General features: G+C 71.8%; 203 protein-coding genes, 1 other RNA gene, 2 pseudogenes and 1 riboswitch (2 of these 207 running past the window's edge). Of the genes and pseudogenes, 103 read left to right on the forward strand and 103 right to left on the reverse strand.

Translation table 11 applies throughout. The features are described from left to right. Nucleotides 1–290, forward strand: partial view of a bifunctional glycosyltransferase 87/phosphatase PAP2 family protein gene (locus ABZY45_RS03250; RefSeq protein WP_356735547.1) — the 3' portion only. It extends 1789 nt beyond the left edge of the window; 290 of the gene's 2079 nt are visible here — the last part of the coding sequence; its start codon lies beyond the left edge, outside the window; its stop codon occupies nt 288–290. A gap of 158 nt (nt 291–448) precedes the next feature. On the opposite strand, the gene ABZY45_RS03255 is transcribed toward ABZY45_RS03250, so the two are convergent. Continuing rightward, entirely contained in the window at nt 449–1810 is a 1362-nt protein-coding gene (locus tag ABZY45_RS03255; protein ID WP_356735549.1) for an MFS transporter, read from the reverse strand. 260 nt (nt 1811–2070) lie between these two features. Beyond that, complete coding sequence (locus tag ABZY45_RS03260; RefSeq protein ID WP_356735551.1) at nt 2071–2730, reverse strand: TetR family transcriptional regulator; 660 nt, start codon at nt 2728–2730, stop codon at nt 2071–2073. Nucleotides 2731–2906: 176 nt separating this feature from the next. Here ABZY45_RS03260 and aroQ point away from each other — a divergent pair, with 176 nt between their 5' ends. The 3 genes from aroQ to ABZY45_RS03275 are packed head-to-tail and all read left to right on the forward strand — an operon-like array spanning nt 2907 to nt 6056. Continuing rightward, entirely contained in the window at nt 2907–3377 is a 471-nt protein-coding gene (aroQ, locus tag ABZY45_RS03265) for a type II 3-dehydroquinate dehydratase (RefSeq protein WP_356735553.1), read from the forward strand. Continuing rightward, on the forward strand, nt 3374–4237 hold the full coding sequence (locus tag ABZY45_RS03270) for a shikimate dehydrogenase (RefSeq protein ID WP_356735555.1): 864 nt from the start codon (nt 3374–3376) through the stop codon (nt 4235–4237). The genes aroQ and ABZY45_RS03270 overlap by 4 nt, the downstream gene beginning before the upstream one ends. 25 nt (nt 4238–4262) lie before the next feature. Then, nucleotides 4263–6056, forward strand: coding sequence for a TIM barrel protein (locus ABZY45_RS03275; RefSeq protein WP_356735557.1), 1794 nt, complete (start codon nt 4263–4265; stop codon nt 6054–6056). Nucleotides 6057–6161: 105 nt separating this feature from the next. Here the strand turns inward: ABZY45_RS03275 and ABZY45_RS03280 are convergent, their stop codons facing one another. Genes ABZY45_RS03280 through ABZY45_RS03300 form a run of 5 tightly spaced genes read right to left on the reverse strand, consistent with a single transcriptional unit; the run spans nt 6162 to nt 11803 of the window. Next, nucleotides 6162–6977: an ECF transporter S component gene (locus ABZY45_RS03280; protein WP_356735559.1), complete on the reverse strand. Its 816-nt coding sequence runs from the start codon at nt 6975–6977 to the stop codon at nt 6162–6164. Next, nucleotides 6974–8722: an ATP-binding cassette domain-containing protein gene (locus tag ABZY45_RS03285; protein ID WP_356735561.1), complete on the reverse strand. Its 1749-nt coding sequence runs from the start codon at nt 8720–8722 to the stop codon at nt 6974–6976. The genes ABZY45_RS03280 and ABZY45_RS03285 overlap by 4 nt, the downstream gene beginning before the upstream one ends. Next, on the reverse strand, nt 8719–9864 hold the full coding sequence (locus tag ABZY45_RS03290) for an energy-coupling factor transporter transmembrane protein EcfT (RefSeq protein ID WP_356735563.1): 1146 nt from the start codon (nt 9862–9864) through the stop codon (nt 8719–8721). Before ABZY45_RS03290 ends, ABZY45_RS03285 begins: the two co-directional genes overlap by 4 nt. Next, nucleotides 9861–10544, reverse strand: a complete 684-nt coding sequence (locus ABZY45_RS03295) for an SCO2322 family protein (protein ID WP_356735565.1) — start codon at nt 10542–10544, stop codon at nt 9861–9863. The genes ABZY45_RS03290 and ABZY45_RS03295 overlap by 4 nt, the downstream gene beginning before the upstream one ends. Next, complete coding sequence (locus ABZY45_RS03300) at nt 10541–11803, reverse strand: prenyltransferase/squalene oxidase repeat-containing protein (RefSeq protein WP_356735567.1); 1263 nt, start codon at nt 11801–11803, stop codon at nt 10541–10543. The genes ABZY45_RS03295 and ABZY45_RS03300 overlap by 4 nt, the downstream gene beginning before the upstream one ends. A 273-nt stretch (nt 11804–12076) precedes the next feature. On the opposite strand from ABZY45_RS03300, the gene ABZY45_RS03305 reads away from it, so the two are divergent. Then, on the forward strand, nt 12077–12595 hold the full coding sequence (locus ABZY45_RS03305) for a hypothetical protein (RefSeq protein WP_356735569.1): 519 nt from the start codon (nt 12077–12079) through the stop codon (nt 12593–12595). 93 nt (nt 12596–12688) lie between these two features. Here ABZY45_RS03305 and ABZY45_RS03310 read toward each other — a convergent pair whose 3' ends face one another. Further along, on the reverse strand, nt 12689–14158 hold the full coding sequence (locus tag ABZY45_RS03310; RefSeq protein WP_356735571.1) for a PHB depolymerase family esterase: 1470 nt from the start codon (nt 14156–14158) through the stop codon (nt 12689–12691). A 252-nt stretch (nt 14159–14410) separates the two neighbouring features. On the opposite strand from ABZY45_RS03310, the gene ABZY45_RS03315 reads away from it, so the two are divergent. Together ABZY45_RS03315 and ABZY45_RS03320 are read left to right on the forward strand one after the other, a co-directional pair. Then, complete coding sequence (locus ABZY45_RS03315; protein ID WP_356735573.1) at nt 14411–15196, forward strand: 3-hydroxybutyrate dehydrogenase; 786 nt, start codon at nt 14411–14413, stop codon at nt 15194–15196. Nucleotides 15197–15238: 42 nt separating this feature from the next. Further along, complete coding sequence (locus tag ABZY45_RS03320) at nt 15239–17215, forward strand: GAF domain-containing protein (RefSeq protein ID WP_356735575.1); 1977 nt, start codon at nt 15239–15241, stop codon at nt 17213–17215. A gap of 17 nt (nt 17216–17232) precedes the next feature. On the opposite strand, the gene ABZY45_RS03325 is transcribed toward ABZY45_RS03320, so the two are convergent. From ABZY45_RS03325 to ABZY45_RS03355, 7 genes are all read right to left on the reverse strand, one after another. Next, the gene (locus ABZY45_RS03325; protein ID WP_356735577.1) at nt 17233–18120 is read right to left on the reverse strand and encodes an alpha/beta hydrolase; all 888 of its coding nucleotides are present in this window, start codon (nt 18118–18120) and stop codon (nt 17233–17235) included. Further along, nucleotides 18117–19205: a branched-chain amino acid ABC transporter permease gene (locus tag ABZY45_RS03330; protein WP_356735579.1), complete on the reverse strand. Its 1089-nt coding sequence runs from the start codon at nt 19203–19205 to the stop codon at nt 18117–18119. The genes ABZY45_RS03325 and ABZY45_RS03330 overlap by 4 nt, the downstream gene beginning before the upstream one ends. After that, nucleotides 19202–20089 (reverse strand): branched-chain amino acid ABC transporter permease, encoded by an 888-nt coding sequence (locus ABZY45_RS03335; protein ID WP_356735581.1) that lies wholly within the window; start codon nt 20087–20089, stop codon nt 19202–19204. Before ABZY45_RS03335 ends, ABZY45_RS03330 begins: the two co-directional genes overlap by 4 nt. Continuing rightward, nucleotides 20089–20832, reverse strand: a complete 744-nt coding sequence (locus tag ABZY45_RS03340; RefSeq protein ID WP_356735583.1) for an ABC transporter ATP-binding protein — start codon at nt 20830–20832, stop codon at nt 20089–20091. The genes ABZY45_RS03335 and ABZY45_RS03340 overlap by 1 nt, the downstream gene beginning before the upstream one ends. Then, nucleotides 20829–21620 carry an ABC transporter ATP-binding protein gene (locus ABZY45_RS03345; protein ID WP_356735585.1) on the reverse strand — a complete coding sequence of 264 codons (792 nt, stop codon included), beginning with the start codon at nt 21618–21620 and terminating at the stop codon, nt 20829–20831. The genes ABZY45_RS03340 and ABZY45_RS03345 overlap by 4 nt, the downstream gene beginning before the upstream one ends. A 3-nt stretch (nt 21621–21623) precedes the next feature. Beyond that, nucleotides 21624–22886, reverse strand: a complete 1263-nt coding sequence (locus tag ABZY45_RS03350) for a substrate-binding domain-containing protein (RefSeq protein ID WP_356735587.1) — start codon at nt 22884–22886, stop codon at nt 21624–21626. 128 nt (nt 22887–23014) lie between these two features. Next, on the reverse strand, nt 23015–23620 hold the full coding sequence (locus tag ABZY45_RS03355; RefSeq protein ID WP_356735589.1) for a TetR family transcriptional regulator: 606 nt from the start codon (nt 23618–23620) through the stop codon (nt 23015–23017). A 232-nt stretch (nt 23621–23852) separates the two neighbouring features. On the opposite strand from ABZY45_RS03355, the gene ABZY45_RS03360 reads away from it, so the two are divergent. The 3 genes from ABZY45_RS03360 to ABZY45_RS03370 are packed head-to-tail and all read left to right on the forward strand — an operon-like array spanning nt 23853 to nt 27020. Continuing rightward, complete coding sequence (locus ABZY45_RS03360) at nt 23853–25166, forward strand: glycosyltransferase family 4 protein (protein WP_356735591.1); 1314 nt, start codon at nt 23853–23855, stop codon at nt 25164–25166. Between the two features lie 52 nt (nt 25167–25218). Continuing rightward, the gene (locus ABZY45_RS03365; protein ID WP_356735593.1) at nt 25219–25950 is read left to right on the forward strand and encodes a class I SAM-dependent methyltransferase; all 732 of its coding nucleotides are present in this window, start codon (nt 25219–25221) and stop codon (nt 25948–25950) included. Then, nucleotides 25947–27020 carry a prenyltransferase gene (locus ABZY45_RS03370; RefSeq protein ID WP_356735595.1) on the forward strand — a complete coding sequence of 358 codons (1074 nt, stop codon included), beginning with the start codon at nt 25947–25949 and terminating at the stop codon, nt 27018–27020. The genes ABZY45_RS03365 and ABZY45_RS03370 overlap by 4 nt, the downstream gene beginning before the upstream one ends. A gap of 63 nt (nt 27021–27083) precedes the next feature. Here ABZY45_RS03370 and ABZY45_RS03375 read toward each other — a convergent pair whose 3' ends face one another. Next, complete coding sequence (locus tag ABZY45_RS03375) at nt 27084–27377, reverse strand: hypothetical protein (RefSeq protein ID WP_099172340.1); 294 nt, start codon at nt 27375–27377, stop codon at nt 27084–27086. Nucleotides 27378–27517: 140 nt separating this feature from the next. On the opposite strand from ABZY45_RS03375, the gene ABZY45_RS03380 reads away from it, so the two are divergent. Both ABZY45_RS03380 and ABZY45_RS03385 read left to right on the forward strand, forming a co-directional pair. Next, nucleotides 27518–28072, forward strand: coding sequence for a hypothetical protein (locus tag ABZY45_RS03380; RefSeq protein WP_356735598.1), 555 nt, complete (start codon nt 27518–27520; stop codon nt 28070–28072). Nucleotides 28073–28113: 41 nt separating this feature from the next. Then, a complete protein-coding gene (locus ABZY45_RS03385) occupies nt 28114–28893 on the forward strand; it encodes a maleylpyruvate isomerase family mycothiol-dependent enzyme (RefSeq protein WP_356735600.1) in 780 nt (259 codons plus the stop codon). Nucleotides 28894–28986: 93 nt separating this feature from the next. Here ABZY45_RS03385 and ABZY45_RS03390 read toward each other — a convergent pair whose 3' ends face one another. The 6 genes from ABZY45_RS03390 to ABZY45_RS03415 all read right to left on the reverse strand — a co-directional run bounded on the left by ABZY45_RS03390 (nt 28987) and on the right by ABZY45_RS03415 (nt 35399). Further along, nucleotides 28987–29799: a hypothetical protein gene (locus ABZY45_RS03390; RefSeq protein WP_356735602.1), complete on the reverse strand. Its 813-nt coding sequence runs from the start codon at nt 29797–29799 to the stop codon at nt 28987–28989. Between the two features lie 185 nt (nt 29800–29984). Further along, nucleotides 29985–30935: an N-acetylmuramoyl-L-alanine amidase gene (locus tag ABZY45_RS03395; protein ID WP_356735604.1), complete on the reverse strand. Its 951-nt coding sequence runs from the start codon at nt 30933–30935 to the stop codon at nt 29985–29987. A 22-nt stretch (nt 30936–30957) separates the two neighbouring features. Continuing rightward, nucleotides 30958–31614, reverse strand: a complete 657-nt coding sequence (locus ABZY45_RS03400) for a class I SAM-dependent methyltransferase (protein WP_356735606.1) — start codon at nt 31612–31614, stop codon at nt 30958–30960. 136 nt (nt 31615–31750) lie between these two features. Further along, complete coding sequence (locus tag ABZY45_RS03405) at nt 31751–33058, reverse strand: M20/M25/M40 family metallo-hydrolase (RefSeq protein ID WP_356735608.1); 1308 nt, start codon at nt 33056–33058, stop codon at nt 31751–31753. Beyond that, nucleotides 33055–34446 (reverse strand): cytosine permease, encoded by a 1392-nt coding sequence (locus ABZY45_RS03410; protein WP_356735610.1) that lies wholly within the window; start codon nt 34444–34446, stop codon nt 33055–33057. Before ABZY45_RS03410 ends, ABZY45_RS03405 begins: the two co-directional genes overlap by 4 nt. Next, nucleotides 34446–35399 (reverse strand): DUF1177 domain-containing protein, encoded by a 954-nt coding sequence (locus tag ABZY45_RS03415; protein ID WP_356735612.1) that lies wholly within the window; start codon nt 35397–35399, stop codon nt 34446–34448. Before ABZY45_RS03415 ends, ABZY45_RS03410 begins: the two co-directional genes overlap by 1 nt. Before the next feature lie 148 nt (nt 35400–35547). Here ABZY45_RS03415 and ABZY45_RS03420 point away from each other — a divergent pair, with 148 nt between their 5' ends. Continuing rightward, nucleotides 35548–36375 (forward strand): IclR family transcriptional regulator, encoded by an 828-nt coding sequence (locus tag ABZY45_RS03420; protein ID WP_356735614.1) that lies wholly within the window; start codon nt 35548–35550, stop codon nt 36373–36375. 65 nt (nt 36376–36440) lie between these two features. Further along, the gene (gene pepE, locus ABZY45_RS03425; RefSeq protein WP_356735616.1) at nt 36441–37169 is read left to right on the forward strand and encodes a dipeptidase PepE; all 729 of its coding nucleotides are present in this window, start codon (nt 36441–36443) and stop codon (nt 37167–37169) included. Here pepE and ABZY45_RS03430 read toward each other — a convergent pair. After that, nucleotides 37135–38670: an MFS transporter gene (locus tag ABZY45_RS03430; RefSeq protein ID WP_356735618.1), complete on the reverse strand. Its 1536-nt coding sequence runs from the start codon at nt 38668–38670 to the stop codon at nt 37135–37137. The genes pepE and ABZY45_RS03430 overlap by 35 nt on opposite strands. Before the next feature lie 233 nt (nt 38671–38903). Between ABZY45_RS03430 and ABZY45_RS03435 the strand changes: the two genes are divergently transcribed. Next, nucleotides 38904–40346: an MFS transporter gene (locus ABZY45_RS03435; RefSeq protein ID WP_356735620.1), complete on the forward strand. Its 1443-nt coding sequence runs from the start codon at nt 38904–38906 to the stop codon at nt 40344–40346. A gap of 37 nt (nt 40347–40383) precedes the next feature. On the opposite strand, the pseudogene ABZY45_RS03440 reads toward ABZY45_RS03435, so the two are convergent. Then, a pseudogene (locus ABZY45_RS03440) lies at nt 40384–40803 on the reverse strand (response regulator); the annotation flags it as partial. A gap of 471 nt (nt 40804–41274) precedes the next feature. Further along, nucleotides 41275–42447: a hypothetical protein gene (locus ABZY45_RS03445; protein ID WP_356736568.1), complete on the reverse strand. Its 1173-nt coding sequence runs from the start codon at nt 42445–42447 to the stop codon at nt 41275–41277. A gap of 1081 nt (nt 42448–43528) precedes the next feature. On the opposite strand from ABZY45_RS03445, the gene ABZY45_RS03450 reads away from it, so the two are divergent. From ABZY45_RS03450 to ABZY45_RS03465, 4 genes are read left to right on the forward strand one after another with little or no spacing between them, the layout of a single operon-like run. Next, a complete protein-coding gene (locus ABZY45_RS03450) occupies nt 43529–44365 on the forward strand; it encodes a Nif3-like dinuclear metal center hexameric protein (RefSeq protein WP_356735622.1) in 837 nt (278 codons plus the stop codon). Beyond that, nucleotides 44362–45105, forward strand: a complete 744-nt coding sequence (locus tag ABZY45_RS03455; RefSeq protein WP_356736570.1) for a C4-type zinc ribbon domain-containing protein — start codon at nt 44362–44364, stop codon at nt 45103–45105. The genes ABZY45_RS03450 and ABZY45_RS03455 overlap by 4 nt, the downstream gene beginning before the upstream one ends. Continuing rightward, the gene (locus ABZY45_RS03460) at nt 45105–46424 is read left to right on the forward strand and encodes a bifunctional RNase H/acid phosphatase (RefSeq protein ID WP_356735624.1); all 1320 of its coding nucleotides are present in this window, start codon (nt 45105–45107) and stop codon (nt 46422–46424) included. Before ABZY45_RS03455 ends, ABZY45_RS03460 begins: the two co-directional genes overlap by 1 nt. Nucleotides 46425–46434: 10 nt before the next feature. Beyond that, on the forward strand, nt 46435–47220 hold the full coding sequence (locus tag ABZY45_RS03465) for a sulfite exporter TauE/SafE family protein (RefSeq protein WP_356735626.1): 786 nt from the start codon (nt 46435–46437) through the stop codon (nt 47218–47220). Between the two features lie 172 nt (nt 47221–47392). Here the strand turns inward: ABZY45_RS03465 and eda are convergent, their stop codons facing one another. Both eda and yaaA read right to left on the reverse strand, forming a co-directional pair. Then, nucleotides 47393–48043 carry a bifunctional 4-hydroxy-2-oxoglutarate aldolase/2-dehydro-3-deoxy-phosphogluconate aldolase gene (gene eda / locus ABZY45_RS03470; protein ID WP_356735628.1) on the reverse strand — a complete coding sequence of 217 codons (651 nt, stop codon included), beginning with the start codon at nt 48041–48043 and terminating at the stop codon, nt 47393–47395. A 72-nt stretch (nt 48044–48115) separates the two neighbouring features. After that, on the reverse strand, nt 48116–48916 hold the full coding sequence (gene yaaA, locus ABZY45_RS03475) for a peroxide stress protein YaaA (protein ID WP_356735630.1): 801 nt from the start codon (nt 48914–48916) through the stop codon (nt 48116–48118). A 198-nt stretch (nt 48917–49114) separates the two neighbouring features. Here yaaA and ABZY45_RS03480 point away from each other — a divergent pair, with 198 nt between their 5' ends. From ABZY45_RS03480 to rnpB, 3 genes are all read left to right on the forward strand, one after another. Next, nucleotides 49115–50554: an RNB domain-containing ribonuclease gene (locus ABZY45_RS03480; protein WP_356735632.1), complete on the forward strand. Its 1440-nt coding sequence runs from the start codon at nt 49115–49117 to the stop codon at nt 50552–50554. A 117-nt stretch (nt 50555–50671) separates the two neighbouring features. Beyond that, nucleotides 50672–51205 (forward strand): TetR/AcrR family transcriptional regulator, encoded by a 534-nt coding sequence (locus ABZY45_RS03485; RefSeq protein WP_356735634.1) that lies wholly within the window; start codon nt 50672–50674, stop codon nt 51203–51205. Between the two features lie 18 nt (nt 51206–51223). After that, nucleotides 51224–51623: RNase P RNA component class A (gene rnpB, locus ABZY45_RS03490), an RNA gene on the forward strand. Nucleotides 51624–51721: 98 nt separating this feature from the next. Here the strand turns inward: rnpB and ABZY45_RS03495 are convergent. The 3 genes from ABZY45_RS03495 to ABZY45_RS03505 all read right to left on the reverse strand — a co-directional run bounded on the left by ABZY45_RS03495 (nt 51722) and on the right by ABZY45_RS03505 (nt 54365). Next, a complete protein-coding gene (locus ABZY45_RS03495) occupies nt 51722–52150 on the reverse strand; it encodes a pyridoxamine 5'-phosphate oxidase family protein (protein ID WP_356735636.1) in 429 nt (142 codons plus the stop codon). 140 nt (nt 52151–52290) lie between these two features. Next, nucleotides 52291–52863, reverse strand: a complete 573-nt coding sequence (locus ABZY45_RS03500; protein ID WP_356735638.1) for a GNAT family protein — start codon at nt 52861–52863, stop codon at nt 52291–52293. A 56-nt stretch (nt 52864–52919) separates the two neighbouring features. Beyond that, nucleotides 52920–54365, reverse strand: a complete 1446-nt coding sequence (locus ABZY45_RS03505; RefSeq protein WP_356735640.1) for an MFS transporter — start codon at nt 54363–54365, stop codon at nt 52920–52922. Nucleotides 54366–54471: 106 nt separating this feature from the next. On the opposite strand from ABZY45_RS03505, the gene ABZY45_RS03510 reads away from it, so the two are divergent. Both ABZY45_RS03510 and ABZY45_RS03515 read left to right on the forward strand, forming a co-directional pair. After that, on the forward strand, nt 54472–55083 hold the full coding sequence (locus tag ABZY45_RS03510) for a TetR/AcrR family transcriptional regulator (protein ID WP_356735642.1): 612 nt from the start codon (nt 54472–54474) through the stop codon (nt 55081–55083). A 63-nt stretch (nt 55084–55146) separates the two neighbouring features. Continuing rightward, the gene (locus tag ABZY45_RS03515) at nt 55147–56145 is read left to right on the forward strand and encodes an aldo/keto reductase (protein ID WP_356735644.1); all 999 of its coding nucleotides are present in this window, start codon (nt 55147–55149) and stop codon (nt 56143–56145) included. Between the two features lie 38 nt (nt 56146–56183). Here ABZY45_RS03515 and ABZY45_RS03520 read toward each other — a convergent pair whose 3' ends face one another. Both ABZY45_RS03520 and ABZY45_RS03525 read right to left on the reverse strand, forming a co-directional pair. After that, nucleotides 56184–57038, reverse strand: a complete 855-nt coding sequence (locus ABZY45_RS03520; RefSeq protein ID WP_356735646.1) for a PhzF family phenazine biosynthesis isomerase — start codon at nt 57036–57038, stop codon at nt 56184–56186. A gap of 333 nt (nt 57039–57371) precedes the next feature. Beyond that, nucleotides 57372–58127, reverse strand: a complete 756-nt coding sequence (locus tag ABZY45_RS03525; RefSeq protein WP_356735648.1) for an SDR family oxidoreductase — start codon at nt 58125–58127, stop codon at nt 57372–57374. A 142-nt stretch (nt 58128–58269) separates the two neighbouring features. Here ABZY45_RS03525 and ABZY45_RS03530 point away from each other — a divergent pair, with 142 nt between their 5' ends. Further along, entirely contained in the window at nt 58270–59937 is a 1668-nt protein-coding gene (locus ABZY45_RS03530) for an alkaline phosphatase D family protein (RefSeq protein WP_356735650.1), read from the forward strand. Between the two features lie 67 nt (nt 59938–60004). Here the strand turns inward: ABZY45_RS03530 and ABZY45_RS03535 are convergent, their stop codons facing one another. Next, complete coding sequence (locus tag ABZY45_RS03535) at nt 60005–61012, reverse strand: Gfo/Idh/MocA family oxidoreductase (protein ID WP_356735652.1); 1008 nt, start codon at nt 61010–61012, stop codon at nt 60005–60007. A gap of 85 nt (nt 61013–61097) precedes the next feature. Here ABZY45_RS03535 and ABZY45_RS03540 point away from each other — a divergent pair, with 85 nt between their 5' ends. Both ABZY45_RS03540 and ABZY45_RS03545 read left to right on the forward strand, forming a co-directional pair. Next, nucleotides 61098–62492 (forward strand): Bcr/CflA family multidrug efflux MFS transporter, encoded by a 1395-nt coding sequence (locus ABZY45_RS03540; RefSeq protein ID WP_356735654.1) that lies wholly within the window; start codon nt 61098–61100, stop codon nt 62490–62492. A 91-nt stretch (nt 62493–62583) separates the two neighbouring features. Beyond that, nucleotides 62584–63366, forward strand: coding sequence for a phosphotransferase (locus ABZY45_RS03545; RefSeq protein WP_356735656.1), 783 nt, complete (start codon nt 62584–62586; stop codon nt 63364–63366). A 65-nt stretch (nt 63367–63431) separates the two neighbouring features. Here the strand turns inward: ABZY45_RS03545 and ABZY45_RS03550 are convergent, their stop codons facing one another. Next, nucleotides 63432–64742: a hypothetical protein gene (locus ABZY45_RS03550; RefSeq protein WP_356735658.1), complete on the reverse strand. Its 1311-nt coding sequence runs from the start codon at nt 64740–64742 to the stop codon at nt 63432–63434. 163 nt (nt 64743–64905) lie between these two features. On the opposite strand from ABZY45_RS03550, the gene ABZY45_RS03555 reads away from it, so the two are divergent. After that, complete coding sequence (locus ABZY45_RS03555) at nt 64906–65913, forward strand: small ribosomal subunit Rsm22 family protein (RefSeq protein ID WP_356735660.1); 1008 nt, start codon at nt 64906–64908, stop codon at nt 65911–65913. Nucleotides 65914–65938: 25 nt separating this feature from the next. Here the strand turns inward: ABZY45_RS03555 and ddaH are convergent. After that, a pseudogene (gene ddaH / locus ABZY45_RS03560) lies at nt 65939–66805 on the reverse strand (dimethylargininase); the annotation flags it as partial. A 159-nt stretch (nt 66806–66964) separates the two neighbouring features. Here ddaH and ABZY45_RS03565 point away from each other — a divergent pair. Together ABZY45_RS03565 and ABZY45_RS03570 are read left to right on the forward strand one after the other, a co-directional pair. Then, nucleotides 66965–67600 carry a TetR/AcrR family transcriptional regulator gene (locus tag ABZY45_RS03565; RefSeq protein WP_356735662.1) on the forward strand — a complete coding sequence of 212 codons (636 nt, stop codon included), beginning with the start codon at nt 66965–66967 and terminating at the stop codon, nt 67598–67600. A 136-nt stretch (nt 67601–67736) separates the two neighbouring features. Beyond that, a complete protein-coding gene (locus ABZY45_RS03570; RefSeq protein ID WP_356735664.1) occupies nt 67737–68480 on the forward strand; it encodes a bifunctional DNA primase/polymerase in 744 nt (247 codons plus the stop codon). A gap of 15 nt (nt 68481–68495) precedes the next feature. Here the strand turns inward: ABZY45_RS03570 and ABZY45_RS03575 are convergent, their stop codons facing one another. The 4 genes from ABZY45_RS03575 to efeO are packed head-to-tail and all read right to left on the reverse strand — an operon-like array spanning nt 68496 to nt 72790. Continuing rightward, nucleotides 68496–69494: a hypothetical protein gene (locus tag ABZY45_RS03575; RefSeq protein ID WP_356735666.1), complete on the reverse strand. Its 999-nt coding sequence runs from the start codon at nt 69492–69494 to the stop codon at nt 68496–68498. Then, nucleotides 69406–70341 (reverse strand): iron uptake transporter permease EfeU, encoded by a 936-nt coding sequence (gene efeU, locus ABZY45_RS03580; protein WP_356735668.1) that lies wholly within the window; start codon nt 70339–70341, stop codon nt 69406–69408. Before efeU ends, ABZY45_RS03575 begins: the two co-directional genes overlap by 89 nt. A 36-nt stretch (nt 70342–70377) precedes the next feature. Then, complete coding sequence (gene efeB / locus ABZY45_RS03585; protein WP_356735670.1) at nt 70378–71640, reverse strand: iron uptake transporter deferrochelatase/peroxidase subunit; 1263 nt, start codon at nt 71638–71640, stop codon at nt 70378–70380. 13 nt (nt 71641–71653) lie between these two features. After that, the gene (gene efeO / locus ABZY45_RS03590; RefSeq protein WP_356735672.1) at nt 71654–72790 is read right to left on the reverse strand and encodes an iron uptake system protein EfeO; all 1137 of its coding nucleotides are present in this window, start codon (nt 72788–72790) and stop codon (nt 71654–71656) included. Between the two features lie 359 nt (nt 72791–73149). Between efeO and ABZY45_RS03595 the strand changes: the two genes are divergently transcribed. Then, nucleotides 73150–73821 (forward strand): PhzF family phenazine biosynthesis protein, encoded by a 672-nt coding sequence (locus tag ABZY45_RS03595; RefSeq protein WP_356735674.1) that lies wholly within the window; start codon nt 73150–73152, stop codon nt 73819–73821. A 36-nt stretch (nt 73822–73857) separates the two neighbouring features. Here ABZY45_RS03595 and ABZY45_RS03600 read toward each other — a convergent pair whose 3' ends face one another. Together ABZY45_RS03600 and map are read right to left on the reverse strand one after the other, a co-directional pair. Beyond that, nucleotides 73858–74520, reverse strand: coding sequence for a biliverdin-producing heme oxygenase (locus tag ABZY45_RS03600; protein ID WP_356735676.1), 663 nt, complete (start codon nt 74518–74520; stop codon nt 73858–73860). A gap of 225 nt (nt 74521–74745) precedes the next feature. Further along, nucleotides 74746–75603 carry a type I methionyl aminopeptidase gene (map, locus tag ABZY45_RS03605; protein WP_356735678.1) on the reverse strand — a complete coding sequence of 286 codons (858 nt, stop codon included), beginning with the start codon at nt 75601–75603 and terminating at the stop codon, nt 74746–74748. A 58-nt stretch (nt 75604–75661) separates the two neighbouring features. On the opposite strand from map, the gene ABZY45_RS03610 reads away from it, so the two are divergent. Continuing rightward, nucleotides 75662–75898, forward strand: coding sequence for a hypothetical protein (locus ABZY45_RS03610; protein WP_356735680.1), 237 nt, complete (start codon nt 75662–75664; stop codon nt 75896–75898). 103 nt (nt 75899–76001) lie between these two features. Here the strand turns inward: ABZY45_RS03610 and ABZY45_RS03615 are convergent, their stop codons facing one another. Beyond that, complete coding sequence (locus ABZY45_RS03615) at nt 76002–76604, reverse strand: hypothetical protein (RefSeq protein ID WP_356735682.1); 603 nt, start codon at nt 76602–76604, stop codon at nt 76002–76004. Nucleotides 76605–76777: 173 nt separating this feature from the next. Between ABZY45_RS03615 and npdG the strand changes: the two genes are divergently transcribed. Both npdG and ABZY45_RS03625 read left to right on the forward strand, forming a co-directional pair. Continuing rightward, the gene (gene npdG, locus ABZY45_RS03620) at nt 76778–77488 is read left to right on the forward strand and encodes an NADPH-dependent F420 reductase (protein WP_356735684.1); all 711 of its coding nucleotides are present in this window, start codon (nt 76778–76780) and stop codon (nt 77486–77488) included. An 84-nt stretch (nt 77489–77572) separates the two neighbouring features. Next, nucleotides 77573–77761, forward strand: coding sequence for a hypothetical protein (locus ABZY45_RS03625; protein WP_356735686.1), 189 nt, complete (start codon nt 77573–77575; stop codon nt 77759–77761). On the opposite strand, the gene ABZY45_RS03630 is transcribed toward ABZY45_RS03625, so the two are convergent. Continuing rightward, nucleotides 77758–78570, reverse strand: a complete 813-nt coding sequence (locus tag ABZY45_RS03630; RefSeq protein ID WP_356735688.1) for a site-2 protease family protein — start codon at nt 78568–78570, stop codon at nt 77758–77760. The two genes, ABZY45_RS03625 and ABZY45_RS03630, sit on opposite strands and share 4 nt — an antisense overlap. 136 nt (nt 78571–78706) lie before the next feature. Here ABZY45_RS03630 and ABZY45_RS03635 point away from each other — a divergent pair, with 136 nt between their 5' ends. Continuing rightward, complete coding sequence (locus ABZY45_RS03635) at nt 78707–82024, forward strand: BTAD domain-containing putative transcriptional regulator (RefSeq protein WP_356735690.1); 3318 nt, start codon at nt 78707–78709, stop codon at nt 82022–82024. Nucleotides 82025–82028: 4 nt separating this feature from the next. Here the strand turns inward: ABZY45_RS03635 and ABZY45_RS03640 are convergent, their stop codons facing one another. The 3 genes from ABZY45_RS03640 to panB all read right to left on the reverse strand — a co-directional run bounded on the left by ABZY45_RS03640 (nt 82029) and on the right by panB (nt 84903). Further along, nucleotides 82029–82886, reverse strand: coding sequence for an ABC transporter permease (locus tag ABZY45_RS03640; RefSeq protein ID WP_356735692.1), 858 nt, complete (start codon nt 82884–82886; stop codon nt 82029–82031). Continuing rightward, a complete protein-coding gene (locus ABZY45_RS03645; RefSeq protein ID WP_356735694.1) occupies nt 82883–83896 on the reverse strand; it encodes an ATP-binding cassette domain-containing protein in 1014 nt (337 codons plus the stop codon). The genes ABZY45_RS03640 and ABZY45_RS03645 overlap by 4 nt, the downstream gene beginning before the upstream one ends. A gap of 119 nt (nt 83897–84015) precedes the next feature. Further along, nucleotides 84016–84903: a 3-methyl-2-oxobutanoate hydroxymethyltransferase gene (gene panB / locus ABZY45_RS03650; protein WP_356735696.1), complete on the reverse strand. Its 888-nt coding sequence runs from the start codon at nt 84901–84903 to the stop codon at nt 84016–84018. A 201-nt stretch (nt 84904–85104) separates the two neighbouring features. Here panB and ABZY45_RS03655 point away from each other — a divergent pair, with 201 nt between their 5' ends. The 5 genes from ABZY45_RS03655 (at nt 85105) to ABZY45_RS03675 (ending at nt 91682) form a co-directional block, all read left to right on the forward strand. Next, entirely contained in the window at nt 85105–86715 is a 1611-nt protein-coding gene (locus ABZY45_RS03655; RefSeq protein WP_356735698.1) for an MFS transporter, read from the forward strand. A 98-nt stretch (nt 86716–86813) separates the two neighbouring features. Continuing rightward, entirely contained in the window at nt 86814–87548 is a 735-nt protein-coding gene (locus ABZY45_RS03660) for a TetR/AcrR family transcriptional regulator (protein ID WP_356735700.1), read from the forward strand. Between the two features lie 168 nt (nt 87549–87716). Next, nucleotides 87717–88748, forward strand: a complete 1032-nt coding sequence (locus tag ABZY45_RS03665; protein ID WP_356735702.1) for an endonuclease/exonuclease/phosphatase family protein — start codon at nt 87717–87719, stop codon at nt 88746–88748. 347 nt (nt 88749–89095) lie between these two features. After that, nucleotides 89096–90283, forward strand: a complete 1188-nt coding sequence (locus ABZY45_RS03670; protein WP_356735704.1) for a Cmx/CmrA family chloramphenicol efflux MFS transporter — start codon at nt 89096–89098, stop codon at nt 90281–90283. A gap of 178 nt (nt 90284–90461) precedes the next feature. After that, on the forward strand, nt 90462–91682 hold the full coding sequence (locus ABZY45_RS03675; RefSeq protein WP_356735706.1) for an MFS transporter: 1221 nt from the start codon (nt 90462–90464) through the stop codon (nt 91680–91682). Nucleotides 91683–91841: 159 nt separating this feature from the next. Here the strand turns inward: ABZY45_RS03675 and ABZY45_RS03680 are convergent, their stop codons facing one another. From ABZY45_RS03680 to ABZY45_RS03705, 6 genes are all read right to left on the reverse strand, one after another. After that, nucleotides 91842–93059: an MFS transporter gene (locus tag ABZY45_RS03680; RefSeq protein ID WP_356735708.1), complete on the reverse strand. Its 1218-nt coding sequence runs from the start codon at nt 93057–93059 to the stop codon at nt 91842–91844. A 172-nt stretch (nt 93060–93231) separates the two neighbouring features. Further along, on the reverse strand, nt 93232–94986 hold the full coding sequence (locus ABZY45_RS03685; protein WP_356735710.1) for an NAD+ synthase: 1755 nt from the start codon (nt 94984–94986) through the stop codon (nt 93232–93234). Between the two features lie 124 nt (nt 94987–95110). Beyond that, nucleotides 95111–96685 carry a multicopper oxidase family protein gene (locus tag ABZY45_RS03690; RefSeq protein WP_356735712.1) on the reverse strand — a complete coding sequence of 525 codons (1575 nt, stop codon included), beginning with the start codon at nt 96683–96685 and terminating at the stop codon, nt 95111–95113. Between the two features lie 292 nt (nt 96686–96977). Beyond that, nucleotides 96978–97403 (reverse strand): CBS domain-containing protein, encoded by a 426-nt coding sequence (locus ABZY45_RS03695; RefSeq protein WP_356735714.1) that lies wholly within the window; start codon nt 97401–97403, stop codon nt 96978–96980. A gap of 125 nt (nt 97404–97528) precedes the next feature. Continuing rightward, nucleotides 97529–98215 carry a DUF305 domain-containing protein gene (locus ABZY45_RS03700; protein ID WP_356735716.1) on the reverse strand — a complete coding sequence of 229 codons (687 nt, stop codon included), beginning with the start codon at nt 98213–98215 and terminating at the stop codon, nt 97529–97531. Further along, nucleotides 98212–98886 carry a DUF3105 domain-containing protein gene (locus tag ABZY45_RS03705; RefSeq protein WP_356735718.1) on the reverse strand — a complete coding sequence of 225 codons (675 nt, stop codon included), beginning with the start codon at nt 98884–98886 and terminating at the stop codon, nt 98212–98214. The genes ABZY45_RS03700 and ABZY45_RS03705 overlap by 4 nt, the downstream gene beginning before the upstream one ends. A gap of 245 nt (nt 98887–99131) precedes the next feature. Between ABZY45_RS03705 and glnA (ABZY45_RS03710) the strand changes: the two genes are divergently transcribed. After that, complete coding sequence (glnA, locus tag ABZY45_RS03710; protein ID WP_014156604.1) at nt 99132–100493, forward strand: type I glutamate--ammonia ligase; 1362 nt, start codon at nt 99132–99134, stop codon at nt 100491–100493. Nucleotides 100494–100596: 103 nt separating this feature from the next. Here the strand turns inward: glnA (ABZY45_RS03710) and ABZY45_RS03715 are convergent, their stop codons facing one another. Next, entirely contained in the window at nt 100597–101061 is a 465-nt protein-coding gene (locus ABZY45_RS03715; RefSeq protein ID WP_356735720.1) for a hypothetical protein, read from the reverse strand. 84 nt (nt 101062–101145) lie between these two features. After that, nucleotides 101146–102387 carry an MFS transporter gene (locus tag ABZY45_RS03720; protein ID WP_356736572.1) on the reverse strand — a complete coding sequence of 414 codons (1242 nt, stop codon included), beginning with the start codon at nt 102385–102387 and terminating at the stop codon, nt 101146–101148. 229 nt (nt 102388–102616) lie between these two features. Between ABZY45_RS03720 and ABZY45_RS03725 the strand changes: the two genes are divergently transcribed. Then, nucleotides 102617–103102, forward strand: a complete 486-nt coding sequence (locus ABZY45_RS03725; RefSeq protein ID WP_356735722.1) for a hypothetical protein — start codon at nt 102617–102619, stop codon at nt 103100–103102. Between the two features lie 122 nt (nt 103103–103224). On the opposite strand, the gene ABZY45_RS03730 is transcribed toward ABZY45_RS03725, so the two are convergent. Further along, entirely contained in the window at nt 103225–103815 is a 591-nt protein-coding gene (locus tag ABZY45_RS03730; protein WP_356735724.1) for a TetR family transcriptional regulator, read from the reverse strand. A 197-nt stretch (nt 103816–104012) separates the two neighbouring features. On the opposite strand from ABZY45_RS03730, the gene ABZY45_RS03735 reads away from it, so the two are divergent. Continuing rightward, nucleotides 104013–105512, forward strand: coding sequence for an MDR family MFS transporter (locus ABZY45_RS03735; RefSeq protein WP_356736574.1), 1500 nt, complete (start codon nt 104013–104015; stop codon nt 105510–105512). A 230-nt stretch (nt 105513–105742) separates the two neighbouring features. Then, nucleotides 105743–106531 carry a putative protein N(5)-glutamine methyltransferase gene (locus ABZY45_RS03740; RefSeq protein ID WP_356735726.1) on the forward strand — a complete coding sequence of 263 codons (789 nt, stop codon included), beginning with the start codon at nt 105743–105745 and terminating at the stop codon, nt 106529–106531. Nucleotides 106532–106553: 22 nt separating this feature from the next. Here ABZY45_RS03740 and ABZY45_RS03745 read toward each other — a convergent pair whose 3' ends face one another. Further along, nucleotides 106554–107081, reverse strand: a complete 528-nt coding sequence (locus ABZY45_RS03745) for a pyridoxamine 5'-phosphate oxidase family protein (protein ID WP_356735728.1) — start codon at nt 107079–107081, stop codon at nt 106554–106556. A gap of 195 nt (nt 107082–107276) precedes the next feature. Between ABZY45_RS03745 and ABZY45_RS03750 the strand changes: the two genes are divergently transcribed. Further along, the gene (locus ABZY45_RS03750) at nt 107277–110273 is read left to right on the forward strand and encodes a bifunctional [glutamine synthetase] adenylyltransferase/[glutamine synthetase]-adenylyl-L-tyrosine phosphorylase (protein ID WP_356735730.1); all 2997 of its coding nucleotides are present in this window, start codon (nt 107277–107279) and stop codon (nt 110271–110273) included. A gap of 51 nt (nt 110274–110324) precedes the next feature. On the opposite strand, the gene ABZY45_RS03755 is transcribed toward ABZY45_RS03750, so the two are convergent. Together ABZY45_RS03755 and ABZY45_RS03760 are read right to left on the reverse strand one after the other, a co-directional pair. Beyond that, nucleotides 110325–111302, reverse strand: a complete 978-nt coding sequence (locus ABZY45_RS03755; RefSeq protein ID WP_356735732.1) for a phosphatase PAP2 family protein — start codon at nt 111300–111302, stop codon at nt 110325–110327. Between the two features lie 76 nt (nt 111303–111378). Continuing rightward, nucleotides 111379–112422 (reverse strand): LacI family DNA-binding transcriptional regulator, encoded by a 1044-nt coding sequence (locus ABZY45_RS03760; protein WP_356735734.1) that lies wholly within the window; start codon nt 112420–112422, stop codon nt 111379–111381. 360 nt (nt 112423–112782) lie between these two features. Between ABZY45_RS03760 and ABZY45_RS03765 the strand changes: the two genes are divergently transcribed. From ABZY45_RS03765 to ABZY45_RS03785, 5 genes are all read left to right on the forward strand, one after another. Next, complete coding sequence (locus ABZY45_RS03765; protein ID WP_356735736.1) at nt 112783–114054, forward strand: extracellular solute-binding protein; 1272 nt, start codon at nt 112783–112785, stop codon at nt 114052–114054. Nucleotides 114055–114075: 21 nt separating this feature from the next. Further along, complete coding sequence (locus ABZY45_RS03770; protein ID WP_356735738.1) at nt 114076–115092, forward strand: sugar ABC transporter permease; 1017 nt, start codon at nt 114076–114078, stop codon at nt 115090–115092. Beyond that, the gene (locus ABZY45_RS03775) at nt 115089–115967 is read left to right on the forward strand and encodes a carbohydrate ABC transporter permease (protein ID WP_356735740.1); all 879 of its coding nucleotides are present in this window, start codon (nt 115089–115091) and stop codon (nt 115965–115967) included. The genes ABZY45_RS03770 and ABZY45_RS03775 overlap by 4 nt, the downstream gene beginning before the upstream one ends. A gap of 98 nt (nt 115968–116065) precedes the next feature. Next, on the forward strand, nt 116066–117742 hold the full coding sequence (locus ABZY45_RS03780; protein WP_356735742.1) for a glycoside hydrolase family 13 protein: 1677 nt from the start codon (nt 116066–116068) through the stop codon (nt 117740–117742). Continuing rightward, on the forward strand, nt 117727–118785 hold the full coding sequence (locus ABZY45_RS03785) for a LacI family DNA-binding transcriptional regulator (protein ID WP_356735744.1): 1059 nt from the start codon (nt 117727–117729) through the stop codon (nt 118783–118785). Before ABZY45_RS03780 ends, ABZY45_RS03785 begins: the two co-directional genes overlap by 16 nt. 159 nt (nt 118786–118944) lie before the next feature. Here the strand turns inward: ABZY45_RS03785 and ABZY45_RS03790 are convergent, their stop codons facing one another. Both ABZY45_RS03790 and ABZY45_RS03795 read right to left on the reverse strand, forming a co-directional pair. Continuing rightward, nucleotides 118945–119157 (reverse strand): DUF397 domain-containing protein, encoded by a 213-nt coding sequence (locus ABZY45_RS03790; RefSeq protein WP_356735746.1) that lies wholly within the window; start codon nt 119155–119157, stop codon nt 118945–118947. Further along, nucleotides 119154–120032: a helix-turn-helix transcriptional regulator gene (locus tag ABZY45_RS03795; protein ID WP_356735748.1), complete on the reverse strand. Its 879-nt coding sequence runs from the start codon at nt 120030–120032 to the stop codon at nt 119154–119156. Before ABZY45_RS03795 ends, ABZY45_RS03790 begins: the two co-directional genes overlap by 4 nt. Before the next feature lie 164 nt (nt 120033–120196). Here ABZY45_RS03795 and ABZY45_RS03800 point away from each other — a divergent pair, with 164 nt between their 5' ends. Both ABZY45_RS03800 and ABZY45_RS03805 read left to right on the forward strand, forming a co-directional pair. Then, complete coding sequence (locus ABZY45_RS03800) at nt 120197–120634, forward strand: ATP-binding protein (RefSeq protein ID WP_356735750.1); 438 nt, start codon at nt 120197–120199, stop codon at nt 120632–120634. 132 nt (nt 120635–120766) lie between these two features. Next, nucleotides 120767–121528, forward strand: coding sequence for a hypothetical protein (locus ABZY45_RS03805; RefSeq protein ID WP_356735752.1), 762 nt, complete (start codon nt 120767–120769; stop codon nt 121526–121528). Between the two features lie 33 nt (nt 121529–121561). Here the strand turns inward: ABZY45_RS03805 and ABZY45_RS03810 are convergent, their stop codons facing one another. After that, nucleotides 121562–122152: a cysteine hydrolase family protein gene (locus ABZY45_RS03810; protein ID WP_356735754.1), complete on the reverse strand. Its 591-nt coding sequence runs from the start codon at nt 122150–122152 to the stop codon at nt 121562–121564. A 144-nt stretch (nt 122153–122296) separates the two neighbouring features. Between ABZY45_RS03810 and ABZY45_RS03815 the strand changes: the two genes are divergently transcribed. The 4 genes from ABZY45_RS03815 to ABZY45_RS03830 all read left to right on the forward strand — a co-directional run bounded on the left by ABZY45_RS03815 (nt 122297) and on the right by ABZY45_RS03830 (nt 131485). Next, complete coding sequence (locus ABZY45_RS03815) at nt 122297–123289, forward strand: DJ-1/PfpI family protein (protein WP_356735756.1); 993 nt, start codon at nt 122297–122299, stop codon at nt 123287–123289. A 507-nt stretch (nt 123290–123796) separates the two neighbouring features. Next, on the forward strand, nt 123797–125521 hold the full coding sequence (locus tag ABZY45_RS03820; RefSeq protein ID WP_356735758.1) for a carbohydrate-binding module family 20 domain-containing protein: 1725 nt from the start codon (nt 123797–123799) through the stop codon (nt 125519–125521). Between the two features lie 92 nt (nt 125522–125613). Then, the gene (pulA, locus tag ABZY45_RS03825) at nt 125614–130920 is read left to right on the forward strand and encodes a pullulanase-type alpha-1,6-glucosidase (RefSeq protein ID WP_356735760.1); all 5307 of its coding nucleotides are present in this window, start codon (nt 125614–125616) and stop codon (nt 130918–130920) included. A 214-nt stretch (nt 130921–131134) separates the two neighbouring features. Then, nucleotides 131135–131485, forward strand: coding sequence for a 5-carboxymethyl-2-hydroxymuconate Delta-isomerase (locus tag ABZY45_RS03830; RefSeq protein WP_356735762.1), 351 nt, complete (start codon nt 131135–131137; stop codon nt 131483–131485). On the opposite strand, the gene ABZY45_RS03835 is transcribed toward ABZY45_RS03830, so the two are convergent. Both ABZY45_RS03835 and ABZY45_RS03840 read right to left on the reverse strand, forming a co-directional pair. Beyond that, a complete protein-coding gene (locus ABZY45_RS03835; RefSeq protein ID WP_356735764.1) occupies nt 131470–132204 on the reverse strand; it encodes a TetR/AcrR family transcriptional regulator in 735 nt (244 codons plus the stop codon). The genes ABZY45_RS03830 and ABZY45_RS03835 overlap by 16 nt on opposite strands. Before the next feature lie 78 nt (nt 132205–132282). Then, nucleotides 132283–134208, reverse strand: coding sequence for a hypothetical protein (locus tag ABZY45_RS03840; RefSeq protein WP_356735766.1), 1926 nt, complete (start codon nt 134206–134208; stop codon nt 132283–132285). Nucleotides 134209–134324: 116 nt separating this feature from the next. Between ABZY45_RS03840 and ABZY45_RS03845 the strand changes: the two genes are divergently transcribed. Further along, entirely contained in the window at nt 134325–134801 is a 477-nt protein-coding gene (locus ABZY45_RS03845) for a hypothetical protein (RefSeq protein ID WP_356735768.1), read from the forward strand. A gap of 42 nt (nt 134802–134843) precedes the next feature. Here the strand turns inward: ABZY45_RS03845 and ABZY45_RS03850 are convergent, their stop codons facing one another. The 5 genes from ABZY45_RS03850 to glnII form a co-directional block, all read right to left on the reverse strand. Then, on the reverse strand, nt 134844–136367 hold the full coding sequence (locus ABZY45_RS03850; protein ID WP_356735770.1) for a DUF1996 domain-containing protein: 1524 nt from the start codon (nt 136365–136367) through the stop codon (nt 134844–134846). A gap of 160 nt (nt 136368–136527) precedes the next feature. Next, the gene (locus tag ABZY45_RS03855) at nt 136528–137175 is read right to left on the reverse strand and encodes a response regulator transcription factor (RefSeq protein ID WP_356735772.1); all 648 of its coding nucleotides are present in this window, start codon (nt 137173–137175) and stop codon (nt 136528–136530) included. Then, nucleotides 137160–138425: a histidine kinase gene (locus ABZY45_RS03860; RefSeq protein WP_356736576.1), complete on the reverse strand. Its 1266-nt coding sequence runs from the start codon at nt 138423–138425 to the stop codon at nt 137160–137162. Before ABZY45_RS03860 ends, ABZY45_RS03855 begins: the two co-directional genes overlap by 16 nt. A 186-nt stretch (nt 138426–138611) precedes the next feature. Beyond that, nucleotides 138612–139241, reverse strand: coding sequence for a winged helix-turn-helix domain-containing protein (locus ABZY45_RS03865; protein WP_356735774.1), 630 nt, complete (start codon nt 139239–139241; stop codon nt 138612–138614). 390 nt (nt 139242–139631) lie between these two features. Next, on the reverse strand, nt 139632–140666 hold the full coding sequence (glnII, locus tag ABZY45_RS03870; protein WP_356735776.1) for a glutamine synthetase: 1035 nt from the start codon (nt 140664–140666) through the stop codon (nt 139632–139634). A gap of 196 nt (nt 140667–140862) precedes the next feature. Here glnII and ABZY45_RS03875 point away from each other — a divergent pair, with 196 nt between their 5' ends. Then, nucleotides 140863–141777, forward strand: coding sequence for a Gfo/Idh/MocA family oxidoreductase (locus ABZY45_RS03875; protein WP_356735778.1), 915 nt, complete (start codon nt 140863–140865; stop codon nt 141775–141777). A gap of 225 nt (nt 141778–142002) precedes the next feature. On the opposite strand, the gene ABZY45_RS03880 is transcribed toward ABZY45_RS03875, so the two are convergent. Continuing rightward, nucleotides 142003–142362, reverse strand: coding sequence for an arsenate reductase family protein (locus tag ABZY45_RS03880; protein WP_356735780.1), 360 nt, complete (start codon nt 142360–142362; stop codon nt 142003–142005). 119 nt (nt 142363–142481) lie between these two features. On the opposite strand from ABZY45_RS03880, the gene ABZY45_RS03885 reads away from it, so the two are divergent. From ABZY45_RS03885 to ABZY45_RS03905, 5 genes are all read left to right on the forward strand, one after another. Next, nucleotides 142482–142751: a hypothetical protein gene (locus tag ABZY45_RS03885; protein ID WP_356735782.1), complete on the forward strand. Its 270-nt coding sequence runs from the start codon at nt 142482–142484 to the stop codon at nt 142749–142751. A 78-nt stretch (nt 142752–142829) separates the two neighbouring features. After that, nucleotides 142830–143636: a hypothetical protein gene (locus tag ABZY45_RS03890; RefSeq protein WP_356735784.1), complete on the forward strand. Its 807-nt coding sequence runs from the start codon at nt 142830–142832 to the stop codon at nt 143634–143636. 149 nt (nt 143637–143785) lie between these two features. Further along, complete coding sequence (locus ABZY45_RS03895; RefSeq protein WP_356735786.1) at nt 143786–144655, forward strand: arpA protein; 870 nt, start codon at nt 143786–143788, stop codon at nt 144653–144655. A gap of 52 nt (nt 144656–144707) precedes the next feature. Beyond that, nucleotides 144708–145514 (forward strand): class I SAM-dependent methyltransferase, encoded by an 807-nt coding sequence (locus ABZY45_RS03900; protein ID WP_356735788.1) that lies wholly within the window; start codon nt 144708–144710, stop codon nt 145512–145514. A gap of 104 nt (nt 145515–145618) precedes the next feature. Continuing rightward, the gene (locus ABZY45_RS03905; protein ID WP_356735790.1) at nt 145619–147367 is read left to right on the forward strand and encodes a choline/carnitine O-acyltransferase; all 1749 of its coding nucleotides are present in this window, start codon (nt 145619–145621) and stop codon (nt 147365–147367) included. A gap of 83 nt (nt 147368–147450) precedes the next feature. On the opposite strand, the gene glnA (ABZY45_RS03910) is transcribed toward ABZY45_RS03905, so the two are convergent. Further along, nucleotides 147451–148860: a type I glutamate--ammonia ligase gene (gene glnA / locus ABZY45_RS03910; RefSeq protein WP_356735792.1), complete on the reverse strand. Its 1410-nt coding sequence runs from the start codon at nt 148858–148860 to the stop codon at nt 147451–147453. Between the two features lie 221 nt (nt 148861–149081). Between glnA (ABZY45_RS03910) and ABZY45_RS03915 the strand changes: the two genes are divergently transcribed. After that, nucleotides 149082–149549: an RDD family protein gene (locus ABZY45_RS03915; protein ID WP_356735794.1), complete on the forward strand. Its 468-nt coding sequence runs from the start codon at nt 149082–149084 to the stop codon at nt 149547–149549. A 111-nt stretch (nt 149550–149660) separates the two neighbouring features. Here ABZY45_RS03915 and ABZY45_RS03920 read toward each other — a convergent pair whose 3' ends face one another. The 4 genes from ABZY45_RS03920 to lipB form a co-directional block, all read right to left on the reverse strand. Beyond that, nucleotides 149661–150368 (reverse strand): DUF4191 domain-containing protein, encoded by a 708-nt coding sequence (locus ABZY45_RS03920; protein ID WP_356735796.1) that lies wholly within the window; start codon nt 150366–150368, stop codon nt 149661–149663. A gap of 30 nt (nt 150369–150398) precedes the next feature. After that, a complete protein-coding gene (locus ABZY45_RS03925) occupies nt 150399–150599 on the reverse strand; it encodes a hypothetical protein (protein ID WP_356735798.1) in 201 nt (66 codons plus the stop codon). Nucleotides 150600–150869: 270 nt separating this feature from the next. Continuing rightward, the gene (gene lipA / locus ABZY45_RS03930) at nt 150870–151838 is read right to left on the reverse strand and encodes a lipoyl synthase (RefSeq protein ID WP_356735800.1); all 969 of its coding nucleotides are present in this window, start codon (nt 151836–151838) and stop codon (nt 150870–150872) included. A gap of 132 nt (nt 151839–151970) precedes the next feature. Beyond that, complete coding sequence (gene lipB, locus ABZY45_RS03935; RefSeq protein ID WP_356735802.1) at nt 151971–152783, reverse strand: lipoyl(octanoyl) transferase LipB; 813 nt, start codon at nt 152781–152783, stop codon at nt 151971–151973. 347 nt (nt 152784–153130) lie between these two features. Between lipB and ABZY45_RS03940 the strand changes: the two genes are divergently transcribed. Then, nucleotides 153131–154837: a regulator gene (locus ABZY45_RS03940; RefSeq protein ID WP_356735804.1), complete on the forward strand. Its 1707-nt coding sequence runs from the start codon at nt 153131–153133 to the stop codon at nt 154835–154837. Nucleotides 154838–154840: 3 nt separating this feature from the next. Here ABZY45_RS03940 and ABZY45_RS03945 read toward each other — a convergent pair whose 3' ends face one another. Further along, nucleotides 154841–156154 (reverse strand): NAD(P)/FAD-dependent oxidoreductase, encoded by a 1314-nt coding sequence (locus tag ABZY45_RS03945; RefSeq protein ID WP_356735806.1) that lies wholly within the window; start codon nt 156152–156154, stop codon nt 154841–154843. A gap of 177 nt (nt 156155–156331) precedes the next feature. Beyond that, on the reverse strand, nt 156332–157231 hold the full coding sequence (locus ABZY45_RS03950; protein ID WP_356735808.1) for a TIGR01777 family oxidoreductase: 900 nt from the start codon (nt 157229–157231) through the stop codon (nt 156332–156334). Nucleotides 157232–157293: 62 nt separating this feature from the next. Between ABZY45_RS03950 and ABZY45_RS03955 the strand changes: the two genes are divergently transcribed. Continuing rightward, the gene (locus tag ABZY45_RS03955) at nt 157294–157821 is read left to right on the forward strand and encodes a GNAT family N-acetyltransferase (RefSeq protein ID WP_356735810.1); all 528 of its coding nucleotides are present in this window, start codon (nt 157294–157296) and stop codon (nt 157819–157821) included. Nucleotides 157822–157824: 3 nt separating this feature from the next. On the opposite strand, the gene ABZY45_RS03960 is transcribed toward ABZY45_RS03955, so the two are convergent. The 8 genes from ABZY45_RS03960 to ABZY45_RS03995 all read right to left on the reverse strand — a co-directional run bounded on the left by ABZY45_RS03960 (nt 157825) and on the right by ABZY45_RS03995 (nt 169288). Beyond that, nucleotides 157825–158346: a DUF4240 domain-containing protein gene (locus tag ABZY45_RS03960; protein WP_356736578.1), complete on the reverse strand. Its 522-nt coding sequence runs from the start codon at nt 158344–158346 to the stop codon at nt 157825–157827. An 83-nt stretch (nt 158347–158429) separates the two neighbouring features. Further along, entirely contained in the window at nt 158430–159395 is a 966-nt protein-coding gene (locus ABZY45_RS03965; protein ID WP_356735812.1) for a YafY family protein, read from the reverse strand. A 76-nt stretch (nt 159396–159471) separates the two neighbouring features. Then, complete coding sequence (gene aceE, locus ABZY45_RS03970; protein ID WP_356735814.1) at nt 159472–162141, reverse strand: pyruvate dehydrogenase (acetyl-transferring), homodimeric type; 2670 nt, start codon at nt 162139–162141, stop codon at nt 159472–159474. Between the two features lie 267 nt (nt 162142–162408). After that, on the reverse strand, nt 162409–163032 hold the full coding sequence (locus ABZY45_RS03975; protein WP_356735816.1) for a GntR family transcriptional regulator: 624 nt from the start codon (nt 163030–163032) through the stop codon (nt 162409–162411). A gap of 149 nt (nt 163033–163181) precedes the next feature. After that, nucleotides 163182–164984 carry a 2-oxoglutarate dehydrogenase, E2 component, dihydrolipoamide succinyltransferase gene (gene sucB, locus ABZY45_RS03980; protein ID WP_356735818.1) on the reverse strand — a complete coding sequence of 601 codons (1803 nt, stop codon included), beginning with the start codon at nt 164982–164984 and terminating at the stop codon, nt 163182–163184. Between the two features lie 56 nt (nt 164985–165040). Continuing rightward, nucleotides 165041–166429 carry a dihydrolipoyl dehydrogenase gene (gene lpdA / locus ABZY45_RS03985; protein WP_356735820.1) on the reverse strand — a complete coding sequence of 463 codons (1389 nt, stop codon included), beginning with the start codon at nt 166427–166429 and terminating at the stop codon, nt 165041–165043. A gap of 339 nt (nt 166430–166768) precedes the next feature. Continuing rightward, nucleotides 166769–168322: a leucyl aminopeptidase gene (locus tag ABZY45_RS03990; RefSeq protein ID WP_356735822.1), complete on the reverse strand. Its 1554-nt coding sequence runs from the start codon at nt 168320–168322 to the stop codon at nt 166769–166771. 183 nt (nt 168323–168505) lie between these two features. Beyond that, nucleotides 168506–169288 carry an adenosylcobinamide-GDP ribazoletransferase gene (locus tag ABZY45_RS03995; RefSeq protein ID WP_356735824.1) on the reverse strand — a complete coding sequence of 261 codons (783 nt, stop codon included), beginning with the start codon at nt 169286–169288 and terminating at the stop codon, nt 168506–168508. An 87-nt stretch (nt 169289–169375) separates the two neighbouring features. Here ABZY45_RS03995 and ABZY45_RS04000 point away from each other — a divergent pair, with 87 nt between their 5' ends. After that, nucleotides 169376–170149: a hypothetical protein gene (locus ABZY45_RS04000; RefSeq protein ID WP_356735826.1), complete on the forward strand. Its 774-nt coding sequence runs from the start codon at nt 169376–169378 to the stop codon at nt 170147–170149. A gap of 3 nt (nt 170150–170152) precedes the next feature. On the opposite strand, the gene cobT is transcribed toward ABZY45_RS04000, so the two are convergent. Next, nucleotides 170153–171286 carry a nicotinate-nucleotide--dimethylbenzimidazole phosphoribosyltransferase gene (gene cobT / locus ABZY45_RS04005; RefSeq protein ID WP_356735828.1) on the reverse strand — a complete coding sequence of 378 codons (1134 nt, stop codon included), beginning with the start codon at nt 171284–171286 and terminating at the stop codon, nt 170153–170155. Nucleotides 171287–171433: 147 nt separating this feature from the next. Then, nucleotides 171434–172636 carry a bifunctional adenosylcobinamide kinase/adenosylcobinamide-phosphate guanylyltransferase gene (locus ABZY45_RS04010; RefSeq protein ID WP_356735830.1) on the reverse strand — a complete coding sequence of 401 codons (1203 nt, stop codon included), beginning with the start codon at nt 172634–172636 and terminating at the stop codon, nt 171434–171436. Nucleotides 172637–172722: 86 nt separating this feature from the next. On the opposite strand from ABZY45_RS04010, the gene ABZY45_RS04015 reads away from it, so the two are divergent. Further along, entirely contained in the window at nt 172723–172926 is a 204-nt protein-coding gene (locus tag ABZY45_RS04015) for a hypothetical protein (protein WP_033300039.1), read from the forward strand. A 68-nt stretch (nt 172927–172994) separates the two neighbouring features. On the opposite strand, the gene ABZY45_RS04020 is transcribed toward ABZY45_RS04015, so the two are convergent. The 3 genes from ABZY45_RS04020 to ABZY45_RS04030 all read right to left on the reverse strand — a co-directional run bounded on the left by ABZY45_RS04020 (nt 172995) and on the right by ABZY45_RS04030 (nt 175537). Further along, a complete protein-coding gene (locus ABZY45_RS04020; protein WP_356735832.1) occupies nt 172995–174071 on the reverse strand; it encodes a trypsin-like peptidase domain-containing protein in 1077 nt (358 codons plus the stop codon). A 72-nt stretch (nt 174072–174143) separates the two neighbouring features. Continuing rightward, nucleotides 174144–174878 carry a methyltransferase domain-containing protein gene (locus ABZY45_RS04025; RefSeq protein WP_356736581.1) on the reverse strand — a complete coding sequence of 245 codons (735 nt, stop codon included), beginning with the start codon at nt 174876–174878 and terminating at the stop codon, nt 174144–174146. A gap of 59 nt (nt 174879–174937) precedes the next feature. Then, nucleotides 174938–175537: a DUF3043 domain-containing protein gene (locus ABZY45_RS04030; protein WP_356735834.1), complete on the reverse strand. Its 600-nt coding sequence runs from the start codon at nt 175535–175537 to the stop codon at nt 174938–174940. A gap of 296 nt (nt 175538–175833) precedes the next feature. Between ABZY45_RS04030 and ABZY45_RS04035 the strand changes: the two genes are divergently transcribed. The 5 genes from ABZY45_RS04035 to ABZY45_RS04055 all read left to right on the forward strand — a co-directional run bounded on the left by ABZY45_RS04035 (nt 175834) and on the right by ABZY45_RS04055 (nt 182339). Further along, the gene (locus ABZY45_RS04035) at nt 175834–176616 is read left to right on the forward strand and encodes a PspA/IM30 family protein (RefSeq protein ID WP_356735836.1); all 783 of its coding nucleotides are present in this window, start codon (nt 175834–175836) and stop codon (nt 176614–176616) included. Nucleotides 176617–176626: 10 nt separating this feature from the next. Continuing rightward, nucleotides 176627–176905: a hypothetical protein gene (locus ABZY45_RS04040; protein WP_356735838.1), complete on the forward strand. Its 279-nt coding sequence runs from the start codon at nt 176627–176629 to the stop codon at nt 176903–176905. A gap of 123 nt (nt 176906–177028) precedes the next feature. Further along, the gene (locus tag ABZY45_RS04045; protein ID WP_356735840.1) at nt 177029–178294 is read left to right on the forward strand and encodes a histidine kinase; all 1266 of its coding nucleotides are present in this window, start codon (nt 177029–177031) and stop codon (nt 178292–178294) included. After that, nucleotides 178291–178980: a response regulator transcription factor gene (locus ABZY45_RS04050; RefSeq protein WP_356736583.1), complete on the forward strand. Its 690-nt coding sequence runs from the start codon at nt 178291–178293 to the stop codon at nt 178978–178980. Before ABZY45_RS04045 ends, ABZY45_RS04050 begins: the two co-directional genes overlap by 4 nt. A gap of 203 nt (nt 178981–179183) precedes the next feature. Then, the gene (locus ABZY45_RS04055; protein ID WP_356735842.1) at nt 179184–182339 is read left to right on the forward strand and encodes an efflux RND transporter permease subunit; all 3156 of its coding nucleotides are present in this window, start codon (nt 179184–179186) and stop codon (nt 182337–182339) included. Between the two features lie 100 nt (nt 182340–182439). Here ABZY45_RS04055 and nadA read toward each other — a convergent pair whose 3' ends face one another. Continuing rightward, a complete protein-coding gene (gene nadA, locus ABZY45_RS04060; RefSeq protein WP_356735844.1) occupies nt 182440–183627 on the reverse strand; it encodes a quinolinate synthase NadA in 1188 nt (395 codons plus the stop codon). 222 nt (nt 183628–183849) lie between these two features. Between nadA and ABZY45_RS04065 the strand changes: the two genes are divergently transcribed. Then, a complete protein-coding gene (locus tag ABZY45_RS04065) occupies nt 183850–184206 on the forward strand; it encodes an iron-sulfur cluster assembly accessory protein (RefSeq protein WP_014045490.1) in 357 nt (118 codons plus the stop codon). A 104-nt stretch (nt 184207–184310) separates the two neighbouring features. Here the strand turns inward: ABZY45_RS04065 and ABZY45_RS04070 are convergent, their stop codons facing one another. Both ABZY45_RS04070 and ABZY45_RS04075 read right to left on the reverse strand, forming a co-directional pair. Continuing rightward, nucleotides 184311–185765: a hypothetical protein gene (locus tag ABZY45_RS04070; protein WP_356735847.1), complete on the reverse strand. Its 1455-nt coding sequence runs from the start codon at nt 185763–185765 to the stop codon at nt 184311–184313. A 123-nt stretch (nt 185766–185888) separates the two neighbouring features. Further along, entirely contained in the window at nt 185889–186086 is a 198-nt protein-coding gene (locus tag ABZY45_RS04075) for a hypothetical protein (RefSeq protein WP_356735849.1), read from the reverse strand. A 162-nt stretch (nt 186087–186248) separates the two neighbouring features. Between ABZY45_RS04075 and ABZY45_RS04080 the strand changes: the two genes are divergently transcribed. Beyond that, nucleotides 186249–187223, forward strand: a complete 975-nt coding sequence (locus ABZY45_RS04080) for a carbohydrate kinase family protein (RefSeq protein ID WP_356735851.1) — start codon at nt 186249–186251, stop codon at nt 187221–187223. A gap of 13 nt (nt 187224–187236) precedes the next feature. Here ABZY45_RS04080 and ABZY45_RS04085 read toward each other — a convergent pair whose 3' ends face one another. Beyond that, complete coding sequence (locus ABZY45_RS04085; protein ID WP_356735853.1) at nt 187237–188619, reverse strand: aminotransferase class V-fold PLP-dependent enzyme; 1383 nt, start codon at nt 188617–188619, stop codon at nt 187237–187239. Between the two features lie 272 nt (nt 188620–188891). Between ABZY45_RS04085 and coxB the strand changes: the two genes are divergently transcribed. From coxB to ABZY45_RS04105, 4 genes are all read left to right on the forward strand, one after another. Beyond that, the gene (coxB, locus tag ABZY45_RS04090) at nt 188892–189860 is read left to right on the forward strand and encodes a cytochrome c oxidase subunit II (protein ID WP_356735855.1); all 969 of its coding nucleotides are present in this window, start codon (nt 188892–188894) and stop codon (nt 189858–189860) included. Then, the gene (gene ctaD, locus ABZY45_RS04095) at nt 189857–191593 is read left to right on the forward strand and encodes a cytochrome c oxidase subunit I (protein ID WP_356735857.1); all 1737 of its coding nucleotides are present in this window, start codon (nt 189857–189859) and stop codon (nt 191591–191593) included. The genes coxB and ctaD overlap by 4 nt, the downstream gene beginning before the upstream one ends. Further along, entirely contained in the window at nt 191590–191988 is a 399-nt protein-coding gene (locus ABZY45_RS04100) for a cytochrome c oxidase subunit 4 (protein ID WP_145802041.1), read from the forward strand. Before ctaD ends, ABZY45_RS04100 begins: the two co-directional genes overlap by 4 nt. Nucleotides 191989–192113: 125 nt before the next feature. After that, nucleotides 192114–193385 carry an Ig-like domain-containing protein gene (locus tag ABZY45_RS04105; RefSeq protein ID WP_356735859.1) on the forward strand — a complete coding sequence of 424 codons (1272 nt, stop codon included), beginning with the start codon at nt 192114–192116 and terminating at the stop codon, nt 193383–193385. 62 nt (nt 193386–193447) lie between these two features. Here the strand turns inward: ABZY45_RS04105 and ABZY45_RS04110 are convergent, their stop codons facing one another. Further along, nucleotides 193448–193849 carry a hypothetical protein gene (locus ABZY45_RS04110; protein WP_356735861.1) on the reverse strand — a complete coding sequence of 134 codons (402 nt, stop codon included), beginning with the start codon at nt 193847–193849 and terminating at the stop codon, nt 193448–193450. 187 nt (nt 193850–194036) lie between these two features. On the opposite strand from ABZY45_RS04110, the gene ABZY45_RS04115 reads away from it, so the two are divergent. The 6 genes from ABZY45_RS04115 (at nt 194037) to ABZY45_RS04140 (ending at nt 201142) form a co-directional block, all read left to right on the forward strand. Then, a complete protein-coding gene (locus ABZY45_RS04115; protein ID WP_014045480.1) occupies nt 194037–194657 on the forward strand; it encodes a heme-copper oxidase subunit III in 621 nt (206 codons plus the stop codon). A gap of 55 nt (nt 194658–194712) precedes the next feature. Beyond that, entirely contained in the window at nt 194713–195522 is an 810-nt protein-coding gene (locus ABZY45_RS04120; RefSeq protein ID WP_145802047.1) for a c-type cytochrome, read from the forward strand. Next, nucleotides 195519–196571, forward strand: a complete 1053-nt coding sequence (locus ABZY45_RS04125; RefSeq protein ID WP_356735864.1) for a Rieske 2Fe-2S domain-containing protein — start codon at nt 195519–195521, stop codon at nt 196569–196571. The genes ABZY45_RS04120 and ABZY45_RS04125 overlap by 4 nt, the downstream gene beginning before the upstream one ends. Next, a complete protein-coding gene (locus tag ABZY45_RS04130) occupies nt 196568–198193 on the forward strand; it encodes a cytochrome bc complex cytochrome b subunit (protein WP_356735866.1) in 1626 nt (541 codons plus the stop codon). Before ABZY45_RS04125 ends, ABZY45_RS04130 begins: the two co-directional genes overlap by 4 nt. Before the next feature lie 123 nt (nt 198194–198316). Then, a complete protein-coding gene (trpD, locus tag ABZY45_RS04135; protein WP_356735868.1) occupies nt 198317–199381 on the forward strand; it encodes an anthranilate phosphoribosyltransferase in 1065 nt (354 codons plus the stop codon). 86 nt (nt 199382–199467) lie between these two features. After that, nucleotides 199468–199585, forward strand: a riboswitch (SAM riboswitch). Nucleotides 199586–199765: 180 nt separating this feature from the next. Continuing rightward, nucleotides 199766–201142, forward strand: a complete 1377-nt coding sequence (locus ABZY45_RS04140) for an aminotransferase class V-fold PLP-dependent enzyme (protein WP_356735870.1) — start codon at nt 199766–199768, stop codon at nt 201140–201142. A gap of 80 nt (nt 201143–201222) precedes the next feature. On the opposite strand, the gene ABZY45_RS04145 is transcribed toward ABZY45_RS04140, so the two are convergent. After that, nucleotides 201223–201504 (reverse strand): Lrp/AsnC ligand binding domain-containing protein, encoded by a 282-nt coding sequence (locus ABZY45_RS04145; RefSeq protein WP_326765141.1) that lies wholly within the window; start codon nt 201502–201504, stop codon nt 201223–201225. After that, nucleotides 201501–202253, reverse strand: a complete 753-nt coding sequence (locus ABZY45_RS04150; RefSeq protein WP_356735872.1) for a rhomboid family intramembrane serine protease — start codon at nt 202251–202253, stop codon at nt 201501–201503. The genes ABZY45_RS04145 and ABZY45_RS04150 overlap by 4 nt, the downstream gene beginning before the upstream one ends. A gap of 170 nt (nt 202254–202423) precedes the next feature. Between ABZY45_RS04150 and ABZY45_RS04155 the strand changes: the two genes are divergently transcribed. From ABZY45_RS04155 to ABZY45_RS04175, 5 genes are all read left to right on the forward strand, one after another. Further along, nucleotides 202424–202666, forward strand: coding sequence for a hypothetical protein (locus tag ABZY45_RS04155; protein ID WP_145802061.1), 243 nt, complete (start codon nt 202424–202426; stop codon nt 202664–202666). Between the two features lie 37 nt (nt 202667–202703). Continuing rightward, nucleotides 202704–204065, forward strand: coding sequence for an NYN domain-containing protein (locus ABZY45_RS04160; protein ID WP_356735875.1), 1362 nt, complete (start codon nt 202704–202706; stop codon nt 204063–204065). 297 nt (nt 204066–204362) lie between these two features. Next, on the forward strand, nt 204363–205388 hold the full coding sequence (locus tag ABZY45_RS04165) for an NlpC/P60 family protein (protein WP_356735877.1): 1026 nt from the start codon (nt 204363–204365) through the stop codon (nt 205386–205388). A 236-nt stretch (nt 205389–205624) separates the two neighbouring features. After that, nucleotides 205625–206647 carry a C40 family peptidase gene (locus tag ABZY45_RS04170; RefSeq protein WP_356735878.1) on the forward strand — a complete coding sequence of 341 codons (1023 nt, stop codon included), beginning with the start codon at nt 205625–205627 and terminating at the stop codon, nt 206645–206647. Nucleotides 206648–206663: 16 nt separating this feature from the next. Beyond that, on the forward strand, nt 206664–207917 hold the full coding sequence (locus tag ABZY45_RS04175; protein WP_356735880.1) for a hypothetical protein: 1254 nt from the start codon (nt 206664–206666) through the stop codon (nt 207915–207917). Here the strand turns inward: ABZY45_RS04175 and ABZY45_RS04180 are convergent. After that, nucleotides 207874–209142: a glycosyltransferase family 87 protein gene (locus ABZY45_RS04180; protein ID WP_356735882.1), complete on the reverse strand. Its 1269-nt coding sequence runs from the start codon at nt 209140–209142 to the stop codon at nt 207874–207876. The two genes, ABZY45_RS04175 and ABZY45_RS04180, sit on opposite strands and share 44 nt — an antisense overlap. Before the next feature lie 77 nt (nt 209143–209219). Here ABZY45_RS04180 and ABZY45_RS04185 point away from each other — a divergent pair, with 77 nt between their 5' ends. Next, entirely contained in the window at nt 209220–210362 is a 1143-nt protein-coding gene (locus tag ABZY45_RS04185) for a glycosyltransferase family 4 protein (protein WP_356735884.1), read from the forward strand. Between the two features lie 100 nt (nt 210363–210462). On the opposite strand, the gene ABZY45_RS04190 is transcribed toward ABZY45_RS04185, so the two are convergent. Next, the gene (locus ABZY45_RS04190; RefSeq protein WP_356735886.1) at nt 210463–212259 is read right to left on the reverse strand and encodes an AMP-dependent synthetase/ligase; all 1797 of its coding nucleotides are present in this window, start codon (nt 212257–212259) and stop codon (nt 210463–210465) included. Between the two features lie 280 nt (nt 212260–212539). On the opposite strand from ABZY45_RS04190, the gene ABZY45_RS04195 reads away from it, so the two are divergent. From ABZY45_RS04195 to ABZY45_RS04220, 6 genes are all read left to right on the forward strand, one after another. After that, on the forward strand, nt 212540–213349 hold the full coding sequence (locus ABZY45_RS04195) for a metallophosphoesterase (protein WP_356735888.1): 810 nt from the start codon (nt 212540–212542) through the stop codon (nt 213347–213349). Nucleotides 213350–213467: 118 nt separating this feature from the next. Further along, nucleotides 213468–213917, forward strand: coding sequence for an SRPBCC family protein (locus ABZY45_RS04200; RefSeq protein ID WP_356735890.1), 450 nt, complete (start codon nt 213468–213470; stop codon nt 213915–213917). Nucleotides 213918–213921: 4 nt separating this feature from the next. Beyond that, complete coding sequence (locus tag ABZY45_RS04205; RefSeq protein WP_356735892.1) at nt 213922–215103, forward strand: ArsA-related P-loop ATPase; 1182 nt, start codon at nt 213922–213924, stop codon at nt 215101–215103. 80 nt (nt 215104–215183) lie between these two features. Beyond that, complete coding sequence (locus tag ABZY45_RS04210) at nt 215184–215663, forward strand: DUF5304 domain-containing protein (protein WP_356735894.1); 480 nt, start codon at nt 215184–215186, stop codon at nt 215661–215663. Nucleotides 215664–215739: 76 nt separating this feature from the next. Further along, a complete protein-coding gene (locus ABZY45_RS04215) occupies nt 215740–216681 on the forward strand; it encodes an ROK family glucokinase (RefSeq protein ID WP_145802082.1) in 942 nt (313 codons plus the stop codon). A 73-nt stretch (nt 216682–216754) separates the two neighbouring features. Then, the gene (locus ABZY45_RS04220) at nt 216755–217516 is read left to right on the forward strand and encodes an endonuclease/exonuclease/phosphatase family protein (protein WP_356735897.1); all 762 of its coding nucleotides are present in this window, start codon (nt 216755–216757) and stop codon (nt 217514–217516) included. Between the two features lie 108 nt (nt 217517–217624). Here ABZY45_RS04220 and ABZY45_RS04225 read toward each other — a convergent pair whose 3' ends face one another. After that, on the reverse strand, nt 217625–218296 hold the full coding sequence (locus ABZY45_RS04225; RefSeq protein ID WP_356735899.1) for a hypothetical protein: 672 nt from the start codon (nt 218294–218296) through the stop codon (nt 217625–217627). Next, entirely contained in the window at nt 218289–219068 is a 780-nt protein-coding gene (locus tag ABZY45_RS04230) for an alpha/beta fold hydrolase (RefSeq protein ID WP_356735901.1), read from the reverse strand. Before ABZY45_RS04230 ends, ABZY45_RS04225 begins: the two co-directional genes overlap by 8 nt. Before the next feature lie 236 nt (nt 219069–219304). On the opposite strand from ABZY45_RS04230, the gene ABZY45_RS04235 reads away from it, so the two are divergent. From ABZY45_RS04235 to ABZY45_RS04255, 5 genes are all read left to right on the forward strand, one after another. Continuing rightward, nucleotides 219305–220024, forward strand: coding sequence for a lysophospholipid acyltransferase family protein (locus ABZY45_RS04235; protein ID WP_356735903.1), 720 nt, complete (start codon nt 219305–219307; stop codon nt 220022–220024). Nucleotides 220025–220084: 60 nt separating this feature from the next. Then, the gene (locus ABZY45_RS04240) at nt 220085–221320 is read left to right on the forward strand and encodes a DUF5931 domain-containing protein (protein WP_356735905.1); all 1236 of its coding nucleotides are present in this window, start codon (nt 220085–220087) and stop codon (nt 221318–221320) included. Beyond that, complete coding sequence (locus ABZY45_RS04245) at nt 221317–222009, forward strand: response regulator transcription factor (RefSeq protein WP_356735907.1); 693 nt, start codon at nt 221317–221319, stop codon at nt 222007–222009. Before ABZY45_RS04240 ends, ABZY45_RS04245 begins: the two co-directional genes overlap by 4 nt. Before the next feature lie 168 nt (nt 222010–222177). Next, nucleotides 222178–223215 (forward strand): 6-phosphofructokinase, encoded by a 1038-nt coding sequence (locus tag ABZY45_RS04250; protein ID WP_356735909.1) that lies wholly within the window; start codon nt 222178–222180, stop codon nt 223213–223215. Between the two features lie 113 nt (nt 223216–223328). Next, nucleotides 223329–224333: a 2-hydroxyacid dehydrogenase gene (locus tag ABZY45_RS04255; protein WP_356735911.1), complete on the forward strand. Its 1005-nt coding sequence runs from the start codon at nt 223329–223331 to the stop codon at nt 224331–224333. Here the strand turns inward: ABZY45_RS04255 and ABZY45_RS04260 are convergent. From ABZY45_RS04260 to ABZY45_RS04270, 3 genes are all read right to left on the reverse strand, one after another. After that, nucleotides 224330–224863, reverse strand: coding sequence for a hypothetical protein (locus ABZY45_RS04260; RefSeq protein WP_356735913.1), 534 nt, complete (start codon nt 224861–224863; stop codon nt 224330–224332). The genes ABZY45_RS04255 and ABZY45_RS04260 overlap by 4 nt on opposite strands. Nucleotides 224864–224988: 125 nt before the next feature. Then, nucleotides 224989–226917: an anthranilate synthase family protein gene (locus ABZY45_RS04265; RefSeq protein ID WP_356735915.1), complete on the reverse strand. Its 1929-nt coding sequence runs from the start codon at nt 226915–226917 to the stop codon at nt 224989–224991. A gap of 96 nt (nt 226918–227013) precedes the next feature. Beyond that, entirely contained in the window at nt 227014–227070 is a 57-nt protein-coding gene (locus ABZY45_RS04270) for a trp operon leader peptide (RefSeq protein WP_124277238.1), read from the reverse strand. A 103-nt stretch (nt 227071–227173) separates the two neighbouring features. Between ABZY45_RS04270 and ABZY45_RS04275 the strand changes: the two genes are divergently transcribed. After that, nucleotides 227174–227839, forward strand: partial view of a class II 3-deoxy-7-phosphoheptulonate synthase gene (locus ABZY45_RS04275; protein ID WP_356735917.1) — the beginning only. The gene runs 681 nt beyond the window's last position; 666 of the gene's 1347 nt are visible here — the first part of the coding sequence; the start codon lies at nt 227174–227176; its stop codon lies off the right edge, out of view.

The following is a 227839-nucleotide window of genomic DNA, read 5'->3' on the forward strand; positions in this document are numbered from 1 at the left end:
CGAAGGTCTGGATGAAGGCACTCGGCCTGCTGCACCCGGTCTTCACGGTCTCCGCCATCGTCGCCACCGGCAACCACTGGGTGCTGGACGCGGTCGGCGGTGCGGCCGTGGTGGCTGCGGGCTTCGGGCTGACGTACGTCCTCGCCGGGCCTCGGCGGCTCGAGGCCGGCACAGGGGCGGGGTCCCGCACGGCTGCGGGGACCGGAACGGCCGAAGAGGCGGACGCCGACGCCGGGGGCGCCGCCGGGCCGCCCGTCGTGGCCGCGGAACCGGCGGGCAGCAAGGCGTAGGGCCTGGCGGCACGTACGGACCGAAGGGGTGCGGGGCGGCTCTCCCGAGCCGCCCCGCACCCCTTCGGCATGGATCGCCGCGTCCTCCGGCATCCGCCGGTGGCGGTTGTTACGCCACTCGAACGGCTCAGTGCCGAGCGCGGCGGCGTACCGCGCGATCAGGCGCTGACCGACACTCCGGCCTGCTTGGCCGTGCCCGGCTGCTCCCCGAGCAGCTCCGTGTCCACGTGCGCCGTCTCGCGGGCGGTGAGGGCGGCGACGACGGGCGGCACACAGAGCGCGGCGGCGAAGAGCGCGACACCGGCCCAGTTCTCCCCGTCGGGACCGGCGATCTGTGAGGCGAAGGCCACCGCGAAGCCGGCGATGGCGAAACCGGTCTGCGTGCCGATCGCCATGCCCGAGAGCCTGACGCGGGTGGGGAACATCTCGGCGTAGAAGGCGGGCCAGATGCCGTTCGCCGCGCTGTAGACGACGCCGAAGACCAGCACACCGAGGATCAGCACCAGCGGGAAGCTGCCGGTGGAGATCGCCCACAGGTACAGCGGCATCACCACGGCGCTGCCGACGGCACCCACCAGGAAGACCGGACGGCGCCCGATGCGGTCGGAGAGCCGGGCCCACAGCGGGATGGTGAACAGGGCGACGAGATTCGCCAGCGCGCCGACCCACAGCATGCCGGTGCGGCTCAGGCCCACCGCGTCGCTCGTCGCGTACGACAGCGCCCAGACGGTGAAGATCGTGCTGACCGTGGCGATCACGGCCGCGGCCACGACCCGCAGTACATCGGCCCAGTGGTCGCGCAGCAGCACGGCCAGCGGCAACTTCGCCACACCCTCGGTCTCCGCCTGCCTGGTGAAGACCGGCGTCTCCTCCAGCGTGCGCCGGATGACCCAGCCGGTGACCGCGACGGCGACGCTCAGCCAGAACGGGATGCGCCAGCCCCAGGACAGGAGCTGCTCCTCGGGGAGAGCGGCGACGGGGATGAAGGCGAGGGTCGCGATCAGCTGGCCTGCCTGTGTGCCGTTGATGGTGAAGCTGGTGAAGTAGCCGCGCCGGTGCTGCGGCGAGTGCTCCAGGCTCATGGAGTTGGCGCTGGCCTGTTCACCGGCCGCGGATATGCCCTGAAGGATGCGCAGGACGACGAGCAGGACGGGTGCGGCCCCGCCGATCTGGTCCCGGGTGGGCAGACAGCCGATGAGGAACGTCGACAGGCCCATCAGCATCAGCGTGAAGACCATGATCTTCTTGCGGCCGAGCCGGTCCCCGACGTGACCGAGGAAGAGCGCGCCGACCGGGCGGGCGGCGTACGCGACGCCGAAGGTGGCCAGCGACAGCAGGGTCGCGTTCGCCGGGTCGGACTCGTCGAAGAAGACCTTCGGGAAGATCAGCGCCGCCGCGCTGCCGTAGATGAAGAAGTCGTAGTACTCCAGCGCGCTGCCGATCCATGCGGCGAGCGCGGCCTTGCGGGGCTGGGCCTGGGGTGGGGACGGGGGGCCGGCGGCGGGGTCGTGAGCGGTCACGTCGGGCTCCTTCGGGGGACGTCCGTGCGGGGGAGGGGCGAGCGGACCCGCTAATTAACGCACCAGTTAGTTAGTTGCGGATGGCTACGGATGTTGCGAGCAGTTGTCGTCCCTGTCAAGGGTCCGCACGGAAACCGGTCCGCGGGCCCGTGCGGAATACGGGCCTTTCTCCCCGAAAGGCCCGAAGCCTCTGGTTCGGCTCGTGCCGGGCCGCGTGCCTGGTCCCGCCCCCTGGTCCGGCCCGGTCCGAACGAAGACCCCTAGTGCCGCTCGGCCGTGAGGTACGCGATGATCATGTCGCCCAGCATGGTCCGGTAGTGCTCGCGCCGGCCGGTCTCCACCAGATCGCGGCCGAAGAGGGCGCCGAAGGTGTGTCTGTTGGCGATGCGGAAGAAGCAGAACGAGCTGATCATCGCGTGCAGGTCCACGGCGTCGACGTCCGCCGTGAACAGCCCCGACGCGCGCCCGGTGTCGAGGATGCGCCGCAGCACGTCGATCGCCGGTGAGCCGATCCGGCTCAACTCGGCCGAGGCGGCGATGTGTTCCGCCTCGTGTATGTTCTCGATGCCCACCAGGCGGATGAAGTCCGGGTGCTCCTCGTGGTGGTCGAAGGTCAGCTCGGCCAGCCGGCGGACCGCGGCCACGGGGTCCAGGTGCTCGACGTCCAGGAGCTGTTCGGCCTCCCTGATCCGGGTGTACGCCCGCTCCAGCACCGCCGTGAACAGCTGTTCCTTGCCGCCGAAGTAGTAATAGATCATCCGCTTCGTGGTGGCGGTGCTGGCGGCGATCTCGTCGACCCGCGCGCCCGCGTAACCGAGGCGGGCGAACTCCCGTGTCGCGACGGTCAGGATCTCGGCCTTGGTGCGCGCCGCGTCGCGGGTGCGCACAGCGGGCTGTGCGGGTCCTTCGGTGCTGGTCATCCGGATCCTTCGCGGGAGTCGGTGCGTGCACGCGATTGTAGAGCGGCGCCGTCGGCGGCCGATTCCGTCCAGGGTCTTCCCAGCGCGCCCGTCTTTCGGTATGACTAACTAACCAGTCCGTACATTAGAGGTGTCCCGGCCGGACCCTCGGCCCGCGCATCCATGGGAAGTGACCGATGCCGAACCCTCCAGCCCCGCTCCCGGGCGTCCCCGTCCTCGTGCTGAACGGACCCAATCTCGATCTGCTCGGCCTGCGCGAGCCCGCGGTCTACGGCAAGGACACCCTCGCCGACCTCGACGAGCTCTGCCGGTCCACCGCGCAGGCCCACGGACTGCGCGCCGACTGCCGGCAGAGCAACCACGAGGGGGTGCTCATCGACGCCGTCCACGAGGCCCGCACCGCGCACCGGGGCATCGTGATCAACCCCGCCGGGTACAGCCACACCTCGGTCGCCCTGCGGGACGCGCTCGCCGCCGTGGAGCTGCCCGTCGTGGAGGTGCACCTGTCGAACATCCACCGGCGCGAGGCATTCCGCCACCACAGCTATGTCTCGTCCGTCGCCGAGACCGTCATCTGTGGTGCGGGCGCCCACGGTTACGCCCTGGCGCTCACCCATCTCGCCCGTCTGCTGGAGGGAAACCGTTGAGCCCGCACTCGTATCTCGTCGGCCTCATCGGCACAGGCATCGGCCCCTCGCTCACCCCCGCGCTCCACGAACGCGAGGCGGACCGGCAGGGGCTGCGCTACCTCTACCGTCTCCTCGACATCGGCGCGCTCGGCATCGCGCCCGAGCGCACCGGCGAACTCGTGCGCTCCGCGCGGGACATGGGCTACGACGGGCTCAACGTCACCCACCCCTGCAAGCAGCAGGTCCTCGCCCACCTCGACGCACTCTCGCCGCAGGCCGAAGCCCTCGGCGCGGTCAACACCGTCGTCTTCGACGGGGACCGGGCGATCGGTCACAACACCGACACCACCGGCTTCGCCGCGTCCTTCGCCCGGGGGCTGCCCGACGCACCACTGGACCGGGTCGTGCAACTCGGCGCGGGCGGGGCCGGGGCCGCCGTGGCCCACGCCCTCCTCGCGCTGGGCGCCGGCCGGCTCACCGTGCTCGACGCCCGGCCCGAGCGGGCGGCGGCGCTCGTGGCCTCCCTCGACCACCACTTCGGCCCGGGCCGTGCCGCCGCCGCCGACCTCCTGGACATCGCGGACCGGCTCGCCGACGCCGACGGTCTGGTCAACGCCACGCCCATCGGTATGGCCGCCCACCCGGGACTGCCGCTACCCGCCGACCTGCTGCACCCCGCGCTGTGGGTCGCCGAGATCGTCTACCGGCCGCTGGAGACCGCGCTCGTGCGTACCGCCCGAGCCCTCGGCTGCCCCACCCTCGACGGCGCGGGCATGGCCGCCTACCAGGCCGCCGACGCCTTCCGGCTCTTCACCGGCCGCGAACCCGACACCGCGCGCATGCTCGCGGACATCGCCGATCTCACGTCCGCGCGCTGAAGCCCAGCCCCGCAGGAGGACCGACTTGCGTACGTCCATCGCCACCGTCTCGCTCAGCGGAACGCTCACCGAGAAGCTCACCGCGGCAGCGCGCGCGGGCTTCGACGGCGTCGAGATCTTCGAGAACGACCTGATCGGGAGCCCGCTCACCCCGGAGGAGATCAGGGACCAGGCGGCCGACCTCGGCCTGACGATCGATCTGTACCAGCCTATGCGCGACATCGAGGCGGTCCCCGCGGACGAGTTCGCCCGCAATCTGCGGCGCGCCGCACACAAGTTCCGTCTCATGCGACGGCTCGGCGCCGACACCGTCCTGGTCTGCTCCAGCGTGTCGCCGTACGCGGCCGACGACGACGACCTCGCCGCAGGGCAGTTGCGGCAGCTCGCCGACCTCGCCGAGGAGTACGGGATCCGGGTCGCCTACGAGGCGCTCGCGTGGGGCCGCCACGTCAGCACGTACGAACACGCCTGGCGCATCGTCGAGGCCGCGGACCATCCCGCTCTCGGGGTCTGCCTGGACAGCTTCCACATCCTGGCCCGGGGGTCCGACGTGACGGGGATCGAGGCCATCCCCGGCGAGAAGATCTTCTTCCTTCAGCTCGCCGACGCCCCGCAGATGGCCCTGGACGTCCTCCAGTGGAGCCGCCACCACCGCTGTTTCCCCGGCCAGGGCGACCTCGACGTCGCCGGGCTGGTCCGGGCCGCCGTCCGCGCCGGATACGAAGGGCCCCTCTCCCTGGAGGTGTTCAACGACGTCTTCCGCCAGGCGGACGCCGCCCGGACCGCCGTGGACGCCCGCCGGTCGCTTACGCTGCTCCAGGAGTCGGCCGGGCTGGCCGCGCCCCCGGAGCCGGTCGTGCCCACGGGCTTCGCCTTCGTCGAGATCGCCACGGCCGACACGGCCAGGATCACCCCCCTGCTGACCGCGCTCGGCTTCTCGCGTACGGCCAGGCACGCCGGGAAGCCGGTGGACCTCTGGGAGCAGGGTGAGGCCCGCATCCTGGTCAACACCGACACCGGCAGCCACCGGCCGGAGCCCTCGCTGACGGCGGTGGGCCTGGAGAGCCCGGACCCGGCCAGGGCCTCCGCGCGCGCGGAGACGCTGCTCGCCCCGGTCCTGCCCAGGCGCCGGGCGCCCCAGGACGCCCCGCTGGACGCGGTGGCCGCGCCCGACGGAACGGAGTTCTTCTTCTGCGCCACCGACCGCTCCGGGCGGACCGGCTGGACCGGCGACTTCGCACCCGCGCCGCACACCCCGGACGGTGTCGGGATCACTCGCGTCGACCATGTCGCGCTGACCCAGCCCTGGCACCACTTCGACGAGGCGACCCTCTTCCACCGCGGCGTGCTCGGTCTGCGTCCGCACGCGAGCGTCGACCTGGCCGACCCGTACGGTCTGCTGCGCAGCCGGGCCGCCAGCAACGAGGAGGGCACCGTGCGCATCGCGCTCGGCGTGGGGGCGTCCCCCACGGACGACCCCGCCCGCGGGGGGCGGCCCCAGCACGTGGCGCTCCTCACCGAGGACCTCGTGGCCACCGTCCGCCGGGCCCGCGCGGCGGGAGCCCGGCTGCTGCCCGTACCCGCCAACTACTACGACGACCTCGCCGCGCACCACACGTTCGCCCCCGGAGAGCTGGAGACCTACCGGGAACTCGGCATCCTCTACGACCGGGACGAGAAGGGGGAGTTCAGGCACTGCTACACCGTGACGACCGGCCGGCTCTTCTTCGAACTCGTCGAGCGCGTCGGCGGGTACGACGGATACGGGGCCCGGAACGCCGCCGTCAGGCTCGCCGCCCAGCACGCGCTGGCCGAATGACCGGTCGGCATCGTCCGCCGGGCCGCCGGTAGCCCCGGGCGGCCCGGCGGACGATCCGCACCGGCCGGATCCGCGAGAGCCCCGGGCGGCCCGGCGGTCAGGCCCTCACACCTTCGGGGCCTCGAAGGCCGCCCTGGCGTCGAAGGCCGCGCGGCGTGTGGCGCGGCGCAGCGCCCGCAGCAGGGTGGGACCGACGGAGAGGGTCAGGGCCACGGTCAGGGCGGCCCGGCCCAGATCCCAGCCGAGCGAGGTGGCGGCGCAGTAGGCGAGGAAGCGGACCAGGTTCTCGTGCAGCGCGTCGCCCGCCACGAAGGAGATGCCGGGAGCGAGATCCCGCAGGATCGTCCAGCCGTACAGATTCATCACCGTGCCGTAGGCGAACGCCGCCACGAAGCCGTACACCGCCAGCATCAGCAGCTCACCCCTGCCGCGCAGGCGGTCCGGTCCGGGCAGCAGGCCCGCGCCCATGGTGAACCAGCCCATCGACAGCATCTGGAACGGCATCCACGGCCCGACCCCGCCCGTCAGCAGCGCCGAGGCGAACATCGTGACCGAGCCGAGCACGAATCCGAAGCCGGGTCCCAGCACCCGGCCGCTCAGCACCATCAGGAAGAACATGGGCTCCAGGCCCGCGGTCCCCGCGCCCAGCGGGCGCAACGCCGCGCCGACCGCCGCGAGGACCCCCAGCATCGCCACGGCCTTGGCGTCCAGGCCGGAGTCCGCGATCGTCGCGAGGACGACGCCGACGAGCAGCACGAGCAGGACGGCGAACAGCCACGGTGCGTCCTCGGCGTGGGCGAGGCCGGAGTCCGGCCCCGCCAGCAGCGGCCAGCCGAAGCCGACCAGCCCGACCACGCTGATCAGGACGAGCGCGGCCACGGCACGGGGGCCGAGCCGGACCGGACGGGCGGCACTCGTCATGCGGGGGTCTCCAGAGCGGTGCGTACCTGCGCCACGGTCAGCCACTGCCCCGGCGCCAGGATCTTCGCGGTCTGCGGGGCGAAGGCGGGGGAGGAGACCACGACCTGCCGGGTCGGGCCGTCGGCGACGACCTCCCCGTCCGCGAGGATCACCACCCGGTGCGCCAGTTCCGCCGCCAGCTCGACGTCGTGCGTGGCCAGGACGATGGCACGCCCCTCACCGGCCAGCCGCCGCAGGACGCCGACGAGCCGGGCCTTCGCCGCGTAGTCCAGGCCACGCGTCGGCTCGTCCAGCAGCAGGAGCGGCGGCCGGGCGGTGAGCACCAGGGCCAGCGCCAGCGCGAGCCGCTGCCCCTCGGACAGGTCACGCGGGTGGGCGTCGTCCGGCACCCCGGGCAGCAGCTCCGACACCAGCGCCCGGCACGAGCCCCCGGGCGCGCCCGCGTCGGAGTCCGCCGCCGCGCACTCGGCGGCGACCGAGTCCGCGTACAGCAGATCGCGCGGCTCCTGGGGTACGAGTCCGACGCGGCGCACCATGTCGCGGGGAGGCGTACGGGAGGGGCGCAGTCCGCCGACGAGGACGGAGCCCGTGGACGGCTCGGTCATCCCGACGAGGGTGGTCAGCAGGGTCGACTTGCCCGCGCCGTTGCGGCCCATCAGGGCCACGGTCTCGCCCGGCGCGACGGACAGAGTCACCCCGCGCAGCGCCTCGATGCGTCCGTGCCGCACCCCCAGCCCCTGGACACAGGCGACCGGGGCGCCCGGGTCGAGGGGCGCGGACGGCCCGGCCGGGGCCGTGCGCTCCGGACGGCCCCTGCCGAGCAGGCGGTCCAGGAAGCCGGGCCGGGCGGCGGGCGGCGCGGGCAGCGGGGCTTCCGGGCCGCCCGCCGGGGTTCCGTGCGGCGGCTGCCCGGGCGCCGGCGGCTCCACATCCGCCAGCTGTTCCCGCAGGCCCGCCGCCCTGCGGCGGGCATCGCGCACCGAGAGCGGCAGCGGGTCCCAGCCCACCAGCCGGCCCAGGGCCACCACGGGCGGCCGGACCGGCGAGAGGGCCATGACGTCGGCGGGCGCGCCCAGCACCGGCGGGGCTCCGGGCGCGGGCAGCAGGAGGACCTGGTCCGCGTACTGCACCACGCGTTCCAGCCGGTGTTCGGCCATCAGGACCGTCGTCCCCAGGTCGTGCACCAGCCGCTGGAGCACAGCGAGGACGTCCTCGGCCGCCGCGGGATCGAGCGCGGAGGTCGGCTCGTCGAGGACCAGGACCCTCGGGTGCGGGGTGAGGACCGAGCCGATCGCGACGCGCTGCCGCTGGCCACCGGAGAGCGTGGCGATCGGACGGTCGCGCAGCTCCGCGAGCCCCAGCAGGTCGAGGGTCTCCTCCACCCGGCGCCGCATGACGTCGGGCGCGAGGCCGAGCGACTCCATGCCGTAGGCGAGCTCGTCCTCGACGGTGTCCGTCACGAAGTGGGCCAGCGGGTCCTGTCCCACCGTGCCGACCAGATCGGCGAGTTCACGGGGCTTGTGGGTGCGGGTGTCCCGGCCGCCGACCGTGACCCGGCCGGTGAGGACCCCGCCGGTGAAGTGCGGTACGAGACCGGACACGGCACCCAGCAGGGTCGACTTCCCGACGCCGGACGGGCCCACGACGAGGACCAACTCGCCCTCGGGCACCGTGATATCGACCCCGGACAGCGTGGGGCGCGCGAGGCCCTCGTAGCGCACCGAGACCTGTTCGAACCGGATCATGCGCGCTCCTTGGATTGCGAGGGGGACGGGGACAGCGGTGCCACGGCGGCGGGCAGCAGCCCGATCAGCACGGCCACCGCCGGCCACAGCGGCAGTACGGGAGCCGTGAGCGGTACGACACCGGGGCTCAGGGCCTCCGGATCGGCGGCCCCCGCCCAGATCATCGCCGCCGCGACGGCCACACCCGATGCCGCGACGAGCCAGGCCCGCACCCCCCAGCGGTCCGGCCGGTAGCGGGTACGGACCGAGCGGCGCCCGCCGAGCCTGAGCCCCGCCACCGCCGCGAGCAGCCCGGCCAGCAGCAGCGGCAGCCCGAACACGGCGCCCTGCGCGGCCAGCAGCCCGTAGGTCCCCGCGCACACGCCCAGCAGCCCGCCGAGGGTGAGGAGATGGGTGGTGCGGCGTACAGCCGGCGGAACCTGCGCCGTACGCCCGTACCCGCGTGCGTCCATGGACGCCGCCACCGCCACCGAACGCTCGAGAGCGCCTTCGAGCACCGGCAGCCCGATCTGGAGCACCGCGCCGATCCCGCCGGTGGGACGGCCGCGCAGCCGGCGGGCCGTCCTCAGCCGTGCCACGTCGGCGACCATGTTCGGTGCGAACGTCATCGCCACGACCACGGCCACCCCCACCTCGTACAGGGCGCCGGGCAGCGACTTCAGCAGCCGGGCCGGGTTGGCCAGCGAGTTCGCCGCGCCGATACAGATCAGCAGGGCGGCCAGCTTCGCCCCCTGGTACAGCGCGAACACCAGCTGCTCGGCGGTGACCCGGCCGCCGAGCCGGATCCCCTGCGCCCAGTCGGGCAACGGCAGTTCGGGCAGCGCGAACAGGGTGTGCGTGCCGGGGACGGACGAGCCGAGGAGTATGGAGAACACCAGCCGCACCGCCACGACGAACAGCCCCAGCCGGACGAACGCCCCGTACGAACGGGCCCACGGCGCGTCCGTGCGGCGTGCCGCGACCACATAGCCCGCCACTCCCACCAGCAGCCCGAGCAGCAGGGGGTTGGACGTACGGGAGGCCGCGGTGGCCAGGCCCAGCGCCCATACCCACCAGGCCCCGGCCGGCAGCGCGTTGGCGCGGGTGGCCGCCGGGGCGCTCAGGGCATGGCGGAGCAGGGACGGGCCGGCGGAGCGGGTCATCGGCGGCGGCGGGCCCTCAGCACCGCGGCGACACCCAGGACGAGCACCGCGCCGACGCCGGTCAGCACACCGGCCGAGGGGCCACCGCCCTGTCCGTCGTGGGCGCCCCTGTCCTGGTCCTCGCTCCCGGCATCGTCCTGCGACTGCTCCGGGGCGGCGGCGGACGAGCCGTCCGTCTGCTCGCCGCATCCCGCACGCGGATAGCCCGAGATCGCGCAGAGCATCGCGGAGTCGTCGTAGCGCAGCGGCTTCGCCACCGAGGCGAGCGCCTCGGCCGTGCTCGCGTCCGGAGCCACCTGGGCACAGGCCGTGCGCAGCGCCGGAGGCTTCTCGCCCTCCGGAGCGTCCGCGGCCGTGCCCGGGTCGACGACCAGCGCGATCCTCTTACGGCCGTCCCTCGCCGGGGTGTCCGCGCAGACGGCCCCGAAGTCCGGTGCGCGGCGCGGCTGGGCGGAGTCCTGCGAGTCCTCGCTCACCGAGAACCGGAAACCCTGCACGGCGCCGTCGTCCGGCCTGACCACGGAGGGCCCTTGGGTGGCGTACGTCCAGCTCTTCCCGCCGTCGCCCTCCCAGAACGACCAGTAGCGGTAACCGGCCGCCTGCGCGCTCCCCGCGCCGAGCACGGCCAGGACGGCGCCGGCGAGGAGCAGCAGCGCCGCCGTGCCCGACGCGCGCCTCACAGCTGCTGGTTCTTCCGGCGTCCGCTCAGCAGGAAACCGATGCCCGCTCCGAAGGCGAGGCCGATGCCGATGATCCACCAGAGGCCGAGCCCGCCGTCGTCGCTGCTCGTGTCCGCCGGCTTCCCCGGCACGGAGGAGGTCGGCGAGGGCACGGCGGTGGCGGCGGGCGCGGGACCCGTCGCGTTCAGCTGCCTGACCAGGTCGGTGCCGCCGAAGTCACGGGCGTCGGCGCCGGTCGCGTGGGCGGCGAGGACCAGCTGCGCGGTCGCGGCGGGGCCACCCTTCTTCGCCCAGCCCTGCGCGTGCTTCTCCAGGTAGGCGACCGCACCGGCCGCCTTGTCCTTGTGTCCGGACGCCGCCAGGGCCACGACCGCGTCCGCGGTGTTGCCGAAGTCCGGCTGCGGGTCGGACTCCTCGGCGCCCGGCATCGGCGGCAGGTCCAGGTGCCCCGAGCCGGCCAGGGTCTTCGCCAGGTAGTAGGCGCCGTTCTGCGCGGACTGCTCGGCGGTGAGATCGTCGCCCGTGTGGCAGACCGGGGCCTTCACCGCGTTGGAGTTCCCCGCGGCCATGCCCTTGCCCATCGCACCGATCACAGCGGCAGCGGTGGCGTCCGCGTTGGCGGTGAGCTTGCCGTCCTTGTCCGGCTGGTAGGCGAACGCCCCGGCGCCCGCACCGTCCCCGCAGGGGAGCGCGAAGCTCCGCAGCGCGGTGTACGGGGTCTTGCCGCCCTCGGTGGTGACATCGGCCACGGGCACCCCGGCGCGGCCCAGCGCGCCGGCCACGACGGCGGTGGAGTTGGCGTCGCTCGGGCTGCCGGGGTTGTAGCCCCATCCGCCGTCCGCGTTCTGCACCGACTTCAGCCAGCTGACCCCGTTGTCCACGACCTCGCGGTGCACGGCCAGCTCGACCATGGCCTGGACCGCCGCCGCCGTGGCGTTGGTGTCGGCCACCGTCTTCGCGTCACAGGGCCGGGAAGCGTCCCGGTAGGAGGCGAAGGCCCCGCTCGCGCACTGCTGGCCCACGAGCCAGTCCACCGCCTTCGTGGCGGGGGTGACCAGCTCGATCTTCTGCGCGAGGAAGGCCAGCGACTGCCGCCACACCCCGTCGTACGTCGGGTCCCCGGTGCCGTACAGCCCGGCCGGCAGAGCCTTCGCCGAGGGGGACGGGGTCGGACTCGGCGCGGCGAACGCCGCCGGGGCGGCCGTTCCACAGAGCACGGCGGTGATCGCGAGCGCTGCCGCGCGGCGGCGTACGGACATGACGGGCTGGGCCTCTCGAATGGGGTTTCCCCGGCTCGAGCGGAGCCGAGCGCGCGGGGAAGGGTCGGCGCCGGATTCGCACCGGCTTCCCCCTGTACGGGCATGATGACGACCCGCCCACTCTACCGGGGGGCCCGCGAACCCCTCCGGGCGGAGTGCCGCCATCCCGTGGTGAAAGGGCCTTCCCAGCAGGTCAGGGCCCATGCGAGACTCCGGCGGGGGTCACACGGGCGCGTGCCCGTGGGGGAGGAACGACCGGGTGGGAAGCATCCAGTGCGCGGGAGCAGAAGAGGTACGGCGGCGGCGACCGCCGTGGTGGCCGGGTTCATGACGGTGACGGCGGGCTGCGGCCTCATGGACGAGAGCGAGAGCGCGCCGGCGCCCTCCCCGGAGCCCACCATGCCGTTCACCAAGGAGACGGTGGCGGCGGAGATAGAGGCAGTGGCCCGCAACGGCGGGCTGCCGGTGGGGGACACCTCCATGGCCGGACTGCCGAAGGGCACCTGGCACACGTGCGTCGTGCCCTGGTGGGGTGACGCACCGGCGGCGGACGCAGCGGGCGCCTTCGAGGCGGCGGTGCGCAAGCTGCGCCAGCAGGACTGGGAGATCGTCTCCAGCCACGCCGAGCAGGACGTCACCTACCGCACCCTGGCCAAGCGCAACTGGAAGCTGTACGCCCGGCACTACACGCTGAAGGCCTCGGGCCCCGAGCAGCTCGTGTCGCTGACCGCCGTCGAGGACGGGTGCGAGCTGCCCGAGGACATCAGGGGCGGCTACGAGGACCCTGCCTGACGGCGGGGACGGGCGGGGCCCGGGGGCCTCGGTCCGACGTCGGGCCGGGGCTCAGGGCCCGGCCCGGCGTCAGGGGCGGCCACAGGGCCGGGCTCAGGCCTGGCAGCCCGAGTCGGCGATCACGAAGTGACCGGCCGGTGACTCCCGGAGCGTGTGGGTCAGGAAGACGTTGTACAGCCCCATGTCCTGCTCCGAACCGTTCGCGTAGGCGTGCCCGCCCGCGGTGTGCGCTCGGCCGGCCGTGACATGGGCGTAGTTCGTCGCCGTGAAGCACCGCGCCGGAGCCGTGCCGCCCGAGGTGGTCGCCGTGACCGGGGACGAGGTGACTCCCGCGGTGCCCGAGGAGCCGACCGCCGCCACCGTCCAGCGGTAGGTGGTCCCGGGAGCCAGCCCGGTGTCCGCGAAGGACGTCGTCGCCGTCGTGGCCACCTTCGCGCCGTCGCGGTACACCGCGTAGGAGGCGGCGCCCTCGACCGCGTTCCAGGCCAGGGAGGCGCCGCCGCTGGTGACCCCGGTGACCTTCAGTCCCGTGGGGGCGGGCAGTCCCTGCTCACCTCCCGGGCCGTCCTGGTCCAGCCCCCAGAACAGGCCCGTGTGGTACGCCGAGCAGATGGTGTTCAGGAAGTACGCGGCCGTCGCCCCGCACTGCTCGGTGCCCGGCCCCGGGCTCACCGGCAGGCCGTGCCCCATGCCCGCCACCGAGAACGTCTCCACTGCGGGCCGCCCTGCCGCGTCGGCGTAGACGCTCCGGGTGGTGCCGCCGGGCAGGCTCCGGGTGCTCGACGGGGTCTGGCCGATGCCCCAGACGTCGGTCCACTGGTCGCGCAGCGCCGTGGCGTTGGCCGGGTACACCGTGTAGTCCGAGGTGCCCTGCCAGATCGCGACCCGGGGCCAGGGACCGGTCCAGCCCGGGTAGGACGCGCGCACCTTGTCGCCCCACTGGGCGGGCGACAACTTCTGCGGGCCCGTCTGGCAGCCCGAGGCGGCGGCCTGGCTGGTGGCGCACTGGGCGGGCAGCCCGGAGGCCACGGAACCGCCCGCGAAGACGTCCGGATAGGCGGCCAGCAGATCGGCCGTCATCCCGCCGCCCGCGGAGAGCCCGGTCACGTAGATCCGGCGGCCGTCGGAGCCGTACGTCTGCTTGGCGTACTCGACCATCTGCACGACGGACGCCGCCTCGCCCCTGCCCCTGGTGCTCTCGGCCTGGTCGAACCACCCGAAGCAGGAGAGCGCGTTGTTGGCCGACGTGGTCTGCGGGAAGACGACGTCGAAGCCCCACAGGTCGGCGTACTTGGGCCAGCCCGAGCTGCTGTAGTACGCGCTGGCCGACTGGGTGCAGCCGTGGAGGGCCACGACGAGCGGCGCGCCGGCCGCCAGACCGTCCGGGGTGTAGGCGAACATCTGCAGATTGCCGGGGTTGGAGCCGAAGCCGGTGACCTGCACCAGACCGGCGGCGGCCGGGGCCGCGACGGCGGGGGCGGGCTGCGCGACGAGCAGGGCGAGCAGCCCGGCGGCGAGGGGAGCGAGGCGGCGGAACAGGCGTCGCAGGATCGGTGGGCACACGAGGGGGGCCTCCTTCGAGGGACGTGCGGATGCTGCCGGAACCTATGAGCCGGGGCCCCGACCGCCCATGTGGCAGAAGGCCACCCGCCGCGCACCGCTGTGTGCGGCGCTCCCCTTGCGCCCCCGCGCGGGCCCCCGGCGGTCCACGCCGCCGGCCGGTCCCCACCATGTACGCCGCCACCATGCGGCCGGCCCAGGGTGTGTGCACCGACCCCGTGTGATGCGGGCGGTGACGTCCATACGGTGACGCCCATGCAGACTTCCAGGACCCCCCAGCACGACCCTCTCGCCCCCTCCGCCCTCGCCGGCCGCACCGCCCTGGTCACCGGCGCGGCCAGCGGCATCGGGCTGGCCTGCGCCGAGGCGCTCGCCGCCGCGGGCGCCCACGTGCACGTGGTGGACAAGGCGGGTGACGCGGCCAAGAGCCTGGCGATACGGATCGGCGGCACGGCCTGGGTGGCCGACCTCTCCGTGGCCGAGGCGGTGGACGGACTGCCGGCCGACGCCGACATCGTGGTCAACAACGCGGGGCTCCAGCACGTGGCGCCGGTGCACGAGTTCCCGCCGGACCGCTTCTCGCTGATCCATCGCGTCATGGTGGAAGCACCGTTCCGCATCTTGCGCCGCACACTGCCCGGCATGTACGAACGCGGCTGGGGCCGCGTGGTCAACATCTCGTCCGTCCACGGACTGCGCGCCAGCCCCTACAAGTCGGCCTACGTCTCCGCCAAGCACGCACTGGAAGGGCTCAGCAAAGTGGTCGCACTCGAAGCCGCGCCGCACGGGGTGACGAGCAACTGCGTCAGCCCCGGCTACGTCCGCACGCCCCTGGTCGAGAACCAGATCGCCGACCAGGCCCGCAGCCACGGCATTCCGGAGCAGGACGTGGTCGGCCAGGTCTTCCTGGAGCGCAGCGCGATCAAGTCGCTGATCGAGCCCGGCGACGTGGCCGGGGCCGTCCTGTGGCTGTGCGGCCCCGGCGCCGCGCACATCACCGGCAGTTCCGTCGCGATGGACGGCGGCTGGACCGCCCACTGACCCGCCCGACCGCCCGCCCCCTCGAAGAGAACCCGGCCGCCCATGTCTGCACCCTCCCCCTCCGCCGCGCCCCTCCTGGCACGCCTCCTCGACCTGCTGGCCGACGACGCCCCCGCGGAGGCCCTGGGCGCCGTCACCTCGCAGGCCAGGGCCGCGGGCGTGCCCGCGGCCGAACTGGCCGAGGTGGAGCGGGCGGCCGCCACGGCGCTGCGCATCCGGGGCGCCCTGCGCCAGCACCGGCGCCGGGAGCTCCAGCTCACCGCCCTCTTCGACACGGCGGGGGACCTGGCGGCCTCCCGGGACCTGGACGACGTCCTGAAGGCGATCGTGCGGCGGGCCAGGATGCTGCTGGGCACCGACACCGCGTATCTCACGCTCCCCGACGAGGAGGCCGGGGACACCTACATGCGGGTGACCGACGGATCGGTGTCCGTGCTGTTCCAGCGGCTCCGGCTCGAACTGGGCGAAGGGCTCGGCGGACTGGTGGCGCAGACCGCCAGCCCGTACGCCACCCCCGACTACCGCACCGACGAACGCTTCCACCACACCCGCAACATCAACGCCGGCGTGCTGGACGAAGGGCTCGTCGCCATCCTGGGCGTCCCCCTGCTGCTCGGCTCCAGCAGGGGCGGCACGGGGAAGGTCATCGGTGTCCTCTTCGCCGCCGACCGCGCCGCCCGGGTCTTCAGCCCCGACGAGGTCGCCCTGCTCTGCTCGCTCGCCGCGCACGCCGCGATCGCCATCGACACCGCCCGCGCGCTCGACGACACCCGCACCGCCCTCGCCGAACTCGCCGGGGCGAACGCGGAACTGGCCGAGGCGAACGCCGCCGTACGCGCCCACTCCGCCGCCATGCAGCGTGCCGAGGAGGCGCACGACCGGCTCACCGACCTGGTGCTGCGCGGCGGCGACGTGAAGGACGTCGCCGTGTCCGTCGCCGGGCTGCTCGACAGCCCTCTGACGATCCACGACCCGGGCGGACGCCCGCTGGCGGCCGTACGGCCCGACGGCTCCGACTTCGCCGCCGACAGCATGGACGCCGGATGGCTCGCCGGCAGCGCCGACGAGTCCCGGCTCGGCGCGCGCGCCGTGCACCGCGACGGCCGGTGGATCTGCGCCGTGCTCGCAGGCCAGGAACTCCTCGCCGGCCTGGTCCTGCACCGGCCGGACCGGCTCGACGACTCCGACCGCCGGCTCTTCGAACGCGCGGCCGTCGTCACCGGCCTGCTCCTGCTGCTGCGCCGCACGGTCGCCGAGACGGAGAACCGGATACGCGGCGAGCTCATCAGCGACCTGCTGGGCGACCCGGACCGCGATCCGGCCGGGCTCGCCGAGCGTGGCCGCAGGCTCGGCATCGACCTGGACCGGCCGCACCTGCTGCTGGTGGCGGAGGCCGCGGCCCGCGAGAAGCTCGGCGGCGCCGCCATGCGGTACCTGTTCGGCGGGGACATCCACGGGGTGAGCGCCGAACACGCGGGCACGATCGTGCTGCTGATCGACTGCGACGGCGAGGGTATGCCCGCGGGAGCTGCCGCACGCACGGCGGCGGCGCAGCTCGGGCACCTCGTCCAGGCGCCCGTCACCGTCGCCGGCACGGGCCCGGCGGCCGGAACCCGCGAACTCGCCGCCGCCTACGCGGAGGCCGCGCGCTGCCTGCGCGCCATGCGGGTGCTGGGACGCGAGGGCGAGGGCGCCTGCGTCGGCGAACTCGGCTTCCTCGGCGTCGTCCTGGGCAACGCCAAGGACGTGGACGGCTTCGTGACGAGCGTGCTGGGACCGCTGCTGCGCTACGACGAGCGGCGCGGCACCCAGCTGGTGCGGACCCTGCGGGCGTACTTCGGCGCGGGCGGCAGCCTGATCCGGGCCAAGGACGAGCTGCACGTCCACGTGAACACGGTCGTGCAGCGCCTCGACCGGATCCAGGTGCTGCTCGGCCGCGACTGGAACGAGCCGGACCGCGCCCTGGAACTGCAACTCGCCCTGCGCCTGCACCTGCTGTCCGGCGGGCGGGCGGGCTGAGCCCTCCCGCCGCACCCTCAGACCGGGACCGCCGCCAGCAGCGCCTCGGCGACCTGGCCGGCACCCTTTTCTCCCGTCAGGACCGTGTAGTGGTTGACGTCGTCGACCCGCACCGCTCTCACCCGCGTCCCGGGCTGCCCCGCCGCCGTCAGCCGGGCCTCGTCGTACAGCCCCTGCTCCTCGTTCATCAGCCCCCGCTGCGCCCACAACAGCGTCGCGGGGCCGGGGAGTTCGCGCACCGCGGCGAGCACCTCCTCCTGGAACAGGCCCACCCCGTCCGTACGGACCGCCTCCAGGAGGCAGCCGGAGCGCAGCGCCGGCTCCTCACCCGTCAGGTCGCGCTGGATGTACGCGTCGACCTCGGGTGTCCAGGCCTCGCCCCCGAACGCCGGATGGGCCCGCCAGAACGACCGGTAGGCGTCCCGGTCGGGGAAGGTCATCGACAGCCGGTCCATGGCCGGGCCGATCACCGCCGTGATCAGCTCGTCCGCCGACAGATGGGTGGGTGCGGGAAAGCCGAACCCCCCGTCGACGAGCACCGGCGGCCCGAACAGCCCGGGATGCCGTACGGCCGCCAGCGCCGCCACGAAGGCCCCCATCGAATGGCCCGCGAGCACCACCCGCTCCCCGCCGAGCGCCTCGGCGAGCGCCGCGACGTCGTCCGCGTGCGCGGCGATGCCGTACGGGCCGGGCAGCGTGGCGCTGGCCCCCCGGCCGCGCAGGTCCGGGGCGACCAGGGTGGCCCGGCCGTCCAGCAGACGGGCCACCGCGCCCCAGGAGAGCGCGTTCGCCGTGATGCCGTGCAGCGCGACGGCCACCGGGGCGCCGGGATCGCGGGCGGGCCAGCGCAGCGCGGCCAGTTCACCTCCGGCGACCGGGACGCGTATCTCCTCGTACGGGGTCATCGCTTCTCCTCACGGGTCCGGCGCAGTCGGGACGGCAGCCCCACCAGGCCGCCGGGCAGCAGGTGTACCACGGCCACGAACAGCACCCCCAGCAGGAACAGCGGCTGGGAGAGCGGCACCCGCAGGACCGCGGGGAGATCGGCGACCGCCCCCGAGCCGGCGAGATCGCCGAGCCGGTGGTCGGCCCAGGTGTAGAGGATGCCGCCGACCATCGGGCCCCAGCGGGTGCCCGATCCGCCGAGCACCACCATCACCAGCAGCGACAGCGTGAAGTCGGAGGTCGTCGTCTGAGGGGTGGATCCGCCGGTCAGCAGCAGATGGACGAGCCCGCCGGCCGCCGCCAGGGCCCCCGCGAGGACGAAGGCCGTCAGCTTGAACCCGTACGGCTTCAGGCCCAGCACCTCCACCCTGCGCTCGTTCTCCTTGATGCCCTCCCAGACCCGGCCCGTGGGGGAGCGCACCGCCCAGTGGACGACGCCGAGCGTGAGGACGAGATAGGCGAGCGTGATCCAGTACAGGTTCGCGGTGTGGCCGATGCCGACGAGCCAGGACGGCAGCAGCTCCGCCGGAGCCGCGCGGCCCTCCTCGCCGCCGGTCAGACCGCCCGGGTTGCGGGAGACCAGGATCGATCCGGCCTGCGCGAAGGCCAGCGTCACCATGGAGAACCCGATGCCCGTGACCCGCAGGCTCACCGAACCGAGCACCAGGGCGAGGGCCGTGCCGAAGCACAGTCCGAGGACGGCGGCGACGGCGAACGGCAGCCCCGCCTCCAGCAGGAACATGTTCGTGGCGTAACTGCCCGCCGCGAAGTACAGGGCGTGACCGAAGGAGAGCAGACCGGTCCGGCCCAGCAGCAGGTCGTAGCCGGTGGCCAGGGCGCCGAACAGCAGGCAGGTGGCCAGCAGTTGCAGGCTTCCCGGGCTGCCCACCGGACCGTCCAGCAGACCGGGCAGGGGCAGTGCGCTGTACGGCGCGACGATCAGGAGCACGAGGGCGGCGGCCGGCCACCAGCGCAGCGGCCGGCGCCTGTCACGGACCGGAGCCGTGCTCGCGGCGGCGGGTGCGGATGTCGTGGCGGTGCTCACGCGAGCCTCCCGGTCAGTCCGCGCGGCCGGACGAGCAGCAGCGCGGCCAGCAGGACGACGACGGCCAGGTCGCCGAGGCCCGCTGCGGTGTAGTAGTTGGCGAACTGCTGGACCAGGCCGATGACGACGGCCGCCACCGCGGCGCCGGTCACCGAACCCATGCCGCCCGTGACCACGACCACGAACGCGAAGATCAGCAGCGAGGTGCCCTGCCGGGGGTCGACCGAGCCGAAGTACAGCCCGCCCAGCGCCCCGCCGAGCGCGGCGGCGCAGCCGCCGATCGCGAAGACCAGCGTGAACGCCTTGCGCACGTCGATGCCCAGTGCCGTCACCATGGCCCGGTCCTCGACACCGGCCCGCACGACCAGGCCGTGCCGGGTCCGGCCGAGGAAGAGCCGCAGCGCGACCAGGACGACGACCGCCGCCGCGACCAGCACCAGCCGGTTGACCGGGACCTCGGCGCCCAGCAGCCCGAAGGTGCCGGACAGCGCATCGGGCCCCGGGAAGGTCCGGGCGTCCGAGCCCCAGATGCCCGACAGCAGGGCGGGCACGGCGAGCCCCACCCCCACCGTGGCCAGCACCTGTTCGCGGGGCCGGGTGTACAGGGGCCGTACGACGGCCAGTTCCAGCACCACGGCGGCCAGGGTGCCCACCGCCGTACCGAAGAGGACCGCCAGCGCGAAGCCCCAGCCGCCAGGGCCCGCGCCGGGCAGATGGCCGGAGGCCGCCCACCAGGTGCCGTACGCGCCGATCGAGAGCAGCGCCCCGTGGGCGAAGTTGAGCACGTCCATCAGGCCGAAGATCAGCGAGAGCCCCGACGCGACGAGGAAGTAGAGCGCCCCCAGACCGAGTCCGGTCATGGTGAGCAGCACGATGGTGGACATCAGGAATCCGCCTCCGCGGTGTGAGGGGCGAGCGGGCCCCGGCCCACGCCGAGCAGCCGGCGGGTGGCCTCCGCGTCGCCCAGCAGCGCGGCGGCCTCGCCCTGATGGGCCGTCCGTCCGTCGGCGAGCACCACGCAGTGCTCGGCGAGCCGGCGCACGACGGCGAGATTCTGCTCGACGAGCAGCACCGGCACCGCCTCGGCGGCACGCTCCAGCACCCGGGCCACCTCGGTGACCACCTTGGGGGCCAGGCCCTTGGTGGGCTCGTCCGCGATGATCAGCCGGTTGCCGTTGAGCAGGGTGCGCCCGATGGCCACCATCTGCTGCTGGCCGCCGGACAGCGTTCCCGCCAACTGCCGCTCGCGGCGCTTCAGCTCGGGGAAGAGTTCGTGGACGAGGCCGTACGCCGGCCCGTCCGCGCCCCGGCGTTCGGCCAGGCGCAGGTTCTCGGCGACGGTGAGACCGGCGAAGACTCCCCGGTCCTCGGGCGCGTAGCCGATGCCCCGGCGGACCAGGGCGTGCGTGGGCAGTCCCACGGTCTCCTCGCCGTCGAGGCGCACGCTCCCGGCGCGCGGCACCAGTCCGAGCACGCCGCGTACGGTCGTCGTCTTCCCGGCGCCGTTGCGGCCGAGCAGCGCGGTCACGCCGTGGCGTGCCACGTCCAGGTCCACGCCGTGCAGGATGTGCCGGCCGCCGATCAGGACGCGCAGGTCCCGTACGGCGAGCAGCGCGGGGGCGGTCACAGTCCCTCCCCGAGGTAGGCCTGCTGGACGACGGGGTCGGCGGTCACCGCGCCCGGGGTGTCCAGGGCGAGGAGGCGGCCGTGGTGCATCACGGCCAGCCGGTCCGCGAGACCCAGCAGGACGTCCATGTGGTGTTCGACCATGAGGACGGTGCGGCCCTCGTCGACGTGCAGGGTGCGGATCAGCTCGGTGAGGGCCGGGACCTCCTCGGCGCTCACCCCGGCCATCGGCTCGTCCAGCAGCATGATCCGCGGCTCGCCGACCAGCAGCACCGCGAGCTCCAGCTTGCGCTTCTCGCCGTGCGAGAGCTCGGCCGCACTCGCCCCGGCGCGGTGGCCGAGACCGGTGCGCTCCAGGACGCCGGTCACCTCGGCGGCGTACGCGGAAGCCCGCCGCCAGAGGCGGTGCGAGCCGCCCTGCCGGGCCTGGGCGGCCAGCCGCACGTGCTCGGCCACCGTCATCTGCGGCCAGAGGCTGGAGGTCTGGAACGTCCTGCCGATCCCGCGCCGCGCACGCGTGTGCACGGGCAGGTCCGTCAGGTCCGCGCCGTCCAGTGTCAGCGAGCCCGCGGTGGGCCGCACGATCCCGCTGACCAGGTTGAACAGGGAGGTCTTGCCCGCCCCGTTGGGCCCGATGAAGGCGAGGAACTCGCCCTCCCGGACATCGACCGTGACGTCCTCGACGATCGCCGCCCCGCCGACGCGCCAGCCCAGCCCGTCCAGCCGGAGCACGGGCGCGGCCACGCGTGCTCCCTCCTCCCGCGCGGTGGCGGTCCCGGATGCGGTCACCGGTCAGCCCGCCGAGGGCTTCGAGGGCTTCGAGGGCTTCGAGGGCTTCGCGGGCGGAGCCACCGTCCCGCTCGGCTGTGTGCTCACCAGTTCGGGCTTCGCGGCGGCGCCCACACCGTTGAGCTTGGCCACGAACATCGGCTGCACCAGGGCGTGGTCACCGGCACGGATCTCCTCCCGGCCCTTCACCCCGTCGAAGCTCCAGCCCTCCAGCGCCTTCACCATGGCGGCGGTGTCCGTGGCGCTGCCCTCCTCGACGGCCCGCACGATCATCTGCGCCGCGGTGAACCCGTCGGGGGTGAACAGGTCGGGGGTGCCACCCGCCTTCTCGACCCCGTCGAGCATGGCCTTCTCCACGGCGTTGCCGCCGCCCGCCCCGGGGAAGTAGTGCGCGAGGAAGGAGACCTTCGCGCCGGCGGCCCCGAAGACCGGGTACGAGGCCGTCCCCGCCAGGCCCGTGACGACCTTGGCCGCCGTCAGCACCCCCTGCTGGTCCAGCGCGGTCCACAACGCGGGGGCGGTCGCACCGGCCCAGGCGACGAAGACCAGGTCGGGACCGCCCGCCTTGACCTGCCGGGCGAAGGGCGTCAGGTCCGTGGCGCTGGGCGGCGCCAGCACGGAGCCGACCTTCGCCCCCTTGGCGCCCAGGACCGCCTCGACGGCGGCGACGTTGGCCTGGCCGAAGGTGGAGTCCTGCGCCAGGACCGTGACCTTCTTGCCCTCGGCGTCCCCGAGCATGGTGCCCGCGGTGAGGATGTCCTGGTAGGACTGCCGTCCCGAGCGGAAGGTGTACGTGTTGACCCCGGTGACCGCGTCCGTGGCGGCCGGGCCGTTGACGTACAGCACCTTGTTCTGGGCGGCCAGCGGGGCCATCTGGAGGGCGACCCCGGAGTCGGTCGTGCCGGCCAGCACCTTGTAGCCCTTGCCGATCAGGTTCTTCGCTGCCGAGACCGCCTTGCCCGGGTCACCGGCGTCGTCCTGCTCGGTGACCTCGATGCGATGGCCGCCCGCCTTGCCGGTGCCCTTCGTCGCGTAGTCGAGGCCCGCCATGAACCCGTCGCGGTACTGCTTCCCGTACGCGGCGAGCAGTCCCGTACGGGAGTAGACGAGACCCACCTTCACGGCCTCGTCCTCCCCCTTGCCGGACCCGGATCCGCTGCCCGCCTGCCCGGCGGCGGTGCAGCCGGCCAGGAGGAGACCCGCGGCGCCGAGCGCGGCCGTGGTCAGGGTTCTTCTGTGGACGGTGCCAACGGCTCTGCGACGCATGGTGACCGGCTCCTCGGCGTGGTTCGGGTGATGTGGGCCGAACCGTACGAACACCGTGGCGCCGTCGACATGGTGCAGGGCACCTCACCTCGGCGGGTGCCGGTGTGGGCACCGCACATGGGCGCGCCTCAGCGGGTGTCCGCCGGGGAGTCGATCAGCCCGCACACCGTCTCGATGTCCCGCTTCACCTGAGCGATGGACTCCCGCCCCGACAGCCAGGTGATCAGGGCGGAGTGCCAGGTGTGCTCGATGACGCGGACCACGGACAACTGCTCCTGCGAGGGCTCCTCCACCCCCATCGCGTCCAGGACGATCGCCGTCGTCAGCCGGGACACGGCGTCCACCTCGGCGCTCACGCCGCGGTCCGCGAAGGTCAGCGCCCGCACCATGGCGTCCGCCAGGTGGGGATCGCGCTGGAGCGCCCGGAAGGCCCGCATCAGGGTCTCGGCGACCCGCTGGGCGGCGTCGTCCCCGGCGGGCGGCTGCCTGCGGAGGGTGACGTGCAGGTGCTGGAGCTGGTCCTGCATGACCGCCACCAGGAGGTGGATCTTCGAGGGGAAGTAGCGGTACAGCGTGCCCAGGGCGACGCCCGCCGCGTCCGCCACCTCACGCATCTGCACCGCCTCGAAGCCGCCCCGCCCGGCGAGCTGGACCCCGGCCTGCAGAATGCTGCGGCGACGGGCCTCCTGGCGTTCCGTCAGGGGCGGCACGGCCGGCCTGGCTTCCGCTGTCATCTGTCCCCATTCAAAAAGGGAGAACCGGTTCCCTGTCCGGACGGGCGGCCTCTCCGGGCGCGCACAGCCCGCCAGGGCCTCCGCCGTGGCGCGAATCACCTGATCCGGCCGTCACGCCGACGCTACCTGCCGGTAGATTCGGTGCGGGTTGAACGAACGAGTCTGAAACTTGTTCTAGATTAGCGCGACCGGTTACGCTCCGGCGAACACGCAGTGATGAAGGGGGCCGAGTGTGACCGCTGAGGCCATAGAGACGGGCCCCTTCGAGGGCGGCGGCGCGTCGGGCACCGACGGTGACCGGCCGTTGCGCATCGCGCTCCTGACCTACAAGGGCAACCCCTTCTGCGGTGGCCAGGGTGTCTACGTACGCCACCTCGGCCGCGAGCTGGCCCGGCTGGGCCACAGCGTCGAGGTGATCGGCTCGCAGCCGTACCCCGTGCTCGACGAGGGCGTCCCGCTCACCGAGCTGCCGAGCCTGGACCTCTACCGCCAGCCCGACCCGTTCCGCACCCCGGGACGCGGCGAGTACCGCGACTGGATCGACCTGGCCGAGGTCGCCACCATGTGGACCGGGGGATTCCCCGAGCCCCTCACCTTCAGCCTGCGGGCCCGCCGGCATCTCCTGGCCAGGCGCGGCGACTTCGACGTCGTGCACGACAACCAGACGCTCGGCTACGGCCTGCTCGGGGACCTCGGCGCCCCCCTCGTCACCACGATCCACCACCCGATCACGGTCGACCGCCAACTGGACCTGGACGCCGCGGAGTCGGTGCGGCGCCGCCTCTCGGTCCGCCGCTGGTACGGCTTCACCCGCATGCAGAAGCGCGTCGCCCGCCGGCTGCCCTCCGTCCTCACCGTCTCCGGCTCGTCGCAGCAGGAGATCACCGAGCACCTCGGTGTGCGCCGGGAGCGCATCCGCGTCGTCCACATCGGCGCCGACACCGACCTCTGGTCGCCGGACCCCTCGGTCGCGGAGGTCCCCGGACGGATTGTCACCACCTCCAGCGCGGACGTCCCGCTCAAGGGCCTCGTCCACCTCGTGGAGGCGCTCGCCAAGCTCCGCACCGAGAACCCCGCGGCGCACCTCGTCGTCGTCGGCAAGCGGGCCGAGGACGGACCCGTCGCCCAGGCGATCGAGCGCTACGGCCTCCAGGACGCCGTGGAGTTCGTCAAGGGCATCAGCGACGCCGAGCTCGTCGACCTGGTCCGCAGCGCCCAGGTCTCCTGCGTCCCCTCGCTGTACGAGGGCTTCTCGCTGCCCGCGGCCGAGGCCATGGCCACCGGGACCCCGCTGGTGGCCACCACAGGCGGCGCCATCCCGGAGGTCGCCGGCCCCGACGGGGAGACCTGTCTGGCCGTACCGCCCGGCGACGCGGGCGCCCTGGCCGCCGCCCTCCACCGGCTGCTCGGCGACAGCGCGCTGCGCGCCCGCCTGGGTGAGGCCGGCCGGGCCCGGGTCCTGGCCAACTTCACCTGGGCCAGGGCCGCCCTCGGCACCGTCGAGCTGTACCGTCAGTCGATCGCTGCCCGGGGGGCCCGCAGGTGAGCGACCCCGTGGCTCCCGGAATCCGTACCTCCGACCTCGAAGGCAGGCCCCCGTGCTGACCGTCGACTTCACCCGCTTCCCGCTCGCCGCAGGCGACCGAGTGCTCGATCTGGGCTGCGGCGCCGGCCGGCACGCCTTCGAGTGCTACCGGCGCGGTGCCCAGGTGGTGGCCCTCGACCGGAACGGCGAGGAGATCCGCGAGGTCGCGAAGTGGTTCGCCGCGATGAAGGAGGCCGGGGAGGCGCCGGCCGGTGCGACCGCCACCGCGATGGAGGGCGACGCGCTCAACCTGCCCTTCCCCGACGCGTCCTTCGACGTCGTGATCATCTCCGAGGTGATGGAGCACATCCCGGACGACAAGGGTGTGCTCGCCGAGATGGTCCGCGTACTGAAGCCCGGCGGCCGGATCGCGATCACCGTGCCCCGCTACGGCCCCGAGAAGGTCTGCTGGACCCTCTCCGACGCGTACCACGAGGTCGAGGGCGGCCACATCCGCATCTACAAGGCCGACGAGCTGCTCGGCAAGATCCGTGAGGCCGGACTCAAGCCCTACGGCACCCACCACGCCCACGCGCTGCACAGCCCGTACTGGTGGCTGAAGTGCGCGTTCGGAGTGGACAACGAGAAGGCGCTGCCGGTGCGGGCGTACCACAAGCTGCTGGTCTGGGACATCATGAAGAAGCCCCTGGCCACCCGGGTCGCCGAGCAGTTGCTCAACCCGGTCGTCGGCAAGAGCTTCGTGGCGTACGCGACCAAGCCGCACCTGCCGAAGGCCGAGGCGTGAGCACGCCGGAGCAGACCGAACACCTCGTCCTGCCGGGCGTCCTCACCGCCGAGCAGGCCGCCGAGACCGTGGCCGCGCTGCTCGCCGTGCAGCGTGAGGACGGGGCGCTGCCCTGGTTCCGCGGCCACCACCTCGACCCGTGGGACCACACCGAGGCCGCGATGGCCCTGGACGCGGCCGGTGAACACGAGGCCGCCGCACGCGCCTACGCCTGGCTGGCCCGCCACCAGAACGAGGACGGCTCCTGGTACGCCGCCTACCAAGACGGCGAGGCGGACCGGCCGACCGACCTGGGCCGGGAGACCAACTTCTGCGCCTACGTGGCCGTCGGCGTCTGGCACCACTACCTCGCCACCGGTGACGACGCGTTCGCCGACCGGATGTGGCCCACGGTCTACGCCGCGATGGAGTTCGTGCTGCGCCTCCAGCAGCCCGGCGGCCAGATCGGCTGGAAGCGCGAAGCCGACGGCACCCCCGTCACCGACGCCCTGCTGACCGGCTGCTCCTCCGTCTACCAGGCCCTGCGGTGCGCGCTGGCGCTGGCGGAGGAGCGCGAGGAGCCCCAGCCCGACTGGGAGCTCGCCGCCGGAGCACTCGGCCACGCGATCCGCAGCCACCCGGAGCGCTTCCTCGACAAGGACCGCTACTCGATGGACTGGTACTACCCGGTGCTCGGCGGCGCGCTCACCGGAGCCGAAGCGACGCGGCGGATCGAGGACGGCTGGGACCGCTTCGTGGTGCCCGGCCTCGGTGTGCGCTGCGTGATCCCCAACCCCTGGGTCACCGGGGGCGAGAGCTGCGAACTGGCCCTGGCGCTCTGGGTGACGGGGGAGTCGGACCGGGCCCTGGAGATCCTGCAGTCCGTCCAGCACCTGCGGGCCGAGGGCGGCCTGTACTGGACGGGCTACGTCTTCGAGGGTGAGCGGGCCTTCTGGCCCGAGGAACTCACCACCTGGACGGCGGGATCCCTGCTGCTCGCGGTGGCCGCGCTCGGAGGGGACGAGGCGACCACCGCGGTCTTCGGCGGCGAACGGCTGCCGAAGGGGCTGGAACCGGACTGCTGCCGTTAGGCCCTCACGTTCGGATCACGCCGGCTCGCGTGCGCTGGTCCCGCCTGATCCGGACGTAAGACCCTAGAAGCGGCGGACCCGCCCGGCCACCGCGTGACCGATGAACAGATAGACGACGGCGGCCAGACCGTAACCGGTGACGACGCGCGCCCACGCCTCGTCGAAGGTGAACAGGTCGTACGACCAGCCCGCCAGCCATCGGGCCGAGTCCTGGACCCACTGAACCAGGTCGTTGCCCCGGTTGGCGTCGAGCAGGTACATCAGGATCCACAGAATGATGATGAACGCCATGATGTCCGCTACGACGGCTATGACGCGTGCCGCTGTACTGCTTCCTGTGCCTGTTCTGGGAGACATGCTCTCCGGATTGCCGCTCCACCGGGAGTGAAACCCGTACGGCGTGTGCCGGGTGGCGGCCTGTCCCCGTAAGGGTGAGCCTGACCGTGGGTGCCGATGCCCGTCACTCATCGTGAAGTCCCCGGTCAGGGAGGCCCGTCGTGTTCCGCTGCGCAGCACTCCGCCGCCCCGTCGTGGCCCTCCTGCTGACCTGCTTCCTCCTGGCGGGCACCACCGCCTGCGGGGGCGACGACTCGGGGAACCGGGCGAGCAGCACGGCGAGCCCGAGCCCCACGACCTCGGCCCAGAAGCAGAAGTGGGCCAAGACGCGCTTCGTGGCCAACGCGGGCCTGGCGGCCGGTGCGGCGTACCAGTGGATCGTGAAGCCGTACCGAGCCGGCACCTTCAAGAAGGGCGCCGACGGTCGGACGCTCGCGGTGGTGAAGGCGGGGCTCGCGGGCGCCTTCGCGTACAACAGGCTCAAGGCCGCCGCGGAGAACGCCAAGGGCGACCCGCTGCTGTCGAAGGCCGTCGCGCCGCTGACCGCGGGCATCGACTCGCTCAAGGGCCTGGCGGCCAAGATGGGCAAGGGCGATCTGGGCGCCGGTGACGTGGGGGCCTTCGAGAGCGTCATCAACAGCGTCAAGGAGGCGGGGAAGAGCGCGGGGGCCGAGGTGACGAACAAGGTCCCCTCCCCTTCCCAGCTCGGCGGGTGAAACAGGGTGAGGGTGTCGAGCGGGCCGCGTAGGGTGCCTTGATGACTCTCCTCGAACACACCCGCTACTGCGACGAAATACTGGCCCAGACAGCCGAGTTGTCCGCTCTCGTGAAGGACGCGGACCTGAACCGCCGGGTACCCACCTGCCCCGCCTGGAATCTGCGCGAGCTCGTCGTCCACGTCGGGGGCGCCCACCGCTGGGCCGGGGAGATCGTCCGGGGCAGGGCGACCGAGGACGTCCCCGAGGACCGCGTGAGGGGCGCCGCCGGTCCGGAGGGCGACGACGCGGAGGCGTTGCGGGCCTGGCTGGTGGAAGGCGCCACCGAGACGGTGGACGCCCTGCGGGAAGCGGGGCCGGACACCCCGGTCTGGACCTGGGGCTGGGACCACCGAACGGCCTTCTGGGCCCGGCGCATGGCCCACGAGACAGTCGTCCACCGGGCGGACGCCGCCCTCGCCACGGGGACGGCCTACGCGGTGGCTCCCGACCTGGCCGCGGACACCGTCACGGAGTGGCTCCGGATCGTCGCCTTCGCACAGGCCGAGGGAGACCCGGAGGCGGCCGAACTCCGCGGTGGCGGACGGTCGTTGCACCTGCATGCCACGGACGTGCCGGGCGCGGAGTGGCTGATCGAGTTCGGCGAGGACGGCTTCACCTGGAGCCACGGCCACGCGAAGGCGACCGTGGCCCTCCGGGGCCCGCTGACCGAACTGATGCTGGCGTTCAACCGCAGGCAGAAGCCGGACGAAGGGGGTCTGGAAGTGCTGGGTGACCGGGGGCTCCTCGACTTCTGGCTGGACAGGTCGTCCTTCGGCTGAGGCCGGGTCCGTGCCGGACGGGCCGATGCGAAGGGCTCCGGACACGACGACGGCCCCCGCCCTTGCGGGCAGGGGCCGTTCGCGTGCGAAGGGTCAGCCGCGCTGGATGCCCGTGGTGTCCTGGAGCACACCACGACGGCCGTCCTGCGTCTGGGCGACGAGCCCGGGACCGCGCTGCTCGACCGCGAGGTACCACGTGCCGGGCGCCAGCTCGGCGATCGGGTTCGGGGCGCCGTCCTCGCCGTAGAGCGGACGGGCCACCGGCACCGCGAACCAGAACGGCGTGAAGTCGCCGGCCGGTGCGCCGCCGCCCTGGGGGGCCTGCTGCGCAGCCTGCTGCGGCTCCGGCGTGCCCGGCTGCGCGCCGTACGGCTGGGGCTGGCCCGGCTGGGCGCCGAAGGTCTGCTGGGCACCGGGGTAGCCGTAACCCTGGCCGGGCTGCTGGCCGTAGGCGGGCTGCACACTCTGCGCGGGACGCGGTGCGCCCACGAGCGGCGCCTTGAGCGCGGGAACCAGCGGGGTGGCCACCGCGCCGCCGGCCAGCGCGATGGCGGCCAGCAGGCCGAGGATGAGACCGGCGCCCGCGTCACCGGCGTCGATGATCGTCCAGAACATGGACCACAGGGAGAACACGGTGAACGCGGCGCCGAACTGGCCGAGTTCGAAACCGAGGACCTTACGGCCCGGCACGAAGCGGCTCACGATCAGCAGCGCGGCGCCGATGATGCCGGCCAGGTAGATGCTCATCAGGACGGACAGCGAGTCCCAGGCGTTCGCGCTGTAGCCGGAGCAGTCCACGCCCGAGGGGCAGTCGAAGCCGGAGAGGTCGAGGAAGGAGGCGATGAACAGCACGACCGCTGCTCCGATCACCACGCCGTCGCCTCGAGAGAGGGAGCGGATATTCACGTGAAGGTCCTTAGTCGGTCGTCTCGTCGGGGCGGTCGTCGCTGCCGCCTGAACGGCGGGTACGGCGCGAAGCTCGGGGCGGCTCCCCATCGTACGGATGAATCTATCGTCTGCCCGGGCGGGTTGTGGTGCTGCCCGGACCTCGGAGCCACTGTCCCCCCGATGTCGCCACTGTCATCGCGCGACTACCGCATCAGATAGCTGTTGATGCCCTCGGCGATACCGAGAGCGGCTTTCTGGCGCCAGCTCGCACTGGTGAGCAGAGCGGCATCCCGCGGATCACGCATGTTGCCGCATTCGATGAACACTTTGGGCACGGTCGACAGATTCAGCCCGCCGAGATCGTCACGGGTGTCGAGCCCGGTGTCCCCGCCGATGTAATTGGAAGGGGCGCTTCCGGTAGCCCGCACGAAGTTCCCCGCGATCCGTTCCCCCAGTTCCCGTGAAGGCGCGACGATCTTCGTGGTGTCGGCGCCGCCTCCGCTCACCGCTGCGGGAAGGATGACGTGGAAACCCCGGTTCCCGGTTGCGGAACCGTCCGCGTGGACCGAGACGACCGCGTCGGCCCCCGCCGCGTTGCCGATACGGGCCCGCTCGTCGACGCACGGGCCGAAGGGGCGGTCACCGTCCTGGGTGAGGACGACCTTCGCGCCTTCCCCCTCCAGGAGTGTGCGCAGGCGGCGGGAGACGTCGAGGGTGAAGAGGGCCTCCGCGTAACCGGCGTCGGTGGCCGTGCCCGTCGTGTCGCACTCCTTGTGCCCGGTGCCGATGGCGACCTGGGTGTTGATCTCGCGTGTGTGGTCGCGGTTGCCCGGGTTGTGCCCCGGGTCGATCACCACCGTGCGGCCCGTCAGCGGCCCCCGGGCGGCAGGCTTCGGCTTCGGCTTCGCGGAAGTGGACGCGGCCGAGGGGCTCGTTGCCTCCGGCGCCGAGGGCCTGGGCGAGGGTGTCCCGGGGGAGGCGGGCGCCGACGGCCTTGCGGCGCCCGCCTTGGCGTCACCCGGGGGCGGCCCGCCGTCGCCTCCGCCGCATCCCGCCGCGGTCAGGCAGGCGCCGGCCAGCGCCACTGCGGCGAACACGGGCCGGCGGCGCGGGCCCGGGCGCGGGGTGGGGGGAGCGAACTCGTCGTAGCGCACGCCGCGATGCTATCCGTGCCCCTCAGATCCCCGGCCCCGTACGCCGCAGCACGCGCAGTGAGTCCGTCACCGAGATCTCGGTGAACGCCCCTGATTCCAGGGCGCGTCGGTAGACGCGGTAGGGGGCCTGGCCGCCGTCGGCCGGGTCGGGGAAGACGTCGTGGATCACGAGCAGCCCGCCGTCGGCGACCTTCGGGGCCCAGCCCTCGTAGTCGCCGCCGGCGTGCTCGTCGGTGTGCCCGCCGTCGATGAACACGAAGCCGAGCTGCCCGCCCCACACAGCCGCCACCTGCGGGGACCGGCCCACGAGCGCCACCACATGCTCCTCCAGGCCCGCCCGGTGCAGGGTGCGGCGGAAGGAGGGCAGCGTGTCCATCAGGCCGATCTCCGGATCCACCACCGAGGGGTCGTGGTACTCCCAGCCCGGCTGCTGCTCCTCGCTGCCCCGGTGGTGGTCGACGGTCAGCGCCGTCACCCCGGCCGCGCGGGCGGCGTCCGCCAGCAGGATCGTGGAGCGCCCGCAGTACGTGCCGACCTCCAGCAGCGGGAGCCCGAGCGCGGCGGCCTCGACGGCTGCGGCGTACAGGGCGAGCCCCTCGCGCACCGGCATGAAGCCTTTGGCGCCCTCGAACGCGGCGAGGACCTCGGGCTCGGGTACGGCGGTCGGCTCGGCGGTCAAGGGGTTCCTCCTGGTGGGGCGGTGGATCGGACGGCGTCCCATCGTGCCGTACGCCCCCGCCGCGGGGAGCGGCGGGGGCGTACGGGTGGGGTGTGCCCGGGTCGGGGCAGGCCCCCGGCAGGGCTGCCGGGTCAGGTCAGCAGCTCTGCCAGAGCCGGGTCATGACCCGGACGCCGAAGCGCAGGCCTTCCAGCGGGACGCGTTCGTCCACGCCGTGGAAGAGCCGGCCGTAGTCCAGGTCGTGCGGGAGCTTCAGCCCCTTGAATCCGAAGCAGCGGATGCCCAGGTGGGTAAAGGCCTTGGCGTCCGTGCCGCCGGGGTTGCAGTACGGGACGGGGTGGCCGTCCGGGTCCTCCGCACGGACCGCGTCGCACATCGCGTCGACCAGCGGACCGTCGAAGGACGTCTCCAGCGCGATGTCGTGGTTGACCCACTCGCGGCTGACGGAGGGCAGCAGCAGCCGGTCGATCGTGTCGATCAGCTCCTGCTCGTGGCCGGGCAGGAAGCGTCCGTCGACCCGGGCGGTGGCCTTCCCCGGGATCACATTGGTCTGGTAACCCGCGCTGAACATGGTGGGGTTGGCGGAGTTGCGCAGCACCACCTGCATGAAGTCCGCCACCGGCCCGAGCCGGGACAGCGTGCCCTCGATGTCGTCCTCGTCGAACTCGACGCCGTAGAGGCGGGCGGCCTCCTCCAGCAGGGCGCGGACCGGTTCGATCAGCCGGACCGGGAAGGTCTCGCGCCCGATGCGGGTGAGGGACTCCGCGAGGTCGGTGACCGCGTTCTCGTCGTTGGGGGACGAGCCGTGGCCGGCCCGGCCGGCGGCGGTGAGCTCCATCCAGGCCATGCCGCGCTGGGCGTTCTCGATCGGGTAGAGCCTCCGGGTGTCGTCGATCGCGAACGAGAACCCGCCGCCCTCGCCGATCGCCTCGGTCGCCCCGGCGAAGAGCTCGGGGCGGTGCTCGACCAGCCAGTGGGCGCCGAACTTCCCGCCCGCCTCCTCGTCGGCGAGGAAGGCGAGGACGAGGTCCCGGGACGGCCGCGTACCGGTCCTGGCGAAGTGCCGGGCGGTGGCCAGCACGACCGCGACGGTGTCCTTCATGTCGATCGCGCCGCGTCCCCAGAGGTAGCCGTCCCGGATCTCCCCGGAGAACGGCGGCACCTGCCACTCGGAGGCGTCGGCGGGTACGACGTCGAGGTGGCCGTGGACCAGCAGGGCGCCCCGGGAGGGATCGGCGCCCGCGATGCGCGCGACGACGTTGGCACGGCCGGGCGCCGACTCGATCAGTACGGACTCGATGCCGGCCTCTGCGAGGCGGGCGACCACCCAGTCGGCAGCCGCTCGCTCGTCGCTGGTGGGGTTGGAGGTGTCGAAGCGGATCAGCTCGGCGCAGAGGCCGACGGCCTCCTCCTGGGCCTGTTCGGACGCGGGGACGATGCTCATGCCGCTCCTGCCGGGGTGGTGACGTGGGCGGCGGGCGCGGGGGTGTGCGCGTCGTCGTCCAGGGTGGAGGTGCCGTAGGGCTTGATCCAGCCCAGCAGGCCGAGCACGCAGTACAGCAGGAAGGCGGTGGCCAGGGAGTTGAGGGCCGGGATGCCGCCGTCGTAGAACTTGCCGACGCAGAAGGCGACCGCCCATACGGCCAACGACATCGGCACCCAGGTGGGAGAGGTCGCGGGCAGGGTCTGTGCCTCGCGGGTCTCGTCCAGTGGCCGCCGCATCCGCTTCACGACCCAGTACTCCGCGACGATGATCCCGCCGATCGGCGGGATCATCACGCCGAGCAGGGAGAGGAACTCCGTGAAGTGGGTCATGATGCCGACCGCGGAGAGGAGGGTGCCGGCGATACCGAGGGCGACGGTGACCACCCCGCGGTGCAGACGCCTGCCGAAGACGACCTGGAAGAAGTTGACGACGCCGAGCGAGGAGCCGTACAGGTTCCAGTCGTTGATCTTGGCGGTGGACATCAGGACCACGATCACGCCGAACGCACCCGAGGTGGAGAGCACGATGTGCGAGACCTCGCTGGACTTCACCAGGTGTCCGAGGAGCACGCCGACCATGCCGACGATGTACTCGGAGAGGATCATCGAGGAGGCGCTCTGCACGAAGACGTGCGAGCCCTTCCTGTTGTAGCGGGTCATCTCCGGGGAGACGATGGCGCCCGTCATGTAGCCGCCCGCGATCGCCGTGGCGGCCACCGCCAGCGGAATCGCCTCACCGGGCGGGGGCGAGCTCACCAGGTCGCCGATCGAGTGGTCGTTCAGCGTGGTGATCACCGACCAGGCGACCATGCCGAAGAAGAGCGGGGTGACGATCTTCGCGAAGAGGGCCATCCAGCGGAAGCCGAAGATCACCAGCGCGGTGATCGCGATGCCCGCGGCGACACACCACATCCAGGACGGTCCGCCGACGAGCGCCGAGACGCTGTTGCCGAAGATGGTGTTCTGGACGCCGAACCAGCCGACCAGGCTGACCGCGATGACGAAGCTGACCAGCGCCGAGCCGTTGCGGCCGAAGCCCACCCAGCGGGTCAGCATCGGTGTCGCGAGACCCTCACGCATCCCCGCCAGGCCGATCGCGAAGATCACGATCTCCAGGATCACCGCGCCGAGCGTGAAGGCCAGGAACGCGTCCCCGAAGGTCATCCCCACGCCGATGGTGGCACCCAGCGTGAACTGGGAGATCGACCCGGACTGGGCCAGCCACTGGAGGAGCATCGACCAGAAGCCGAAACGCTTGTCGCGCGGCACCCGTGAGAGCGAGTAGTCGTCGCTGCCGATGCTCTTGTTCTCGGGGGCCGTGGTGGCGGCCCGGCTGTCGGAAGCCATCAGGACTCCTGGGGTGTGCGGCCGAAGGTCTGCAGGTGAGCCAGCGACCCGTAGCGGTTGACGAGGTTGTCGAACTCCACCGCGTCGTGGAAGTCCAGGGTTCCGGCGCCGAAGGCCTTGGCGACCTCGACGGCGTACCGGGCGGCCGAGGCGATGTCCGTCTCGTGGCTCGCGCCGGTCTGGCAGCCCGGCACCGCGGCGGCCGAGGTGACCGCGAGACCGACGACCGGGGCGGCGGTCGCGGTGGAGGGCTGGAGGATCGAATTGATGTGGTGTGCACCGTTACCGTACGGCGTGATGTCCTGCGTGGTCACCGGGTACGTGACCAACGGCTCACCGGTCACCACCGCGAGAAGCTCGCCGAGCTGTTCGGAGACCCGGAGCACCCAGCCCTCCTTGACGGTGGGCGAGAGGGCCAGGCCCTTGTGGTTGATGATGCGGTTGCCCTTGGTGGTGTCGATGGAGAGCACGGCCTCCATCTCGCCGGTGACCTCGTGCCGGTTCATCGTGGCGATGTCCACCGGGGATCCCATGAACGGCACCGGGTCGTGCGGCTCGGTCGGGGCGCTCGGGCAGATGTGCGTGGCGACGATCACGTCGCCGGGCAGCGCGTCGCCCCGACGGCGCATGTCCAGCAGCTTTGCTGCGGTGGCGAGTGCCGAGACGGCACCGTCGGCGTCGGACACCAGCCCGGTCACCTCCGGCCGCGCGCCGACGCCTCCCAGGCGGCCGACCACGCCGAGCGTCCGGGCGCTGCCGCCCGAGGTACGTCCACGGGTGCCGGGGATGCGGACGAGTACGAAGTCCGTCGCCCCCCGGTCTCCGGTGACCGTCGTGACCTGCGCGGACGAGCCCTCGGCCCCGGCGACGGAGTCGAGGTATCCGGCGACCGACTTTCCGCCGGCCTGCGGGTCGTCCAGCAGCTCGACGATGTCCAGTACGTACTTCAGCATGGAGGGCCTTTCTCAGGAGCGGGACACCCGCCCGGCGCTCCTGCGGGAGAGCGCGGGGCGGGGTGCTGGAGCAACATTCGGGATCGGCTACCGTGGAACGCAACTCTTTCCCGTTATCTGCAATTCAGGTCTGAATGGTGAGATGCTGATGGCCGACTTCGATCTGGACCGGCGCACCCCGGCCGGTGCCCTGCAAACCGTCGACCGGGCGCTCCTGGTGCTGCTGGCCTTCGAGCGCACCCGGCCGGACTGGGGCGTCACCGAGGTCGCGGAGGAATTCGGCTGGGACACCTCGGTCGCGCAGCGCCTGCTGGCCACGCTCGCGGGCCGTGGCTTCCTGGTGTCCGACCCGGTCACGCGCCGCTACCGCATCGGACCGGCGGTCCTGCGCCTCGGCAGGCTCTGGGAGCGCTCCGGGTCGCTGGAGCTGCTGGCCGCGCCGGTGCTGGAGGAGCTGCGCCGGACGACCGGTGACACCGTCCTGTTCTGCCTGCCCGACAGCTTCCACATGCGGTGCGTGGCGGCCGAGGAGGGCGAGACCGGACCGCTGCGCTACTACCCGCTGGTCGGTGAGCTCTACCCGGCGCACGCAGGGGCCACCAGCAAGTCCTTCTACGCCTACCTGCCCGACGACCAGCGCCACCGGCTCTTCCGCGGCCGTCCCATGGCCCGCTTCACCGACCGGACCGTCACCGACCCGGACCTGCTGGAGCAGGAGTTCCTGAAGGTCCGCGCCCAGGGGTACGCCTGGACCGTCGGTGAGTACGACTCCGGGATCGCCACCGTCGCCGTCCCCGTGTTCCTGGGGCGCGAACCCTACGGCAGCCTCAGCCTCGGCGGGGGGGAGGACCGCTTCCGGGGAGCGCCCGAGGACCGGCTCGACGCGCTGCGGCACGCCGCCCGCCTGCTGGAGCAGCGGCTCACCCACCCGCCCCAGAGGCCGAAGTCCCGGGCCGGCCGCCCCCGTAGTGCCTGACCCCTGCCCGTACACCGCCCGGCCGGCCTCCGTGTGCCGCCGGCCCCACCCGCACGAGGAACCCCGTGAATCTGCTGCTGCTCTCCAACTCCACCCAGTACGGCCGCGGTTATCTGGAACACGCTCTGGACACCGTCACCGCGTTCCTCCCGGCGAACGCGCGGCTCGCCTTCGTGCCGTACGCGCTGGCCGCCCACGACGCGTACACCGCGCGCGTCCGCGCCGCCCTGGAGCCGTCCGGCATCAGCGTGCGCGGTGTCCACGAGAACGCCGACCCCGTCGCGGAACTCGCAGCCGCGGACGCCGTGTTCATCGGCGGCGGCAACTCCTTCCGGCTGCTGGACGCCCTGTACCGTACCGGCCTGCGCGAGGCGGTGCGCGACGCCGCACGGGACGGGCTGCCGTACATGGGCGCCAGCGCGGGCACCAACATGGCCGCGCCGACCCTCCGCACCTCCAACGACATGCCCATCGTGCAGCCGCCGTCCTTCGACGCGCTGTGCCTGGTGCCGTTCCAGATCAACCCGCACTACCTGGACCCGGACCCGGCCAGCACCCACAAGGGTGAGACGCGCGAGGAGCGGCTCGCCGAATTCCTGGAGGAGAACGACGTCCCCGTGCTCGGACTGCGCGAGGGCTCCTGGCTCCGCGTCCGCGAGGGCGAGGCGACGGTCCAGGGCGCCCTTCCCGCACGGCTGTTCAGCCGTGGTGCCCGGCCGCAGGAGCTCGCGGCCGGGACCGACGTGTCCCGGCTCCTGGCTACGGAGCCGAGGTTCGACGCTCCGGTGCGCTGACCGGCACCGCCGAGGGAGCGGCCTCCGCCGCCGCGAGCTCGTCGCCCGCGCTGCTGGCCAGCAGCACCGGGGACGCGGGCTGCTGCCTTGGCAGGAAAGCGGCCAGAGCCAGGCCGATCAGCACCGCCCCGGTCGCGATCATGAAGGAGGTCCGGAACCCCTCCATGGTGGGGACGTCCACTCCGCCCGCCCGTACCGAGGTGTTCGCCAGCACCATGCCGATGACCGCGCTCGACAGCGAGGTGCCGATCGAGCGCATCAGCGTGTTCAGCCCGTTGGCCGCACCGGTCTCGGACGCGTCGACCGCCCCGATGATCAGGGCGGGGAGCGAGGAGTACGCGAGCCCGATGCCGGCCCCGAGCACCACCGCGATCACCACTGTCTGCCAGGCGGCGCTCATCAGGCCGAGCCCGGCGCCGTAACCGACGGCGATGACCAGCATGCCCAGCACCAGGGTCGCCTTGGGGCCGCGCCGGGCGGAGAGCCGGGCGTACAGCGGGGCCACGAACATCATCGTCAGGCCCAGCGGCGCCACGCACAGACCCGCGACCACCATCGACTGCCCGAGTCCGTAGCCCGTCGACGTGGGCAGCTGGAGGAGCTGCGGCAGCACCAGCGACACGGCGTAGAAGGCCACCCCGACCATGATCGAGACGAGGTTGGTGAGCAGCACCTCACGCCGTGCGCTGGTCCGCAGATCGACCAGCGGCGCCGGGCTGCGCAGCTCGAAGAGGCCCCACAGCACCAGGATCACCAGGGACGCGGCGATCAGGCCGAGGGTCGCACCGGAGGTCCAGCCCCAGTCGCCGCCCTTGGTGACGGGGAGCAGCAGGCAGACCAGGCCGAGGGAGAGCCCCAGCGCCCCTGGGAGGTCGAAGCGGCCGGGCGCGCGCAGCGGCGGTTCCGGCACGACGAGGAAAGTCAGCGTCATGGCGAGCACACCCAGCGCGGCCGAGCCGAGGAAGAGCGCGTGCCAGTCGGCGTGCTGGGCGATGAGCGCGGCGGCGGGCAGCGCGAGTCCGCCGCCCACGCCTATGGACGAGCTCATCAGGGCCATGGCCGAGCCGAGCTTCTCGCGCGGCAGCACGTCGCGCATGATGCCGATACCCAGCGGGATGGCGCCCATGGCGAAGCCCTGGAGCGCCCGGCCCACGATCATGACCACGAGATCGTCGGTGGAGGCGCAGATCAGCGAGCCGACCACCATCACGGCGAGGCTGGCGAGCAGCATCCGCCGCTTGCCGTACAGATCGCCGAGACGGCCCATGATCGGGGTCGCGACGGCACCGGCGAGCAGGGTGGCCGTCATCACCCAGGTCGCGTCGGCCGGTGCGGTGCCGAGCAGGGACGGCAGGTCCTTGATGACGGGGACGAGCAGGGTCTGCATCACCGCGACGGTGATCCCCGCGAACGCGAGGACGGGGACGACCCCGCCGCTCCCGCGCCGGCGCGGGTCGGGAAGGGCCTCCCCGGCTTGCCGTTCGTTCGTCGTCCGTTGCATACGTATGGCCTCCGGGCAGGGAAAGGTGAGGAAGGGTGAGCGGACAGAGCATGTGACCGTGCGCCCAGGACGCACGGTCACCAAGTGTGTGCATGCTGAACGTTTCCGTATGCCCGCGGTATTCCGGTGAACGCGACGTAAAAACGGGGCAGTCCGTAAAAGGTCCTACGCCCGAGGACCTGGGCCCGGGTGGGTCCGGAAACCGATGTACGGGGCACGAGCGGCCTGGGAGTATGACGCGCATGGCTGACGTCACCACGCCCACGAGGCTGCCCGCTCGTTCGAGAACCCGCACGTGGGCCGTGGTCGCCGCCGCCTGCACCGGGCAGTTCCTGGTCGTCCTCGACGTGTCCGTCGTGAATGTCGCGCTGCCGTCCATGCGCGCCGACCTCGGTCTGAGCGGACCCGGGTTGCAGTGGGTCGTCAACGCCTACTCCATCGCCTTCGCCGGCTTCATGCTCCTCGGCGGCCGGGCAGCCGACATATACGGCCGCAAGAGGATGTTCCTGACCGGACTCGGCCTCTTCACGGCTGCCTCGCTGGCCGGGGGACTCGCCCAGGAGGGCTGGCAGCTGCTCGCCGCCCGCGCCGGGCAGGGACTCGGTGCGGCCGTGCTCTCCCCGGCCACGCTCACCATCCTCACCTCCGCCGTTCCCGAGGGGCCCGCCCGTACCAGGGCGATCGGCACCTGGATGGCGGTCGGCGCGGGCGGCGGGGCGGCCGGCGGGCTGGTCGGCGGAGTGCTCACCGACTTCCTCTCCTGGCGGTGGGTCCTGCTGATCAACGTGCCGATCGGAGCCCTCGTCCTGGCGGGCGCGGCGGTGTGGCTGGCCGAGAGCCGGGCGGGTGACCGGCGCCGCATCGACCTGCTGGGCGCGGTGCTCGTCACGGTGGGACTGGCGACGACGGCGTACGGCATCGTGCAGACCGAGGCCGAGGGCTGGACCGCCGCCGCGACCCTGGTGCCGCTGTCCGGTGGTCTCGCGCTGCTCGGGCTGTTCGTCCTGGTCGAGGCGAGGGCGGCGGCCCCCCTGATGCCGCTGCGGATCCTGGGCGTCCGGGCCGTCTCGGCGGCGAACGTGTCGATGCTGCTGCTCGGTTCGGCGTCCTTCGGCATGTGGTACTTCATGACGGTCTACGCCCAGAACGTCCTCGGCTACACGCCTCTGGAGGCCGGATTCGCCCTTGTGCCGAGCTCCGCCGCCATCTTCGTCGGCGCAAAGGCGGCGCCCAGGATCATGGCCAGGACGGGCGCCAAGCCCCTGGCCGTGGCGGGGGCCCTCGTCGCCGCCGCGGGCTTCGGCTGGCAGTCCACGATGGGGGTGGACGGCGACTACCTGACGGCGGTCTGCCTCCCCGGCGTCCTGATGATGGCCGGTGCCGGACTCGCCTCCACCCCGCTGGCCGCGCTCGCCACCTCCGGTGCGGCGCCCGGCGACGCCGGCCTGGTCTCCGGCCTGGTCAACACCTCCCGCACGATGGGCGGTGCGCTGGGCCTCGCCGTGCTCTCCACCGTCGCGGCGGCCCGCACCGGGGGCTCCGCCGGAGCGGCCGAGATCACGGCCGGATACGCCCTGGCCTTCCGTACGTCGGCCGTGGTGCTGGTGGCGGGAGCGCTGATGATGCTGCTCTGGCTGCCGGGGAGGGCCGATCACGAACGCCCGGCCGCCACCTGAGAAGACCCGGGGAGGGTGCTCAGAGCGGCTCGGGGGGGGCGGCCAGCGCGGGGTCGATCACGGTCTCCCCGGTCAGCACCCGCCGCACCGCCTTCACGAGGTCCCCGACCGGGCCGTCCTTCACCAGGAAGCCCACCGCTCCGGCCTCCATCGCCCGGCGCAGATTCCCCGGCCCGGCGGACGACGCGAGGATCAGCACCCGGCAGTCCGGTACCTCGTCGCGCAGCAGGGCCGCCGCGTCCAGACCGCCGACGCCCGGGAGACCCACCTCCAGCAGGGCCACATCCGGGCGGGCGGTGAGGGCGGCGTCCACCACCCGGTCCCCGTCGGCGACCTGGGCCACCACGTCGAAGCCCGGCTCCATGCCGAGCAGCAGGGCGAGCGCGCTCCGCGCCGTGCCCCGGTCCTCGGCGAGCAGAATGCGTACGGATCTGGCCGGCCGGGTCTCCCGGGGCATCTCGTTCACGGGGACAGACTAGGCCGCGGACGGCCGACCGGCGCGCTGGGAAACCCGGCCGGAGGCGCCCGCCGTTCCGGCGTACACGGCTCCGGACGTGCAGAGGGCCCGTCCGACAGCATGGAGCTGTCGGACGGGCCCTGCGCCTCGTACGGCGCGGTTCTCAGGCCGCGGCGCTGCCACCCCCCTCGGAGGGACGGCGGTGGCGGCCGTGCGGCTGCACGGCGGAGTTCTCCGCCGATGCGCCCCCTCGGTGTTTTCCGGCGCCGCCGGCCTCGGCCCGGTGCCCGTCCGCCCCCGGCGGAGGCGTCTGGATCGTGTCGGTTCGGGCTTCAGACATCTGGGAAAGTCACCCCGTATAAATCGCTTACATGTGCGTCGCAAGCCCCCTGGCCATCGCCCGGCCACCCTCGGTATCCGTGCGAACGGCCGCGCGGCCCGGGGGCAGAGTGTACGACCCCGCCCCAGCCGTCAGCCGACCGCCGCACTGCCCGTGAGAGGCGCCTGACCGAGTGGCACGGGCCTGCACACACCAGGAGTGCCGGAGGCTCCGGACGGTTGCGTTCCGCTCGTGCCGGAGTGGTGCGACTCCTCTACGTCGACCTCGACCTCGCCGTCCGACTCCGCCGGAGCCTCGATGGCGGCCAGGGCGCAGGGAGCGCCGGGCTGCGCGTACGGCAGGTGCAGCGTGCCTTCCCGGCTCCAGAACGCCGCTCCGGTCAGCCAGCCGTCCGGCGCCGCGTACTGGTGCAGCCTCCGGCCGGACGGACGCCACAGCCCCACCCAGCTGCCGGCGGCACCGTCGAGCCGCAGGGCGACCGCGCAATTCTCCGGCGTGAGCATCTGGCCAGGCTGTACGGCGATCGGGGTCACGGCCGTGCCCGCCGGGCGCAGGCACTCGGGGAAGCGCACGGGAAGGCAGCTGCCGAGGACGCCCCAGCCGAGGCGCTCGTGGCCCGGCGCGTCGGAGCGGATCAGCAGCAGGCCGCTGTCGGCGTCGGCGAGCAGCAGCCGGTCGTCGCTGCCGGGTGCGATCTGCAGGAGCGGCGTGACCTCGCCGCCCCGCCCGAGATCGACGGCGACGGCCTTCACCGGGCCGCCGCCGGGCAGTTGCCGGTCCAGGGCGAGGAGCCGTCCCTCGCGGTCGAGCCATGCCCCGCCCGAACAGCGCCCGGGCACGTCCGCGACGTGCTCGGGTCCGAAGGCGCCGCCCGCCACCAGCCAGACGCCGGTGGAGCGGTCACCGGGGACCAGGGCGAAGGCACTCATGCCGTCCGGCGGCGGGGGCAGCAGGGTGAGGTCCGCGCAGGCGAGGGAGCCCAGGGAGAGTTCACCTGTGCCGGGGCCCGTCGGGTAGAGCAGCGAGAAGGCGTGCCGGTCGGCCACGCGGCGCCGGATCAGGACGCGGCCGTCGGAGAGCGGCATGACGTCGGAGTCAGCGGTCTCCGGTTGTCCGAGGGGGAGCGGCACGGCGTACGGCTCCGGACCGTCCAGGGTCCAGCGCTCGGGGAACCAGGCCGGGTCGGCCGCCTCCCGGTCGGTCGCGGTGAGGCGGGCGGCGTACGACCGGTCGGCGGCGATGGTGAGCGTGGGCGGCACGCGGCGCGGACGGGCGGCGGGGCGGACGGGCGCGCCGGGCGCCAGGTCGGCGGGGGCGGCCTGCCTCGCCGTGGTGGCTGTGCTCGGCGCCACGCGGGCGGGCGCTCCCGGTGCCTGAGCGGTGGGGGCGGTGACCGGCGCGGGGGTGGCGGACGCGACCGGCATGGGGGGTGCGCCGGGCGTCAGGCCGGTGGGTGCGTTCGACACCGGGGTGGCGGGAGCACCGGGGGCCGTGGGTGCGCCCGGCGCCTGGGTGGTGGCGACGCCCGGCATCAGGATGGTGGGCGCGCCCACTACGAGGGGTGGCACGGACGGCATGGGCGGGATGAGCGGCAGGGAGGTGACCGTACCGCCCCGGGACGGAACGATTCCCTGGAACACGACGCCACCCCGGGCCGCCCCTGAGGCGCTCGGCGCTGCCACCGTCGTGCTCGGGGACGCAGCCGTCGGCTCGGTGCTGCCCCATGACACCGGCGCGGACACCGGCGCCGCGCCCCGGTCCGTCGCGACACCCGAGGCCGGCACCGCGTTGCGCTCGGCGATCTCACCGGTACCGACGCCGATACCAGTTCCGACGCCCGTCCCGGCGCGGACACCTGTCGCACTCGGCGGTTCCGCTGCGGTCCCGTACGCCACCGCCGGCACGGCCTGATCGGCACCCACACCGCTCCGCGGCGGCATCGCCCTCATCCGGTCCGCACCCGCGGCGGGCCCGTCCATGGCATCCACGGCCGGCGGTTTCTCGGGCTCGGCAGGTTCGTCCGCCTCCGCGGGAGCGGGTACGGATTCCGTGGTCGTGGCGCTTCCGGCGACCCCGGCGGTCTTGTTCTCGATGACACAGGCAGTCATGGTGCGGTCACCTCCGGCCACCGAAGCTAGGTTTCGGACTCCCCACCGGACAACACGAGCCACACCACTTCACACATAAGGGTGCCGATGTCCTGATTCGCCTGCGGAGAAGGGGGTGACTGTGCTGCTGGGCGCTGCCCGCGCGGCCCCAGGCGGCCTGCCCGTTCACGTGACGAGCCGCCCCTTCACGTAACGATTCGCACCGGCTGCCGGTCCTCCCCCGTGGGCTCCGGCGGTCCGGGGCGGCGGAGCACGGCGGACAGGTAGCCTTTCCTCCGTGCCCCGTCTGTCTGAAGTCATCGCCGAGCTCGACGCCCTCTGGCCCCCCGAGCGGGCCGAAGGATGGGACGCCGTCGGCACGGTCTGCGGTGACCCCGAGGCGGAGATCAGCCGTGTCCTGTTCGCCGTGGACCCCGTGGAGCAGATCGCCGACGAGGCCCGCGACCTCGGCGCCCAGCTGATCGTCACCCACCACCCGCTCTATCTGCGGGGTACGACGACGGTCGCCGCCTCCACCTTCAAGGGCCGGGTCGTGCACGGGCTCATCAAGCACGACATCGCCCTGCACGTGGCGCACACCAACGCCGACACCGCCGACCCCGGGGTGTCCGACGCGCTCGCCGCCGCCCTGGACCTCCGGGTCACCGGCCCGCTCGTGCCCGACCTCACCGATGAAGGTGGCAGCCGTGGCCTGGGCCGGATCTGCGAGCTCGACCACCCCGAGTCCCTCCGGGACTTCGCGGCCCGCGCCGCCGCCCGGCTGCCCGCCACCGCGCAGGGCATCCGGCTGGCCGGCGACCCGGACGCGCTCGTCCGTCGCGTCGCGGTGAGCGGCGGGTCCGGCGACAGCCTCTTCGACGCCGTACGCGCGTCGGGAGTGGACGCCTTCCTCACCGCGGACCTGCGCCACCACCCGGCCTCCGAGGCCGTCCAGCACTCGCAGCTCGGCCTGGTCGACGCCGCGCACTGGGCCACCGAATGGCCCTGGTGCGAGCAGGCCGCCGCGCAGCTCGACGCAATTTCCGACCGCCACGGATGGGACCTGCGGGTCCATGTCTCGAAGCAGGTCACCGACCCCTGGACCACCCACCACTCTTCTGGAGCCCCCAACTGAACGCCGCGCCCGCCGACCAGATCCGACTCCTCGAAGTCCAGGCCCTCGACGTACGCCTCTCGCAGCTGTCCCACAAGCGCACGTCGCTGCCCGAGCACGCCGAGATCGACTCGCTCAACAGCGACCTCGCCCAGCTGCGCGACCTGCTCGTCGCCTCGCAGACCGAGGAGAGCGACACCACCCGCGAGCAGACCAAGGCGGAGCAGGACGTCGACCAGGTGCGCCAGCGCGCGGTCCGCGACCAGCAGCGGCTCGACTCCGGCGCGGTCTCCTCGCCGAAGGACCTGGAGAGCCTCCAGCGCGAGATCACCTCGCTCGCCAAGCGCCAGGGTGACCTGGAGGACGTCGTCCTCGAGATCATGGAGCGCCGCGAGTCCGCCCAGGAGCGCGTCGCCGAGCTGACCGAGCGCGTCAGCGCCGTACAGGCCAAGGCCGACGACGCGACCGCACGCCGGGACGCCGCGATCCAGGAGCTCGACGCCGAGGCCGCCACCGTGGCCAAGGACCGCGAGGTCGTCGCGGGTGCCGTCCCCGCCGACCTGCTCAAGCTCTACGACAAGCTGCGCGCCCAGCAGGGCGGCGTCGGCGCGGCCCGGCTCCACCAGCGCCGCTGCGAGGGCTGCCGCTTGGAGCTGAACATCACGGAGGTCAACGACGTGAAGGCCGCGTCCCCCGACACCGTGCTGCGCTGCGAGAACTGCCACCGCATCCTGGTCCGCACCGCGGACTCGGGACTGTAATGCCCGGTCCCCGCCGGCTGGTCGTCGAGGCGGACGGGGGCTCCCGGGGCAACCCCGGGCCCGCCGGCTACGGCGCGGTCGTCCTCGACCCGCTCGACGGCGCGACCCTCGCCGAGGCCGCCGAGTACATCGGCGTCGCGACGAACAACGTCGCCGAGTACAGGGGCCTGATCGCCGGCCTGAAGGCGGTCAGGGAGCTCTTCCCGGACACGGACGTCCAGGTCCGTGTCCGGATGGACTCCAAGCTGGTGGTCGAGCAGATGTCGGGCCGCTGGAAGATCAAGCACCCCGACATGAAGCCGCTCGCCGCGGAGGCCGCGAGCATCCTGCCCGCCTCCTCGGTCATGTACGAGTGGATCCCGCGCGAGCAGAACAAGCACGCCGACCGTCTCGCCAACGAGGCGATGGACGCGGGCAGGCGGGGAGAGCAGTGGGACCCGGCGTCCTCGACGGCCGACATGGAGACGGCGCGCACGCCCGTTCCCCCCGAGCCGCCGCTGCCTCCGTCCGGTCCGCCCGGCGACGCGGTGGCGGGCGCGGCGAAGGTCCGCGCCGCCATGGCCGCCGCCCGCCCGGCGCAGGCCGCGACGCAGACGGGGGCGGCTACGAGGGCCGACGCGGCCACGCAGACCGCCGGAGTCACGCAGCCCGCCGGGGCCACGCCCCAGGTCGGCTGGGGGAGCGCACCCGATCTGGGCGCGCCCGCCACCTTCGTCCTGCTGCGGCACGGCGAGACCGCTCTCACGCCGGAGAAGCGGTTCTCGGGAAGCGGCGGCAGCGACCCCGAGCTCTCGGACACCGGGCGTCACCAAGCCGCCTGCGCTGCCGAAGCGTTCGCCGCGCGCGGCACCGTGCAGGAGATCGTCAGCTCCCCGCTGCGCCGCTGCCGGGAGACGGCGCAGGCCGTCGCCGACCGGCTCGGCCTGGAGGTCCGCATCGAGGAGGGCCTGCGCGAGACCGACTTCGGGGCCTGGGAGGGACTCACCTTCGCCGAGGTGCGCGAGCGGCACGGTGCCGACCTGACCGCCTGGCTCGCTTCCCCGGACGCCGCGCCGACGGGCGGTGGCGAGAGCTTCGCCGAGGTCGCCGAGCGGGTATCCGTCACCCGTGACCGGCTGATCTCCCGGTACAAGGGCCGCACGGCGCTCGTCGTCACCCACGTCACGCCCATCAAGACCCTGGTCCGGCTCGCGCTCGGCGCCCCGCCGGAGTCGCTGTTCCGCATGGAGCTCTCGCCCGCCTCCGTCTCGACGGTGGCGTACTACGCGGACGGGAACCCCTCGCTGAGGCTCCTCAACGACACCTCGCACCTGCGGTGACGGCTCCGCGGTGAGCTGGCCGACAGGACTTCTGGGCTTCCTCGCGGGGCTGCTGATCTCGGTGGTCACCGCCCCGGTCGGGGTGTCCGGCGCGGTGTTCCTGCTGCCGGTCCAGGTCAGCGTCCTCGGCGTACCGAGCCCGGCCGTGACCCCCACCAACCTGCTGTACAACGTGGTGTCGTGCCCGGGGGCGCTCCTGCGCTACCGCAGCAGCGGACAGCTGCGCGGGCCGCTGACCCGGCTGCTCGTGGCGGGCGCCGTACCGGGAGTGGTGGCCGGCGCCGTGATCCGGGTCTTCGCCGTGCCGGGGCCCACTGTCTTCCGTGCGTTCATCGCGGTCCTGCTGCTCCCGCTGGGTGCCTGGCTGTGCGCCCGTACGCTGCGGCCGGCCCGGAGCGGTACTGCCGCCAGGCCACCCTCGCCGCGTGCGACCGCCGGGCTCGCCCTGGCAGTCGGTGTCGCCGGAGGCGTCTACGGCATCGGCGGAGGCTCCCTGCTCGGCCCCATCCTCGTCGGGCGCGGGGTCCCCGTGGCGAGGGTGGCGCCCGCCGCGCTCGCCTGCACCTTCGTCACGTCCCTGGCGGGGGCGGGCACCTACGCCCTCCTGTCCCTCACCGCGACGGGCGACATCGCGCCGGACTGGCCCCTCGGCCTGGCCTGCGGTCTCGGCGGACTCTGCGGCGGCTACCTCGGCGCCCGGCTCCAGCCGCGTCTTCCCGAGAAGGGGCTGCGCCTCCTGCTGGGCGTCCTCGCGCTGGGCGTCGGCCTGCTGTACGCGGTCCAGGCGGCGGGCTGACGCACGCGGTCCAGGCGGTGCGCCGACGTACGCGGTCCAGGCGGTTGCGCCGGCGTACGCGGCCGGCGCCGGTCGGGCTCCGGCAGGCAGGGGTTTCGGGCCGGGCCGCAGCGGGTGTCAGGGCACGTGCCGCGCTCGGGCCCCGGCGCGCGCCGGGGCCCGCACAGGGGTGTCAGGCCTTGCGCCCCAGCGCCGCGGCCTCCGCGGCGAGCCGCTCCACGCGCGCCCAGTCCTTCGCCGCCACCGCGTCACCGGGAACCATCCAGCTGCCGCCCACGCAGCCGACGTTGGGCAGGGCCAGATACGACGGCGCCGAGGCGAGCGAGACGCCGCCCGTCGGGCAGAAGCGGGCCTGGGGGAGGGGAGAGGAGAGGGCCTTGAGATAGGCGGTGCCGCCGGCGGCCTCGGCCGGGAAGAACTTCATCTCGGTGATCCCGCGCTCCAGCAGCGCGACCACCTCGGACGTCGTCGAGACGCCCGGCAGGAACGGCACACCCGAGGCCTTCATGGCGTCCAGCAGGGCGTCGGTCCAGCCCGGGCTGACCAGGAAGCGTGCCCCGGCGGCGACGGTCTCGGTCACGTGCGCCGGTGAGATGACCGTGCCGGCGCCCACCACGGCCTCCGGCACCTCGGCGGCGATCGCCCGGATCGTGTCCAGGGCCGCGGCCGTCCGCAGGGTGACCTCGATCGCGGGCAGTCCGCCCGCGACGAGCGCGCGGGCCAGCGGCACGGCGTCGGCCGCGTCCTCCAGGACGACGACGGGGACGACGGGGGCGAGATCCAGTACGGAAGCGGACACGGCGGCGGGCGCGGAGGAGGTCATGGACTCATCCTGCCGCGAGAACCGCACACTGCGCAACGAGCGTTGCGTATGCTGCAATGACTGCCCGTCGAATCAGTGGATCTCGGTGACCACCACATCCAGGGCCCAGGGGCGCCCCGCGCGCTGGGGGGCCTGCGCCTCCACCACGTACCCGAGGTCGCGCAGCACCTCCACCAGCTCCGCCGGCCCTGCGGGCCGGGCCCCGGCCAGCAGCAGATCGCGGACCATCCGGCCCTTGGTGGCCTTGTTGAAGTGGCTGACCACGGAGCGCTTCTCCACCCCGTTCACCATCTGCGACTGGAGGACCCGCACACTCGCCGTGCGCTCGGCCACCGCGCCCGCCGGCTTCCACGCCCCGGCATACGCCGACGAGCGCAGGTCCAGAACCAGACCGTCCCCGGCCGCCTCCGGCATGACCGAAGCCATGGGAGCGCGCCAGTACGCGTTCAGCGCGCCCAGGCCCGGCAGCTTCACGCCCATCGAGCAGCGGTACGACGGAATCCGGTCGCCCACCCGCACCGCACCCCACAGCCCGGAGAAGACCAGCAGCGACTTCCCGGCCCGCCTCTTGGCCGCCGCGTCCAGGGTGGACAGGCCGAGGGCGTCGTAGAGGACTCCGGTGTAGATCTCCCCGGCGGGCCGGGTCCCGGCCGTGCGCAGTTCGGCGTTCTTGGCGATCTCGCCACGCAGGCCCTCGCTCAGCCCGAGCACCTCGCGGGCCTTGTCCTCGTCCGCCATGCACAACTCGATCAGCTCGTCGAGGATCGCGGCCCTCGCCTCGGCGAGGCCCGGCAGGGACAGGGACTCCGGCTTCAGCGGTGCCCCGCGCCCCGAGGCGGCCTTACCTTCGGAGGGCGGCAACAGCACGAGCACGGGAGTTCTCCTTCATACGCGGCAGAGGGCCCCGTCGCACACGGGAGCCCCCGGCAAGGGTACGGGCCGGAGCCCCGCGGGCCGCCGGGGAGACCGGGACGGCGCCACCGTCACCTGCACGGGAGGGCGGCTGCCGGGGTCGCCGTCCGCTCGGAGGACCGGGATGCCGACGCCACCACCCCGCCCTACGCTCGGTGCATGCCCCGTCGCCAGATTCACGTGACCGGTACGGACGGCACTCCGCTGCGGGCGGCCCTGCGCGCCCTGCGCGCCGAGCTGGGACTGCCCGACGGCTTCCCGCCCGCCGTCCTCGCCGAGGCCGCGGAGTCGGCGAAGTCCCCGGACCTGTCGGGCCACGAGGACGCCACGGACCTGCCGTTCCTCACCATCGACCCGCCGGCCTCCACGGACCTCGACCAGGCGATGCACCTGGAGCGGCGCCCGCACGGCTTCCGGGTCAACTACGCCATCGCCGACGTCGCCGCCTTCGTGCGGCCCGGCGGCGCGCTGGACGCCGAGGCCCACCGGCGGGTGACGACCCTGTACCTGCCCGAGGGCAGGATCCCGCTGCACCCCGCGCTCCTCTCCGAAGGGGCGGCGAGCCTCCTCCCGGGTGAGACCCGCCCCGCCGCGCTCTGGCGGATCGACCTCGACGCGGAGGGCCGCACCGTCTCCACCGAGGTGCGCCGGGCCCTCGTGCGCAGCAGGGCGAAACTCGACTACGCGGCTGTCCAGCGGCATATCGACGCCGGCACCGCGGAGGAACCTCTCGCGCTGCTCCGGGACATCGGCCTGCTGCGTGAACAGCAGGAGGTCGCCCGGGGCGGCATCTCCCTCGCCGTGCCCGAGCAGGAGATCGTCGAACGGGACGGCGGCTACGGCCTCACATACCGCGTGCCCCTGCCCGCAGACGGCTGGAACGCACAGATCTCCCTGCTCACCGGCATGGCGGCCGCCGGGATCATGCGGGACTCGGGCACCGGCATCCTGCGCACCCTGCCGGTCGCCCCCGACGGCGCCGTCGCCCGGCTCCGCCGCTCGGCCGAGGCCCTGCACGTCGCATGGCCGCACCACGTCCCGTATGCCGAGGTGGTGCGCTCCCTCGACCCCGCGAAGGGCAGCCACGCGGCGTTCCTCCAGGACTGCACCACGCTCCTGCGCGGCGCCGGCTACAGCGTGTTCGAGCACGGGCACCTTCCCACTCCCGCCGTGCACGCCGCCGTCGCCGAGCTCTACACGCACTGCACCGCGCCGCTGCGCCGCCTCGTCGACCGCTACGCCGCCGAGCTGTGCCTCGCGGCGACCGACGGTCACGAGCCCCCGGAGTGGGTGCTCCAGGCGCTGCCCGGCCTGCCCGACGTGATGGCCACCGGTACCCGCCGCGCCGGCACCGCTGAGCGCGAGTGTGTCGACCTGGTCGAGGCGGCCCTGGTCGCGGACCGCGTCGGCGAGGTCTTCGACGGCTGCGTGATCGACGTCAAGGACGGGGACCCGGCCGTCGGCACCGTCCACATCGAGGAGCCGGCGATCGTCGCCCGGATCGAGTCCGGCACCCCGCTCCCACTCGGCGAACGGCTACGGGTCAGGCTCGCCCGGGCGGCCCTCGGTTCGGCGAAGGTGCTCTTCGTACCTGCCTGACGGCCGGGACGGCGGACGACGGGCCGAGCCCCCGGCGACCGGGTTGTCCGTATCTCGTACGATCACGTCTTCGGCTACGGACTGCGTACCGACTCCGTACCAGGGAAGGTCTTACGCGTGAGTGACCTCGCCGCCGCCACCGTGGCCGGCAGACCCCGGCAGATCATCGCCGCCGCGCGCGCCCTCCTGGAGTCGGAGGGCCCCGAGGCGCTGACCATGCGCCGGCTCGCCGACCGGGTGGGCGTGAAGGCCTCCTCCCTCTACAAGCACTTCCCCGACAAGTCGTCCGTGGTCGCGGCGCTGGCCACCGAGACGCTCCGGGAGACGGCCGGGGTGCTGGCAGCCGCCGAGGCCGCCGCACCCGGCTCCTTCTCCGCGCTCGCCACCGCCTACCGCGCCTACGCCCTGGCCCACCCGCACCTCTACCTCCTCACCATGGGGCGCGCCCTCCCCTCCGCCGGAGCGGCGGACGCGGCGGCGGCCCCGCTGTTCCGTGCGGCCGGCGGCGACATCGACCGGGCACGGGCGGCCTGGGCCTTCGCCCACGGAATGGTGGTCCTGGAGCTCGACGGCCGCTTCCCGCCGGGCGCCGACCTCTCGGGGGCCTGGGAGGCGGGCATCGCGGCCTTCACCGCCCGGCCCGCCGGGTAGCATGGTCGGCACGGCAGACGAGCCGGGCGGACGGCCGCGTGGGGATCTCCGGATCCTCCCGAGGAACGTCCGGGCTCCACAGGGCAGGGTGATGGCTAACGGCCACCCGGGGTGACCCGCGGGACAGTGCCACAGAAAACAGACCGCCCGGGACCTCGGTCCCGGGTAAGGGTGAAACGGTGGTGTAAGAGACCACCAGCGTCCGGGGCGACCCGGACGGCTAGGTAAACCCCACCCGGAGCAAGGTCAAGAGGGAGCACCCCGGTGCTCCTGCGCGAACGTCCGAGGGCTGCCCGCCCGAGTTCGCGGGTAGACCGCACGAGACCGGCAGCAATGCCGGTCCTAGATGGATGGCCGTCTCCCCGGCCGCCGCGAGGCGACCGGGCGACAGAACCCGGCGTACAGCCCGACTCGTCTGCCCCCACCTCGGCACGTGCCCGGAAGGGCCTCCGACCTGCGTCGGAGGCCCTTCCGGTGCCCTCGGGGGTCGAGTCCGGCCGCCGTCGCCCGGCAGGGTCAGATCTCGCCCAGGTCGGTGCTGAGCCAGTGCTGCGGGCGCATGTGGATGACCACCTGCTCGCCGTGTGACTTCCACGCGAAGTCGACGTAGCCGTCGACCTTCTCGGCCGGGAGGTAGCGCGACGAGATCTCCACCAGCTGCTCGCGGGTCGCGGGAAGGGTCGCCACGACCGGGCCCTCGACGGAGACGTAACGGATGGTGGGCGAGAGACGGTCGACCATGAGGGTGAAGCGGCCCGCCGCGGCGATCGCCCTTCCCTTGCGGGAGTCGCGGCCGGTCATGATCCAGAGGTCGCCGCCGGGCTCGTACTGGTACCAGATCGGCACGGTGAGCGGGGCCCGGCCCTCCTCCCCGGCGTCCACGGCGATGGCGGCGACGTGCGGTTCGGCCAGGAACTGTTCGCGTTCTGCTCGGGACAAGGCCACAGGTGGACTCCTTCGTGCGCGGGCAGGCGTCGTTCAGGGTGGCATTATGCACCGTTCGCCGTTTTGCGGCCGGGCGTTTCAGCTCGGCACGTGGCGCGGCGTGGCTCCGCGCGGTGCCGGGCTGTTCGTTTCCGCGCCGCTCACCCTCGGCCGCCGCCGGGGAACCGGTCGTCGCTCAGCCGGGCGTACATCAGCATGTCCCGCCGCCGTCCGCCGATCTCCTGCCAGCCGCGCAGCAGTCCTTCGCGCAGGTATCCGGCGCTCTCGGCGGTCCGGACCGAGGCGGTGTTCCACGGCTCGACGAGGAGCTGGACCCTGGGGATGCGCAGTTCGTGCAGGGCCCAGGTGGTGACCGTACGCAGCGCGGCGCCCGCGACTCCCTGGCCGCGGGCCGCTGCCGTCATCCAGTAGCCGAGAGTCGCGCGGCCTTCGGCGCTGTCCGAGAGCCAGAGTCCGATGGAGCCGACCGGCCGCCTGTCCCGGGTCCGGGCGATGGTGAAGGGATACCCGGTTCCGGTGGCCGCCCGGTTCCACTGGCGCCGGACGAACGCCTGCGCCGCCTCGTGGGAGTACGGCGAGGGGATGGTGGTGATCAGTGGGATGTAGTCGTCCTCCGCCGCCTCGCGCACGAGAGGCAGATCGCTCATCTCCCAGGGGCGCAGGACGAAATCGGCTCCTGCGGTCAGGCTGGGGACGGTCAGCGGTTGTGCCATGCGCGTCATCCTGCCGCCGATCCGTCCCCCGGCCCTGTCCGACTCACCTTCGTGGATCACCCGGCCGACGCCCGCTTGCCCGGCCGGCCGAGGAAGGCCCCGGCGAGGAGTGCGCCCGCCAGTACCAGCGCCGAGTTGACGAGCACCGCCGTCGACACTCCGGAGAGCACCGCCTCGGGTCCGGTGGCCGAGCCCATCCGGGCGGTGACGACGGCGCTCATGACCGGGATGCCCATGGTGATGCCGACCTGCTGGGTCATCGTGGCCAGTCCGGTGGCGAGCCCCTGGTCCTCGTCGGGGAGGCCCGAGGTGGCGGTGACCATGAAGCCCACGATCATCAGCATGTTGCCGACCCCGCCGATGAAGGTGGCGGCCAGCAGGAGCATGATCCAGCCGCCCGAGGTGCCGAGTGCGACCAGGGAGAGGGTGGCGGCGGCCTGCACGACGCCGCCGAGGACGATGGTGCGCCGGTTGCCGAAGCGGCCGACCGCCCGGCCGCCGAGCATGCCGCCGGCCACGGTGCCGATCCCGAGGACACCGAAGGCGAGACCGGTCGCGAGCGGGGAGTAGCCCAGGACCTCCTGGAGGTAGAGCGTCAGCAGGAAGACCAGCGAGGTCTCGGTGACGAAGGCGATCAGCCCCGTGACGTTCCCCCAGATGACGCTGCGCCGCCCGAGGATGTGTACGGGCACCAGGGGTGCCGCCGCCCGCTTCTCGACGAACCAGAAGCCGGCCAGCAGGGCGGCGCCGACGAGGAGTGCGGCCAGCGTGGTGGGCGTGGTCCAGCCGGACTCGCCCGCCTGGGTCAGTCCGTACACGAGCAGCAGCAGACCGCCGGTGACGGTCGCGGCGCCCGGCACGTCGAGCTTCGGGCGCTCGGTGGGCCGCGAGTCGGTGATCACGGACGGGGCGAGGACGACGACGAGCGCGGCGACAGGAACGTTGATGAAGAAGGCCCAGCGCCAGGACAGCAGATCGGTCAGCAGCCCGCCCAGGATCGCTCCCGCGGTGAAACCGGCGGACATCAGGGCGCCGTTGAGCCCGAGCGCCCGCTCGCGCAGCGGGCCCTCCTTGAACGCGGTGGTGAGCAGGGCGAGCCCGGCCGGGGTGACGGCAGCGGTGGCCAGGCCCTGCAGCACACGTGCGACGAGCAGGACTTCGGGGGAGGTCGCGAGCCCGCCGAGCACGGAGGAGAGGCCGAGGACGACCATGCCGCCCATGAACAGGCGCTTACGGCCGACGAGATCGGCGACGCGCCCGAACAGCAGGGTGAATCCGGCTGCCGCGAGGGCGAAGGACGTGGCGATCCACTGGAGGTGGGAGAGGGAGAACCCGAGCCCTTCACCGACGGCGGGCAGGGCCACGTTCAGGATCGAGAAGTCGACGGCGATCATGAACTGGGCGCCGAGCAGGAGGACGAGTACGAGCTTCTGCCGGCCGGTCATGCGTGCGGCGGGAGCCTGGGGAGGTGCGGCGGCGGGGGCTGTGCTGGATGCGGACATGAGGTGCCCTTTCCGGGAGCATCAGGAGCCTAACGGTTCTTGGGTTCCGTTAAGATGTGTGTCACCGTAGCAGGGATCGGCCAACTAATGGAACTGGAGACCCGTTATGAATGCTGGGGATGTGGAGCCGGGCTCGGTGCGGCCCGGCGGGCGGACGGCGCGGGTGCGGGAGTCCGTCCTGCGCGCGGCCGGTGACGCCCTGGTCGAGCAGGGCTTCGACCGGCTCGACCTGGCCGATGTCGCGCGCCGCGCCGAGGTGGGCAAGACGACGGTCTACCGGCGCTGGTCCACGACCGCGGGGCTCGTCGCCGACCTGCTCACCGACATGGCCGAGCAGTCCGTGCCGCGCACGGACACGGGCTCCCTGGACGAGGACCTCAAGGCCAACGCGCGGCTGGTCGTACGGACGCTGACCGACCCCCGGCAGGGCCCGCTCTTCGCCGCGGTGATCGCCGCGGCCACCTGTGACGCCCGTACGGCCGAGGCCCTCCACCGCTTCTACGCGGTGCGCATCGCCGAGTGGGCGGGCTGTGTCGACGCGGCGGTCGAGCGGGGGGAACTGCCGGCAGGCACCGACGCCCACGAGGTGATCCGGGCCGTCTCCGCACCCCTCTACTACCGCCTGCTGGTCAGCGGCGACCCTCTCGACGAGGGCGTCGCCGACCGCGCGGCCGCGACGGCGGCGGTGGCGGCCAGGGCAGGCGTGTACGTGAACTGACGGGAAGGAACGGGATGGGGGGCGCTTGACCTCTTGTGCACTCCAACTCGTAGCTTCCGGGTCATGCGGACAGAGACGGATCGGCAGACGCGGGTGTTGGGTCGTAGCGGGATCGACGTCGGCGCGCTCGGCCTCGGGTGCTGGGCGATCGGCGGTGAGTGGGCGACGCCCGACGGCAGCCCGCTCGGCTGGGGCAAGGTCGACGACGACGAGTCGGTGGCGGCCATCCGCCGGGCACTCGAACTGGGGGTGCGGTTCTTCGACACCGCGGACGTGTACGGCGCGGGGCACAGCGAACGCGTCCTGGGGAAGGCGCTCGCGGGCAGGCGGGACGAGGCCGTCGTCGCCACCAAGTGGGGCAACCTCTTCGACGAGCGGACCCGGACCATGGACGGGCGCGACACCTCGCCCGCCTACGCCCGCGCCGCGCTCCAGGCGTCCCTGCGCAGGCTGGGAACGGACCGGATCGACCTCTTCCAGCTGCACATCGGCGACACCCCGCCCGACGAGGCGGCCGAACTGAGGGATGCCTGCGAGGGGTTCGTGGCCGAAGGGCTGATCCGGGCGTACGCGTGGAGCACCGACGACCCGGAGCGCGCGGCACTGTTCGCCGAGGGTGAGCACTGCGCGGCAGTCCAGCACGCCTGCAACGTGCTGGAGGACGCCCCCGCGATGCTCGGCCTCAGCGAGGAACGGGGGCTGCTCAGCATCATCCGGAGCCCGTTGGCGATGGGACTCCTGGCAGGGGCGCGCGACCCCGGCCGACGGGCGGCGGCGGGGGACATCCGGTCCAGCCCGCCCGAGTGGCTGCACTGGTTCGACGCCGGCGGCGTGCCCTCGGCGCACTGGGCGCGCCGGGTCGAGGCGATCCGGGAGGTGCTGACGGCGGACGGCAGGACCCTCGCCCAGGGCGCCATCGGCTGGCTCTGGGGCCGGAGCGGCCGGACGGTGCCGATCCCCGGCTTCCGGACGGTGGCCCAGGTCGAGGAGAACGCCGGGGCCCTGGCGCACGGCCCGCTGCGGCCCGGGCAACTCGAGGAGATCGCGGGCCTTCTCGTCTGATCACGCGGGGTCGGCCGACGCCGTGTGCCCCCGCCGGATCAGCCGATGCGGGTGCCCGTCCCGCTCACCCTGATCCGTGCGTCGCCCGCGTGCAGCGCGACGGTGAGTGTGCCGGGGCGTCCCATGTCGGTGCCCTGGTGCAGGGTGAGGACGGTTTCGTCGGGGACCAGGCCGAGTTCGCGCGCGTACGCCCCGAACGCGGCTGCCGCCGCCCCCGTCGCCGGGTCCTCGACCACACCCCCGACCGGGAACGGGTCGCGGACGTGGAAGACCGTGGCGGACTCGCGCCACACGAGCTGGAGGGTCGTCAGGTCCAGCCGGTGCATGAGGGCTTCCAGGCGGGCGAAGTCGTACGAGAGGTCCGCCAGGCGTTCCCGGCTCCCGGCGGCCAGCACCAGATGGCGGGCGCCGGCGTACGCGATCCTGGGCGGCAGGGCGGGGTCCAGGTCGGCGGCCGGCCAGTCCAGTGCCGCCAGGGCCTCCGCCAGGTCGTCGGCCGCGACATCCGTGGTGTGGGGCTCGACGCTCGTCAGGGTCGCGCGGAGCTCGTCGCCCTCGCGGGTGACCGTGACCGGGACCGTACCCGCGGCGGTGGAGAACACCAGGTCGCCCGGGCCGTCCCGTTCGGCGAGCGCGATGGCCGCGGCGACCGTCGCGTGGCCGCAGAAGGGGACCTCGGCCTTCGGGCTGAAGTAGCGGATGGTGTGGCCGCCGCGGCCGTCCGGTGCGGTGAGGAACGCCGACTCGCTGTATCCCAGCTCGGCGGCCACGGCGAGCATCGCCGCGTCGTCGAGCGTGGAGGCGTCCAGGACGACACCTGCCGGATTGCCGCCTGCCGGATCGGCGGAGAATGCGGTGTAGCGCAGGACCTCGTGGCCGGGGAGTGAGCTCATGCCGCACATCAACCGGGCGGCGGGCGCGCGCATTCCCGGTGGCGCCCGCGCGAACCGTCTCCGCGGGCGTGGCCCGGGGTCCTGACCCCCCGGACCACGCCGTTCGGCCGTTCCCCGCGGACCCCCCTGGCCGCGGCGGCCTGTTCACTGCGGTCAGTGGCAGACCCTGACGCCCGTCCCCTTGCGTATGCGCATGCGTTGTGGTCCTTCTGTGCGCATCTGGTGAAGGCCAGCAGCATACGGCCAGCACGCGCTTGCCTGGACCCGTAGGCGGAAATTCGCAACTTCGGGCATCCGAGGGCGAGTTCCGGGCAGGTGCGGGCAGGGCGAGGGTCAGCCGCGGCCCACGTACGGCATGGCCGTCGCCAGCACCGTCGCGAACTGCACATTGGCCTCCAGCGGCAGCTCCGCCATGTGCAGGACCGTGCGCGCCACGTCGGCCGCGGCCATCACCGGCTCGACGGCCACCTCGCCGTTCGCCTGGAGGATTCCCGTACTCATCCGCTCCGTCATGTCGGTCGCCGCGTTGCCGATGTCGATCTGGCCGCAGGCGATCCGGTAAGGCCGCCCGTCGAGGGACAGCGACTTCGTCAGGCCGGTCACCGCGTGCTTCGTCGCCGTGTACGCGATCGAGTGCGGGCGCGGGGCGTGCGCCGAGATCGATCCGTTGTTGATGATCCGGCCGCCCTGCGGGTCCTGTTCCTTCATCAGGCGGTACGCCGCCTGCGCGCACAGGAACGTCCCGGTCAGATTGACGTCCACCACCGTCCGCCAGTCCTCGTACGCGAGATCCTCGACCGGCACCGAGCCGGGCCCGAAGGTCCCCGCGTTGTTGAAGAGCAGGTCGAGCCTGCCGAAGCGGTCCCGCACGGCTGCGAAGAGCGCGGCCACCCCGTCCGGGGTGCTCACGTCCGTGGGCAGGCACACCGTGGTGCCCGGTCCGGCGGCGGCTGCCGTCTCCTCCAGGGCCGTGGCCCGCCGCCCCGCGAGGGCCACCGTCCAGCCCGCGCCCGCGAGGGTGAGGGCCACGGCCCGGCCGATGCCCGATCCGGCACCTGTGACGACAGCGATTCTCTGCTCAGCGTTCATGGCCCGGCAGCGTACGGGAGGTTTGCCGGCGGCCGGCACCCGGTGCTCATCGCACCGCCATAAGGATGTTGTGTACCCGCCAACGGCAGGTCTTCACCCCGCACTGCAATGCCTCTGACAACATCCGGCAGGGGAGGGGCAAATGACACCCGCACAGATCCGCAGCACGCCCGGCCAGAGCGGCCATTCCGAGGAGCTCCGCATCGCCGCCCAGCGGCTCGGATCCGGGGTGGGCCGCCGCCGCTTCCTCACCGTCACCGGCGCCGCCGCCGCGCTGGCGTTCGCGGTCAACCTGCCGGCAGGGGGCACGGCTGCCGCAGCCGAGCTCGACGCCCGGAAGATCACCGAGGACCCCTTCACCCTCGGTGTCGCCTCCGGCGACCCGCTGCCCGACTCCGTGCTGCTGTGGACCAGACTCGCGCCCCGCCCGTACGAGGCCGACGGCGGGCTGCCCGCCGAGCGGGTCCAGGTCCGCTGGGAGGTCGCCCGCGACGAACGCTTCAGCCGGATCGTCCGGCGCGGCTCCGCGACCGCTCACCCGGAGTTCGGCCACAGCGTGCACGTCGACGTGGACGGCCTCGACTCCGACCGCACCTTCTACTACCGCTTCCGCGCGGGCAACTGGATCAGCCCCACCGGCCGCACCCGCACCGCCCCCGCCCCCGGCGCGCGCAACAGCTCCCTGACCCTGGCCGCCGTCTCCTGCCAGGCGTACCACGACGGCTACTTCACCGCCTACCAGCACCTCGCGGCCGAGGACGTCGACGTGGTCTTCCACCTCGGCGACTACCTCTACGAGTACGCGGTGACCGCTGTCGGCGGTGCCCGCAAGTACACCGACCGCGTCCTGCCGGACCACTTCAACCGGGAAACCCTGACGCTGGAGGACTACCGCATGCGGTACGGCCTCTACAAGTCCGACCCGGACCTGCGCGCCGCGCACGCCGCGCACCCCTTCGTCGTCACCTGGGACGATCACGAGACGGAGAACAACTACGCGGGCGACACCCCGGAGAACACCGTCCCGCCCGAGGAGTTCCTGCTGCGCAGGGCCGCCGCCTACCGCGCGTACTGGGAGAACCAGCCGCTGCGCACCCCGCAGCGCCCCTCCGGCCCCGACATGCGTCTCTACCGGCGGCTGCGGTTCGGCCGGCTCGCGCAGTTCGACATCCTCGACACCCGCCAGTACCGCAGCAACCAGGCCTACGGCGACGGCTGGAAGGTCCCCGGACCGGAGTCCGAGGACCCGTCGCGCACCATGACGGGCGCCGCCCAGGAGCGCTGGCTGCTCGACGGCTGGAAGCACTCCCGCGCCCGGTGGAACGTCGTGCCGCAGCAGGTCACCTTCGCCCAGCGGCGCGACGTCCCGACCGACGCCTACAAGCTCTCCATGGACTCGTGGGACGGCTACCCGGCCTCCCGGCAGCGGATCATGGACGGGGCCGAGGCCGCCGGCATCGAGAACCTCATGGTCCTCACCGGCGACGTGCACGTCGGTTACGCCTTCGACCTGAAGAAGGACTTCGACGACCCGTCCTCCCGGACGGTGGGCACGGAGATCGTCGCCACCTCCGTGGCCAGCGGCAAGGACGGATCCGACAAGCCGGCCAGCTGGAACAACCAGACCCAGGCCAACCCGCACATGAAGTTCTACAACGGCCGCCGCGGGTACGCCCTCGTCACGCTCGGCACGGAGGAGGCACGCGCGGACTTCCGCACGGTGTCGGCGGTCACCACGCCCGGCGCACCCGTCAGCACGGCCGGCTCCTTCGTGACCGAGGCCGGGAACCCGGGTCTGACCCCGGCCTGACCCGGCCTCGGGTCTGCCTTCCGTGCGACCCGGCCCGGGTCCGGCCTCTGCCCGACCCGGCCCCGGGTCAGGCGCGGTCGTCCGCCGGATAGCGGACGCCGACGCGGGCGCGTACCGCGTCGAGCGTCCGCATCACGGCGAGCGAACCCTCCAGCGGCACCAGCGGGGACTCCTTCTCGCCCGCCAGCAGCGCACGGATCACCTCGGCCGCCTCGTACTGCATGCCCTTGAGCCCCTGCGGGCCGGGACCGGTGACGACCTTCTCGGGCTCCCGGCCCGGCCGGTGGAGGAGGAAGTGCTCCGGGTGGAAGAAGCCCTGGGGGAAGTCGATCCGCCCCGCCGTGCCGGTGACCGACGCGACGGTCGGGAGGTCCCCGACGATCGAACAGCTCAGCAGGGCCGTGGCCCCGGAGTCCCAGCCCAGCAGCATCCCGGTGTTCAGGTCCACGCCCTCCGGGGACAGCAGCGCGTCCGCCTGCACGCGGTCCGGCTCACCGAGCAGCAGCTGCGCGAAGGACACCGGATAGACCCCGAGGTCCAGCAGCGCGCCGCCGCCGAGCGCGGGATCACGCAGCCGGTGCTCGGCCCCGAAACTGCCCGCGAAGCCGAAATCGGCCTGCACCGTGCGGATCTCGCCGATCGCGCCGTCCCGCACCAGCTCGGTCATCCGGCGGATGAGCGGATTGCAGTACGTCCACATGGCCTCCATCAGGAACAGACCGCGCTCCCGGGCGAGGTCCACCAGCTCCCGCGCCTCGCGCGCGTTGAGCGTGAACGCCTTCTCGCACAGCACGTGCTTCCCGGCCTCCAGCGCGAGCCCGGCCGCCTCCCGGTGCGCGGAGTGCGGAGTGGCGACGTACACGACATCGACCGTCTCGTCGGCGACGAGCTCCGCCCAGCTGCCGTACGCCCGCTCGATCCCGAACCGGTCGGCGAACACCTTCGCGGACGCCTCGGTCCGCGAGGCCACCGCCACGACCTCGGCCCCCGAGTCCTTCATCGCCAGGAGGTCCGCCGTGAACGTCGCGGCTATGCCGCCCGTCGCCAGTACACCCCAACGCACAGTCCCGCTCATGCCCGCCCGCTCTCACGCAAAAAGGTATCGACCACTACGACTGACCTGAGAGCATAGATGCGGATTCAACGAAGCGGAGAAGAGGATGCCGGACAACGGCGCGAGCCGGGCCCAGCAAGAACACGAGCACATACCGACGAAGACCAAGGGCACCGCACACGGAGCCCCGGCCACCGCCACCCCCACCGCTGCGGGTGCCCCGGCCGTTCCCCCGACCCTCGCATCGAGCCTCCCGGCCACCGCCGCCACCACCGCCCGGCGGGCCGGACTCCTGGTCACCCTGGTGCTGGGCGGACTCACCGCACTGCCGCCCCTCTCGATGGACATGTACCTCCCGGCACTCCCGGAGGTCACCGACTCCCTGCACGCACCGGCGTCCACCGTCCAGCTCACCCTGACCGCCTGCCTCACCGGCATGGCGCTCGGACAGCTCGTCGTCGGACCCATGAGCGACCGCTGGGGCCGGCGCAAGCCGCTGCTCCTCGGCATGATCGTCTACGTGATCGCCACCGCGATCTGCGCCGTCGCCCCCTCGGCGGAACTCCTCATCGGCTTCCGCCTCCTCCAGGGGCTGGCGGGCGCGGCCGGCATCGTGATCTCCCGGGCCGTCGTACGCGACCTCTACGACGGCGACGAGATGGCCCGGTTCTTCTCCACCCTGATGCTCATCTCGGGCGTGGCCCCCGTGATCGCGCCGGTGATCGGCGGTCAGGTACTCCAGTTCACCGACTGGCGAGGCATCTTCGTCGTCCTGACCGTCATCGGCGCACTGCTCACACTCGTCGTCTGGAAGTGGCTCCACGAGACCCTGCCCGCGGACAGCCGCCACACCGGCGGCATCGGTGACGCGCTGCGCACCATGCGAGGGCTGCTGACCGACCGGGTGTTCACCGGCTACATGATCGCGGGCAGCCTCGCCTTCGCCGCGCTGTTCGCCTACGTGAGCGCCTCACCGTTCGTGGTCCAGGAGATCTACGGCGCTTCGCCGCAGACGTTCAGCCTGCTCTTCGGGATCAATTCCGTCGGGCTCATCGCCGTGGGCCAGATCAACGGCAAGCTGCTCGTCGGGAGGGTCAGCCTGGACAAGGCGCTGGGCTTCGGCCTCGCCGTCATCTCCGTCGCCGCGATCGCCCTGCTGCTGATGACCTCCGGGGTCTTCGGCGAGGTCGGCCTGCTGCCGGTGGCCGCCGGGCTGTTCGTGCTCATGTCCGCGATGGGCCTGGCGATGCCCAACACCAACACCCAGGCACTGATGCGCACCAGGCACGCGGCGGGCTCCGCCTCCGCGCTGCTCGGCACGTCCCAGTTCCTGATCGGCGCCGTCGCCTCGCCGCTGGTGGGGATCGCCGGCGAACGGACGGCGGTGCCGATGGCCGTGGTCCAAGTCGTCTGCGCCCTCGCCTCGATGGCGTGCTTCCTGCTGCTGTGCAGGCCGTGGCGGAGCACGGGCGGCGGGAAGCGGCAGCCGGCCACGGGCTGAGCGCCGAACCGGCGGGGACGGGCCGGGCGTGCGCGGCCCGTCCCTCTCTGTTCTGTTGCGCCCGGGCGGTTCCACCGGTCAGACTGCGGCGGTGCACGCCGAAGAGGAACTGCCGTTGACCGGCGGGAACGTCAGCGAGGGCATCGTCCGTGTCGGTGACACCGTCCGCCGCCCCGCCGGGCCGTGGACCCCGGCGGTGCACGCACTGCTGACCCATCTCCACGAGGCCGGCTTCCACGCAGCTCCCCGCCCCCTCGGCATCGACGACCGGGGCAGGGAGGTCCTGACCTTCGTGCCGGGCGACATGATCTGGCCGGACCGGTTCGCTCTGGTGGACCCTTCGGCCGGGCTGACCCGGGTCGCGCGGATGGTCCGTGACTTCCACGACGCCGTGGCCGGCTTCACGCCTCCGCCCGGCGCCCGGTGGAACGCGCTCGTCCCTGCGGACGGCGCCGACATCATCGCCCACCACGACCTGGCGCCGTGGAACCTCGTCGCCGACGGCGACGAGGAGTGGGCCTTCATCGACTGGGACAACGCCGCCCCCGGCACACGCCTCTGGGACCTCGCCTACGCCGTACGGGGCTTCGTCCCAATGTCCGCGCACCCCGACTGGCAGCGCACCGACGCCCCGGAGCGGCTCCGCCTCTTCGTCGACACGTACGGCCTCGACGAGGCCGGGAGGCGCGCGCTGGTGCCGTTGCTCGGCCGCCGTACGCGCGCCATGCACGACTTCCTCCGCGCCCAGGCCGCCGAGGGCAACCAGCCCTGGGCGAGGCACTGGGCGGAAGGCCACGGGGACGCCTGGCGGAGCGACGCCGAATACGTCGAGCAGCGCGAGGACCTCTGGCTCCGGGCCCTGCTCGCCGGCTGAGCAGGGCACCCCGCCCCGGCCCGGAAGGTGTCCGGGCTGAGCAGGGCACCCCGCCTCCGGCGGGATCAGCCCTCGCGCGGATAACCCAGCAGGTGCAGACGGTCCTTGCGGTCCGTCCAGCGGAAGACCCCGATCCCGGACGTCTCCGTCTCCGGCAGCCGTGTGTTCGCCGGCAGCGGCTCCACGCTCCAGGTCGTGAAGCTCATCGTGACCGGGCCGCCCCCGCCGTCCAGCGCCTCGGCCGCGTCGCGCGCGGTCGTCGCGCCGTACGCCGTGCCCCCGTCGGTCACCGAGGCGAGCGTCAGCTGCGGCGAACCGTCCTCGTCCTCGAAGCAGAAGCCCTTCTTCGCGTCGAGGTCGAACGCGAGGTTCCCCGCCACCAGATAGCCCCCCGAGGACGAGACGACGGCCTGCGGATAGCGCCCCGGCTCTATGGCCGGCGTGTGGCACTCCACCGAGGCGACCGGCTTCCCACTCGCCGAGTCGTGGACCGTCCACAGCTGGTGCGTGGCCGCCCGCTTCGCGCCCTTCGCCAGCTGCCACTTCGCCAGGATCAGCCCCGGAGCCACGGAGGTGGGGGTCCCGGAGAGAGGGTCGGCGCCCTTCGGCGCGTTCTGCCTGCTGAACCAGCCGCCCCGCACCCAGAATTCGCGTACGCCGCTCAGCAGCAGCCCCTTCGCCGTCTGTCCGCGTACCTCGGTGAGCTGCTTGCAGGCCGCGCAGCCCTTCGGATAGGTGACGTCCGACGCGGCGATCTCCGACACCTCGCCGTCGACCGGGTCCACGACCGCGCTGTTCGCCCGGCCGTCGCTGATCAGGACGCCCGGCCCGGTCGCCGTGACGGTCGGCGTACCGGTCCACGGCACCTCGACGCGCCGCCGCTCGCCCTCCACCACGTCGTACACGTCGAGCGAGACGAACGTCTCCGTGGGGGAGAGCGCGTCCGCGGGCCTGCCGACCGACCAGGTCACGAAGAACTCCTGGTCGTCCTTGACGACGGTGAGCAGCTTCGGGAAGCGCGAGGGGTCCGCCGCCCGCCCGGCCTGACCGCTCCAGTAGGCCTCGCCGGTCTCCGTGTCGAGCGTCCGCAGCCGGTAACGGCCGTCGGGCTCACGCACCAGATAGGCCAGCAGGCCCGTCGTCCGCGAGACGGCGTAGTCGGGCCCCGCGCCGACGACCTCCCATCCGCTCCCCGTCGAGTACTCGGAGGGGACGGTCAGCCGTGTCACGGGGCCGGTGCTCTTCTTCGCGGGCTTCTTCGGCTCGTCGTCGTCCTCGGAGCCGCCGCCCCCGCCCCCACAGGTCGCCAGCAGGATCAGCAGCGCTAGGACGAGCACCCCGCCCACCAGAGTCAGGCGCACGATCCTCTGTCTCATTGGTCCCCCCGATGAGCCGATCTCCGAGCCGTCCCCGGCACGGCGGCGATCAGCGTAGCAACGGGCCCGAGGCGAAGAGCAGTTCGGTTCCGTACCCACGTCCCGATCCTGTGCCGGACCACCGGGCTGCTGAGCGGGGTCCCGCAGCGCCTACAATTCGGCGGTGAACGCCACCCTCCCCACCGCGGAAGCCCTGCGTGCCGCGCTGGCCGACCTGCTCGGCGGGCTGCCCCCGAAGCAGGCGGCGCAGGCCGTCGACCGGCTCATCGCCAGCTACCGCGGGACCACCCCCACCGACGCCCCGGTGCTGCGGGACCGCTCGGACGTGGCCGCGTACGCCGCGTACCGGATGCCCGCGACCTTCGAGGCCGTACGCTCCTGCCTCGCCGCACTCCGCGAGGCCGCGCCGGACTGGGTGCCGGCCACGCACACCGACGTCGGCGGCGGTACGGGCGCGGCGAGCTGGGCGGTCGCCGGGGCCTGGCAGGAGGGACCGCGGACCACGGTGCTGGACTGGGCGGAACCCGCTCTCGCCCTCGGCCGTGAGCTGGCCATGTCCTCCGGCCTGCCCGGGCTGCGGGCCGCCACCTGGGAGCGGGCGAGGATCGGTACGGCGCTGGAGCTCGGGTCCACGGACCTGGTGACCGTATCGTACGTACTCAAGGAGCTCACCCCCGCGGACCGGGTCGCGCTGGTGGACGCCGCCGCGAGCGCGGCGCAGGCCGTGCTCGTCGTGGAACCCGGCACCCCCGACGGCTACGAACGCGTGATCGAGGCCCGCGACCGGCTGATCGCCGCCGGGATGGGCGTCGCGGCGCCCTGCCCGCACGACGGCGCCTGCCCCATCGAGCGCGGCACGGACTGGTGCCACTTCTCGGCCCGGGTCAGCCGTTCCTCCCTGCACCGCCAGGTCAAGGGAGGTTCCCTCAGCCACGAGGACGAGAAGTTCAGCTATGTGGTGGCGACCCGGTTCCCGGTCCTCCCGGCCGACGCCAGGGTCATCCGCAGGCCGCAGATCCGCAAGGGCCAGGTGCTGCTGGAGCTCTGCACCCGCGAGGAGGGACTGCGGCGCGCCACGGTCACCAAGCGGCACGGCGAGCTCTACCGTGCCGCCCGGGACACCGCGTGGGGCGACCCCTGGCCGCCGCCGGAGAGCGACCAGGACCGCTAGGGCCGCGACTCCGGCGTGCAGGTCTTCACGCCGCCCGCAGCTCCTGGGTGCAGCACTTCACGCTGCCGCCGCCCTTGAGCAGCTCGCCCAGATCCATCGGGACCGGCTCGAAGCCCCGGTCCCGCAGGGGGTCGAAGAGCCCCGTCGCCGCCTGCGGGAGCAGCACGTGGCGTCCGTCGCTGACCGCGTTGAGGCCCAGCGCGGCGGCGTCCGCCTCCCCGGCGAGCAGCGCGTCGGGGAAGAGCCGGGCCAGCACGGACCGGCTGCCCGGGGAGAAGGCCCCCGGGTAGTACATGATCTCGTCCGCCGCCTCGTCGAGCACGCAGAGCGCGGTGTCCAGGTGGTAGTAGCGCGGGTCCACCAGGTCGAGCCCGATCACCGGGCGCCCGAAGAACTCCTGCGCCTCGTCGTGGGAGAGCGGACTGGACCGGAAGCCCCGCCCGGCCAGGAGGTACGTCGCCGTCACCGCGAAGTCGCCCTCGCCCTCGTTCACGTGGGCCGGCTCGTGGATGTCGGTGAAACCGTGGGCCCGGAACCACTCCCGGTGCGCCTCGGCCTCGGCGTACCGCTCACGGTAGGCGAACAGGGCGCCGAGCACCCGTCCGTCGACGACGGTGGCCCCGTTGGCGGCGAACACCATGTCGGGCAGGTCCGGGCGGGGGGTGAGGAGCTCCACGGTGTGGCCCAGCGACCGGTAGCGGTCGCGCAGGTCCTCCCACTGGGTGGTGGCCAGCGGCAGGTCCACGGGCTTGGACGGGTCCATCCACGGGTTGATGGAGTACGTGACCTGGAAGTGGGCCGGCGGGCACATCAGGTAGCGACGAGGGGTGGCGTCACGGGTCAATGCAGGCTCCTCACGAACGGCGGCCGTAGCCGCGGCACGGTGGGATGCGCACGGGGTGTGTGCGTGTGTTCATGGTGCTCCGCGCCGGGGCCGGTGCGCTGTGATCCGTTCGGGTGGTTCACGCAGGGACGGCCGGGCCACCGGACGGAGGCCCGGAGACATCGCAAGACGATACGTATCGGGCTGCGATCCCTCTAGGCTGGCCGGATGTCACCTCACAAGGCTCCCGACTCGACCCGCCGCAGCGACCGCTCACGCCGCGCGATCCACGACGCCGCGCTGGAGCTCGTGGGCGAGGTCGGGTACGCCCGTACGACGATCGAGGGCATCGCAGCCCGCGCCGGGGTCGGCAAGCAGACGATCTACCGCTGGTGGCCGTCGAAGGCGGCCGTGCTGATGGACGCCTTCCTCGACACGGCCGCACGCCAGGCGGATGAGTCGGCCGGGGCGGAGGGGGGAGCCGAGTACGCCATCCCCGACACCGGGGATCTGGCGGCCGACCTGAAGCTGGTCCTGCGGGCCACCGTCGACGAGCTGAACGATCCGGCGACCGAGGCACCCATGCGGGCCCTGGCGGCCGAGGGCATCGTCGACGCGGCCCTCGGAGCCCAGTTCGTCGAGAACCTGCTCGAACCGCAGATGCGGTTGTATGTCACACGGCTTGAGGCGGCCCGGAGCGCCGGCCAGGCGCGTGGGGACATCGATCCGCGCATCGCGCTGGAACTCCTGATCGCCCCGCTCACGCATCGCTGGCTGCTGAGAACCCTTCCGCTCACGCATGCCTACGCGGACGCCGTCGTCGACCACGCGCTGCGCGGGCTCCTGCCGCCGGGCGGAGAGTGACCACCTATTCCGTGACATTCCACACGAGTGCGGCGTCCTCCGGCCGCCCGCCCGGGCACCCCGCTTGAGAACTCTGGCCACCCGAGGCGCAGGATGGTGGGACCATGGAGAGGTAACCGCTGAGGTGAGGGGATAGATGGGCGCCGATTCCGGCCGCTATCGCGGCACAGAGGGCAGGATTTCCCAGTGGCTGCGCAGGCGGCCCAAACCACAGCCGGAAGCCGACGACGCGACCCGGCTGGCGCTGCTCCTCGCCGTCGCCGAGGCAGGAATGCCGATCTCGCCGGCCGCGCACCCGTCCGGCTACCGATGTTCGTGCGAGCGCATCGGCTGTCCCACCCCCGCCCGGCATCCGATCTCCTTCGCCTGGCAGACGCAGTCCACGACGGACCGCGCCCAGATCGAGCGCTGGGCGGCCGGCCAGCCGCTGGCCAACTTCATCACCGCGACGGGCATGATCCACGACGTCCTCGACGTCCCCCTGGCCGCGGGGCAGGCCGCGCTGGAGCGGCTCACCGAGGCAGGCGTCGACGTCGGCCCCGTGGCCCGGTCCGGCAGCGACCGGATGCTCTTCTTCACCGCCACCCGCGGCACCCCGGACGACGAGGACGAGTGGTGGCCGTGCGAGCTGGACTGCCACCCCGAGACCATGGACGAGCATCCGGGACTGCGCTGGCACTGCCGTGGCAGCTATGTCCTTCTGCCGCCCGCACGCCTCCCCGGTGACCTGGACGTCCACTGGATCCGCGGCCCCGAGCACCCGCTGCCCGACCCGCTGACCCTGCTGGAGACGCTCACCGACGCCTGCGCTCGCTACGCCGACTCGGCCGACGAGAGCGACCTCGACCACGGTTCGGTGGCCTGGCCGCTCAGCCGCTGAGACGCCCCCGCCCGGTCAGGACCCCTGCGCCGCCACCAGGCCGGGCAGCCGGTTCAGCACGCGCGCCTTGGCGTCCGTACCCCCCGCGTCCTTCTTCGGGACGTAGACCAGCTGGCTGGAGACCCGCTCCTTGGTGAGGGTGCTCTTCACCTCGCCGGTCAGCAGCGCCCGCACGTCCGCCGTGACCGTCGGCCGCAGCCCCTGCGCCGCCGTCTGCCGCTCGAAGTGCTTGCTGCTGAAGAACACCAGCGCCCCGCCGTCCTCCGTGCGCAGGCCCAGCGGCGCGAACGTCCCGGAATCCAGCGCCTGGTCGACGAACTGGTACGAGAAGCCCGCCCTGCGGGTGTTCTTCCGCGCGTCACGCCAGCCCGAGGTCGTGGCCCCCGGGGCGAAGACGTCCGGCGCGCCGTCCCTCAGGTAGTCGGTGTACGTGGTGCTCAGGTCCGCGGGGGCGGTGGCCAGGGCGGAGTCCTCGTCCGCCGAGGGCACGGGCCGCGCCCACCCGTCGGCGTCCTTGCCGAACTCCGGTATCACGGACGGGGAGACGACCGCGAGATAGGCGACCTTCCAGGGCGCGTCCGGCCCGGTGCGGACGAACGCCAGCAGCCAGCGCGTGTCCTGCTTGCCGCTGTCCTCGTCGCGGTTGGAGTCGGTGTCCGCGAGGAACCAGCGCGGCCAGCCGGCCTTCTTGGGGATGGTGTAGGAGGCGTCGGTCAACTCCAGCGGCTTGTGTGCCGCGTTGCCCTCCGGGCTGGTCTTCTGCCGCGCGGCCAGACCCGCCTGGTTGATCGCACCGAGCGAACCGGTCACCCGGTCCGCGTCCAGCGCCGGATCGTACGCCTTGTCCGCCTTGTTGTACGCGACGGTGAAGTCCTCCAGGGCCTTCGCGGCCTCGGACTTCGTCGCTCCCGGCACTACTTCCAGTTCACCGTGTACCGTCACGCAGCCGCTCGCCGTCACGACCAGCACCGTCGCCGTCGTGAGCCCCGCCGCCAGTCGACCCAGCCTTCTCATCCGTTGCCTTCTGCGCCTTCTGATCCGTCGTCCGCACTGACCGCCTGAACCCTACCGGGGCGAGGAACAGCGCGAGCGTGGGGATGAGATACAGCGCCCACACCGTGACCTGGAGAACGGTCGGATCGGCCTGGAAGTTGAAGACCCCCTTGAGCAGGGTGCCGTACCAGCTGTCCGGCGGAATCGTGCTCGTGACGTCGAACGCCTTGTCCTCCAGGCCGCCGAGGAACCGGGCCTCCTGCAGGTCGTGCACGCCGTAGGCCAGCACACCGGCCGCCACCACCACGAGCATGCCGCCCGTCCAGGTGAAGAACTTCGACAGGTTGATCCTCAGCGCACCCCGGTAGAACAGCCAGCTCAGCAGCACCGCGGTCGCGATGCCCAGCAGCACCCCGATCAGCGGCGAGGAGGAACCCTCGCCGCTGGCCCGCACCGACGCCCACACGAACAGCGCGGTCTCCAGACCCTCACGGCCCACCGCCAGGAAGGCGGTGGCCACCAGGGCGCCCGTACCCATGGCGAGCGCCGTGTCCAGCCGGCCGTGCAGCTCCCGCTTCAGATGCCGCGCGGTACGCCGCATCCAGAACACCATCCAGGTCACGAGCCCGACGGCGATGATCGACAGCGACCCGCCGAGCATCTCCTGCGCCTCGAACGTCAGCTCCTGGGAGCCGAATTCGAGCGCGGCGCCGAATGCCAGCGAGATGGCGCAGGCGATGGCGATGCCGGCCCACACCGGGCGCAGCGCGTCACGGCGGCCGGTCTTGACCAGGTAGGCGACGAGGATGCAGACGACCAGGCCGGCTTCGAGCCCCTCGCGCAGGCCGATCAGATAATTGCCGAACATACCGGTCCTTCCACGGTGCGGGTCATGAGAGCCAGGTCATGAGAACAGCGCCCGGCCCCACCAGTCGTCCGTGTCGCGGACGCCCGGCGGAACGGCGAAGACCGCCGAACCCACGTGCTGGATGTATTCGTTGAGCGCGTCCGACGCCGCGAGGCCGCGCTGCACGGGGATGAAGCCCGTGCGCACGTCCCGCTGGTAGGCCAGGAAGAACAGCCCCGCGTCGAGCCTGCCCAGGCCGTCCGTACCGTCGGTGAAGGAGTAGCCCCGGCGCAGCATCCTGGCCCCGTTGTTGCTGTCCGGGTGCGCAAGGCGCACGTGCGCGGTCGGCAGCATCGCCTTCAGGAACGGCTCGTCGCGCTCCTTGGCCTTGCCGACGGGGGCGCCCTCGCCCTTGTCGCGGCCGAAGATGTCCTCCTGCTCCTGGAGCGGGGCCCGGTCCCAGGTCTCGATGTGCATGCGGATGCGCCGGGCCACCAGGTACGACCCACCGGCCATCCACCCGGTGCCGTCCGTCGCGCCGGCCCACACGTGCTTGCGCAGGGCGGCCTCGTCCGTGCCGGAGATGTTCCGGGTGCCGTCCTTGAACCCCATCATGTTGCGCGGGGTCTGGCTGTGCGGCGTCGTCGAGGACGTCTTGCCGAACCCCAGCTGGGACCAGCGGACGGCGATGCGGCCCATGCCGATCCTGGCGAGGTTCCGGATGGCGTGCACGGCGACCTGCGGGTCGTCCGCACAGGCCTGTACGCACAGATCCCCGCCGCTGCGGGCGGCGTCCAGGTTGTCACCGGGGAACTTCGGCAGCTCCACCAGCGCTTCGGGCCGCCGGTCCGCAAGGCCGAAGCGGTCCTCTGCGAACAGGGACGGGCCGAAGCCGATGGTGAGCGTCAGCCGGGACGGCCTGAGGCCCAGTGCCTCACCCGTGTCGTCCGGCGGGGCCTCGGCCACCCCTCCGTACGCCCCCTCGCCGACGGTCCGGCCCGCCGTCATCCGCTCGGCGGCCCGGGTCCACTCCTTCAGGAGAGCGATGAGTTCCGCCCTGTCCTCCGTCGTCACGTCGAACGCGGCGAAGTGCAGCCTGTCCTGCACCGCGGTCGCGATTCCCGCCTGGTGCGCGCCGTGGAAGGGGACCGCCGCACCGCTGTCCGCCGCGGTTTCCGCGTCCCCGCCGGAGCGCACGGCGGCGACGGCGCCGCCCGCCGCCGCGGCCCCGATCGCCAGCCCGGCACCGCCCCAGCCGAGCAGTGCACGGCGTGAAGGGGCGCCGCCGGCCCCCTCACCCTCGGTTCCTGTCCCCGTCATGATCGAAACGCCCCTACTTCGTGACCGCGGCGGCCAGCTTGGACAGCGGCTCCGCGAGCGCGTTGACCGCGTCGGAGAGCTCCTTGCGGTCCGCCGCGCCGACCTTGTCGTACGGGGTGAAGTCGTAGGAGGTCTTGTCCGCGCGGTACTTGTCCAGCAGGGTGTCCAGCGCCGCGAACCGCTTGTCCAGGGAGGCGGTCAGCGCGGCGTCGTTCTTCGACGCGATCGGCTTCAGGAGCTCGTAGGACCGCTCGGCGCCCTCGACGTTCGCCTTGAAGTCGACGAGGTCGGTGTGGCTGTAGCGCTCCTCCTCGCCGGTCACCTTGCCGGTGGCCACCTCGTCGAGGAGCTCCTTGGCGCCGTTCGCCATCGAGGTCGGGGTGATGTCCGCCCGGCCGACCCGCTTCTGCCAGTCCTCCAGGTCCTTGTGGAGGACTGGCGCGAGCGCCTTCTCCTCGGCGCCCAGCTTCCCGTCCTGCCACAGCGCCTTCTCCAGGCGGTGCCAGCCGGTCCACTCCTGGCCGTCCTCCAGGCCGTCCTCGCGGACGTCCACCTTCGGGTCGATGTCACCGAACGACTCGGCCACCGGCTCGGTCCGCTCCCAGCCGATGCGGGAGACGGCGTACGCCTTCTTGGCCGCCTCGATGTCGCCCGCGGCGACGGCGTCGGTGAACACCTTCACCTTGGGCAGCGTCTCGTCGGCCTGCGCCTGCACATAGGTGCGGTAGTCCGCGACGGCCTTGTCCATCTCGGGGCTGCGCTCGGCGGTCTTGCCTCCGGTGACCTCGACCGTCTGCCGGATGCCCTTGCCCTTCATGCCCGGCTTGCACGCGATCTCGTACGTACCGGCCTTGATCTCGGCGGTGATCCTCGCCTTGGTGCCCGGGCCGATGTTCTCGCGCTCGGTGACGATGCGGTCGTCCGGGAAGAGGACGTAGACCTCGGTGACCTTCGATCCCTTGTTCTCCACGGCGAGTTCGACGTGTCCGGCCGGGATCTTCTTCGAGGACACCTCGCAGGAGCTGTCCTTGGCGACGACCTGGACGGCTCCGTCGCCCTTGCCGTCGCTCTTCTCGGCGCAGCCCGTGACGACGGTCAGAGCGGTCACCACGGCGACAGCGGTGACGACGGAGGGACGAAGGGCTCGCATGAGGGCTCCACAAAGGTGAAAGAGCAGGGACGGTGCGGACGAACAGCAGGTGAGGCTGGCCTAACTTAACCGCGCCTCACCGGGCCGCCAGCCGTTGGTGAAGTGATTCAGCTCTCACTCGGCCGCGTTGGGAACAGCCTGGTCACGGTGCATTCATGGGGAACCCACAGGGAGGTCAAACGCGGGTCAAGCAAGCCTTTTCGGTACGACGAGCGGGACCCCGGTCCGTGGGTGCGGGAATCTGGACCTCGGAGCCGGGACCCCGGAGCCGGGACGCGCAGACGGGCCGCACGGGCAGCGTGACGCCGGTGCGGCCCCGTGGCGTGGAGAGGGCCCCGCGCGGGTGCTTGAATGCGGACGTGAACGACTTCGACGTACCCGCCGGCATCGACGTACTGCGCGTGTTCTGCGGCCCCGACGGCAGCCACGGCAACGCACTCGGGGTCGTACGCGACGGACGCACGTATCCCGACGACGAGTCCCGGCAGGCGCTCGCAAGGAAGCTCGGCTTCAGCGAGACGGTCTTCGTGGACGATCCGGAGCGCGGCACCGTGGACATCCGCACCCCCGGTCTGCGGCTGCCCTTCGCGGGGCATCCGCTCGTCGGCGCGGCCTGGCTGCTCGATCTGGACCTCCTGGAGCTGCCCGTCGGGGACGTGACGGCCCGCCAGGACGGGGAGTTCACCTGGATCACCGCCCGCCCCGAGTGGGCGCCGCCGAGGGCGCTGGAGCGGTACGACTCGGTCGCCGAGGTCGAGGCGCTGACCGGCCCGCCGCCCGGCGAGGGCTGGGTCTATGTCTGGGCCTGGGAGGACGAGGCCGCGGGCCGGGTGCGGGCCCGCGCCTTCCCGAGGCGCGACGACGGCATCGCGGAGGACGAGGCGACCGGCGCGGCGGCCATGCTGCTGAGCGCCGAGCTCGGCCGCGCCCTGAACATCACACAAGGACGCGGCTCCCAGATCCTCACCGCGCCCGCGCCGGACGGCACGATGGAGGTCGGGGGCCGCGTCCTTCTGGTGCTCGCCTCGTGACCCCGGGGTCACGGGCGCGGTCACACGCGCGCACGTTCACGCGCTGAGCGGGAAGACCTCACCGAGCTCCCGGAAGACGGCGGTGTTCAGCGCGAAGGCGCGCTTGCACTCGTCCACGATGCGCTGCTTCTCCAGATCGTCGGCGTTCACCGCGTCCAGCAGCTCGCGGTACTCCCGCTTGAAGGCGGCCGGGTTGGAGATCTGCTCGAACACGTAGAAGCGCACCCCGTCGCCCTTGCGCTCGAAGCCCCAGGTCTTCTCGGCGGTGCCCCGGATGATCTGGCCGCCGGAGAGGTCCCCGAGGTAGCGGGTGTAGTGGTGCGCCACGTATCCGGCGGGCCACTCCCGGGCGCACTCGGCGACCCGCTCGGCGTACGCGGCGGTGGCGGGCAGCGGTTCCAGCCCCGTGCGCCAGCCCTCGCCCCGCAGATGACCGAGATCGCGCTCCAGTTCGGCCCGGCGCATCAGCTCCGGCCGTATGAAGGGCCCGGCCACCGGGTCCGCACGCAGGCTCTCCGCTCCCGCCTCCAGCGCCCTGTAGACGAACCACAGCTGCTCGGTGTACCGCGTGTACGCGTCCACACCGAGCCGCCCGCCGAGCATGTCGCTCATGAAGGTCGAGGACTCGGCCTCCGTGTGCTGCTCGTGCGAGGCGGTTCGGATGAGCGTGGAGAAGGGGGTGGTGGCGGTTGCGTCCAAGGCGGGCCTCCGGGGACCTGGGGGACGGGAAGTCCGGACATGAGCGTGCATACCGGTGCAAGCTGCGCGTGCCGACGCGCGCCGATACGCCGATCTTCCTACTTAGGCATACCTAAGTCAACAGGTTCCCGACTGCCTGTCGGTAAAACCGCCGCGGCAGTGAAGCGCCGCCACCGCTGCCACCGTGAGCCGGTGCCACCGCTGAGCGCCGCAGCGGGACGCGCCCTACGGGAGGGTCAGGATGTCCGCGCCCGTCTCCGTGACCACCAGTGTGTGCTCGAACTGGGCGGTCCGCCTGCGGTCCTTCGTCACCACGGTCCAGCCGTCGTCCCACATGTCGTAGTCGTGGGTGCCGAGCGTGAGCATCGGCTCGATGGTGAACGTCATCCCGGGCTGCATCACGGTCGTCGCGTGCGGGCTGTCGTAGTGCGGGATGATCAGCCCGGAGTGGAACGACGAGTTGATCCCGTGCCCGGTGAAGTCGCGCACCACCCCGTAGCCGAAACGCTTGGCGTACGACTCGATGACGCGGCCGATCACGTTGATCTGCCGGCCGGGCCGGACCGCCTTGATGGCGCGGTTCAGTGACTCGCGGGTGCGCTCCACGAGGAGCCGCGACTCCTCGTCGACGTCGCCGCAGAGGTAGGTGGCGTTGTTGTCGCCGTGCACACCGTTGATGTACGCCGTGACGTCGAGGTTCACGATGTCACCGTCCCGCAGCACGGTGGAGTCGGGGATGCCGTGGCAGATGACCTCGTTGAGTGAGGTGCAGAGCGACTTCGGGAAGCCCCGGTAGCCGAGGGTCGACGGGTATGCCCCGTGGTCCACCATGAACTCGTGCGCCACTCGGTCGAGTTCGTCGGTGGTGACGCCCGGCGCGATGTGCTTGGCGGCCTCCTCCATCGCCTGTGCCGCGATGCGGCCCGCGATCCGCATGCGCTCCACGGTGTCGGAGTCCTGGATCTCCGGCCCGGTGTATGGCGTGGGCGCGGGCTTCCCGACGTACTCGGGGCGCCGGATGTTTCCGGGTACGGAACGGACGGGAGTGATCTCCCCTGGTACGAGCAGTGACTGGCCAGACATGTCGGCGAGTCTAACCAGCGCGCTCGGGGCACCATGGCAACGAGGAAAGGATCCCGCAATGGCCCTGTTCAAGAAGCGCACGGTGGGCAAACCGGGCGAATGGTACTACTGCCTGGAACACAAGAAGGTGGAGGAAGGGCCCGAGTGCCCGGCGAAGGACCGCTTCGGTCCGTACGCCACCCAGGGGGAGGCGCAGCGCGCGATGGACACGGCGCGCGAGCGGAACCTGGAGTGGGAGAACGACCCGAAATGGCACGACCGGGCGGACCGGCCCTCGGACGAGATGCCGGACTAGCAGGCCGGCACGGGCGCCGCGTACGGGCGTCACGTCCCGCTGCGTCCTCCCGGGCGTACGGGCGCCGCATCCCCTCGCGTGGTGACGCACGGGGGTCCGGGCGTCACCAGCGGGCCGGCGGCGGGGCCGTCAGCTGGTCGGCGAGGCGGGAGAGCCGGTCGCGGAAGGTGCGGCGGCCCCGGGGGGACGGGGTGCCGTTCTCGCCCGCCGCCGCGCTGACCAGGTGCTGCACGGTGTCCAGATCCACGTCGTCGTCGGCGGTCACCGTCAGCGCCTCGTGGGCCAGGCCCCGCACCTCCGGATCGCCGCCGTCCAGCGACAGCACGGTCGCCCCCGCCCGGCGCGCGTCGTGCACCCGCTCCAGCAGCCCGCCGTCCGGCCGCTCCGGCGCGACCACGAGCAGCGTCTCGCCCCGCCCGGCCGCCTCGATCCGGCCCAGGCCGACGGCCAGGTGCACCGGGTCGTCCGGCTCCACGCGGTGGCGTACGAGCGTGGGACGCAGCTGCGGGATTCCCGACCAGGTGGACTCGTCGACCAGGTGCGCGGCCATGTGCCACGGCTCGTAGACCTCGGTCCCCACCAGCAGCAGCCCCCCGCCCCGCGGGACGACGGACGACCGCAGGGTACGGGCGAACCCCCTGGCCGCGGCGGGCCACTCCGTCCCCGCGAGGACCTCACGCAACAGTGCGACACGCACGGCATCCATGGCCCGGCATCTTGCCCCCGGCCGTGCCCTCCTGACTGCCCGATCGCCGTAATCCACCCGAACGGGGAGCGGGCCGCCGGAATTCGTGGATACGGGGGCCGTCCGCCGTGACCCTCGTCGCACAGCGTTCCGCTTCGGGTACGCGTTCCTTACCTCGCAGTAGGGTCGGCGGCATGACTACGAATGACAGTGGCAGCGCGTCCAAGCCCCCCGCCAAGGACCCGTGGGACCTCCCCGACGTGTCCGGACTGACCGTCGGCGTACTCGGCGGAACCGGACCCCAGGGCCGTGGCCTCGCCTACCGTTTCGCCCGTGCCGGACAGAAGGTCGTCATCGGCTCCCGCGCCGCCGACCGCGCCGAGGCCGCCGCGGCCGAGCTGGGCCACGGCGTCGAGGGCGCGGACAACGCCGAGTGCGCGCGCCGCAGCGACATCGTGATCGTCGCCGTGCCGTGGGACGGCCACGCCAAGACGCTGGAGTCCCTGCGCGAGGAGCTGGCCGGCAAGCTCGTCGTCGACTGCGTCAACCCGCTCGGCTTCGACAAGAAGGGTGCCTACGCCCTGAAGCCCGAGGAGGGCAGCGCCGCCGAGCAGGCCGCGGCCCTGCTGCCGGACTCGCGGGTGACCGCGGCCTTCCACCACCTGTCGGCGGTGCTGCTCCAGGACGAGTCCATCGAGGAGATCGACACCGACGTGATGGTGCTCGGCGAGGCGCGTGCCGACACGGACACGGTGCAGGCGCTCGCGAGCCGCATCCCCGGCATGCGCGGCGTCTTCGCCGGCCGGCTGCGCAACGCCCACCAGGTCGAGTCGCTGGTGGCGAACCTGATCTCCGTCAACCGCCGCTACAAGGCACACGCGGGGCTGCGCACCACCGACGTGTGAGGAGCCCGTGCGCGGATCCGAATCGGGCATGAGGGACACTGGGGAGGACCGCGCACCATCCCCGGACAGGAGCATCCAGCCCTCATGCCCCGCCTCGCTCTGTACTCCCTCGTCGTCTGCGTCCTCGCCGTCGCCGCTGCCGTGGTCTCCTTCGTCGAGGGCAGCTTCCTCGGCATCGTGTGGGTGCTGCTGGCCGGCCTCTCCTCCAACATGGCCTGGTTCTACCTGCGCAAGCACAAGGCGGAGTCCCGCCCCGAGGCCGCCGCGCGCTAGCGGATCAGGGCGCAGCCCGGATCCTGGTCGCCGAACCACTCCTGCCAGAAGCGGTAGGTGTCGAGGCCGCAGTACGTCTCGACCTCACTGACGCCCAGGCCACGCAGCAGCGCGTCCACCGCGTCGAAGAACACGCCGTTGACCTCCGGGATCCACAGCAGCCCGAAGACCGCGAGCAGCCCGAACGGCGCGAACGGCTCCACCTGGCGCCGGATCCTGTACGAGAGCCAGGGCTCGATCACGCCGTAGCCGTCGAGCCCCGGGACCGGCAGGAAGTTCAGGATCGCCGCCGTCACCTGGAGCAGGGCCAGGAAGGCGAGCGCGAGCCGGAACGGCAGCGGGACACCGTCCAGCCCGCCCAGCCAGAACGGCGCCGTGCAGACGACGGCGAACAGCACGTTCGTCAGAGGCCCGGCCGCCGAGATCAGGCTGTGCTTCCAGCGCCCCCTGATACGGCCCCGCTCGATGTAGACGGCACCGCCCGGCAGACCGATGCCGCCCATGATCACGAACAGCACGGGCAGCACGATGCTCAGCAGGGCATGGGTGTACTTGAGCGGGTTGAGGGTCAGATAGCCCTTCGCCCCGATCGAGATGTCACCGCTGTGCAGCGCGGTGCGCGCGTGGGCGTACTCGTGGAGGCAGAGCGAGACGATCCAGGCCGCCGTGACGAAGAGGAAGACGGCGAAGCCGGTCTGCTCGGCGAAGCCCGTCCACACCGCCCAGCCCGAGACGGCCATGACGGCGACGATCCCCAGGAAGATCGGACTGACCCGCCGGTCGCTGGGGCGGCGGAACGCGGTGGTCATCGACGGAACTCCTGAGGACTGGGCGGTGGCCGGCGGATCGCGACGAGCCCCCGAGGGTACGCGGTGGCACGCCGAGAACGTCTCGTGGGCGGGTGGTAGTTCCACGAGGCCGCGAGGCGTCACGGAGAATGGGCGCGTGCACTACGGCATCCTCGGTACCACCCGCGCCCTCCGCCCCGACGGCACGGCCGTCGCCCTCGGCGGGGCGCGGCTGCGCGCCCTGCTCACCGTGCTCGCGCTCCGGCCGGGCCGCACGGTCCCGGCCGGCGTGCTCGTCGACGAGGTGTGGGCCGACGACCCGCCCGCCGACGCCCAGGGCGCCCTGCAGGCGCTGGTCGGCCGGCTCAGGCGCGCACTGGGGCGGGAGGCGGTGGTCTCCGCGGAGAACGGCTACCGTCTCGCCGCCGAACCGGACACCGTCGACCTGCACCGCTTCGAGCGGCTGGCGGGCGAGGGCGTACGGGCGATGGCCGAGGGCGACGCGGTGAAGGCCGCCCCCCTCCTGGACGAGGCGCTCGCCCTGTGGCGCGGGCCGGCCCTCGCCGACCTGCCGGACCGCGCCGTGGCGGCGGCGCGCTGGGAGGCCCTGCGCCTGGACGCGCGCAGGGCCAGGATCGAGGCGGTCCTCGCGCAGGGCCGTCCCGAGGAGGCGCTCCCCGAACTCGCCGGGCTCTGCGCCGACCACCCCCTGGACGAGCCCCTCCAGGCCCTGAGGATCAGGGCGCTGCGGGACGCCGGGCGCACCGCCCAGGCGCTCGCCGCCTACGACGAGGTCCGCACCGTACTGGCCGACCGCCTGGGCGCCGACCCCGGTACCGCCCTGCGCGCCCTGCACGGTGAGCTGCTCCGCCAGGACGGGCCCGGGCCGGCCCCCGCTCCCGGCCCCCGCCCGGCGCAGGGCAACCTGCGGGCCAGGCTCACCAGCTTCGTCGGGCGCGAGGCCGACATCGCGGCCCTGGGCGAGGACCTGACCCGGGCGCGGCTGATCACCCTGCTCGGTCCCGGTGGGGCGGGCAAGACCCGGCTGTCCCAGGAGGCCGCCGAGACGGTCTCCGCCCTGTGGCCGGACGGTGTATGGCTGGCCGAACTCGCCCCGGTCGAGGATCCGGAGGCCGTGCCCGAGGCCGTGATCAGCGCGCTGGGCGCCCGCAAGACCGTGCTGCGGGGCGCCGGCGCCGAAGGGATCCGCGCCGTCGAACGCGGCTCCGGGGCCGGGACCGCGCTGGCCCATCTCACCGACCACTGTTCCCCGCGGCGCATGCTCCTGCTGCTCGACAACTGCGAGCACGTCGTCACGGCCGCGGCCCGGCTCGCCGACCACCTCCTCGCCCACTGCCCCGGCCTCACCGTCCTCGCGACCAGCCGTGAGCCGCTCGGCGTCCCCGGCGAACTGGTGCGCCCCCTGGGCCCGTTGCCCGACCCCATGGCCCTGCGCCTGTTCGCCGACCGCGGCGCCGCGGCCCGGCCGGGTTTCCGGGTCGACGCCGACGCCGGGACGGCCGCGGCCTGCGCGGAGATCTGCCACCGGCTCGACGGCCTTCCGCTCGCCATCGAACTGGCCGCCGCCCGGCTGCGGATGCTCGGCCCGCGCCAGATCGCCGACCGTCTCGACGACCGCTTCCGCCTGCTGTCCAGCGGAAGCCGCACCGTCCTCCCGCGCCAGCAGACCCTGCGCGCGGTCGTCGACTGGTCGTGGGACCTGCTCGACGACGGCGAACGCGCCGTCCTGCGCCGGTTGTCGGTGTTCGCGGGCGGCTGCGACCTGACCGCGGCGGAGCAGGTCTGCTCCCTGCCGGGGACGGAGACGGGCGACCCCCGCGACGTGGCGCCGCTGCTCGGCTCCCTGGTCGACAAGTCCCTGGTCGTGGCCGTGCCCGGCGACGACGGCGACATGCGCTACCGCCTGCTGGAGACCGTCGGCGAGTACGCCGCGGAACACCTCGACGCGTCCGGGGAGCGCCCCGCCGCCGAACGGCGTCACCTCGTCCACTACCGGGAGCTCGCCCGCACCACCGATCCCCGGCTCCGTGGAGCGGAACAGAGGGCCGCGCTCGCCCTGTTCCTGCGCGAGTACGAGAACGTACGCACCGCACTGCGGCGTGCGGTGGCCGCGCGGGACGAGCACGAGGCGCTCTGCCTCGTGCACTGCCTCTTCTGGTACTGGCAGATGCGCGATCTGCGGACCGAGGCGCGCCTGTGGTCGGAGGCGGTCGCCGCGCTCGGCCCCGACCCGTTCACCGAACCCGCCGGGCCCGTCCCCTCGCTGTACGAACGCTGCACCGACCGTCCGCCGCCCATGCCGGACGAGCAGTTGCAGGAGGCCCGGCGCGGGGTGCGGCTGGTCCAGCTGGCGAACATGGACCACAACGCCGACGAGTGGACCACGGGGGCGGGGCTGGACCGGCTCCGGATCATCGCCCGCACCTACCGTCCGGGGCAGCCGCAGGCCTGCCGGACCCCGGGCTCACTGTGGCTGTTCGCCGTCATGTTCACCGGAGAGGTGGGCCAGTTCCGTGAGCTCCTGGACGGCAGGGTGCGTACCTGCCGGGACCTCGGTGACGAATGGGAGCTCGCCACCGCCCTCCATCTGCGCGCCAACGCGCTCGCCAGCCGGCCCGACTGGGCCGGTGAGGCCGGGCGGGACGCCGACGAGAGCCTGGAGATCTTCCTGCGGCTCGGGGACGCGTGGGGCGCCGCCGAGGCACTCGCCTCCAGGGGCGAGGCCAGGGAACGCGCCGGTGACAGCGCCGCCGCCGCCGAGGACTTCCGTGCGGGCATCGCCTACGCCGAACAGATCGGGGCGGACGCCCAGGTCGCGGTGTTGCGGTCCAGGTACGCGGGCGCCCTCTGCGACACGGGCCGCGGGGAGGAGGGGGAGCGCATCCTGCGCGAGCTGCTCGCCGACGAACGCTGGTCCGGCGCCGAGGCCAGGCCCGTGGCCCGGATGCATCTCGCGATGTGGCTGGGCAGGACCGGCCGTGTCGCCGAGGCGCGCGAGCACCTGGACGTGCTGCGCGAGCTGTTCGCGGCCGAATCGGTGGCGCTCTTCGAGGGGTTCGTGCTGGGCATCCAGGCGTGGCTGGACAACCTGGAAGGGCTCTACGGCATCGCCCTGCCCAGGTCCGTAAGGGCACTGGAGCGGTCCAGGGACACCATGGCGGAGATGGTCGCCCCGCACATGACCGCCATCCACCTCGTCACCGTCGCCTGGGCGCTCGCCGGCACCGGTGGGGAGGGGCGCGCCGCCGACGCCGCCCGGCTGCTGGGTCTACACGCGAGGCTCCTCCCCGAGGGATACGTCCCCACCCGGACGGAGCGGCTGAACCATTCCAGGGCCGAGGCCGTCGCCCGCCACGGCCTGACGGACGACGCCTACCGGGCCGCGTACGCGGAGGGCGGCGGCCTCACCCTGGAGGAGGCCACCGCCCTGCTGTACGCGTACCTGGACGAGTAGGACGTCAGGACTTCTTGCGGAACTTGGCCACCGCGAGCGGGGCCATCACCGCGGTGATGACCACGGTCCAGCCGAGCGTCACCCAGACCGAGTGGGCGAGCGGGCCGCCCATCATCAGGGCGCGGGCCGCGTCGGCCAGGTTGGACAGCGGGTTGTAGTCGGTGAACGTCTGGAGCCATCCGGGCATGGTCTGCGTCGGCGCGAAGATGGACGAACCGAACTGGAGCGGCATCAGCACGAGCATCCCCATTCCCTGGACGGCCTGAGCCGTCTTCATGGTCAGTCCGAGCAGGATGAAGATCCACATGATGGCGGCACCGAAGGCGGCCGACAGGGCGATCGCGCCGATCAGCCCGAGCACGGACTCCTGGAGCTCCATACCGAGCGCGAAGCCCATGCCCAGCAGGATCAGCGTGGCGACCATCATCCGGCCGAGCTCGACCACGATCTTCGCGATGAGCACCGAGGAGCGGGCGATCGGCATCGTGCGGAACCGGTCCATGACCCCCTTGCGGAAGTCGTCGTTGACACCGGAGCCGACCGCCATGGCGATGTTCATGCCCATCATCGCCATCAGACCGGGGATCAGGTAGTTGAGGTACTCCTGCCGGCCGCCTCCCATGCTGCCGCCGACCGAGCCGCCGAAGACGTACACGAACAGCAGCGTGAAGATGACAGGCATCAGGAGCGCGTCGAACATCGACTCCGGATCCTTCTTGATCTGGAGCAGATTGCGCCGTACGAGTGCCCCGATGTGCCGCAGGTTGTTCCGCAGACCGATCCGGCCCTCGTCGTGGGGCTTCGCGGAGGGTGCGGACGTGCCCGCGCCGGTGGGGGTGGGCGTCAGAGTCGTCGTGCTCATGCCGCGACCTCCTGGGGGTTCGTGTCGGTGACGGTGGCCTTGTCGCCCGTGATGGCCAGGAACACCTCGTCCAGGCTGGGCAGCGCGGTGGCGACGTGGGCGAGTGAGAAGCCCCGGGTGCCGAGCAGCCCGATGACCGCGGTCAACTGCTCGTCGCTGAGGATCGGCACGTAGAGCAGCCCCTCGTCCGGGACCGCCTGGGCACCCGCGACGCCGTCGAGACCGGCTTCCCGCAGGGCCTGCGCCATCGCGGCCAGTTCGGCCGGGTCGGAGGGGCGGATCTGCAGGGTGCGGCCGCCGACCCTGGCCTTGAGCTCGTCCACCCCGCCGCTGGCGATGATCCTGCCCTGGTCGATGACGGTGAGCTCACTGGCCAGCTGCTCGGCCTCCTCCATGTACTGGGTGGTGAGCAGCACGGTCGCCCCCTCGGCGACCATCCGCTGCACCTCGTCCCAGACCTCGTTGCGGGTGCGGGGGTCGAGCCCCGTCGTCGGCTCGTCGAGGTACAGGACGGCGGGGCTGCCGATCATGGACGCCGCCAGGTCCAGCCGGCGCCGCATGCCGCCGGAGTAGTCCATCGCGGCCTTCTTCGCCGCGTCGGTCAGCGAGAAGCGCTCCAGCAGCTCGTCGGCGCGGGCCCTGGCCTTCTTGCGCGGCAGGTCGAGCAGGCGCCCGATCATGTAGAGGTTCTCCCAGCCGGAGAGCTTCTCGTCGACCGAGGCGTACTGCCCGGTCAGGCCGATGGTGCGGCGCAGCTGGCGCGGCTGCTTCACCACGTCGTAGCCCGCCACGACCGCGTGCCCGGCGTCGGGCTGGATCAGGGTGGACAGGCAGCGTACGAGGGTGGTCTTGCCGGCACCGTTGGGACCGAGCACACCGAGGACGGTTCCCTCGCGTACGTCGAGGTCCACACCGTCCAGTGCCTTGGTCGTGCCGTAGTGCTTGACCAGCCCCCGTACCTCGACGGCGTTGGTGCCGCCCCTGATGAGGTTCTTGTCGATTCGCGTCATGCAGACCATCAGACCAGCGCTCACCGACAAGTCACCGACATGTCGGTGACAGCAGGCGACAGCCCGCCGATGGGGGAAGTCGGCGGGCTGTCGGTGGTGCGGCAGTGGTCAGCGGTGCGTCAGTGGAAGGTGTGCTCCGGCGCGGGGAACGTGCCGCCGACGACCTCTTCGGCGAACTCCCTGGCGGCGTCGGTCATCACCTGACGCAGGTCGGCGTACTGCTTGGTGAAGCGCGGCACCTTGCCGCCGGTCAGCCCGACCATGTCGGTGTAGACGAGCACCTGGGCGTCCGTCTCGGGCCCGGCGCCGATGCCGACGGTCGGGATGTGCAGGATGCGGGTCACCTCTGCGGCCAGCTCGGCCGGTACGAGCTCCAGGACGACGGCGAACGCGCCCGCGTCCTGCACCGCCTTGGCGTCGCGCAGCAGCTGCTGGGCGGCCTCCTCGCCGCGGCCCTGGACGCGGTAGCCCATCGCGTTGACGGACTGCGGGGTCAGGCCGATGTGGCCCATGACCGGGATTCCCGCCTCCACGAGCAGCCGGATCTGCTCGTGCGAGCGCTCGCCGCCCTCCAACTTGACCGCCCCGACGCCGGAGTCCTTGATCAGCCGGGTGGCGTTGCGCAGGGCCTGGACCGGGCCCTCCTGGTACGCCCCGAAGGGGAGGTCGGCCACGATGAGGGCGCGCTTGGTGCCCCGTACGACGGCGGCCGAGAGGATGGCCATCTCGTCCATGGTGACCGGCACGGTGGTCTCGTAACCGAGGTGGCAGTTGCCCATGGAGTCGCCGACGAGCATCACCGGGATGCCGGCCTCGTCGAAGACGGACGCGGTCATCGCGTCGTAGGCGGTGAGCATGGGCCACTTCTCGCCGCGCTCGGTGGCGGCGGCGATGTCGTGGACACTGATGCGGCGGGTGCTCTTGCCCCCGTAGAGGGCCTTGCCCGCACCGGGAGTGGGTCCCGCGGGGGGAGTGGCGGGCTGGTTCTGCGCAGCCTGAAGCGACATGGCCAACGGCTCCTTCGTCATCTCGAGGCGCCCTGACGGCGTCCCCGGATCCCTTCCATGGTGGCATCCCGCGGCCGTTCCCGTGAAGTGGGCCCACCGGCGGCGCCCGAACGGCGCCGCCGGTGAACGGTGCGGGGCGACCGGGTAAAGACTTTCCAATACGAGACGGTCTCGTATTGGAACGCGCCTAGAGTCGTGGCCATGTCCATACCGTCCGGCGCCTCAGCCGCCGCGCCACGCGTCCCGGAGGCGGTCCACCGCCGCCGCTGGGCCATTCTCGGCGTCCTCATGTTCAGCCTGCTCATCGTCGTCCTGGACAACTCGATCCTGAACGTCGCGGTCAAGACGATCGCCAGCCCCGCGCCGACCGGTATCGGCGCCACCCAGAGCGAGCTCGAGTGGGCGATCAACTCCTACACGCTCGTCTTCGCCGGGCTGCTGTTCACCGCCGGCCTGCTGGGCGACCGCATCGGCCGCAAGAAGGTCCTGCTGGCCGGCATCCTCGTCTTCGGCATCGGCTCCGGCCTCGCCGCGCTCTCCACCACGCCCGGTGAACTCATCACCTGGCGCGCGCTGATGGGCTTCGGCGCGGCGTTCGTGATGCCCGCCACCCTCGCCGTCCTCATGAACGTCTTCGAACGGGACGAGCAGCCCAAGGCCATCGGTATCTGGGCCGGAAGCGTCGGCCTCGGCATCGCGATCGGCCCGATCACCGGGGGCGTGCTCCTGGAGCACTTCTGGTGGGGCTCGATCTTCCTGGTCAACGTGCCCGTGGTGGTCGTCGCGCTCGTCGCCATGGCCCTCCTCGTGCCCGACTCCAAGGACCCGGCGCCCGGCCGCGTCGACCCGCTCGGCGTCGTCCTGTCCATCGTCGGCCTGGTCCTGCTGGTCTACGGCATCATCCGCGGCGGCGAGCTCGCCTCCTTCACCGACGTCACCGTCCTCGCACCGCTGATCGGCGGCCTGCTCGTCCTGACGGCCTTCGTGTGGCACGAGAAACGCAGTGACCACCCGTCCATCGACATCTCGTACTTCAGGAAGCCGGCCTTCTCCGCCGCCGTCGCCGCCATCGCGCTGGTCTTCTTCGCGCTGATGGGCGTCACCTTCTTCTCCGCCTTCTACCTCCAGAGCGTGCGCGGTTACACCGCGCTGGAGTCCGGGCTGCTGATCCTGCCGCTCGCCGCCGCCCAGATGATCTTCGCTCCGCGGGCCCGCCTGGTCGTCGACCGGTTCGGCGCCCGCGCGGTCTGCACGGCCGGCATGCTGCTCGTCGCGGCCGGTCTCGCGGCCTTCGCGCTGTTCGGCACGGACACGCCCCTGTGGGTGCTGTGCGTGGTCTTCTTCGTCCAGGGCACCGGTATGGCCCACATCATGCCGCCGGTCACGGTGGCCGTGATGCAGGCCCTGCCCCGCGAGCGGGCCGGGTCGGGCTCCGCGATCAACAACACCTTCCGCCAGGTCGGCGGGGCGCTCGGCATCGCCGTACTCGGCTCGGTGCTCTCCACGGTCTACCGGGGCGACATCGAGGGCCACCTCGGCGCCGTACCGGCCGGCGCGAGGGACGTGGCCGGCGAGTCCATCGAAGCCACCCTCGGCGTCGCGGAGAAGCTGGGTCCGGCTGGCAAGCCGCTGGTCGCGGCGGCGAACGACGCCTTCATCGGCGCGATGCACGTCACCGCGCTCGGCTCGGCCGCGGTCGCGCTCATCGGCGCCGTCGTGGTGGCCGCGTTCCTCCCGGGCAGGCAGCCGGTCCAGGGCGCCGGGCAGGTGTCCGGCGGAGCCCCGGCCGAGGAGCCGGTGCACCAGCGCTGACCCGGCCCCGCCGTTCGCCCCGGCACCCGCCGGTCGGCGAGAATCGGGGCGGACGGCGAAACAGCGAACGGCGGACAGGCGCAGTGAGAGGGGCCCAGGTGGGGCAGGCGGCACAGAACCCGGCACGGGACGAGGCCGGGGGCCGGGCACAGGGCCCCGCCGAGGACCGGGCTGCCCCGCCCGCAACGCCCTGCCAGGAGGCGGAGCCCCGCCGGGGCCGTCCTCGCAGCGCGGCAGTGGAGCGGGCGATCCTGGACGCCGTCGTCCAGTTGCTGGAGGCGGGGGAGACCCTCGACGGTCTCTCCATCGAACGCATCGCCCGGACCGCTGGGGTCGGCAAGGCCACCATCTACCGCCGCTGGAGCGGCAAGGAGGAGCTCTTCGTCGACGTCCTGCGCGACATCGAGCCCGCCGATCCCACGGTCTCCGGCAGCGCGGGCCTGGACGACCTGCGCGTGCTGCTGGAGTCCATGCGTACGCGCGGACTCGCGCAGCGGTCCTCCGCCCTGCTGCACAACGTCTTCGTCCAGATGAAGAAACACCCCCGGCTGTGGGCCGAGTACCAGGCCACCGTCGTCACGCCCCGGCGCGTCGCGATGCTGGCCGCCGTCCGGCGGGCGGTGGACGCGGGCGAGCTCCGCGACGACCTCGACGTCGAGTTCATGGACGACCTGTTCCTGGGGCCCATGCTCGTGCGCACCGTCCACCGTCCCGAGGCGCCCCTGCCGGAGGACCTCGCCGACCGCATCATCGGTACCCTGCTCCAGGGCCTCGCGCCCCGGGCGGCGAAACAGCAGGTCACGACCGGTGAACCCAAGGCCACTCCTGTGTGATCGTTCTGTCACAAGGCGCACGTCCGTCCCTCCTGCCGGAACCCATCACGCCGCTTCGGTCGTCCTGATGGCAGTACGGGCCGTCGTCGACGGCGGGAATGACGTCACCCATCGCCTAGGGTCGTGAGGCGCGGTGATGTGCAAGGCAAGGCAGTGAGGACGAGCGCAATGGTGCAGGCGTACAGGGCGGACACCGAGAACGCCGACGTGGGTCCGCGGCCGGACACCCGCTTCCAGGCCCTGCGCCGCAGACTGACCTCCGACCGGGGCATCTGGCGGCGCGGGATCGTCCTCGCGCTCTGCTCGGTGCTGCTGACCCTCGTGATGGTCTTCCACGCCGAGATCCCGAACGCCATCGGCAACCTCGGCAGCCTCATCGAGACCTTCCTGCCCTGGTTCGGCGTCCTCGTGCCGCTGCTGCTGGTCCTGGGACTGGTCCGGCGCTCAGCCACCGCGCTGATCGCCCTGGTCCTGCCGGTCGCGGTCTGGTTCAACCTCTTCGGCGGCCTCCTGTTCGCCGACAAGTCGGGCACCGGCGGCGACCTCACCGTCGCCACCCACAACGTCAACGCGGGCAACCCCGACCCCGCGGGCACCGCCCAGCAGGTCGCGGGCTCCGGCGCGGACGTCGTGGCCCTCCAGGAACTGCCCGGCGGCAAGGTCGCCGCCTACGAGGACGCGCTCGCCGACCGCTACCCGTACCACTCGGTGCAGGGCACGGTCGGCCTGTGGAGCAAGTACCCGGTGTCGGACTCCCGCCCCGTCGACATCAAGCTGGGCTGGACCCGCGCGATGCGGGCCACGGTCACCACCCCCGAGGGCCGGGTCAAGGTCTACGTCGCCCACCTTCCCTCCGTGCGGGTCAAGCTGCACGCGGGCTTCACCGCCAACCAGCGGGACGACAGCGCGGACGCGCTGGGCGAGGCGATCGCCGACGAACCGCTGGACCGCGTGGTCCTGCTCGGCGACCTGAACGGGACCATGAACGACCGCTCGCTGAACGCCGTCACCGCCCAGATGCGCTCCACCCAGGGCGCCGCAGGCGACGGCTTCGGCTTCAGCTGGCCCGCTGCCTCCCCGATGGCGCGGATCGACCAGATCATGGTCAGGGGCGTCGAGCCCATGGCCTCCTGGACTCTCCCGGCCACCGACAGCGACCACCTCCCGATCGCGGCCCGTGTGCGGCTCGGGACCGAGTAGGCTCGCCCCCATGTCCAGCCCCGAGTCCGACAGACTCCGGCCGCCGGTTCGCCGGTGGCCGGCCCGTGACGCCGCAAGCCTCTGACCCCAGCGGTCACCCGGCTTCCCCCGTCGCGCCGTCGCCACCGCCGGATCCTCCTCGGCGGTGTGGGCCCGATCCTCATGTCCCGTGAGAACACCGGACATTCCACCGTGTCGCCGTCCTCGCGCCCGGCGCGTGACGACCGTCCTCGCGCCCCGGCGCGTGACGACCGTTCCTTGCGCCCCGACGCGTGACGACGGGCGCGGCCCGCATCCCCTGCACACCGCTCGTTCCTCCGACGGTTCCGTACAAGGGGTTCCTTCTCATGCCATTCGCTGTGTACGTGCTCGGGCTGGCCGTCTTCGCCCAGGGCACATCGGAGTTCATGCTGTCCGGCCTGCTCTCGGGCATCGCCGGTGACCTGGACGTCTCGCTGGGCGCCGCCGGGCTGCTGACCTCGGCCTTCGCGGTCGGGATGGTGGTGGGCGCGCCGCTCACCGCCCTGGCCGGCCGCGCCTGGCCCCGCCGCCGGGCGCTGCTGCTCTTCCTCGGTGTCTTCGTCGCCGTCCACGTCGCCGGCGCCCTGACCTCCAGCTACGGGGTGCTGCTCGCCACCCGGGTGGCCGGGGCGCTGGCCAACGCCGGCTTCTGGGCGGTGGCGCTGGTGACCGCGCTGGCCATCGCCGGCCCGCACCAGCGGGCGCGGGCCACCGCCGTGGTCGTCGGCGGGGTCACCGTCGCGTGTGTGGTGGGCGTCCCGGCGGGGGCGGCACTCGGTGAACTGTGGGGCTGGCGCTCGGCGTTCTGGGCCGTGGCCCTGGTGTCCGTACCGGCGGCGGTCGCGCTGCTGGCCGCCGTGCCGAAAGACCGGACCGGCGGAGTGCCGCAGGTGAGCGCGAGGAGTGAACTGCGGGCCCTGGCCCGGCCCCGGCTGCTGCTGACCCTGCTGGTGATGGCGCTCGTGCAGGGCGCGACCTTCTGCACCTTCTCCTACCTGGAACCGCTGGTCACCCGGGTCACGGGATTCGGTGCGGGGTGGGTGCCCCTGGTGCTCGCGCTGTTCGGCGTCGGCTCGTTCGCTGGTGTCACCCTGGCCGGACGGCTGGCCGACGCCCGCCCGGACGCGGTCGCCGGGATCGGCATGACCGCGCTGGCCCTGGGCTGGGCCGCCCTCGCCCTGACCGCAGCGCACCCGGCCGCGGCCCTCGCACTGGTCCTGCTCCAGGGCGCGCTGGCCTTCGGTACGGGGACGACACTCATCACCAGGGTCTTCCACCTGGCTCCCGACGCCCCCACCCTGGCGGGCTCCTTCGCGACGGCGGCCTTCAACGTCGGTGCGGCGGCCGGACCTTGGCTGGGCGGCCTGGCCCTCGGCGCCGGCCTCGGCTTCCGCGCCCCGGTCTGGGTGAGCGCCCTGCTGATGTGCGCTGCCCTCGCGGCCGCGGGGGTGCTGTCGGTGTCCTCGGGGCGGGTCCTGCCGGCCCGCCCCGGGGCAGGCGCACCCACCGAGTGATGCCCAGATCACACCCCGGCGCAACGGCATGTTCACGTCCGGGCATAAAACGTCTGAGAGACTTTGTTCCGACGGGATACATAACCCGTTACGGCAATGAAGCCGACGCTCCCGCACTCACACCACCGCCACCCGGATCCGAACGGACCGGGCGGCTCCTGCCCGAAAGGTTTACCCCATGCCCCTGGCCCTGCTCGCCCTCGCTGTGAGCGCCTTCGGCATCGGCACCACCGAGTTCGTGATGATGGGCCTGCTGCCCAACGTCGCGGACGATCTGGGAACGTCCGTGCCCACCGCCGGTTACCTCGTCTCGGCGTACGCGATCGGCGTCGTCGTCGGTGCCCCGCTGCTCACCGGCCTCGGCTCCAGGATCCCGCGCAAGCGGATGCTCCTGCTGCTGATGGCCGTCTTCACCATCGGCAACCTCGCCTCCGCCTTCGCCCCCGACTTCGGCTGGCTGCTGGCCGGCCGCTTCCTGGCCGGGCTCCCGCACGGCGCGTTCTTCGGGGTCGGGGCGGTCGTCGCCGCCCGCCTCGTGCCGGACGGCCGTCAGGCACGCGCGGTCGCCACGATGTTCCTCGGCCTGACCGTGGCCAACATCGTCGGCGTACCGGCGGCCACCCTGCTGGGACAGCACCTCGGCTGGCGCGCCACGTTCATGGTCGTCGCGGTGATCGGGCTGGGCGCCATGGCCGCGCTCGCCCGGCTCGTACCGCAGATCCCCGTCGAGGCGCACCAGAACGTACGCCGTGAACTGAGCGCGCTCGGCAACCGGCAGGTCATGCTCGGCCTGCTCACCGCCGTCCTCGGCTTCGCGGGTGTCTTCGCCGTCTACTCCTACCTCTCCTCGATGACGACCGAGGCGATGGGCTTCGGCGAATCCTCCGTGACGCTCGTCCTGGCGCTGTTCGGCATCGGCATGACACTGGGCGCGCTGGCGGCGGGACCGCTGACCGACCGGGCGCTGCGTCCCACCCTCTACGGGTCGCTCGGGGCCCTGGCCGTCGTCCTCGTGGTCTTCCCGTTCACCGTGCACGTGCAGTGGGCGGCCCTGGTCATGGTCGTGCTGCTCGGCGGCATCGGATTCATGACGACCACGCCGCTCCAGATGCTCGTGATGAACAAGGCCAAGGACGCGCCCACGCTGGCCTCCGCCTCCAACCACTCCGCCTTCAACCTCGCCAACGCGGGCGGGGCCTGGCTCGGCGGCGTCGCGATCGCGGCGGGCTGGGGCTGGACGTCTCCGGCCCTGGTCGGCGCGGTGCTGGCCGTGGCCGGCCTCGCCGTGGCGGTCACGGCGGGTTTCCTGGACCGGGCCCCGGGCACCTCGCGGGTCGTGGCGTCCGGCGCCCGGACCGAGACGCGTGAGTACGCGGAGGCACGCTCCTCCGAGGCCTGATCCGCCCGGCCCGACGCGGTCGTGACCGGGGCGGCGGGGCTCTGGATCACGACGACGGGCGATCGCGGCGGGGGTGCGCGCGTCGGCCCCTGGATCACGACGATGGTGGGGCCGCGCGGTGCACCCCCTGCGACCCGGGGCGCGCGATACGCCTCCGGGTCACGACGGCCGGCCGGTAGGGGCGCGCGACGAGCGCTCCCACCGGACCGGACCCAGCCGGGCCGCTGTCAGCAGTCCCGCCACGGCCGCCGCAGCCAGCAGCAGCCGTACGTCGACCACCGCGACCAGCCCCGCTCCACCCGCCAGGGCCACCGCGTTCGGCACGGTCATCAGGGAGCCGGCCGCCGCGGCGGTCCTTCCCAGTACGGCGTCCGGGGTCTCCCTCTGCACCGCCGTCATGGCCGCGATCAGCACGCAGGGCAGCCCCCCGCCGATGGCCACGCTCGCAGCAAGGGCCACCACGTCACCGCCCAGCGCCCGTGCTCCCACGGCCACCGCGAACACCGCGATGCCCGCCGCCGCGAAGGACCGCTCCGGGAACCGCCGCAGCAGAGGGCCTGCCAGCAGCCCGACGGCGACGGAACCCGCGCCCTGGAAGGCGTACAGCACTCCGGTGTACGCCGGGGCACGGCCCAGCGTGTCGTCCACCACGGCGTACACCGAAGCCCCGTTGAGCCCGGCGAGCAGCATCGTCAGCGCCCCGGCGTACACCAGGGGTCGCAGCACCGGCGACGCGCGCAGCAGCCGTATCCCCTCCGCCGTACCGCCCCACCCGGCCTCCCGGGCCTTCTCGCGCGCTCCGGCGGACTCCTCGACCCGCAGCCGCGCGAAGACCAGGGCGGCCAGGGCGAAGGTCACCGCGTCCAGCACCACCACAGGGACCGCCCCGTAGCGGGCGAACAGTCCCGCGCCCACGAGAGGCGCGAGCAGTTTCATGCCCTCGTTCGCAGTCGTACGCAGCCCGTTGAAGTCACCCAGCAGCCGCGCGTCGACGGCCCGGGCGACCAGTGCCGCCTCGGCCGCGTCCAGGAGCACGCCGCTCGTCCCGTAGACGCACAGGACGGCGAACAGCGCCCCGATCCGGTGGTCGGGGCCGACGAGGAGCAGCGAGGCCATCAGGCCCGCCATCACCAGGTTCACCACGATCAGCAGCAGCCTGCGGGGGAGCAGATCGGTTACCGTGCCGAGCGCCGGGCCCGCGAGCACCGGTGCCCACATCGCGCACACCGTCAGGGCGGCCAGACTGTCCGACCCCGTCGAGGACTTGACCCAGATCCCGGCGGTCAGCCACATCGCGGACGTGCCGAAACCGGACACGAGCAACCCCGTGAGGCACAGCAGGGCCGTGCGATCCCGTACCACCGCGCCCGCCGCCATCCCGGCCTCCCCGCACCCGCCTCGACCGCGCTCCCGGACGGGGCGCCTGTTCAGGCCATGCTGATGACTGAGGCGGGGCGGAGACATCGGGCAGATGCCCTAGGTGTGGCGTCCTGCGGGCCCGATGACGGCCGCCGGCCCGCACGGTGTGTGGACCGGCGCCCGCGCCGGCTCAGCTCGACTCGCGCCACCGGTTCGTGATCGGGAGCCGGCGGTCCTTGCCGAAGCCCTTCGGCGAGATCTTCGTGCCCGGCGGGTACTGCCGCCGCTTGTACTCCGCCGTGTCGACCATCCGCAGCGTCTTCGTCACCAGCGCGTCGTCGAAGCCCGCCGCCACGATCGCGTCCCGGCCCTGGTCCCGGTCGACGTACAGCTCCAGGATCCGGTCCAGCACGTCGTAGTCCGGCAGCGAGTCCGTGTCCACCTGGCCCGGGCGGAGTTCGGCGCTCGGCGGCTTGGTGATGGACGCCTCGGGGATCGGCGGCGTCTGCCCCCGCTCCTCGGCGGCCCGGTTGCGCCACTTCGCGAGGCGGAAGACCGACGTCTTGTACACGTCCTTGATCGGCCCGTACGCGCCGACGGAGTCCCCGTAGAGCGTCGAGTAGCCCACCGCCAGCTCGGACTTGTTGCCCGGCGCGAGCACGATCTGGCCCTCCTGGTTGGAGAGGGCCATCAGCATCGTGCCGCGCAACCGCGACTGGAGGTTCTCCTCGGCCAGCCCGGTGAGCTCCAGCGACCCCATGTACGCGTCGAACATCGGCTCGATCGGTACGGTGCGGAAGTTCAGTCCCGTGCGCCGGGCCAGCTCGGCCGCGTCGCCCTTGGAGTGGTCCGAGGAGTACTTCGACGGCATCGAGACGCCGTACACGTTGTGAGCCCCCAGCGCGTCGCAGGCGATCGCCGCCACGAGTGCGGAGTCGATGCCCCCGGAGAGCCCGATCAGGACACTGCTGAAACCGTTCTTCGCGGCGTACGCCCGCAGCCCCACGACCAGCGCCGAGTACAGCTCCTCGTCGTCGTCGAGCCGCTCGGCGTAGCCACCGGTCAGCTCCGGCTCGTAGGCGGGGAGCGGCTCCTCGCTCAGGACCACGTGGTCGATCCGCAGCCCGTCGTTGACGACCCCCGAGGGAGGCTCGGGCGGGGCGGCCGGGAGATCCAGGTCGATGATCACGCTGCCCTCGGAGAACTGCGGGGCGCGGGCGACGACTTCGCCGTCCTTGTCGACGACGATCGAGTCCCCGTCGAAGACCAGCTCGTCCTGGCCGCCGATCATGGCGAGGTACGCGGTCGTGCAGCCGGCCTCCTGGGCGCGCTTGCGGACCAGTTCCAGCCGGGTGTCGTCCTTGTCCCGCTCGTACGGGGAGGCGTTGATCGACAGCAGCAGCCCGGCGCCCGCCGCGCGCGCGGCCGGGACACGGCCGCCGTCCTGCCAGAGGTCCTCGCAGATCGCGAGCGCCACGTCGATGCCGTGGACCCGCACCACGGGCATCGAGTCACCGGGCACGAAGTAACGGAACTCGTCGAACACGCCGTAGTTGGGCAGGTGGTGCTTGGCGAAGTTCAGCGCGACCTGCCCGCGGTGGAGTACCGCGGCGGCGTTACGCGGGGACCCCGCGGGCTGGCCGTAACGCGCCGCGGCGTGCTCGGAGCGGTCCAGGTAGCCGACGACGACGGGCAGTTCCCCGAAACCCTCGTCGGCGAGGCGTCCGGCGAGCGCGCGCAGCGCCTGCCGTGAGGCCTCGACGAACGAGGAGCGCAGGGCCAGGTCCTCGACGGGATAGCCGGTCAGCACCATCTCGGGGAACGCCACCAGGTGGGCGCCCTGCTCGGCGGCGTGCCGGGTCCAGTGGACGACCGACTCGGAGTTGCCGGCCAGGTCGCCGACGGTCGCGTCTATCTGATTCAGTGCGAGACGTAGTTGAGGCACGCCGCCCAGTGTAATCGTCTGACTGACGCGATGTCCGGCCGAGCGGCTCACTGCCCGGCCGGAACTCCGCGCGGCGGCCTCCCTGCCGGGCGGCTCGCCTCCGGCCGAACTCCGCGCGGCGGCCTCAGCGCAGATAGCCGAGGACCGTCATCATGCCCGCTTCCGAGTGATAGACGTTGTGGCAGTGCAGCATCCACAGACCCGGGTTGTCCGCGTCCAGATCGACCGTCAGTGAACGCCCCGGCAGGACCGGGGCGGTGTCCTTCCGGGCGCCCAGCCCCACCCCCTGGCCCGTGCCGCCCAGTGCGAACGTGTGGCCGTGCAGGTGGATCGGGTGCCACATCGGGGTGCGGTTGGCGAAGACCAGCCGCACCCGCTCCCCGGCCCTGACAGGCTGTCGCACCGCCGGGTCGTACCGCTTGCCGTCGAAGGCCCAGTTGTACGCCTCCATGGTGCCCGTGAGCTTGAGCCGCACGGTCCGGTCGGGCTCGCGGGCCGCCAGCGCCACCGACTCGTCAGGGACGAGACGGGCGGCGTCGAGCACCTCGCCGTCCAGCTCCCCGGGCCGTACGCCGGCCGGCGGCAGGTCTCCCGAGGCCGTCCGCAGCACGGCCAGCGCCGACGCCCCCTTGCCCTCGGCGAGCGCGGTCAGCGGGAAGACCCCGTCCCCCGCCGTCACCAGCACGTCGTAGCGCTCGCCCATGCCCAGCAGCAGCGCGTCGGTCTCGGTGTGCCGCACCGGGAAGCCGTCCGTGTGCGTCACCGTCATCCGGTGGCCCCCCAGCGCCAGCCGGAACGCGGTGTCCCCTCCGGCGTTGATGACCCGCAGCCGGATGCGGTCCCCGGGGCGGGCCTCGAACACCGAAGGGGACTGCGCCCTGCGGCCGTTGACGAGGTAGTGGGGATAGGCGACATCGCCCGCGTGGCCGCCCAGCAGGTCGCTGCGCGCGCCCTTCAGCAGCCGGGAAGGGCCCTCGGCGGTGGTGGCCGCCGTGCCCTGACCGGTCGCGTCGTGACCGGCGTCGTCGTGACCGGTGGCCCGGCCCTTGGTGAGTTCGGCCAGCACCGCGTCGGGGGTGGAGCCGTCCACCCCGTCGAGCCAGTCGTCGAGGACGACCACCCACTCCTTGTCGTACGCGAGCGGTTCCCTCGGGTCGTCCACGATCAGCGGCGCGTGCAGCCCCCGGTCGAGCTGGACCCCCGAGTGCGGGTGGATCCAGTACGTCCCGGGGCGGGTCACCGCGAAGCGGTAGGTGAACGCCGCGCCCGGCTCGATCGCCCGCTGGGTCAGCCCCGGCACCCCGTCCATGTCGTTGCGGAGGGAGAGGCCGTGCCAGTGCACCGAGGTGGATCGGGGCAGGTGGTTGGCGAGGGCGAGCTCCAGGGTGTCACCCGCCGTGACCCGGATCGCCTCGCCGGGCAGGCGGTCGCCGTAGACCCAGGTGGGGACGGTGAGGCCGTCGCCCAGGTCGATGCGGGACGCGGTGGCGGTGAGCGAGACCTTGCGCAACGGACCGGCGCCCCGCCGGGCCTCCGTGTCCACCACCTCCGGGCCGTCGGGCGCGACGTACGGGTCGGCGGCTCGCGCGGGGGAGGGGGTGCGGCGAGGGGCTGCGTGGGCCTGCGAGGCGACGGCTGCTGTTCCCGCCAGGGCGATACCGGCACCGAGCACGGTGCGACGGGTGGGCATTTCAGACATATTGCGCACCGTACCCGGGTCGGGTATACGGGGTCGGTCGTGACACCCGGTCGGGCGGGGGTGCGGGGCGGTCGTGACAGCCGGGCCGTCCGGTGGGAAGTGAGGTGGCCGGACGGTCGATGGGGCAGGGGTGGCCGGGACGGCCGGTCGTCGGGAAACGCGAGGCGGAGTCGCTCGTGACGCTGGGCGGCCCGGCGATCTCGTGTGCGTGAGATCGCCGGGCCGCGGTGGAAGCGGAGCGGGGGGCGGGCGGATACCGGGGGAGCGGGGATACGGAGATACGGCGCGGGCGTCAGGCGCGCGAGTAGACCCTCTCCGCCCAGCCGGCGACCTGCTCGTCGGACAGGTGCAGCGCCAGGTCCGCCTCGCTGATCATGCCGATCAGCTTCTTGTTCTCGACAACCGGGAGGCGGCGGATGCGGTGGCTCTGCATCTCGTCCAGCACCGCGTTCACGTCGGCCGTCGACTCGATCCAGCGCGGCGTGCCGTCGCAGAGTTCGCCCGCCGTCACGTTCGACGGATCGTGCCCCGACGCCACGCACTTGATCACGATGTCACGGTCGGTGATGATCCCGACCATCCGGTCCTGCTCGCCTTCGGCGGAAACGGGGAGCGCCCCCACCTTGTGGTCCCGCATCATCTGGGCGGCGCGGTCGAGCGTCTCGTGGGCGGGGATCCAGTGGGCCCCGCTGTGCATGATGTCCTTGGCCGTGGTCATGAGGTTGCCTCCTGCGTGCCTGTGGGCACTGGTGTACGACCCCGAGTACCTCCATGGTCCCGCTCCTGCCCGTCGCACGCCAACGCTGTCACCCGTACGGGCGTACGCCGGGCGGTGGCCGGTTCTCAGGGACGGGGGGCGGCACCGCGGGCGGCCAGCATGTCCGCCATCAGGTCCAGCTCGGACTGCTGTGCCTCGACCATGCCCTGGGCGAGCCGCTTCTCGGCGGGCACGGTGCATCGCGTGGCGCAGCCGCGGGCCATGGCGACACCGCCCTCGTGGTGGTCGGTCATCAGCTGAAGGAAGAGGATCTCGGCCTCCTCGCCTCGGGCCTTGCGCAGCCGGTCGAGCTCGGTCCTGGTCGCCATGCCGGACATGAGCGCCCCGTCGTGGTCCATGCCGTCCATGCCGTCCATCCCGTGCATGTCGTGGCCGCCGTGGCCCGCCGGCATCCACGCCATCGGGCCCTGCCCGTCGGGCGCCGTCTTGGGCAGCTCCCACAGATCCAGCCAGCCGAGCAGCATGCCCCGCTGGTTGGCCTGCGTGTTGGCGATGTCGTACGCGAGCCTCCGGACGTCCTCGTCCTTCGTCCCGTCCCGCACGACGAAGGACATCTCCACCGCCTGCTGGTGGTGGACGGCCATGTCCCGGGCGAATCCCGCGTCCGCCGAATCGGCGGACGGCGTGCGAGGGCCGGCCGCGGCCCCGTCACCCCGCGCGGAGGCGACGGTCGCCGCACCCGCGAACAGCAGGGCGAGCGCCACGGCGGAGCCCGCCACCCACCGCGTGCGCCGGCTGAGCGCCGCGCTCACCCGTCGACCCCGCCGGTGCAGGGCGCGCCCGGCTCGGGCGTCTGCGCGCCCTGGACGTACTTCGCGAAGAACCTCGCCACGCGGGGGTCGTCCGCGCTGTCGACCGTGACCTGCTTGCCCCAGGCGCTGAGCATGATCGACCCCTCCTGCCCCTCGTACGGGGACATGATCGAGAACGGGGTGCTCTTCACGCGCGACGTGAGTGCGGCGAGGTCGTCCGGGGAGGCCTTCCCGTTGTGCGTCACCCAGACCGCACCGTGCTCCAGCGCGTGCACGGCATTGACGTTCGGGACGGCCTTTTCGTATACGACGCCGTCGCAGTTCAGCCAGGCCGGGTTGTGGTCACCGCCGACGGGCGGCTCCATGGGGTACTTCACGTCGGTCGTGACGTGGTTGCGGGTCAGCTTCTTCGCGTCCCACGACTTCTCGCCCTCGATGGGCTCGGCCGCGAGCTTCTTCTTCTCCTGCTCGGTCTGCTTGGAGTCCTGGGCCTGGCTCTCCTCCTTCTTCTCCTTGGCCTCGGACTTCTCCAGGAGCATGTACGAGCCGAATCCCAGCAGCCCGGCCACCACGACGGCGCTCACGCCTATGGCGACGACCTTGTTCCGGCGGTCGCGTGCGCGGTCGGCGTTGCGCATCTGCTCTATGCGGGTCCTGCGGTCGAAGCTCATGAGGTCGGGTCCTTCTGCCAAGGGGTCGGGAGGGACGGGAGCGGAGCGTGGAGAACCTGGGCGCACAGGGCCACGAAGGAGCGGCAGCGGCCCTTGCACACCACGGGCGCCGATCGTAGTGGGTGGCCGCGTGCTCTCTCTCACACCGTGTGCGTAATCTGGGTGAAATCCCGGGTCGTGATACTGAGGTGTCCCCCTACCCCGGGCGGTGGTGCACGGACCGTCTGAACTGCAAGGATGTGGCTATGGACAAGCAGCAGGAATTCGTCCTCAGGACGCTTGAGGAGCGCGACATCCGCTTCGTACGGCTGTGGTTCACCGATGTTCTCGGTTACCTCAAGTCCGTCGCCGTGGCCCCCGCCGAGCTCGAACAGGCCTTTGACGAGGGCATCGGCTTCGACGGCTCCGCGATCGAGGGCTTCGCCCGTGTATACGAATCGGACATGATCGCGAAGCCGGACCCCGGCACCTTCCAGATCCTGCCGTGGCGCGCGGAGGCGCCGGGCACGGCGCGGATGTTCTGCGACATCCTGATGCCGGACGGTTCGCCCTCCTTCGCGGACCCTCGGTTCGTCCTCAAGCGCATCCTCGCGAAGACCTCCGACCTGGGCTTCACCTTCTACACCCACCCGGAGATCGAGTTCTTCCTGCTGAAGAACAAGCCGGTCGACGGCAGCCGCCCCACCCCGGCCGACAGCTCCGGCTACTTCGACCACACCCCGCAGAACGTCGGCATGGACTTCCGCCGCCAGGCGATCACGATGCTGGAATCGATGGGCATCTCGGTCGAGTTCAGCCACCACGAGGGCGCCCCCGGCCAGCAGGAGATCGACCTCCGCTACGCGGACGCGCTCTCCACCGCCGACAACATCATGACGTTCCGCCTGGTCATGAAGCAGGTCGCGCTGGAGCAGGGCGTGCAGGCCACCTTCATGCCGAAGCCGTTCTCGGAGTACCCGGGCTCGGGCATGCACACCCACCTCTCGCTCTTCGAAGGCGACCGCAACGCCTTCTACGAGTCGGGCGCGGAGTACCAGCTGTCGAAGGTGGGCCGGTCCTTCATCGCGGGCCTGCTCAAGCACGCGGCGGAGATCTCCGCCGTGACGAACCAGTGGGTCAACTCCTACAAGCGCATCTGGGGCGGCTCCAGCCGCTCCGCGGGCGCCGGCGGCGAGGCCCCCTCGTACATCTGCTGGGGCCACAACAACCGCTCCGCGCTGATCCGCGTCCCGATGTACAAGCCGGGCAAGACGGGCTCGGCGCGCGTCGAGGTCCGCTCCATCGACTCCGGAGCCAACCCCTACCTGACGTACGCGGTGCTGCTCGCCGCGGGCCTCAAGGGCATCGAGGAGGGCTACGAGCTCCCGGCCGGCGCCGACGACGACGTCTGGGCCCTCTCGGACTCGGAGCGCCGCGCGATGGGCATCGAGCCGCTCCCGCAGAACCTGGGCGAGGCGATCTCGCTGATGGAGAAGAGCGAGCTGGTCGCCGAGACGCTGGGCGAGCACGTCTTCGACTTCTTCCTGCGCAACAAGAAGCAGGAGTGGGAGGAGTACCGCAGCGAGGTCACGGCCTTCGAGCTGAAGAACCTGCTGCCGGTGCTGTAACGGCCCCTGCTGTACGCAAGCGGCTTCAGGCCGGCGGAACGACCACCGCCGGCCCGGGGCCGCTTTGTCTGCGAGGGCTGCCCGCTGCCGCAGCAGTGGGTGCTCAGGGGCGAACCAGCGAGGCGCGCATGGCGCCCATGAGCTTCTGGCGGGCCTCCCGGAACATGCGCCGCGCCTGTGCGCACTCAGGGGCGTCACGCAGGTGCCCCGCGGCCACTGCGTCCCGGTAGAGCACCAGTTGGTGGGCGGCGTCCTTGGCGCATTCGGCTACCTCCGGCGTGGCGAGCAGCTCCAGTTGGTACTGCTTCGCATGTACGCCGTAGGTCAGGAAAGCGGCGCGAGCGAGCTGGGCTCGCTCGTCCACGGGCAGGTGCTCCGATCGGCTGGCGTCGCTTATGGTGTCGCGAGCCTCGGTCAGAGCCTCCAGGAACTGGGCAGCCGTCGCGCGCAGGGTCTCTCTGTCCTGCTCACCGGCGTTCCGCCGCCAAGTCACCCGCTCCGTGACGAGTGTGCTGCCCACCCCGATGACCGCTCCCACCATTGTGGCGACCAAAGCTGTCCACTCCATGACGGGGAGACTACGAGTCGGCCGCACCGGGTCGCCAGGGTTTCGCACCGGTCCTCCGGCAGGAGTGGCCCCCGCCGGCCCGCGTCACTCGCCCCGGGCCGGCTGCTGGGTGTCCGGGGCGTTCAACTGCGTCGTGTGCACCTCCGGTTCGGTGGTGCGTCGGGTGCCGATGGCCGGGGCGAGGAAGATCGCCACGGCGACGAAGGCCAGGACGACGATCATGGCGGAGCGCAAGCCGTAGTGGTCGCCCAGGAAGCCCAGGCCGGGAGGTCCGACGAGGAAGGCGACGTAGCCGATCATCGCCACGAGGCTGACGCGGGCCGCCGAGTCGGGGCCGGAGTCGCCGGCCGCCGAGAGGGCCACGGGGAAGCCGAGTGAGGCTCCCAGGCCCCAGAAGAGCACCGCCGCACCGGCGAGTACGGGGGAGTCGGCGAAGATGACGAGCGTGAGTCCCACGGCCGCCGACACCGCGCTGGCCCGGACGACGGGGGCGCGGCCGAAGCGGTCGATGAAGAAGCCGCCGCAGAACCGGCCGACCGACATGGCGGCGGCGAAGCCCGCGTAGACCGCCGAACCCAGGGCGGGGTCCACTCCGTGGCCGTCGACCATGAGCAGTGGCAGCCAGTCGTTCGCTGCGCCCTCGGCCAGCGCCATGGCGAGGATGATGCCGCCGATCAGCAGGAGGCGACGGTCCTTCCAGACCGCCGGGCGGGCCTGTGCCGTGCCGCCCCCGGCCGCCCGGGCGCCCTTGGTCAGGCCGACGCCGGAAGGGATGGAACGGAAGGCGTACACGAACATCACGGCGGCGACGGCGGCCACCGCGGTCAGGTGCCACATCACCGGGAACTCGACGGCGGTGCACAGCATCCCGACGACGGCTCCCACCACGGTGCCCAGGCTGAAGAAGCCGTGCAGGGTGGGCAGCACCGTCCGGCCGGTGAGCTGCTCGACCTCCGCGCCGTCGATGTTGACCGCGACCTCGCCCCCTCCCATCCCGGCGCCGGACAGGAACAGCCCGGCGGTGACCATGGGGGCGGAGGAGAGCAGGGCGCCGCAGCCGATGACGGCCAGACCGGCGATGACCACCACCGTGCCCACGCCCATGACCGGCCTCGTGCCGAACCGCGCCACCAGTGCCCCGGAGCTCAGGATGCCGAGCATCGAGCCGACGGAGAGGCCGAAGAGGACGAGTCCCATCTGCGCGGTGGAGGCACCCAGTTGGTCCCTGATGTCGGGTGTCCGTGTCACCCACGAGGAGATCGACAAGCCGGGCACGAGGAAGAAGAGGAACAGCGCCGTTCGGCGTCGACGGGTGGCCAGGTCCATCAGGTACGTGTCTTTCACGAGTACGCGGAAGGGTGTTCGTCACCCGGGTCGTGTATGTACGAACGTACACTCCCGGCTCGGACAGAGGAAGCCGTGCACGGAAGGTCCCCGTACCGCCGTCCGGCCCCTGGGGTGCGGGTCAGGGCGTGCGGGGGTGCGAACCGGGGCAGCCGTATCCGTACGCCGTGGGCGGTCCACGCCCCGCTGCCGAGCTGAGGAGGGACGGCGCATGACGACGCTGGCCGTGACCGGGCACATCGACCTGACCGAGGAGACCGTGCCGCTCGTACGGGCCGCGCTGCGTGAGGTGCTGGCGCCGTACAGCGAGGACCTCACGGGGGTCTCGTGCATCGCAGCAGGGGCCGATTCGCTCTTCGCGGAAGAGGTCTCCGCGATCGGGGGCCGGCTCGTCGTGGTCGTCCCGTCCCTCGACTACCGCAGCGCTGTGGTCCAGCCCGAGAACGCCGCGGTCTACGACCACCTCAACGAGACCGCCGTGGACGTGGTGACCCTGCCGTTCGAGATCGCCGACCGCACCGCGTACGAGGCGGCCAACGCCGAACTGCTCAAGCGGGCGGACCGACTCGTCGCCGTGTGGGACGGAACGCCGCCGTCCGGGAACGGCGGCGGGACGGCGGACCTGGTCGAGGAGGCCAGGCGGACCGGTGTGCCGGTGGACGTGGTCTGGCCGGACGGCGCCGCGCGACGGGGCTGAGGCCGTACGAGGGAGACCTGGGGCGGCAGGGGCGTGTCCCCGGAGCCGGCCTCAGCTGGGCGTGCCGCGCGGGCGTGCGGGGCTGCGGGTGCGCGGGGCGTGGAGGCGGGCCGAGGCCGGCTTCAGGTGAAGCTCCGGCCCATCTCGTCGAGGATCTCGTCGATCACCTCGCCCGGCCCCCGCGCCAGGTCCTCCTCGATCCAGATGCGCATCGACACCCGCAGCGAGGCGAGGAAGGCGGCTGCCAGGACCACCGGGCGCACCGGGCCGTCTCCGGGGCCCTGGCGTGCGGCTATGGCGTCCGCCAGATCCCGTTCCAGCGCGGCGTGGTTGCCGAGCTGGCGGGCCAGGAGTGACGGATGGCGCAGGGCCAGCCTCGTGCGGACGGCCCACTCCCGTTCCGGAGGTGCGGCGTGCCCGGAGAACTCCGCCACCGCGGCCCTCAGCGCCGTCCAGGCCGGTTCGGCGGCGGGGCGGTTCCGGACGTTCCGGACCAGCTCCCCGATCATCTGCTCCTCGCCGTAGAGGAGGGCGTCCTCCTTGTTGGTGAAGTAGTTGGAGAACGTCCTGCGGGAGATTCCGGCCGCGTCGGCGACCGCCTCGACCGTCACATGGTCGAAGCCGTGCTCCACCGTCAGGCGCATCGTCGCTTCGTGCACCGCCTGCCGGGTGGCGGCCTTCTTGCGTTCCCGCAGTCCCACAGGGCTCTCCATGGGGCCATTATCTACGCCCGCGAGAAAGTTGCACACTGGGCAAAATTGCTCAGTGTGCATGTATGATGAAGGCTCTCCCCGGCCTTGCCCGTTCTCCCGCCGGGTTCTTCCTCTTTCTTCTCGAACTCTCTCCTTCTCGCATATCCCGGAGGTTGCGCGTGAGCGCAGATACGGCAGCGCCGACCGGCGTCGCGCCGATGGATCACCGTCATGTGCTGCGGGCGCTGAGCGGGCTGCTCATCGTCCTGTTCGTCGCCATGATCAGCAGCACGGTCGTCTCTGTGGCCCTCCCGCAGATCATCGGCTCGCTCAACGGCACGCAGTCGCAGTACACCTGGGTCGTCACGGCGACGCTGCTCGCCTCCACGGCCTCCACGCCCATCTGGGGCAAGCTTGCCGACCTGTTCAGCAAGAAGCTGCTCCTGCAGATAGCCATCGGCCTCTTCGTCGTCTCGTCGATCGCCTGCGGATTCGCCCAGTCCACGGGCCAGTTGATCGCCTTCCGCGTCATCCAGGGCCTCGGCATGGGTGCGCTCCAGGTGCTCGTCCAGGTGATCATCGCCGCGATGATCAGCCCCAAGGAGCGGGGCCGCTACAACGGTTACCTCGGCGGGGTCATGGCCGTCGCCACCGTCGGCGGGCCGCTGCTCGGCGGCTTCATCACCGACACCTCGTGGCTCGGCTGGCGCTGGTGCTTCTTCATCGCCGTACCGATAACCCTCGTCGCCTTCGTGCTCCTCACACGGACCCTTCACCTTCCCGAGGTCCGCCGTGAGGGCGTGAAGGTGGACTACCTGGGAGCCACCCTCATCGCCGCGGGCGTCAGCCTGTTGCTGCTCTGGGTCACCTTCGTGGACAACGACTTCGGCTGGCTGTCCTGGCAGACGCTCGCCATGGTCGGCGGGAGCGTCGTGATCCTGGGGGCGGCCGTCGTGGTCGAGGCGCGGGTCAGGGAACCCGTCGTCCCGCTCCACGTCGTACGCCGCAGGGATCCCGCCCTCGCCATCGTCGCGAGCCTCGCGGTCGGCATGGCGATGTTCGGCGGAGCCGTCTTCCTCGGCCAGTACTTCCAGATCGGCCGGGGCAACTCGCCCACCGAGGCCGGGCTGCTCACCATTCCCCTGATGCTGGGCGTGCTCGTCTCGTCCACCGTCGCGGGGCGGCTCGTCTCCAGGACGGGCAAGGTCAAGCCGTACATCATCACGGGTGTCGTCGTACTGACCCTCGGCTTCCTCGGACTGTCCACGATCGACCACGAGACGTCCCTGCTCATCGTGTCCGCGGGGATGCTCGCGGTCGGTGCCGGTGTCGGCATGTCGATGCAGAACCTGGTCCTCGTCCTCCAGAACACCGTGCCGCTCAGCGAACTCGGCGCGGCCAGCGGGGCGATCACCTTCTTCCGGTCCCTCGGCGGCACGATCGGTGTCTCCGTGCTGGGAGCCGTGCTCGCCAACCAGGTCGCCGTGAAGATCGCCGAAGGTCTGGCGAAGCTGGGCATCGACCCCGCCGCCTCCGCGTCGAGCGGCTCCACCCTCAACGTCGCCGCCATGCCCCCGCAGATCCAGGAGGTCGTACGGGCGGCCTACGGCGACGCGACCGGCCATATCTTCCTGATCTCGGCGGGTATCGCGGTCATCGGTGTGATCGCGTCGCTCTTCCTGACCCCGACGAAGCTGCGGGACAGCGTGGACCTGTAGACGTAGTCGCACACGTGCCCCGCACCGGCTGCCGAGAGCAACTGGTGCGGGGCGCGGCCGTGTCCGGCGCCGGTCGGGTAGTGTGACCTCTCCCGATACCGGGACCGACCCCAGGAGGTGAGACCCATTACCGCTTCAGCAGGCTGGGCGCTCACCTCTCGCCGTCGCGTGGCCGATCCGGCCTGAGCGATCGCGGAGCGCCCTCGGTTCACCCCGAAAGGCTCCGCACCATGCAGGAATTCGCCCCACCGCACACCTTCACCTCGCTCGTCACCGTGCTCCGCGCCGCCGGCTGTGTGTTCGCCGAGGACGAGGCGGAACTCCTCCTCTCGACGGCGAACGACCCGGCCGAGCTCGCCGCCATGGCCGAGCGCCGCGCAGCCGGCCATCCCCTGGAACACGTGCTCGGCTGGGCCGAGTTCTGCGGGCTGCGGATCGCCGTGGACTCCGGCGTGTTCGTGCCCCGTCGGCGCACCGAGTTCCTCGTCCGGCAGGCCGCGGCGCTCGCCCCCGAGCCCGCGGTCGTGGTCGACCTCTGCTGCGGCTCCGGAGCCCTGGGCGCGGCGCTCGCCTCGTCGCTGCGCGACGTCGAACTGCACGCCGCCGACGTCGAACCGGCCGCGGTGCGCTGTGCCCGGCGCAACGTGGGCGGTCTGGGAACCGTCTACGAGGGCGACCTCTTCGCACCGCTGCCCGTCTCGCTGCGCGGACGCGTGGACCTCCTGCTCGCCAACGTGCCGTACGTACCGACGGAGGACGTCGGGCTGCTGCCCGCCGAGGCCCGGGTCCACGAGCCGCTCGTCGCGCTCGACGGAGGGGGTGACGGACTGGACGTCATGCGGCGCGTGGTCGCCGAGGCCACCGGCTGGCTGGCACCAGGCGGCAGTCTGCTGGTCGAGACCAGCGAACGGCAGGCGGCGCGCGCCGAGGAGACGGTGGGCGGCAGCGGGCTGATCCCGCGTGTCGTCGTCTCCGAGGAGCTGTACGCCACCGTCGTGATCGGGACCCTGGCGCGGTGACCGGACACACCGGGGCACCGCTTCAGGCGAAGCTCCAGCGCGTCTGGCCGTAGGGATCGCCCTTGGCGAAGCCGAAGGCCGTGCGGGGGGTCACCGCGAAGACCACCGCACGGCCGCCCGCCCCGTTGGAGAACATGCCGTCCGTGACGCCGAAGTGCCACTCCGCGCCGTACTTCGCCTCCCACGCCTCCGCAAGCGCGATCAGCCGCGGCTCCTCCGTCACCCGGGCGGCCCGGCCCTCCACCACCACGTCGAAGCCCTCGTCCAGCGTGTTGGTGCCGGTGGTCAGCACGACCTCCGGATTTCCGGCCAGATTGCGCGCCTTGCGCTCCGAGGGGCCCGTGCAGAAGTGCAGCGCCCCGTTCGACCAGAGGCCGATCAACGGGGTCACGTGCGGGCGGCCGTCGGGGCGCACCGTCGACAGCCAGTACAGCTCGGCGCTCTCCAGCAGGGCGACCGCCTCCGCCCAGGGGCGTGCGGCGGCGTCCTCACCGCTGTAGCGGGAGTCCAGGGCGGTGTCGGCGGGGGCGGCGGTGTCCTTCTCCGGCATGACGGGCCTCCTGCGGGCGGTACGGCGGTGTGCCTGGTCCTGTGCCGATCGTGCCCGGCAAGCGCGGTCCGCGCCGCCCGGGGGGCCCGGACGACGCTGCCCGGGAGGCGCGGACCGTGCTCCCTCTCCGGATTCACCCGCACAGGGCTAGGCTCGAAGGGCGGATATGTGTGATCGGCGGGCAGGAGACACGGGATGACGACGGTGCCGGGACGCAGGAGCAGTACGTTCACCCGACTGCTGCGGCACGGTTTCACCGATCCGTCGGCCGCCGAACGGCTGCTGGATCTGCCGGAGCTCTCCTCCGTACGCGCCGACCCCGTCCTGTTCGACGCCCTCGGGGCCACCGCCGACCCGGATCTCGCCCTGCACAGCCTCGTACGGCTCGTGGAGGCCGAGGAGCCCGGGGAACGGCAGATGCTGCTGGACACCCTCGTCACCGCGAAGCCCCTGCGGGACCGCCTGCTCGGGGCCCTCGGGGCCTCCGAGGCGCTCGGGGACCACCTGGCGCGGCACCCCCGGGACTGGCAGGTGCTGGTCACCTACGAGGCCACCGACCTGCACCCCGGGGTTCCCGAGTTCGAGACCATGCTCGGCGACGCCGTCGACCCGGACTCGCTGCGGATCGCCTACCGCAGGTCCCTGCTGTCCATAGCGGCACGCGACGTGTGCGGGACGACGGACGTCGCCCAGGTCGCCGCCGAGCTCGCCGACCTCGCCACCGCCACCCTGCGGGCCGCGCTCGCCATCGCCCGCGCCGCCGCGCCCGACGACGCCGCGCAGTGCCGCCTCGCCGTCATCGCGATGGGCAAGTGCGGCGGCCACGAGCTGAACTACGTGTCCGACGTCGACGTGATCTTCGTGGGCGAGCCCGTCGCGGGGGCGGACGAGAGCGGCGCGATGCAGGCCGCCACCCGCCTCGCCGCCCACATGATGCGCATCTGCTCCGACACCACCGTCGAGGGCACCATCTGGCCCGTCGACGCCAACCTCCGCCCCGAGGGCCGCAACGGGCCGCTGGTGCGCACCCTCTCCTCCCACCTCGCCTACTACCAGCGCTGGGCCAAGACCTGGGAGTTCCAGGCGCTGCTCAAGGCCCGGCCCGTCGCCGGTGACGCCGAGCTGGGCTCGGCGTACGTCGACGCCGTGTCCCCGCTGGTCTGGCAGGCCGCCGACCGGGAGAACTTCGTCGGCGACGTGCAGAAGATGCGCCGCCGCGTCGTCGACAACATCCCCGTCGACCGGATCGACCGGGAACTCAAGCTCGGCCCCGGCGGCCTCCGGGACGTCGAATTCGCCGTACAGCTGCTCCAGCTCGTGCACGGCCGCAGCGACAGCACCCTGCACTCGGGATCCACGCTGGAGGCCCTGCGGGCGCTCGCCGACGGCGGCTACGTCGGGCGGGCCGACGCCGCCCAGCTGGACGAGGCCTACCGCTTCCTGCGGGCCATGGAGCACCGCATCCAGCTCTACCGCCTGCGCCGCACACATCTCGTCCCCGAGGACGAGGCCGACCTGCGGCGGCTCGGACGGTCACTCGGACTGCGCACCGACCCGGTCGCCGAGCTGAACCGCGCCTGGCGGCGGCACGCCTCCGTGGTGCGGCGGCTGCACGAGAAGCTCTTCTACCGGCCGCTCCTGGACGCCGTCGCCCAGCTCGCTCCCGGCGAGAGCAGGCTCAGCCCGAAAGCCGCCGTCGTCCGCCTCGAAGCCCTCGGATACGCCGATCCCGCCGCCGCGCTGCGGCACCTGGAGGCCCTGTCGTCGGGGGTCTCCCGCAAGGCCGCGATCCAGCGCACGCTCCTGCCGGTGCTGCTCGGCTGGTTCGCGGACTCCGCCGACCCCGATGCCGGGCTGCTGGGCTTCCGGCAGGTGTCCGACGCGCTGGGCAAGACCCCGTGGTATCTGCGGCTCCTGCGCGACGAGGGGGCCGCGGCGGAGAACCTCGCCCGGGTCCTGTCCGCCGGCCGGCTCGCCCCCGACCTGCTGATGCGCGCCCCCGAGGCCGTCGCCATCCTCGGCGACCCCGAAGGGCTGAAGCCGCGCGGCCGGGCCCACCTGGAACAGGAGGTGCTCGCCGCCGTCGGCCGGGCCCCGGGCGCCGAGGCGGCGGTCGCGGTGGCACGCGGGGTGCGACGGCGCGAGCTGTTCCGGACGACGGCGGCCGACATCATCGGCTCCTACGGCACCGAGGACAGCCCCGCCGAGACGGACCCGGGCGCACTCGTCGACCGGGTCGGCTCCGCCGTCAGCGACCTGAACGCCGCCACGCTCTCGGGCGCCGTGCGCGCCGCCGTGCGCGAGCGGTGGGGCGACACCCTGCCCACCCGGTTCGCCGTCATCGGCATGGGCCGCTTCGGCGGACACGAGCTGGGCTACGGCTCGGACGCCGACGTCCTGTTCGTGCACGAACCCCGGGAGGGCGTCGGCGACGAGGAGGCCACCCGGGCCGCGAACACCGTCATCACCGAGATGCGCAGGCTCCTGGAGCTGCCCACTGCCGACCCGCCGCTGCTCATCGACGCCGACCTGCGGCCCGAGGGCAAGACCGGGCCCCTGGTGCGCACCCTGAAGTCGTACGAGGCCTACTACCGGCGCTGGTCCCTGGTCTGGGAGAGCCAGGCGCTGCTGCGCGCCCAGCCGGTGGCCGGGGACGCGGAGCTGGGGCGCGCCTTCATCGAGCTCATCGACCCGCTGCGCTACCCGATGGAAGGGCTGGGCGACGACGCCGTCCGCGAGATCCGGCGGCTCAAGGCACGGATGGAGTCCGAACGCATGCCGCGTGGGGCCGATCCGACGCTCCACACCAAGCTGGGGCGCGGCGGGCTGAGCGACGTCGAGTGGACCGTGCAGCTGATGCAGATGCAGCACGGCTGGGCGGAACCCGGGCTGCGGACCACGCGTACGAGGGAGGCACTGGCCGCCGCGTGCGCGGCGGGGCTGATCCCTGCCGAGGAGGCGCAGACGCTCGACGAGGCGTGGGTGCTGGCCTCGCGGGTGCGGAACGCCGTGATGCTGGTGCGGGGGCGGCCCGGCGACACGTTTCCCTCGAACCCGCGTGAGCTGGCGGCGGTGGGCCGGTACCTCGGATACGAGCCGGGGAACGTGGGGGCCATGCTGGACGACTACCGGCGGATCACCCGGCGGGCCCGTGCGGTGGTGGAGGAGCGCTTCTACGGCGCGGCAGGCTGAAGACCCCGTGCCGCCCGGAACCGCGCCGCCGCGAGGGAGCCGGACCGCGCCTCAGTGTTCCTCGGCCATCGGACGGGCGTGCGCGGCGTGAGGGGCCTGGCCCTCCGCCCCGGGCCGGGGTACGGGCGTCCGGCGCGGTCGCAGGCGCAGCCGGGTCCCCCCGCGTGACGGCACCCGTCTCGCCAGGCGGTGCGGGAACGCCCCGTACCAGGCGTACGAGAGCGCGATGCCGAAGGACAGGCACACCATCCCGCCCACGGCGTCCAGCCAGAAGTGGTTGGCCGTCGCCACGATCACGACCAGCGTGGCGACGGGGTACAGCAGGCCCAGGATCCGCGCCCACGGCGCAGTGGCCAGAGCACAAATGGTCAGACCGCACCAGAGGGACCAGCCGATGTGCATGGACGGCATCGCCGCGTACTGGTTGGACATGTGCTTGAAGTTGCCCGAGGCCATCGATCCCCAGGTCTGGTGCAGCATCACCGTGTCGATGAAACCGCCGCCGTTCATCAGCCGGGGCGGGGCCAGCGGGAAGAGGTAGTAGCCGAGGAGGGCCACCGCCGTGGTGGCGAAGAGGATCAGACGCGTGGCCGCGTATCTGCCGGGATGACGTCGGAACAGCCAGACGAGCACACCGATGGTGACGACGAAGTGCAGTGTCGCGTAGTAGTAATTCATCGACACGATCAGCCATGTCACCGAATTGACGGCATGGTTGACCGTCTCCTCGAAAGCGAGACCCACCGTGTGTTCGAGGGACCAGATCCAGTCGGCGTTGCGCAGTGCCGCTGCCTTCTGCTCGGGAACCGCGTTGCGCACCAGCGAGTAGAGCCAGTAACTGACCGCGATGAGCAGGATCTCGAACCAGAGCCGCGGCCGACGGGGGGAGCGCAGCGAACGCAGTCCCGGGAGGAAGCCTCCGCGCGGGGGGATCGCTTTCGTCGAACCGGACACCGTCGCCCGATCCGCGACAGATGACGGGGTGGCCGCCGTGCGGTCTTCCTGTGTGGTCACGTGCGATTCACCCATAGGCGCAGAGTCTGCCAGATACGTCCCTCTCTGCCCGATGATCCTCCGGTCGGGTTCCGGTCGCACATCGGCTACTTCACCGACGCGCGCGGGGGCCGGAGGAGGGGCCCGGACCCGAAGCAGTTGAACCGCGTACGACCAGTTCGGGCATGAAGACGAACTCGCTGTGCGGAGCGGGTGTGCCGCCGATCTCCTCCAGCAGTGTACGGACGGCGGCCTGGCCCATCGCCGTCACCGGCTGGCGGATCGTGGTCAGCGGCGGATCGGTGAACGCTATGAGGGGCGAGTCGTCGTAGCCGACCACCGAGAGGTCGCGCGGTACCTCCATCGACAGCCGCCGCGCCGCCCTGATCGCGCCGAGCGCCATCATGTCGCTCGCGCACACCACCGCCGTGCAGCCGCGCTCCATCAGCGCCGAGGCAGCCGCCTGGCCCCCCTCCAGCGTGTACAGGGAGTGCTGGATCAGCTCCTCGACCTCGTCCGGGGTGAGATCCAGCTGCTCCCGCATCGTGGCGTGGAAACCCTCGATCTTGCGGAGCACGGGGACGAAGCGCTTGGGCCCGACCGCCAGGCCGATGCGCTGATGCCCCAGCGCCACCAGATGCGTCACCGCCAGCCGCATCGCGGCGCGGTCGTCGGGTGAGATGAACGGTGCCTGCACCTTGGGGGAGAAGCCGTTGACCAGCACGAAGGGAACGCCCTGGGCCCTCAGTTGCTCGTAGCGCTGCATGTCGGCCGAGGTGTCGGCGTGCAGTCCCGAGACGAAGATGATGCCCGAGACCCCGCGGTCGACGAGCATCTCGGTGAGCTCGTCCTCGGTGGAGCCGCCCGGCGTCTGGGTCGCCAGCACCGGCGTGTAGCCCTGCCTGGTGAGCGCCTGGCCGATGACCTGGGCCAGCGCGGGAAAGATCGGGTTCTCCAGCTCGGGCGTGATCAGGCCGACGAGACCGGCGCTGCGCCGGCGCAGCCGCACGGGGCGTTCGTAGCCGAGGACGTCGAGCGCCGCGAGGACGGATTCACGGGTGGCCGCCGCGACACCGGGCTTGCCGTTCAGGACTCGGCTGACCGTCGCTTCGCTGACCCCCGCCTGAGTTGCGATATCGGCAAGCCGTGCGGTCATGGCAATGGACTGTACCGGGCGCGTGTCGGATTGCCCACCATGCGCGGTGTCCGGGCACTCCGTACCAGCCCTCACCGCCGCTCGCACGGTGCGCGGCAACATCTTGCAAGGCCTTGCGGAGCCCCTCCGCGCATCACGTGCAGGGGTTCCGGCGGGCTCCGTGACCACTCTGGCCTGCCATGTGCAGGGAGAAGAGCGTCTGGTCAAGAGTCTTGACGGCAACCTTGCGGACACGCCAATGTAACGATCAGCGGAGCTTGCAGAAATCTTCCGCAAGGTCTTTCGGTCGTCTTTCATCCTTGTTACGTTCACGTCGACCCGGCGCCGCGACGGAGCGGTACGGCAGTTGAAGGAGTTCAGATGCGACGTGGCATAACGGCCACCGCCCTGGTCGCGGCCCTGGCGCTCGCGGCTACCGCTTGCGGCAGCGATGACGAGACCGGCGGCAGCAAGAGCTCGGGCGAGCTCTCCGGCACGGTTACGTGGTGGGACACCTCGACCGTCGGCAGTGAGGACAAGGTCTTCAAGAAGATCGCCGAGGGTTTCGAGAAGAAGCACCCGAAGGTCGACGTCAAGTACGTCAACGTTCCCTTCGGCGAGGCGCAGAACAAGTTCAAGAACGCCGCTCAGGCCGGCGCCGGCGCCCCGGACGTCATCCGTTCCGAGGTCGCCTGGACCCCTGAGTTCGCGGACCTCGGCTACCTCGCCCCGCTGGACGGCACCGCCGCGCTGAAGGACCAGGACGACTTCCTGGAGCAGGCCGCCGCGTCGACGAAGTACAAGGACAAGACGTACGCCGTCCCGCAGGTCATCGACTCCATGGGCATCTTCTACAACAAGAAGATCTTCGCCGAGGCCGGCGTCGAGATCCCCAAGACGATCGCCGACCTCAAGGCCGTCTCGAAGAAGATCAAGGACAAGACCGGCAAGACCGGTCTCTACCTGCGCGGCGACGACGCGTACTGGTTCCTCTCCTTCCTCTACGGCGAGGGCGGCGACCTGGTCGACGCCGACTCGAAGGCCGTCACGGTCGACAAGCCCGAGGGCGTCAAGGCCTTCGAGACCGTCAAGGACCTGGTCGACTCCGGCGCCGCGAAGACCGACGCCACCGACGGCTGGGAGAACATGCAGTCGTCGTTCAAGGACGGCAAGGTCGCGATGATGATCAACGGCCCGTGGGCCGTCGCGGACACGCTGACCGGCAAGGAGTTCACCGACAAGGCCAACCTGGGCATCACCCCGGTGCCGGCCGGTTCGGCCGCGCAGGGCGCCCCGCAGGGTGGCCACAACCTCGCCGTCTACGCGGGCTCCAAGAACCTCGACGCCTCGTACGCCTTCGTCGAGTACATGACCTCGGTCGAGTCGCAGGCGCAGACCGCCGGTGAGCTGAACCTCCTCCCGACCCGCACCTCGGCCTACTCCAAGCAGGAGGCCGCGGACAGCGAGATCGTGCAGTTCTTCAAGCCGGTCGTCGAGACCGCCGTCGAGCGCCCCTGGATCCCGGAGACCGGCAGCCTCTTCGCGCCGCTCGTCACCGAGTACACCAAGGTCCTCACCGGCCAGACCACGCCGGAGAAGGCCGCCTCGGCGACCGGCGACTCCTACCGCAAGCTCCTCAAGGGCTGGAAGTAACTCAGGAAGGCAGGCCGGCTGATGGCTGTCCACACCAGCCAGTCGGTGGCGAAGGCCGCGGGCGACGACGTCGCCCGCGGCCGGAGCCGCGGTACTGGTAACCCCGCTCCACCGAGTAAGTTCCGGCGGGCCATGTCGGTCCACTGGTACGCCTGGACCATGGTCGCCCCGGTCGTGCTCGTGATCGGCGTGATCATCGGTTACCCGCTGGTCCGCGGTATCTGGCTGTCGCTGACCGACGCCAACGAGCGCAACGTCGCACGGTCCATCGGCGTCAACGAACTGCCCGCCACCTACGAGTTCGTGGGCGTGGACAACTACGTCGACGCGCTGACGGGTACCCAGTTCCTCGGCACGCTCGGCTGGACGCTGGTGTGGACGGTCTCCTGCGTGGGCATCACCTTCTGCCTGGGCATGGCGCTCGCCAACATCCTCAACCGCCGTATCGCGGGACGTTCCGCCTACCGCATGGCCCTGATCCTGCCCTGGGCCATCCCCGGCTTCGTCTCGGTCTTCGCCTGGCGCTTCCTCTACAACGAGGACCGCGGGCTGCTCAACAAGATCCTGGGCGGCGGCGGCATCGACGGCATACCGTGGCTCAACGACCCCACCTGGGCCAAGTTCTCCGTGATCGCCGTCAACGTCTGGCTCGGCGTGCCGTTCATGATGGTCGCCCTGCTCGGCGGACTGCAGTCGATCCCCTCGGAGCAGTACGAGGCCGCGGAGATGGACGGCGCCACCGCATGGCAGCGCTTCCGTCACATCACGCTTCCCGGACTGCGCCCGGTGTCCACCACGGTGATCCTGCTCTCCACCATCTGGACCTTCAACATGTTCCCGGTGATCTTCCTGCTGACCCGCGGCGGACCCGGCGAGGCCACCCAGATCCTGGTCACCCAGGCGTACAAATTCTCCTTCGAGATCAGCCCGCGCGACTTCGCGCAGTCCTCCACCTGGGGCGTCCTGATCCTCGTACTCCTGATGCTCTTCGCCGTGGTCTACCGGCGAGTGCTCCGCACGCAGGGAGACAACTGGTGACCACCGTCACGGCACAGACCGCCCGGCACTCCGCCCGCAAGCCCAAGCTGCGCGGCGACCGCTCGCCGCTCGCATCCGTGGCCCTGCACCTCACCCTGATCATCGCTTCGGTGATCGCGGTCTTCCCGGTGCTGTGGGTCCTGCTGACCTCGCTGAAGCCCGCCAAGTTCGCGACGACTACGGACTTCTTCAAGGAGACGACGTTCGAGAACTACACGAACCTGATCAAGGACACCGAGTTCCTGACCTGGTTCGGCAACTCCGTGATCATCGCGGGGCTCTCCACCGTCATCGGTGTCTTCGTCTCCGCCACCACCGGCTACGCCGTCAGCCGCTTCCGGTTCCCCGGCAAGCGCGGGCTGATGTGGACGCTGCTGATCACCCAGATGTTCCCGGTCGCCGTCCTCATCGTGCCGATCTACAACATCATGTCGAGCATCGGCCTGCTCAACCAGCCGGCCGGCCTCGTCATCACCTACCTCACCATCTCGGTGCCGTTCTGCGCCTGGATGATGAAGGGCTTCTTCGACACGATCCCGCACGAGATCGACGAGTCGGGGCAGGTCGACGGACTCACCCCGTTCGGGACCTTCTGGCGGCTCATCCTGCCGCTCGCCAAGCCCGGCCTCGCCGTCACCGCCTTCTACTCCTTCATCACCGCCTGGGGCGAGGTGGCGTACGCCTCCGCCTTCATGGTCGGCGACGAGAACCTCACGCTCGCCGGCGGACTGCAGAAGTTCGTCAACCAGTACGGAGCCCAGTGGGGCCCGATGACCGCGGCGTCCGTGCTCATCGCCATCCCGGCCGCACTGGTCTTCCTCTTCGCGCAGAAGCACCTGGTCACCGGCATGTCCGCCGGAGCCGTCAAGGGCTGACGCACCCAGTCCCGTACGACCGCACGCAACGTCACGGCGGCGCCGGATCCCCGACCCGGTCCCGGCGCCGCTCCCCACCCAGACACCCCAGGGACGACATGACCCAGCACCTCGCTGCCCCCTCCACCGGCACGTCCGACGACGCCCCGGGCCACCGCACCGGCTGGTGGCAGGACGCGGTGATCTACCAGGTCTATCCACGGAGCTTCGCCGACGGCAACGGCGACGGCATGGGCGACCTCCCGGGCGTCACCGCGCGGCTGCCCTACCTCAGGGACCTCGGCGTCGACGCCGTCTGGCTCAGCCCGTTCTACGCGTCGCCGCAGGCCGACGCGGGGTACGACGTCGCCGACTACCGGGCCATCGACCCGATGTTCGGGACGCTCCTGGACGCCGACGCGCTGATCCGTGAGGCCCACGGACTGGGTCTGCGCATCATCGTCGACCTGGTGCCGAACCACTCCTCCGACCAGCACGAGTGGTTCAAGCGCGCCCTCGCCGAGGGCCCCGGCTCCGCGCTGCGCGAGCGCTACCACTTCCGTCCCGGCAAGGGCACCGACGGCGAACTGCCGCCCAACGACTGGGAGTCCATCTTCGGCGGACCGGCCTGGACCCGGACCACCGACCCGGACGGCACCCCCGGCGAGTGGTACCTCCACCTCTTCGCGCCCGAGCAGCCCGACTTCAACTGGGAACACCCGGCCGTCGCCGACGAGTTCCGCTCCATCCTGCGCTTCTGGCTCGACGTGGGCGTCGACGGCTTCCGCGTCGACGTCGCCCACGGCCTGGTGAAGGCCGAGGGTCTGCCGGACCTCGGGTCCCACGACCAGCTGAAGCTGCTGGGCAACGATGTCATGCCGTTCTTCGACCAGGACGGCGTGCACGAGATCTACCGCAGCTGGCGCACCATCCTCGACGAGTACCCGGGCGACCGTATTCTCGTCGCCGAGGCGTGGACCCCCACCGTCGAGCGCACCGCCAACTACGTGCGTCCCGACGAGATGCACCAGGCCTTCAACTTCCAGTACCTGTCGACCGCCTGGGACGCCGCCGCGCTGCGCGCCGTCATCGACTCCTCGCTCGACGCGATGCGTCCGGTGGGCGCCCCCACCACCTGGGTGCTCTCCAACCACGACGTCACCCGCCACACCACCCGCTTCGCCAACCCGCCGGGCCTGGGCACCCAGATCCGCACCCCCGGCGACCCCGAGCTGGGCCTGCGGCGGGCACGCGCGGCGACCATGCTCATGCTGGCGCTGCCCGGCTCCGCCTACGTCTACCAGGGCGAGGAGCTCGGCCTCCCGGACGTCACCGACCTGCCCGACGAGGCCCGTCAGGACCCGTCGTTCTTCCGCGCCGAGGGCCAGGACGGCTTCCGCGACGGCTGCCGGGTGCCGATCCCGTGGACCCGTGAGGGCAGCTCGTACGGCTTCGGCGGCGGCAGCAGCTGGCTTCCGCAGCCGGACAGCTGGGGCGCGCTCTCCGTGGAGGCGCAGACCGGCGTGGAGGGCTCCACGCTGGAGCTGTACCGCGCCGCGATCGCCGCACGGCGCGAGCACCCGGGGCTCGGCGCCGGCACGGACGTGCGGTGGCTGGACGCCCCCGAGGGCGTACTGGCCATCGGCCGTCCCGGCTTCGTCTGCACCGTCAACACCACGGGCGCCCCGGTACGCGTCACGGTCCCCGGCACCCTGCTGCTCGCCAGCGCCCCGGTGACCGTCGACGGCGACACCTTCGAGCTCCCCGCCGACACCACGGTGTGGTGGACGGTGTGACCGTCCCCGCACCCAGGACCGGACCGGCGCTGCGGCTCTCCGACATCGCCGGTCAGGCCGCGGTCAGCGAGGCCACCGTCAGCCGGGTGCTGAACGGGAAGCCGGGCGTCGCGGACACCACGCGTCAGCGGGTGCTCGCGGCGCTCGACATCCTCGGTTACGAACGCCCCGTGCGGCTGCGGCAGCGCAGTGCCGGGCTGATCGGGCTGGTGACACCCGAGCTCACGAACCCGATCTTCCCGGCGTTCGCGCAGTCCGTGGAGCAGGTGCTCGCGGGGCACGGCTACACGCCCGTGCTCTGCACCCAGCTGCCCGGCGGCGCCACCGAGGACGAACTGGTCGAACAGCTCGTCGAGCGTGGCGTCGGCGGGATCGTCTTCCTGTCCGGGCTGCACGCCGACACCTCGGCGGACCCGGCGCGCTACGCCGCGCTCACCGACCGGGGCGTGCCGTTCGTCCTGATCAACGGCTACAACGAGCGCATCAGCGCCCCGTTCGTCTCGCCCGACGACCAGGCAGCCGTCCGGATGGCCGTCAGCCATCTCGCGGAGCTGGGACACCGGCGGATCGGCCTGGCCATCGGACCGCAGCGCTATGTGCCCTCCCGGCGCAAGCGCGACGGCTTCGTGGACACGGCCGTGTCCGTGCTGGGCATGGACCGGAGCGAGGCCGAACTCCTGGTCTGCTCCACGCTGTTCGGCGTCGAGGGAGGCCAGGTCGCGGCCGGTGCGCTGCTCGACCGCGGCTGCACCGGCATCGTCTGCGGCAGCGACCTGATGGCGCTCGGCGTCGTCAGAGCGGCCCGGGGGAGGGGCCTCGACGTCCCGCGGGACGTCTCCGTCGTCGGCTTCGACGACTCGCAGCTCATCGCCTTCACCGACCCGCCCCTGACCACCGTGCGCCAGCCGGTGCAGGCGATGGCGGCGGCGGCGGTGGGCGCCCTGCTGGAGGAGATCGGCGGCAGTCCCGTGCAGCGCACGGAGTACGTCTTTCAGCCGGAGCTGGTGGTCCGCGGCTCCACCGCGGCGGTGCGGGGCGCCTGAACGGGCGCGCCGTGAGAGGCGTGCGGGGCCGGGTCCGGAGGGGGGACCCGGCCCCGTCCTGCGTACGCCTGTGGAACGGATCGTGAGCTTACGAAGCCGGAGCTGACGACCTGGGCGACCGACACTCCTCCGACGCCGGGGGGCGACAGATCCCCCAGGTCACCTGCCGGATGCGTACGCCAGGAAGGCGTCCCAGGCGGCGGGGGCGAAGCCGAGGTGGGGGCCGCCGGGAACGGTCTTGGAGTCGCGTACGTGAACTGCCAGGGGGGCGGCGGCGACCTCGACGCAGTCGTTGCCGTCACCACTGCTGCTGTAGCTGCTCCTGCACCACTCCAGCTCGGCGGCTTCCCCTGCAGCGGGCTTGTGGATCATGTTTCTCCCAGCAGTTGCTCAATGAAGGCCAGCGACTCACGTGGCGTAAGAGCCTGCGCCCGGATCATGCCATAGCGCAGTCCGAGGATTCTGAGGTGCTTCGGATCGGAGACCGGGCGACCACTGAACGCCCCCTCGGAGCGGCCCACCGCACTGCCGTCGGGAAATCTCAACACTTCGATCAGCCCGCCTGTCCCGGGATGCTCTTCCCGATGCGTCGGCATCACCTGGATTGCCACGTTTCGCAACCGCCCCAGTTCCAGTAGGCGTTCGAGCTGGCGACGCAGAACCATTGTGCCTCCGACCGGGCGGCGTAGTGTCACCTCTTCCTGGACGAAGCTCAGAGACGGGGCGGCGGCCCGATCGAAGATGGACTGCCGCCCCAGTCGCGCCGCCACCACACGGTCCATCTCGCTCTGTGTGTAGGCCGGCAGCCACGAGGCGAAGAGGGCCCTCATGTGTTCCTCGGTCTGCAACAAGCCGTTGATGTTGTGGTGGTGGTACGCCTCCACCTCGACGGCCTTCGCCTCCAGCTTCGCCAGGTCCCGCACCTTCTTCGGGTAACGGACCTCCGCCATCTCCTTCTTGAACATGGCGAGCTTCCCACCCGCTCCCAGCGCCTTGTCCGCCTTGTCCAGGAACTCCGGCCGGGGGATCCGCCTTCCCCCCTCCACCTTGTAGACCAGGTCCTCCCCGTACCCGATCGCGGCCCCGAACTCACCGGCCCGCATGCCCGCCGCCTCCCGCCAGGCCTTGAGCTGGCGACCCACCGAGGCGACCACCGCCGCCCCCGACTCGTCGTCGGGATCGACCTCCCAGCCGGGCTCGTCGGCTCCGTCGTTCCCGTGCGCCGTACCAGCCTCGTCCACGCTCATCCGTGCCCCACTTCTGACGCGCCTGCCGTTCCTGCACCAACCTCGGTTGTCCCCCGCGAGTCACCCCGGACAGTCGGGACAGCACTGGACAAGGACCGGACAATCACCGTACGTAACCGGCTTGTCCCTCCTCACGGTAAGCAAAAACGGCCACGCTGCGTGATGTGACCGAAGAAATCACCCGAACCGAAAATTCCGTTCCGGTACGGCAGTTCGCCGTGCTGCTCTCTCCCACGCGTCGAGGAGCCAGGCTCGCGCGGCTGCTCGCCGCAGCGCATCTCGGGCACTGGGGGCTGCCCACGGAGCCGGCGGTGAACATCGTGGCCGAACTGGCCGCGAACGCCGCCCTGCACGGCCGCGTACCGGGCCGGGACTTCCGGCTGGGCCTCGCCGTCCATCGCGAGGGCCTGCTCCGCATCGAGGTGACCGACACCCGGGGCGAACGGCTCCCGCCCGTGCCCGGAACCGTCGATGTGCCCTCCGGGGAAGCGGAGTCGGGGCGGGGTCTGCTGATCGTCGGGGCGCTGGCCGACCGGTGGGGCGTGGAGGTGGGGCCGGTCCCGCGCAAGACGGTCTGGGCCGAGATCGACCTCGTACGGTGACCGCCGCCACCGGGTCGCGGGGCCCCCCGACCCGGTGGGCGCCGGAAATATCCGTGGGCCGTCCGCGCCGGGGCCTGTAACGTGGTGATCTTCGGCCGGCGCGGCCGGCCGGAGTCCCTAAGGCGACAGCCCATGACTCATTCCCGCCGCACCCCGTCCCGCCTCCGCCTCGAAGCCGCACTGCACGACCTCGCGGCCGTCTTCCGTGGCATGACAGCCGTCCCGGACGAGAACAACTGCGAGTGCCACTGGGGCAGCGCCGAGGACCTCGCCGAGCTCAAGACCCCGGATGTGCGGCTCGACCCCGACCTGCTGCGGCGCGCCTGGCAGGCGACGGACTGGCGCGATCACGGAGCCGTGCTGCGCCGCGTCCTGCCTCAGCTCGCGACAGCTCTCGTCGAGGGCGAGGTGGACCCGCTCTTCGACATGGGTGACGTCGGCCAGTCCTTCGAGCGGGGCAAGTGGCAGGGGTGGCCCGCCGGCCAGGCCGGCTCGGTACGGGAGTTCCTGCACGCGTGGTGGGCCGACAGCCTGGTGACGCCCGACCCGGCCGTCCCGGCGTACGAGGTCTTCGCCCTGTGTGCCGAAGCCTCGGGCACGGTGGCCCCGTGGCTCTCCGTGTGGGAGGGAACGACCCACCCCACGGCCGACCGGCGGCTGGTGGAAGCCGTGAACCAGTGGGAGTACGACCTGCTGGGAGACGAACTCCCCTGGTACGCCTGGGAGCACGACGAGCAGCGGATCGGTGAGCTCAGCACCTGGCTGGCCGTCCACGCTCCCGCGCGCCTCCGTTCCCAGGGCGCCTCAGCCGAACTGCTCCACTGCGTACGGCTGCTCGGTCTGTCCGGCTCCGCGCGCTGGGAGGACCCGCACTGGCCCGGCCACAGTTACTGAGCAGCCGGGCGGCAGGTCGTACAGGGCGATTCCTCAGGCGAGCTCCTTCCGGGACGGGACGACGACTCCGTACAGGTCGGCGATGGTGGCGAGCGCGCCGAGGTGCACCTGCTGGGCGTCCAGTTCGGTGCCGGCGACCGGCAGCGCCCGGGTGGCGCAGGCGTCGGCCACGACGGTGACACGGTTGCCGCGCAGGAAGGCACCCTGGGCGGTGAAGGCCACGCACATGTGCGTCATGAACCCCGCGACGACCAGATCGGTGTTGCCCGCGGCGTCGACGTGCCGGCCCAGGTCCGTACCGACGAAGGCGTCCGGAGCCCGCTTCACGACGACGGGCTCACCCTCGGCCGGTGCGACACCGGGGTGGATCCGGCCGATCTCGGCCCGGATGTCGTACGGGGTGCCCTCGCCGCCGTCGTTGATGACATGGATGACCTTCGTGCCCTCCTGCCGGGCCCGTGCCAGCAGCTCGGCCGCGGCATCCAGTGCGGCCTGCCAGCCGTCCAGCTCCATCACACCGGTCGTGTACGTGTTCTGGTAGTCGACGAGGACCAGGGTCGATCCAGCGAGCTTCGCCGGGGTGTCGTCGAGACCGTTGAGCTGGCGCAACGTCGTTCTGGGCATGGGGAACCACCTGGGGATCGAGTGTCCGAGAGCAGCTCACCGAGGCGATGACCTGCACCTCAGACGCTATGGGCACCACCGTGTGTCGGCAATGTCGTCTAACCTGCAGAAACCGACATCGACTTCACCGGCCCCGGGAGTCCCATGAGCACCGTCAGACGGCTGATCGTCGTCGTCCTCTTCGCCGGAGTCGACCTGCTCGATGTCACAGGACCCCCGGAGGTGTTCTCCCTCGCGCGACGCGAGTCGGATGAGGCGGCGGGCTACGACGTGGTCCTCGCCGCGGAGACCATGGCCCCGGTCACCACCGGTGCAGGGGTACGCGTCCTCCCGGACGTCACCTTCGACGAGCTGTCCACGGAGCGCATCGACACCCTGATCGTGCCCGGCGCGGTCGAGACCGACAGCCGCCGCCGTGTGCACCCGCTCATCGACCCCCACGTGGTGGCGCGGGTGAGGCAACTCGCCGGCCGTACCCGGAGGGTCACCTCCGTCTGCGTCGGAGCGCACATCCTGGCAGCCGCAGGGCTCCTCGACGGCAGACGCGCCACCACCCACTGGTCGACCGCGCAGCAGCTGGCCGCCGACCATCCGGCCGTCGAGGTCGACGCCGATCCGATCTTCATCCGCGAAGGCGACGTGTGGACCGGCGCGGGAATCAGCGCATGCCTCGATCTGTCACTCGCCCTCGTCGCCGACGACCTCGGCGAGGCCATCGCGTTGAGCGTGGCGCGGCAACTCGTGATGTACCTGAAACGGCCGAGCGGCCAGAGCCAGTTCAGCGTCCCCCTGGAGCAGCTGTCCACGACGCGGCGCATCGAAGACCTCCGCCACCACATCATGCGTAACATCGGCGAGCCGCTCACCGTCGCGGACCTCGCCGAACACGCCCACGTCAGTGACCGGCAGCTCACCCGGATCTTCAAGACCGAACTCGGCACGACTCCGCACGCCTACGTCGAGTCGGCCCGTGTCGAGGTGGCGCGGAGCCGGCTCGAATCCACCGACGCCACCCTCGAAAGCGTCGCGTCCGCGTGCGGATTCGGCACCGTGGACACCCTCGTCAGGGCCTTCCGCCGCAGACTGGACACGACCCCGACCGACTACAGACGCCGCTTCAGAACCACCCGCGCCTGACCCGGCGCGGCCCGGTCGAGGGTCGGTGGGAGGTGGCGGACGCGGAACGGTCTGATCCGGAGAGCTGGGCTGTCCGTGGCTTCCCGATGACGGCCTCCGTCACGGGCAACGCACAGGAGAGGCCCCGGCGTCGGCCCAGGATGGGCCGGCGGGGAAGCGACGTCGGGGCCTCTCCGTGGCGTGACCGGCCCGGCCGGCCGGGCGCGTGGGACCCGGCGGACCGGACCCCCGGCCGGCCGGGCCGGAGTCGGGATGAACTTAACAGGCGCGCAATATTTTGCGTAAGACCTTGCAGGGAGAAAACTCCAGGATTTCCAGGATGTGATCGGGATGTAATCGCGTGATGTCCAGGGGGTTGACCAGGGCAAGCAGTGCTCGTACGGTCTGCTGCGCACAGGCTTTTTGCATCCTTGCTGCAAGAACCTGCATGAGCCTTGAGGGCACGGCGCGTTGCCATGTGAGGCTGCTCCGCCATCCCCGCACTTCCCCCACCGCAGGAGGAAAGTCATGGCACGCAGACCCTTGTCTGGCGCGCTCGCCCTCACCATGGGTGCCGCAGTCCTCGCCCTCCCCACCGGGCTCGGAACCGCCGGAACGGCCCAGGCCGCGCCGCCGGGCGCCAAGGACGTCACCGCGGTGATGTTCGAGTGGAAGTTCGCCTCCGTGGCCCAGGCCTGTACGGACACCCTCGGCCCCGCGGGTTACGGCTTCGTCCAGGTCTCCCCGCCCCAGGAGCACATCCAGGGCAGCCAGTGGTGGACCTCGTACCAGCCGGTCAGCTACAAGATCGCCGGACGCCTCGGTGACCGTACGGCCTTCGCGAACATGGTGAACACCTGCCACTCCGCCGGTGTGAAGGTCATCGCCGACACGGTCATCAACCACATGTCGGCCGGCTCCGGCACCGGAACGGGCGGCTCCTCGTACACCAAGTACGACTACCCGGGCGTCTACTCGGTCAGCGACATGAACGACTGCCAGTCGCAGATCAGCAACTACGGCGACCGGGGCAACGTCCAGAACTGCGAACTCGTGGGCCTCGCCGACCTGGACACGGGCGAGGAGTACGTACGCGGCAAGATCGCCGGGTACCTCAACGACCTGCTCTCCCTGGGCGTCGACGGCTTCCGCATCGACGCCGCCAAGCACATGCCGGCCGCCGACCTCGCGAACATCAAGTCGCGGCTGACCAACACCGGCGTCTACTGGAAGCACGAGGCCATCCACGGCGCGGGCGAGGCCGTCTCGCCGTCCGAGTACCTCGGCAGCGGTGACGTCCAGGAGTTCCGCTACGGCCGCGGCCTCAAGCAGGTCTTCAACAACGAGAACCTCGCCAACCTGAAGAACTTCGGCGAGGGCTGGGGCTTCATGCAGTCGGGCAAGTCGGCGGTCTTCGTCGACAACCACGACACCGAACGCGGCGGCGACACCCTGAACTACAAGGACGGCGCCACATACACCCTGGCCGGCGTCTTCATGCTCGCCTACCCCTACGGCTCCCCGGACGTCCACTCCGGCTACGAGTGGTCCGACAAGGACGCCGGCCCGCCCAGCGGCGGACAGGTCAGCGCCTGTTTCAGCGGCGGCTGGAAGTGCCAGCACGCCTGGCGTGAGATCGCGTCCATGGTCGGCTTCCGCAACACCGCCCGCGGTGAGGCCGTCTCCAACTGGTGGGACAACGGCGGCGACCAGATCGCCTTCGGCCGGGGTTCCAAGGCGTACGTCGCCATCAACCACGAGGGCTCCTCGCTGAGCCGGACGTTCCAGACGTCGCTGCCCGCCGGCGACTACTGCGACGTGCAGTCCGGCAAGGGTGTCACCGTCAACGGTTCGGGGCAGTTCACCGCCACCCTCGCCGCCGACACCGCCCTGGCCCTGCACACCGGCGCCCGCACCTGCACCGGTGGCGGAACGGCCCCCGACCCCGGTACGGGGCAGTCCGGTGTCACCTTCGGCGTCAACGCCACCACCCAGCTCGGCCAGAACATCTACGTCACCGGCAACCAGGCCGCGCTCGGCAACTGGGCCCCCGGCAGCGCGCTCAAGCTCGACCCGGCGACGTACCCCGTCTGGAAGCTCGACGTCGCTCTGCCCGCCGGCACGTCCTTCGAGTACAAGTACCTGCGCAAGGACGCGAGCGGCAACGTCACCTGGGAGAGCGGCGCCAACCGCACCGGGACGGTGCCGTCCTCCGGCAAGGTCACGCTGACCGGCGACGTCTGGCGCAGCTGACCACACACCACCGGCGGGCCGGAGGCGCGTCGCGCGTCCCCGGCCCGCCGCTTCGCACCGCACGATCCCCGAAAGCCGAGGAGTACCCGCCCGTGTCCCGAACCACCCTCCGGCGGGGAGCCGTAGCCGCGCTGTGCGCGGCGCTGCTGCCCGTCGTACCGGCGGCCACCGCGTCCGCCGCGCCCAGACCTCCGTCCCCGCCCTCGGACGCGAAGCTCGCGAAGGAACCGGCCAGGCACGACCTGACCCGCGAGCAGTTCTACTTCGTGCTGCCCGACCGCTTCGCCGACGGCGACACCTCCAACAACCGGGGCGGTCTGACCGGCTCCCGGCTGGAGACCGGTCACGACCCCACGGACAAGGGGTTCTACCAGGGCGGCGACCTCAAGGGCCTCACCCAGAAGCTCGACTACGTCAAGGGGCTCGGCACCACGGCGATCTGGCTCGCGCCGATCTTCAAGAACCGACCCGTGCAGGGGACCGGCGACAACGCGTCCGCGGGCTACCACGGCTACTGGATCACCGACTTCACCCAGGTCGACCCGCACTTCGGCACCAACGCCGACCTCACGAAGCTGATCGACAAGGCCCACGCCAAGGGCATGAAGGTCTTCTTCGACGTCATCACCAACCACACCGCCGACACCGTCGACTACGCCGAGAAGAAGTACGGCTACAAGCCCAAGGGCGCCTTCCCGTACCTCGACGAGGAAGGCCGGCCCTTCGACGACACCCGGGGCGTCGAGGAGGTGGACGCCGGCTCCTTCCCGTACAACCCGGTGAACACGGGGAAGAAGGTCCCGTCCTGGCTCAACGACACCACGATGTACCACAACAGGGGTGACTCGACCTACGCGGGCGAGTCCACCGAGTACGGCGACTTCTCCGGACTCGACGACCTGTGGACCGAGCGCCCCGAGGTCGTCTCCGGCATGGAGAAGATCTACGAGAAGTGGGTCCGCGACTTCGACATCGACGGCTTCCGCATCGACACCGTCAAGCACGTCGACCTCGACTTCTGGACGCAGTGGGCGACCGCCCTCGACGGCTACGCGGCGAAGCACGGCCGCGACGACTTCTTCATGTTCGGCGAGGTCTACTCCGCCGACACCGCGATCACCTCGCCCTACGTCACCCGGGGCAGGCTCGACGCCACCCTCGACTTCCCCTTCCAGGAAGCCGCCCGGCAGTACGCCTCCCAGGGCGCCCCGGCCTCGAAGCTCGCCTCGGTCTACGCGGACGACTACCGCTACACCACCGACAAGGCCAACGCCTACGAGCAGGTGACCTTCCTCGGCAACCACGACATGGGCCGGATCGGCACCTTCCTGAAGCAGGACAACCCGAAGGCCTCCGACGCCGAGCTCCTGAACCGCGCCCGCCTCGCCAACGAGCTGATGTTCCTCGGCCGCGGCAACCCGGTGATCTACTACGGCGACGAGCAGGGCTACACCGGTGCGGGCGGCGACAAGGACGCCCGGCAGACGATGTTCGCCTCGAAGACCGCCGACTACCTCGACGACGACCAGATCGGCACCGACCGCACGCACGCGTCCGACGCGTACGACGCCACGCACCCGCTCTACCGGTCCATAGCGGCCCTGTCGAAGCTCACCCGCGAGCACCCGGCCCTGCGCGACGGCACCCAGACCGAGCGCTACGCCGAGGGCTCCGTCCACGCCTTCTCGCGGACGGACAGCAAGCGCCCGTACGAATACCTCGTCGCCAATAACAACAGCACCGAGGCGAAGACCGTCGAGCTCGACACCGAGTCGGCCGGCATGACCTTCCGGACCCTGTACGGCGGTACCGGCACGGTCCGCAGCGCCGCCGACAGGACCGTCGAGGTCACCGTGCCCGCGCTGTCCAGCATCGTGCTCCGCGCCGACAAGCAGCTCGGCGCCCCCGCCACCAAGCCCTCGGTCACCCTGAAGGCACCGGCCGCCGGGGCCACCGGCACCGTCGAGCTCACCGCCGACGTGGACGGCGGCGACCTGAACCGGGTCGTCTTCGCCGCGCAGACCGGCAACGGCAAGTGGGTCACGCTCGGCTCCGCCGACCACGCCCCGTACAAGGTCACCCAGCACCTGCACGAATCGGTGAAGGCCGGGACCCCGCTGCGGTACAAGGCCGTGGTGATCGACCGCGCCGGACGTACCGCGAGCGCCCTGGCCTCCACGACCGCGGGCCAGGCCCCGGCCGCCCCGAAGCCCGTGGCCGTCGACCGTGACCAGGCCGTCGTCCACTACAAGCGGGCCGACGGCGACTACGAGGGCTGGCAGCTGAAGTCCGGGGACACCACCGCCGACTTCATCGGCCGGGACGCCTACGGAGCCTTCGCCTGGATCGACCTCGCCGAGGGCGCGTCCTCCGTGCCGTACACCGTCGTCAAGGACGGCGCCGCCGACGGCCCCGAGCGCACCGTCGACCTCGCGAAGACCGGCCAGGTCTGGGTCGAGCAGGGCAAGGACGGGCAGGCCACCGAGGCGCCCGAGACCGCGCCGCAGGACACCACCAAGGCCGTCCTGCACTACCACCGCGCCGACGGCGACTACGCCGGCTGGGGCCTGCACACCTGGACCGGGGCTGCCTCGCCCACGGACTGGGCCAAGCCGCTGGAGCCGGTGAGGACCGACGCCTACGGCGTGACCTTCGAGGTCCCGCTCACCGACGGCGCCACCTCGCTCAGCTACATCCTCCACAAGGGCGACGAGAAGGACCTCCCGAGCGATCAGTCCCTGGACATCGCCTCCTACGGCCACGAGGTCTGGATGCTCGGCGGGAAGTCCGGCTACCTGCTGCCGCAGACCGGTGGCGCGCCCACGCTCGACCTCACCAAGGCCGAGGCGCAGTGGATCGACGCGAACACCGTGGTCTGGAAGGTCAAGGCGACCGACGCCACCAGCCAGCAGCTCGTGTACGCGAAGAACGGCGGGATCTCCGTCGTCGACGGCGCCCTGTCCGACGAGGGGCAGTGGCTGCGGCTCGGCGCCACCGAGCTCAGCGACGCGCAGAAGGCGAAGTACCCGCACCTCAAGGACTATCCGGCGTTCACCGTCGACACCCGGGACCGGGACCGCGTCCGTGAGTCTCTCCGCGGCCAGCTGATCGCCACCCAGCGTGCCGCGAACGGCGCCCTGCTCGCCGCCACCGGCGTACAGACGGCGGGTGTGCTGGACGAGCTGTACGGGAAGGCCGCGAGCGGCTCCGCCCTCGGTCCCGTCTTCCGCAAGGGCAGCCCGACGCTCTCCGTCTGGGCACCCACCGCACGGACCGTCTCCCTCGAACTCGACGGGAAGAGCCTCCCGATGCGGCGCGACGACCGCACCGGCGTCTGGTCGGTCACCGGCCCGAAGAGCTGGAACGGCAAGCCCTACCGTTACGCGGTCCAGGTCTGGGCGCCCACCGTCCAGAAGCTGGTCACCAACAAGGTCACCGACCCCTACTCCACCGCCCTCACCGCCGGCTCCGCCCGCAGCCTCGTCGTCGACCTCGACGACCCGAAGCTCGCACCGAGCGGCTGGTCCGGCCTGAAGAAGCCCGCCGCCGTGCCGCTGCGGGACGCACAGATCCAGGAGCTGCACGTCCGCGACTTCTCGGTCACGGACACCACGTCGAAGCACCCCGGTGAGTACCTCGCCTTCACCGACACCCGCTCCGACGGCATGAAGCACCTCGAGGAGCTCGCGGACTCCGGCACCAGCTACGTGCACCTGCTGCCCGTCTTCGACATCGGGACCATCCCCGAGAAGAAGTCCGACCAGCAGAAGCCCGCCTGCGACCTGTCCGTCTACGCCCCCGACTCCGAGGAGCAGCAGGCCTGCGTCACCAAGGCCGCCGCCAAGGACGCCTTCAACTGGGGCTACGACCCGCTGCACTACACCGTCCCCGAGGGCTCCTACGCCTCCGACCCCGACGGCACCGAGCGCACCACCGAGTTCCGCCAGATGGTCCAGGGGCTCAACAAGGCCGGACTGCGCACCGTCATGGACGTCGTCTACAACCACACCGTCGCCTCCGGCCAGGACGACAAGTCCGTCCTCGACAAGATCGTGCCCGGCTACTACCAGCGGCTCCTGGAGGACGGCACCGTCGCCACCTCGACCTGCTGCGCCAACACCGCGCCCGAGAACACCATGATGGGCAAGCTCGTCGTCGACTCGGTCGTCACCTGGGCGAAGGAGTACAAGGTCGACGGCTTCCGCTTCGACCTGATGGGCCACCACCCCAAGGCCAACATCCTCGCGGTCCGCAAGGCCCTCGACGAGCTGACCGTCGCCGAGGACGGCGTCGACGGCAAGAAGATCATCCTGTACGGGGAGGGCTGGAACTTCGGCGAGATCGCCGACGACGCCCGCTTCGTCCAGGCCACCCAGAAGAACATGGCCGGCACCGGCATCGCCACCTTCTCCGACCGGGCCCGCGACGCCGTGCGCGGCGGCGGCCCCTTCGACGAGGACCCCGGCGTGCAGGGCTTCGCCTCCGGTCTCTACACCGACCCCAACACCTCGGCCGCCAACGGCACCGAGGCCGAACAGAAGGCCCGGCTGCTCCACTACCAGGACCTGATCAAGGTCGGTCTCACCGGCAACCTGGCCGACTACACCTTCACCGACACCCAGGGCCGTACGGTCAAGGGCTCGGCCGTCGACTACAACGGAGCCCCCGCCGGATACGCGGCGGTCCCCGGTGACGCCCTCGCCTACGCCGACGCCCACGACAACGAAACCCTCTACGACGCCCTCGCCTTCAAGCTCCCGGAGGACACCACCGCCGCCGAACGGTCCCGCATGCAGGTCCTGGCGATGGCCACCGCCGTGCTGTCGCAGGGACCCGCGCTCTCCCAGGCGGGCACCGACCTGCTGCGCTCCAAGTCGCTCGACCGCAACTCGTACGACAGCGGGGACTGGTTCAACGTGCTGAACTGGGACTGCCGCAAGGGCAACGGCTTCGGCCGGGGGCTGCCGCCCGCCGCCGACAACCGGCCCAAGTGGTCCTACGGCAAGCCGCTGCTGTCCTCCGCGGCACTCACCCCCGGGTGCGCGGAGATCACGGGCGCGTCCGCCGCGTACCAGGACCTGCTCACGATCCGCACCACGGAGAAGGACTTCGGTCTTTCCACCACCGCGCAGGTGCAGGAGGCCCTCTCCTTCCCGCTCTCCGGGAAGGACGAGACCCCCGGGGTGATCACGATGCGCCTGGGTGACCTGGTCGTCGTCCTGAACGCCACCCCGCAGACGCAGAGCCAGGAGGTCTCCGGCCTGGCAGGGAAGGCGTACGCCCTGCACCCCGTCCAGGCGGCGGGCGCGGACGCCACGGTCAAGAAGGCCTCGTACGAAGGGAAGTCGGGCAGCTTCACCGTCCCGGGACGCACGGTCGCCGTGTTCTCCGCGCGCTGACGCACCCACGTCACCGGCCGGCCCCGGCTCCCCGCCCTCGTGCGGGGAGCCGGGGCCGGCCGCTCCGTGTCCTCTCCCGCACGCGCGTGGTCCTTCGTGCCTCGTACTCCTCGCGCTCCCTTGTGCCGACGGCGCGATCACGCGAAGCTGAAGGCGTACATGTCCATGCACGCCGTACACGTATCCGTACGGCACCCGCATCCAGGAGCGCTTGATGCCGCAGATCACCGTCGACTACTCCGCCGAGCTGGACGACAGCTTCGACCGCCGCGGCTTCGCCCTGGCCCTGCACCCGCTCGTCGCCGAGACCGTGTCCACCAAGGTCCCCGCCTGCAAGACCCGGTTCCGCCGGGCCGAGGACTCCGTCGTCGGCGACGCACCGGCGGGTGACTCCATCGTGAACGTCTCGATCGCGATGCTGCCCGGCCGCACCCCCGAGATCAAGGCACAGCTCACGGAGGCCGTGCTGGAGCTGCTGGCCGGGCACCTGAAGCCCGTCGACGGTCTCACCGTCCACGCCTCGGCCGAGGTCCGGGACCTGGACGCGTCCTACCGGAAGAGCTGAGGCTTCCGCTGCGGCGGGACGGCAGGAGCCGCGGGCGCCAGGACCGCGAGCCGGGCGAGCAGTTCACCGAACGGCCCGTCCGCCGGCTCCTGCGCGAGGACCCGCAGCACGATCCCGGCCATCTCCTGGTCGTACGCGGCGCTCACCGACGCCAGCGCCGCGAAGTCGTGCACCAGCTGCAACTCCAGCTCCGCACGGGGGATGCGCTTCCCGTCCAGCCATTGCAGGGCCGTCGACTCGGCGAGCGACACCCACGACCGCACGACGAGCTCCAGCCGGGCAGGCGGATGCGGGACGCCGAGATGCGCGATGATCTGCTCGTACGCCGCCTGCCTCACCCCGTCGATCAGGGCGTCGGCCGTGGACGACCCGCCGGCCGGGCCGCCGCGCAGCAGCGCGGCGAAGCCCGGTCCGTGCTCCTCGACGAAATCGAAGAACCGGTGCATCACGCGGCTCAGCCTGGCCCCCAGGGGACCTTCGTGCGCCTCCAGGAAGCGGCCGGCCAGCTCGTCGGCCGCACGCTTCAGCGCGGCCTCGTACAGACTGCGCTTGCCCGGGAAGTAGTGGTAGACGAGCGGACGCGAGATGCCGGCCGCGGCCGCGATCTCGTCGACGGACACATCGTCGGGCGAGCGGTGGCTGAACAACTCCAGCGCGACGCCGATCAACTGCGCTCTGCGCTCCTCGACACCCATCCTGCGCCGCACCCCGGTCGTCATGCCGAACAGCCTAACGGGCCCTGACCGATGGCCTGCGGCCCGCTCCCACCAGGCAGTTCACCGGCCCGCCGCCACGGGTCAGTGCAAAGCCCCGACCCGGCTGCCGTCCGCCAGCAGGCCGTCGAGCCGGGCCCGGGCGCCCTCCCCGGCGGGCAGCGCGAGCAACCGCCCCTGGGCCCGGCCCCGCACTCCTCCGGTGGCGGTCAGCGACGTGAACTGCCGTGAGCCCGCCGCCAGTACGTACCACCGGCCGCCGTCCGAGCGCCACAGCACGCCCGCCAGTACCCTCGGCCGGCGCGTACCGCAGTCCGGGGAGTCCTCGGCGCGGGCCGCGACCGCCCCCGGCGCGCCCGCGCCCCCGGACACCTCGGGCGGCGCCTGGAACTGCGCCAGCACCCTGCTGCCCGTGCCACGCCAGGTGTCCGCCCGGGTGCAGAGCCACCGGGCGACCCCCGCGTCCTCGGGCAGCCGCTGCTTCGCGTACGGCCAGGAGTTGACCGAGCGGACGCCGTGGGAGCGTACGGCCGGAAGGAGACACGCGGTGCGCGCCCAGCTCTCGCGCTCCGCGCGACCCGCCACGTCGTGGGGCGAGGTGGGCGCACCGGAGGTGAGGCGGGCCGGGGTGAGCTCCCCGAGATCAGTCATCAGCCGGGCCGCGGTGCCGTCCCGCACCTCCAGTGCCTGCCAGGAACGGCAGTCCGCGCCGTCGTCCCGGGACGGCGCCGGCGCGGACACCGGGTCCGTCACCCCGGCGCCGTCCCGGTGCAACGTCCGCGCGGGCCGGTCCGGTGCGAGCAGATCCCGTACGGCGGCCTCGCGGACCCAGGGGGCGGTCAGATAGCGCACCCGGCCGCCGCGGCGCTGCACCACCAGCGCGCTCGCCGACACCGCGTCCGCCCCGTCCACCCGGGCGAAGTCCAGCGCGGCACCCCGGGCCGGATCGGCGTTGCGGGGCTCTGCGTAGCGCACGACGCGCAACCCGTCGTGGAACAGCACCACGGCGGCCGTGCCGACCTCGCCCGCGTACAGCAGCTGGGGCGGGCCCATCGGCGGGCCGTCGGGCGTCCCGGGCGTCGCCGAGGAGACCACAGCTGCCCCCGGCCTGGCCCACGTCGCGAGGGCGCGGCCCAGCAGCCCGGTGTCCCCGGTGCGGTCGCCGCGCGTGGGCCAGACGGTGAAGTCCATGCGGGCGGAGCCCCGCCAGAGCCCCGCGGGCACCCGGCGTATCGCGGCCGGATCCAATGCCTTCTCCGCGCTGTGGTGCCGCGAGTAGAGCGGCCCCGAGGTGGCCTGCGGGCCGCCCAGGCCGTCCCCGGGCAACAGCAGCAGGGAGCCGCAGACCAGCAGCGCGCCCAGCGAGGCCAGGAGCGTGCGCCCACGCCGCCGCCTGCGTGCCGGGTCGGCCGGCCGGACCTGAAGGGAGCACGGGTCGAACTCCGGCGAGGCCAGCAGGGCATGGGGCGCCGTGAGCACGTCGGCCTCCAGAAGCGCCGCCCGGGGGTCCGCGACGCCCGCCGCTTCGAGCACCCGGCACACCTCGGCGTCGTCGAGCCCTTCGAGGCCCCGCAGCACGTGGGCGGCGCGGCAGGGACCAGACACCCCGGCCAGCGCCTGCTCCAGTGCCAGTTCGTCCGCCCCGCAGGAGTGCGGGAACAGCCGCAGCCCCCACACCTGCGGCACCAGCGGCGGGAACTGCGCCCGCCGGGGCCTGGCGAGCCGGAGCAGCGGCAGCCCCGCCTCCAGCGCGGAGCGCACCACCCGGAGCCGTACGCAGGCGTACGCGCGCCCGGGTCCGGGCCCCTGGCCCCCGCCCAGTGCCCGCTGCGCCAGCCAGTGGGCCGACAGCACCCGGCGGGTGCGGCCGAGCGAGGGGGCCAGCACCAGATACGCGATCCGGACCAGCCGGGCGTAGTGCTCGGCGGCCTCGGCGTCGGTCCGCTCCCCGGTGGCCTGCTCCGCGAACGGGCGGCCGGCGGACGGCGGTACTGCTCGCAGTGGGGGCATGTTCAGCAGAACGAGCGAATGGTGCGATGGTCACTCCGGCGTGTGCGCCCCGGGGCGGGTCGTGGCGTTTCCCGCGTTTCCCCGCGCGCCGGGAGAAGGCGGGGCACGATGGCCGGATGGTGGAGCAGCTGGAGTGGCGACGAGGACGGGCCCACCGGGCCGCCGCGGCCGTGCTGGCCGGATGTGCCCTGCTCACCGCGTGCACCGGCGGAGCTGACGGCGGCGAGGCCGACGCCGCGCCGCGGACCGCGAGCGGCACGCTGGAGCAGCTCGCGTCGAAGGCGGACTGCGAACCGAACGTGCAGACCGACGCCGAGGAGATCCGGCAGGCCAACTGCACCACGAGGGACGGGCGTTACGTCCTCGCGACGTTCGCGACCGACCGCGGCCAGCGGGAGTGGATCAACGAGGCCAACGACTACGGCGGCTCGTATCTCGTCGGCCGCAGGTGGGTCGCCGTCGGTGACCCGGAGGTGGTCGCGGCGCTGCGCGGCCGGCTCGGGGGGACGGTGGAGACCGCCTCGCCGCACCACTCGGGGAAGAGTGGCGGTGGGGGGAGCGAGGACGGGCACTCCGGTCACCACGGGAGCTGACCGCGCAGGTGAGGGGCGGACACCGCCGCCGGGGGAGCCGCGTCAGCGGCACTTGCGTCCGCCGTTGATGCAGCTCACCACCTTCTTCATCAGCCTGTCGTCGAAGACGTTGATGAAGTCACCGTGATCGGTGACCGGTTTGTGCAGCTGCTCCGGGAAGGAGTCCACGGCGAAGCCCGGCCCCGGAGGGACGTCGTACACGATGCGCTGCACCAGTTGCGGGATGGCCCTGAAGCCGTCCGGGCACCGGCCGTCCTCCTGTGCGAAGGCGACGTGCGTGCGGTGGTTCGCACTGTCGGTGTTCTGCCCGTCCCAGCAGCTCTGGAAGGCGAAGGAGCGCACCACCTGGCTGCCTTCCGGGCAGATCGGGTACTTGTCCTCGAGTTGCCTGTCCTCGAACCCGGTGCAGCTCCACGAGGCGTTGGCGTTCGCGTCACCGTTGGTGAAGGCCTTGGCGTCCCCGGTGATGATCCGGAGGAAGCGCGGCATGGCCGTGACCTTTCCTGCCGGTGAGCCGACGAACTTCAGCGTGACCTGGGAAGGGGTCTGGATCTCCCCGGTGTTCTGGTCCTTGCCGCCGCCGTCCGCGGCCACGTCGTCCTCGTCCTGGCCGTTCTGCAGGCGCAGCACGGGCCAGTAGTAGGTGGACCTGTCGCCCTGGTTCCGGCACGTGGTCGCCCCGGCGGCCAGGTCGTCGTCGCTGGAGAAGGCGTCGGTGGCCTGGTTCCCGACGTAGTCGTGCATGTGGTGCGCGCCGTTGCTCACGCCGGGGGCGGCGATGACGTTGTCCGGGTTGAACTTCCCGTTCTCGTTACGCCCGCAGTCGGTGCTGAACGACCCGCGGGAGGCGCCCCTGCGATTGCGGGGGCGGTCGGCGGCGGGCTGGACCGATTCGATGTCCACGAAGTCGGAGGCCTCGGGACCGTTGCCCTGCGATTCGCCCTCACCTTCGCCCCGACCCGGGTCCTGACCCGGGTCCTGCCCCTCCTCGCCCTGGTCCTGGCCCCCGTCCTGCCCCTGCTCCGGGTCCCCGCCGGGCTCCTGGCCGCTCGGTCCGCCCGAGCCCGCCTCCTGCCCCGCGCCCTGATCGTCGTCGGCCCGCATGCTGCACCCCGCGAGCCCCTCCAGGCCCTGGGGACGCTCGCCCGAGGCCCGCTCGACCGCGATCCCGATCCGGTCGAGGCTGGCGGTCCGCTCGTCCTTCAGCGGACCGAGCACGGCGTTCCCGGCGAGAGCCGGATCCCGGGCGATCTGCTCCCTGCGATCCGCGAACTGCCGGTAGGCCTCGGTGATCTGCGTATCCATGGCGGCCAGTTCGCGGTCGACCTCCGGCCGCGCTCCCTCCGGTATCCCGGGCAGTGCGATGCCCGCGTCGGGACAGTCGATGGTGGACATCCGGCGGCCCGCGTCGCGGAACTCCCCGCGCGAGGAGCCGGACGAACCCTCGCCGGCGCTCGCGTAGACGTTGACGGCGACCAGCCCACCTCCCCCCAGGATCAGTGCGGCCGAGGCGACGATCGCCCGGTTGGCCAGAGTCGAACGTTTCTTGCGCGATGTGCGTCCCATGGAACTCCTCCGCTTCGAGTCCGCTTCGAGTGCTTCGAATCGGAAGCGTGACGTCCCATACGGACGGCGGGGCGGCCCCGTTCAGGGCGCGGGGGAATTGGTGCGACGGCTGACCGAGGGAGACGGTCAGCCGTCGGCGGGACGGGGGCGGCCGGGGCGGTCAGCCGTGGTCGAGATAGGCGAGGACGGCGAGCACGCGGCGGTTGTCGTCGTCCGACGGGGGCAGCCCGAGCTTGGCGAAGATGTTCGAGGTGTGCTTGGCCACCGCCCGCTCCGTGATCACCATCTGCGAGGCGATAGCCACGTTCGAACGACCCTGCGCCATGAACTCCATGACCTCCCGCTCGCGGCGTGTCAGTCCGCCCATCGGCTTGTCCGCCGAACGCCGCGACAGCAGCTGGGAGATGACCTGCGGATCCATCGCCGTACCGCCGGCTGCGACCCTGCGCACCGCGTCGATGAACTGGTCCGCGTCGAACACCCGGTCCTTCAGCAGATAGCCGATGCCGCCGTTGCCGTCGGCCAGCAGCTCCCGGGCGTACAGCTGCTCCACGTGCTGGGAGAGGACGAGCACCGGCAGCCCGGGCCTGTTCCGGCGGGCCGTCAGGGCACACTGCAGGCCCTCGTCCGTGTGCGACGGCGGGAGCCGGACGTCGACCACGGCGACGTCCGGCTCCAACTCGGCCAGTGCCTTCGTCAGTTCAGGACCTGTCTCGACGGCTGCCACGACCTCGAAGTCGAAGGCTTCGAGCATGCGCACGAGCCCGTCGCGGAGCAGGAAGAGATCTTCGGCTAGGACAACGCGCAAGGGATCTCCATGGTCACCATGGTGGGACCGCCCGCAGGGCTGCTGACGGCCAGTACGCCGTCGAATGTACCCAGTCGGCGTTCGATCCCGCTCAGCCCCGATCCGCTTCCGACCACGGCGCCGCCCTTGCCGTTGTCCGTGACGGAGATCCGCAGCATGCCCTCCGCATGGTGCATGTCCACCCAGAGACGGTCTGCGTCGGCGTGCTTCACCGCGTTGGCCAGGGTCTCGCTGACGGCGAAGTACGCGGCCGACTCGACCGGTGCCTCGGCGCGGCCGGGCAGCTCCACCGTCACCTCGGAGGTGACCGGTAGCCGCAGGGCCAGTGCCCTCACCGCATCCCCGAGTCCGCGCTCGGCGAGCACCGGCGGGTGGATGCCCCGTACGAGGTCCCGCAGCTCGGTGAGGGCCTCGGCGGACGACGTACGCGCCATCGCCAGCATCTTCTTCGCCTGCGCCGGATCCTTCTCGATCAGCGCCTCGATGGTGCTGAGGTTCATGCCCATGGCGACCAGCCGGGCCTGCGCCCCGTCGTGCAGATCCCTCTCGATGCGCCGCAGTTCGGACGCCGCCGTGTCCACGGCCTCGTGCCGCGTCTCGGTCAGCCGGTCGATGCGGCGCTTGAGCTCATCCGGGGTGGGCGCCAGCGCCGACCGGGCCAGCACGAAGTGGAGCCGCAGCAGGGGGCCGCTCGCCCACACCCCGAGGTGGAAGATCACGATGCCGAGCAGGGCGGCGGCCAGCCCCGTCATCTGACTGTCGACCGGCACGAATCCGTACCAGTACGGGTCGTCCGCGAACACCCGCCACAGTCCGGCCGCCAGGACGAGCCCCTCCAGCGGGAAGAGCAGCAGCCCGTAGGCGAGGACCAGCACCGCGAAACCAGCGGTCATGTCGATCAGCAGCCACCGCAGATCCCGCCAGGTCGCCGGGTCCTTCAGGAGCAGTGTGGTGCGCTCGACCTGCCCGGTGAACCCGGAGCGCACGTCCTTCGGGAACGGCCGGTAGGGCACCGGGATGCTGACGTCCGACCAGGCCGACGCGAGCGCGCGGCGCCGGTCGGCGTGTCTGCGCACCAGGCCCATGAGCCACGGCGTCGTGACCAGACCCACACCCAGCAGGATGAAGGCGAGGGAGAGGAGCGACAGGACGAACAGGACGGACGAGCCCACGATGCTCGCGAAGGAGAGCGCGAACGCCCGCCCCCCGGTCCGCACCGCGGCGCGCACCCGGTTCCTTGCCGGTCTCATCATGACGTCTCCTCTCACCGGGCCCCCGTCGGATCCCGTCCGGCCTCCAGTCTGTCCTGCGCGGGGGGATCATTGTCAGCCGTTCCGCCACCCGACCGGGGTGTACCTGGCACCACCTTCCGCCCGTTCACGCAGGAGGCGGCCCCGGGACAGCTCCCGGGGCCGCCTCCTGGCCGTGCGGTGTGATCAGGGCGTGTACTTGTAGCCCACGCGCCGCACGGTCTGGATCGACCGGCGGTGCTCGGCGCCCAGCTTGCGGCGCAGCCGCGCCACGTGGACGTCGACGGTCCGCCCGTCACCCACGTGCCCGTAGCCCCAGACCGTCGTCACCAGCTGGTCACGGGTGTGCACCCGGTGCGGGTGCGCCACGAGGTGCGCCAGCAGCTCGAATTCGAGGTAGGTGAGGTCGAGGGCGACGCCGTCCACGGAGGCCGTGCGCCGCGTGGAGTCGATCTTCACGGGACCGGCCGCCGGAACGCCGGAGGCCGGGGCCTGCGGCTCCGCCACGGGCTCCGGCACCAGCTGCCGGTGCTGGGCGGAGGCCACGGCCCCGGCCAGGGCCGGCTGCTGGTCGGCGGGGACCAGCACCAGGTAACCGACCATGGCCGGCCGGCCGGGCAGCACCGGCAGGGTGTGCGCGGGAGCGGGCAGCCAGGTGGCGCCCGGCGGCAGGAAGTCCGCCACATCCGCGAGCTCGACGACCTCGTCGCGGTCGACGGCGCGCAGCCGGTGCCGGCTGGACGACAGGGTGGTGCGGGAGGTGGGGGTCGCAGCGGACGCCGCGGTGGCGGCGGAGAAGGTACGGGTGTTCGCCATGAGGGTCAGCTCTTTCGCGCGAGGAGTCGTCGAGGACGTACGTCGTGCGCGCGGGCCGAAGGCCGGGGTGAGGCGGCTTTAGAGGGCCTGCGCGTTCCACGCGCGGCAACACACCCGGTCGAAGTCGTGATGCTGACGGGAGGGCCAGAACGGCTCGAGGTCGCTGCGACCCGATGCGGTGTACTGGAAGCCTGCCATGCCCCCCATTGAAGCAGAGATCGGAGCCGGGCAGGAGAGGTCTCTCACCCGTCGATACGGACCCGGGTGCCGGCCGCCCCGCCTCCCCCTCCGCCCCGCTCGGTTGCGGTCACCGAAGGCGCTCGGCAGCGGCCGGGAACGCCGAAGGGGCGCCCGTCGGCGGGCGCCCCTTCGTACCGGATCCGGTGCGGATCAGACCTGGTCGGCCTTCTCCAGCGCGGTGCAGCAGGTGTCGACGATCAGCCGCGTGACGACGTACGGGTCGACGTTGGCGTTCGGGCGACGGTCCTCGATGTAGCCCTTCTGGTCCTGCTCGACCTGCCACGGGATGCGGACCGAGGCGCCGCGGTTGGAGACGCCGTAGCTGTACTCGTTCCACGGCGCGGTCTCGTGCAGACCGGTCAGACGGTCGTCGATGCCCGCGCCGTAGTTCTTGACGTGGTCCATCGGCTTCGAGCCCTCACCGAGCGACTCGCACGCGGTGATGATGGCCTCGTAGCCCTCACGCATCGCCTTGGTCGAGAAGTTGGTGTGCGCGCCCGCGCCGTTCCAGTCGCCCTTGACCGGCTTCGGGTCCAGGGTCGCGGAGACGTTGAAGTCCTCGGCGGTGCGGTAGAGCAGCCAGCGGGCGATCCACAGCTGGTCGGAGACCTCCAGCGGGGACAGCGGGCCCACCTGGAACTCCCACTGGCCGGGCATGACCTCGGCGTTGATGCCGGAGATGCCGAGACCCGCCTTCAGGCAGTTGTCGAGGTGCTTCTCGACGATGTCACGGCCGAAGATCTCGTCCGCGCCGACACCGCAGTAGTAGCCGCCCTGCGCGGCCGGGAAGCCGCCCTCGGGGAAGCCCAGCGGGCGGTGGCCGTCGAAGAAGGTGTACTCCTGCTCGATGCCGAAGATCGGCTCCTGGCCCGCGAACTGCTCGGCGACCGGACGCAGCGAGGCGCGCGTGTTGGACTCGTGCGGGGTCATGTCGATGTTGAAGACCTCGCACAGGACGAGTACGTCGTCGCCGCCGCGGATCGGGTCCGGACACGTGAAGACCGGCTTCAGGACCCGGTCGGACGCGTGACCCTCGGCCTGGTTGGTGCTCGAACCGTCGAAGCCCCAGATGGGCAGATCCGCCACATCCTGCGAGGGGCTCCCCGACATGATCTTCGTCTTGGAGCGAAGCTTGGCGGTCGGCTCGGTGCCGTCGATCCAGATGTACTCAGCCTTGAAGGTCACGGACGCCATCCTTTGCGGGTGCTGCGGTCTATGGTGCGCAGCTTCGCAAGACGCGATTTCCCGACCGTTGCCCGAATGTGAACCCCGTGTTACCGAGGTTTCCCGAAGGTGTCGGACGCCAGGCCCACGCCGTCCGGGGCCGTCTCACCCTGCGTCGGAACGGATACGGTCCCGCCCGCCCCGGCACACTGGCGGCATGACCACACACCCTGCTTCCGGCCCACCGATGCGTACGGGCCTCGTCGGGGCGGGCCCCTGGGCACGCCTGACCCACGCCCCCGCCCTGGCCTCCCACCCGGGTGTCCGGCTGAGCGGCGTCTGGGGCCGTCGGCCCGAAGCGGCCCGGGCTCTCGCCACCGCCCACGGCGCCGAGGCGTACTCGGGGGACGAGGGTTTCGAGGCCCTCCTGGCCGCGAGCGACGCGGTGGCCTTCGCCGTACCGCCGGACGTCCAGGCTCCGCTGGCCGCGCGCGCCGCTGCCGCCGGATGCCACCTGCTGCTGGACAAGCCGGTCGCCACCACGGTGGACGGAGCCCGTACGGTCGCCGAGGCCGCCGAGCGGGCAGGGGTCGCCTCCGTGGTCTTCTGCACGCTCCGGTTCGCCCCGGGCACCGCGGGGTGGATCGACGAACAGGCCGCGACGGGCGGCTGGTTCACGGCCAGGGCCCTGTGGATGGGCGCGCTGTTCGCCGAGGGCACGGGCAACGAGTTCGCGGCCTCGCCGTGGCGCCGGGAGAAGGGCGGACTGTGGGACGTCGGCCCGCACGCCCTCTCGGTCCTGCTGCCGGTCCTCGGCGACGTCACGGAGGTGGTGTCGGCCCGGGGCCCGGCCGACACCACGCACCTGCTGCTGCGCCACACCTCCGGAGCGTCGAGCACGGTGACGCTCGCCCTGGACGGGCCGCCGGGTGCGGTGGGCACCGAGGTCGAATTCCGCGGTGAGCGGGGAGTGGCCTCCCTGCCCACCGGAGGCGGCGACGCCCTCGGCGCCTTCGGCGCGGCGGTGGACGCGCTGGCCGACGCGGCGCGTACGGGGATCACCCACCCCTGCGACGCACGGTTCGGGCTCCGGCTCACCGAGATCCTCGCGGAAGCGGAGGCGCAGGCGTAGGCCGAAGCGCAGCGGGGGTCGTCGGCCAGTCCTGGCCGTCCACCCCTGGGCCGGACCCGAACGACCGGCCGGGGTGCCGCAGTCGGAGCCGGGAGCCCCTTCCGGCCGCCGACGCACGAGGCGATCGGCCAGACCCAGGAGGCATCGCATCCATGACGCCCGCACCCCGCCTGCCGCACATGGCTCCCGGCGCCGCCGAGATCGGCCGCCGCGCGGAGGGGTTCCTCAGCGCCCGAGCGCTTCCCTGACCGCCTCGTCCGTCCGCGCCACGACCGCCGAGCCGTCCTGCGCGGTGATGATCGGGCGCTGGATCAGCTTCGGGTGCTCCGCCAGCGCGGTGATCCACCGTTCGCGCGAACCCGCGTCCTTCGGCCAGTCCTTGATCCCGAGCTCCTTCGCCTCCGTCTCCTGGGTGCGGGTGATGTCCCACGGCTCCAGCCCGAGACGGTCGAGCACGGCCCGGATCTCCTCCGGTGACGGCACGTCCTCCAGGTAGCGGCGGACGGTGTATTCGGCACCCTCGGCGTCGAGCAGACTTACCGCGCTGCGGCACTTCGAACAGGCGGGATTGATCCAGATCTCCATGGGGCCCAGGGTACGGGAGGGAACCGCGAAATAGCCTCTGGCCAGGCACGATTGTCAGTGGTGGGCAGTAAGATGGAGGGAGTTCGTGAGGGTTCCACCACCGCGCCAGGAGGTTGCCGATGGCCGTCGCCACAGTCACGACCGAGCCGCTCCACACGCCCCTTCGGAAGAAGTCGCTCCCCGCGGGCAGGCCCCGCGAGTGGTATGTCTCGCACAACCGCCGCCTCAAGGCCATGCGTCTGGCCATCGCCCTGCTCGACACCGGCGTGTACCAGCCGTCGAGCGCCGGCAACGCCCGGATACGCGCGACGGCCGAGCGCCTCGCCATGCACCGCCCGTCCGACACCACCTGCCGCATGGTCCGTGCCCTGATCCGCTACGGCCGCTGACCGCCCGCCCGCACCCCCGAGTTCCGGGGGTGCGGGTGCCCATCCACGCCGTACGGGGCGGATGCGAGACTGCACGCCATGTCACTCGCCGACCTCACCCTCGCCCACTGGCGCACCCTGGATCCGGCCGCGTGCACGCGGTACGCCGAGGAGGCCGCCCGCCAGGTGGACGGCCGGCTGGTCCGGCTGGAGGCCGTCCCGCAGGGGGCGGGTCTCCCGCACCGAGCCGTGATCGAACGGGCGGGTGAACAGTACGCGTTGGTCCCCGGTGGCGAGGTCACCGTCGGCTTCGACGTGGAAGCCTGGCAGCCGCTCCCCGAGCAGCTCCTCTCCTACCACGAGGAGAGCCTGGCGGGCGGCTTCGGCTTCGACGCCGACCCGCGCGACTTCCTGGCGCGCGTGCTGACCCCCCGCCGCACGGTCACCCTGCCCGCCGTGCTGATGGCGGTCGAAGCCGTACGGCTCCCCGAAGTCCCCGCCCAGGTGCCCGCGTTGTTCGCCGGACGAGGCGTGCGGCTGCCGTGCCCGGACGAATGGGAGCACGCCTGTGGTGCGGGGGCCACCACGCTGTTCCGCTGGGGCGGCGCATGCCCGGCGGATGTCTCCCCGTACGGACCCGGCGAGGGCCCGCACCGTCTGCCGAACGCCTTCGGGCTGCGTATCGCCTACGACGTGTACGACAGCGCGGAGATGACCTCGGACCCCGGTTTCGTATACGGCGGCGACGGCGGAGAGGCGGTGTGCGGCGGCTACGGCACCCTGCTCGAATGGCTGCCGCTGGCCACCGCCAACCGCAATCCCGCGACGGCCGAGTTCCTCGGCGGGCCGGAGGGCGAGGACATGTTCGAGGACTTCAACGCCCGTCCGGTGATCGACCTCGGCTGACCGCGCGGATCCGAGGGCTCGCCCCGCCTCTGACCACGGCACACGCGAACGAGAAGTGTGACGTGTCACAGACAACGCAGCGGCGCTGTGGGAACTTCAACTCTGTTACTCATCAGTTGAGTTACCGACGTGCGCGTGGAGAGGGTCGTATGAGCACTCTGCAAGCCATCACGCTCGACCAGGTGGTCGACACGGACCGCTACCCCCTGTCGGACCCCGGAAGCCGCGAGGCCCGGGAGGTGGTGGCACGGGCCGGGCGCGAACTGGCCGAGGTCGGGTGCACCGTGCTGCCGGACTTCATCCGTCCCTCGCTGCACGAGGTCCTGCGCGAGGAGTGCGCGGCCATCGCCCCCCAGGCGTACTTCGACGTGGAGACCGTCAACGTCTACAACATCGACGTGGACGCCGACCTGCCCGAAGACCACCCCGGCCGGCGCACCTTCGAGCGCGGCAACGCCTTCGTCGCCCGTGACCGAGTCCCCGCCGGATCGCTCATCAGCAGGCTCTACGCCCACGAGTCGTTCCGCCGCTTCGTCGCCGACTGCTTCGGTCTGCCCCGCCTGTACGAGCTGGCCGACCCGCTCTCCGGGCTCGTCCTCAACGTCGTACGGCCGGGCGCGGAACACCCCTGGCACTTCGACACCAACGAGTACACGGTCAGCATGCTCACCCAGGAGGCGGAGGACGGCGGGTCCTTCGAGTACTGCCCGAACATCAGGTCCGCCGAGGACGAACGCTTCGACGACGTGCGGGACGTCCTGGACGGCCGCGGTGGACACCTGACCCGGCGCCTGCCCCTGCGCCCCGGTGACCTGCAGCTCTTCAAGGGCCGCTACTCGCTGCACCGGGTCAGCCCCGTCCGGGGCGGCCTCGCGCGCCACAGCGCGATCTTCGCCTACAGCGAGCGCCCGGGCGTCATCGGCAGCGTGGCACGGACCCGCCAGCTCTTCGGCCGTGTCCTGCCCGAACACCGGGCCGCGGAGGGCCGGGCCGTACGGGGCGACCAGCTCCTGGACTGACGAGCGCTCGCCGGCACCGCCACCGCCACGCGATCCACCGAGGAGAAGCCCCTTGCGTTTCGACGCGTCCGGAAAAGTCTCGCTGGACCACATCTACACCGCGCCCGACCCGCGCACCTACTTCCAGGTGCTCCGCCCCCTCGGCTACTGCGTCCCCCAGCTGGCCAAGCCCTACTTCGCCAAGATGATCAAGGAGTACCGGGAGACGGAGCGCGTGGCCGTCCCCCGGGTGCTGGACATCGGCTGCTCGTACGGGATCAACGCCGCCCTGCTTAAGTACGACGCCACCATGGACGAGCTCTACGCCCGCTACGACGGCACCGGCCCCACGTCCCGGGCCGGCCTGCTCGCCCGCGACCAGGACTTCTCCCGCTCCCGCAGCCCCGCGCACCCCCTGCGCTTCACCGGCCTGGACGCCTCCACCCCCGCCCTCGCCTACGCGCGCGAGGCCGGATTCCTGGACGACACCGTCCACGCCGACCTGGAGGCGGACGACCCCACCCCCGCCCAGCGGGAGCGGCTCGCCGGAACGGACCTGGTGATCTCGACGGGCTGCGTCGGCTACGTCACCGAGCGCACCCTCACCCGGGTCGTGCGGGCGCAGGACGGCCGCCTCCCCTGGATGGCCCACTTCGTTCTGCGGATGTTCCCCTTCGGCGCCGTGGAGGACGCCCTGGCGGAGCTGGGCTACCGAACGACGCGGGTGGACGAGGTCTTCAAGCAGCGGCGGTTCGCCGACCCACGGGAACGGACACGTGTCCTCGGCAGCATGGCCGAGGCAGGTGTGGACGCGAGCGGTCTGGAGGAGGACGGCTGGCTCTACGCTCAGCTCTACCTCTCCAGGCCCTCCCACCCGTAGCAGAAGCCCCCAGCCCCACCGACCGAGAAGAGAGAGCCGCATTGAACGTCAGTCAGGAAGCGTCAGCCGGTGCCACCTTCGCCCGTGAGGGAAGCCTGCCGCGCGTGCCGCTGCCCACACTGGAGGCGAGCTGCGAGAGGTTCCTCGCATGGTGCGCCCCCCTGCTGACCGCCGAGGAGCGCGAGGCGACCGAGGCCGAGGTCACCGCGTTCCTCCGGCCGGACGGCCCCGGCAGGAAGCTGCACGCGGCGCTGGAGGAGTACGACGCGACGGACGGCGTGCACAGCTGGCTCGACACCTTCTGGCCGTACCGCTATCTCGGCCGCCGCGACCGGATCGCACTCAACGCCAACTTCTTCTTCCTGTTCCGCGACACCGGCGCCGGACAGCTCGAACGCGCCGCGGGTCTCGTCGCCGGGGCCCTGCACTACAAGCACCGGCTCGACGAGGGGCTCATCGAGCCGGTGGAGCAGCGCGGCGTACCGCAGTCGATGGTGCAGAACGCCTACCTCTTCTCCACGACCCGCATCCCCGGCGTACCGCTGGACAGCGTGCGCGCCCCCTACAGCGAGCGGGAGCCCGGCCCCTCCACGGCCCGGCACATCGTCGTCCTCCACCGGGGCACCATGTTCCGGCTGGACGTGCTCGGCCCCGACGGCGTGCCCCACAGCCTCGACGAGATCGAGTCCGCACTGCGCGCCGTGACCAAGGCCGACGTGCACACGGCCGAGGAGGACCGGGCAGGCCACCTGACCACGATGGCGCGCGCCGAATGGGCGGAAGCCCGGCAGTCGCTCCTCGCGGGCCACCCTTCCAACGCCCGGACACTGGAGGACATCGAGACCGCCCTCTTCTGCGTCTGCCTGGAGGACTTCGCACCCGCGGACGTCCAGGCGGCCTGTGACGAACTGCTCCACGGCGACCGGGGCAACCGCTGGTTCGACAAGGCGGTCTCCTTCGTCGTCTTCGCGGACGGCCGGGCCGGCGTCAACGTCGAGCACTGCGAGCTGGACGGCACGACCGTCCTGAGTTTCACCGACGCCCTGCTCGGCACCACCCCGGACGAACACTCCCGCCGGTCCGGAGCACGCTCCGAGGGCGAGCCGGTGCCGCACCCCCTGACCTTCGAACTGGACGAGGGGCTCCGGACCCAGGTCCGCTCGGCGGCCGAGTCGTTCGCCGCGTACGGCCACGCCACGGCCACCCGTACCGTGTCGTTCGACGACTTCGGCAGCACCGCGGCCAAGGCCCTCGGAGTCTCCCCGGACGCCTTCGTCCAGGCCGCCTACCAACTGGCCCACCAGCGCGCGAAGGGCCACCTGGGCGCCACCTACGAGTCGATCGCCACCCGTCAGTACCGCCACGGCCGCACCGAGGCGATGCGCGTCGTCACGCCCGAGATGCCCGTCTTCGTCGCGGCGATGGACGACCCCGCCGCCGGCCGCGACACACGCCGCGCCGCCTTCCGGGCGGCAGCCGCGGCCCATGTGGCGCGGGCCAAGGAGTGCCAGGCGGGCCAGGCCCCCGAGCAGCACCTCTGGGAGCTGGAGCTGATCCAGCGCCGCCGCGGGGAGGAGCTCGGCGTGCGTGAACAGCCCGCCCTGTACCGCTCCCCGGGCTGGCTCGTCATGCGGGACGACTACCTCAGCACCAGTTCGGCGCCCTCCGAGAACATCCAGTACTTCGGCTTCGGCTCCACGAGCAGCCGCTGCATCGGGATCGCCTACGTCCTGCTGCCGGAGCGCTTCAACCTCTACCTGAGCACCCCGCTGACCGTGGCCGACCAGATGCACGGCTTCGCCGACCGGCTCCGCGAGGCGGTGGCGGAGCTGCGCGAACTGCTGTCGGACTGACCCGGCAGGAGCCGGTACGCCGAAGGGCCGCCGCCCCCACGTGGGGACGGCGGCCCTTCGGCATGCCGGTGAGCTCGTGACCCCTAGAGGTCGAAGTACAGCTCGAACTCGTGCGGGTGCGGGCGCAGCTGGATCGGGGCGATCTCGTTGGTGCGCTTGTAGTCGATCCACGTCTCGATCAGGTCCGGCGTGAAGACGCCACCGGCCTGGAGGTACTCGTGGTCCTGCTCGAGGGCGTCGAGGACCGCCGGGAGCGAGGTCGGGACCTGCTGGACGCCGGCGTGCTCCTCGGGAGCCAGCTCGTAGAGGTCCTTGTCGATCGGCTCCGGCGGCTCGATCTTGTTCTTGACGCCGTCGAGGCCGGCCATCAGCAGCGCCGAGAACGCCAGGTACGGGTTGGACGACGGGTCCGGGGCGCGGAACTCGACGCGCTTGGCCTTCGGGTTGGAGCCCGTGATCGGGATACGCATCGCGGCCGAGCGGTTGCGCTGCGAGTACACCATGTTGACCGGGGCCTCGAAGCCGGGGACCAGGCGGTGGTAGGAGTTCACCGTGGGGTTGGTGAATGCCAGCAGCGACGGGGCGTGCTTCAGGATGCCGCCGATGTAGTAGCGCGCCATGTCCGAGAGGCCCGCGTAACCCTGCTCGTCGTAGAACAGCGGGGAGCCGCCGGACCACAGCGACTGGTGGACGTGCATGCCCGAGCCGTTGTCACCGAAGATCGGCTTCGGCATGAAGGTGGCGGTCTTGCCGTTGCGCCAGGCGACGTTCTTCACGATGTACTTGAAGAGCATCAGGTCGTCGGCCGCGGCGAGCAGCGTGTTGAACTTGTAGTTGATCTCGGCCTGGCCGGCGGTGCCGACCTCGTGGTGCTGGCGCTCGACCTGGAGGCCGTTCTTGTCCAGCTCCATGGAGATCTCGGCACGCAGGTCGGCGAAGTGGTCGACCGGCGGGGTCGGGAAGTAGCCGCCCTTGTAGCGGACCTTGTAACCCCGGTTGTTCTCGACCGCACCGGTGTTCCAGGCGCCGGCCTCGGAGTCGATGTGGTAGAAGCTCTCGTTCGCCGACGTCTGGAAGCGGACGTTGTCGAAGACGTAGAACTCGGCCTCGGGGCCGAAGTACGCGGTGTCGGCGATGCCGGTCGAGGCGAGGTAGGCCTCGGCCTTCTTGGCCACGTTCCGCGGGTCACGGCTGTACTGCTCGCCGGTGATCGGGTCGTGGATGAAGAAGTTGACGTTCACCGTCTTGTCGCGGCGGAACGGGTCGACACGGGCCGTCGACAGGTCGGCACGGAGCGCCATGTCGGACTCGTGGATGGCCTGGAAGCCGCGGATCGACGAGCCGTCGAAAGCCAGTTCCTCGGCCGGGTCGAAGGTCGCCGCCGGGATCGTGAAGTGCTGCATCACACCCGGCAGGTCGCAGAACCGGACGTCGATGAACTTGACGTCGTTGTCGGCGATGTACTTCTGGACTTCGTCGGCGTTCTGGAACATCCAACTCCTCCTACTCCCGACCCGGGAAAGGGCGGGGTTGTAGCTCATTGTGCGGCCAGTGCGGTGGCACACGCTGGACCCGACCATAGGCAGACCGGATTTCTCAAGCGTGACCCATTTGTTTCGCCCAAGTTAACCGGGGCGGCAGCGGGCGGCACCTCAACGCCCTGTTCCGTGCCCCGCCCGGCCAGGTGCAAACGCGGGCGCAGTACCGTGGACGGGTGGACAACAGGCAAGCAATCGGATCGTGGCTCTCGGGGCCGCGCGCGGCCGCCGAGGAAATGGGCGCCGACTTCGGTTACCGGGGCGAGCGCCTCGGTCTGCCCCAGGACGGCCCGGGCTCGATCGCCCCTCTCGGCCGGCGCTTCGGGGCCCTCTTCATCGACTGGGCGGTGTGCATGCTGATCGCATACGGGCTGCTCGCTGCCGGTGACCAGCAGGCGGCCGGGAACTGGGCGCTGGGCGTCTTCCTCGTCATGAGCCTGCTGACGGTCGGAACCGTCGGGTCCACACCGGGCAAGCGGATTCTCGGTCTGCGCGTCATCGCAGAGGACGGCACCCGGCTCGGCGTCGTGCGGGTCGCCCTCCGCAGTGTGCTGCTGCTCCTGGTGATCCCGGCGATCGTGTGGGACCGCGACGGCCGAGGCCTCCACGACCGGCTGGCCCGCGCCGTACAGGTCCGCATCTGAGCGGTCCGCCGCCGGGCTGCCGGACGGCGGGGCAGGACGCACGCACATACAGAGGAGAGCGGCCCCGGACGACGAACTCGTCCGGGGCCGCTCTCCTCTGTATGTGCTCGGTCAGCGCATCTTCCCGCCGCGCGGCATCCGCATGCCCTTCGGCATCGGGCCCTTCGGCAGCGGCATGTTGCTCATCAGGTCACCCATCGCCCGGAGCCGGTCGTTGGCGGCGGTCACCTGCGGGCCGGTCAGGACCCGCGGAAGCTTCAGCATGGTGGTGCGCACCTTCTTGAGCGGCACCTGCCCCTCGCCGTCGCCCACGATGATGTCGTGCACCGGTACGTCGACGACGATGCGGGCCATCCGCTTCTTCTCGGCCGCCAGCAGGCTCTTGACCCGGTTCGGGTTGCCCTCCGCCACCAGTACGATGCCGGCCTTGCCGACCGCTCGGTGGACGACGTCCTGGCTGCGGTTCATCGCGACCGCCGGGGTCGTGGTCCAGCCACGGCCCACCCGGTCCAGCACGGCCGCGGCGGCGCCCGGCTGTCCCTCCATCTGCCCGAAGGCCGCGCGCTCGGCACGCCGCCCGAAGATGATCGCCATCGCGAGGAAAGCCAGGACGAAGCCCAGGATGCCCGCGTAGACAGGGTGGCCGATCAGGAAACCGATCCCGAGGAGGACACCGAAGGTGATGATTCCCACGCCGGCGACCACAAGACCCACCTTGGGGTCGGTCCGCCTGGTCATCTTGTAGGTCAGGGCGATCTGCTTGAGCCGCCCCGCGTTCTCGGCGCTGTCCGCGCCTTCAGTGTTTGCCTTCCTCGCCATGTACAGAAGTTTACGTGGCGAAGGAGTGGCCTAGGAACGGAGGTCGGCCACAGCCCGGAGCACATGCTCCGCCTCGACCCGGTCCTTGGCCCTGCGGCGGTCCTCCAGGACCGCCGTCCAGGCGTTCTGGCGGGCGGTGCGCTGGCCGCTGCTCAGCAGCAGCGACTCGACGGCGCGGAGCGCCGTGGCGACGGTCGGGATGGCGCTGGCGCGAACCGGTGCGGCGTGCATGGTGGGTGTTCCCCCTCGGAGCGGATGCGCGCGCCCGGCGCGCACTGAGTAGCGGGAAGCAATGACGACGGCGACCACGGGAGCCACCGCGTATGTACCTAGGGTCACTGCTCGGTGTTACCAGTGCATGACCGGTCGGTCAAACACCAATGAAACCCTGATTTCGGCGTCGCGCACGCCGACGCGGCCCATACGGGCCCCCGACCTGCGGGAGCCGTAGGGGCCGCGTCGTCGCAGCTGTTACCGCTCAGTAGTGCCTTGTGCGCCGATTCACACGGCCGGTGCCGCCGTGGCCGCCGCTCCGCGCCGCTCGATCGCCTGCTGGAAGAGGCGGCCGGCGCGGTAGGAGGAACGCACCAGCGGGCCCGACATGACGCCCGAGTAACCGATCGCGTCGGCCTCGTCCTTCAGCTCCACGAACTCGTGCGGCTTCACCCAGCGCTCGACCGGGTGGTGGCGCACGGAGGGGCGGAGGTACTGCGTGATCGTGATGAGCTCGCAACCCGCGTCGTACAGGTCCTGAAGCGCCTCGCTGACTTCCTCGCGAGTCTCGCCCATGCCGAGGATCAGGTTGGACTTCGTCACCAGACCGGCCTCACGGGCCCGGGTGATGACCTCCAGGGAGCGCTCGTAACGGAAGCCGGGCCGGATCCGCTTGAAGATCCGCGGCACCGTCTCGACGTTGTGCGCGAGCACCTCGGGGCGCGAGGAGAAGACCTCGGCGAGCTGCTCGGGCTCCGCGTTGAAGTCGGGGATCAGCAGCTCGACCTTGGTCGCGCCGGCCTCCCGCCCGGCCGTCAGCGCGTGGATCTGGCGCACGGTCTCCGCGTACAGCCAGGCACCGCCGTCCTCCAGGTCGTCGCGGGCGACGCCGGTGATGGTGGCGTAGTTCAGGTCCATCGTGACGACGGACTCGCCCACGCGGCGCGGCTCGTCACGGTCCAGGGCCTCGGGCTTGCCCGTGTCGATCTGGCAGAAGTCACAGCGCCGTGTGCACTGGTCCCCGCCGATGAGGAAGGTGGCCTCGCGGTCCTCCCAGCATTCGAAAATGTTGGGGCAGCCGGCCTCCTGGCACACCGTGTGCAGACCCTCGCTCTTCACGAGCTTCTGCAGCTGGTTGTACTCGGGGCCCATCTTCGCCCGGGTTTTGATCCACTCGGGCTTGCGCTCGATGGGGGTCTGGCTGTTCCGGACCTCGAGGCGCAACATCTTGCGCCCGTCGGGTGCGACAGCGGACACTCCGGCACTCCCCTTTGCTTTCGCTGCATTGGAATCTTCGGCGAACACCAGGGTACGCCCGTCGTTAGAACGGTCTTACGTCTGCCCAACCTGTGGCCGACGGGGCCTATTCCCGTGGCCTCTACAGGCGTCTCAGGCCGGGGCTGCGGCGGTACCGGCGGTCCCGACCGGGCGGGGCGCGAGTTCCGCGTTCTCCAGGACGTCCCGCAGGTGCCTCTCGGCGACCGGGAGCACGTCGTCGATCGTGACCTCGCGGCCGAGTTCGTACGAGAGCGAGGTCACGCCCGCGTCCCGGATCCCGCACGGGACGATCCGGTCGAACGAGGTGTTGTCGGGGTTCACGTTCAGCGAGAAGCCGTGCATGGTCACGCCCTTGGCGACCCGGATGCCGATCGCGGCCAGTTTGCGGTCCTCGCGGCGCTGGCCCGCGTTGGACGGCGCGTACTCGGGGCCGTTCAGCCGGGGGTCGAACTCCTCGTCGTGCAGCCGGGGGTCGAAGTCCAGGGAGAGTCCGCCGAGCGAGGGCCGGTCCTCGACGGGGTCACCGAGCACCCAGACGCCGCTGCGGCCCTCGACCCGGCTGGTCTCCACGCCGAACTCGGCGGCCGTGCGGATCAGGGCGTCCTCCAGGCGGCGGACGTGGGCGACCACGTCCACCGGGCGGGGCAGCTTCAGGATCGGGTAGCCGATGAGCTGCCCGGGGCCGTGCCAGGTGATCTTCCCGCCGCGGTCCACGTCGATGACGGGGGTCCCGTCCAGCGGACGCTCGCTCTCGGTCGTGCGCCGCCCGGCCGTGTAGACGGAGGGGTGCTCGAGGAGAAGACACGTGTCGGGGACGGTGTCCTCGAACCGGGCGGCATGCACCTCGCGCTGCTTCTGCCAGGCCTCCTGGTAGTCGACCCGGTTCTCACCGAAGCCCAGACGGACGAACCGCAGCTCACTCACTCGGGTGCCTCCCTACTCGCGGTGACGGAAGGCCGGGGGGTGTCCCCGGAGCCACGTCACCTTGCACTGATGTGCGCCCTGAGCCACTGTACGACCGCTCCGAAGGACCAGGTCCGGCAGGTGACGTCAGGCCGCTCGCGCACCGGGCCCCAAGGTTGCGCGTACCGGATTCCGTCAGCGATCCGGAAATCCTCACACGATCGGATGAACGTGGAGCGAAGGCGGCTGGCGTCGCCGCCGGGGCGGTTAAGTTCGCGCCGTTCCATGACGGGCTCGCCCGCTCCCACTCGTGGGGGAGCCCGTAAGGGCTGCCCGCCCGGCGCCGAAGGCAGGAGACCTTACAGCTGATGTCGGAACGACCTCCGCAGCGAACCCCGAACCGGCGGCTCGCCGCGCTCATCGCGGAAGCCGGTTTCTCCCACGCGGGGCTGGCCCGCCGGGTGGACCAGCTCGGTCTCGAACACGGTCTCGACCTGCGATACGACAAGACCTCGGTGACCCGGTGGCTGCGCGGCCAGCAACCACGGGGCACCACCCCCGCGCTGATCGCCGAGGTCTTCACGCGACGGCTCGGACGCCGGCTCTCCGCCCAGGACCTGGGCCTGGACGCGTGCGCGCCCGTCTACGCCGGCCTGGAGTTCGCGGCCACGCCCGCGGAGGCCGTCGACATCGTCAGCGGGCTCTGGCGCAAGGACTCGGGCAGCCACGCGGAGCTGCGCAAGATCGCGTTCACCCCGGCCGGGCTGGTCGTGCCCAGCAGGGACTGGCTGATCGGGCGGGCCGACGAATGGGGCGGCCGGGGTGAGCCGCAGGACCGGGTCAACGGTGCGGGAGGTCTTCCCGCGCCCCGCACGCCCGCCGACGCCCACGGCCCCAGGGCGCCGCACGGCCTCCAGCGGGCCGGCGGAGGCCACGGCCACAGCAGCAACGGATCCGGCACCCTCCAGGGACAGGTGCCAGGACAGGCAGCGGGTCAGGCGCCCGGTTCCGCGGCCTCGCCCGCCGGCCCCGGCGCGGCGCACGGCCCCGGCATGCAGGGCGCCGTCCGGGCCGGTGGGACACGAGCGCCCGGGCCCTCGCGTCCGCCGGCGCCCGCCGCTGCGCCGCCCCTGGGTGTACCGCGTCAGCGGCAGACCGAGCGCGGCGCGGGCCAGCGCGTCGGCAGCGGTGACGTCGCGGCGCTCCGGTCCGTCGGCGAGCTGTTCCGGACGCTGGACAACACCTATGGCGGCGGTCATGCCCGGCAGGCACTCGTCCGCTATCTGGAACACGAGGCCGAACCCATGCTCCGGGGAACCTACGGCGAGACGGTCGGCCGCCGTCTGTTCTCCGCCGCCGCCGATCTGACCCGGCTGGCGGGCTGGACCTCGTACGACATCGCGGCGCACGGACTCGCCCAGCGCTACTTCGTCCAGGCGCTGCGGCTGGCCCAGGCCGCCGGGGACCGGGCGTACGGTGCCTTCGTCCTGATCACGATGAGCCGTCAGGCGGTCTATCTCGGGCACGGCAGGGAAGCCGTCCAGCTCGCCCGGGTGGCCCAGCAGGGCATCGGCTCGTCCGCGCCGCCCGTCGTCATGGCGTTGCTGCACTCCGTCGAGGCGCGCGGGCACGGTGTTCTCGGTGAGACCCGGGCCTGTGTCGCCGCCCTCGTACGGGCGGAACGCGCGCTCCAGGCCGCCCGGCCCGGGGACGACGTGCCGTACTGGGGCCGCTACTTCGACGAGGCCCAGCTCGCCGACGAGTTCGGCCACTGCCACCGCGATCTGCAGCAGTACCGCGTCGCCGCCCAGCACGCAGAGCGCTCGCTCCAGCTGCGCGCGCCGGCGTACGCCCGCAGCCGGCTGTTCTGCCGGGTGGTGCTCGCCTCGGCGCGGCTCGGGCTCGGCGAGCTCGACCAGGCCTGCCTGCTGGGTGCCGAGGCGGCCCAGCAGGCGGCCGAGATGCGGTCGGTGCGCGCGACGGAGTACGTACGCGACTTCGAGCGCCGCCTGGAGCCCTACCGGGACGCCGTCGCCGTGCGGGGGTACCGCGACCGGGTGGCTGCCCTGGGCTGACCCCTACGCCGCCGCGGGCAGCGCGGGCCCGTCGCCGTGGCGCGGGCCCACCCCCAGGTCGTCGAGGATCGCCGAGGCCGCGCGCCTGCCGGAGCGCAGGGCGCCCTGGACGGTGCTGGTGTCGCGGTGGTCGCCGCACACGTACAGCCCGGCCAGCAGGCGGACCGGCCGACGCGGATCGTGCGGGGGCGGCATCGCGGGGACGGCCTCCGGGTCGTGACGGGCGGCCAGCAGCTCCCAGTCGTGCGTGGGCGTGCCGTACAGCGTGGCGAGGTGGGCGCGGACCGTCCTGTCCAGGTCCGCCGGTGGCGGCCCGAGCACCGTGGAGGTGATCAGGGTACGGCCGGCCGGTGCGCGCGAGGGATCGACCGCGCTCATCACCGCCGTGTGCGAGACAGGCCCCGAGCGGTCCGCGTCCAGCAGCAGCCGCGTCCCCGTCCGCGGGGCCTGCGGAGCCGTGTGGTGCAGGACCGTCACCGGGTGGAAGCCGGGCATCCGCAGCCCCGGCAGGAGTTCGGCGGCAGCTCCCGCCCCGGTGGCCAGCAGCAGCGAACGGCAGCTCAGCTCGCCGTGCTCCTTGGTGCGTACGGAGGTGATGTCCGCGGCCGTCACATGCACCCCGGTGCGCACGGTCCCGGGCGGCAGGGCGTCCGCCAGCAGCCCGGGCAGCGCCGCGGAACCGCCCGAGGGCACGCAGAGCCGGCCGCGGGCGTAGTCGCGCAGGGCGAGCTCGGCGCACCGGCTCGACGTGGTGAGCCCGGGGTCGCCGAGCAGCGCCGAGAGCAGGGGGCGCAGGAAGCCGCTCACGGTCCTGGGGGAGAGCCCGCGCCCGGCCAGGGCCGCGAGCGCCGCTCGCTCGGGGCGGGCCGCGACGCGGGACTCCGGAGCCGTCGCGAGACGGGTCAGCCACGCGCCGAGCCTGGCCTGTTCGATCGCCCCGCCCAGGGGCGCGTGAGGGGCGCTCGATCGGGAGCGCACGGCCCGAAGTGCGCCCCGCGCGCTCCGTACGTCCCCGGCGCGGTACCGCCGCCCCCCACTGTGGACGAGCACCCCGGGGGCGAAGTCCCGTAGGACCAGCCCGCCGAACGCCGGAGTGGTGTCCAGTTCCGCGTACGCGGAACAGAGCACCGGGCCCAGATGGTCGAGCCGGAACCCGTCCACGTCATAGGTCGCCATCCGGCCGCCCACCTGTGGGGCGGCCTCCAGGACTGTGACGTTCACTCCCGCGCTGACGAGCTGGTGCGCGGCCGACAGGCCGGCGATCCCGGCCCCGATGACGACCACATCCGCGTGGTCAGCTGTGTGTGCCCCGATCACGTGCCCCTCCCGAGTCGGTGCGACTGGTGGGGAGCTACTGCCCCCGACGGGCCCCCGGAAAGCCCGAGTTCGGGTCGAGGCTAGGACCTTGGCCGAGTCCGGCGCAGTCGCACGCACCCAGGGCACCGGTGCACGGGGTCGCACGGTCGCCCGCCCGGCGCCTCTCGGGGCACGCCGTCAGCGCAGTGCGGCCCGGATGGCGTCGTCGATCCCGGGGAAGGCGAACGTGAAGCCCGAGTCCAGAAGTTGGCCGGGTAGCACCCGCTGACTGCCCAGTACGTCCCCGGCGAACTCCCCGAGCGCGAGCCGCAGCGCGGGTGCCGGGACGGCGAACAGGGTCGGCCGCCGCAGCGCCCGGCCCATCGCGGCCGTCACCTCCGCGTTGGTGACGGGGGAGGGGGCGGTGAGGTTCACCGGACCGGAAAGCGTCTCGGTGTCCAGGATGTGCCGCAGCGCCGCGATGTGGTCGTGCAGCGCGATGTGGCTCCAGTACTGCCGGCCGTTGCCGATGCGCCCGCCGAGCCCGGCCCTGAAAAGTGGGAAGAGCCGCCCCCAGGCCCCGCCCTCCCGTGAGACGACCAGACCGGTCCGCGCGTGGACCGTCCGGACGCCCGCCTCCTCGGCCGGGGCCGTGGCCTCCTCCCAGTCCACGCACACCGACGGCAGGAAGCCCTCGCCGGGCGGCGCGCCCTCGTCGACCGCGCGGTCGCCGGTGTCCCCGTAGTAGCCGATGGCGGACCCGGAGAGCAGCACCTTGGGAGGGGTGTCGAGGGAGGCCATGGCCTCGGCGACCGCGGCGGTGCCCAGCACCCGGCTGTCGCGGATCTCGCGCTTGTACTCCTGGGTCCAGCGGTGGTCCCCGACCCCCGCGCCCGCGAGGTGGACGACCGCGTCGCAGCCGACCAGGCCGGCCGCGTCGACGTACTGGCGCTTCGGGTCCCACTCCACCTCGTCACCCGTGGCGGCCGGGCGGCGCACGAGGCGGACCACCTCGTGCCCGTCGGCGCGCAGCGAGCGCACGAGTGCGGCTCCGATGAGTCCGGTCGACCCGGTGACGGCGATACGGGAACGCAGCATGGCGTCCATCCTGCCCCCATGCGCCTTCAGCCACACGGGACACGCGTGGCACAGTGGCGCGCATGTCCGCGCCGCAGATCCGATCCCTCCTCCCCGTCCGGCTCGCAGTGCCACAGGACGAAGCCGCCCTAGGCGAGCTCGACCGGGCCACCTGGTCGACCCTGCACGCCGTGCAGCCGCGTCCGATGCCGCCCTACGAGCCCTTCTTCGACGCACGGCACCGGCCCGAGGAGTTCCTGCTGGCCGAGGCCGTCACCGGCTCCGACGGGACGCACATCGCCGGCTACATCAGGCTGGCCCGGCCGACCCCGCTCGCCTGCAACGCCCATGTACGGCAGATACAGGGCCTCGCCGTCGCCGACTGGGCCCGGCGCCACGGGGTCGCGCGCGCCCTGCTGCGCGCCGCGTACGCCGAGGCCCTGCGGCAGGGCGCCGCGCGGATCACCCTGCGCGTGCTCGGACACAACGCACCCGCCCGGGCGCTCTACGCGGCGGAGGGCTTCACCGTCGAGGGTGTGCTGCCGGGGGAGTTCTTCCTCGGCGGGCGGTACGTCGACGACGTCCTGATGGGCCGTTCCCTGGCGGACTGAGCCTCAGACCGGCCCGAAGCGCTCCCAGAGCGCAGGGAACCGCTCCGCCAGCGCGGCGTCGTCGTCGAAGGAGAGAGGCGTACCCGCCGGATCGGCGGCCTGCGGAGGCAGCCCCAGATCGGGGGCGACCACCCCGGTGAGCTGCTCGTAGGCCTCGTCGGCGGCGTAGCCGAGCTCCTCGCCGTCGCCGTCCAGTTCGTCGTCGAAGTCGTCGAGGAGCTCGGCGAGGGCGTCCGGATCGTGCACCGCGCCCTCGAAGACCTCGCGCCCCTGCGCGATCAGCCAGCAGCGGAAGTAGTCGAACGCGTCGTCGCTCGCCCCGCCCAGCAGCACGGCCGCCGCGCCCCACAGGTCCCAGCGGTAGGCGCGGTTGTAGCGGGCCTCGAAGTGCCGCCCGAAGTCCAGCACGGAGTCGGGGTCGAGCCGCACCAGCCGGTCGACGAGCAGATCGGCGTGGTCCTCGGGGTCGCCCTCGGCGGCCTCGCGGGTGCTGTCGATGATCTCCCAGAACTCCGTCTCGTCCATCACGGGTCCAGCATCGGCCCCGACGCGGGGCGACGCACGCTCAGACACCGAAATGAGGCCTTCGGCGTCATTTACCGGCCACTTCAGCGATAGAGGTCGCGCAGTCGTTCGGCGGTACCGGCAAAACGTTCGCGCAGGGACGCGGGTGCGAGGACCTCCACCTCCGGTCCGAGCGCGAGCAGCTGGGCGTACGCCACCTCCTCGGACTCGACCGGCAGCACGACCGTGCGCCGGCCGTCCCGGTCCGGGGCCGCCGCCCCGGCCAGCACCTCGTCGGCGGCGGCCCGGTCCACGGCGTGCGGCAGCTGCCGCCAGCCCGCCTCGGAGAGCCGTACGGTCACCTCGCCCCGCAGGATCGACCGGGCGAACTGCGCGGCGCGCTCGGTCCAGAAACGCGGCAGGTCGAAGTCCTCGTCCCGCACGAAGCGTTCCTCCGACACGGCGACGGCGGTGAACCGGTCGATCCGGTACACCCGGAAGTCGTCCCCGGCCCGGGCGCACAGATACCAGACGCCCGCCTTGAGCACGAGACCGTACGGGGACAGCTCACGCTCCACCTCGCCCGACGGCCGGCGGTAACGGGCCCGCACCGTCCGGTCGTCCCAGACGGCCTCCGCGACGGCGGGCAGCAACTCGGGGGTGACCGGTTCCTGGTACCAGCCGGGGGCGTCCAGGTGGAAGCGCTGGGCGGCGGTGTCGGAGGCGTCCCGCAGTGAGGGGAGCAGGGCGGCCGAGACCTTCAGCCGGGCGGCCGAGGCCGCGTCGTCGAGCCCCATCTCGCGCAGCGCGGAGGGCAGCCCGGACAGGAAGAGGGCCTCGGCCTCGTGGCGGGCCAGCCCGGTCAGCCGGGTCCGGTAGCCGCCCACGAGGCGGTAGCCGCCGGTCCTGCCCCGGTCGGCGTACACGGGCACGCCCGCCTCGGAGAGCGCCTGGGCGTCCCGGGTCACGGTGCGCTCCGACACCTCCAGCTCCCGCGCCAGCTCGGCGGCGGTCATGACGGGCCGGGACTGAAGGAGCAGCACCATCTTGATGAGCCGGGCAGCACGCATGGAACCCATTGTGGGGGCGCCCGGTGACAACGGCGGGGGCGGGTACCGGGCGGCCCGGTACCCGCCCCCGCGTGCGTCACATCCCGTACTTCTCCCGGGCCTCCTTGACCTTCGAGGCCGGGATCTCGCCGCGGCGCGCCAGCTGCGCCAGCGCGGCGACCGTGACGGACTGCGGGTCGACACCGAAGTGCCGGCGGGCGCCCTCGCGGGTGTCGGAGAGGCCGAAGCCGTCCGTGCCGAGCGAGGACCAGTCCTGCTCCACCCACTGGCTGATCTGGTCCGGGACCGCGCGCATCCAGTCGCTGACCGCGAGGACCGGGCCGGGGGCGCCGGAGAGCGCCTGCGTCACGTACGGCACGCGCTCCTCACCGCGGAGCAGCGCCTCGTCGGACTCCAGCGCGTCGCGGCGCAGCTCGCCCCACGAGGTGGCGGACCAGACGTCGGCCGTGACGCCCCAGTCGGCGGCGAGCAGCTCCTGGGCCTCCAGGGCCCAGTGGATCGCCGTACCCGAACCGATGAGCTGGAGCCGCGGCGCGTCCGCCGTGGCGGGCGTGCCCTCCTTGAAGCGGTACAGGCCCTTGACGATGCCCTCCTCGACGCCTTCCGGCATCGCGGGCTGCTGCTTGGGCTCGTTGTAGACCGTCAGGTAGTAGAAGACGTTCTCGGCCTCGGGGCCGTACATCCGGCGCAGACCGTCCTTGACGATCACCGCGATCTCGTACGCGAACGCCGGGTCGTAGTTGAGCGACGCGGGGTTCGTGGACGCGATCAGGTGCGAGTGGCCGTCGGCGTGCTGGAGGCCCTCACCCGTCAGGGTCGTACGGCCGGCGGTGGCACCGACGATGAAGCCCTTGCCGAGCTGGTCGGCGAGCTGCCACATCTGGTCGCCGGTCCGCTGCCAGCCGAACATCGAGTAGAAGATGTAGAACGGGATCATCGTCTCGCCGTGCGTCGCGTACGACGAAGCGGCGGCGATGAAGTCGGCCATGGCGCCGGCCTCGGTGATCCCCTCGTTGAGGATCTGGCCGTCCTTGGCCTCCTTGTAGTACATCAGCTGGTCGCGGTCGACCGGCTCGTACGTCTGGCCGAGCGGCGAGTAGATGCCGGCCGAGGGGAACAGTGACTCCATACCGAAGGTACGGGCCTCGTCCGGGACGATCGGAACCCAGCGCCTGCCGGTCTCCTTGTCCCGCATCAGGTCCTTCACCAGGCGGACGAACGCCATGGTGGTCGCCATCTCCTGCTTGCCGGACCCCTTGTACAGGGCCTTGAAGGCGCGCTCCTCGGGCTCGGGCAGCGCCACGGCGTGCACCCGGCGGGCGGGGGCAGGGCCGCCGAGGGCGGCACGGCGTTCCTGGAGGTAGCGGACCTCGGGGGAGTCGGCGCCCGGGTGGCCGTAGGGGACCAGCCCGTCCTCGAAGGCGCTGTCCGGGATCGGGAGGCCGAGCAGCTCGCGCATGCTCTTGAACTCGTCGATCGACAGCTTCTTCATCTGGTGGTTGGCGTTCTTGGACTCGAAGCCCTTGCCGAGCGTGTAGCCCTTGACCGTCTGGGCCAGGATCACGGTCGGCGCGCCCTTGTGCTCCAGGGCGGCGCGGTAGGCCGCGTACACCTTGCGGGCCTCGTGGCCGCCGCGGGAGCTGTAGAAACACTCGGCGATCTTCGCGTCGCTCAGGAGTTTCGCCAGCTCGGCGAGCGCGGGCTCGGCGCCGAAGAAGTGCTCGCGGATGTAGGCCACGTCGCGCGTCGCGTACGTCTGGAACTGCGCGTCCGGGACCTGGCGCAGGCGGCGGATCAGCGCGCCCGTGGTGTCCAGCTGGAAGAGCTCGTCCCACGCGCTGCCCCAGAGCGTCTTGACGACGTTCCAGCCGGCACCGCGGAAGGCGCCCTCCAGCTCCTGGACCACGCGGAAGTTGGCGCGGACCGGCCCGTCGAGGCGCTGGAGGTTGCAGTTGATGACGAAGGTCAGGTTGTCGAGCTGCTCACGGGCCGCGAGGGCGAGGGCGGCGGTCGACTCGGGCTCGTCCATCTCGCCGTCGCCCAGGAAGGCCCAGACGTGCGAGTTCGACGTGTCCTTGATCTTGCGGTTGGTCAGGTAGCGGTTGAAGCGCGCCTGGTAGATCGCCGAGAGCGGGCCGAGGCCCATCGACACCGTGGGGAACTCCCACAGCCAGGGCAGCCGCCGCGGGTGCGGGTAGGAGGGCAGGCCGTCGCCACCCGACTCCTGGCGGAAGTTGTCGAGCTGCTGCTCGGAGAGGCGGCCGTCGAGGAAGGCGCGGGCGTAGATGCCGGGCGAGGCGTGGCCCTGGATGTAGAGCTGGTCGCCGGAGCCGTCACCTTCCTTGCCGCGGAAGAAGTGGTTGAAGCCGGTCTCGTACAGCCACGCCGCCGAGGCGAACGTGGCGATGTGACCGCCGACGCCGTACCGGGCGCCGCGGGTCACCATCGCGGCCGCGTTCCAGCGGTTCCACGCGGTGATCTTCGATTCCATCTCCAGGTCGCCGTCGAACGCGGGCTCGGCGGAGGTGGGGATGGTGTTGACGTAATCGGTCTCCAGCAGCTTGGGCAGCGCGATGCCGGCGCCCTCCGCGTGCTGGAGCGAACGCCGCATGAGGTACGCGGCACGGTGCGGGCCCGCGGCCTTCGTGACGGCGTCCAGGGAGGCCGCCCACTCGGCGGTCTCCTCGGGGTCGCGGTCCGGGAGCTGGTCGAGCTCGCTCGGAAGCTTTGCTACGGGGTCGGTCATGATCGCCGCCTTCCGGAGTGGGAGGGGGTGGAGAAGGCCCTGACTGGCAGGACAGGGCGATCGGGCCGGTGGGCCCGCTGATGAACTGTAAGTCGCCGATCGATGATCGATCAAAGGGTGAAGGGGAAAACTTCTCGATATGAAGAAAAGTGGCATGCGGTGCCGCGAAAGGGGGCACGGAGTGACGGGATCAACGGGGCGAATCGGGCGCTGACCTGCACGAAGGAGCACCGCGCGACGCAGATGGGCAGTGCGCCCGAACCGTGTTCAGGCGCGCGGCGCGCACCCCAGGACGTGCTGCTTCACCAGCACGGAGATCTGCGGGTCGTGTCGCTGGAACGCCTCGATGAGCGCCTCGTGCTCCTCCGCGTAGGACTTCTGCACCGTCCCCAGCCAGCGGATGGACAGAGCCGTGAACACCTCGATGCCCAGCCCCTCCCAGGTGTGCAGCAGCACGGCGTTCCCGGCGGCCCGCACCATCTCCCGGTGGAAGGCCACGGTGTGCCGCACCTGGGCCTCGCCGTCGGCCAGCCGGTCCGCCTCGTACAGGGCGGCCACGTGCGGGGTGAGCGCCGAGCAGTCCTCCGCGAGTGACGGGGCCGCCAGTTCCGCCGCGATCTGCTCCAGGCCGGCCCGCACGGGGTAGCTCTCCTCCAGGTCGGCCGCGGTGAGATTGCGCACCCGTACGCCCTTGTTGGGGGCCGACTCGATCAGCCGCAGGGTCTCCAGCTCGCGCAGCGCCTCACGCACCGGCGTCTGGCTGACCTCCAGCTCGGTGGCGATACGCCGCTCCACGATCCGCTCGCCCGGCTTCCAGCGCCCGCTGACTATCCCTTCCACGATGTGCTCGCGGATCTGTTCGCGCAGCGAGTGGACGACGGGCGGGGTCATGAGGTGCTCCTTCGGGGGCGAACCGGTGCTGCCGGGGCCGACACGGCGGCCGGAGGTGACCGGTGGTGTCTAGACAATACGGCGGCGCCCCCGCCCGGAGGTGTTCCGGACGGGGGCGCCGCTGGTGAGGCTGGTTACAGCTGTACTGCTCAGAGACCGAGCTCGACCTCGAACTCGCCCGCCTCGAGGATCGCCTTGACCGTGGTCAGGTAACGGGCGGCGTCCGCGCCGTCCACCAGACGGTGGTCGTAGGAGAGCGAGAGGTAGGTCATGTCACGGACGCCGATGACGGTGCCCTCGGCGGTCTCGATGACCGCCGGGCGCTTGACCGTGGCACCGATGCCCAGGATGGCCGCCTGGTTCGGCGGCACGATGACCGTGTCGAACAGCGCACCGCGCGAGCCGGTGTTGCTGACCGTGAAGGTGGCACCGGACATGTCGTCCGGGGTGAGGCCGCCACCGCGGGCCTTGCCGGCCAGCTCCGCGGTCTTCTTCGCGATACCGGCGATGTTCAGGTCGCCCGCACCCTTGATGACCGGGGTCATCAGACCCTTCTCGGCGTCCACGGCGATGCCGATGTTCTCCGAGTCGAAGTACGTGATGGTGCCCTCGTCCTCGTTGATCCGGGCGTTGATGACCGGGTGGGCCTTCAGCGCCTGGGCCGCCGCCTTCACGAAGAACGGCATCGGGGACAGCTTGACGCCCTCACGGGCGGCGAAGGACTCCTTCGCCTGGTTGCGCAGCTTCATCAGCTTGGTGATGTCGACCTCGAGGACCGAGGTCAGCTGGGCCTGCGAGTGCAGCGCCTTCATCATGTTGTCGCCGATGACCTTGCGCATGCGGGTCATCTTGACCGTCTGACCGCGCAGCGGCGACGCCTCGACCTTCGGCGCGGCCTTGGCCGCGGGAGCGGCGGCGGCCGGAGCCGGAGCGGCCGCGGCGGCCTTGGCGGCCTCCGCGGCGGCCACCACGTCCTGTTTGCGGATACGGCCGCCGACGCCGGTGCCCTTGACCGAGCCCAGGTCGACGCCGTTCTCGGCGGCGAGCTTGCGGACCAGCGGCGTGACGTAGGCGCCGTCGTCACCGGCGGGCGCGGCCGGAGCGGCCTGAGCCGGAGCGGCGGCGGCCGGAGCCGGGGCGGCGGGAGCCGGTGCCGGAGCGGCCTGGGCCGGAGCGGCGGCCGGAGCCGGGGCCGGGGCAGCCGGGGCCGGGGCGGCGGGAGCCGGTGCGGGAGCGGCCTGGGCCGGAGCCGGAGCGGCCTCTGCCGGAGCCGGGGCGGCGGCGGGAGCCGGAGCGGCCTCCGCCGGAGCGGCGGCCGGGGCGGCACCGGGAGCACCGATGACGGCGAGCTTGGCGCCCACCTCGGCGGTCTCGTCCTCACCGACGACGATCTCCAGCAGCACGCCGGAGACCGGGGCGGGGATCTCGGTGTCGACCTTGTCCGTGGAGACCTCGAGCAGGGGCTCGTCCTCCGTGACCTCCTCGCCGACCTCCTTCAGCCAGCGGGTGACGGTGCCCTCGGTGACGCTCTCGCCGAGCGCCGGAAGGGTGACGTCGGTACCGGACGCACCACCGGCCGGAGCGGCGGCGGGTGCCTCCTGGGCGGGTGCCTCCTGGGCCGGAGCCTCGGCGGCGGGGGCCGGGGCCTCCTCGGCCGGAGCCGGAGCGGCCTCCGGCTCGGCGGCCGGAGCCTCGGCGGCGGCGGGCGCGCCCGAACCGTCGTCGATGACGGCCAGCTCGGCGCCGACCTCGACGGTCTCGTCCTCGGCGACCTTGATGGACGACAGGACGCCGGAGGCGGGCGCCGGAATCTCGGTGTCGACCTTGTCGGTCGAGACCTCGAGCAGCGGCTCGTCGGCCTCGACGCGCTCGCCCTCGGCCTTCAGCCAACGGGTGACAGTGCCCTCGGTGACGCTCTCGCCGAGCGCCGGAAGGGTTACGGAAACCGACATGGTTTCAGTTGCTCCTTACGAAAGTGCGGAAGTGGTCGGTCGTCCCCGGGACTGGATCAGTCGTGGGAGTGGAGAGGCTTGCCCGCCAGGGCCAGGTGGGCTTCGCCCATGGCCTCGTTCTGCGTCGGGTGGGCGTGGATGAGCTGCGCGACCTCGGCCGGCAGCGCCTCCCAGTTGTAGATCAGCTGCGCTTCACCGACCTGCTCGCCCATACGGTCACCGACCATGTGGACGCCGACCACGGCACCGTCCTTGACCTGGACGAGCTTGATCTCGCCCGCGGTCTTCAGGATCTTGCTCTTACCGTTGCCCGCGAGGTTGTACTTGAGCGCGACGACCTTGTCCGCACCGTAGATCTCCTTGGCCTTGGCCTCGGTGATGCCGACGGAGGCGACCTCGGGGTGGCAGTACGTCACCTTCGGCACGCCGTCGTAGTCGACCGGGACGGTCTTGAGACCGGCCAGGCGCTCGGCCACCAGGATGCCCTCGGCGAAGCCGACGTGGGCGAGCTGGAGGGTCGGGACGAGGTCACCGACGGCAGAGATCGTCGGGACATTGGTCTGCATGTACTCGTCGACGAGGACGTAGCCGCGGTCCATCGCGACACCCGCCTCCTCGTAGCCAAGACCCTGCGAGACCGGACCGCGGCCGATCGCGACCAGCAGCAGCTCCGCCTCGAAGGTCTTGCCGTCGGCGAGGGTCACGCGCACGCCGTCCTGCGTGTACTCGGCCTTGTCGAAGAAGGTGCCGAGGTTGAACTTGATGCCGCGCTTGCGGAAGGCGCGCTCAAGAAGCTTGGAGCTGTTCTCGTCCTCGACGGGGACCAGGTGCTTCAGGCCCTCGACGATGGTGACGTCGGTGCCGAAGGACTTCCACGCCGACGCGAACTCGACGCCGATGACACCGCCGCCCAGGACGATCGCGGACTTCGGCACACGGTCGAGCTTCAGCGCGTGGTCCGAGGAGATGATGCGGTTGCCGTCGATCTCCAGGCCGGGCAGCGACTTCGGCACGGAGCCGGTCGCCAGCAGCACGTGGCGTCCCTGGACACGCTGGCCGTTGACGTCCACCGAGGTGGGGGACGAGAGCCGGCCCTCGCCCTCGATGTAGTGCACCTTGCGCGAGGCGACAAGACCCTGCAGACCCTTGTACAGGCCCGAGATCACGTCGTCCTTGTACTTGTGGACGGCCGCCATGTCGATGCCCTCGAAGGTGGCCTTCACGCCGAACTGCTCGGCCTCACGGGCCTGGTCGGCGATCTCGCCGGCGTGCAGCAGCGCCTTCGTGGGGATGCAGCCGTTGTGCAGGCAGGTGCCGCCGACCTTGCCCTTTTCGATCAGTGCGACGTCCAGGCCCAGCTGAGCTCCGCGCAGGGCCGCGGCGTAACCGCCGCTACCACCGCCGAGGATCACTAGGTCGAAAACGGTGCTGGCGTCGTTCGCCACGTCACGTCCTCCATGCATGTGCGCCGTACGCCGGGCCCCGTCGCTGGGGTGTGACCGGCCGGTCGGCTGGTGTTCGGCCGCTTGCGATATTCGGCCCTGTGGTGGGGGCCCTGTCCTGCCGAGAACCCATCTTCGCACTTGTTGCGGGCGGACGGGACGCGGGCCCCTGCTCCGAGCCCGACGAAGATCGGGCCCGGACGGTTACCGAGGCGTACGGATTTCCGGAGAAACCGGTCAGAGCCACTGAGGTGAACGCCCACGGCCCCGGACGTATGCCCGGGGCCGTGTGTGACACGCGAGATCCGCGCGCGCAGTCCGCGAGGACGCCGGTGCCGGACGTCAGCCCAGGTCGCCGGCCGCGGTGCGCTCGGCCAGCCGCACCAGGGTGCGGACCGAGGAGCCCGTGCCGCCCTTGGGCGTGTAGCCGTACGGCGCGCCCTCGTGGAAGGCCGGGCCGGCGATGTCCAGGTGCGCCCAGGCGATGCCCTCGCCCACGAACTCCTTGAGGAACAGACCGGCCACCAGGCCGCCGCCCATCCGCTCGCCCATGTTGGCGATGTCGGCGGTCGGGGAGTCCATGCCCTTGCGCAGGTCGGCGGGGAGCGGCATCGGCCACGAGGCCTCGCCGACCTCCTCCGCGATCTCGTGGATCGACGTACGGAACGCGTCGTCGTTGGCCATCACACCGAAGGTGCGGTTGCCCAGCGCCAGGACCATCGCGCCCGTCAGGGTCGCCACGTCCACGATCGCGTCCGGCTTCTCCTCGGAGGCGCGGGTCAGCGCGTCCGCCAGGACCAGCCGGCCCTCGGCGTCGGTGTTGAGGACCTCGACGGTCTTGCCGCTGTACATGTGCAGCACGTCGCCCGGGCGGGTGGCGTTGCCGGACGGCATGTTCTCGGCGAGTGCCAGCCAGCCGGTGACGTTGACCCGGAGGCCGAGGCGGGAGGCCGCGACGACGGCGGCGAACACGGCGGCGGCGCCGCTCATGTCGCACTTCATCGTCTCGTTGTGCCCGGCCGGCTTGAGCGAGATGCCGCCCGAGTCGTAGGTGATGCCCTTGCCCACCAGGGCGAGCGTCTTCTCCGCCTTGGGGTGGGTGTAGGCCAGCCTGACCAGGCGCGGGCCGTGGGTGGAGCCCTGGCCGACGCCGAGCAGGCCGCCGTATCCGCCCTTGGCGAGCGCCTTCTCGTCGAGGACCTGCACCTTGATGCCGTGCTCCTTGCCGGCGGCGGTGGCCACGGCGGCGAAGGACTCGGGGTACAGGTCGTTCGGCGGGGTGTTGATCAGGTCGCGGGCCCGGTTGATCTCCTCGGTGACCGCCACGGCGCGCTCGGCAGCGGCCTTGAACGCCTTGTCACGCGGCTTGGCACCGAGCAGGGTGACCTCGGCGAGCGGCAGCTTCGCGTCGCTCCCCGCGGACTTCTTCGGCGCGAGCCGGTTCTCGCCGCCCTGGTAGGCGGTGAAGGCGTACGCGCCCAGGAGCGCGCCCTCCGCGATCGCGCCGGCGTCCTCGGCGGACTCCGTCGGCAGCGCGAAGCCGGCCTTCTTCGAACCCTTCAGCGCACGGGCGGCGCTGCCCGCGGCCCGGCGCAGTGCCTCGGCGTCGTACGCGGCGTCCTTCGCGGGGACCGGACCGAGACCGACCGCGAGGACGACCGGTGCCTTGAGGCCCGACGGCGCGGGGAGCTTGGTCACTTCGCCCTCGGCACCGGAGGCGCCCAGGGTCTCCAGGACGGTGGCGAGCTTTCCGTCGAACGCCTTGTCCACTGCTTCGGCGCCCGGTGCCACGACCAGGCCCCCAGACTTGGACCCAGCGGCCTTGGCGACGCCGACGACCAGTGCGTCGGCGCGCAGCGTCGCCGCACCTGAGGTGCTGAGAGTGAGAGCTGTCACGGTGGTGAAATCTCGCTTCCGTTGAGTTGTGTGCCGGCCTGTGCCGGTCGAGGGGTGGCCGACCGGGCCCGGCGCATCGTAGACGGCGCCGCGATGTGCCGGGAATGAGCCTACGCGCGCCCATGCGTCCGGCTGACGGGGGCGGGCCGTCCGGGTGCCGGGCGCGCGTGAACGGGACGGTCCTCAGCCCAGTGACAGGGCCACCAGGGCCGCTGTCGCCGCTGTCTCCTCCAGTGCCCCGAAAACGTCGCCCGTCACCCCGCCGAATCGACGCACGCAGTGACCCAGCATCAGCTGCGCCGCCACGAGGCCCGCCGAAGCGGCGAGGGCGTGGTGCAGAGCGGCACCGTATCCGCCCAGCAGCGCGCCCGCACCCGCGCAGCACACGACGACCGCGCAGCAGACGGCGAGCGCACGCAGGGGCGGCACGGTACCGGCGACCGCCGCGCCGAGGCCTTCCGGCCGGGCGGGCGGGACACCCCGCCGCGAGGCCAGCGTGAGCGCGAGCCGGGCGGTGACGGCGGCGGCGACCGTGCCCAGCGCACCGTCGGCCCAGCCCCGGCCGTAGAGCTCGGACAGCGCCGCGGTCTGGGCGAGCAGGACGAGGACCAGGGTGATCACACCGAACGGCCCGATGTCCGACCGCTTCATGATCCGCAGCGCGTCCTCGGCCGGCTTCGCGCTGCCGAGCCCGTCGGCGGTGTCGGCGAGCCCGTCCAGGTGCAGCCCTCGTGTCAGCGCTGCGGGAAGCGCGGCGGAGGCGACCGCCGCCATCAGCGGACCCGACCCGCCGAGCAGGAGCAGCACTCCCGCCACGGCGGCGAGGAGACCCACGGCCAGCCCGGCGAGCGGGGCGCACAGCATGCCCGCGCGTGCCGCACCGCGGTCCCAGCGGGAGACGCGGACGGGCAGCGCCGTCAGGGTGCCGAAGGCGAAACGTATGCCGTGGAGGCTCAGGGAGGTCACGGCGCGCAGGCTAACCGGTGCGCGCGCACGCTAGATTGTGCAAAGTGGCCCAAAAGCCTCATGTGATGACAATCGGGCGGAGGTGGCATGGGTCACTGGTTCCAGAGCAACATCGTCGAGCCGGGCAAGCTCCCGCTGCTGATCGCCCTGAGCGCCTTCGTGCTGACCTTCGCCATCACCCGGATGATCACCCGGCTGATCAGGGCCGGGAAGGGGCCGTTCCGCAACATCACGCCCGGCGGAGTGCACGTGCACCACGTGGTGCCGGGCGTGGTGCTCACGGTCGTCGGCGGCTTCGGCGCGGTCGCCAGCGGTCAGCGTGGAGTCGCCGCCTCGGTCTTCGCCGTGGTCTTCGGCGTCGGGGCCGGCCTCGTACTCGACGAGTTCGCCCTGATCCTGCACCTCGACGACGTGTACTGGACGGAGGAGGGCCGTCAGAGCGTGGAGGTCGTGGTCCTCACGGCCTCGCTCGTCCTGCTGGTGCTCGGCGGCTTCTCGCCGTTCGGCGTGGACGAACTGAGCGGAGAGCAGCAGCAGAACCGGCTGACGGTCGTCCTGACCTACGTCCTCAACTTCGCCTTCGTGCTGATCGCCCTGTTCAAGGGCAAGGCCCGGATGGCGGTGATCGGCACCCTCGTCCCTTTCGTCGCGCTGGTCGGCGCGCTCCGGCTGGCCCGGCCCGCCTCGCTGTGGGCGAAGCGCTTCTACCGCCGCCGCCACCGCGCCCGTGCCAGGGCGGTGCTGAGGGCCTATCACCACGACGTGCGCTGGGCGGGCCCGCGACGCCGCTTCCAGGACCTCATCGGCGGGGCACCGGACCGCACCCCGCTGCCGGGTCCCCGCCCCGGCAGCGGCCCCTGAGTGTCAGGCGGTGGTGTCCGCGGGGCGGCCGTCCCCGGCAGACTCCTGCGAGGGCGCCTCGGCTTCCTCGCCCTCCGCGTCGTCCTCGACGGCGGGCTCCCGCGGACGCTCGGGCAGCTCCGCCGCCAGCGCCGCGGCGGCCTGGACGAGCGGCAGCGCCAGCAGGGCCCCGCTGCCCTCGCCCACGGTCACACCGTGGTCGAGCAGCGGGGTCAGCGCCATCCTGTCCAGGGCCTTGAGCTGCGCGGGCTCCCCGCTCAGCTGCCCCGCGAGCCACCAGTCCGGCGCCCGGAACGCCGCCCGCTGGGCCACCAGCGCGCAGGCCGCCGAGACCACTCCGTCCAGCACCACGGGCATCCGGCGCACCGCGCTCTGCAGCAGGAACCCCGTCATCGCGGCCAGATCGGCGCCGCCGACCGTCGCCAGCAGCTCCAGCTGGTCACCGAGGACCGGCCGGGCGCGGCGCAATGAATCCCGGATCGCCGCGCACTTGCGCATCCACGCCAGATCGTCGATGCCGGCGCCGCCGCGCCCGGTCACCACCGAGGCGTCCGTGCCGCACAGGGCCGCGATCAGGGTCGACGCCGCCGTCGTACCGCCGACACTCAGATCACCCAGCACCACGAGATCGGTGCCGGAGTCGGCCTCCTCGTCGGCGACGCGGATCCCGAGAAGCACGGCCTGCTCGGCCTCCTCGGCCGTCAGCGCGTCCTCGACGTCGATCCGCCCGCTGCCCCGCCGCACCCGGTGGCGTACGACCGCCTCGGGCAGCAGCGCCGGATCGCAGTCCAGACCGGCGTCCACGACCCGGACCGGGACGGAGAAGCGGCGGGCCAGCACGGCGACGGGGCTCGCCCCGTCCAGCACCCCCCGCACGAGTTCGTGCGCGGAGCCGGCGGCCCGGCCGGACACCCCCAGCTCCGCCACCCCGTGGTCACCCGCGAACAGCACCACGCGCGGCCGGTCGACCGGCTTGACGGGTACCGCCTGCTGAGCGGCCGACAGCCATTCACCCAGCTCGTCGAGCCGGCCGAGAGCACCGCCGGGGACGGCCAGCCGCTCCCGGCGTTCCTCGGCATCACGCCGTACGCCCCCGTCGGGGCGTTCGATCAGGTCGGAGAAGTCGTCCAGATTCACGGGGGTCTGCCTCGCGGGTCGTCACAGGTGGGCCGGAACCCGCCCGGGGGCTCCTGTGCGGAACAGTACCCGGCACTTCTTTCCGCATCCCGGCTCGCACCCACCCGGCGATCGGACCCGCGTGCCCGGCCCGCGCCCGCCCGGCGATCAGCCCCGCAGCACCAGCGCCTGTCCCGCCACCACGAGCAGCACGTGCTCGCACTCGGCGGCGAACGCCGCGTTCAGGCGGCCGAGTTCGTCCCGGAAGCGCCGCCCTGACGCCGTCGCGGGGACCACGCCCGAGCCGGCCTCGTTGGTCACGGCGACGACCGTACGGCGCGTACCGCGCACCGCGCGCACCAGTTCGGCGACGCGTTCGCGCAGCTTCTCCTCCCCGCCGCCGGCCCAGCGCTCGTCGTCCCACGCTCCGGCCCGGTCCATCGCGTCGGTCAGCCACAGCGACAGACAGTCGATCAGGAGCGGCGGGCCGTCCTCCTCCAGCAGCCCCGCCAGCTCGCACGTCTCCTCGGTGCGCCAGGCGGCGGGCCTGCGGTCCCGGTGCAGCCCGATCCGGGCCTCCCACTCCGCGTCCCCCTGGCGGCGGCCGCCCGTCGCCACGTACACCACCTCGGGGAAGGTCTCCAGGCGCTGTTCGGCCTCCACCGACTTCCCCGAGCGGGCGCCGCCCGTCACCAGCGTGCGCCGGGGCACCTCGGGCACGGCGTGGTAGGCGCCCACCGGCAGCGTCGTCCCGTCCGGCACGGCCCGCGCCCCGCCCGCGGCTAGTCGGCGGTCCAGCTCGGCGCCGGGCGGCGCGTCATGGTCCAGGTGCACGGCGAGGATCTCGGTGGCCGCCCCGACCGCGTCCACCGCCCGCAGCCGGGCCACCGCGTCGGGCCGCGCGATCACGTCGCACACGACCATGTCGTACGGCTCGGCGACAGGGTCGGCCAGGCCGGCGGGGGAGGCCCCGGGCGGCAGGTAGAGCAGGCGCTCACCGTCGGGTGACGTCACCTCGTACCCCGTACCCGGCGCGTCCATCGCCAGGGCGCGCACCCGGTGACCGCTGATCAGCGTCAGCTCCTGGCCGTCCGGGATCCGCCCCGCGGGGGGCAGCGAGGCGGGCAGTTCCATCGCGGGCCCGTCGTGAGGATGGGTCAGCAGCACCTGGCGTACGGCGGCGAGCGAGCGGCCCGCCCGTGCGGCGGCGAACACGGCGCCCGGGGTGAGGTCGAGCAGCAGTGCGTCGTCGACGAGCAGCGCGGTCGCCGCGCGCGCCCGCGCACCGCGGGCGGACGCGCAGACGGCGCAGGGGCAGTCGGGCCGCGGCAGCCCGTCGGGGGCGCCGGTGCCGAGCAGAGTCAGTTCCACGCTCTGATCCTCCCGTGTCCATGAACCACCTGCGCGGCCGGGACACCCACTAGTCTTCGGGGAGCAACGTGACCCAGGAGGCGGACATGGCGTGGACGTGGCGGTTCGAGAAGTCCGACGGTACGGAGACGGAGCCGGCGCTGCAGCCGGAGGAGTTCACGACCCAGGGCGACGCGGAGTCCTGGATCGGTGAGTTCTGGAAGGAGCTCCTGGAAGGCGGCGCCGACCAGGTGACGCTCTTCGAGGACACGACGAAGATCTACGGCCCGATGAGCCTCCAGGCCGACTGAGGCCTCCCGGCCCGCCCCCGCGTCCGGGCGGGCCACGGCCCGGCGGCCGTCCCGCCCCTGACCGGCGCTCAGATCTCGCCCAGGGTGACCTCGGCCGTCCTCGCCGAGCCCCCTCGGGTGTACGTCACCGTGACCTTCTCGCCCGGCTCGGTGCCCGCCAGGGCCTCCGAGAGCGACGTGATCGTCGTGATCCGGTCGTCGTCGACCTTCGTGACGACGTCCCCGACGCGCAGACCCGCCTTCTGCGCGGCTCCGCCGTCCTGGACGCTCACGATCGCGACGCCGGCCGGCTGGTAGTCGTCGTCCACCACGGTGCGGCCCGTGATGTTCAGGCCCGCCCGGCCCGAGTCGGTGACCTTCCCGGACCTGATGATCTGGTCGGCGACCGTCCGCACCATCGAGACCGGGATGGCGAACCCGATCCCCGGTGCCGCGCTGCCGCCCAGCTGCGGGTCGGTCGCCGCGAGGGTCGGGATACCGATCACCTCGCTGTCGAGGTTCACCAGGGCGCCCCCGCTGTTCCCCGGGTTGATGGCCGCCGAGGTCTGCACCATGTCGACGAGCGTCGCCCCGGTGCCGCCGCCCGAGCGGCTCTCGCTGACGGTCCGGCCAACGGCCGACACGATGCCTTGGGTGACGCTGCTGGACAGGCCGAGGGGCGAGCCCATCGCGAGGACGATCTGCCCTACCTCGACCTCGTCGGTGTCGCCGAACTTCGCGGCCCGCAGCCCCTCGGGGACGTCGTCGAGCTTGATGACGGCCAGGTCCTGATCCGGATAGCTGGAGACCAGCGAGGCCTTGAGCACCTGCTCACCGGTGGCGACGCTGACGTCGAAACTCTTCTCGTCGCCCACCACATGGGCGTTGGTGACGACATGGCCCTTGTCGTCGTAGACGATGCCCGACCCGAGCCCGTCCCCCGCGCCGACCTGCACGACGGAGGGCAGCACGTCCCTGATGACGTCCTGGTACTGCTCCTCCAGATCGCCCGCGGCCCGAGACACCACCACCCCCTGGCGAGCCGGGGCGGCCGTGGGGGCGGCGGGCGGTCCCGCGCAGCCGACCGCCAGGGCCGACAGGCAGACACCGGCGGCCAGAGGCGTGAGCGAGCGGCGAACCCGGCTGCGGGCAGGGGATGCGTCCATGCCCGGAGTATCGCCAGGGCCCGCCTCGACGGCCTGCCTGGTGGGCCGATCAGGCGTACGGTCCCGGCCGTGTCAGCCGCGTACCCCACACAGGTGCAGCAGCGCGGCGATCCCGCGGTACGGGTCCGTCCGGCCCGCCCGGTCCTCCGCGGCGAAGATCTTCGCCAGCTCCTCGGGGCCGGGCAGCTCCGCGTCGTTGCTCACGTTGTCCGTGAAGACCCGCACGCCGTACCAGGCGTGCAGCGGGGCGGCGATCCCGGCGAGCGTGGACCGCAGCGCGTCGAGCCGGTCGGCCCGGACGTCGAGCCCGAGCCTGTTGCGGTAGGTGTCCGTGTCGAACGCCGCGAGAGCCGCGCCGAAGTCCCCGCTCGTACCCGGCCGCATCGCGAGCGCGTCCGCGTTCCGTACGAGCAGCGAGAGCAGTCCGCCCGGTGCCAGCATCCGGGCGAGCCCGGCCAGCATGGGATCCGGGTCGGGGACGTACATGAGCACGCCGTGGCACAGCACCACGTCGAAGCTGCCGGGCAGGAAGTGCACCCCGGTGTCGCGGCCGTCCCCCTCGATGAGGCGGAACCGCTCCCTGATGCCCTCGGGCTCGCGCGCGAGGGCCTCCCGCGCCGAGCTCAGCATCTCGGCGTCGGACTCCAGACCCGTGACGGAGTGCCCGGCCCGCGCCAGGCGCAGGGACTGCGTGCCCTGGCCCATGCCGACGTCGAGCACCCGCAGCCGCTGCCCCACGGGGAAGCGCGCGGCTATCTGCTCGTCGAGCTGCCGGGCGACGAGCTCCTGGCGGACGGTGTTGCGCAGTCCGCCGAGCCCGCCCAGCCACTGGGCGGAAACCCCCGTGAAGCCGGAGGCCTCCGTGCTCAGGGCCGCTCTCCCCGCTTGACCTGCGGCTTGGGAAGACGCAGGCGACGCATCTGGAGCGTGCGCATCAGGCCGTAGGCCACCGCGCCGCGCTTCGGGGTGTCGGGGAAGCGCTGGGCCAGCTGCTTCCTGAGCCGGAGACCGAGGCCGATGGAGTCGACGACGATGAGCACGATCACGCCGAGCCAGAGCAGCAGCGAGATGTTCTGGATGTTCTGCACCTGGATCACGCTGAGGATCAGGATGATCACCGCGAGCGGGAGGAAGTACTCCGCGATGCAGAAGCGCGAGTCCACGAAGTCGCGGACGTAGCGCCGCACGGGCCCCTTGTCGCGCGCGGGCAGATAGCGCTCGTCGCCGGAGGCGAGCGCCTCCCGCTGACGGGCCATGTCCGCCCGGCGGGCTTCGCGCTGGCGCCGCGCGGCCTCCTTGCGGTCGGTCGGCGCGCCACTGGAGGCACGCCGGCGCTGCGTCTGGGCATCGCTGCGCTTGGGGGTGGGGCGACCCTTGGGAGCCTGAGGGTCGCGGGGCGTCTTGGAGAGGTCCGCCGTCACCTTGCCGGTGGGGGCCTTCTCTTCCTTGGAGCGGCTACGGAACACAAAACCCAAGGGTACGGGGTCGGCCGCGGCAACCGGGGACCGGCCGGGAACGATCCGGCAACGGCCCGCGTCCTGAAAAGTGTCCCGACAGGGGCAGAACGGACGTCGCCCCGGCTTACCCCGAGGTTCGTCTACTCCTTGCGCGGGAGTGGTCGCGGGCGGCAGTCGTCCTTGGGTAGGAGCACATCCGTGCTCGAACAGTGCGGTAATGGAGACAGGGCCCGTACTGTGGGTTCTGTTGGAGTGCTGGAGCTCAGTCCGTCAGAAGGGGGCGCGCGAAGCCCATGAGCGGTGTCATGAAGCGTATGGGAATGATCTTCCGCGCGAAGGCAAACAAGGCCCTTGACCGGGCCGAGGATCCGCGCGAGACCCTCGATTACTCGTACCAGAAGCAGCTCGAACTGCTCCAGAAGGTACGGCGCGGTGTCGCCGACGTGGCGACCTCGCGCAAGCGGCTCGAGCTGCAGCTGAACCAGCTGCAGGGCCAGTCGTCCAAGCTGGAGGACCAGGGCCGCAAGGCACTCGCGCTCGGCCGCGAGGACCTGGCCCGCGAGGCGCTGTCCAGGCGCGCCGCCCTGCAGCAGCAGGTCAGCGACCTGGAGACGCAGCACCAGACGCTGCAGGGCGAGGAGGAGAAGCTCACCCTCGCGGCCCAGCGCCTCCAGGCCAAGGTCGACGCCTTCCGGACGAAGAAGGAGACCATCAAGGCCACCTACACCGCGGCCCAGGCCCAGACCCGGATCGGTGAGGCCTTCTCCGGCATCTCCGAGGAGATGGGCGACGTCGGCCTCGCGATCCAGCGGGCCGAGGACAAGACCCAGCAGCTCCAGGCACGCGCGGGAGCCATCGACGAGCTGCTGGCCTCCGGAGCCCTGGACGACCCGTCCGGCACGGCCAAGGACGACATCGCCGCCGAGCTGGACCGGATCTCCGGTGGTACGGATGTGGAACTGGAACTGCAGCGGATGAAGGCGGAGCTGGCCGGAGGTTCCGCCGGGCAGCAGCAGGCCATCGAGGGCGGTGCGCAGGACGCGGCACCGCAGTCGCAGCAGTCTCCGCACAAGTTCGACAAGCAGTGAGGACGGCGTCATGATCGTACGGATCATGGGGGAGGGCCAGGTCAGCCTGGCCGAGAGCCATGTGGCCGAGCTCGACGAGCTCGACGACATACTCCTCGCGGAGATGGAGAGCGGTGACGGGCCCGGCTTCCGCACCACGCTCCACGCGCTCCTGGACAAGGTGCGCGAGCTCGGCTCACCGCTCCCGGACGACTCCCTGGAGCCCTCCGAACTGATCCTTCCGGCACCCGACGCCACCCTCGAAGACGTGCGCTTCATGCTCCGCGACGGCGGGCTGATCCCCGGCTGACGGGCCTGCCCGCTCCGCACTCCTCGCGGTGCCCCGCCCCGGCTTCGGCCGGCGCGGGGCACCGCGCTGTGCACCCCCTCCGGCGGCCCCGGCCGTCGAGGGCACGCCGTACCGTTGTCCGACGTGACCACCCTCGGAACCGGGTTCGTGCGCGCACGCCGCTGGCTGCGCGGCCACCCCCTCGCCTTCGACGCGTGGCTCGCCGTCGCCGTGCTCGCCTGCATGATCTGCGCGTCCTTCGTCGAGCAGAACCCGGGCCGCGGACCCGTCTTCGGCACCCGGACCCCCGAACCGTCGAGCGTGCTCCTGATGGTGCTCGCCGCCGGGGCGCTTGTCCTGCGCCGGCGCAGGCCCATGACGGTGCTCGCAGTGACCGGCCTGCTGTCGGCCGCCGAATTCCTCCTGATGGACCCGCCCGCCCCCGTCGTGATGAGCACGGTCATCGCGCTCTACACCATCGCGGCCGGCACCGACCGCCCCACCACCTGGCGCGCCGGCCTGCTGACGATGGGGGTGCTGACCGTGACCGCGATGGTGGTCGGAGCCAGCCCCTGGTACAGCCAGGAGAACCTCGGCGTTCTCGCCTGGACGGGCCTGGCCGGGGCCGCGGGGGACGCGGTGCGCAGCAGGAGGGCGTTCATCGACGCGATCAGGGAACGGGCCGAGCGCGCGGAGCGCACCCGCGACGAGGAGGCGCGCCGCAGGGTCGCCGAGGAACGGCTGCGGATCGCCCGGGACCTGCACGACGTCGTGGCCCACCACATCGCCCTGGTGAACGTCCAGGCCGGGGTCGCGGCGCACGTCATGGACAAGCGCCCCGACCAGGCCAAGGAGGCACTCGCCCACGTACGGGAGGCCAGCCGCTCGGCGCTGAACGAACTGCGGGCCACGGTCGGCCTGCTGCGCCAGTCCGGCGACCCGGAGGCGCCTACCGAACCCGCGCCCGGGCTCGCCCTCCTGGACGCGCTGGTGGAGACGTTCCGCAACGCCGGCCTCCCCGTCGAGGTGGCCTGCACCGACCGGGACAGCCCGCTCCCCGCCGCGGCCGACCTCGCGGCCTACCGGATCATCCAGGAGGCCCTGACCAACGTACGCAAGCACGCGGGCGCCGGTGCCAAGGCCGAGGTGAGCGTCGTACGCGTCGGGGGGACCGCCGAGATCACCGTCCTGGACAGCGGCGGGGGAGCGGCCCCCGCCCCCGGACCGGACGACGGCGGCGGCCACGGCCTGCTCGGCATGCGCGAGCGCGTCACCGCGCTCGGCGGCACGCTCACGGCGGGACCCCGTTACGGAGGCGGCTTCCGGGTCCATGCGATCCTGCCGGTCATCGCCCGCACAAGCGCGCCGGAGGAGCCGGGCGCGGCGGGGAGGACGGGGGGATGCGCATGACGCCCATCAAGGTGCTGCTCGCGGACGACCAGGCACTGCTGCGCAGCGCGTTCCGCGTCCTGGTGGACTCCGAGCCCGACATGCGGGTCGTCGGCGAGGCCGCGGACGGGGCGGAGGCCGTGGCCCTGGCCCGTTCGACGCGGGCGGACGTCGTCCTGATGGACATCCGGATGCCGGGCACCGACGGACTCACCGCGACCCGGACGATCAGCGCGGACCCGGACCTCGCGGGCGTACGGATCGTCATGCTCACCACCTTCGAGGTCGACGAGTACGTGGTGCAGGCGCTGCGCGCCGGCGCCTCCGGCTTCCTGGGCAAGGGGGCCGAGCCGGAGGAGCTGCTCAACGCCATCCGCATCGCCGCCGCCGGTGAGGCGCTGCTCTCCCCGGCGGCCACCAAGGGCCTGATCTCCAGCTTCCTCGCGCAGGGCGGCGGCGCGGGCGAGGGCCCTGACTCCGCCGAGTACTCCGCACGCCTGGCGGCGCTCACGGGTCGCGAGCGCGAGGTGCTGGTGCTGGTCGCGGGCGGTCACTCCAACGACCAGATCGCCGACCGGCTCGCCGTCAGTCCCCTCACCGTGAAGACCCATGTGAACCGGGCCATGGCCAAGCTCGGAGCACGCGACCGGGCGCAATTGGTGGTCATTGCGTATGAATCGGGCCTGGTCCGTCCCAGGGTGGACTGACGGGTGGAGTTCCGGCTACTCCAGCTGCGGTATGCGCGGAACGAGAAAAGCACCCCGGGGGCCGACGAATTCGCTCGCGGGATCGGCGAACGTATAGGTGGGCGGGCTGTGTCCCCGGTGACCATGTGCGTCGCCGTCGTGACCATGCGCGTCGCCGAGCAGCCGCCCACCTGCCGCGTACGCCACAGAAGAGAGACCCACCCATGTCCTGGCTGTCCAGATTCAGCCTCGCGCAACGGGCCCTGATCGGGCTGATCTCGATCGTCGCGCTCGTGTTCGGTGCGATCGCGATCCCGCAGCTCAAGCAGCAGCTGCTGCCCACCATCGAGCTCCCGATGGTGTCGGTGCTGGCCCCCTACCAGGGCGCGTCTCCCGACGTGGTCGAGAAGCAGGTCGTCGAACCCCTCGAGAACAGCATCAAGGCGGTCGACGGCGTCGAGGGCATCACCTCGACCGCCAGCGAGGGCAGCGCCGTCATCATGGCGACCTTCGACTTCGGTGACGAAGGCACCAAGCAGCTCGTCGCCGACATCCAGCAGGCCGTGAACCGTGCCCGCATCCAGCTGCCCGACGACGTGGACCCGCAGGTCATCGCCGGTTCCACGGACGACATCCCGACCGTCGTCCTCGCCGTCACCTCGGACAAGGACCAGCAGGCGCTCGCCGACCAGCTGGACCGCACGGTCGTCCCGGCCATCGAGGACATCGAGGGCGTCGGCCAGGTCACGGTGGACGGCGTCCAGGACCTCCAGGTCGCCGTCGTCCCGGACGACAAGAAGCTCGCCGCGGCGGGTCTGAACGCCGCCTCGCTGGCCCAGGCCCTCCAGGCCGGCGGCGCCACCGTCCCGGCCGGCTCCTTCGCCGAGTCGGGCAAGAGCCGCACCATCCAGGTCGGCGGCTCGTTCACCTCGCTCGAGCAGATCGAGGACCTCAAGGTCTCCGTGCAGAACCCGGCGACGGGTGAGAGCGGGAAGCCGGTCCGTGTCGGTGACGTCGCCACGGTGAAGCAGGAGCCCGCCACCGCCGCCTCCATCACCCGCACGAACGGCAAGCCTAGCCTCGCCGTCATGGCGACGATGGACCAGGACGGCAGCGCCGTCGCCATCTCGGACGCCGTCCAGGACAAGCTTCCCGACCTGCGCAAGGACCTCGGCGCCGGTGCCGAGCTCACGGTCGTCTCGGACCAGGGGCCCGCCGTCTCCAAGGCGATCTCCGGCCTGACCACCGAAGGCGCGCTCGGCCTGCTCTTCGCTGTCGTCGTGATCCTGGTGTTCCTCGCCTCGATCCGCTCCACCCTGGTCACCGCGGTCTCCATCCCGCTCTCCGTGGTCCTCGCGCTGATCGTGCTCTGGACCCGTGACCTGTCGTTGAACATGCTCACGCTCGGCGCGCTGACCATCGCGATCGGCCGCGTCGTCGACGACTCCATCGTGGTCCTGGAGAACATCAAGCGGCACCTCGGTTACGGCGAGGAGCGCCACTCGGCGATCACCACCGCCGTCAAGGAGGTCGCCGGCGCGGTCACCTCCTCCACGCTCACCACCGTCGCGGTCTTCCTGCCCATCGGCCTGGTCGGCGGCATGGTCGGCCAGCTCTTCGGTTCGTTCTCCCTCACCGTCACGGCGGCGCTGCTGGCTTCGCTGCTGGTCTCGCTGACCGTCGTACCGGTCCTGTCGTACTGGTTCCTGCGGGCCCCCAAGGGCACCGACGGCGACCCGGACGCGGCGCGCCGCAAGGCCGAGGAGAAGGAAGCCGCCAGCCGGCTCCAGCGGATCTACGTCCCGGTGCTGCGCTTCGCGACCCGGCGGCGTGTCACCAGCATCGTCATCGCCTTCGTGGTCCTGTTCGGCACCCTCGGCATGGCCCCCCTGCTCAAGACGAACTTCTTCGACCAGGGCGAACAGGAGGTCCTCTCCATCAAGCAGGAGCTGACCCCCGGCACGAGCCTGGAGGCGGCCGACGAGGCGGCGAAGAAGGTCGAGAAGGTCCTCGCGTCGGACGACGGCGTCGAGGACTACCAGGTCACCGTCGGATCATCCGGCTTCATGGCCGCCTTCGGCGGCGGCACGGGTGCCAACCAGGCGTCCTACCAGATCACCCTGAAGGACTCCGCGGACTTCGACGCCACCCAGGAGCGGATCGACGAGGCCCTCGGCAAGCTCGACGGCATCGGCGACACCACGATCGCCGCGGGTGACGGTTTCGCCAGCCAGGACCTGAGCGTCGTGGTCAAGGCCGCCGACGCGGACGTCCTGAAGAAGGCGTCCGAAGCGGTGCGGGCCGAGGTGGCGAAGCTCGACGACGTCACCGACGTCCAGAGCGACCTCGCACAGAGCGTCCCGCGCATCTCGGTCAAGGCCAACGACAAGGCGGCCGACGCGGGATTCAACCAGACCACGCTCGGCGCCGCGGTCGCCGGCGCGGTGCGCGGCACCCCGTCCGGCAAGGCGATCATGGACGACGCCGAGCGGGACGTCCTGGTGAAGTCGGCGAACCCGGCCACCACGATGGCGGAACTGAAGGCCCTGCCCCTCGGTCCCGTCAAGCTCGGCCAGATCGCCGACGTCGAGCTGGTCCCCGGCCCGGTCTCCATGACCCGGATCGACGGCCAGCGCGCGGCGACGATCACGGCCAAGCCGACCGGCGACAACACGGGCGCGGTCAGCACCTCGCTCCAGACGAAGATCAACGACCTGGACCTCCCGGAGGGCGCCACGGCGACCATCGGCGGCGTGTCGCAGGACCAGGACGACGCCTTCATGAAGCTGGGCCTGGCCATGCTGGCGGCCATCGCGATCGTCTTCATGCTGCTGGTGGCCACCTTCCGGTCGCTCATCCAGCCGCTGATCCTGCTGGTCTCCATCCCCTTCGCGGCGACCGGCGCCATCGGACTCCTCGTCGCCACCGGAACCCCGATGGGCGTCCCGGCGATGATCGGCATGCTGATGCTGATCGGCATCGTGGTGACCAACGCGATCGTGCTCATCGACCTGATCAACCAGTACAGGTCGCAGGGCATGGGCGTCGTCGAGGCGGTCGTCGAGGGCGGACGTCACCGTCTGCGCCCGATCCTGATGACGGCACTGGCGACGATCTTCGCTCTTCTCCCGATGGCGCTCGGCGTCACCGGCGAAGGCGGCTTCATCTCCCAGCCGCTGGCGGTCGTGGTGATCGGCGGTCTGATCACCTCCACGCTGCTCACCCTGCTCCTGGTGCCCACGCTCTACGCGATGGTCGAGCTCCGCAAGGAGCGCCGCGCGAAGAAGAAGGCGGCCAAGCGCGAGGCGAAGTCCGGCGGAAACACCCCGGAGGCGGCGGAGGAGCCCGCCTCCGAGGAGCCGGAGCCCGCGAAGGCCTGACGGAGGCTCCGCAGCAACCGAGAAGGCCCCCGATGCCGTGCGACGGCATCGGGGGCCTTCCCCTTTCGGCGGCGGGTCCGGGGCGGAGCCCCGAACAGCCCTACGGCAGCGCCAGCATCCGCTCCAGCGCCAGCTTCGCGAACTTCTCCGTCTCGGCGTCGACCTGGATCCGGTTGACCAGGTTGCCCTCGGCCAGCGACTCCAGGGTCCACACCAGGTGCGGCAGGTCGATCCGGTTCATCGTCGAGCAGAAGCAGACCGTCTTGTCGAGGAAGACGATCTCCTTGTCCTCTGCGGCGAAACGGTTCGCCAGCCGGCGGACCAGGTTCAGCTCCGTACCGATCGCCCATTTGGAGCCGGCCGGAGCCGCCTCCAGCGCCTTGATGATGTATTCCGTCGACCCCACGTAGTCCGCGGCGGCCACCACCTCGTGCTTGCACTCCGGGTGCACCAGCACGTTGACGCCCGGAATCCGCGCCCGGACGTCCTCGACGGACTCCACCGAGAAGCGCCCGTGCACCGAGCAGTGCCCGCGCCACAGGATCATCTTCGCGTCGCGCAGCTCCTGCGCGGTCAGCCCGCCGTTCGGCTTGTGCGGGTTGTAGAGGACGCAGTCCTCCAGGGACATCCCCATGTCCCGCACCGCGGTGTTCCGGCCCAGGTGCTGGTCGGGCAGGAAGAGAACCTTGTCGCCCTGCTCGAAGGCCCACTCCAGCGCCCGCTTCGCGTTGGACGAGGTGCAGATCGTGCCCCCGTGCCGGCCGGTGAAGGCCTTGATGTCCGCGGAGGAGTTCATGTACGAGACCGGCACGACCTGCTCGGCGACCCCGGCCTCCGTCAGCACGTCCCAGCACTCGGCGACCTGCTCCGCGGTGGCCATGTCGGCCATCGAGCAGCCCGCCGCCAGGTCGGGCAGGACGACCTTCTGGTCGTCGCCGGTCAGGATGTCCGCCGACTCCGCCATGAAGTGCACGCCGCAGAAGACGATGTACTCCGCCTCGGGCCGTGCCGCCGCGTCCCGCGCGAGCTTGAAGGAGTCACCGGTGACGTCGGCGAACTGGATGACCTCGTCGCGCTGGTAGTGGTGGCCGAGCACGAAGACCTTGTCCCCGAGCTTCTCCTTGGCGGCGCGAGCCCGCTCCACCAGGTCCGGGTCGGACGGGGAGGGCAGGTCGCCGGGGCATTCGACCCCGCGCTCGCTCCGCGGGTCGGCCTCGCGGCCGAGCAGCAGAAGGGCGAGAGGCGTGGGCTGGACATCCAGGGGCTGGGCGGTGGTCACGACACGCACCCTTTCTTTTCTGCGAAAAGCCTTTTCGTCTAATTGACGCTATCTATCATAACCGCTTCGTGTCAGCTTGACGATGCCGATAGCGTCGATGTGACGCATCCCCCGACGGGGGTGGTGTGCGAGCATGAAGGGGAACAGACACGCGCCTGGCCCGGAATGAATCCGCGGCCCCGACGGTTGCAACCGTCGGCAAGCAGTCCGTACAACCCGGGAGAGAAGCAGATGTCCGTATCGGACGAGACCACCACCGTGAGCGACGGCATCCTCCTGTCCGACGCCGCCGCAGCCAAGGTCAAGGCCCTGCTGGAGCAGGAAGGCCGGGACGACCTCGCGCTGCGCGTCGCCGTGCAGCCCGGAGGCTGCTCGGGCCTGCGCTACCAGCTCTTCTTCGACGAGCGCTCGCTCGACGGAGACGTCGTGAAGGACTTCGGAGGTGTCAAGGTCGTCACCGACCGGATGAGCGCCCCGTACCTGGGCGGTGCCTCTGTCGACTTCGTGGACACCATCGAGAAGCAGGGCTTCACGATCGACAACCCGAACGCCACGGGCTCCTGCGCCTGTGGTGACTCCTTCAGCTGAGCCCGGGTCGTACGGAAAGCGGCGGCGCTCCCCTTCCCGGGAGCGCCGCCGCTTCGCGTTGCCGTGGGGGCGGTCTCTCATGACCGCCGTGCCGCGCGGAGGGCTCAGGCGCGCGGTACCGTCCTGCCGGTGTCCGCGTCGACCACGGTCCGGCCCTCCAGCGGCGCGTCCAGTGTCACCGTCCGGGTCAGCTCCTTGGCGATCATGATGCACGCCTTCCCCGGCTCCGGCTGCGACTCGGCGACCGTGACCCGGACCCGCCTGCCGTCCTCCGTGGCGCCGGCCTCGTAGGTGCTGCACACGCCGCCCCAGAAGGTGACCTCCAGCGTCCGGCCGTCCGAGCTGTACGAGAGGATCTCCGTACCCCGGCCCTCAGGGGCCCGCGTGGGTTCCGGAGCGGGACTGCTCGCGTCCGGCGCCAGGTGCTCCGGATCCACCGCGACCTGTACGACGGTGCGCTCCGGGCCGCCCCCGTCGGGCCGTACGGAGAACAGCCACGAGGGCACCAGGACCGGCTCCCCGGCCGAGGTCCGGGCGGCGAGTCCGAACGTGGCCTTCTCGACCCTCATCGTGGTGGGCGGCGGCGTGTCCTGCCGCGCCTCGCAGCCGGCCTGCGGCGAGGCCGGACCGCCCTCGACCGCATCGCCTTCCAGGGGCACCGGGGTCGCGCAGCCGCCGATGCCGCCCTTCGCAGCCCGCGAGCTCTCCGCGTTCAGCTGCTTGAGCGCGTCCTGCGCGGCGAGCACCGGATAGCTGTCGTCCTTCTCCAGCCCCTTCAGATGCCCGCTGCCGCCGACGATCTCACCGTCCGCGCCCACCTGGATCCCGGTCGACCAGCCGTAGGTCGGCAGTCCGCCGACCACGGGGTCGGCGTTCACCACCCGTACGGCACCCATCAGCTGGCGCGCGTCGAGAGCGGCGCCGTCCTGCCCCAAGGCCTTCAGCACCGGAACCGCCGCGGCCTTCGCGGCCTTCTCACCCACGGGGGAGCCGGACGGAGCCGTCCCGCTCCTCGAACAGGTCTCGGCGGACTCGCAGGCATCCGTGCCGCCCACGGCGTACCGCGCGAACGTCCAGGTTCCGGGCGCCTGCTTGTTCACCCGCAGGAAGGGCCCCGACCCGTCCCCCTCGCTGCCCACCTTCCAGGCCGTGCCCTCCGCGCGGGGCGTGCCCGGCACCCCGAGGGCCCTTGCCAGCCGTGTCACCTCGGCCGCGCTCACCGTGCCCTCCGCCCGGTGGACGGCGGCCGTGCCGGGGCCTTCGGGCAGTTCGCCATCGGAGCGGTACACGACCGCGCCGCCGTGCGGGTCGGGTTCTCCCGGCGCGATGCCCTGTGGCGGCGCCGAGGGGCCGTCCGCGAGGTCCAGGGCCAAGGGCGGAGGCGTGCCGTCCGCGGCTGCCCGCCCGGGGTCCGTACCGGCGTCGCCCGCGGCCGTGGAGGCCCAGTAGGCCGCCCCGCCCCCGGTCAGCAGCACGGCCGCTGCCACCGTGGCCACGGCGAGCGGCGAGCGCCGCCGCCGTGGGCCGGTCACGTCATTCTCGGGTCGCTCGGTGCTCACCGGATCGCTCCTTCGGCTGCCTGGCCGTCACTGGCGCATCGTCCGTCCCCAACGTGGGGACACCGGTGGGACGGGGCGGAGGAGCGTGCGGTTCCACCCGCATGCGCGGGGGAGCCGCCCCGATCAGTCCCCGTAGTCGGACATGGCGTCGATCAGCCGGGCGGAGGACGGCGGCACGGTGACCCCGTGGATACGGGAGGGCTCCACCGGCTCGGTGGCGGTCTTGGCGGGTACGACCCAGTGCGGAGCCATCCGCGCGCAGTCGCCGCGCAGCTCGGCCAGGCTCATCTCGGATTCACGCGGAACAATGGTGTTCGACATATCCGCACCGTACGCAGGGTGGAGCTCAGGTAGAAAGACCTACTATCGGGTAGTTTTGCCCCTTCGAGCGAGATCGCCGCAGCGGGTAGCGTGAACTGTCATGCCGTCCCGGCCGGGCGCGCTCGCCGCGTCCCGTCCGCCACCCGCAGGAGCATCCTCGCCGTGCGCATTGCAGTCACCGGCTCCATCGCCACCGACCACCTGATGACCTTCCCCGGCCGTTTCGCCGACCAGTTGGTCGCGGACCAGCTGCACACGGTCTCCCTCTCCTTCCTCGTCGACAACCTCGACGTGCGCCGCGGGGGTGTCGCCGCCAACATCGCCTTCGGCATGGGTCTGCTCGGAACGGAGCCGATCCTGGTCGGTGCCGCCGGGGCGGACTTCGACGACTACCGCGCCTGGCTCGACCGGCACGGCGTCGACACCGGCTCGGTCAGGATCTCCGAGGTCCTGCACACGGCCCGCTTCGTCTGCACGACGGACTCGGACCACAACCAGATCGGCTCCTTCTACACGGGCGCGATGAGCGAGGCCCGGCTGATCGAGCTCAAGAGCGTCGCCGACCGGGTGGGCGGACTCGACCTCGTCTCCATCGGCGCCGACGACCCCGAAGCGATGCTCCGCCACACGGAGGAGTGCCGTTCGCGGGGCATCCCGTTCGCCGCGGACTTCTCGCAGCAGATCGCCCGGATGGACGGCGAGGAGATCCGGATCCTCCTCGACGGCGCGACGTACCTCTTCTCCAACGAGTACGAGAAGGGGCTCATCGAGTCCAAGACCGGCTGGAGCGACGAGGAGATCCTCTCCCGGGTCGGCCACCGCGTCACCACCCTCGGCGCCCGTGGGGTCCGCATCGACCAGGCCGGCCATGACCCCATCGAGGTCGCCTGCGCCGAGGAGGAGCGCAAGGCCGACCCGACCGGTGTCGGCGACGCCTTCCGGGCCGGCTTCCTCTCGGGCCTCGCCTGGGGCGTCAACCTGGAACGCGCCGCGCAGGTCGGCTGCATGCTCGCCACCCTGGTCATCGAGACCGTGGGCACCCAGGAGTACACCCTGCGCCGCACCCACTTCATGGACCGCTTCACCAAGGCCTACGGCGACGAGGCCGCCACCGAGGTCCGCAAGCACCTTTCCTGACCGGGCGTACGGGTCACAGGAGCCGGCGCACCACATAGGCCGAGCCGCGGTCCGCCGGCTCCTCACCCACGTACTCCTGTTCGCGCATCGCGCACCAGGCCGGAATGTCGAGCCGGGCGGCCTCGTCGTCGGCGAGCACCGTCACCGTGCCGCCCACGGGTACCTCTCCGATCACCTTTGCGAGCTCGATCACCGGGATCGGGCAGCGCCGGCCCAGCGCGTCCACCACCAGCGACGCCCGGGGCGTGGGGGAGGCGGCGGGCGAGGCGGGTGCGCCGAGCCGCTCCCGGACCTCGGCCACCACGCCCGGCAGCACGCCGAGGAAGCCGTCGACATCGCTCTCCGCAGTCCCCGCCGGCAGTGACACGCGGATGTTTCCTTCCGTGAGCACCCCCATCGCCTTCAGGACATGGCTGGGCGTCAGCGTGCTGCTCGTACAGGACGAACCAGACGAAACGGAGAATCCGGCCCGGTCCAGCTCGTGCAGCAATGTCTCTCCGTCGACATAGAGACAGGAGAAGGTGACCAGATGGGGCAGCCGCCGCACCGGATCCCCGGTCACCTCCACGTCGGGCACCAGGTCCGCCACCCCGGCACGGATGCGGTCCACCAGTGCGCGCAGCCGCGCGTCCTCGGCTGCGGCCTCCGCGCGTACGGCCCGCAGCGAGGCAGCGGCGGCCACGATCGCCGGGAGGTTCTCGAACCCCGCGGCCCGGCCCGACTCCCGCTCGTCGACCGGCCCTTGGGGAGCGAACCGGACGCCCTTGCGTACGGCGAGCAGCCCGACCCCGGCCGGCCCGCCCCACTTGTGGGCGGAGGCCGCCAGGAGCGACCAGCGGCCCTGCACGGGGCCCCATCCGAGCGACTGGGCGGCGTCCACCAGCAAGGGGACCCCCGCCTCGGCGCAGACCTCGGCCACCTCCGCCACGGGCTGCACGGTCCCGACCTCGTGGTTGGCGGACTGCAGACAGGCCAGCGCGGTGTCCGGGCGCAGTGCGCGGGCGTACGCCGACGCGTCCACCGCCCCGGCCCGGTCCACCGGCACCTCCGTGAACGACCCGCCCTCCGCCTCCAGGGCGGCGGCCGAATGGAGGACGGAGGAGTGTTCGACGGCCGACAGCACCAGATGGCGTCCGACACGCCGACGGCCGGCAAGTGATCCGGACACCGCCGAGTGCACCGCCCGGGTGCCGGAGGAGGTGAAGACCAGCTCGTCCGGACGGCAGCCGACCGCCTCCGCCGCGGTCTCCCTGGCCGCGTCCAGGAGCATGGCGGCCCGCCGCCCCTCGCGGTAGAGCCGGGCGGGATCGGCCCAGCCCTCGTCCAGTGAGGCAAGCAGGGCCTGGCGGGCGACGGGATGCAGGGGGGCGGAGGAAGCCGCGTCGAAGTAGGGCACGCCGCCACGCTAGCCCGCAGGGGGGCGCGACCAGGGGCGGGAGTGCCGTGGGGGTGGGAAGAGGGGGCGTCAGATGACGGCCGGAGGCTCGGATTCCACCCCTTCGGGGTGTCGGGCGGCGCGTTGGGCACCCTCCCCGCGCGACCCCAAATAGCGTCCAGTAGGGTTTGGTCCGCATAAACATCCAAACCCCTGCCCGCGTCAGGGCCGGCGACCGACCAAGCGAGACGGCCGCGCCGACCGTGCGGGCGAGACTCTCGGGAAGGCGCTACGTGAGTCCCAACGGCTCCGACCGCTCGTCGCGGCGCCCGATGCGGCGGAAGCTGCCGCAGGTGCTGACTGCGGGCCTGGTCCTGGCGACGGCCTCCGGTTGTTCATACAACTGGGAGGATTTTCCCCGCCTCGGTATGCCCACCCCGGTAACGGAAGAGGCCCCTCGGATCCTCTCCCTCTGGCAGGGCTCGTGGGCGGCAGCGCTCGCCACGGGTGTCCTTGTCTGGGGGCTGATCATCTGGAGCGTCATCTTCCACCGGCGTAGCAGGACCAAGGTGGAGGTACCTCAGCAGACCAGGTACAACATGCCCATCGAGGCGTTGTACACAGTGGTTCCCCTCATCATCGTCTCGGTGCTCTTCTACTTCACCGCGCGCGATGAATCGAAGCTCCTGGAGCTCACTCCCAAGCCCGCCCACACCATCAACGTGGTCGGCTACCAGTGGAGCTGGGGCTTCAACTACATCGAGAAGGTGGAGGGCCAGCCCTCCGCCGGCAGCGAGATCCCGAAGGAACTCGACGCCATCCCCGACAAGTACCGCAAGGACTTCCCCGCGGGCGCCGGCGGCGTCTACGACGTGGGCATCCCCGGCACTCGTAACCCGCAGAACGGCAACCCGGGGCCGACCCTGTGGCTGCCGAAGGGCGAGAAGGTCCGTTTCATCCTGACTTCGCGTGACGTCATCCACTCCTTCTGGGTGGTGCCGTTCCTCATGAAGCAGGACGTCATTCCGGGCCACACCAACTCCTTCGAGGTCACGCCGACGAAGGAGGGCACCTACATGGGTAAGTGCGCCGAGCTCTGCGGCGTCGACCACTCCCGGATGCTCTTCAACGTCAAGATCGTTTCTCCCGAGCGTTACCAGCAGCACCTCAAGGAGCTGGCGGAGAAGGGTCAGACGGGCTACGTGCCGGCAGGCATCGAGCAGACGGACCCGGCCAGGAATGCGGAGACGAACAAACTGTGAGCATCCTCAACGAATCCCAGGGTGCCGCGGCAGCAGATGACTCGTTCGAGGACGAGCTGCCGGTACGGCGCAAGCAGCCGGGAAGTGTCGTCGTCAAGTGGCTGACCACCACCGACCACAAGACGATCGGCACGATGTACCTGGTCACCTCGTTCGCCTTCTTCTGCATCGGCGGTCTGCTGGCGCTCTTCATGCGCGCCGAGCTGGCCCGTCCGGGTACGCAGATCATGTCGAACGAGCAGTTCAACCAGGCGTTCACGATGCACGGCACGATCATGCTGCTGATGTTCGCGACGCCGCTGTTCGCCGGTTTCGCGAACTGGATCATGCCGCTGCAGATCGGCGCGCCCGACGTGGCGTTCCCGCGGCTGAACATGTTCGCGTACTGGCTGTACCTCTTCGGCTCGCTGATCGCGGTGGCCGGCTTCCTCACCCCGCAGGGTGCCGCCGACTTCGGCTGGTTCGCCTACTCCCCGCTGTCGGACGCGGTCCGGTCGCCGGGCGTCGGCGCCGACATGTGGATCATGGGTCTGGCCTTCTCCGGCTTCGGCACGATCCTCGGTTCGGTCAACTTCATCACCACGATCATCTGCATGCGCGCGCCCGGCATGACGATGTTCCGCATGCCGATCTTCACCTGGAACGTCCTGCTGACCGGTGTCCTGGTCCTGCTGGCCTTCCCGGTCCTCGCCGCCGCGCTCTTCGCGCTGGAGGCGGACCGTAAATTCGGTGCGCACATCTTCGACGCGTCCAACGGTGGCGCATTGCTCTGGCAACACCTCTTCTGGTTCTTCGGCCATCCAGAGGTGTACATCATCGCTCTACCGTTCTTCGGAATCATTTCCGAGATCATTCCGGTGTTCAGCCGCAAGCCGATGTTCGGTTATATCGGTCTGGTCGCCGCGACGATCGCCATTGCCGGCCTTTCGGTGACGGTGTGGGCCCACCACATGTATGTCACCGGCGGTGTGCTGCTGCCGTTCTTCTCCTTCATGACGTTCCTCATCGCGGTACCGACCGGTGTGAAGTTCTTCAACTGGATCGGCACGATGTGGAAGGGGTCGTTGTCCTTCGAGACACCGATGCTCTGGTCGGTCGGCTTCCTGATCACCTTCGCCTTCGGTGGTCTGACCGGTGTGATCCTGGCCTCGCCGCCGCTGGACTTCCACATCTCCGACTCGTACTTCGTCGTCGCGCACTTCCACTACGTCGTCTTCGGCACCGTGGTCTTCGCGATGTTCGCCGGATTCCACTTCTGGTGGCCGAAGTTCACCGGCAAGATGCTGGACGAGCGGCTCGGGAAGATCACCTTCTGGACGCTGTTCATCGGCTTCCACGGCACCTTCCTGGTGCAGCACTGGCTCGGTGCCGAGGGCATGCCGCGTCGTTACGCGGACTACCTCGCCGCCGACGGCTTCACCGCCCTCAACACGATCTCGACGATCTCCTCGTTCGTGCTCGGACTGTCGATCCTGCCGTTCTTCTACAACGTCTGGAAGACCGCCAAGTACGGCAAGAAGATCGAGGTCGACGACCCGTGGGGCTACGGCCGTTCGCTCGAATGGGCGACGTCGTGCCCGCCGCCGCGGCACAACTTCCTCAGCCTGCCGCGCATCCGCTCCGAATCCCCGGCGTTCGACCTGCACCACCCGGAGATCGCGGCGCTCGAGCAGCTCGATCACCTGTCCGAGGGTGACAAGGTCCTCGTCGGTGGCAAGGAGGACGGCAAGTGAAGATCCAGGGCAAGCTCTTCATCTGGCTGAGCATCTTCATGCTGGCCATGGCCGTCACCTACGGCGTCTGGTCGAAGGAGCCGGTCGGTACCACCGCGCTGGTCCTGTCCTTCGGACTGACCATCATGATCGGCTTCTACCTGGCCTTCACGGCCAACAGGGTCGACGCGATGGCCCAGGACAACAAGGAGGCCGATGTCGCGGACGAAGCCGGTGAGGTCGGCTTCTTCTCGCCGCACAGCTGGCAGCCGCTCTCGCTGGCCATCGGCGGCGCGTTCCTCTTCATGTCCGTCGTGTTCGGCTGGTGGCTGGCCTACTTCTCGGCCCCGCTGCTCCTGATCGGCCTCTTCGGCTGGGTCTTCGAGTACTACAGGGGCGAGAACCGCACCCAGTAGGACACGCCGTCCGAGGACGCGCAGCACCCGTACGGGGGCCCGGACCGCTCAGTGATGAGCGGGCCGGGCCCCCGTTTGCAGTCACTGAACGCGCTGGATCGGATGAATCTTCTTAGCGTGGGTTCATGAACCACACGCCGCGCATCCGCACCGTAGTGAGCTGCACCCTGCTGGTCGTGACCCTGGTCGCTGGTGCGACCGCCTGTGGCGAGCCCGATGGTCATCCGCTGTCACTGAAGCCCCACGACGCGGCCGACCTCATCTCCTTCAACGGGCCGGCCAAGGACAGGACGGCCGACCCCGACACGCCCCTCGAAGTCACCGTCAAGGAGGACGACGCCAAGATCACGGACGTGACGGCCGTGGACACCGAAGGGCGTCACCTGGCCGGTGAACTGGACGCCGACGGGAAGCGCTGGCACTCCACCACCTCCCTCGCCGCCGGCACCCGATACACCGTCAAGGTCTCCACCGAGAACGGCGACGGCGCCCCTGGCAGCCGTACGTACGCCTTCGGGACGGCCGCGGCCAAGAAGCTCCTGAAGGTCTCCTTCGGCCCGCAGGCGGGCACCTACGGTGTCGGACAGCCCCTCACAGCGGAACTCAGCGCTCCGGTCTCCGGCCGGGCGGCCAGGGCCACCGTGGAGCGCGGGCTCCAGGTCCGGTCCACCCCGGCCGTCACGGGCTCCTGGCACTGGGTCGACGCCAAGACCCTGCACTACCGCCCCAAGGAGTACTGGCCGGCCGGCGCCAGCATCGACCTCCGCAGCAACCTCAAGGGCATCAAGGTCACCGACGCCCTCCACGGGGCCGAGACGAAGCCCCTCAAACTCACCACCGGCGACCGGATAGAAGCCATCACCGACGCCGCGGACCACTCCATGACGGTCCTGCGCAACGGTGAAGTGATCAACACCATTCCGGTCACCACGGGCAAGCCCGGATTCGACACGCGCAACGGCGTCAAGGTCGTGCTGGCCAAGGAACAGTTCGTACGCATGCGCGGCGAGAGCATCGGCATCGCCGCGGGCTCCTCGGAGTCCTACGACCTGCCCGTCTACTGGGCCACCCGCGTCACCTGGAGCGGCGAGTACGTCCACGCCGCACCCTGGTCCACCGGTTCACAGGGCAACGCCAACGTCAGCCACGGCTGTACGGGCATGAGCACCGCCGACGCCGAATGGTTCTTCGAGACCGTGCGCGAAGGCGACATCGTCAAGGTCGTGGGCAGCGACGGCGAGATGATGACGCCGTTCGACAACGGCTTCGGCGACTGGAACCTGGCCTGGGACGCCTGGCTCAAGGGCAGCGCCCTGCACGGCGACGGCACACCGGACACCGGCACTCCCGACACGGGCACCGACGTCCGCACGGCGCGGCTGCGCCCCCAGGTCTGATCCGGCCCGGAGTGCGCAGCGCCCCGCGGGAACACCGCGAAGGGGATCGGGGCCCCTTCGCCTCAGGCTCCTACGGACAGCCTGTGGCGCAGCAGGGAGGCCAGGGCGTCCGAGAAGTCGACCGGGTCGACAGGATGGGTCACGGCGGCGTCCGCACGGCTCCACGTGGCCAGCCAGGCGTCCTGGGGGCGCCCGATCAGCAGCAGCACGGGCGGGCAGTCGAAGATCTCGTCCTTGATCTGCCGGCAGACGCCCATACCGCCCGCCGGAGCCGTCTCGCCGTCCAGCACGCAGACGTCGATGCCGCCCCGGTCCAGCGCGCTCAGTACGGCGGGCAGGGTGGCGCACTCCAGGAACCGCACCGGTGGAACGTCCGCCGCAGGCCTGCGCCCGGCTGCCAGCCTCACCTGCTCGCGGGTGTGGGCGTCGTCGCTGTAGACCAGGACCGTGGCGGTCGGCTGCATTGTTCCTCCGTGACGTCTGTGTCTTCGGGGCTCTCGGGGCATGAACCGATGGGCGGATCGTACTCCGGCGGACAGCCTGTCAGCACCGGTAAGGACAGCGATTCGATGGGCCGTTCGGTGAGGACACACACCGCTGACACACCGAACGGCACCCCCCGGAGTGAGGGCGGGATAAGCGACCGACATAATGTCGGTCGTGGCGACAGCAACGACAGTAGAAACCGGGCACGCGCACCCGTCGGTCAATCGACCGAACCTCACCAGCGTCGGAACCATCATCTGGTTGAGTTCCGAGCTGATGTTCTTCGCGGCCCTCTTCGCGATGTACTTCACCCTGCGATCGGTGATGGGACCCGATCACTGGAAGGAGATGGCTCACCATCTGAACTTCCCGTTCTCGGCGACGAACACCACGATCCTGGTGCTTTCCTCTCTCACCTGCCAGCTCGGCGTTTTCGCCGCGGAGCGGGGCGATGTGAAGAAGCTCCGCACCTGGTTCATCATCACGTTCGTGATGGGTGCGATCTTCATCGGAGGCCAGGTCCTCGAGTACACCGAGCTGGTCAAGGAGGCGGGTCTCTCCCTGTCCTCCGACCCGTACGGCTCGGTGTTCTACCTGACGACCGGCTTCCACGGTCTGCATGTGACAGGCGGTCTCATCGCCTTCCTGCTCGTACTGGGCAGGACATACGCGGCCTCGAGATTCACCCATGAGCAGGCCACCGCAGCCATCGTCGTGTCCTACTACTGGCACTTCGTCGATGTCGTCTGGATCGGCCTGTTCGCCACGATCTACATGATCAAGTAACCGGGCTCGCACCCACCCATCATCGACGCAGAAGATCCTGACACCGGGGTAATCCGTGAAAAAGCTCTCCGCACGACGACGCCATCCGCTGGCGGCAGTCGTCGTACTACTCCTCGCGCTGGCGGCTACCGGGGGGCTGTACGCCGCGTTCGCGCCTGCGGGTAAGGCGCAGGCCGACGACACCGCCCAGTCCCTCGCCATCGACGAGGGCAAGAAGCTCTACTCCGTGGGCTGTGCCAGCTGCCACGGATCCGGCGGTCAGGGCACCACCGACGGGCCGTCCCTCGTGGGCGTCGGCTCCGCGGCCGTCGACTTCCAGGTCGGCACCGGACGTATGCCGGCCCAGCAGCCGGGCGCCCAGGTACCGAAGAAGAAGGTCATCTACAGCCAGGCCGAGATCGACCAGCTCGCGGCGTACGTCGCGTCGCTGGGCGCCGGTCCGATCACGCCGACCGAGAGTCAGGTCGACCCCGCCGGCGCGGACGTGGCCAAGGGCGGCGACCTGTTCCGTACCAACTGCGCGCAGTGCCACAACTTCACCGGCGAGGGCGGCGCGCTGACGAACGGCAAGTACGCCCCGAGCCTGGAAGGCGTGAGCCCGAAGCACATCTACGAGGCCATGCAGACCGGCCCGCAGAGCATGCCCTCCTTCCCCGACACCACGATGCCGGAGCAGGAGAAGAAAGACATCATCGCGTACATCAAGACCGTCAACGGTGATGAGTCCGAGACCCCCGGTGGCCTCTCGCTCGGTGGCCTCGGCCCCGTGAGTGAGGGTCTCTTCGGCTGGATCTTCGGCCTGGGCGGCCTGGTCGCCATCGCCGTCTGGGTCGCGGCCCACACCGCTAAGGCCAAGAAGTCATGAGTAGCCAACAGATTCCAGAAGAGAACCTGCCGGTCGAGCAGGGCACCGCGCACGGCGCGGTGAAGGTGGCGGACGACCCGTTCGCCAACCCCGGTCTGCCGGCCCACAAGCCGCGCATCCAGGACATCGACGAACGGGCAGCGAGGCGCTCCGAGCGGGCCGTCGCGTTCATGTTCACGCTGTCCATGCTGGCGACGGTCGGCTTCATCGCCTCCTACGTCATCTTCCCGGTCGACAAGATCGTCTACATCTGGCCGTTCGGGCATGTGAGCGCGCTCAACTTCTCCCTGGGTCTGACCCTGGGTCTCGCGCTCTTCTGCATCGGCGCGGGTGCCGTCCACTGGGCACGCACCCTGATGTCCGACGTGGAGGTCGCCGACGACCGGCACGCGATCGAGGCGACGCCCGAGGTCAAGGCCAAGGTCCTGGCCGACTTCGCGGACGGCGCCCGTGAGTCCGCGATCGGCCGGCGGAAGCTGATCCGGAACACCATGTTCGGCGCGCTGGCCCTGGTGCCGCTCTCCGGCGTGGTCCTGCTGCGCGACCTGGGTCCGCTGCCGGAGAAGAAGCTCCGCTCGACGCTGTGGGCCAAGGGCAAGCTGCTCGTCAACATGAACACCATGGAGCCGCTGCGTCCCGAGGACGTCGTCGTCGGTTCGCTGACCTTCGCCATGCCCGAGGGCCTGGAGGAGGACGCGCACGACTTCCAGTCGCAGATCGCCAAGGCCGCCCTGATGATCGTCCGCATCGAGCCGGACAACATCAAGGACAAGCGCGAGCGCGAGTGGGCCCACGAGGGAATCGTGGCCTTCTCCAAGATCTGCACCCACGTCGGCTGCCCGATCAGCCTGTACGAGCAGCAGACGCATCACGTGCTCTGCCCGTGCCACCAGTCCACCTTCGACCTCTCCGACGGCGCCCGCGTCATCTTCGGTCCGGCCGGTCACGCCCTTCCGCAGCTGCGGATCGGTGTGAACAGCGAGGGCAACCTCGAGGCGCTCGGTGACTTCGAAGAGCCCGTCGGTCCTGCCTTCTGGGAGCGCGGATGAGTACTGCGACGGAAACACAGCGCAAGGCGCCCGCCGGTGAGCGGGTGGCCGACTGGGCGGACGGCCGGCTCGGCATCTACGGCCTGGCCAAGGCCAACATGCGCAAGATCTTCCCGGACCACTGGTCCTTCATGCTCGGCGAGATCTGCCTCTACAGCTTCATCATCATCATCCTCACGGGTGTGTACCTGACGCTGTTCTTCCACCCGAGCATGAACGAGGTCATCTACCACGGCTCGTACGAGCCGATGCAGGGCATCCGGATGTCCGAGGCCTACGCCTCGACGCTGGACATCAGCTTCGACGTCCGCGGTGGTCTGCTCGTCCGGCAGATCCACCACTGGGCAGCGGTGATCTTCCTCGCCGGCATGTTCGTGCACATGTTCCGGGTGTTCTTCACCGGCGCGTACCGCAAGCCCCGCGAGATCAACTGGCTGTTCGGCTTCCTGCTGTTCGTCCTCGGCATGTTCACCGGGTTCACCGGCTACTCGCTCCCGGACGACCTGCTCTCCGGTACGGGTGTGCGCTTCACGCAGGGCGCCATCCTGTCGATGCCGATCGTCGGTACGTACATCTCGATGTTCCTGTTCGGCGGGGAGTTCCCCGGCACGGACATCATCGCGAGGTTCTACTCGATCCACATCCTGCTGCTGCCGGGCATCATGCTCGGGCTCGTGGTCGGCCACCTCATCCTGGTCTTCTTCCACAAGCACACGCAGTTCGCGGGTCCCGGCCGCACGAACAAGAACGTCGTCGGCATGCCGCTGCTCCCGGTGTACATGGCCAAGGCCGGAGGCTTCTTCTTCCTGGTCTTCGGTTTCATCGCGATCATCGCGGCGATCGCCACGATCAACCCGATCTGGGCACTCGGCCCCTACCGCCCCGACCAGGTGTCCACGGGCGCCCAGCCGGACTGGTACATGGGCTTCGCCGAAGGCTTCGTCCGTGTGATGCCGGGCTGGGAGATCAACCTCTGGGGCCACACACTGGTCCTGGGCGTGCTGATCCCGCTGGTCCTCTTCGGTGTGATCCTCGCGGCGCTGGCGCTCTACCCGTTCATCGAGTCCTGGATCACCGGGGACAAGCGCGAGCACCACATCCTGGACCGTCCGCGCAACGCTCCGACCCGTACGGGTCTGGGTGTCGCCTGGATCACGATCTACTTCGTGATGCTGGTCGGCGGCGGCAACGACATCTGGGCGACCCACTTCCACCTGTCGCTCAACGCGATCAGCTGGTTCGTGCGCATCGCCTTCTTCGTCGGCCCGGTCCTCGCGTTCGTCGTCACCCGGCGCATCTGCCTCGGCCTCCAGCGCCGCGACAAGGAGAAGGTGCTGCACGGGCGGGAGTCCGGCACCATCAAGCGCCTGCCGCACGGTGAGTTCGTGGAGATCCACGAGCCGCTCGGCCCGGAGCAGCTGCACACGCTCACCGCGCACGAGCAGTACAAGCCGCTCGAGATCGGCCCGACGGTCGACGAGAACGGTGTCGAGCGCAAGCCGTCGGCACTCCAGAAGCTGCGGGTCAGGCTCAGCAAGAGCTACTACGGCGAGGACAACCAGATCGCCAAGCCCACCGCCGAGGAGTACAAGGAGATCACCAGCGGCCACGGCCACCACTGATCACCTCAGCTGAACGCCACAGCAGGAGCCCCGTCCATCCGATGGACGGGGCTCTTCGCTGTCCCGGGGCCTGGATAAGGTGGGAGTCAATCCTTGTATCGGCTGTGGACCCAGGAGCGGACCATGAACGTTGTGACCCCGGACGGCGGCGACAGCGTGGCGGCCCGTACCTGGCCCGGCGTGCTGACCCCGTTGCTGCGCGGCGAGAACCTGGGCGCGGACGACACCGCGTGGGCCATGGACCGCATCATGAGCGGCGAGGCGACCGACGCGCAGATCGCCGGCTTCGCCGTGGCTCTGCGGTCCAAGGGCGAGACCGTGGACGAGGTCACGGGCCTGGTCCGCGCCATGTACGAACACGCCCACACCATCGACGTGCCCGGCCACACGGTCGACATCGTGGGGACCGGCGGCGACATGGCCAAGACGGTCAACATCTCCACCATGTCGGCGATCGTCGTCGCCGGGGCCGGAGCCAAGGTCGTCAAGCACGGCAACCGCGCCTCCTCCTCGGCGAGCGGCGCATCCGACGTGCTGGAGAAGCTCGGCGTGAACCTGGAGCTGACTCCGCAGCGCGTGGTCGCCGTCGCCGAGGAGGCGGGCATCACCTTCTGCTTCGCCGTGAAGTTCCACCCGGCTCTCCGGTACGCGGCCAAGGCCCGCAGGGAGCTCGGCACCCAGACCACCTTCAACATCCTCGGCCCGCTCACCAACCCGGCCCGGGTGCGTTCCCAGGCCATCGGGGTGGCCGATGCGAAGATGGCGCCCATCGTCGCGGGTGTGCTGGCCGGCCGGGGGAACTCGGCGCTGGTCTTCCGCGGTGACGACGGCCTGGACGAGCTGACGACCACGGCGACCTCCCGGGTCTGGGTCGTCCGAGACGGAGCCGTGCGCGAGGAGACCTTCGACCCGCGTGACGTCGGCCTGGACCTGGTGCCCGTCGAGGCGCTGCGCGGCGCCGACGCCTCGTACAACGCGGACGTCGCCCGGCGGCTGCTCGACGGGGAGACCGGCCCGGTCCGCGACGCGGTGCTGCTCAACTCCGCCGCCGCGCTGGTCGCGTCGGACCAGGGCGAGGGCACGCTGACCGAGCAGCTGGCGGCCAAGATGGTGCGGGCCGCGGAGTCGATCGACTCGGGCGCCGCCAAGCGGGCTCTGGAGCGCTGGGTGGCGGCCAGCAACGCCTGACGGCGCACACGGTGTGATCAAGGGCGCAGTCCGCATCGCGGACTGCGCCCTTGCGCGTGGCGGCCGTTGTGGCAAGATGCTGCGCAGGTCATGAGTGACAGCGACTACGGCCCCGGCCCGCTGTCCGGCAACCCTCCGTCCGTGGCGGGGTGCCCCGGGTGAAGACCAGGCCGCAGGCAGCGAGGTCTGCGGCAAGCGCGGGCCCCTCGGCATCGTCTGATGCCACCCCTTGGGGTCCTGGTCCCAGGGAGCCTCTTGTGAGCAAGCGAATGCGATAGGGCTCAACGCCCTTCTCCGCGCACCCTTCTTTTCTCTCCACGCGCTGCCGCGTCCCTTCATGACTGCCGGCGCGCGGATTTCGCCTGCCTCTTACGGGAGTTCGCCATGTCTGTCTCCACCACTGCCGTCGACCAGTCCATTTGTGCCCCGCTGCCGGTTCTGGGCGCGGATGTCACCGTTCCGCTCGTGACGGGCGGAGATGTCACGTACGCGGCCCTCGACTACGCCGCCAGTGCTCCGGCTCTCCAGCGGGTCTGGGACGACGTGGCCGCCTACGCCCCGTACTACGGCAGCGTGCACCGCGGGGCCGGCTACCTCTCGCAGCTCTCCACCGACCTCTTCGAGAGCAGCCGCGTGACCGTCGCGGAGTTCCTCGGCTGCCGCGCGGACGACCAGGTGGTCTTCACCCGCTCGACGACCGACTCCCTCAACCTGCTCGCCGCCGCGCTCCCCGCCGACTGCGAGGTGTTCGTGTTCGAGACCGAGCACCACGCCTCGCTGCTTCCGTGGCGTGACGCCCGGGTGACCTACCTCGACGCCCCGCGCACCCCGGCCCAGGCGGTGGCCACGCTGGAGAAGGCCCTCGCCGACCGTGACCCCCACGGCCCCGCGCTGGTCTGCGTCACCGGTGCGTCCAATGTCACCGGTGAGCTGTGGCCGGTGAAGGAGCTCGCGGCCGCCGCCCACGCGCACGGTGCGCGGATCGTGCTCGACGCGGCGCAGCTGGCGCCCCACCACCCGGTCGACATCGCCGAGCTGGACGTCGACTGGGTCGCCTTCTCCGGGCACAAGCTGTACGCGCCCTTCGGCTCGGGCGTGCTCGCGGGCCGTACCGACTGGCTGCGGGACGCCGAGCCGTACCTCGCGGGCGGCGGTGCCTCCCGTAAGGTCGCCCGGCGCGCCGACGGCGGCGTGGACGTCGAGTGGCACACCACGGCCGCCCGGCACGAGGCCGGCTCGCCCAACGTCATCGGTGTCTACTCCATCGCCTCCGCCTGCAAGGCCCTGACCGAGGCGGGCTTCGACAAGCTCGTCGCACGGGAGCAGCAGCTGGTCTCCCGGGTCCGTGAGGGCCTCGCGGACGTGCCCGAGGTCAAGGTGCTCTCGCTGTTCGGTGACGACGCCCCGCGGGTCGGCGTCATCTCCTTCGTGGTCGAGGGCTGGAACAGCTCGCACTTCGCGGCGGCACTCTCCGCGGAGTACGGCATCGGGGTGCGCGACGGACTGTTCTGCGCCCACCCGCTGGTGCGCACCCTGCTCGGCAGCGAGCCGCAGGACCCGGGCGAGTGCGGCGCGCCCGAGGCCGCGCCGGGGGAGCGGTCGCTCAACGCCATCCGGGTGAGCTTCGGGGCGGGTACGCCGGACGAGCACGTCGAGCGGTTCCTGGGCGCGGTCCGGGAGCTCGTCGGCAAGGGGGCCCGCTGGACCTACCGCACCGAGGACGGCCGCTGCGTTCCCGACCGCGGCGCGGCCCAGGTCTGATCGGAAGCGACACGGCTCCGGCCGGGTGGGGCAGGCGCCTGCCTGCCCCACCCGGCCGGAGCCGTGTGCCGTGTGCCGTACTAGGCGTCGAGACCGATGGCGAAGGCCGCCTCGAGGTCGTGCTGCGAGTACGTCCGGAAGGCGACATGGGTGTCGGTGGCCTCGACGCCCGGGATCTTGCTGATCCTGCCGGGGATGACGTCGGCCAGGTCGTCGTGCCGGGGCACCCGGACCATGGCGATCAGGTCGTACGTACCGGTGACCGAGAAGACCTCGCTGACGCTGTCCAACGCCGCGATGGCCTCGGCGATCTCGGGAATCCGGTCCACGCTGGTTTTGATGAGCACGATCGCGGTGATCACGGCTGGCTTTCTCCCTCAGTGGCCGTGGCTGGAGACTTCACTCTAGTACCACCCCGGAAACGCACCCAGGCGTAGAGAAACCCGGCCGCGAAGCCCGCGACGTGCGCGAGGTACGCCACGCCCGGGCCGCTGCCCGCGCTCCGGGCCGCCAGCCACTGCAGGACGAACCAGAACACGAGCACGATCCAGGCGGGGAAGCGCAGCGGCAGGAAGAACAGGAAGGGGAAGAGGCTGGTGACCCGGGCGCGGGGGAAGAGGTAGAGGAACGCGCCGAGCACCGCCGAGATCGCCCCGGACGCGCCCACCAGGGTCTGGCCGGAATCCGCGTGCACCACCGCGTAGGCCACGAGCGCGAAGTAACCGCACGCCACGTAGAAGAAGCTGAACTCGATCCGGCCCATGCGCTCCTCGGCCATCGCGCCGAACACGTACAGGAACAGCATGTTGCCCAGCAGGTGCAGCCAGCTGCCGTGCACGAAGAGCGCGGTCAGCGGGGTCAGCGTCGCGCGTGCGGAGCCGGCCACGAGCTCGCTGGGGATCACACCCCACCGCTCGAAGTACCCGGCCTGCGCGGCCAGCAGGCTGTCGGCACTGCCGTAGACGGGGTTGAAGCCGGAGAGCGGGCTGATCAGGAACACCGCGCAGCACAGCGCGATGAGCCCGTACGTGACGGGGGCCCCGCCCGCGGTGGCCGCGGTCCCGAGCTCCCTGGCCCGCTCCCGCCAGTCGACTTTCCGCCAATCGGTCACGTGCAGAGCATGACGCACCAGGCGAGAACGGGACAGACCGCCTCGCCGTGCCGATAGGTATGCGCGAGGCCGTAGGGTTACCGAAAGACATCCGCAGTTCGACGGCGCACCGCGAGATCGAAGACCTGGACACGCACCACACTCGACGAACGACGAAAGAGGACGCAACGATGACGACGGTTCCCCAGCCGACGGACGGGACCCGCTGGCGCTGCACGCTCTGCGGCAACCTCACCCGTTTCGATGTGACCCGCTCATCGAAGGTCGTGGAGTACGTCCATCTCGACCTGGCCGGGGAGTCGAGTGTCGAGGAGCGCGAGGTGGTCAGTGAGACCATCGAGTCGGTGCGCTGCCGTTGGTGCAACGCGGTGGACCAGATCGAGCTGGTCGCCAGGCCGGGCGCCGACTCCTGACGGAGCCGCGCGGACAGACATATTGGGGTGATGGATGGTGGAGCAGCCGACAGGCGGCGCCGAACCGGCCGACGCGGCCGACGGCACCGCGGAGTCGCTCGACCGTCCCCTGCCGGAGGGTGTGCGCCGCAAGGTGGTGGCGCTGGTCTCGGACGCCTTCGGCGGTCTGACCGTCGGCGAACTGCCCTCCCAGCTCCGGCAGTACGCCCGCTTCACCCCGAGCAGACGGGCCAAGTTCGCGGGCAACGCGATGGCGGCGGCGCTGGAGAGCGACCCCGCGTTCCGCCGTCGCATCGCCGAACGGGTCGCCCAGACCCAGCCGGAGCTGGCCGAGGCGCTGGGGTCGGGTGTGCCGCCCGCGGCCGCCGATCCCGTGGACGTGGCCGCCGCGGCCTATGTGCTGCGGCCGTCGGGCTGGGTCAAGCTGGTGGCGGCGGCCGGTGAGGAGGTCCAGCGCGCTCACGCCGAGCGCGCGGACGAGGAGACCCGGCGGGAGCTGGAGCGGCTGCGCGAGGAACTCGACCGCGCCCGCGGCCAGACCAGGGCCGACACCGAGCGGCTGCGGTCGGAGCTCGAGGCGTCCCGCAAGGAGGCCGACTCCCTGCACCGCAAGCTGCGCAGCGCCCTCAGTGAGATCAAGCGCGGTGAGGCCGCCCTGCGCAAGGCGGGTGCGGAGGCCGACGGTGTGCGTGCCGAGGCCGCGGCCCAGGTGTCCGCCGCCGAGAGCGAGACCCGCCGGCTGAAGGCGCGGCTGGCCGAGGCGGAGGCCTCCGTCGAGGCCGGGCGCCGTGCGGCCAGGGAGGGGCGCTCCGTCGAGGACATGCGCCTCAGGCTGCTCCTGGACACCGTGCTCGACGCGGCGCAGGGGCTCCGCCGTGAACTCGCCCTGCCTCCCTCCTCGATCCGCCCCGCGGACGGTGTCGAAGCGGTCGAGCCCGGCCGGATGTCGCCCAAGGACATTGCGGCCAGGGCGCTTTCGGAGACCGACCCGGCGCTGCTCGACCAACTGCTCGCCCTGCCGCAGGCGCATCTGATCGTGGACGGCTACAACGTCACCAAGACCGGCTATCCGCAGATGCCGCTGGAGAAGCAGCGGTTGCGCCTCCTGGGCGGGCTCTCCGTCCTCGCGGCCCAGACCGGTGCCGAGATGACCTGCGTATTCGACGGGGCCGAACTGGCCGCGCCGGTCCTGCTCGCGCCGCCGCGCGGAGTGCGCGTGCTCTTCAGCAAGGCGGGCGTCACCGCCGACGAGCTGATCCGGCAGCTGGCGCGCGCCGAACCGCCGGGCAGACCCGTCGTCGTGGTCTCCACCGACCGCGAGGTCGCCGACGGTGTCGCGAAGGCCGGGGCGAGGCCCGTCGCGTCCGTCTTGCTCCTGAAGCGCCTTTCGCGCGTCTGAGGCGTCTTGTGTGGCTTGAGTGACTTGCCGGAATTCATGGAACGTACCGTCAACTTGCCGCTACACCCAGTGTGATGAAAGTAAAGAAGTGCCTGGTGTGACGAGATTTTGCTCGTGAGGATTTGAACTGATCACAAGATGGTCACTAGGGTCAGGCCTCGAACCTTCGCACGGTTGATCGCCCACCCGGGGTGACGGCGAAGGAACCGCCGAGTCCGTGACGTGCACGGAGCCGGGGATTCTCATCTGTCCCCCCACAACCCGGTAGGCGGCTCGAGGAAGAAGGAGCTCGCCTTCGTGGCGTCCCACCGTCGTCCCAAGCAGCCGAGCCGCACCCGCGTGACCGTGCTCACCGCGACCGCCGCCGCAGCCGTGGCCCTGACTTCCCAGGCGGCGCACGCCGACCCCAAGCCGACCAAGAGCGAGGTCAAGGCGAAGGTCGACAAGCTCTACCACGAGGCCGAGGTCGCCACCGAGAAGGCGAACGGGGCCAAGGAGCAGCAGGACAAGCTCAAGAAGCAGGCCGACGCGCTCCAGGACAAGGTCGCCCGCGGCCAGGACGAGCTCAACACCCTGCGTGGCGAGCTCGGTTCGCTCGCCACCGCGCAGTACCGCTCCGGTGGTCTCGACCCGTCCGTCCAGCTGCTGCTCTCCTCGGACCCGGACAGCTTCCTCGACCAGGCCTCCGCGCTGGACCAGCTGACGGCCAAGCAGGCCGAGTCGCTGCAGAAGATCCAGGCGAAGCAGCGGACCCTCGCGCAGCAGCGCAAGGAGGCGCAGGGCAAGCTCGCCGACCTCGCCGACGTCCGCGAGACGCTGAACGAGAACAAGAAGAAGTACCAGGGCAAGCTGGCCGCCGCCCAGAAGCTGCTGAACACCCTCACCGCCGCCGAGCGGGCCAAGATGGACCAGGACGAGGCGCGCGCCAGCCGCGCCGCCGGTGACCGGGTCGAGCTCGGCAACGAGGTCCCCGCGTCCGCCCGTGGTGCCGCCGCCCTCCAGGCCGCCGCCACGCAGCTCGGCAAGCCGTACGTCTCCGGCGGCTCCGGCCCCAACTCGTACGACTGCTCGGGGCTGACCCAGTGGGCCTACGCCCAGGCCGGCGTCCAGATCACCCGCACCACGTACACCCAGGTCAACGACGGTGTCCGGATCGGCCGCAGCGCCCTCAAGCCGGGCGACCTGGTCTTCTTCAGCAACACCTCGCACGTGGGCCTGTACGCGGGCAACAACCAGGTCCTGCACGCGCCGTACCCGGGTCAGGTCGTCCGGTACGAGGCCATGGAGTACCTGGGCTCCTTCCAGTTCGGCGTGCGCGTCTGACGCCCGAACGGGCGAATCGCCGCACCCTTCGCTGACGCCCCGCCCCGCCGGAGACCCAGGTCACCGGCGGGGCGCCGCTGTACGGTGCCCCCTTCCCCTTCCGGCGTGGCCTTTGGTCACTCCGTGTCCGTCCGGTTACTGTCTGCGCTGCCGCGCAGCTCCCGGTCGTCGGTCCGCCCTCCCGGGCGGCAGGGGCTGCGCACATCTGCGTACAGCGGAAGGGAGTGCGGCTTCCTGTGGTCTCGCATCGCCGCCCCACCCGGCCCGGCCTCAACCGTGGCGTCCGGGCAACCGTCCTGTCGGCGGCCGCGGCCACCGCGGCCGCCGGCCTCGGCGCCGCACCGGCGGGTGCCGCCCCCGAGGACACCCGCGAGACGGCCAGGGCCGCCGTCGACCGGCTGTACGGGGAGGCCGAGCGGGCCACCGAGCGCTACAACGCCGCCCGGGAGGACATGGACCGGATGCGCGGCAAGGTCGCCAGGGCCCAGGACTCGGCGGCCCGCACCCAGCAGGACATCAACGAGATGCGCGCGTCGCTCGGATCGATGGCCGTGGCCCAGTACCGCTCCGGCGGCATCGACCCCTCGGTCGCGCTGCTGCTCTCCTCGGACCCGGACACCTATCTGGACCGGGCGGCGGCCCTGGAGCGGGCCGGTGAGCGCCGGGCCCTGACGCTGCACAAGCTCCGCGCGGCACAGCGCAGGATCGCCCAGAGCCGCGCGGAGGCCGCCGGTGCCCTCGCCGCCCTGGAGCGCGACCGGGCTGCCGTGGCGCGCCACAAGCGCACCGTGGAGGGCAAGCTGGCCACGGCCCGGCAGCTGCTGAGCTCCCTGCCCGCCGCCGACCGTGCGTCCCTCGGCCGCGCCTCGCGCTCCGGCCGTGAGGGGACGCCCCCCGTGGCGGGGCCCGGCTCGGCACGCGGCCTGGCGGCCCTCATGGCGGCCCGGCAGGCACTGGGCAGGCCGTACGTGTGGGGCGCCAACGGGCCCGCGGGATTCGACTGCTCCGGGCTGATGCAGTGGGCGTACGCGCAGGCCGGCGTCGCCCTGCCCCGAACCTCGCAGGCCCAGCGGTACGCGGGCCGCACGGTGCCGCTCTCGCAGGCCCGGCCCGGCGACCTGGTCGTCTACCGCGCGGACGCGAGCCACATCGGGATGTACGCGGGCGGCGGCCAGGTCATCCACGCCCCTTACCCCGGCGCCCCGGTGCGCTACGACCCCGTCGGCATGATGCCCGTCTCCTCGGTCACGCGCGTCTGACCGTACGATCGGCAGGATGGCTGTCACGGCGCAGGACGCACGACGGGGACGCACCCGTGGACGGCGCGCGGCGGGTGCCGTGCTCGCCGCCCTGCTGCTGGCGCCCGCCTGCTCCGCACCCGAGAACACCGCCGGCCCCGTCACCGCCCAGGAGGTGGGCGCGGCACTGGACCGCAGGGCCGCCGCCCTCCTGGAGCACGACACCGAGGCGTACCTGGCCGCGCTCGACCCGCGCGCCACGGCGTTCCGCGCGGCCCAGCGCACCGAACTGGGCAACCTCGCCGACGTACCGCTGGAGTCGTGGGCATACCGGGTCGAGAGCGTGAGGGGCAAGGGGGCGGACCGGGTCACCGCCGAGGTCGAGCTGCGCTACCGGATCAAGGGCTACGACAAGGCCCCCATGTCCAGCTCCCGCACCGTGGAGCTGGTCCGCCGCGGCGACGCCGGGAGCTGGTACATCTCCGCCGACCGGGCCGCCGGCGACGGGCCGGGACAACTCTGGCAGCAGGGCGACGTCGAGGTCGTACGCGGCACGCACAGCCTCGTCCTCGGGGTCGGCCGCCCCGCGCGGGAGCTGCGCCGCATCGCGGCCACCGCCGACCGGGCGGTCCCGGCCGTCACCGGTGCCTGGCCGGAACCCTGGGCGGAGCGCGTGGTGGTGCTCGTGCCCGAGACCGTGGACGACATGGCGGGGCTGCTCGGCTCGCCGGTGGCCAGCTACCGGGGCATGGCCGCCGTCACCACCGGCAAGGTCGGCGGCAGCGGCCGGGCCCCCGCGGACCGGGTGGTCGTCAACCCGCAGGCGTACGGCACGCTAGGCGACTTCGGGCAGCGGGTCGTCCTCACCCACGAGACCACGCACGTCGCGACGCGCTCCCACACCTCGGCCGCCACCCCGGTCTGGCTCTCCGAGGGCTTCGCCGACCGGGCCGCCTACCTCGGGGAGAGCCGTACGGCCCAGGAGCTCGCCTCGGAGCTCACCGAGGCCGTGCGGAGCGGCGACCTGCCCGCGGACCTGCCCACGGACGAGGACTTCGGCTTCGGTGAGGACGCGGACCAACTGTCCCGGGCGTACGAGAGCGGCTGGCTGGCCTGCGAGCTGATCGCGCGGGACTGGGGCGACGAGGAGCTCATCGCCTTCTACAAGGCCGTGGGGAGCCGTTCCGGGCGGGACGGGGCGGTGGAGCACGCCATGCAGTCCGTACTCGGCACCACGCCCCCGGAGTTCACGGCGCGCTGGCGGGAGTATCTGCGCGACCGGCTCGGCTGACCTCCCCGGCCGCCGGACGCCCCTGCCGCCCTCCTGGCACGGTGTCCCGCCACAGCCGTCGCGCGGCGATCAGCGCCGCCGTGACCAGCAGACCGTTGCGTACGGCCATGAGCGCCACGCCCTCCCCGTCGCTGGCCACCACATGGGCGAAGCCGAGCGGGAACTCCAGCAGGGTGACCCCGGTGGCCAGCAGCACCAGGCACGCGGGCAGGGCCGTGCGGCTGCCCCGGAACGCCAGGCACACCGCGGCCACCCCGAGCGGCCACACCATGTACTGGGGGCTGATGACGCGGCTGGTCACCGTGAACAGCAGCACCGCGGTGAACGCGGCGTCCGCCGGGGTGTGCACCGCGAAGGTCCTGGCCCGCAGCCGCCACAGCAGCAGCCAGCCGAAGGCGAGCACGCTCAGCGCCAGAGCCAGCGTGCTCACCAGCGCCACATGCGGACCGGAGAATTCCATGGAGCCGTACCGCAGCTCCACGTGGCCCTCCCAGCCGAACTGCCGCGCCACATGGAAGACCAGCGCGCCCAGCGACTCGATCTCCAGCCCGCGGTCGCGCTGGAAGGTCAGGAACGCGAACGCGCCGGGCAGCGCCGCCGCCGAGACCAGGACGAGCACGGCGGCCGTCACCCCCGCCGCGGACCAGGACCGCCGCGTCGCCCGCCCCCGGGCCGTGCCCACCAGCAGCAGCACCGGCCACACCTTCAGCAGCGTCCCGAAGGCGGCCAGCGCCCCCAGCGCCCTGGGGTGCCGCACGCCCGCCAGCAGCGCCGCCACCGCGACCGCCGTCACCATCAGGTCGTACCGGGCGTAGACCGTCGGCCCCAGCAGCGGCACACCCGCCACCCACAGCCACGCCCCCGCGTTCCGCATGCCCGGACGGTTCCCCGCGTACACCAGCAGCCCGAGGACCAGCGCGTCACACAGGAGGACGAGCACGAAGAACGCGGAGGCGTACTCCAGGAACGGCAGCAGACCGGGGGACAGCACCGCCAGGGCGGCGGCCGGCGGGTACTGCCAGGTGACGTCGTCCAGCGGATACGAACCGGCGCGGAGCACCTCGTACCAGCCGCGGTAGATCACCGAGACGTCACTCGTGACGTCAGGGCCCGGCACCGTGAACACCTTGAAGACGCAGAGCAGCAGCACCGCCCGCGTGAGGCCCCATACGGCGAGGCACAGGCCCCGGCTTGCCCGGCCGCTCGTACCCGTCCTGACCGTCATGCACGCCATGATGCAGGTCCAGGCTGTGCGGGAGCCGTCAGGCAGGGCCGTCGAGGCGCCCGGTACTGTCGGCGGCGATGGACAAGACCCTGATCGTGACGAACGACTTCCCGCCCCGCCCCGGCGGCATCCAGGCCTTCCTGCACAACATGGCGCTGCGTCTGGACCCCGAGCAGCTCGTCGTGTACGCATCCACGTGGAAGCGCGGCGCGGAGGGCGCCGAGGCCACCGCGGCCTTCGACGCCGAGCAGCCCTTCACCGTCGTACGCGACCGTACGACGATGCTCCTGCCCACCCCGGGGGCGACCCGGCAGGCGGTCCGGCTGCTGCGGGAGCACGGCTGCTCCTCCGTGTGGTTCGGCGCCGCCGCTCCGCTCGGGCTGATGGCTCCCGCGCTGCGCAGGGCCGGTGCCCGCCGGATCGTGGCCACCACGCACGGCCACGAGGCGGGCTGGGCCCAGCTGCCGGCGTCCCGCCAGTTGCTGCGCCGCATCGGCGAGGGCACCGACACCCTCACCTACCTCGGCGAGTACACCCGGTCCAGGATCGCCGGGGCGCTCACCGGCAGGGCCGCCGAACGGATGGTCCAGCTGCCGCCCGGGGTCGACGAGAAGACCTTCCACCCGGCCTCCGGCGGGGACCGCGTCCGGGCCCGGCTCGGGCTCGCGGACCGGCCCGTCGTCGTGTGCGTCTCACGGCTCGTGCCGCGCAAGGGCCAGGACACGCTCATCCTCGCCATGCCGGCGATCCTGGCCCGGGTGCCGGACGCGGTCCTGCTCGTCGTCGGCGGCGGGCCGTACGCCGGACAGCTGAAGAAGCTGGCCGCAGAGACCGGTGTGGAGGACTCCGTCCGCTTCACCGGGCCAGTGCCCTGGGAGGAACTGCCCGCGCACTACGGCGCCGGCGACGTCTTCGCCATGCCCTGCCGCACCCGGCGCGGCGGGCTCGACGTGGAGGGCCTCGGCATCGTCTATCTGGAGGCGTCCGCGACCGGGCTGCCGGTCGTCGCGGGAGACTCCGGCGGAGCCCCCGACGCCGTCCTGGACGGGGAGACGGGCTGGGTGGTCCGGGGCGGCTCCGCCGAGGAGTCCGCCGACCGGATCGTCACCCTGCTCCAGGACCCCGAACTGCGCCGCCGCATGGGGGAGCGGGGCCGGGAGTGGGTCGAGGAGAAGTGGCGCTGGGACCTGCTCGCCGAGAAGCTCAGGACGCTGCTCTGACACCTGGGAACGGGCCGAGGGCGCCGGCCCGGGACGACCACGAGGAGGGGGCCCGTACCTGGTCGGGTACGGGCCCTCTCCTCGTCAGGCGGGTGCGGGCTCAGCCGCGGTAGATCGACTCGACCTCGTCCGCGAAGTCCTTCGCCACGACGTTGCGCTTCAGCTTCAGCGAGGGGGTGATGTGGCCCGCCTCCTCGGTGAACTGCGAGGCGAGGATGCGGAACTTGCGTACCGACTCCGCCTTGGAGACCGCGGCGTTGCCGTCGTCCACGGCCCGCTGGACCTCCGCCAGCAGGTCGGGGTCCTCGCGGAGCGAGACCGCGGTCGACCCGGCCGGCTTGCCGTTCTCCTCGGCCCAGCGGGAGAGGAACTCCTCGTCCAGGGTGAGCAGCGCGCCGACGAACGGCCGTCCGTCGCCGACCACCATGCACTCGGCGACCAGGGCGTGTGCCCGGATCCGGTCCTCGATCACCGCGGGGGCGACGTTCTTCCCTCCCGCCGTGACGATGATCTCCTTCTTGCGGCCCGTGATCGCGAGATAGCCGTCCTCGTCGAGCGTGCCGATGTCACCCGTGTGGAACCAGCCGTCGGCCAGGGCCTCCGCCGTCGCCGACTCGTTCTGCCAGTACCCGGTGAACAGGTGCTCGCCGTGGAGCAGCACCTCGCCGTCGTCCGCGATCCGCACGACCGAGCCGGGCAGCGGCTGGCCGACCGTGCCGATCTTCTGCCGGTCCCACGGGTTGAAGGCCGTGGCGGCACAGCTCTCCGTCAGGCCGTAGCCCTCCAGAACCGTGAAGCCGATGCCGCGGAAGAAGTGGCCGAGCCGCTCACCGAGCGGCGCGCCGCCGGAGATGGCGTACTCGCCGCGACCGCCGAGCACGGCCCGCAGCTTGCTGAACACCAGCTTGTCGAAGACCTTGTGCTTGACCTTCAGGCCCATCGAGGGGCCCTGGGGGGTGCCCAGCGCGCGGCTGTACGCGATCGCCGTGCCGGCCGCGCGGTCGAAGATCTTGCCCTTGCCGTCGGCCTGGGCCTTGGCCCGCGCCGAGTTGTAGACCTTCTCGAAGACCCGGGGGACGCCGAGTATCAGCGTCGGACGGAAGGAGGCCAGCTCATCGGTGAGGTTCTTGATGTCCGGCACACAGCCGAGCTTGATCGGGGCCATCACCGAGGCGACCTCGACGAGCCGGCCGAAGACGTGCGCGGTGGGCAGGAAGAGGAGGACGGAGCACTCACCGGTACGGAAGAGGGGCTTCAGCCGCTCCACGATGTTGCCGCACTCCGCGAAGAAGCTGCGGTGCGTCAGCACACAGCCCTTGGGGCGGCCGGTCGTGCCCGAGGTGTAGACGATGGTCGCGGGGTCGTCGGCCTTGGCGCTGACCATGCGCAGGTCCAGGGTCTCGTCGGAGACCTCGGCGCCGGAGGCCACCAGCTGGCCGACCGCGCCCCGGTCGATCTCCCAGACGTGCTGGAGGCCGGGGAGCCGGTCGCGTACGGCGGCGACGGACCGCGCGTGGGCGTCACTCTCCACGACGACCGCGACGGCGCCCGAGTCGCCGAGTATCCACTGAACCTGCTCGGCGGAGCTGGTCTCGTAGACCGGCACGGTGACCGCACCCGCGCTCCAGATCGCGAAGTCCAGCAGGACCCACTCGAAGCGGGTGCGGGACATGAGCGCGACCCGGTCGCCGGGCTGGATGCCCGCCGCGATGAGGCCTCTGGCGGTGTCTTCGACCTCAGCGAGGAACTGGGTGGCGGTGACGTCGGTCCAGACGCCGGCGACCTTCCGGCTCATCACCGCGACATCGGGATGCTGCGCGGCGTTGCGGCGGATGAGATCCGTCAGGTTGCCGTCCGTAGGGACCTCGTACAGGGCCGGAAGGCTGAACTCGCGCAAGACTGCTGCTCCTCATCGGGCTCCGGTTCCACGGCTCTGTGCGACGTACCGGATCGGTCCAAGCCTGGCAGATGCTCAGTGGGGTGAGCACGACTGGACTGGCCGGACGTTACCCACCGGTACTCGGTTCCGGAAAGGGGGTTCCGGCCAGATGTCTTATGCATCACACATATCGGTGGTTCTTCGGCGCACATTAGTCCACCCGTGTCCCGATCCGGAAGTAATCGCAGGTCCGGCGGCCTCTACCCAGAGCGCCGCGCGGAGACCTAGGGTGATCCGCATGCGAGTCGGCACACCGCGCAATCCACACACAATCAGCACTCGACGGACACGCGTGCACGTGGTCAGTGACGTGCACGGGAACGCGGAGGCGCTGGCGCGCGCCGGGGACGGCGCGGACGCGCTCATCTGCCTCGGCGACCTGGTCCTCTTCCTCGACTACGCGGACCATTCGCGCGGGATCTTCCCCGACCTCTTCGGCAAGGAGAACGCCGACCGCATCGTCGAGCTGCGCACCGCGCGCCGCTTCGAGGAAGCGCGGGCGTTCGGCCGCGAGCTCTGGGCGGGCCGGGACCGTAATGCCGCGATCCTGTCCGCCGTACGCAAGCAGTACGCCGAGATGTTCGCCGCCATGCCCACCCCTACGTACGCCACCTACGGCAATGTCGACGTGCCGGCCCTCTGGCCGGAGTACGCCCATGCCGGTACAACCGTCCTGGACGGCGAGCGGGTGGAGATCGGCGGCAGGGTCTTCGGCTTCGTCGGCGGCGGCCTCAGGACCCCGATGAACACGCCGTACGAGATCAGCGACGAGGAGTACGCGGCCAAGGTCGAGGCGCTCGGTCCGGTCGACGTCCTGTGCTCGCACATCCCGCCCGAGGTACCGGAGCTGACGTACGACACCGTCGCCCGGCGCTTCGAGCGGGGCAGCCGCGCGCTCCTGGAGGCCATCGGCCGCACCCGTCCCCGCTACGCCCTTTTCGGCCATGTCCATCAGCCCCTGGTGCGCCGGATGCGCATCGGCGTCACGGAGTGCGTCAACGTCGGCCACTTCGCCTCGACCGGGCGGCCGTGGGCCCTGGAGTGGTGAGACACGGCCGCCGGTCCCGGGCCGGGGCGCGGGCGGGGTCGCCGTGCGCACGCGATAGCCTGCACACGGCAGGCCTCTGCCGAACGCGACCGGTACACCGCACTGGAGGGCCACGGCGATGGCTGAACACACCAGCTCGAGCATCACGATCGAGGCGGCGCCGGCCGACGTCATGGGAGTGATCGCCGACTTCGCCCGCTACCCCGAGTGGACCGGCGAGGTGAAGGAGGCCGAGATCCTGGCCACCGACGACCAGGGCCGCGCCGAGCAGGTCCGGCTCGTCCTGGACGCCGGAGCGATCAAGGACGACCACGTCCTCGCCTACACCTGGAACAGCCCCTACGAAGTCGGCTGGACCCTCGTCAAGTCCCAGATGCTGCGCGCCCTCGACGGCAGTTACGCGCTGGCGCCGCTGGGCGAGGGCGACCGCACCGAGGTCACCTACCGCCTCGCCGTGGACGTCAAGATCCCGCTGCTCGGCATGATCAAGCGCAAGGCGGAGAAGGTCATCATCGACCGCGCCCTCGCCGGGCTGAAGAAGCGCGTCGAGTCCGTCCCGAAGGTCTGACCTCGTGCGTACGGTCCTCGTCACCGGCCCCGGCGGCGCGGGCCGTACCACCGTGGCGGCCGCGACCGCGCTCGCATCGGCCCGTGGCGGCCGGCGCACCCTTCTCGTCTCCTGTGACGCGGTACCCGCCTTCCCGGAGGGGCCAGGACCCGTGGAGGCCGCCGAGCGGCTCTTCCACGTCCGCGTCGACTCCGCCGCGCACTTCCGGGGCGAACTCCTGGACCTGCAGGACCGGGCCTCCGGTGTGCTCGACCTGCTCGGCGCCAACCGGCTGGACGGCGAGGAGCTCACCGAACTGCCCGGCGCCCCGCAGCTCGCCCTCCTGCACACCCTGCGCCGGGTGGCCGAGGGCGACTGGGCGCAGGAGGGCTACGAGACCCTCGTCGTCGACCTGCCCCCGCTGACCGAGGCGCTCGCCCTGCTCGCGCTCCCGGGCCAGCTGCGCCGCTACCTCCGGCGCCTCCTGCCCCGGGAACGCCAGGCCGCCAGGGCTCTGCGCCCGGTGCTCGCCCAGCTCGCCGGCGTCCCCATGCCGGCCCAGTGGCTGTACGAGGCCGCCGCCCGCAAGGACGCGGAACTGGCCGCCGTCGAGGCCCTGATCGAGGACGGCGCGACCACCGTCCGGCTGGTCGCCGAACCAGGGCAGGCCGCCGAGGACGCGCTGAGCGCCGCCCGCACCGGGCTCGCCCTGCACGGACTGCGCGTCGACGCCGTCGTGGCCTCCCGGGTCCTGCCCCGTCACTCCGCCGATCCGTGGTTCGCCGGCCTCTCCGCCCGGCAGGACAAGTGCCTGGACCACTGGCGGCAGGAGTGGGCACCGGCGACGCCCGTACGCGAGAGCGCCCACCTCGGCCGGGATCCGCGCACCGTCGAGGACCTGGCCGTTCTCGCGGAGCACTGCGCACCGGACGAACGCCCGCCGGGACACGCCGGGAACCCCTGGTGGACCGAGGACGACGGGGACGGTGTCATCGCCTGGTGCCTGCCGCTGCCCGGAGCGGTCAAGGAGGACCTCAAGCTGGTCCGGCGGGGCGACGAACTGCTCCTCACCGCGGGTCCGTTCCACCGGATCGTGCGCCTGGAGTCCGCGCTGCGCCGCTGCGCCGTCGCCGGGGCGGCGCTCGCCGACGGCGTCCTGCGTGTCCGGTTCAGGCCTGACCCCGCGCTCTGGCCCCGGACACAATGAACGGGGTACCACCGTTCGGGTAACGTCGGTAGTACGTGGCCCGTACGGTCACGCAGACAACCGCGCCGCAGGAGTCCGCCATGAGTGAAGCCACCGATCGTCCCGTCGACGACGACGCGTGGGCGGAGGCCTGCGCCGAGGACCTCGAAGCGGAGAAGGCCCGACGGAGGGCCCAGTACGGACAGCAGCCGGGATCCGCGGCCGAAGAGCTGCGCAAGCTGATCGACGCGGTGGCCGACAAGGTCTCCTCGCTGCAGTCGCCGCTGCTCGGCATGGCCGCCCAGGGCACCGTCCAGCAGGTGATCCGGCAGGCCAAGTCGGCGGTCGAACCCGTGATCGAGCGCAATCCGGAGCTTTTCGACCATCTCGCCGCCGCGGGGAACGAACTGCTGGCCGCCTACCGCTCAGCGGTCGAGGGCCAGGAAGGCCGCTGGACCAAGGGCACCGAGGGCGCCGGCGGCACCGGAAGCAACCCCGGTCCTGCGAAGAAGGCCGCACAGGACCCCTCGGACCCGCGTGACGAGGGCACCGGCGGCAGCGAACACATCGACCTGGACTGACCCTGGACAGGGAAATACCCGTCCCCGGCTCGGGTACGGTTGGCCGTAGCGGGGCTCGACCGAAACTGAGGGATTCATGGGACTCACCATCGGCGTCGATATCGGCGGCACGAAGATCGCGGCTGGAGTGGTCGACGAAGAGGGCCGGATCCTCTCGACGTTCAAGGTATCGACCCCGCCGACCGCCGAAGGCATCGTGGACGCGATCAGCTCCGCCGTGTCCGGAGCGAGCGAGGGCCACGACGTCGAGGCCGTAGGCATCGGCGCGGCCGGATACGTCGACGACAAGCGCGCGACCGTGCTGTTCGCCCCGAACATCAACTGGCGCCACGAGCCGCTCAAGGACAAGGTCGAGCAGCGCGTCGGCCTCCCCGTCGTCGTCGAGAACGACGCCAACGCGGCGGCCTGGGGCGAATACCGCTTCGGTGCCGGCCAGGGCCACGACGACGTCATCTGCATCACGCTCGGCACCGGCCTCGGCGGCGGCATCATCATCGGCAACAAGCTGCGCCGGGGGCGCTTCGGTGTGGCGGCGGAATTCGGCCACATCCGGGTCGTCCCGGACGGGCTGCTGTGCGGCTGCGGCAGCCAGGGCTGCTGGGAGCAGTACGCCTCCGGGCGCGCCCTCGTGCGGTACGCGAAACAGCGCGCCAACGCCACCCCGGAGAACGCCACGATCCTGCTGGGTCTCGGCGACGGCTCCGTGGAGGGCATCGAGGGCAAGCACATCAGCGAGGCCGCCCGCCAGGGCTGCCCGGTGGCCGTCGACTCCTTCCGTGAGCTGGCCCGCTGGGCCGGAGCGGGCCTGGCCGACCTCGCCTCGCTCTTCGACCCGTCGGCCTTCATCGTCGGCGGCGGCGTCTCGGACGAGGGCGAACTGGTCCTCGACCCGATCCGCAAGTCCTTCCGGCGCTGGCTGATCGGCGGCGAATGGCGTCCGCACGCGCAGGTCCTCGCAGCCCAACTGGGCGGCAAGGCCGGGCTGGTGGGCGCGGCGGACCTGGCACGCCAGGGCTGATCATCACCACGGCACGTCCGACGCCCGTCGCGCCCTCCGGGGAGCGGCGGGCGTCCGTCGTATCGTGCGTCCCATGGTCACCACGCCGATGCCCTTGCCCGACTCCCGTACCGAGCCGGACGGTTCGGCCGTCATCCGGGTGCTCAGCTACAACGTCCGCTCGCTGCGTGACGACACCGAGGCCCTGGCCCGTGTCATCCGCGCCTGCGCCCCCGATCTCGTGTGCGTCCAGGAGGCCCCGCGATTCTTCCGCTGGCGCAAGGCCGCTGCCCGGCTCGCCGCCATGACCGACCTGGTGATGCTCAGCGGCGGGGCGACCGCGGCCGGGCCGATGCTGCTCTGCTCCCTGCGCGCCACGGTGGAACGGACCGAGGACGTGCTGCTGCCCCTCACCCCGGGCCTCCACCGCCGCGGTCTGGCCACGGCGGTCGTACGGTTCGCCGGGGCCCGGCTCGGCGTCGTGAGCTGTCATCTGAGTCTGCAGCGCGAGGAGCGGCAGGCTCAGGCGGGGATGCTGCTGGACCGGGTCGACGCGATGGGCGTCCGGCACGCGGTGGTGGCCGGCGACCTCAACGACGTACCGGACGGAGGTGCCTTCCGGCGGCTGGCCGGCCGGCTCCAGGACTGCCGGACCGTGCGGCCGTGGGGTGGGGAGAACACCTTCCCGCCCGGCGCACCCAGCAAGCGGATCGACGCGGTGTTCGCGACCGGTGGCATCGAGGTGCTCGGCTGCGGCGTGCCTGAAGGGCTGCCGGGCATCGAGGACGCCGATCTGCGGACGGCCACGGACCATCTGCCCGTCCTGGCCGCCCTGCGGGTGCCGGCGGGGGACTGAACGACCGGGGAGACCGGACGAACCGGCGGCGCGTGACGCACCGGCGGCTCCGCTCCGGCCACCCGCCCGCCCTCCGGTGACCCGGGGGGCGGCCGGCGCGGAACCCGCTCAGACGACCGCGCCGCGTCCCGGGTCGTCGTCCTCTTCGTCGTCGTGGGGCATGCGAGCCACCAGGGTGGCGAAACCGCCCAGGAAACCGCCGATGGAGAGTGTGGTGAGCCACCACGTCATCTCCCACTGCATCAGCACCGCGATCAGCATCAGCACCGGTCCGCCCACCACCGCGAGCCAGGCGAACTTCGCGGTCACGTCGGCCTCGGGGAGCGGCGGCGGCTCCGGCGGGACGAAATGTCCCTCCTCGCCGTCGTCCGGGTCGTCGGTGTCCGAGTCCCGGGGCTCCGCCAGGCCGTAGTCGCGCGGACCGGCGACCCCGGGGGCGAAGACCACCGAGCCGCCGAGCGGCTTCTGCTCCGGCGGCTTCACCGGGGCCTTCCCGCTCGTGCCCTTGTCCGCGTCCTCGCCTGTGCCGGACTCCTGCGCCGGGTCCAGGACGTTCAGCTGACCGTCCTCGAGCAGGGCCAGGTCCTCGATCGACTTGAACGGCTTGGCTCCCGGCGGGTCCGGCGGCTCCTCGCCGTAACCCGCCACGATCGCCTCCCAGGCCGCGGCCTCGTCGAGCGGCCGTGCCGCATCGGTGCCTTCGGGAACGGCCGTCCCCTCCGTGGGGCGCGGCTCGCGCTCCTCGTCACTGCCCGCGCGCTCCGCGTCGTGCTCAGCCACCGGACGTGCTCCCCTTCTTGCCGGCATCGGGTGCGAGGCGGCCGATGAACCGGAAGCTCTCGTCGAAGATCCGCTCCGCATCGTGGTCCAACGTCGCGACGTGGTAGCTCTGTTCCAGCACGATCTCCTCGACGTCCCGGGACGAGACCCGGCTGAGGATCCGCGCCGAGTCGGCCGGCGGGACGACATGGTCCTGCGGGCTGTGCAGCAGCACGAGTGGCTGGGTCACCTGAGGCAGCTCGGCGTCGACGAGCCGGAAGAAGGCCCGTACGGAATGGGCGGCGTGCAGCGGAACCCGGTCGTAACCGACCTCCTCGGAGCCCTCCAGCGCGATGTCGCTCGTCAGCCCCTTCGTCGTCCGCACCAGATGCCGGGCGACCGGCAGGGCGTACGCCGAGAGGCCGTGGACCTTGTTCGCCGGGTTCACCAGCACCAGGCCCGCGATCTCGTCTCCGTGCTTCGCGGCGAGGCGAAGCGCCAGGGCCCCGCCCATGGACAGGCCGAAGACGAAGACCTGCTCGCACCGCTGCCGCAGCGCGCGCAGCTCGCGGTCGACCTCCGCGTACCAGTCCTGCCAGCCCGTGACGGCCATGTCCTCCCAGCGCGTGCCGTGCCCTGGCAGCAGGGGGAGGGACACGGTCAGCCCCCGCTCCGCCAGGTAGTCGGCCCAGGGGCGCAGCGACTGCGGCGAACCCGTGAATCCGTGACAGAGGAGGACGCCGACCTCTCCGCCCTCGTGGCGGAACGGCTCGGCTCCAGGGAGGACCGGCACCGGGGTCTCCTGTTCATGAAGCGGGCGGGGGTGAGGGGTGTGCGAAAGGATGACTTCACCGTACGCGACCGGACCGACACCGACCAGGGCCGTCACCGCCCCAGCGGGGCCACCCGCCCGGGGCATGCGTGGGACGGTCCCCCCGGGGGCCCGCCCGAGGCGGTCTCCGTGCCGGGCGGGAGGGGGCGCTGCCCCACAGGTTAAGGTCTGTCGACAGCACACAGGAGGCACCCGAGTTGATCTACGGCGCAATGAAGTTCTCCATCGGCGGGTCCCTGAAGCTCGCCTTCAGGCCGTGGGTGGAGGGCCTGGAGAACATTCCCGCGCACGGGCCGGCGATCCTCGCGAGCAACCACCTGTCGTTCTCGGACTCCTTCTTCCTGCCGGCGGTGCTCGACCGCAAGGTGACCTTCATCGCCAAGTCGGAGTACTTCACCTCGCCCGGCGTGAAGGGCAAGCTCACCGCGGCCTTCTTCAAGGGCGTGGGCCAGCTCCCGGTGGACCGCTCGGGCGCCAGGGGCGCCGGGGACGCGGCCATCAGGGCGGGCATCCAGGTCATCGAGAGCGGCGGGCTCTTCGGCATCTATCCCGAGGGCACCCGTTCGCCCGACGGGCGGCTCTACCGGGGCAAGCCCGGCGGCCTCGCGAGGGTGGCCCTCGCCACCGGTGCGCCCGTCATCCCGGTGGCGATGATCGACACGGAGAAGATCCAGCCCCCGGGCCAGCTGGTGCCCAGGCTGATGCGCCCGGGCATCAGGATCGGCGAGCCCCTGGACTTCAGCCGCTACCACGGCATGGAGGGGGACCGGTTCATCCTGCGCTCGGTGACCGACGAGGTCATGTACGAGATCATGAAGCTGTCCGGCCAGGAGTACGTGGACGTCTACGCGACCGCGGCCAAGCGCCGGATCGCCGAAGAGGCGAAGCAAAAGGGAACGGATCGGCCGGGCGCGTGAGCGCGCCGCCAACCCTCCGGGGCGGGCAGCACGGCAGGGGCGGGAACCGGGGGAGGGGACATGGCCGGACGCGTACGGGTCGTACGGATGTCGGTGGAACAGCCGCTGTGGCGGGCGCTGACCGCGTACCGCGTGCTGACGCTGGTCTACGCGGCACTGCTCGCGGGCTTCGGCAGCGAGAAGTTCGAGCGGCCCTGGGTGGTCGTCGCCTACCTGGCGTTCCTCGCCCTCTGGACGCTCGTCACGCTGCCCAGGGTGGCCACCGCGGCGAGCTGCACCAAGCGGTTCCTGGGCCTGGACCTCGTCGTCGCCCTCATCGGGATCCTGCTGACACCCCTGGCGGACTTCGACGCGCAGCATGTCGACGGGCCGACACTCCCCTCGATCTGGACCGCGGGCTCCGTCCTCGCCTTCGCGCTCAAGGGCGGCTGGCGCTGGGCGGCCTTCGCCTCCACGCTCGTGGCCGTCGCCAACATCATCGAGCGCGGTGAGCCCAGCGAGGACACCTTCCACAACGTCCTGCTGGTCTGGGTCGCGTCCATCGCCATCGGGTACGTCGTCGAGGTCGCCCGCGCCAGTGAACGAACCCTGGCGCGCGCCCTCGAGATCGAGGCCGCCACCCGGGAGCGGGAGCGGCTGGCCCGGGACATCCACGACAGCGTGCTGCAGGTCCTGGCCATGGTCCAGCGACGCGGTACGGCCCTGGGCGGCGAGGCGGCGGAGCTCGGCAGGATGGCGGGGGAGCAGGAGGTCGCCCTGCGCACCCTGGTCTCCAGCGGTCTGGTGCCCGCGACCCGGGTCTCCGAGGACAGCGCCGAGGGCGCGGTCGTCCGCGCGGTGGACACCGGGGAACCGGAACGCGCCGACGAGGACGAGCAGGCCCCGTGCGACCTGCGCTCCCTGCTCGCCGTGCACGCGGGTTCCCGGGTCGTCTTCGCGGAGCCCGGAGCCCCGGTGCTGCTCCCGGCCGCGGCGGCGCGTGAACTCGCCGCGGCGGTGAGCGCCGCACTGGACAACGTGCGGGTCCACGCGGGGCCGGAAGCCCAGGCGTGGATCCTGGTGGAGGACGAGCCGGACGCGGTGATCGTCACGGTCCGGGACGACGGGCCGGGCATTCCGGAGGGGCGGCTCGACCAGGCGGAGGAGGAGGGCAGGCTCGGAGTCGCCCTCTCCATCCGCGGGAGGCTGCGCGATCTGGGCGGCACGGCAGAGCTGATCTCGGTCCCCGGCCAGGGCACCGAGGTCGAGTTGAAGATTCCGAAGGTTTCACGGGGGAAGGCAGGATCGGCCCGATGAGTACACCGAACACGCAGGCGTCCGAGGAACGGCCCATCAGGGTGATGGTGGTCGACGACCACCCGATGTGGCGCGACGCCGTCGCCCGCGACCTGACCGAGTCCGGGTTCGACGTGGTCGCCACGGCGGGAGACGGCCCCGGCGCCGTGCGCCGGGCCAGGGCGGCGGCCCCGGACGTCCTGGTGCTCGACCTGAATCTGCCGGGCATGCCCGGCGTCCAGGTGTGCAAGGAGCTCGTCGGCTCCAACCCCGCGCTGCGCGTGCTGGTGCTCTCCGCCAGCGGCGAGCACGCCGACGTGCTGGAGGCGGTGAAGTCGGGTGCCACCGGCTATCTGCTCAAGTCCGCCAGTACCCAGGAGCTGACCGACGCGGTGCGCGCGACGGCGGCGGGCGACCCGGTCTTCACGCCGGGCCTGGCCGGACTGGTCCTCGGCGAATACCGCCGGCTCGCCTCCGACCCGGTCCCGGCCGCTCCCGACCAGCCGAAGGTCCCGCAGCTCACGGACCGTGAGACGGAGGTCCTGAGACTGGTCGCCAAGGGGCTCTCGTACAAGCAGATCGCCGAGCGGCTGGTCATCTCCCACCGCACGGTGCAGAACCACGTCCAGAACACCCTGGGCAAGCTCCAGCTGCACAACCGGGTGGAGCTGGTGCGCTATGCGATCGAAGCCGGCCTCGACGACGTGTGAGTCCGGGGGTGCGATGTCGCGCGGGGGGAGGCCGCGCCACACGACATCGCGCGGGGCGACAACAGCCGTGCGGCGCAACGGAATTGACAGTCCCGCCCATCCCGAAGTGACCTGGGTCACCATTAGCGTGGCCCGTAGCGAGCTCACTTCGGCGAAGGGATGCTTCCAATGCGGGTCGGAGTACTGACCGGGGGCGGCGACTGCCCCGGGCTCAACGCGGTCATCCGCGCCATCGTCCGCAAGGGCGTGCAGGAGTACGGCTACGACTTCACCGGCTTCCGGGACGGCTGGCGCGGTCCCCTCGAAGGGCGGACCGTGCCGCTGTCCGTGGCCGCGGTGCGCGGCATCCTGCCGCGCGGCGGCACCATCCTCGGCTCCTCCCGGACCAATCCCTTCGATCCCGAGTACGCCGGGCAGGGGGTCCGCCGGATCAGGGAGAGCCTCGCCACGTACGAGGTGGACTCCCTGATCACGATCGGCGGCGAGGACACGCTCGGCGTCGCGGCGAGGCTGTCCGACGAGTACGGCATCAGATGCGTCGGCGTACCCAAGACCATCGACAACGACCTCTCGGCGACCGACTACACCTTCGGCTTCGACACCGCCGTCGGCATCGCGACCGAGGCCATAGACCGGCTCCACACCACTGCCGAGTCCCACATGCGGGTCCTCGTCGTCGAGGTGATGGGCCGCCACGCCGGCTGGATCGCTCTCCACTCCGGCCTGGCGGGCGGGGCCAACGTCATCCTCATCCCCGAGCAGCGCTTCGACACCGATCAGGTCTGCGAGTGGGTCACCTCCCGCTTCCGGGCGAGCTACGCGCCGATCGTGGTGGTCGCCGAGGGTGCGGCGCCCGCGCACGGCGAGGTGATCCTCAAGGACGACTCCCACGACCCGTTCGGTCATGTCCGGCTCTCCGGCGTAGGTGAATGGCTGGCCAAGGAGATCGAGCGGCGGACGGGCAAGGAGGCCAGGACCACGGTCCTCGGTCATGTCCAGCGGGGTGGCACACCCAGTGCCTTCGACCGCTGGCTCGCCACCCGCTTCGGACTGCACGCCGTCGACGCGGTGCACGAAGGCGCCTTCGGCGCCATGGTCGCCCTGCAGGGCACGGACATCGTGCGGGTGCCGATCGCCGAGGCCACGGCCCGTCTCAAGACGGTCGATCCGGCCCTGTACGCCGAAGCGGAGGTCTTCTTCGGCTGAGTGCCCCCGGCTCGCCCCGCCCGGTCGGCCCCTGTCCGGCCGGGCGGCGCGTGGGAGGTGCGGGCCGTATATTCGCGAGGACCGCCCGCCTCACCCTCCATCCGGGAGACGTCGTGGAAATCCTTGCATTCGGTGTGCAGGCCGACGAGAAGCCACTGATCGAGGAGGCCTTCGCAGGCCTGCACGACGTCCGGTGCCTGGACGTCTTCCTGACCGCCGACACCGCTCCGATCGCCGCGGGCTACGAGATCATCTCCACCAGCGTCAACGCGGACCTCGGCGGACCCGTTCTGCAGACCCTCGCGGCAGGCGGCACGCAGATGATCGCGCAGCGTTCCACCGGGTTCAACAACATCGATCTCGACGTCGCCGCACGGCTCGCCCTTCGCGTCGCCCGCGTGTCCTACTACTCCCCTCATTCGGTCGCCGAATTCGCCTGGACCCTGGCCATGGCCGTCAACCGCCGCATCGTCCGCGCGGTGAGCAGGACCCGGGACTTCGACTTCCGGCTCGACGGGCTCCTCGGGCGGGACATGCACGGCCGCACGGCGGGTGTGGTCGGCACCGGGAAGATCGGCGAGGCGTTCACCCGGATCGCCCATGGCTTCGGCATGAATCTCCTCGGCTGGGACGTGGTCGAGAATCCCGCCTGCACCGCGCTCGGCATGAGCTATGTGGACAAGGAACAGCTCTTCGCCGAGGCCGATCTGATCAGCCTCCACGTGCCGCTCCTGCCCGCCACCCAGCACATCATCGGCGAGGAGGCCCTGGCCCTGATGAAGGACGACGCGATTCTGGTCAACTCCAGCCGCGGCGGCCTCATCGACACCCGCGCGCTCGTCACCGAGCTCCGGGACGGCCGCTTCTCCGGTGTGGGGCTCGACGTGTACGAGGCGGAGGCGGGGCTCTTCTACGTCGACAAGTCGCTGGAGGGCATCGACGACGACACCCTGGCCCGGCTCGTCACCTTCCCCAACGTCATCGTGACCTCGCACCAGGCGTACTACACGCGGGACGCCGTGGGACAGATCATCCAGGCCACCGTGCAGAACGTCACCGACTACCTGGCGGGACGCCGCAGCGACAACTTCCTCGTCCCGGCGCCCCCCACCCCCTAGCCGGCCGGGTCGCCGGTGTGGTCCTTCAGGAACGCTCCGGCATAGGCGGCTGCCTCCTCCTTCGTGCCGCAGTGCAGCGCGTCGTCGGCCGTGCCGTGGGTACCGTCCGCTCCCCGCCCGGTCCACCGCCAGCCGCCCGAGGCCGGCTCCAGGAAGAGCTCGGCCGTACCTCCGAACAGCTCGACCCTGCCCGGCTCGGCCACCGCCGCCGGTCTGCTGACCGCGTCGGGCCACTTCTTGCGGGCACCCTGGCGGGTTATGCCCCAGGCGGCCCCCAGCTGTTCGTAACTCGCCCCGTAGGAGCCCGCCGTCCGCGCGGCCTGTCCTGCCAGCCGCGCGACCGCCGCGTCCACCACCTTCCAGCCCTCGAGTACCGACAACGACACCTCGACGGGGTCCGCGGCCCACATACGGTCCTCGGGGAGCCCGGTGTTCCGGGCGCGCAGGGCCGTCGCGAGCGGGGCCAGGGCCTCGCAGAGGGACTTCTCCAGTGCGGTCAGTTCCGTGTGGGTCACCTCGGTCGATGTCATGCCGACAACTTTAGTTACCGCGCTCATATATGGCAACCAAAGTTGTCAATTGGCATATGCCAACCTGGTCGAATCCAGCCGGCCGAACCCAGCCGGCCCTCCCGGGCCGGCCCACCGCCGGTTCCTCAGCCGGGCACCGGCAGTGCCGCCAGCAGCTCGGTCACGATCGTGGAGCCGCGCAGGGTCAGTACCGACTCCGGGTGGAACTGCACCGAGGCGAAGCCCGTGCCCCGCAGGGCGTGCAGCTCCCCTGACGTCCGCTCCCGGCTCACCTCGATGCCGTGCGCGCCGAGCTCCGCGGCCGCCGCGTCGTCGCAGTGCGCGCTGAAGCTGTTGTAGAAGCCGACGGTCTCGGGCCTGCCGAACAGATCGATCCGGGTCTGCGTCCCCTGGTACGGCACCTGCTTCCGTACGATCTCCAGGCCCAGCTCCGCCGCGATCAGCTCGTGACCGAGGCACACGCCCAGCAGCCCGTGCCGGTGCTCCCGCACGAGCTCGGCCGCCATGTCCCTCAGCAGCCGCATCTTCGGGTCCGCGACGTCGCCCGGATCTCCCGGGCCGGGACCCAGGACCACCGGCCCCGTGTGCGCCCGCGCCCTCTCCCGCAGTCCGGGCTCGTCGTAGCGGTGCACCGAGACCCCGAGCCCCGAGGAGCGCAGCAGATGCGCCAGCATCGCCGTGAAGGTGTCCTCGCCGTCCACCACCAGAGCGTGGCCGGACAGGTCACGCGTGCGCTCCTGCATCCGCAGCCAGAAGGGCGCGAGTCCACCGCGGCGGTCGTCCAGGGCCGCCTGCACCCGTGGGTCGGACGCCAGTCGCGGCCGGCCCGCCTCCGCCTCCGGCCTGCCCCGCCTGACACCCAGCGCCGCCAGGACGCCGGCCGCCTTCGCGTGGGTCTCGGCGACCTCGCCCGCAGGATCGGAACGGCGTACCAGCGTCGCCCCCACCGGCACGCTCAGCCTGCCGTCGGCCGAGATGTCCGCGGTGCGGATCAGGATCGGCGAGTCCAGGGTCTGCGCCCCGCCGGGCTCCTGGCGCAGGAGGGCCAGCGCGCCCGCGTAGTATCCGCGGCCTCCCGGCTCGTACCGCTCGATCACCCGGCAGGCGTTCTGCACCGGGGAGCCGGTGACCGTCGCCGCGAACATGGTCTCCTTCAGGACCTCGCGCACATCGAGCGAGGAGCGCCCGCGCAACTCGTACTCGGTGTGTGCGAGATGCGCCATCTCCTTCAGCCGTGGCCCGATCACCACGCCGCCCATGTCGCCGACCGTGCACATCATCTTGAGTTCCTCGTCGACCACCATGGAGAGCTCCTCCGTCTCCTTGCGGTCACCGAGGAACGCCAGCAGGCTCTCGACGCCCGGCCCCTCCTCCGGATAGCGGTAGGTCCCGCTGATCGGGTTCATCACGACCGTGCCGCCGCTCATCCGCACATGTGCCTCGGGGCTGGCCCCTACCAGGGTCCGGCCGCCCTCCGGCCGCCCCTGCGGGGACGCGGCAGCGGCGCCGCCTCCCGTGTGCACGACGAACGTCCAGTACGCGCCTCGCTCGTCGGCGAGCATCCTGCGGAACAGGGCCAGGGCGTCGGCGCGGCTGAAACCGGGGATCTCGCCGCCGAAGGTCCGGCGGATCACGAAGTTCGCGCCCTCACCCCGCCCGATCTCGTCCTCGACGACCCGGCGGACGATCTCCTCGTACTCCTCGTCGGGGACGTCGAAGGAGCCGCCCTCGACGCGCACCGCGTGGCGGGGCAGCCGGGCGAGCACCTCGGCCAGCGGCAGCTCGTACGCCTCGGTGGCGACGAGCACGGAGAGCGGGGTGCCGTCGTCGCGTACGTCGAAGCCGCGCTCCCTGATCTGCCGGAACGGCACCAGCGCCAGCGAGGGCAGGGGCCCGACGGGGATCTCCGCGAGCCGCTCCACCTCCCGCACCTCGCCGATCAGGACCTCGACGGTGTCGTGGTCCCGTCCGGGCGTACGTCTGCGCAGCAGGGCGAAGGGCGGGGCGTCCTCCCCGAGCAGGGCGGACAGGAGATCTGCGGGGCGGTCGGGCATGGGCGTTCCTTCCTGATGGAGGAACGGCTCCCGGCTCCGAAACGCAGAGAAGGCCGCCCCTCGGGCGGCCTTCGCGAAGTCTGTACGCGCGATGAATCAGCGGGCCGCCGGATGAGCGGTCCACCACCAGTTCTGGGTCGTCTGCGCGAACATGGCACGAACCCTAGCGGATGCCGTGGACGAACGAGCGCGCGTCTCATTTGCTGAGCGCCCGGATGGACGCGCCCCGGGACCCCGTAATGTTGGGAGCGTGACCGTGAACGCCAATACCTCCGTCGCCGGTGGCCACACCTGGCGAGACCTTCCCGCGGCGCAGCAGCCCGAGTACCCCGATGCCGAGGCCCTGCGCGAAGCCCTCGCGGACCTCGAGTCGTATCCGCCGCTCGTCTTCGCGGGCGAGTGCGACCAGCTGCGCGCCCGCCTGGGAGCCGTCGCCAAGGGCGAGGCGTTCCTGCTGCAGGGTGGCGACTGCGCCGAGGCCTTCGACGCCGTGTCGGCCGAGCACATCCGCGCCAAGCTGAAGACACTGCTCCAGATGAGCGCCGTCCTCACCTACGCCGCCTCCGTGCCGGTCGTGAAGATCGGCCGGATCGCGGGGCAGTACTCCAAGCCGCGCTCCAAGCCGACCGAGACCCGTGACGGCGTGACGCTGCCGACCTACCGCGGCGACTCCGTCAACGGCTTCGAATTCACCGAGGCCGCCCGTGTCCCGGACCCCCAGCGGCTGAAGCAGATGTACCACGCGTCCGCCTCCACGCTGAACCTGGTCCGCGCCTTCACCACCGGCGGTTACGCCGACCTGCGTCAGGTGCACGCCTGGAACCAGGACTTCGTGAAGTCCTCGCCTTCCGGCCAGCGTTACGAGGCGCTCGCCCGCGAGATCGACAACGCGCTGAACTTCATGAAGGCGTGCGGCACGGAC

Source organism: Streptomyces sp. NPDC006516, from assembly GCF_040611875.1.
Taxonomy (GTDB): domain Bacteria; phylum Actinomycetota; class Actinomycetes; order Streptomycetales; family Streptomycetaceae; genus Streptomyces.

Excerpts from the sequence above, each read along its gene's own strand:
- ABZY45_RS03260 (WP_356735551.1), bottom strand. The coding sequence starts at position 2,730 with ATGACCAGCACCGAAGGACCCGCACAGCCCGCTGTGCGCACCCGCGAC.
- aroQ (WP_356735553.1), top strand. The coding sequence starts at position 2,907 with ATGCCGAACCCTCCAGCCCCGCTCCCGGGCGTCCCCGTCCTCGTGCTG.
- ABZY45_RS03280 (WP_356735559.1), bottom strand. The coding sequence starts at position 6,977 with ATGACGAGTGCCGCCCGTCCGGTCCGGCTCGGCCCCCGTGCCGTGGCC.
- ABZY45_RS03285 (WP_356735561.1), bottom strand. The coding sequence starts at position 8,722 with ATGATCCGGTTCGAACAGGTCTCGGTGCGCTACGAGGGCCTCGCGCGC.
- ABZY45_RS03290 (WP_356735563.1), bottom strand. The coding sequence starts at position 9,864 with ATGACCCGCTCCGCCGGCCCGTCCCTGCTCCGCCATGCCCTGAGCGCC.
- ABZY45_RS03300 (WP_356735567.1), bottom strand. The coding sequence starts at position 11,803 with ATGTCCGTACGCCGCCGCGCGGCAGCGCTCGCGATCACCGCCGTGCTC.
- ABZY45_RS03315 (WP_356735573.1), top strand. The coding sequence starts at position 14,411 with ATGCAGACTTCCAGGACCCCCCAGCACGACCCTCTCGCCCCCTCCGCC.
- ABZY45_RS03320 (WP_356735575.1), top strand. The coding sequence starts at position 15,239 with ATGTCTGCACCCTCCCCCTCCGCCGCGCCCCTCCTGGCACGCCTCCTC.
- ABZY45_RS03325 (WP_356735577.1), bottom strand. The coding sequence starts at position 18,120 with ATGACCCCGTACGAGGAGATACGCGTCCCGGTCGCCGGAGGTGAACTG.
- ABZY45_RS03335 (WP_356735581.1), bottom strand. The coding sequence starts at position 20,089 with ATGTCCACCATCGTGCTGCTCACCATGACCGGACTCGGTCTGGGGGCG.
- ABZY45_RS03350 (WP_356735587.1), bottom strand. The coding sequence starts at position 22,886 with ATGCGTCGCAGAGCCGTTGGCACCGTCCACAGAAGAACCCTGACCACG.
- ABZY45_RS03355 (WP_356735589.1), bottom strand. The coding sequence starts at position 23,620 with ATGACAGCGGAAGCCAGGCCGGCCGTGCCGCCCCTGACGGAACGCCAG.
- ABZY45_RS03375 (WP_099172340.1), bottom strand. The coding sequence starts at position 27,377 with ATGTCTCCCAGAACAGGCACAGGAAGCAGTACAGCGGCACGCGTCATA.
- ABZY45_RS03385 (WP_356735600.1), top strand. The coding sequence starts at position 28,114 with ATGACTCTCCTCGAACACACCCGCTACTGCGACGAAATACTGGCCCAG.
- ABZY45_RS03405 (WP_356735608.1), bottom strand. The coding sequence starts at position 33,058 with ATGAGCATCGTCCCCGCGTCCGAACAGGCCCAGGAGGAGGCCGTCGGC.
- ABZY45_RS03410 (WP_356735610.1), bottom strand. The coding sequence starts at position 34,446 with ATGGCTTCCGACAGCCGGGCCGCCACCACGGCCCCCGAGAACAAGAGC.
- ABZY45_RS03415 (WP_356735612.1), bottom strand. The coding sequence starts at position 35,399 with ATGCTGAAGTACGTACTGGACATCGTCGAGCTGCTGGACGACCCGCAG.
- ABZY45_RS03420 (WP_356735614.1), top strand. The coding sequence starts at position 35,548 with ATGGCCGACTTCGATCTGGACCGGCGCACCCCGGCCGGTGCCCTGCAA.
- ABZY45_RS03430 (WP_356735618.1), bottom strand. The coding sequence starts at position 38,670 with ATGCAACGGACGACGAACGAACGGCAAGCCGGGGAGGCCCTTCCCGAC.
- ABZY45_RS03435 (WP_356735620.1), top strand. The coding sequence starts at position 38,904 with ATGACGCGCATGGCTGACGTCACCACGCCCACGAGGCTGCCCGCTCGT.
- ABZY45_RS03460 (WP_356735624.1), top strand. The coding sequence starts at position 45,105 with ATGCCCGGTCCCCGCCGGCTGGTCGTCGAGGCGGACGGGGGCTCCCGG.
- eda (WP_356735628.1), bottom strand. The coding sequence starts at position 48,043 with ATGACCTCCTCCGCGCCCGCCGCCGTGTCCGCTTCCGTACTGGATCTC.
- ABZY45_RS03480 (WP_356735632.1), top strand. The coding sequence starts at position 49,115 with ATGCCCCGTCGCCAGATTCACGTGACCGGTACGGACGGCACTCCGCTG.
- ABZY45_RS03500 (WP_356735638.1), bottom strand. The coding sequence starts at position 52,863 with ATGGCACAACCGCTGACCGTCCCCAGCCTGACCGCAGGAGCCGATTTC.
- ABZY45_RS03505 (WP_356735640.1), bottom strand. The coding sequence starts at position 54,365 with ATGTCCGCATCCAGCACAGCCCCCGCCGCCGCACCTCCCCAGGCTCCC.
- ABZY45_RS03510 (WP_356735642.1), top strand. The coding sequence starts at position 54,472 with ATGAATGCTGGGGATGTGGAGCCGGGCTCGGTGCGGCCCGGCGGGCGG.
- ABZY45_RS03515 (WP_356735644.1), top strand. The coding sequence starts at position 55,147 with ATGCGGACAGAGACGGATCGGCAGACGCGGGTGTTGGGTCGTAGCGGG.
- ABZY45_RS03520 (WP_356735646.1), bottom strand. The coding sequence starts at position 57,038 with ATGAGCTCACTCCCCGGCCACGAGGTCCTGCGCTACACCGCATTCTCC.
- ABZY45_RS03525 (WP_356735648.1), bottom strand. The coding sequence starts at position 58,127 with ATGAACGCTGAGCAGAGAATCGCTGTCGTCACAGGTGCCGGATCGGGC.
- ABZY45_RS03530 (WP_356735650.1), top strand. The coding sequence starts at position 58,270 with ATGACACCCGCACAGATCCGCAGCACGCCCGGCCAGAGCGGCCATTCC.
- ABZY45_RS03535 (WP_356735652.1), bottom strand. The coding sequence starts at position 61,012 with ATGAGCGGGACTGTGCGTTGGGGTGTACTGGCGACGGGCGGCATAGCC.
- ABZY45_RS03540 (WP_356735654.1), top strand. The coding sequence starts at position 61,098 with ATGCCGGACAACGGCGCGAGCCGGGCCCAGCAAGAACACGAGCACATA.
- ABZY45_RS03550 (WP_356735658.1), bottom strand. The coding sequence starts at position 64,742 with ATGAGACAGAGGATCGTGCGCCTGACTCTGGTGGGCGGGGTGCTCGTC.
- ABZY45_RS03565 (WP_356735662.1), top strand. The coding sequence starts at position 66,965 with ATGTCACCTCACAAGGCTCCCGACTCGACCCGCCGCAGCGACCGCTCA.
- ABZY45_RS03570 (WP_356735664.1), top strand. The coding sequence starts at position 67,737 with ATGGGCGCCGATTCCGGCCGCTATCGCGGCACAGAGGGCAGGATTTCC.
- ABZY45_RS03575 (WP_356735666.1), bottom strand. The coding sequence starts at position 69,494 with ATGAGAAGGCTGGGTCGACTGGCGGCGGGGCTCACGACGGCGACGGTG.
- efeU (WP_356735668.1), bottom strand. The coding sequence starts at position 70,341 with ATGTTCGGCAATTATCTGATCGGCCTGCGCGAGGGGCTCGAAGCCGGC.
- efeB (WP_356735670.1), bottom strand. The coding sequence starts at position 71,640 with ATGACGGGGACAGGAACCGAGGGTGAGGGGGCCGGCGGCGCCCCTTCA.
- efeO (WP_356735672.1), bottom strand. The coding sequence starts at position 72,790 with ATGCGAGCCCTTCGTCCCTCCGTCGTCACCGCTGTCGCCGTGGTGACC.
- map (WP_356735678.1), bottom strand. The coding sequence starts at position 75,603 with ATGTCTGGCCAGTCACTGCTCGTACCAGGGGAGATCACTCCCGTCCGT.
- ABZY45_RS03610 (WP_356735680.1), top strand. The coding sequence starts at position 75,662 with ATGGCCCTGTTCAAGAAGCGCACGGTGGGCAAACCGGGCGAATGGTAC.
- ABZY45_RS03615 (WP_356735682.1), bottom strand. The coding sequence starts at position 76,604 with ATGGATGCCGTGCGTGTCGCACTGTTGCGTGAGGTCCTCGCGGGGACG.
- npdG (WP_356735684.1), top strand. The coding sequence starts at position 76,778 with ATGACTACGAATGACAGTGGCAGCGCGTCCAAGCCCCCCGCCAAGGAC.
- ABZY45_RS03625 (WP_356735686.1), top strand. The coding sequence starts at position 77,573 with ATGCCCCGCCTCGCTCTGTACTCCCTCGTCGTCTGCGTCCTCGCCGTC.
- ABZY45_RS03630 (WP_356735688.1), bottom strand. The coding sequence starts at position 78,570 with ATGACCACCGCGTTCCGCCGCCCCAGCGACCGGCGGGTCAGTCCGATC.
- ABZY45_RS03640 (WP_356735692.1), bottom strand. The coding sequence starts at position 82,886 with ATGAGCACGACGACTCTGACGCCCACCCCCACCGGCGCGGGCACGTCC.
- ABZY45_RS03645 (WP_356735694.1), bottom strand. The coding sequence starts at position 83,896 with ATGACGCGAATCGACAAGAACCTCATCAGGGGCGGCACCAACGCCGTC.
- panB (WP_356735696.1), bottom strand. The coding sequence starts at position 84,903 with ATGTCGCTTCAGGCTGCGCAGAACCAGCCCGCCACTCCCCCCGCGGGA.
- ABZY45_RS03655 (WP_356735698.1), top strand. The coding sequence starts at position 85,105 with ATGTCCATACCGTCCGGCGCCTCAGCCGCCGCGCCACGCGTCCCGGAG.
- ABZY45_RS03665 (WP_356735702.1), top strand. The coding sequence starts at position 87,717 with ATGGTGCAGGCGTACAGGGCGGACACCGAGAACGCCGACGTGGGTCCG.
- ABZY45_RS03670 (WP_356735704.1), top strand. The coding sequence starts at position 89,096 with ATGCCATTCGCTGTGTACGTGCTCGGGCTGGCCGTCTTCGCCCAGGGC.
- ABZY45_RS03675 (WP_356735706.1), top strand. The coding sequence starts at position 90,462 with ATGCCCCTGGCCCTGCTCGCCCTCGCTGTGAGCGCCTTCGGCATCGGC.
- ABZY45_RS03680 (WP_356735708.1), bottom strand. The coding sequence starts at position 93,059 with ATGGCGGCGGGCGCGGTGGTACGGGATCGCACGGCCCTGCTGTGCCTC.
- ABZY45_RS03690 (WP_356735712.1), bottom strand. The coding sequence starts at position 96,685 with ATGTCTGAAATGCCCACCCGTCGCACCGTGCTCGGTGCCGGTATCGCC.
- ABZY45_RS03695 (WP_356735714.1), bottom strand. The coding sequence starts at position 97,403 with ATGACCACGGCCAAGGACATCATGCACAGCGGGGCCCACTGGATCCCC.
- ABZY45_RS03705 (WP_356735718.1), bottom strand. The coding sequence starts at position 98,886 with ATGAGCTTCGACCGCAGGACCCGCATAGAGCAGATGCGCAACGCCGAC.
- glnA (WP_014156604.1), top strand. The coding sequence starts at position 99,132 with ATGGACAAGCAGCAGGAATTCGTCCTCAGGACGCTTGAGGAGCGCGAC.
- ABZY45_RS03715 (WP_356735720.1), bottom strand. The coding sequence starts at position 101,061 with ATGGAGTGGACAGCTTTGGTCGCCACAATGGTGGGAGCGGTCATCGGG.
- ABZY45_RS03720 (WP_356736572.1), bottom strand. The coding sequence starts at position 102,387 with ATGGACCTGGCCACCCGTCGACGCCGAACGGCGCTGTTCCTCTTCTTC.
- ABZY45_RS03725 (WP_356735722.1), top strand. The coding sequence starts at position 102,617 with ATGACGACGCTGGCCGTGACCGGGCACATCGACCTGACCGAGGAGACC.
- ABZY45_RS03730 (WP_356735724.1), bottom strand. The coding sequence starts at position 103,815 with ATGGAGAGCCCTGTGGGACTGCGGGAACGCAAGAAGGCCGCCACCCGG.
- ABZY45_RS03735 (WP_356736574.1), top strand. The coding sequence starts at position 104,013 with ATGGATCACCGTCATGTGCTGCGGGCGCTGAGCGGGCTGCTCATCGTC.
- ABZY45_RS03740 (WP_356735726.1), top strand. The coding sequence starts at position 105,743 with ATGCAGGAATTCGCCCCACCGCACACCTTCACCTCGCTCGTCACCGTG.
- ABZY45_RS03745 (WP_356735728.1), bottom strand. The coding sequence starts at position 107,081 with ATGCCGGAGAAGGACACCGCCGCCCCCGCCGACACCGCCCTGGACTCC.
- ABZY45_RS03750 (WP_356735730.1), top strand. The coding sequence starts at position 107,277 with ATGACGACGGTGCCGGGACGCAGGAGCAGTACGTTCACCCGACTGCTG.
- ABZY45_RS03755 (WP_356735732.1), bottom strand. The coding sequence starts at position 111,302 with ATGGGTGAATCGCACGTGACCACACAGGAAGACCGCACGGCGGCCACC.
- ABZY45_RS03760 (WP_356735734.1), bottom strand. The coding sequence starts at position 112,422 with ATGACCGCACGGCTTGCCGATATCGCAACTCAGGCGGGGGTCAGCGAA.
- ABZY45_RS03765 (WP_356735736.1), top strand. The coding sequence starts at position 112,783 with ATGCGACGTGGCATAACGGCCACCGCCCTGGTCGCGGCCCTGGCGCTC.
- ABZY45_RS03770 (WP_356735738.1), top strand. The coding sequence starts at position 114,076 with ATGGCTGTCCACACCAGCCAGTCGGTGGCGAAGGCCGCGGGCGACGAC.
- ABZY45_RS03780 (WP_356735742.1), top strand. The coding sequence starts at position 116,066 with ATGACCCAGCACCTCGCTGCCCCCTCCACCGGCACGTCCGACGACGCC.
- ABZY45_RS03790 (WP_356735746.1), bottom strand. The coding sequence starts at position 119,157 with ATGATCCACAAGCCCGCTGCAGGGGAAGCCGCCGAGCTGGAGTGGTGC.
- ABZY45_RS03795 (WP_356735748.1), bottom strand. The coding sequence starts at position 120,032 with ATGAGCGTGGACGAGGCTGGTACGGCGCACGGGAACGACGGAGCCGAC.
- ABZY45_RS03805 (WP_356735752.1), top strand. The coding sequence starts at position 120,767 with ATGACTCATTCCCGCCGCACCCCGTCCCGCCTCCGCCTCGAAGCCGCA.
- ABZY45_RS03810 (WP_356735754.1), bottom strand. The coding sequence starts at position 122,152 with ATGCCCAGAACGACGTTGCGCCAGCTCAACGGTCTCGACGACACCCCG.
- ABZY45_RS03815 (WP_356735756.1), top strand. The coding sequence starts at position 122,297 with ATGAGCACCGTCAGACGGCTGATCGTCGTCGTCCTCTTCGCCGGAGTC.
- ABZY45_RS03820 (WP_356735758.1), top strand. The coding sequence starts at position 123,797 with ATGGCACGCAGACCCTTGTCTGGCGCGCTCGCCCTCACCATGGGTGCC.
- ABZY45_RS03830 (WP_356735762.1), top strand. The coding sequence starts at position 131,135 with ATGCCGCAGATCACCGTCGACTACTCCGCCGAGCTGGACGACAGCTTC.
- ABZY45_RS03835 (WP_356735764.1), bottom strand. The coding sequence starts at position 132,204 with ATGACGACCGGGGTGCGGCGCAGGATGGGTGTCGAGGAGCGCAGAGCG.
- ABZY45_RS03840 (WP_356735766.1), bottom strand. The coding sequence starts at position 134,208 with ATGCCCCCACTGCGAGCAGTACCGCCGTCCGCCGGCCGCCCGTTCGCG.
- ABZY45_RS03845 (WP_356735768.1), top strand. The coding sequence starts at position 134,325 with ATGGTGGAGCAGCTGGAGTGGCGACGAGGACGGGCCCACCGGGCCGCC.
- ABZY45_RS03850 (WP_356735770.1), bottom strand. The coding sequence starts at position 136,367 with ATGGGACGCACATCGCGCAAGAAACGTTCGACTCTGGCCAACCGGGCG.
- ABZY45_RS03860 (WP_356736576.1), bottom strand. The coding sequence starts at position 138,425 with ATGAGACCGGCAAGGAACCGGGTGCGCGCCGCGGTGCGGACCGGGGGG.
- ABZY45_RS03865 (WP_356735774.1), bottom strand. The coding sequence starts at position 139,241 with ATGGCGAACACCCGTACCTTCTCCGCCGCCACCGCGGCGTCCGCTGCG.
- ABZY45_RS03875 (WP_356735778.1), top strand. The coding sequence starts at position 140,863 with ATGACCACACACCCTGCTTCCGGCCCACCGATGCGTACGGGCCTCGTC.
- ABZY45_RS03880 (WP_356735780.1), bottom strand. The coding sequence starts at position 142,362 with ATGGAGATCTGGATCAATCCCGCCTGTTCGAAGTGCCGCAGCGCGGTA.
- ABZY45_RS03885 (WP_356735782.1), top strand. The coding sequence starts at position 142,482 with ATGGCCGTCGCCACAGTCACGACCGAGCCGCTCCACACGCCCCTTCGG.
- ABZY45_RS03890 (WP_356735784.1), top strand. The coding sequence starts at position 142,830 with ATGTCACTCGCCGACCTCACCCTCGCCCACTGGCGCACCCTGGATCCG.
- ABZY45_RS03895 (WP_356735786.1), top strand. The coding sequence starts at position 143,786 with ATGAGCACTCTGCAAGCCATCACGCTCGACCAGGTGGTCGACACGGAC.
- glnA (WP_356735792.1), bottom strand. The coding sequence starts at position 148,860 with ATGTTCCAGAACGCCGACGAAGTCCAGAAGTACATCGCCGACAACGAC.
- ABZY45_RS03920 (WP_356735796.1), bottom strand. The coding sequence starts at position 150,368 with ATGGCGAGGAAGGCAAACACTGAAGGCGCGGACAGCGCCGAGAACGCG.
- ABZY45_RS03925 (WP_356735798.1), bottom strand. The coding sequence starts at position 150,599 with ATGCACGCCGCACCGGTTCGCGCCAGCGCCATCCCGACCGTCGCCACG.
- ABZY45_RS03940 (WP_356735804.1), top strand. The coding sequence starts at position 153,131 with ATGTCGGAACGACCTCCGCAGCGAACCCCGAACCGGCGGCTCGCCGCG.
- ABZY45_RS03950 (WP_356735808.1), bottom strand. The coding sequence starts at position 157,231 with ATGCTGCGTTCCCGTATCGCCGTCACCGGGTCGACCGGACTCATCGGA.
- ABZY45_RS03955 (WP_356735810.1), top strand. The coding sequence starts at position 157,294 with ATGTCCGCGCCGCAGATCCGATCCCTCCTCCCCGTCCGGCTCGCAGTG.
- ABZY45_RS03960 (WP_356736578.1), bottom strand. The coding sequence starts at position 158,346 with ATGGACGAGACGGAGTTCTGGGAGATCATCGACAGCACCCGCGAGGCC.
- ABZY45_RS03965 (WP_356735812.1), bottom strand. The coding sequence starts at position 159,395 with ATGCGTGCTGCCCGGCTCATCAAGATGGTGCTGCTCCTTCAGTCCCGG.
- aceE (WP_356735814.1), bottom strand. The coding sequence starts at position 162,141 with ATGACCGACCCCGTAGCAAAGCTTCCGAGCGAGCTCGACCAGCTCCCG.
- ABZY45_RS03975 (WP_356735816.1), bottom strand. The coding sequence starts at position 163,032 with ATGACCCCGCCCGTCGTCCACTCGCTGCGCGAACAGATCCGCGAGCAC.
- sucB (WP_356735818.1), bottom strand. The coding sequence starts at position 164,984 with ATGTCGGTTTCCGTAACCCTTCCGGCGCTCGGCGAGAGCGTCACCGAG.
- ABZY45_RS04000 (WP_356735826.1), top strand. The coding sequence starts at position 169,376 with ATGGGTCACTGGTTCCAGAGCAACATCGTCGAGCCGGGCAAGCTCCCG.
- ABZY45_RS04015 (WP_033300039.1), top strand. The coding sequence starts at position 172,723 with ATGGCGTGGACGTGGCGGTTCGAGAAGTCCGACGGTACGGAGACGGAG.
- ABZY45_RS04020 (WP_356735832.1), bottom strand. The coding sequence starts at position 174,071 with ATGGACGCATCCCCTGCCCGCAGCCGGGTTCGCCGCTCGCTCACGCCT.
- ABZY45_RS04035 (WP_356735836.1), top strand. The coding sequence starts at position 175,834 with ATGAAGCGTATGGGAATGATCTTCCGCGCGAAGGCAAACAAGGCCCTT.
- ABZY45_RS04040 (WP_356735838.1), top strand. The coding sequence starts at position 176,627 with ATGATCGTACGGATCATGGGGGAGGGCCAGGTCAGCCTGGCCGAGAGC.
- ABZY45_RS04050 (WP_356736583.1), top strand. The coding sequence starts at position 178,291 with ATGACGCCCATCAAGGTGCTGCTCGCGGACGACCAGGCACTGCTGCGC.
- ABZY45_RS04055 (WP_356735842.1), top strand. The coding sequence starts at position 179,184 with ATGTCCTGGCTGTCCAGATTCAGCCTCGCGCAACGGGCCCTGATCGGG.
- ABZY45_RS04065 (WP_014045490.1), top strand. The coding sequence starts at position 183,850 with ATGTCCGTATCGGACGAGACCACCACCGTGAGCGACGGCATCCTCCTG.
- ABZY45_RS04075 (WP_356735849.1), bottom strand. The coding sequence starts at position 186,086 with ATGTCGAACACCATTGTTCCGCGTGAATCCGAGATGAGCCTGGCCGAG.
- ABZY45_RS04105 (WP_356735859.1), top strand. The coding sequence starts at position 192,114 with ATGAACCACACGCCGCGCATCCGCACCGTAGTGAGCTGCACCCTGCTG.
- ABZY45_RS04110 (WP_356735861.1), bottom strand. The coding sequence starts at position 193,849 with ATGCAGCCGACCGCCACGGTCCTGGTCTACAGCGACGACGCCCACACC.
- ABZY45_RS04115 (WP_014045480.1), top strand. The coding sequence starts at position 194,037 with ATGTCGGTCGTGGCGACAGCAACGACAGTAGAAACCGGGCACGCGCAC.
- ABZY45_RS04125 (WP_356735864.1), top strand. The coding sequence starts at position 195,519 with ATGAGTAGCCAACAGATTCCAGAAGAGAACCTGCCGGTCGAGCAGGGC.
- ABZY45_RS04130 (WP_356735866.1), top strand. The coding sequence starts at position 196,568 with ATGAGTACTGCGACGGAAACACAGCGCAAGGCGCCCGCCGGTGAGCGG.
- trpD (WP_356735868.1), top strand. The coding sequence starts at position 198,317 with ATGAACGTTGTGACCCCGGACGGCGGCGACAGCGTGGCGGCCCGTACC.
- ABZY45_RS04140 (WP_356735870.1), top strand. The coding sequence starts at position 199,766 with ATGTCTGTCTCCACCACTGCCGTCGACCAGTCCATTTGTGCCCCGCTG.
- ABZY45_RS04155 (WP_145802061.1), top strand. The coding sequence starts at position 202,424 with ATGACGACGGTTCCCCAGCCGACGGACGGGACCCGCTGGCGCTGCACG.
- ABZY45_RS04175 (WP_356735880.1), top strand. The coding sequence starts at position 206,664 with ATGGCTGTCACGGCGCAGGACGCACGACGGGGACGCACCCGTGGACGG.
- ABZY45_RS04180 (WP_356735882.1), bottom strand. The coding sequence starts at position 209,142 with ATGACGGTCAGGACGGGTACGAGCGGCCGGGCAAGCCGGGGCCTGTGC.
- ABZY45_RS04185 (WP_356735884.1), top strand. The coding sequence starts at position 209,220 with ATGGACAAGACCCTGATCGTGACGAACGACTTCCCGCCCCGCCCCGGC.
- ABZY45_RS04195 (WP_356735888.1), top strand. The coding sequence starts at position 212,540 with ATGCGAGTCGGCACACCGCGCAATCCACACACAATCAGCACTCGACGG.
- ABZY45_RS04200 (WP_356735890.1), top strand. The coding sequence starts at position 213,468 with ATGGCTGAACACACCAGCTCGAGCATCACGATCGAGGCGGCGCCGGCC.
- ABZY45_RS04210 (WP_356735894.1), top strand. The coding sequence starts at position 215,184 with ATGAGTGAAGCCACCGATCGTCCCGTCGACGACGACGCGTGGGCGGAG.
- ABZY45_RS04215 (WP_145802082.1), top strand. The coding sequence starts at position 215,740 with ATGGGACTCACCATCGGCGTCGATATCGGCGGCACGAAGATCGCGGCT.
- ABZY45_RS04220 (WP_356735897.1), top strand. The coding sequence starts at position 216,755 with ATGGTCACCACGCCGATGCCCTTGCCCGACTCCCGTACCGAGCCGGAC.
- ABZY45_RS04240 (WP_356735905.1), top strand. The coding sequence starts at position 220,085 with ATGGCCGGACGCGTACGGGTCGTACGGATGTCGGTGGAACAGCCGCTG.
- ABZY45_RS04245 (WP_356735907.1), top strand. The coding sequence starts at position 221,317 with ATGAGTACACCGAACACGCAGGCGTCCGAGGAACGGCCCATCAGGGTG.
- ABZY45_RS04250 (WP_356735909.1), top strand. The coding sequence starts at position 222,178 with ATGCGGGTCGGAGTACTGACCGGGGGCGGCGACTGCCCCGGGCTCAAC.
- ABZY45_RS04260 (WP_356735913.1), bottom strand. The coding sequence starts at position 224,863 with ATGACATCGACCGAGGTGACCCACACGGAACTGACCGCACTGGAGAAG.
- ABZY45_RS04265 (WP_356735915.1), bottom strand. The coding sequence starts at position 226,917 with ATGCCCGACCGCCCCGCAGATCTCCTGTCCGCCCTGCTCGGGGAGGAC.